At 70.1% G+C, this 210992-nt stretch carries 175 protein-coding genes, 2 pseudogenes and 1 riboswitch (1 of these 178 only partly in view); of the genes and pseudogenes, 96 read left to right on the forward strand and 81 right to left on the reverse strand.

Annotation, left to right across the window (positions count from 1 at the left end):
- From K318_RS24985 to K318_RS20705, 6 genes are all read left to right on the forward strand, one after another.
- On the forward strand, window positions 1-516 hold the 3' end of the coding sequence (locus K318_RS24985; protein ID WP_169721456.1) for a LuxR C-terminal-related transcriptional regulator. The gene continues 2337 nt to the left of window position 1, outside the view; 516 of the gene's 2853 nt are visible here — the last part of the coding sequence; its start codon lies off the left edge, out of view; the stop codon is at window positions 514-516.
- A gap of 263 nt (window positions 517-779) precedes the next feature.
- The gene (locus K318_RS0109490; RefSeq protein ID WP_029089323.1) at window positions 780-3590 is read left to right on the forward strand and encodes an O-antigen ligase family protein; all 2811 of its coding nucleotides are present in this window, start codon (window positions 780-782) and stop codon (window positions 3588-3590) included.
- Window positions 3581-5293 carry a tyrosine-protein kinase domain-containing protein gene (locus tag K318_RS20700; protein WP_051297781.1) on the forward strand — a complete coding sequence of 571 codons (1713 nt, stop codon included), beginning with the start codon at window positions 3581-3583 and terminating at the stop codon, window positions 5291-5293. The genes K318_RS0109490 and K318_RS20700 overlap by 10 nt, the downstream gene beginning before the upstream one ends.
- Window positions 5290-6363 (forward strand): glycosyltransferase, encoded by a 1074-nt coding sequence (locus tag K318_RS0109500; RefSeq protein ID WP_029089324.1) that lies wholly within the window; start codon window positions 5290-5292, stop codon window positions 6361-6363. Before K318_RS20700 ends, K318_RS0109500 begins: the two co-directional genes overlap by 4 nt.
- On the forward strand, window positions 6360-6974 hold the full coding sequence (locus K318_RS0109505; RefSeq protein WP_084499943.1) for an arsenate reductase/protein-tyrosine-phosphatase family protein: 615 nt from the start codon (window positions 6360-6362) through the stop codon (window positions 6972-6974). The genes K318_RS0109500 and K318_RS0109505 overlap by 4 nt, the downstream gene beginning before the upstream one ends.
- 225 nt (window positions 6975-7199) lie before the next feature.
- The gene (locus K318_RS20705; RefSeq protein WP_084499945.1) at window positions 7200-8591 is read left to right on the forward strand and encodes a Na/Pi symporter; all 1392 of its coding nucleotides are present in this window, start codon (window positions 7200-7202) and stop codon (window positions 8589-8591) included.
- 92 nt (window positions 8592-8683) lie between these two features.
- On the opposite strand, the gene zapE is transcribed toward K318_RS20705, so the two are convergent.
- Entirely contained in the window at window positions 8684-9832 is a 1149-nt protein-coding gene (gene zapE / locus K318_RS23695) for an AFG1/ZapE family ATPase (protein WP_029089326.1), read from the reverse strand.
- A gap of 164 nt (window positions 9833-9996) precedes the next feature.
- Between zapE and K318_RS24690 the strand changes: the two genes are divergently transcribed.
- Window positions 9997-10758, forward strand: a complete 762-nt coding sequence (locus K318_RS24690; RefSeq protein ID WP_051297782.1) for a TetR/AcrR family transcriptional regulator — start codon at window positions 9997-9999, stop codon at window positions 10756-10758.
- A 69-nt stretch (window positions 10759-10827) separates the two neighbouring features.
- Here K318_RS24690 and K318_RS0109525 read toward each other — a convergent pair whose 3' ends face one another.
- The 8 genes from K318_RS0109525 to K318_RS20735 all read right to left on the reverse strand — a co-directional run bounded on the left by K318_RS0109525 (window position 10828) and on the right by K318_RS20735 (window position 20598).
- Window positions 10828-11979 (reverse strand): FUSC family protein, encoded by a 1152-nt coding sequence (locus K318_RS0109525; protein ID WP_084499947.1) that lies wholly within the window; start codon window positions 11977-11979, stop codon window positions 10828-10830.
- A 152-nt stretch (window positions 11980-12131) separates the two neighbouring features.
- A complete protein-coding gene (locus K318_RS0109530) occupies window positions 12132-13292 on the reverse strand; it encodes a TAXI family TRAP transporter solute-binding subunit (RefSeq protein ID WP_051297783.1) in 1161 nt (386 codons plus the stop codon).
- Window positions 13289-15466: a TRAP transporter permease gene (locus K318_RS20720; RefSeq protein ID WP_084499949.1), complete on the reverse strand. Its 2178-nt coding sequence runs from the start codon at window positions 15464-15466 to the stop codon at window positions 13289-13291. The genes K318_RS0109530 and K318_RS20720 overlap by 4 nt, the downstream gene beginning before the upstream one ends.
- 429 nt (window positions 15467-15895) lie before the next feature.
- Window positions 15896-16876, reverse strand: a complete 981-nt coding sequence (locus tag K318_RS0109540) for a C-terminal binding protein (protein WP_029089329.1) — start codon at window positions 16874-16876, stop codon at window positions 15896-15898.
- Window positions 16876-17640 carry an HpcH/HpaI aldolase family protein gene (locus tag K318_RS20725; RefSeq protein ID WP_035281340.1) on the reverse strand — a complete coding sequence of 255 codons (765 nt, stop codon included), beginning with the start codon at window positions 17638-17640 and terminating at the stop codon, window positions 16876-16878. The genes K318_RS0109540 and K318_RS20725 overlap by 1 nt, the downstream gene beginning before the upstream one ends.
- Before the next feature lie 73 nt (window positions 17641-17713).
- The gene (locus tag K318_RS0109550) at window positions 17714-18988 is read right to left on the reverse strand and encodes a TRAP transporter large permease (RefSeq protein ID WP_029089330.1); all 1275 of its coding nucleotides are present in this window, start codon (window positions 18986-18988) and stop codon (window positions 17714-17716) included.
- Window positions 18989-18997: 9 nt separating this feature from the next.
- Entirely contained in the window at window positions 18998-19531 is a 534-nt protein-coding gene (locus K318_RS20730) for a TRAP transporter small permease (RefSeq protein WP_051297784.1), read from the reverse strand.
- Complete coding sequence (locus tag K318_RS20735; RefSeq protein WP_051297785.1) at window positions 19528-20598, reverse strand: TRAP transporter substrate-binding protein; 1071 nt, start codon at window positions 20596-20598, stop codon at window positions 19528-19530. Before K318_RS20735 ends, K318_RS20730 begins: the two co-directional genes overlap by 4 nt.
- A gap of 267 nt (window positions 20599-20865) precedes the next feature.
- Here K318_RS20735 and K318_RS20740 point away from each other — a divergent pair, with 267 nt between their 5' ends.
- The 6 genes from K318_RS20740 to K318_RS0109590 all read left to right on the forward strand — a co-directional run bounded on the left by K318_RS20740 (window position 20866) and on the right by K318_RS0109590 (window position 26844).
- A complete protein-coding gene (locus K318_RS20740; protein ID WP_051297786.1) occupies window positions 20866-21513 on the forward strand; it encodes a GntR family transcriptional regulator in 648 nt (215 codons plus the stop codon).
- A gap of 241 nt (window positions 21514-21754) precedes the next feature.
- Window positions 21755-22465: a FadR/GntR family transcriptional regulator gene (locus K318_RS0109570; protein ID WP_029089331.1), complete on the forward strand. Its 711-nt coding sequence runs from the start codon at window positions 21755-21757 to the stop codon at window positions 22463-22465.
- A gap of 183 nt (window positions 22466-22648) precedes the next feature.
- Complete coding sequence (locus K318_RS0109575) at window positions 22649-23533, forward strand: NAD(P)-dependent oxidoreductase (RefSeq protein WP_029089332.1); 885 nt, start codon at window positions 22649-22651, stop codon at window positions 23531-23533.
- 4 nt (window positions 23534-23537) lie between these two features.
- Complete coding sequence (locus tag K318_RS0109580) at window positions 23538-24935, forward strand: GntT/GntP/DsdX family permease (RefSeq protein WP_029089333.1); 1398 nt, start codon at window positions 23538-23540, stop codon at window positions 24933-24935.
- A 50-nt stretch (window positions 24936-24985) separates the two neighbouring features.
- Window positions 24986-25849 (forward strand): transketolase, encoded by an 864-nt coding sequence (locus K318_RS0109585; RefSeq protein ID WP_084499953.1) that lies wholly within the window; start codon window positions 24986-24988, stop codon window positions 25847-25849.
- On the forward strand, window positions 25846-26844 hold the full coding sequence (locus K318_RS0109590) for a transketolase family protein (RefSeq protein ID WP_029089335.1): 999 nt from the start codon (window positions 25846-25848) through the stop codon (window positions 26842-26844). The genes K318_RS0109585 and K318_RS0109590 overlap by 4 nt, the downstream gene beginning before the upstream one ends.
- Window positions 26845-27063: 219 nt before the next feature.
- On the opposite strand, the gene K318_RS23700 is transcribed toward K318_RS0109590, so the two are convergent.
- Entirely contained in the window at window positions 27064-27693 is a 630-nt protein-coding gene (locus K318_RS23700; protein ID WP_051297787.1) for a HutD family protein, read from the reverse strand.
- 217 nt (window positions 27694-27910) lie between these two features.
- On the opposite strand from K318_RS23700, the gene K318_RS0109600 reads away from it, so the two are divergent.
- The 16 genes from K318_RS0109600 (at window position 27911) to K318_RS20790 (ending at window position 49300) form a co-directional block, all read left to right on the forward strand.
- Window positions 27911-28591 (forward strand): GntR family transcriptional regulator, encoded by a 681-nt coding sequence (locus K318_RS0109600; RefSeq protein WP_029089336.1) that lies wholly within the window; start codon window positions 27911-27913, stop codon window positions 28589-28591.
- 193 nt (window positions 28592-28784) lie between these two features.
- Entirely contained in the window at window positions 28785-30317 is a 1533-nt protein-coding gene (locus tag K318_RS20750) for a mannitol dehydrogenase family protein (RefSeq protein ID WP_051297788.1), read from the forward strand.
- A 162-nt stretch (window positions 30318-30479) separates the two neighbouring features.
- Window positions 30480-31487, forward strand: coding sequence for a zinc-binding dehydrogenase (locus K318_RS0109610; RefSeq protein WP_029089337.1), 1008 nt, complete (start codon window positions 30480-30482; stop codon window positions 31485-31487).
- Window positions 31488-31565: 78 nt separating this feature from the next.
- Entirely contained in the window at window positions 31566-34376 is a 2811-nt protein-coding gene (locus K318_RS20755; RefSeq protein ID WP_051297789.1) for a UxaA family hydrolase, read from the forward strand.
- A gap of 106 nt (window positions 34377-34482) precedes the next feature.
- Window positions 34483-35634: an Ldh family oxidoreductase gene (locus tag K318_RS20760; RefSeq protein WP_084499956.1), complete on the forward strand. Its 1152-nt coding sequence runs from the start codon at window positions 34483-34485 to the stop codon at window positions 35632-35634.
- Window positions 35631-36728 carry a DctP family TRAP transporter solute-binding subunit gene (locus K318_RS20765; RefSeq protein ID WP_051297790.1) on the forward strand — a complete coding sequence of 366 codons (1098 nt, stop codon included), beginning with the start codon at window positions 35631-35633 and terminating at the stop codon, window positions 36726-36728. The genes K318_RS20760 and K318_RS20765 overlap by 4 nt, the downstream gene beginning before the upstream one ends.
- Window positions 36725-37366, forward strand: coding sequence for a TRAP transporter small permease (locus K318_RS20770; RefSeq protein WP_051297791.1), 642 nt, complete (start codon window positions 36725-36727; stop codon window positions 37364-37366). Before K318_RS20765 ends, K318_RS20770 begins: the two co-directional genes overlap by 4 nt.
- A 1-nt stretch (window position 37367) precedes the next feature.
- The gene (locus K318_RS0109635) at window positions 37368-38648 is read left to right on the forward strand and encodes a TRAP transporter large permease (protein ID WP_029089338.1); all 1281 of its coding nucleotides are present in this window, start codon (window positions 37368-37370) and stop codon (window positions 38646-38648) included.
- A gap of 76 nt (window positions 38649-38724) precedes the next feature.
- The gene (locus tag K318_RS0109640) at window positions 38725-40200 is read left to right on the forward strand and encodes an aldehyde dehydrogenase family protein (protein WP_029089339.1); all 1476 of its coding nucleotides are present in this window, start codon (window positions 38725-38727) and stop codon (window positions 40198-40200) included.
- Window positions 40182-41561 (forward strand): fumarylacetoacetate hydrolase family protein, encoded by a 1380-nt coding sequence (locus K318_RS0109645; protein WP_029089340.1) that lies wholly within the window; start codon window positions 40182-40184, stop codon window positions 41559-41561. Before K318_RS0109640 ends, K318_RS0109645 begins: the two co-directional genes overlap by 19 nt.
- Before the next feature lie 203 nt (window positions 41562-41764).
- Window positions 41765-42454 (forward strand): GntR family transcriptional regulator, encoded by a 690-nt coding sequence (locus tag K318_RS20775; protein WP_051297792.1) that lies wholly within the window; start codon window positions 41765-41767, stop codon window positions 42452-42454.
- A gap of 219 nt (window positions 42455-42673) precedes the next feature.
- Window positions 42674-43480 (forward strand): bifunctional 4-hydroxy-2-oxoglutarate aldolase/2-dehydro-3-deoxy-phosphogluconate aldolase, encoded by an 807-nt coding sequence (locus K318_RS20780; RefSeq protein ID WP_084499961.1) that lies wholly within the window; start codon window positions 42674-42676, stop codon window positions 43478-43480.
- Complete coding sequence (locus tag K318_RS0109660) at window positions 43477-44688, forward strand: sugar kinase (RefSeq protein ID WP_084499962.1); 1212 nt, start codon at window positions 43477-43479, stop codon at window positions 44686-44688. The genes K318_RS20780 and K318_RS0109660 overlap by 4 nt, the downstream gene beginning before the upstream one ends.
- A gap of 271 nt (window positions 44689-44959) precedes the next feature.
- Window positions 44960-46321, forward strand: a complete 1362-nt coding sequence (locus tag K318_RS20785) for a M20 metallopeptidase family protein (RefSeq protein WP_084499963.1) — start codon at window positions 44960-44962, stop codon at window positions 46319-46321.
- Between the two features lie 133 nt (window positions 46322-46454).
- Window positions 46455-47687 carry a metal-dependent hydrolase family protein gene (locus K318_RS0109670; protein ID WP_029089342.1) on the forward strand — a complete coding sequence of 411 codons (1233 nt, stop codon included), beginning with the start codon at window positions 46455-46457 and terminating at the stop codon, window positions 47685-47687.
- An 86-nt stretch (window positions 47688-47773) separates the two neighbouring features.
- On the forward strand, window positions 47774-49300 hold the full coding sequence (locus K318_RS20790; RefSeq protein WP_084500015.1) for an APC family permease: 1527 nt from the start codon (window positions 47774-47776) through the stop codon (window positions 49298-49300).
- 7 nt (window positions 49301-49307) lie between these two features.
- Here the strand turns inward: K318_RS20790 and K318_RS0109680 are convergent, their stop codons facing one another.
- Window positions 49308-49883, reverse strand: coding sequence for a hypothetical protein (locus K318_RS0109680; protein ID WP_029089343.1), 576 nt, complete (start codon window positions 49881-49883; stop codon window positions 49308-49310).
- Window positions 49881-49993, reverse strand: a riboswitch (SAM riboswitch). (Overlaps the previous gene by 3 nt.)
- A gap of 417 nt (window positions 49994-50410) precedes the next feature.
- Here K318_RS0109680 and K318_RS0109685 point away from each other — a divergent pair.
- Both K318_RS0109685 and K318_RS0109690 read left to right on the forward strand, forming a co-directional pair.
- A complete protein-coding gene (locus K318_RS0109685) occupies window positions 50411-52372 on the forward strand; it encodes an IlvD/Edd family dehydratase (protein WP_245579837.1) in 1962 nt (653 codons plus the stop codon).
- A 110-nt stretch (window positions 52373-52482) separates the two neighbouring features.
- Window positions 52483-53889: a GntP family permease gene (locus K318_RS0109690; protein ID WP_029089345.1), complete on the forward strand. Its 1407-nt coding sequence runs from the start codon at window positions 52483-52485 to the stop codon at window positions 53887-53889.
- 24 nt (window positions 53890-53913) lie between these two features.
- Here K318_RS0109690 and K318_RS0109695 read toward each other — a convergent pair whose 3' ends face one another.
- Complete coding sequence (locus tag K318_RS0109695; protein ID WP_245579838.1) at window positions 53914-55206, reverse strand: ATP-binding protein; 1293 nt, start codon at window positions 55204-55206, stop codon at window positions 53914-53916.
- A gap of 198 nt (window positions 55207-55404) precedes the next feature.
- Between K318_RS0109695 and K318_RS25235 the strand changes: the two genes are divergently transcribed.
- From K318_RS25235 to K318_RS20805, 4 genes are read left to right on the forward strand one after another with little or no spacing between them, the layout of a single operon-like run.
- Window positions 55405-55647, forward strand: a complete 243-nt coding sequence (locus K318_RS25235; protein WP_035281343.1) for a DUF1059 domain-containing protein — start codon at window positions 55405-55407, stop codon at window positions 55645-55647.
- A gap of 34 nt (window positions 55648-55681) precedes the next feature.
- On the forward strand, window positions 55682-55996 hold the full coding sequence (locus K318_RS0109705) for a 2Fe-2S iron-sulfur cluster-binding protein (RefSeq protein ID WP_029089347.1): 315 nt from the start codon (window positions 55682-55684) through the stop codon (window positions 55994-55996).
- A gap of 48 nt (window positions 55997-56044) precedes the next feature.
- A complete protein-coding gene (locus K318_RS20800) occupies window positions 56045-57583 on the forward strand; it encodes a cytochrome P450 (protein WP_051297793.1) in 1539 nt (512 codons plus the stop codon).
- On the forward strand, window positions 57580-58935 hold the full coding sequence (locus K318_RS20805) for an NAD(P)/FAD-dependent oxidoreductase (protein WP_051297794.1): 1356 nt from the start codon (window positions 57580-57582) through the stop codon (window positions 58933-58935). Before K318_RS20800 ends, K318_RS20805 begins: the two co-directional genes overlap by 4 nt.
- Window positions 58936-58974: 39 nt before the next feature.
- On the opposite strand, the gene K318_RS20810 is transcribed toward K318_RS20805, so the two are convergent.
- From K318_RS20810 to K318_RS0109770, 11 genes are all read right to left on the reverse strand, one after another.
- Complete coding sequence (locus K318_RS20810; RefSeq protein ID WP_051297795.1) at window positions 58975-59574, reverse strand: TetR/AcrR family transcriptional regulator; 600 nt, start codon at window positions 59572-59574, stop codon at window positions 58975-58977.
- Between the two features lie 204 nt (window positions 59575-59778).
- The gene (locus K318_RS0109725) at window positions 59779-60960 is read right to left on the reverse strand and encodes a hypothetical protein (RefSeq protein WP_029089348.1); all 1182 of its coding nucleotides are present in this window, start codon (window positions 60958-60960) and stop codon (window positions 59779-59781) included.
- 245 nt (window positions 60961-61205) lie between these two features.
- On the reverse strand, window positions 61206-62456 hold the full coding sequence (locus tag K318_RS20815) for a M20 metallopeptidase family protein (protein ID WP_035281345.1): 1251 nt from the start codon (window positions 62454-62456) through the stop codon (window positions 61206-61208).
- 215 nt (window positions 62457-62671) lie between these two features.
- Window positions 62672-64021, reverse strand: a complete 1350-nt coding sequence (locus tag K318_RS20820) for a class I adenylate-forming enzyme family protein (protein WP_211233317.1) — start codon at window positions 64019-64021, stop codon at window positions 62672-62674.
- Between the two features lie 205 nt (window positions 64022-64226).
- Window positions 64227-65153, reverse strand: coding sequence for a fumarylacetoacetate hydrolase family protein (locus K318_RS0109740; protein ID WP_029089349.1), 927 nt, complete (start codon window positions 65151-65153; stop codon window positions 64227-64229).
- Window positions 65150-66109, reverse strand: a complete 960-nt coding sequence (locus K318_RS0109745) for an MBL fold metallo-hydrolase (protein WP_035281348.1) — start codon at window positions 66107-66109, stop codon at window positions 65150-65152. The genes K318_RS0109740 and K318_RS0109745 overlap by 4 nt, the downstream gene beginning before the upstream one ends.
- A 5-nt stretch (window positions 66110-66114) precedes the next feature.
- Window positions 66115-67101, reverse strand: coding sequence for an ABC transporter ATP-binding protein (locus tag K318_RS0109750; RefSeq protein ID WP_029089351.1), 987 nt, complete (start codon window positions 67099-67101; stop codon window positions 66115-66117).
- Window positions 67076-68071 (reverse strand): ABC transporter ATP-binding protein, encoded by a 996-nt coding sequence (locus K318_RS0109755; RefSeq protein ID WP_035281351.1) that lies wholly within the window; start codon window positions 68069-68071, stop codon window positions 67076-67078. Before K318_RS0109755 ends, K318_RS0109750 begins: the two co-directional genes overlap by 26 nt.
- Window positions 68071-68949 carry an ABC transporter permease gene (locus K318_RS0109760; protein ID WP_051297797.1) on the reverse strand — a complete coding sequence of 293 codons (879 nt, stop codon included), beginning with the start codon at window positions 68947-68949 and terminating at the stop codon, window positions 68071-68073. Before K318_RS0109760 ends, K318_RS0109755 begins: the two co-directional genes overlap by 1 nt.
- A gap of 3 nt (window positions 68950-68952) precedes the next feature.
- Entirely contained in the window at window positions 68953-69891 is a 939-nt protein-coding gene (locus K318_RS0109765) for an ABC transporter permease (RefSeq protein ID WP_029089353.1), read from the reverse strand.
- A 3-nt stretch (window positions 69892-69894) separates the two neighbouring features.
- Window positions 69895-71439: an ABC transporter substrate-binding protein gene (locus K318_RS0109770; RefSeq protein ID WP_029089354.1), complete on the reverse strand. Its 1545-nt coding sequence runs from the start codon at window positions 71437-71439 to the stop codon at window positions 69895-69897.
- An 86-nt stretch (window positions 71440-71525) separates the two neighbouring features.
- Between K318_RS0109770 and K318_RS25890 the strand changes: the two are divergent.
- The 6 genes and pseudogenes from K318_RS25890 to K318_RS24705 all read left to right on the forward strand — a co-directional run.
- Window positions 71526-71660, forward strand: a pseudogene (locus K318_RS25890) (AsnC family protein); the annotation flags it as partial.
- Window positions 71661-72497 (forward strand): GAF domain-containing protein, encoded by an 837-nt coding sequence (locus K318_RS24995; RefSeq protein WP_245579839.1) that lies wholly within the window; start codon window positions 71661-71663, stop codon window positions 72495-72497. It abuts the pseudogene before it with no gap.
- 180 nt (window positions 72498-72677) lie between these two features.
- The gene (locus K318_RS0109780) at window positions 72678-73076 is read left to right on the forward strand and encodes a (deoxy)nucleoside triphosphate pyrophosphohydrolase (RefSeq protein WP_029089356.1); all 399 of its coding nucleotides are present in this window, start codon (window positions 72678-72680) and stop codon (window positions 73074-73076) included.
- Between the two features lie 33 nt (window positions 73077-73109).
- A complete protein-coding gene (locus K318_RS0109785; protein ID WP_029089357.1) occupies window positions 73110-76040 on the forward strand; it encodes a DEAD/DEAH box helicase in 2931 nt (976 codons plus the stop codon).
- A gap of 92 nt (window positions 76041-76132) precedes the next feature.
- A complete protein-coding gene (locus K318_RS24330) occupies window positions 76133-77434 on the forward strand; it encodes an AAA family ATPase (protein WP_084499967.1) in 1302 nt (433 codons plus the stop codon).
- Window positions 77431-78306: a hypothetical protein gene (locus tag K318_RS24705; RefSeq protein WP_156913903.1), complete on the forward strand. Its 876-nt coding sequence runs from the start codon at window positions 77431-77433 to the stop codon at window positions 78304-78306. Before K318_RS24330 ends, K318_RS24705 begins: the two co-directional genes overlap by 4 nt.
- A gap of 47 nt (window positions 78307-78353) precedes the next feature.
- On the opposite strand, the pseudogene K318_RS25585 reads toward K318_RS24705, so the two are convergent.
- The 7 genes and pseudogenes from K318_RS25585 to K318_RS0109815 form a co-directional block, all read right to left on the reverse strand.
- Window positions 78354-78590, reverse strand: a pseudogene (locus K318_RS25585) (IS110 family transposase); the annotation flags it as partial.
- Between the two features lie 170 nt (window positions 78591-78760).
- On the reverse strand, window positions 78761-80383 hold the full coding sequence (locus tag K318_RS0109790) for an amidohydrolase (RefSeq protein ID WP_035281353.1): 1623 nt from the start codon (window positions 80381-80383) through the stop codon (window positions 78761-78763).
- 205 nt (window positions 80384-80588) lie between these two features.
- The gene (locus K318_RS0109795; RefSeq protein WP_029089359.1) at window positions 80589-82058 is read right to left on the reverse strand and encodes a sodium:solute symporter family protein; all 1470 of its coding nucleotides are present in this window, start codon (window positions 82056-82058) and stop codon (window positions 80589-80591) included.
- Window positions 82055-82336, reverse strand: coding sequence for a hypothetical protein (locus K318_RS20825; protein ID WP_156913905.1), 282 nt, complete (start codon window positions 82334-82336; stop codon window positions 82055-82057). The genes K318_RS0109795 and K318_RS20825 overlap by 4 nt, the downstream gene beginning before the upstream one ends.
- The gene (locus K318_RS0109805) at window positions 82333-83853 is read right to left on the reverse strand and encodes an amidase (protein WP_245579841.1); all 1521 of its coding nucleotides are present in this window, start codon (window positions 83851-83853) and stop codon (window positions 82333-82335) included. Before K318_RS0109805 ends, K318_RS20825 begins: the two co-directional genes overlap by 4 nt.
- Before the next feature lie 50 nt (window positions 83854-83903).
- Entirely contained in the window at window positions 83904-85187 is a 1284-nt protein-coding gene (locus K318_RS0109810; RefSeq protein WP_084499968.1) for a M20 family metallo-hydrolase, read from the reverse strand.
- A 258-nt stretch (window positions 85188-85445) separates the two neighbouring features.
- On the reverse strand, window positions 85446-86339 hold the full coding sequence (locus K318_RS0109815; RefSeq protein ID WP_029089362.1) for a LysR family transcriptional regulator: 894 nt from the start codon (window positions 86337-86339) through the stop codon (window positions 85446-85448).
- Window positions 86340-86522: 183 nt separating this feature from the next.
- Here K318_RS0109815 and K318_RS0109820 point away from each other — a divergent pair, with 183 nt between their 5' ends.
- The gene (locus tag K318_RS0109820; protein WP_051297799.1) at window positions 86523-87851 is read left to right on the forward strand and encodes a cytochrome P450; all 1329 of its coding nucleotides are present in this window, start codon (window positions 86523-86525) and stop codon (window positions 87849-87851) included.
- A 93-nt stretch (window positions 87852-87944) separates the two neighbouring features.
- On the opposite strand, the gene K318_RS0109825 is transcribed toward K318_RS0109820, so the two are convergent.
- Window positions 87945-89096 (reverse strand): PDR/VanB family oxidoreductase, encoded by a 1152-nt coding sequence (locus K318_RS0109825; protein ID WP_051297800.1) that lies wholly within the window; start codon window positions 89094-89096, stop codon window positions 87945-87947.
- A gap of 148 nt (window positions 89097-89244) precedes the next feature.
- On the opposite strand from K318_RS0109825, the gene K318_RS0109830 reads away from it, so the two are divergent.
- Entirely contained in the window at window positions 89245-90705 is a 1461-nt protein-coding gene (locus K318_RS0109830; protein ID WP_029089365.1) for a sodium:solute symporter family protein, read from the forward strand.
- A gap of 121 nt (window positions 90706-90826) precedes the next feature.
- Here the strand turns inward: K318_RS0109830 and K318_RS20830 are convergent, their stop codons facing one another.
- Window positions 90827-91741, reverse strand: a complete 915-nt coding sequence (locus K318_RS20830; RefSeq protein WP_035281355.1) for a LysR family transcriptional regulator — start codon at window positions 91739-91741, stop codon at window positions 90827-90829.
- Between the two features lie 157 nt (window positions 91742-91898).
- On the opposite strand from K318_RS20830, the gene K318_RS0109840 reads away from it, so the two are divergent.
- From K318_RS0109840 to K318_RS20835, 3 genes are all read left to right on the forward strand, one after another.
- Window positions 91899-93191: an aromatic ring-hydroxylating oxygenase subunit alpha gene (locus tag K318_RS0109840; RefSeq protein ID WP_084499972.1), complete on the forward strand. Its 1293-nt coding sequence runs from the start codon at window positions 91899-91901 to the stop codon at window positions 93189-93191.
- Window positions 93192-93292: 101 nt separating this feature from the next.
- Window positions 93293-93730, forward strand: coding sequence for a VOC family protein (locus tag K318_RS0109845; RefSeq protein ID WP_029089367.1), 438 nt, complete (start codon window positions 93293-93295; stop codon window positions 93728-93730).
- Window positions 93731-94224: 494 nt separating this feature from the next.
- A complete protein-coding gene (locus K318_RS20835; RefSeq protein WP_035281357.1) occupies window positions 94225-94806 on the forward strand; it encodes a DUF2087 domain-containing protein in 582 nt (193 codons plus the stop codon).
- 12 nt (window positions 94807-94818) lie between these two features.
- On the opposite strand, the gene dctP (K318_RS0109855) is transcribed toward K318_RS20835, so the two are convergent.
- The 3 genes from dctP (K318_RS0109855) to K318_RS20840 form a co-directional block, all read right to left on the reverse strand.
- Window positions 94819-96012, reverse strand: coding sequence for a TRAP transporter substrate-binding protein DctP (dctP, locus tag K318_RS0109855; RefSeq protein WP_156913907.1), 1194 nt, complete (start codon window positions 96010-96012; stop codon window positions 94819-94821).
- A 149-nt stretch (window positions 96013-96161) separates the two neighbouring features.
- Window positions 96162-97478, reverse strand: a complete 1317-nt coding sequence (locus tag K318_RS0109860; protein WP_029089369.1) for an alkyl sulfatase dimerization domain-containing protein — start codon at window positions 97476-97478, stop codon at window positions 96162-96164.
- 174 nt (window positions 97479-97652) lie between these two features.
- Complete coding sequence (locus K318_RS20840; protein WP_156913909.1) at window positions 97653-98975, reverse strand: PucR family transcriptional regulator; 1323 nt, start codon at window positions 98973-98975, stop codon at window positions 97653-97655.
- A 101-nt stretch (window positions 98976-99076) separates the two neighbouring features.
- Here K318_RS20840 and K318_RS20845 point away from each other — a divergent pair, with 101 nt between their 5' ends.
- From K318_RS20845 to K318_RS0109900, 7 genes are all read left to right on the forward strand, one after another.
- Window positions 99077-100273: a CaiB/BaiF CoA transferase family protein gene (locus K318_RS20845; RefSeq protein ID WP_051297803.1), complete on the forward strand. Its 1197-nt coding sequence runs from the start codon at window positions 99077-99079 to the stop codon at window positions 100271-100273.
- Between the two features lie 250 nt (window positions 100274-100523).
- Window positions 100524-101273: a TetR/AcrR family transcriptional regulator gene (locus K318_RS0109875; RefSeq protein WP_029089370.1), complete on the forward strand. Its 750-nt coding sequence runs from the start codon at window positions 100524-100526 to the stop codon at window positions 101271-101273.
- Between the two features lie 387 nt (window positions 101274-101660).
- The gene (locus K318_RS0109880; RefSeq protein ID WP_029089371.1) at window positions 101661-102617 is read left to right on the forward strand and encodes an ABC transporter permease; all 957 of its coding nucleotides are present in this window, start codon (window positions 101661-101663) and stop codon (window positions 102615-102617) included.
- Window positions 102598-103551, forward strand: coding sequence for an ABC transporter permease (locus K318_RS0109885; protein WP_051297804.1), 954 nt, complete (start codon window positions 102598-102600; stop codon window positions 103549-103551). Before K318_RS0109880 ends, K318_RS0109885 begins: the two co-directional genes overlap by 20 nt.
- Window positions 103548-105743, forward strand: a complete 2196-nt coding sequence (locus tag K318_RS20850; RefSeq protein ID WP_084499974.1) for an ABC transporter ATP-binding protein — start codon at window positions 103548-103550, stop codon at window positions 105741-105743. The genes K318_RS0109885 and K318_RS20850 overlap by 4 nt, the downstream gene beginning before the upstream one ends.
- Entirely contained in the window at window positions 105740-107545 is a 1806-nt protein-coding gene (locus K318_RS20855) for an alkyl sulfatase dimerization domain-containing protein (RefSeq protein ID WP_051297805.1), read from the forward strand. The genes K318_RS20850 and K318_RS20855 overlap by 4 nt, the downstream gene beginning before the upstream one ends.
- Window positions 107546-107555: 10 nt before the next feature.
- Window positions 107556-109148, forward strand: a complete 1593-nt coding sequence (locus K318_RS0109900) for an ABC transporter substrate-binding protein (RefSeq protein ID WP_035281359.1) — start codon at window positions 107556-107558, stop codon at window positions 109146-109148.
- 167 nt (window positions 109149-109315) lie between these two features.
- Here the strand turns inward: K318_RS0109900 and K318_RS0109905 are convergent, their stop codons facing one another.
- The gene (locus tag K318_RS0109905) at window positions 109316-109828 is read right to left on the reverse strand and encodes an O-acetyl-ADP-ribose deacetylase (protein ID WP_029089374.1); all 513 of its coding nucleotides are present in this window, start codon (window positions 109826-109828) and stop codon (window positions 109316-109318) included.
- 151 nt (window positions 109829-109979) lie between these two features.
- Window positions 109980-111404 (reverse strand): amidase, encoded by a 1425-nt coding sequence (locus K318_RS0109910; RefSeq protein ID WP_029089375.1) that lies wholly within the window; start codon window positions 111402-111404, stop codon window positions 109980-109982.
- A 227-nt stretch (window positions 111405-111631) separates the two neighbouring features.
- On the opposite strand from K318_RS0109910, the gene K318_RS0109915 reads away from it, so the two are divergent.
- Window positions 111632-113191 carry an AbgT family transporter gene (locus K318_RS0109915; RefSeq protein ID WP_029089376.1) on the forward strand — a complete coding sequence of 520 codons (1560 nt, stop codon included), beginning with the start codon at window positions 111632-111634 and terminating at the stop codon, window positions 113189-113191.
- Window positions 113192-113233: 42 nt separating this feature from the next.
- Here K318_RS0109915 and K318_RS20860 read toward each other — a convergent pair whose 3' ends face one another.
- Complete coding sequence (locus K318_RS20860) at window positions 113234-114238, reverse strand: AsnC family transcriptional regulator (protein ID WP_051297806.1); 1005 nt, start codon at window positions 114236-114238, stop codon at window positions 113234-113236.
- Between the two features lie 98 nt (window positions 114239-114336).
- Here K318_RS20860 and K318_RS0109925 point away from each other — a divergent pair, with 98 nt between their 5' ends.
- Both K318_RS0109925 and K318_RS0109930 read left to right on the forward strand, forming a co-directional pair.
- Window positions 114337-115485: a C45 family autoproteolytic acyltransferase/hydrolase gene (locus tag K318_RS0109925; protein WP_029089377.1), complete on the forward strand. Its 1149-nt coding sequence runs from the start codon at window positions 114337-114339 to the stop codon at window positions 115483-115485.
- Window positions 115486-115592: 107 nt separating this feature from the next.
- Window positions 115593-116642, forward strand: a complete 1050-nt coding sequence (locus K318_RS0109930; RefSeq protein WP_029089378.1) for an aldo/keto reductase — start codon at window positions 115593-115595, stop codon at window positions 116640-116642.
- Between the two features lie 6 nt (window positions 116643-116648).
- On the opposite strand, the gene K318_RS0109935 is transcribed toward K318_RS0109930, so the two are convergent.
- The 6 genes from K318_RS0109935 to K318_RS0109960 all read right to left on the reverse strand — a co-directional run bounded on the left by K318_RS0109935 (window position 116649) and on the right by K318_RS0109960 (window position 124366).
- Entirely contained in the window at window positions 116649-117509 is an 861-nt protein-coding gene (locus K318_RS0109935) for an SDR family NAD(P)-dependent oxidoreductase (RefSeq protein ID WP_245579842.1), read from the reverse strand.
- 89 nt (window positions 117510-117598) lie between these two features.
- Complete coding sequence (locus K318_RS0109940) at window positions 117599-118732, reverse strand: LLM class flavin-dependent oxidoreductase (RefSeq protein ID WP_084499976.1); 1134 nt, start codon at window positions 118730-118732, stop codon at window positions 117599-117601.
- Window positions 118733-118784: 52 nt separating this feature from the next.
- Entirely contained in the window at window positions 118785-120587 is a 1803-nt protein-coding gene (locus K318_RS0109945) for a dipeptide ABC transporter ATP-binding protein (RefSeq protein ID WP_051297842.1), read from the reverse strand.
- 134 nt (window positions 120588-120721) lie between these two features.
- The gene (locus tag K318_RS20865; protein WP_051297807.1) at window positions 120722-121624 is read right to left on the reverse strand and encodes an ABC transporter permease; all 903 of its coding nucleotides are present in this window, start codon (window positions 121622-121624) and stop codon (window positions 120722-120724) included.
- The gene (locus tag K318_RS20870) at window positions 121621-122664 is read right to left on the reverse strand and encodes an ABC transporter permease (protein ID WP_084499977.1); all 1044 of its coding nucleotides are present in this window, start codon (window positions 122662-122664) and stop codon (window positions 121621-121623) included. The genes K318_RS20865 and K318_RS20870 overlap by 4 nt, the downstream gene beginning before the upstream one ends.
- Window positions 122665-122734: 70 nt before the next feature.
- Window positions 122735-124366, reverse strand: a complete 1632-nt coding sequence (locus K318_RS0109960; protein ID WP_029089382.1) for a TIGR04028 family ABC transporter substrate-binding protein — start codon at window positions 124364-124366, stop codon at window positions 122735-122737.
- A 970-nt stretch (window positions 124367-125336) separates the two neighbouring features.
- Between K318_RS0109960 and K318_RS0109965 the strand changes: the two genes are divergently transcribed.
- Window positions 125337-125639 carry a hypothetical protein gene (locus K318_RS0109965; RefSeq protein ID WP_029089383.1) on the forward strand — a complete coding sequence of 101 codons (303 nt, stop codon included), beginning with the start codon at window positions 125337-125339 and terminating at the stop codon, window positions 125637-125639.
- A gap of 91 nt (window positions 125640-125730) precedes the next feature.
- On the opposite strand, the gene K318_RS0109970 is transcribed toward K318_RS0109965, so the two are convergent.
- The 5 genes from K318_RS0109970 to K318_RS23705 all read right to left on the reverse strand — a co-directional run bounded on the left by K318_RS0109970 (window position 125731) and on the right by K318_RS23705 (window position 131974).
- The gene (locus tag K318_RS0109970) at window positions 125731-126648 is read right to left on the reverse strand and encodes a fumarylacetoacetate hydrolase family protein (RefSeq protein ID WP_029089384.1); all 918 of its coding nucleotides are present in this window, start codon (window positions 126646-126648) and stop codon (window positions 125731-125733) included.
- On the reverse strand, window positions 126645-127727 hold the full coding sequence (locus tag K318_RS20875; RefSeq protein WP_169721457.1) for a ketopantoate reductase family protein: 1083 nt from the start codon (window positions 127725-127727) through the stop codon (window positions 126645-126647). Before K318_RS20875 ends, K318_RS0109970 begins: the two co-directional genes overlap by 4 nt.
- A 101-nt stretch (window positions 127728-127828) precedes the next feature.
- On the reverse strand, window positions 127829-129043 hold the full coding sequence (dctP, locus tag K318_RS0109980; protein ID WP_029089385.1) for a TRAP transporter substrate-binding protein DctP: 1215 nt from the start codon (window positions 129041-129043) through the stop codon (window positions 127829-127831).
- A gap of 37 nt (window positions 129044-129080) precedes the next feature.
- On the reverse strand, window positions 129081-130688 hold the full coding sequence (locus K318_RS0109985) for a class I adenylate-forming enzyme family protein (protein WP_051297809.1): 1608 nt from the start codon (window positions 130686-130688) through the stop codon (window positions 129081-129083).
- Between the two features lie 119 nt (window positions 130689-130807).
- Window positions 130808-131974, reverse strand: a complete 1167-nt coding sequence (locus K318_RS23705) for a PucR family transcriptional regulator (protein WP_169721458.1) — start codon at window positions 131972-131974, stop codon at window positions 130808-130810.
- Between the two features lie 117 nt (window positions 131975-132091).
- On the opposite strand from K318_RS23705, the gene K318_RS0109995 reads away from it, so the two are divergent.
- The 3 genes from K318_RS0109995 to K318_RS20890 all read left to right on the forward strand — a co-directional run bounded on the left by K318_RS0109995 (window position 132092) and on the right by K318_RS20890 (window position 133942).
- A complete protein-coding gene (locus tag K318_RS0109995) occupies window positions 132092-132751 on the forward strand; it encodes a VOC family protein (RefSeq protein WP_029089388.1) in 660 nt (219 codons plus the stop codon).
- Window positions 132748-133548 carry a VOC family protein gene (locus K318_RS23710; RefSeq protein ID WP_051297810.1) on the forward strand — a complete coding sequence of 267 codons (801 nt, stop codon included), beginning with the start codon at window positions 132748-132750 and terminating at the stop codon, window positions 133546-133548. The genes K318_RS0109995 and K318_RS23710 overlap by 4 nt, the downstream gene beginning before the upstream one ends.
- A gap of 85 nt (window positions 133549-133633) precedes the next feature.
- Window positions 133634-133942: a TM2 domain-containing protein gene (locus tag K318_RS20890; RefSeq protein WP_035281361.1), complete on the forward strand. Its 309-nt coding sequence runs from the start codon at window positions 133634-133636 to the stop codon at window positions 133940-133942.
- A gap of 3 nt (window positions 133943-133945) precedes the next feature.
- Here the strand turns inward: K318_RS20890 and K318_RS0110010 are convergent, their stop codons facing one another.
- Window positions 133946-135283 carry a Fic family protein gene (locus K318_RS0110010; RefSeq protein WP_029089389.1) on the reverse strand — a complete coding sequence of 446 codons (1338 nt, stop codon included), beginning with the start codon at window positions 135281-135283 and terminating at the stop codon, window positions 133946-133948.
- 81 nt (window positions 135284-135364) lie between these two features.
- Window positions 135365-136096: an AAA family ATPase gene (locus tag K318_RS0110015; protein WP_029089390.1), complete on the reverse strand. Its 732-nt coding sequence runs from the start codon at window positions 136094-136096 to the stop codon at window positions 135365-135367.
- A gap of 170 nt (window positions 136097-136266) precedes the next feature.
- On the opposite strand from K318_RS0110015, the gene K318_RS0110020 reads away from it, so the two are divergent.
- Window positions 136267-136455, forward strand: coding sequence for a hypothetical protein (locus K318_RS0110020; protein WP_029089391.1), 189 nt, complete (start codon window positions 136267-136269; stop codon window positions 136453-136455).
- Between the two features lie 25 nt (window positions 136456-136480).
- Here the strand turns inward: K318_RS0110020 and K318_RS0110025 are convergent, their stop codons facing one another.
- The 8 genes from K318_RS0110025 to K318_RS0110060 form a co-directional block, all read right to left on the reverse strand.
- Complete coding sequence (locus tag K318_RS0110025) at window positions 136481-138238, reverse strand: sodium:solute symporter family protein (RefSeq protein ID WP_029089392.1); 1758 nt, start codon at window positions 138236-138238, stop codon at window positions 136481-136483.
- Between the two features lies 1 nt (window position 138239).
- Window positions 138240-138410 (reverse strand): hypothetical protein, encoded by a 171-nt coding sequence (locus K318_RS25000; RefSeq protein ID WP_169721459.1) that lies wholly within the window; start codon window positions 138408-138410, stop codon window positions 138240-138242.
- Window positions 138411-138450: 40 nt separating this feature from the next.
- Window positions 138451-139086 (reverse strand): TetR/AcrR family transcriptional regulator, encoded by a 636-nt coding sequence (locus tag K318_RS0110035; protein ID WP_029089393.1) that lies wholly within the window; start codon window positions 139084-139086, stop codon window positions 138451-138453.
- On the reverse strand, window positions 139083-141062 hold the full coding sequence (locus K318_RS0110040; protein WP_029089394.1) for an oxidoreductase: 1980 nt from the start codon (window positions 141060-141062) through the stop codon (window positions 139083-139085). The genes K318_RS0110035 and K318_RS0110040 overlap by 4 nt, the downstream gene beginning before the upstream one ends.
- A 101-nt stretch (window positions 141063-141163) precedes the next feature.
- The gene (locus K318_RS0110045) at window positions 141164-141922 is read right to left on the reverse strand and encodes an HpcH/HpaI aldolase family protein (RefSeq protein WP_029089395.1); all 759 of its coding nucleotides are present in this window, start codon (window positions 141920-141922) and stop codon (window positions 141164-141166) included.
- Window positions 141923-141962: 40 nt separating this feature from the next.
- Window positions 141963-143504, reverse strand: a complete 1542-nt coding sequence (locus tag K318_RS0110050) for a tripartite tricarboxylate transporter permease (RefSeq protein WP_029089396.1) — start codon at window positions 143502-143504, stop codon at window positions 141963-141965.
- A gap of 28 nt (window positions 143505-143532) precedes the next feature.
- Window positions 143533-144048, reverse strand: a complete 516-nt coding sequence (locus K318_RS0110055) for a tripartite tricarboxylate transporter TctB family protein (protein WP_051297811.1) — start codon at window positions 144046-144048, stop codon at window positions 143533-143535.
- Window positions 144048-145001, reverse strand: a complete 954-nt coding sequence (locus tag K318_RS0110060; protein ID WP_051297812.1) for a tripartite tricarboxylate transporter substrate binding protein — start codon at window positions 144999-145001, stop codon at window positions 144048-144050. Before K318_RS0110060 ends, K318_RS0110055 begins: the two co-directional genes overlap by 1 nt.
- A gap of 253 nt (window positions 145002-145254) precedes the next feature.
- On the opposite strand from K318_RS0110060, the gene K318_RS0110065 reads away from it, so the two are divergent.
- From K318_RS0110065 to K318_RS0110115, 11 genes are all read left to right on the forward strand, one after another.
- On the forward strand, window positions 145255-146994 hold the full coding sequence (locus K318_RS0110065; RefSeq protein WP_245579846.1) for an IlvD/Edd family dehydratase: 1740 nt from the start codon (window positions 145255-145257) through the stop codon (window positions 146992-146994).
- A 120-nt stretch (window positions 146995-147114) separates the two neighbouring features.
- Window positions 147115-148047, forward strand: coding sequence for a LysR family transcriptional regulator (locus K318_RS0110070; protein ID WP_029089400.1), 933 nt, complete (start codon window positions 147115-147117; stop codon window positions 148045-148047).
- A gap of 77 nt (window positions 148048-148124) precedes the next feature.
- Window positions 148125-148844 (forward strand): TetR/AcrR family transcriptional regulator, encoded by a 720-nt coding sequence (locus K318_RS20895; RefSeq protein ID WP_156913915.1) that lies wholly within the window; start codon window positions 148125-148127, stop codon window positions 148842-148844.
- On the forward strand, window positions 148837-149529 hold the full coding sequence (locus tag K318_RS0110080; protein ID WP_029089401.1) for a YqeB family protein: 693 nt from the start codon (window positions 148837-148839) through the stop codon (window positions 149527-149529). The genes K318_RS20895 and K318_RS0110080 overlap by 8 nt, the downstream gene beginning before the upstream one ends.
- Window positions 149530-149702: 173 nt before the next feature.
- Complete coding sequence (locus K318_RS20900; RefSeq protein WP_051297813.1) at window positions 149703-151346, forward strand: ABC transporter substrate-binding protein; 1644 nt, start codon at window positions 149703-149705, stop codon at window positions 151344-151346.
- Window positions 151346-152302: an ABC transporter permease gene (locus K318_RS0110090; protein ID WP_029089402.1), complete on the forward strand. Its 957-nt coding sequence runs from the start codon at window positions 151346-151348 to the stop codon at window positions 152300-152302. Before K318_RS20900 ends, K318_RS0110090 begins: the two co-directional genes overlap by 1 nt.
- The gene (locus tag K318_RS20905; RefSeq protein WP_084499989.1) at window positions 152299-153414 is read left to right on the forward strand and encodes an ABC transporter permease; all 1116 of its coding nucleotides are present in this window, start codon (window positions 152299-152301) and stop codon (window positions 153412-153414) included. The genes K318_RS0110090 and K318_RS20905 overlap by 4 nt, the downstream gene beginning before the upstream one ends.
- On the forward strand, window positions 153411-155303 hold the full coding sequence (locus tag K318_RS0110100) for a gamma-glutamyltransferase family protein (protein ID WP_029089403.1): 1893 nt from the start codon (window positions 153411-153413) through the stop codon (window positions 155301-155303). Before K318_RS20905 ends, K318_RS0110100 begins: the two co-directional genes overlap by 4 nt.
- Window positions 155300-156964, forward strand: coding sequence for a dipeptide ABC transporter ATP-binding protein (locus K318_RS20910; RefSeq protein ID WP_245579847.1), 1665 nt, complete (start codon window positions 155300-155302; stop codon window positions 156962-156964). The genes K318_RS0110100 and K318_RS20910 overlap by 4 nt, the downstream gene beginning before the upstream one ends.
- Window positions 156957-157676: a GntR family transcriptional regulator gene (locus tag K318_RS20915; protein ID WP_084499991.1), complete on the forward strand. Its 720-nt coding sequence runs from the start codon at window positions 156957-156959 to the stop codon at window positions 157674-157676. The genes K318_RS20910 and K318_RS20915 overlap by 8 nt, the downstream gene beginning before the upstream one ends.
- Before the next feature lie 93 nt (window positions 157677-157769).
- Window positions 157770-158888 (forward strand): epoxide hydrolase family protein, encoded by a 1119-nt coding sequence (locus K318_RS0110115; RefSeq protein WP_035281364.1) that lies wholly within the window; start codon window positions 157770-157772, stop codon window positions 158886-158888.
- Window positions 158889-159003: 115 nt separating this feature from the next.
- On the opposite strand, the gene K318_RS0110120 is transcribed toward K318_RS0110115, so the two are convergent.
- Window positions 159004-159669: a YoaK family protein gene (locus K318_RS0110120; protein ID WP_029089405.1), complete on the reverse strand. Its 666-nt coding sequence runs from the start codon at window positions 159667-159669 to the stop codon at window positions 159004-159006.
- Between the two features lie 203 nt (window positions 159670-159872).
- Between K318_RS0110120 and K318_RS0110125 the strand changes: the two genes are divergently transcribed.
- The 7 genes from K318_RS0110125 (at window position 159873) to K318_RS0110155 (ending at window position 167478) form a co-directional block, all read left to right on the forward strand.
- Window positions 159873-160754 carry a LysR family transcriptional regulator gene (locus tag K318_RS0110125; protein WP_029089406.1) on the forward strand — a complete coding sequence of 294 codons (882 nt, stop codon included), beginning with the start codon at window positions 159873-159875 and terminating at the stop codon, window positions 160752-160754.
- Between the two features lie 176 nt (window positions 160755-160930).
- Window positions 160931-161920 (forward strand): zinc-dependent alcohol dehydrogenase, encoded by a 990-nt coding sequence (locus tag K318_RS25240; protein ID WP_084500026.1) that lies wholly within the window; start codon window positions 160931-160933, stop codon window positions 161918-161920.
- Between the two features lie 7 nt (window positions 161921-161927).
- Window positions 161928-163610: an acetolactate synthase catalytic subunit gene (locus K318_RS0110135; protein WP_211233318.1), complete on the forward strand. Its 1683-nt coding sequence runs from the start codon at window positions 161928-161930 to the stop codon at window positions 163608-163610.
- Window positions 163610-164431: an SDR family NAD(P)-dependent oxidoreductase gene (locus K318_RS0110140; RefSeq protein WP_035281365.1), complete on the forward strand. Its 822-nt coding sequence runs from the start codon at window positions 163610-163612 to the stop codon at window positions 164429-164431. Before K318_RS0110135 ends, K318_RS0110140 begins: the two co-directional genes overlap by 1 nt.
- 25 nt (window positions 164432-164456) lie before the next feature.
- Complete coding sequence (locus K318_RS20920; protein WP_051297816.1) at window positions 164457-165455, forward strand: tripartite tricarboxylate transporter substrate binding protein; 999 nt, start codon at window positions 164457-164459, stop codon at window positions 165453-165455.
- A gap of 9 nt (window positions 165456-165464) precedes the next feature.
- Window positions 165465-165959 carry a tripartite tricarboxylate transporter TctB family protein gene (locus K318_RS0110150; protein ID WP_029089410.1) on the forward strand — a complete coding sequence of 165 codons (495 nt, stop codon included), beginning with the start codon at window positions 165465-165467 and terminating at the stop codon, window positions 165957-165959.
- Window positions 165960-165978: 19 nt separating this feature from the next.
- Window positions 165979-167478 carry a tripartite tricarboxylate transporter permease gene (locus K318_RS0110155; protein ID WP_029089411.1) on the forward strand — a complete coding sequence of 500 codons (1500 nt, stop codon included), beginning with the start codon at window positions 165979-165981 and terminating at the stop codon, window positions 167476-167478.
- A gap of 161 nt (window positions 167479-167639) precedes the next feature.
- Here K318_RS0110155 and K318_RS0110160 read toward each other — a convergent pair whose 3' ends face one another.
- The 7 genes from K318_RS0110160 to K318_RS0110190 form a co-directional block, all read right to left on the reverse strand.
- The gene (locus K318_RS0110160; protein ID WP_029089412.1) at window positions 167640-168512 is read right to left on the reverse strand and encodes a LysR family transcriptional regulator; all 873 of its coding nucleotides are present in this window, start codon (window positions 168510-168512) and stop codon (window positions 167640-167642) included.
- 116 nt (window positions 168513-168628) lie between these two features.
- Window positions 168629-170164 carry a tripartite tricarboxylate transporter permease gene (locus K318_RS20925; protein WP_035281366.1) on the reverse strand — a complete coding sequence of 512 codons (1536 nt, stop codon included), beginning with the start codon at window positions 170162-170164 and terminating at the stop codon, window positions 168629-168631.
- A gap of 42 nt (window positions 170165-170206) precedes the next feature.
- Window positions 170207-170752 carry a tripartite tricarboxylate transporter TctB family protein gene (locus K318_RS20930; protein ID WP_051297817.1) on the reverse strand — a complete coding sequence of 182 codons (546 nt, stop codon included), beginning with the start codon at window positions 170750-170752 and terminating at the stop codon, window positions 170207-170209.
- A gap of 29 nt (window positions 170753-170781) precedes the next feature.
- Window positions 170782-171789, reverse strand: a complete 1008-nt coding sequence (locus tag K318_RS0110175; protein ID WP_035281367.1) for a Bug family tripartite tricarboxylate transporter substrate binding protein — start codon at window positions 171787-171789, stop codon at window positions 170782-170784.
- A gap of 242 nt (window positions 171790-172031) precedes the next feature.
- Window positions 172032-173336: an enolase C-terminal domain-like protein gene (locus K318_RS0110180; protein WP_211233319.1), complete on the reverse strand. Its 1305-nt coding sequence runs from the start codon at window positions 173334-173336 to the stop codon at window positions 172032-172034.
- Window positions 173337-173517: 181 nt separating this feature from the next.
- Window positions 173518-174243, reverse strand: coding sequence for a FadR/GntR family transcriptional regulator (locus K318_RS0110185; RefSeq protein WP_029089415.1), 726 nt, complete (start codon window positions 174241-174243; stop codon window positions 173518-173520).
- 42 nt (window positions 174244-174285) lie between these two features.
- A complete protein-coding gene (locus K318_RS0110190; protein ID WP_029089416.1) occupies window positions 174286-175416 on the reverse strand; it encodes an L-talarate/galactarate dehydratase in 1131 nt (376 codons plus the stop codon).
- Window positions 175417-175634: 218 nt separating this feature from the next.
- On the opposite strand from K318_RS0110190, the gene K318_RS0110195 reads away from it, so the two are divergent.
- The 3 genes from K318_RS0110195 to K318_RS0110205 are packed head-to-tail and all read left to right on the forward strand — an operon-like array spanning window position 175635 to window position 179568.
- Window positions 175635-176567, forward strand: coding sequence for a 5-dehydro-4-deoxyglucarate dehydratase (locus K318_RS0110195; RefSeq protein ID WP_029089417.1), 933 nt, complete (start codon window positions 175635-175637; stop codon window positions 176565-176567).
- Between the two features lie 50 nt (window positions 176568-176617).
- Window positions 176618-178240, forward strand: coding sequence for an aldehyde dehydrogenase (NADP(+)) (locus K318_RS20935; protein ID WP_051297818.1), 1623 nt, complete (start codon window positions 176618-176620; stop codon window positions 178238-178240).
- Complete coding sequence (locus K318_RS0110205; protein WP_029089418.1) at window positions 178237-179568, forward strand: enolase C-terminal domain-like protein; 1332 nt, start codon at window positions 178237-178239, stop codon at window positions 179566-179568. The genes K318_RS20935 and K318_RS0110205 overlap by 4 nt, the downstream gene beginning before the upstream one ends.
- Window positions 179569-179840: 272 nt before the next feature.
- On the opposite strand, the gene K318_RS0110210 is transcribed toward K318_RS0110205, so the two are convergent.
- From K318_RS0110210 to K318_RS24340, 7 genes are all read right to left on the reverse strand, one after another.
- Window positions 179841-181370 carry a tripartite tricarboxylate transporter permease gene (locus K318_RS0110210; RefSeq protein WP_029089419.1) on the reverse strand — a complete coding sequence of 510 codons (1530 nt, stop codon included), beginning with the start codon at window positions 181368-181370 and terminating at the stop codon, window positions 179841-179843.
- 1 nt (window position 181371) lies between these two features.
- Entirely contained in the window at window positions 181372-182010 is a 639-nt protein-coding gene (locus K318_RS0110215; protein ID WP_051297819.1) for a tripartite tricarboxylate transporter TctB family protein, read from the reverse strand.
- A complete protein-coding gene (locus tag K318_RS0110220; protein WP_035281521.1) occupies window positions 182007-183005 on the reverse strand; it encodes a Bug family tripartite tricarboxylate transporter substrate binding protein in 999 nt (332 codons plus the stop codon). The genes K318_RS0110215 and K318_RS0110220 overlap by 4 nt, the downstream gene beginning before the upstream one ends.
- A 322-nt stretch (window positions 183006-183327) precedes the next feature.
- The gene (locus tag K318_RS0110225) at window positions 183328-185205 is read right to left on the reverse strand and encodes an acetyl/propionyl/methylcrotonyl-CoA carboxylase subunit alpha (RefSeq protein WP_029089422.1); all 1878 of its coding nucleotides are present in this window, start codon (window positions 185203-185205) and stop codon (window positions 183328-183330) included.
- Between the two features lies 1 nt (window position 185206).
- The gene (locus K318_RS0110230; RefSeq protein WP_029089423.1) at window positions 185207-187048 is read right to left on the reverse strand and encodes a 5-oxoprolinase subunit B/C family protein; all 1842 of its coding nucleotides are present in this window, start codon (window positions 187046-187048) and stop codon (window positions 185207-185209) included.
- A complete protein-coding gene (locus K318_RS20940) occupies window positions 187045-187839 on the reverse strand; it encodes a LamB/YcsF family protein (RefSeq protein WP_051297820.1) in 795 nt (264 codons plus the stop codon). Before K318_RS20940 ends, K318_RS0110230 begins: the two co-directional genes overlap by 4 nt.
- A gap of 330 nt (window positions 187840-188169) precedes the next feature.
- The gene (locus K318_RS24340; RefSeq protein ID WP_084499995.1) at window positions 188170-189609 is read right to left on the reverse strand and encodes a TM2 domain-containing protein; all 1440 of its coding nucleotides are present in this window, start codon (window positions 189607-189609) and stop codon (window positions 188170-188172) included.
- A gap of 247 nt (window positions 189610-189856) precedes the next feature.
- Here K318_RS24340 and K318_RS0110245 point away from each other — a divergent pair, with 247 nt between their 5' ends.
- Both K318_RS0110245 and K318_RS0110250 read left to right on the forward strand, forming a co-directional pair.
- The gene (locus tag K318_RS0110245; RefSeq protein ID WP_029089424.1) at window positions 189857-190183 is read left to right on the forward strand and encodes a hypothetical protein; all 327 of its coding nucleotides are present in this window, start codon (window positions 189857-189859) and stop codon (window positions 190181-190183) included.
- A 7-nt stretch (window positions 190184-190190) separates the two neighbouring features.
- The gene (locus tag K318_RS0110250; protein WP_245579848.1) at window positions 190191-190904 is read left to right on the forward strand and encodes a class I SAM-dependent methyltransferase; all 714 of its coding nucleotides are present in this window, start codon (window positions 190191-190193) and stop codon (window positions 190902-190904) included.
- A gap of 46 nt (window positions 190905-190950) precedes the next feature.
- Here K318_RS0110250 and K318_RS20950 read toward each other — a convergent pair whose 3' ends face one another.
- The 3 genes from K318_RS20950 to K318_RS0110265 all read right to left on the reverse strand — a co-directional run bounded on the left by K318_RS20950 (window position 190951) and on the right by K318_RS0110265 (window position 194027).
- The gene (locus K318_RS20950; RefSeq protein WP_051297821.1) at window positions 190951-192450 is read right to left on the reverse strand and encodes a tripartite tricarboxylate transporter permease; all 1500 of its coding nucleotides are present in this window, start codon (window positions 192448-192450) and stop codon (window positions 190951-190953) included.
- A gap of 62 nt (window positions 192451-192512) precedes the next feature.
- On the reverse strand, window positions 192513-193028 hold the full coding sequence (locus K318_RS23720) for a tripartite tricarboxylate transporter TctB family protein (RefSeq protein ID WP_084499997.1): 516 nt from the start codon (window positions 193026-193028) through the stop codon (window positions 192513-192515).
- Window positions 193029-193031: 3 nt separating this feature from the next.
- Window positions 193032-194027, reverse strand: coding sequence for a tripartite tricarboxylate transporter substrate binding protein (locus K318_RS0110265; protein WP_084499999.1), 996 nt, complete (start codon window positions 194025-194027; stop codon window positions 193032-193034).
- Window positions 194028-194476: 449 nt separating this feature from the next.
- Here K318_RS0110265 and K318_RS20960 point away from each other — a divergent pair, with 449 nt between their 5' ends.
- Window positions 194477-195292 carry a carboxymuconolactone decarboxylase family protein gene (locus tag K318_RS20960; RefSeq protein WP_051297822.1) on the forward strand — a complete coding sequence of 272 codons (816 nt, stop codon included), beginning with the start codon at window positions 194477-194479 and terminating at the stop codon, window positions 195290-195292.
- Window positions 195289-196602 carry a type 2 periplasmic-binding domain-containing protein gene (locus K318_RS0110280; protein WP_029089428.1) on the forward strand — a complete coding sequence of 438 codons (1314 nt, stop codon included), beginning with the start codon at window positions 195289-195291 and terminating at the stop codon, window positions 196600-196602. Before K318_RS20960 ends, K318_RS0110280 begins: the two co-directional genes overlap by 4 nt.
- A 112-nt stretch (window positions 196603-196714) precedes the next feature.
- Here K318_RS0110280 and K318_RS0110285 read toward each other — a convergent pair whose 3' ends face one another.
- The 4 genes from K318_RS0110285 to K318_RS20965 all read right to left on the reverse strand — a co-directional run bounded on the left by K318_RS0110285 (window position 196715) and on the right by K318_RS20965 (window position 200578).
- Window positions 196715-197470, reverse strand: coding sequence for an SDR family NAD(P)-dependent oxidoreductase (locus tag K318_RS0110285; RefSeq protein ID WP_029089429.1), 756 nt, complete (start codon window positions 197468-197470; stop codon window positions 196715-196717).
- Window positions 197471-197566: 96 nt separating this feature from the next.
- Window positions 197567-199084 carry a TRAP transporter large permease gene (locus tag K318_RS0110290; RefSeq protein WP_029089430.1) on the reverse strand — a complete coding sequence of 506 codons (1518 nt, stop codon included), beginning with the start codon at window positions 199082-199084 and terminating at the stop codon, window positions 197567-197569.
- Between the two features lie 11 nt (window positions 199085-199095).
- The gene (locus tag K318_RS0110295; protein ID WP_035281369.1) at window positions 199096-199632 is read right to left on the reverse strand and encodes a TRAP transporter small permease; all 537 of its coding nucleotides are present in this window, start codon (window positions 199630-199632) and stop codon (window positions 199096-199098) included.
- A gap of 157 nt (window positions 199633-199789) precedes the next feature.
- Window positions 199790-200578, reverse strand: a complete 789-nt coding sequence (locus K318_RS20965) for an SDR family NAD(P)-dependent oxidoreductase (protein ID WP_051297823.1) — start codon at window positions 200576-200578, stop codon at window positions 199790-199792.
- 241 nt (window positions 200579-200819) lie between these two features.
- Here K318_RS20965 and K318_RS0110305 point away from each other — a divergent pair, with 241 nt between their 5' ends.
- From K318_RS0110305 to K318_RS0110350, 10 genes are all read left to right on the forward strand, one after another.
- Entirely contained in the window at window positions 200820-201884 is a 1065-nt protein-coding gene (locus K318_RS0110305) for an LLM class flavin-dependent oxidoreductase (protein ID WP_029089432.1), read from the forward strand.
- A 43-nt stretch (window positions 201885-201927) separates the two neighbouring features.
- The gene (locus K318_RS0110310; protein ID WP_051297824.1) at window positions 201928-203169 is read left to right on the forward strand and encodes an acyl-CoA dehydrogenase family protein; all 1242 of its coding nucleotides are present in this window, start codon (window positions 201928-201930) and stop codon (window positions 203167-203169) included.
- Window positions 203166-204008 carry an enoyl-CoA hydratase/isomerase family protein gene (locus K318_RS20970; protein ID WP_156913920.1) on the forward strand — a complete coding sequence of 281 codons (843 nt, stop codon included), beginning with the start codon at window positions 203166-203168 and terminating at the stop codon, window positions 204006-204008. Before K318_RS0110310 ends, K318_RS20970 begins: the two co-directional genes overlap by 4 nt.
- A gap of 3 nt (window positions 204009-204011) precedes the next feature.
- Entirely contained in the window at window positions 204012-204803 is a 792-nt protein-coding gene (locus tag K318_RS20975) for an enoyl-CoA hydratase/isomerase family protein (RefSeq protein ID WP_051297826.1), read from the forward strand.
- A gap of 149 nt (window positions 204804-204952) precedes the next feature.
- A complete protein-coding gene (locus K318_RS0110325) occupies window positions 204953-206233 on the forward strand; it encodes a type 2 periplasmic-binding domain-containing protein (RefSeq protein ID WP_156913922.1) in 1281 nt (426 codons plus the stop codon).
- Between the two features lie 87 nt (window positions 206234-206320).
- Window positions 206321-207286 carry a phosphotriesterase family protein gene (locus K318_RS0110330; protein WP_029089435.1) on the forward strand — a complete coding sequence of 322 codons (966 nt, stop codon included), beginning with the start codon at window positions 206321-206323 and terminating at the stop codon, window positions 207284-207286.
- 13 nt (window positions 207287-207299) lie between these two features.
- Window positions 207300-208466 (forward strand): flavin reductase, encoded by a 1167-nt coding sequence (locus K318_RS23725; protein ID WP_051297827.1) that lies wholly within the window; start codon window positions 207300-207302, stop codon window positions 208464-208466.
- Between the two features lie 42 nt (window positions 208467-208508).
- The gene (locus K318_RS0110340; protein ID WP_035281371.1) at window positions 208509-209696 is read left to right on the forward strand and encodes a CaiB/BaiF CoA transferase family protein; all 1188 of its coding nucleotides are present in this window, start codon (window positions 208509-208511) and stop codon (window positions 209694-209696) included.
- Between the two features lie 83 nt (window positions 209697-209779).
- Complete coding sequence (locus K318_RS23730; RefSeq protein WP_169721460.1) at window positions 209780-210505, forward strand: TetR/AcrR family transcriptional regulator; 726 nt, start codon at window positions 209780-209782, stop codon at window positions 210503-210505.
- Between the two features lie 34 nt (window positions 210506-210539).
- Window positions 210540-210992, forward strand: a 453-nt coding sequence (locus K318_RS0110350; protein WP_029089437.1) for an aldehyde dehydrogenase family protein, incomplete at its 3' end; no start/stop codon positions are given.

Genomic DNA, 210992 nt, shown 5'->3' on the forward strand with positions numbered 1-210992 from the left:
GCCGGCAAGCACGGGACGGCCAGGCAGGTGGTCTCGGCCGCCCTGGCCCGCTCGCTGACCCGACGGCAGACGAGCGAGCTGCTGCTGATCGACGCGGCGGCCGCCCTGCTCCTGGGGCAGGAGGCCGATGCCGCCCGCAGCGCGGGCCGGGGGCTCGTGCTGGCCGAGCGCGCCGGGATGCGCACGGCCCTGCTGGGCGTCGAGCGCGAGGTCCGCCTGGCGCTGCTCGAGCTGCTGGCGGACGATCCGCGCGTGGACCTGCCCGCCTGGGAGCCCGCCCTGCTCGACCACCCCGGGGTCTTCCCCGCCCGCGCCGAGCTGGTGGAGCTGACCGAGCGCGAGCTCTCCGTCCTGCGCGAGCTCGCGGCCGGCCTCTCGGTGGCCGAGATCGCCCGCACACACGTGCTCTCCGTCAACACCGTCAAGAAGCAGACGGTGAGCCTCTACCGCAAGCTCGGCGCCGACGGCAGGGGCGAGGCGCTGCGCAGGGCCTACGAGCTGCGCCTGCTCGACTGACGGCCCGCTAGCTCCCCGCCAGTTCCCCGCCGAGTGAGCAGCTTCTGTCGGTCTGAGCGCTGCAGACCGACAGAAACCGCTCACTCGGCGGTGATGAGGGGTGCGGCCTGCCGCACGTCGCCTGTGGCTTCCCGCGCGGCTGCCCGCCGTCGCCGATGCCGCCGCCCGCCCGCGCCTAGCGTGGGCGGCATGCACTCCACCGGACACCCGGACCGGGACGAACCGTCTCCCGGCGGCCGGCGGAGTCGGCTCGGAGGACGCACATGGGTGAGAAGCCGCGGGGGATGTACCGGGTCGCCGGCCTGCTGCTGAGCGCCAGCGGCGTGCGGTACGCCGGTCAGCTCGTCCTGCTCGTCCTCATCGCGCGCTTCGGAGGAGCCGGGGACGTGGGCGTGTTCACCGTGGCCCTGGCGGTGTGCGCGCCCGTGTACATCATCGCGGGCTTCGGCATCCGCACCGTGTTCCTCACCCTGCACCGGCCGGTGGCCCCGGGTGCGTACGAGCGCTTCCTCCTGGTCTCCCTCGCATGCGCCGGTGCGGTGGTGTGCATCGTCGCAGCCCTCCTGCCCGGGGAGATCGCGGTCGTCCTGCTCGTGGTCGCGGTGATCCGCACCGGCGAGACGTACCTGGAGCTCTACTCCGGCATGCTGCAGCGCGCCGGCCGGCCCCGCGCCATCGTGCTCGTGGTGTCCGCGGGCACGGGGCTGCAGATCGCCGCGGCCTGCGCGGTGTTCCTCCTGGGCGGAGCGCTGCCGCAGGCGCTGCTGGCCTCCGCCGCGATGTACTCCCTCAATCTGCTGCTCTTCGCCCGGCCCGCAGCCCTGCGCCCGGCGGTGCCGCGCGATCACTCCTTCGGGACGGAAGCCGCCCTCGGGACGGTGTCGGCTCCCGACGCCTCCTCTGCCGCCGAGGCCGGAGCGGCCCCCGCCCCCTGGCGGGCGCTGTTCGCCGCGGGCCTGCCCACCGGTGTCGCGATCGGGATGATCACGCTGCTCTCGACGGTGCCGCAGTACCTGCTGGGACTCACGGGCGATGTCGCGGCCGCCGGTCGCTTCGCCGTCCTGCTCTACGTGGTGGTGGCCGTCGAGATGGTGCTCCACGCGCTGGCCCAGTCCTGGATCCCGCACGCCCGCACGCTCCTGCGCTCCGGGGCGCTGGGGCCGGCCGCCGTGGCGCGCACCGCCGCGAGGTGGACCGCGCTCGTGACCGGTCCGGGCCTCGCGGGCCTCGTGCTCGCGGCGCTTCTCCTCCCGGTGGTGCTCGGACCGGAGTTCACCGTCACGCTCTCCCTCGCCGTCCCGCTGCTGTGCTGTGTGCTGCTGGTGCCGACCGTGTTCGCCGCGGACACCGCTGTCGTCGTCCGCAACCGCTACTCCCTCTCCCTGCTGGTGAGCGTGAGCGCGCTGACGGTCGGGACCGCGCTGGGGCTGGCGCTCACGCTGCTCGGCGTCTTCGGTCTGCGGACGGCTCTGTGGACGTTCGCCGCGACCATGGCGGCGCGGGCGGCAGGAGGCCTCCTCGCAGCGGCCTGGGCCGCGCGGGCGACCAGCGGCGGACGTGTGAGAAGCGCCAGACGTGTGAGAAGCGCCAGGCACGCAGGACGCGCCGTGCGCCCGGCGGATGCCCACGCGGGAGCGGCGGGTGCTCTGCTGCGCCGGTACTGGCTCCTCCTGCCCATCGCGGCGGCCGCGACGGCCGCGGTGGCCGGCGGACCCCTCTGGTCCCTGGGCGCGGCGGGCGCGGTGGTGCTGCTGTGCCTCCTCTGCCTCCTGCGCGTGGGCGCTGTCGAGCTCCTGGTGATCACGGTGCCGTTGGCCTTCTACATCACGGCCGGGGGCATGCTCGTGAACCTCGCGGTCAGCGACGTCCTCCTCCTGCTCCTGCTCGTCCGGATCCTGGCCGACCCCGCCTGCGCTGAGGCGTTCGCGCAGGTGACGGGAACGGTGAAGGCGGCGCTGTGCGTGGTCGCCCTCCTGCTCACCGCGACCGCGGCGACCGCCATGGCGCGCGGTGCGCTGGGCGCCCGGGTGGACTGGACCGCATTCGCCGCCGACGCCTTCAAGCTGCTCGTGGTGATCGCCTACTTCATCGTGTGCGTCGTGGTCTTCCGCGACCTGTGCGCCCGCGGGGACTTCCGGTTCCTGCGCCTGTGGGCGCTGACCGCCGCGGTCGTGGGCGCCCTGGGAACAGCGGGAGCCGTTCTGTTCGCGGCAGGCGTGGAGACCGGTCTGACGATGGACTTCCGGGCCACCGGCACCTTCGAGGATCCCAACGCGTTCGCCACCTACCTCATCATGTCCGTGCCGCTGGCCCTGCTGGCCAGGCACCTGTCCGGGCGCAGCCTGCTGAGCTGGCACCTGGTCCCGATCCTCGCGGGCGTCATCGCCTCGTTCTCGCGCGGCGCCCTGGTGGGGATCGCGGCGGTGCTGCTGATGCTGTGCGCGGCCGCGTTCCGCGATCCTGCGCTGCGCTCGCTGCGGTTCCTGGCCCTGCTGGCCACGGGAGCGGCGGTCGCACTGGTCATGGGCGGTGCCGCAGGCAGCCTCCTCGAGACGAACCGGGGGGTGGGGTTCGGCGAGGACGTGCGCTTCCGCCTGTGGGAGGCCGCGACGGACGTCTGGCTGCACTCGCCGGTGTTCGGCGTGGGCCTGGGGCAGTTCATCACGAGCTCGAAGGATCTGCTGGGCTCCGCCGGCGGAGTGCTCGCGCACAACACCTTCCTCTCGGTCCTGGCCGAGGGCGGGGTGCTGGGCGCCGCGCTGTACTTCGCCCTGCCGGGCGCGGCTGCGGTGAGCCTGCTGCGCCGCGCGGACACGGCCGGCAGGCTGCTGCTGATCTCCGGTGCGGGGGCGGCCGTCATGGCGGTGAGCCTCAACCTGCAGAACTTCCGGCCGCTCTGGATGCTGCTGGCCCTCGCCTTCGCATGCACCGCCTCCACCGCACCCGCCTCGGCCGCCGCTCCTCTCCCCCACGGGCCGCCCGGCCTCGTCGCCTCCCGCGCTCTTCCACCCCGATCCCGCGTCTCCCCGCCACGAGACCAGAGAGACCCACGAACGGACATGTCATGGAACTGAAGTCCTATGTGCGCACCCTGCGCCAGAACCTCGCACTCATCATCGCCGCCGCTGTCGTGGGGGTGCTCGGAGGGCTGGGGGTGGGCCTGCTCTCCCCGACCACCTACCAGTCGCAGACCCAGCTGTTCGTCTCGATCCCGGGCTCGGGCACCGTCGCAGACCTGCAGCAGGGCTCCACATTCACCCAGGAGAGGCTGCAGACCTATGTGGAGATGGCCGGGAGCCGGGCCGTGCTGCAGCCGGTCATCGACGAGCTCGCGCTCGAGGACACGCCCAGGGAGCTGGCGCGGCGCGTGAGCGCGAGCACGGATCCCGAGACCGTGCTCATCGGCATCGAGGTCACCGACGCCTCCCCGCAGCGGGCCCAGGCCATCGCCGAGGCGGTGGCGGCGAGCCTGGTGGAGGTGGTGGTCGGGCTCGAGGACCCGGAGGGCGCGGCCGCGCAGGAGGGCGACGGGGCCCGCGCGGGATCCCCCGTGCAGATCTCCGTCGCCGAGGCCGCGGAACTGCCCGAGGAGCCGGCCAGCCTGAGCATCTGGATCGACATGGCCCTGGGGCTCGTGGTGGGACTCGTGCTGGGCGTGGGCGCTGCCCTGCTGCGCTCGGCGCTGGACACCAAGCTGCGGGGCAAGGAGGATCTGCGCCGCGTCACCGACGTCCCCGTGCTCGCCACGGTGCCCGCGGATCCGACGACCTCCCGCACCCCCCTCATCACGGACATCCCGCTGGCGAGTCCGCGCGGGGAGGCCTTCCGCCGTCTGCGCACCAATCTGCGCTACGCCCAGGTGGGGGACACCGCCAATTCGGTGCTGGTCACCTCGGCGGTCGCGGGCGAGGGGAAGACCACGACGAGCATCAACCTGGCGCTCGTGATGGCGCAGTCCGGCAAGCGGGTCGCCCTGGTGGACGCGGATCTGCGCCGGCCGCGGGTGGCCGAGCGGCTGGGCCTGGAGAACGCCGCCGGGCTCACGACCGCGCTGGTCGGTGCCGCCGAGGTCACGGAGCTCGTGCAGCCCTGGGGCGATGACGAGCTCTACGTGCTCACCGCCGGCGACATCCCGCCCAACCCCTCGGAGCTGCTCGAGTCCCGTGTGATGGAGCGGATAGTGGCGCAGCTGGCCGCGGAGTTCGACCTCGTCGTCATCGACGGCCCGCCGCTGCTGCCCGTCGCCGACGGGGTGATCCTGGCCAGGCAGGTGGGCCGCGTGGTGCTGGTCGCAGGAGTCGGCCAGGTCCGCATGGGGGAGGTGCAGGAGGCGCTGACCTCGCTCGCCATGGTCGATGCGACGCGAGTGGGGATCGTGCTCAACAGGGTCCCGGCCTCGAGCCATGAGGTCGCCGGCTACGGGGTCGAGTACCGGTCACTGGCCGATCCGGGGCCGATCTCCGAGGGGCCCGCGGGCGCGGACGGCCGGATGAGCCTCGGCGGCGTTGCCGGGCCGGGCGGCCGGGCAGGGGACGGCGACGATCCTGCGGCTCGGCCGTGGGGTCGGGGCCCGTCCGCGGGACGCCGAGGCCCGGGCGCCGGTTCAGCTGGGGCCCCGGACGACGCCTCAGCCGGGGCCCCAGGCGGGGACTCTGCCGGGACCTCGGATGAGGTGGGGGACCGGGCCGAGAGCGCGGGTGCGCACATGGGCCTCGGCAGACCGCGCGCGCTGCTCCGGCGCGATGTGCGGAACGACTATCAGGGGGCGCGGACATGAGGATCGGACTGCTGGCCAGCACGGGCGGGATGCTCGACGCGTTCTTCCCGGAGATCGCCGCGGCCTGGGAGGAGGCCGGGCACACGGTGCACACCGCGGCCGGTGACGCCTGCGCGCAGATGCCCGGAGCCGTCATCGGCGGGCTGACGCGCCGGCCCGGCCTCTCCAGCGGACGGGCGTGCCGGGAGCTGCGGGCCTGGTGCGGGGAGCAGCGGCTGGACGTCGTCGTCACGAGTTCGGCGACGGCCTCGGCGCTCGTGCGGCTGAGCCGGCTGCCGGCTCCGGTCGTGTACTTCTGCCACGGCCTGCACTGGAACCGTCTGCGCACTCCGCAGGACCATGTGTGGCAGCTGGTGGAGCACCAGCTGCTCGTGCGGACCGCCGCGGTGATCACCATCAACTCCGACGACGAGGTGTGGTTCCGCCACAGGATGCCCGCCCACACGGTGCGGCGGATCCGGGCGGGCGTGGGACTCGACCTGCGGCGGTACCCGCGGGCGCCGCTGCCGGCCGGTCCCCTGAGCCTCGTGTGGATCGGGGAGCACTCCTCACGCAAGCGTCCGGACCAGGCGCTCGAGACGGTCCGCAGGCTGGAGGCGGCCGGGGTCGACTGCGAGCTCACGATGATCGGCCGCGGCGATCTGCTCGAGCGCACCCGTGCGCAGGTGCGGGCGCGGGGCCTGAGCCGCTCGGTGCACGTGGCGGGATGGGGCGATTCCGCCCAGGCGCTGGCCGGAGCACATGCGCTCGTGCACACCGCGCGCTGGGAAGGGCTGCCGCGGGTGGTGCTCGAGGCCTTCGCGGTGGGCCGGCCCACCTACGCCTTCGACGTCAAGGGGGTGCGGGACGCTCCCGGCACGGTGCTGGTGCCGGACGCGGATGCCGGCGCACTCGCCTCGGCGATCCGCACGGACTGGGAGTCCGGGCTGCTCCACCGCGCGCTCGACGACGATCCCGGCTTCCTCGGCAGCGAGGCGGTCGCGGCGGAGATCCTCACCTTCCTCGCCGGTTCGGTCGTGCGGCGGGAGGTGGGCGGGCAGGTCCCGAGCGCGGGTGGCAGAGGGACATGAGCACCTCGTGGGCGGTGGACGAGCCGGTGTTCCGGATCCTTGCGGTCTGCACGGGCAACGTCTGCCGCTCGCCGCTCGTCGAGCGGATGCTGCAGGCGGGCTTCGACGGGCAGGCCCCCGGGGTGTTCAGAGTCGGCAGCGCCGGGGCGCAGGCGCTGGTGGGCGCCTCCGTGACGCCTGAGATCGCCGAGCTGGCACAGCGGCTGGGCGTGGACGTGCGCGGATTCCGGGCCCGCGCGCTCACGCCCGCGCACATCCGCGAGGCCGATCTCGTGCTGGCGCTCGACAGGGGTCACCGCGCGGCCGTCGTGGAGATGGTGCCCCAAGCGCTGCAGCGGACCTTCACGCTGCGCGAACTGGCCCGGATCCTGCCGCAGGTGCCGGTGGAGCGGGCGGCCTCACGGCGGGAGCGCTGGCGCTCGGCCGTTGTCCTCGCCGCGCGCAGACGCAGGCCCGTGGCGGGCGATCCGTCCGCGGACGATGTGGTCGATCCCTACCAGCTGCCCGAGGCGGTGCACCGGGAGATGGCCGGCCAGCTCGTGCCGGCAGTCGACGCACTGCTGCAGTGGGAGGCACGTGCGGCCGCCAGCAGCTGGTGGCCGGACCTGTAGGGGCGGGTGGACTCACGGACGGGCTGAGGGGTGGGCCGGCGGCGGGGGTATGGGTGCGGATGAGAGCGGGGCCTCATCGTGTGAGCAATTCGGCGACCGCCTGAGGGCTCAAGACGTCTGGAGTTTGCCTGCTGTTCACCTTCGCTCGTCACCGTGGTGGGCGGAAACGGTGCCGCAGGCACCGGAGGGCGAAGGCGGGCGGCCTTCACGTTCGAGAGGACCCGGATGTCGGCACCAGCTGTCACGGAGACGCGCACCTCGCTCGCGGAGGCTCCCACAAGCGGTGACGCCGCCGAGACCGCGAACCGGACCGCCCTCCCGGCAGCGGGCGTGGGGTCTGAGTTCGCGGCGGGGCAGGCCTCGGTCCCAGTTGCCGCCTCGGTCCCGGCTGCTGTCGCCCCGGGCCCGGCCTCGGCTGCTGCGCCCTCCGGGGGCGCCGGCACGGCTCCGGCGAGCGGTCTGCTCGCACGGCTGGGACTGCGCGGGCGTGCGCTCGGCATCGCGAACTGGCTGGCCGTGGCGCTGGCCGTCTACGTCCTCATCACTGCCGTGAATGTCATCGGCGCGGGCTTCAAGATCGCCGCCGGCGACCAGGCCGAATCCCTCTTCGCCTTCGCCGTGAACCCGCTCGTGGGCCTCATGATCGGCGTGGTCGCCACCGCGCTCACGCAGTCCTCCTCGACCACCACCTCCGTCACGGTGGGCCTCGTGGCAGGCGGGCTCCCGCTGGCCGTGGCCGTGCCCATCATCATGGGCGCGAACATCGGCACCACGCTCACCAGCACGCTCGTGAGCCTCGGCATGGTCCGGGAGAAGGAGTCCTTCCGCAGGGGCTTCGCCGCGGCCACCGTCCACGACTTCTTCAACCTCCTCGCCGTCCTCATCTTCCTCCCGCTGGAGATGATGTTCGGACTGCTGGGGCGGGCCTCATCCGCGCTCGCCGGCCTCGCGATGGGCTCGGACGGCGGTGTCGTCGCGACCGTCCTGGGCGGGGTGGGCGCAGTGGTCAAGGGCGCGACCTCGCCCCCGGCCGAGCTCATCGAGGCCTCCCTCGCCTGGCTGCCCGGCGTCTGGCAGGGCATCGTCATGATCCTCGTCGCGGTGGCCCTCATCCTGCTGGTGGTCAACGCGATCGGCCGCATGCTCAAGGTCCTGCTGGTGGGCCGCGCGGAGCGGGTGCTGCACACGGCGATCGGCCGCGGTCCGCTCGCCGGGATCGGCTCCGGCGCGCTCGTCACCGTCATGGTGCAGTCCTCGTCCACCACCACGGCCCTCGTGGTCCCGCTGGCCGGCTCCGGGGCGCTCAGCCTGCGCCAGCTCTTCCCCTTCACGCTGGGGGCCAACATCGGCACGACGATCACCGCGCTCATCGCGGCCTTCGCCTTCGACGGCCCCGCCGGGCAGGTGGCGCTGACGGCCGCCCTCGTCCACCTCCTCTTCAACGTCTTCGCCACCGCGGTGATCTACGGCCTGCCGGTGCTGCGCGAGCTCCCCCTGCGCGGTGCGACCGTACTGGCCGACCTCGCCGCGGAGAAGAAGGTCTACGCCGCCGCCTGGGTGCTGGGCGTGTTCATCGTCCTGCCGCTCTCGCTCATCCTCCTCACCGCAGTGATGTGAGGGCGGGGTTCGCGGCTGGTGCCCGTATGCGCTGAGCCGCTCCATGCCGGGCCGTGCCGTGCCCAGCGGACGCGTGTCCACCGGACTCGTGCTCAGCCGTTCTGTGCTCGGCGGCCTCCGGCTCGGGGCATGCGCTCCAATATCCGCAGGCGGCTGAGGGTCCGTGCGGCATCCTTCGGCGGAGTGGCTGAGGCGAGCATGCGTTCGGGCTCGGCGGTGCTCTCCACATGAAGGGGGATGTCCTCATCGCAGAGGACGTCGACCAGGAGGCTGAGCCTCTGGAGGGGCTCGCGGCCCACTCCGGCGAGGTCCGGGACGGCATGGAGGTGCACGGCCGGGTGCGCCGAGGCCAGCGCCAGGTACTGGTGCGTCCCCACGGCCCGTTCGCACAGCTCCCGGAAGGTGAAGGCGATGTCCGCTGTGCCCGGCCCTTCTGAGCCCTCGGGGCTTCCGAGGTCTCCCCGGCGGGTGGGGCAGCTCAGGGTTAGGAGGCGCAGGCCCGCGAGGTCGACGGTCCGGCCCGGCTGGTGTGGGCGCAAGAGCTTCGGGGCGCGAGGCGCGAGGGTCCAGGTGCCTGAGGCGAACCCGGTTCGCGCTGGCGTCTTCCCCTCGGGTCCGGCACCTTCCCGGAGCGAGGCGCTCTCAGCGTCCACTGTCCTCTCTGCCTGCGCGATGCGCATGCGGTGGTCCGGGCCTGCGGGGGTGCCGATCACCCGGAGCCCGGCCTCGATCCGCGCGATGGCGGGCAGCGCGTGCTCGTGGAAGAGGGGGTCGGGCAGCAGCCCTGCGGGCGGATAGTTGGAGGTGGCGATGAGCAGGATCCCTGCGTCGTCGATGAAGCGGAGGGCGGCGGTGAGGAACGCGGCATCGGCGACATCGTGGAGATGGAACTCGTCGAACATCACCGCGTGTGCGTCCCCCAGGGTCTGTGCCAGCGATGTGCGCAGCGGACGACGGGCGCGGGCGATCTCCGCGTGCAGGCGGCGGAAGAAGCCGTGGAAATGGAAACGCACCTTCCGCTCCGTGGGAACGGCCTCGAAGAGCGTCTGCGCGAGGAGCGTCTTGCCCCGGCCCGCGGGTCCCCACACGTACCAGCCGTGCTCATGCGGGGCAAGGGGGAGGCTCAGCTCTCCGATCACCTGTCGCTGTCCGGCGTCGTATTCGAGACCGGGCCGCTCCGCCGCCGGGGCGAAGCGCGCCGCCGCGGCCCTCGCAAGTCTCCTCCGCGTGCGCCGTCCCATCTCTCTCCTGCCCACCGGCAATTTCCTCTACAGACGTAGAGGAACTCATGCCCTCAGACTCTACGCCTGTAGAGTCTGGGAGGGAAAGCCTTACTCTGCGCGGAGAGGAGAGGGAGGCGTTCCCCGCTGCAGGGCTCGGGAGATACGGGAGAGGGGAGGAACGGGTGTCCAGGGGAGACGAGCGCAGGGCGCTCATCGCAGACCACGCCATCGCGGTGCTCGCGGAGGGCGGGGCCCGTGCGCTCACCCACAAGGCTGTGGACGCGCATGCTGGATTGCCCGCCGGCTCCGCCTCCTACCACTTCCGCTCGCGGAGTGCGCTCGTCGGGGCGGTGGTCGAGCGGATCAGGCAGGGTTCGCGGGAGGCCTTCGACGCTGCGCGCACGATGATGCCGGACGCTGCTGGGAAGCCGGACCCGGCAGCGGCCTGGGGCGTCGCCGGCGCGGCGGACCCTGCCGGAGTGCTCGGGCGGAGCGGGACACACGGCCTCGATGCGGAACCCGGCCCTGCTGCACCCGGACCGGATGCGGGACTCACCCTGGATGCGGTCACGGCCGTGATGACCGAGCATCTGCGCCTGCTCACCTCGGAACGGCGTGCCCCGGCACTGGCCGTGCTCGCCCTGCTGCCCGAGGTGGCGGGTGAGCCCCGGCTCCGCGATGCGCTCACCCGCTGCCTGTTCTCGCGCGCACTGGCCGTCGAGCTGCTGCAGCGGCTGGGCTCCCCTGAACCGGAGGCCGATGCCGCAGACCTGCTCGACCTCCTCACCGGGATGCTCGTGACCCGGCTGTTTGCGGACGGGCCCGGAGATCCGGCGCGACCGATCGCGCGCTTCCTGCGGACGTGCGTGGGGCCTCGGGACGCTGACTGTGCTCAGACCGCCGAACGAGCAAGCTGCGCCGACCGTGCAGAGCACGCCGACTGACCACGACCCATCATCCGAACAGTGAGCGCCGGCCAGGTCAGGCGCGCCGGGGTCCCCGCCCGGCACATCTCACTCCTCGCGAGCCTCGCGGGTGGAGGCGACGTCGTCGACGATCGCCACGATGAACTCCGCGCTGCTGATGAGCGCGCCGTAGAGCGGCCATCCGGTGCGGGGGAGCGCGCCGTCGGCGGACATCTCCTCCGTCAGCCGGTGCAGGCGCTCGCGGACGGGCTCCACGTGGGCATCGGGATCGGCGATGGCACGGCCGGCGTCCCCGAGGATCGCGGACCACTCCTCGCGGAAGCGGGTGTCCCAGCCGCCCTCCTGTGCCGATGCCTCGCGCAGCGTCCGCACGAGGTTGCGCAGATGGGAGACGCTCTCGTCGACCCGGCCGAGGATCTGCTCATAGCCCGGCTCCTCCCGGCCCCGCCGCGTGCGCAGCAGCCGCCGGGGATTCGCCCAGCGGCTCTCGCGAGCGCCCCGGACCGTCTGCCAGGCGGAGTCCAGGTCCTCGCTCATGGACTGGGTCTCGGCCATCCACGCCTCGGCGCGGTCCGTGTCCCACGACGAGGCGAACTCCTCCGCCATGCTCACGAGCACCTCGCCCATGCGCCGGTTGATGCTGTCCACATAGCGGGCGGCCTCGCGATCGCGCAGCGGCGGGAGCAGGAGGAGGTTCGCAGCGATGCCCACCCCGGCGCCCACCGCGACCTCGAGGAGGCGGTCGTCCAGCAGCGGGGCCTGCTCGTCGAAGCCGGCCCCCAGGACGAAGATCGCGGTGGTCGCGACGGCCACGCCCTCCGTGCGCAGGCCCGGCACGCGAGCGAGTGCCAGACCCACCAGCAGGGCCAGCGCGAAGGTCCACAGGCTCACACCCAGATAGTTCCCGATGACGAAGGAGAGCCCCACGCCCAGCCATGAGGCCACGGTGGTCTGCAGACCGCGGCGCACGGACTGGTAGAGCGTGGGGAAGACGGTGAGGAGAGCCACCCACGGCGCGAGGAAGGGGACGGGGGACTCGAGGACGTTGACCGCGAGCCACCACGCGGCGGTCGCGGCGACCACGGACTTGGCGACCTGCAGGAGGTCCGAGGCGATCTCGGGGCGGGCGGCTGCGCGGAGGACGCCGACCGTCGTGTCGAGCGGGTGGGCGGCTGCGCTGCGGATGCGCGAGAGCACCCCGTCCTCGCGGTGCGGGGTGCTCCTGTGCGACTGCGTCATACTCTCCGAGCGTAGTGCGGAACCGGGCGTCGTTGGCCACCCCTTGTGCCGCTGAACGCCCCGATGTATCTGGGCGGCCAGCGGCACAAGGGGTGGCAGGCCTCGTCACGCGGACCGTTCACTCACACACGCGCGTGAGCGGGGCACGGGCCTCAGCCCATCGCCTCGGGATCGTCGGTGGCCTTCGCGATGCCGTGCTCCTCGCGCCATTCGATCCAGGCCGGCAGCATCTCCTCGTCGGAGTAGTCTTCGGCCGTCTCCATGAAGGCCGCCCACTCCTCGTCGAGGCGCTCGCCGCGCTCCAGCAGCTCCTCCTGCTGCGCCTGGGCCTCCGGAGTCCAGCGGCCCTGCTCCTCGAGCCAGCGGACGAGCCCCGGGTGGTAGGGCACCTCGCGGGGCATGTCCTCGACGAGCTCGGGGTTCCACCGCGGCATGTTGATGGTGGCGTTCTCGTACTTGGGGAACGTCTTCGCGATGGAGGAGACGAGGGCGTAGACCTCGTCCTCCGGCATATCCGAGTACCCGGCCAGCGGCAGCGTGTAGACGAAGCCGTTGACCTCCTCGCCCTCCTCCATGCCCGGCGCGTCCTCGAAGGGGAGCACGTTGACGGAGGGCGCCTTCTCGGTGACCCGGGCGACCGCCTCCTCGTCGTTCGGGTCGAGGTCGATCCAGGAGACGTCCACCTGGGATTCGAGCTCGTAGAGCGCTGCGCCGTAGACCTGCTGGTAGAGCATGTCGATCTTGCCCTGTTTGAGCGCTTCCGTCTGCTCGCCGTAGGCCACGCTCACCGACTGCACGTCGTCACGGGTGAGCCCGCCGTAGGCCAGATAGGCGTCGATCTTCTGGTTCACCGAGGGGTTCGCGGTGATGTAGGGGACCTTCCTGCCCTCGAGGTCCGCGACCTCCTCGATGCCGTCGGCCTTCCGGGTGAGCAGCGAGTGCGCGGAGTGCGGGGCCCAGACCACGCGCGTGTCCTGCGGTCCCCAGTCCTCGTTGGCGAACTCGTTGACGCCCTCGAAGCCGAAGATGTACTCATCGCCCAGACGGCCCATCGTCGCGGCCCCGGCCCGCACGGAGGCGAGTCGGCCGATCGCGGTGTCCGAGGCGATGATCCGCACGCGGGAGCCCGTGTCGTTCGAGACCTGGTTGGCGACGGCGGAGAGGTCCGCATAGGTGGCGGTGCCGGTGCCGTAGGTGGAGAACACGAACGGATCGCGCAGCCCGCTCTCCGTCATCTCCGTCTGCGCCTGGCAGCCCGTGAGCAGGAGCGCGGCGGCGGTCAGCCCCGCCAGCAGTGCCTTGGTGCGCCTCATGACTGCGCCTTTCCGTTCGAGGTGGTGGATGCCGCGGCCGAGGCGCCGGGAGCGGTGCCTGCCGCGGTCGCCGGGGCGGCCTCGGCGGCGGGCCTCCGGCCCGTGAAGTACGTGAGGAGGATGCCCGCGAGCCCGATCCCCAGGCCCATGAGCGCGGCCGTCGTGGTCGGCCAGAACATGAGGAGGCCGCCGGCGGCGAGGACGATGCGGACGAGCGTGCCCGCGCGGCGGTCCGCGGCCGTCACGAAGCCCTCGAAGGCGGAGGCGAGGAAGTACACGCCGGCCATCGCGGTGAGCAGGGCCAGCACGATCTCCGTGAACGTCGACTCCTGGGCCACGAGGGCCGGGTTGAGGACGAACGCGAACGGCACGATGTACTTCACCGCGCCCAGGCGCATGGCCGTGAGCGAGGTGGCCATGGGCGGGGTGCCGGCGATGTTCGCCGCGGCGAAGGAGGCCAGCGCGACCGGCGGGGTGATGTAGGAGACCGTCGCCCAGTAGATGACGAAGAGGTGGGCGGCGATGGGATTCACCGCGATGGTCTCGCCGAACACCACGAAGGGCTCGGTGGTGAGCGCCGGCGCCAGGACGATCGCGAGCAGCACGTAGACGGCCGAGACCGTCATGCCCATGCCCAGGACGAACGAGGTGACTGCTCCGGCCAGCAGCATGAGCCACAGGTTGTCGCCCACGAGGCGGATGAGCTCGGTGGCGAGCGAGAGGCTCACGCCCGTCATCGACAGCCCGCCCACGATGAGGCCCACGCCGGCGATGATGCCCACGATCTCCGCCACGGTCCGGCCGGAGGTGAAGACGAAGTCCAGGAAGGAGCGCGGGGTGAGCCGGTGCTTCTTCATGAACAGCATGCACACGAGGAGGAAGGCGATGACCCAGAAGGGCGCCTGCGTCTCGTTCTGCGTGACGACCATGAGGACGACGAGGCCGATGAGCGCGATCAGGTACGGCAGGCCCTTCATGACCGTGGGGACGAGCTGCGGCAGCGCCGCCTTCGGCATGCCGCGCAGACCGCTCTTGGCGGAGTAGGCGTCCACCTGGAGGAAGATGCCCCAGTAGTAGAGGAAGGCGGGGATGGCCGCGGCCAGGGCGATCTCACCGTAGGGCACGCCCACGAAGGAGACCATGAGGAACGCCGCGGTGCCCATGATGGGCGGGGTGATGGTGCCGCCCGTGGCCGCGGTGGCCTCGATGCCGGCGGCGTAGCGGCCGGGGAAGCCGGTGCGCTTCATCGCGGGGATCGTCATGGGGCCGGTCGTGAGCACATTGGACACGGCGGAGCCCGACATCATGCCCATCGCGGCGGAGGAGACGACGGAGACCTTGGCCGAGCCGCCGCGGAAGCGGCCGAACACGCTCATGGCGAGGTTGTAGAAGAAGGTCGCACCGCCGGAGAACTGGAGGGCGACGCCGAAGATGAGGAAGCCCACGAGGATGCTCGCCGCGGTCTGCAGCGGCAGGCCGAGGATCGAGTCGACGCCCATCGCGTGGATCTGGGCGGTCAGCGGCAGGGAGAAGGGAATGCCCTCGAGGAAGGTGATGGGCACGCCTGCGGCGAACACGGGGTAGAGCGAGAACACGAAGGCGATCACGGTGACGACGAGGCCGGCCGTGCGGCGCAGCGCCTCGAGCACGAGGAACCAGAGGACGAAGGCGAGGACCGTGGCGCTCGTGGGGGCGATGTAGTCCCAGCCGCGCTCCGAGATGCGCTGTCCCTGCGCGCCCAGATAGGCGGTGGTGGCGAAGACGATGACGGCCAGCGCGATGTCGTACCAGGGGACCGAGGTGCGAGGCCGGTCCGCCCGCTTCCGCAGGGGGAAGACGATGAAGACGATGGGCAGGAAGGCCGCGAGCAGCCAGTACAGGAAGGTGTTGGTGAGGATCGTGAGCCCGCCCAGGTTCCACAGGAACGACTGGTTGAGCACGAGGACCACGCCTGCCACCGTGAGGACCATGACGACCACGCGCCAGAACAGGGGCAGACCCGGGCCGGACTCGCTGGGGTCCTCGAGGCTGTCGACGGCGGCGCTCTCACCGGCTGCGAGGTCCGCCGCTGCGGTGCTGGAAGGGGGGCGGTTCGCTGCCGTCCCGTCCGGGGCCTCGGGATCGGGCGTGACCGCGCCGCCTCGCGCGGCGGCACCGGTGTCTGGCGTGCTCATCTGCACCTCGTCAGGGTTGTCGTTCCGTCTTGGCTGTTCGTTCGATCAGCTGCGGAGAGCGAACGGGGCCGTTCGGCTCTCGAGGGGTTCACCTCACGCCGACCTTTCCGGATGCGGCGAGCCTCTGCGGTCGCCGTGGTCCCGGTCACGGGTGAGGAAGCTCGCACAGGCTACAGCGCAACCCGCCATTCATGCCAGTTCTGCACGCAATGCGGATTCAGGCATGTCCAGTTTGCAAATATCGGGGCGGGTCTTCGAGACCTCTCCGTTGTGGTCTGCCGTGCGAACGCGATCGGGGCGAATCCGCGTTCGCACGGCAGACGACCGCGAGGATCTGGGGGCGCCGGGAGGGTGGGCTCTGCGGCCTCCCGCCGACCGGAGGCGCGTGGCTGCGGCCGGAGGCGGTCGACCGCAGCAGGGGGAAGGGCCTCAGCGGTTCAGCTGGCAGCGCAGGCGCTCGCCGCGCACGGCACGGCCCATCTCCTCGGCCGCGAAGAGCTGCAGGTTGGCAAGCGAGCGCTCCGAGTAGAACGCGGCGTGCGGGGTGAGCAGCGTCCGCGGGGCGCTGCGCAGCGGATGCCCGGCCTCCAGCGGCTCGCTCTCGAACACGTCGAGGCCGAGGCCGCCGAGGCGCCCGGCGGTGACGGCCTCGGCGGCCGCCCGGGTGTCCACGAGCGCGCCGCGTGCGGTGTTGACGAGGATCGCGGTGTCCTTCATCGCGGCAATCGCGCTCGCGTCGATGAGATGACGGGTCTCCGGTGTGAGCGGAGCGTGGACGGACACGATGTCGGCGCTCTCCAGCAGCTCCTCGAGGCTCACGAGCCCGATGCCCTCGGCGGCCACGGCCGCGGGGTCCGCATACGGGTCGTAGGCGATGACGCGGGCGCCGAAGGCCCGGAGCCTGGCGGCCACCCTGCGGCCGATCTGGCCGGTGCCCACGAGGCCGCAGGTGACGTCGGAGACCGCGGGGACGGGGCCGAGGCCGGCCGTCGTGACCCAGCCGTCCTCCGAACCGGTGAGCGCGGCGTGGTGCTCGGTCACCCTGCGCAGGACCGTGAGGGCGAGGGTCACGGTGTGGTCGGCGACGGTGTCGGCGCCGTAGTCCGGCACATTGCACACGCGGACCCCGTGCCGGGTCGCCGCCTCGAAGTCGATCGTCTCGTATCCGATCCCGTAGCGGATGACGGTGGCACCGGGTGCCAGTCCGGCCAGCACCGCATCGGTGATCTGCGCATAGGCGAGCATCACGACGTCCGCTCCCGCGGTGAGGGCGGCGACCTCGGCCTCGGCGACGACGTCCTCGCGGACGATGAGCTCCGCGCAGGTCTCTGCGGCGATCCGCTTCTCCTCCGCGAGGTCCGGGAACGTCTGGTCCGTGATGACGACCCGGGCCCGGCGGCCTGCGGGCATCAGCGCTCACCCCGGCCGGCGGAGAGCTCCGCGCCGAATGCGGTGCGGGCGGCGGCCACATCCGCGGCGGTGGTGATGAAGGTGAAGCCCTGCTCCCGGCGGGCGTGGGCCTCGGCGCCGCCGCCGGTGTGGCAGGCTGCGATCTTGCCGTGCTCCCGGGTGGCCGCGAGGATGCTGGCGATGGCCTCGGTGGTGGCCTGCTCCTCGGGTCCCGGCCGTGAGCCCACGGCGAAGGCGAGGTCGGAGGGGCCGATGTAGAGGCCGTCGACCCCCTCGAGCGCGGCGATCTCCTCGACGTTCGCGAGCGCCTCGGCCGTTTCGATCATGAGGAGGAGCAGGGGGCGGATCGCCGGGTCCTCGCCGGGATCGCCCATCATGAGCGCGTTCGCGGGCCCCCAGGAGCGGGTGCCGCCGGCGTCCGGGTAGCGCAGGGCGGAGACGGCGCGGCGGGCATCGTCGACGGAGTCGATGAGCGGGACGATGATCGCCTCGGCGCCGGCATCGGCGGCCATGCCGAGCTGGGTGAAGTCGTTCTCCGGTACGCGGACGGTCACGAGCGCCTCGCCTCCGGAGCGGATCGCATCGGACAGGCGCACGAGGTCGCCGGCGCGCGCGAAGCCGTGCTGCATGTCGATGCAGACGTAGCCGTAGCCCACGGAGGAGGCGATGCGGGCGAGATCGGCGCTGTCGGACATGAGCCACATGCCGTGGTGGACTTCGCCGCTGCGGACGGACTCGAGGCGGGTGGGGCGGAACTGGGACATCGGATTCTTCCTCACTGTGCGGGGTGGACGGAACTGGTGGCGGGGGTGCTCCCGTGCGAGTGCATCGGGGTGTTCAGGACCCCACCAGGAATATGGACAGCGCGGGCACGAAGCTCACGATGAGGCCCACCGCGACCAGGAGCCCGAAGCCGGGCAGCACGGCGACGATGGCCTCGCCCGTCCTCACCTTCGCCACCCCCGCGGCGATGAACAGGTTGACCCCCAGCGGCGGGGTGATGAAGCCGAACGAGAGCACGACGATGATGAGCACGCCGATGTGCACCGGATCGAGGCCTGCCAGGGTGAGGACGGGGACGAGGATGGGCGCGGTGATGGTGACGGCGGCGATGGTCTCCATGAACGTGCCCAGCAGCAGGAGCAGGAGGTTCACCAGGAGGACGATCACCACCGGATTCTCCGAGATCGAGGTGAGTGCTGCGACGACGACCTCCGGCGCGTTCTCGATCGTGAGGATCCGGCCGAAGATCGCCGCGGCCGCGACGATGAACATGAGGGCGCTCGTCGTCAGGGCGGCGTTCACGAAGGTCTCGAGGAGGTCCCGCGGGCGCATCTCGCGGTAGACGAGGACCGCGAGGACGAGTCCGTAGACGACGGCGACCACGGCGGCCTCGGTGGGGGTGAAGATGCCGCCGTAGATGCCTCCGAGGATGACGACGGGCAGGAGGAGGCCTCCCTTGGCCCGGTTGAGGGCGCTCAGGCGCTCCCTCCACGTGGACCTGGCCGTTCCGCGCACCCCGCTCGTCCGAGCGTGCCAGATCGCCCAGCCGATGAGGACGAGTCCCATGAGGATCCCGGGGAGCACGGCGGCGAGGAACAGGTCTCCGATGCTCGTGCCGGTGACGACGCCGAACACCACGAGCGGGATGGACGGCGGGATGACGACGCCGATCGTGCCGGCCGCGGCGATGAGGGCGGCGGAGAACGTCCGCGAGTAGCCCACGCGGACCATCTCCGGGATCATGATGCCGCCCACGGCGGCGACGGTGGCCGGTCCGGAGCCGGAGATGGCGGAGAAGAACATGGCGGTGAGCACCGCGGCGATGCCGACGCCGCCGGGCACGTGGCCCACGAGGGAGTTGGCCGTGTCGAAGAGCCGCTTGGAGATGCCGCCGCGGCCCATGATGAGGCCGGCGAGGATGAAGAACGGCACCGCCATGATGGGGAACGAGTCGTTCGCCGTCGTGAGGGTCTGCGTGAGCATCCCCAGGGAGACGCCGGGGGCGAACAGGACGATGACGAGGAGGCTGGAGGCGAGCAGGCCGTAGGCGATGGGCAGGCCGAAGGCGATCGCGACCAGCAGGGCGATGAGAAGCACGGTGAGCGTCATGGCGGATCCTCAGCTCTCGCTCGCGTCGGTGGGTGCGGCTGGGGTGCCGGCCTCCCGCGGCGGCCTCCGCCACAGGAGGACGCTGGCCTGGACGCCGCGCAGGGCCGTGAGCGCCATGCCGACCGGCAGCGCCGCGTAGACGATCCACATGGGCAGGGAGAGCGCGGCCGAGGTCTGGCCGAGGTCCGCGATCACGAAGGCGATCTCGAAGCCCTTGACCAGGAGCGCGCAGTTGATCGCGAAGGCGAGGACGAGGCAGATCTGCCCGAGCACCCTCTGCGCCCCCGCGGGCATCCTGTCGGTGAGGATGTCGATGGCGATGTGCTCGCCGCGGACGGTCACCGCGCCCAGGCACAGGAAGATGAGCCAGATGAAGACGTAGCGGGCGAGCTCCTCGCTCCAGGACAGCGAGCTGCCGAGGACGAAGCGCGAGACGACCTGGACGAAGAGGACCGCGACCATCGTCGCCATGAGGCCGGCTCCCAGGATCTCCTCGATCCGGAATCTGCGGGGTCCTGCGTGGGTGTCGGTGCCCCAGCTCATCGCGCCTCCTCGACTTCTGCCCTGAGCTCGTCGACCAGCCGGTCGCCGAGCAGCCTGCGGACGAACGGCTCCGCGGCCTCCGTCATCACGGTGCCGAACTCCTCGCGCTGCGCAGCGGAGAGCTCGGTGACCGTGAGGCCGGCGTCCTCGATGACGCCGAGGGCGGCCTCGTCGTCGACGACGGACTGCTCGCGGCAGTACCGCACGGATTCCGTCCCCGCCTCCTCGACCATCCGCTGCAGCTCGTCCGGCAGGCCGTCGTAGAACTTCCTGCTGAGGATGAGGGGTGAGGGCGTGTAGACGTGCCGGGAGAGGACGAGCGCCGTCTGCACCTCGTAGAACTTCTGCGTGACGATGAGGGGCAGGGGGTTCTCCTGCGCGTCGATGGTGCCCTGCTGCAGGCCGGTGTAGACCTCGGTGAATGCCATGGGCGTGGCGCTGGCGCCGGTGGCGTTCCAGGCGCGGATCTGCGTGGGGTTCTCCAGGGTGCGCAGCTTGATGCCGCGCATGTCCGAGGGGCCGGTGATGTCCTCGCGGTCGGCTGTGAGGTTGCGGAAGCCGTTCTCCCAGTAGCCGAGGCCCTTGAGGCGCACATCGCCGAGGTCGTCCATGATCCTGGTGCCGAGGGGTCCGTCGAGGACCGCATAGGCGTGCTCGCGGGAGTCGAAGAGATAGGGCAGGTCCCAGATGTTCATCGACGGCGAGAACGCGGCCAGGGGCGAGGAGGAGGGTGCGGTGAGCTGGAGGTTGTCCAGCTGGATGGCCTCGGTGAGCTCGCGGTCGCCGCCGAACACGCCGTTGGGGAAGATCTTCACCTCGATCCTGCCCTCGCTGATCTCCTCGAGGTGCTCCTTGAAGCGCACGAAGGAGCGGTGCATGAAGTGGTCGGTGGAGGAGGCATGGGCCGCGACGAGCGTGTGCTCGGCATTGCCGGGAGCCGCGACTCCGCATCCCGCCAGCGCCAGGCCGGAGGCGCCCAGCAGGCCCAGCAGCGAGCGCCGGGAGAGTGAGCGGGCGTTCGAGGAGGGGGCCGGTCGGGGGAATCGCGCGTGGGCGGCTGCAGACATCGTCGTCTCCTTCAGGCGCAGTTAACGGTTAACCGTTAGCCGTGTGAGATCATTGGATCATGCGTCGGATGTGGCGTCAAGCACATGGGTCGGTGGGGGCTGTCGTGCCGGGCGGGAGAGCGCGGCGAGTGCCTGCGGAGGGAGAGCGCGGCGTCCGCGGCGGCTGGGTGCGGCTGTCGGCCGGCGAATGTCCTGCGTGGGCGGACGGCTGCCCGGCGGGGTGCCGTCGCGGGAGCAGGTGCGAGGATGAAGAGGAGCGGGTCCGGGGTGAAGATCAGGAACGAATCGCTGGGTGATCAGGCGGCACGTGTGCTCCGCCGCCGGATCCTCTCCGGTGAGTGCGAGGGCGGTTCGCTGCTCATCGAGAAGTCCCTCGCCGAGGAGTTCGGCACCAGCCGCGGTCCGGTGCGCGATGCGCTGGCCCAGCTGGCCGAGGACAGCCTCATCGCCGCCTCCGGCCGCAGCTTCCGGGTGCTCGAGGTGACGGCCGAGGACATCGAGGAGATCTACGACCTGCGGCACCTGCTGGAGCGCCACGCGATGAGCAGGGCGGCGCGGCTCTCCCTCGACCTCAGCTCCGCGCACGCGGCGCTCCGGAGGATGCGGGAGGCGGCGGAGCGGGGCGACGGCATCGCCTTCGGCCTTGCCGATGTGGCGTTCCACAGGAGCTTTCCGGAGGCGAGCGGCCAGCGCCGCATCCTGACGATGTGGCGGCAGTTCGAGCGCAGCCTGGAGACGCTGCTCGAGGTGAATCCGCATCCCGCGGACGACCTCCTGCGCGCGGTCGATGTGCACGCCGAGCTGCTGCGCGCCGTCGAGGAGGGGGACCCTGCGTGGGAGGAGCAGCTGCGGGTGCACCTCGAGGAAGCGCGCGACCGCTTCGCGCTCGGCTACGCCGCGCGGCCGGATGCGTGAGCGCGGCGCCCGGCTGAGTCGAGGCGCCCGCCTTCGGTCGCGAAAGCTCAGGTGCGTCGCGCAATTGCGTGGAGCACCTGAGCCTTCGCGACGGGGCCGGGTGAAGGGCGGCGCCGCGGACACCCGGGCTTCTATCGTGTGCGAGGGTGCCTCATGCGCGTGAGACCATGGCCCGGAGGGCATTCCGTGCTGGGCCGAGGGCGGGCCGGGTGCCGTGTGTCCGCATCGATGAGGGGGAAGCGTGGGCGACGAGCAGATAGTCACGGCTGCTGATTTCGTGCAGGTCCTCGCTGCCACGGGGCGTCCTGTCGACGGGGGCATCCGGGTGGCCCCGGAGCGCGAACTCGTCTCCCTCACGAAGCTGAGCCGGCCGCGGATCCGGGAGTACCTCGCGGGCCTGCAGACGGTGGGCCTGCTCAAGCGGGTCCAGGGGTCCGGCACGCTCCTGCGGGTCCCCGGTGCGGACGACGAGGCCAACGTCTTCACTCTCATGGAGAGGTCCGGGCAGCTTCCGCTCGACGACATCGATGAGTTCCGCGAGATGCTGGAGATCGGTGTGCTGCCGCAGCTCGCCGGGACCCTGCAGGAGGCGCGGGTCGCAGAGCTCCGCCTGCGGATCGAAGAGATGCACGCCGCCTCGCGCGCCGGCGATGCGGAGGCGGGGTGCGAGGCGGACCTCGCCTTTCACCGGGCGGTGCTGCGCTGCGCCGGCAACAGGCTGCTCGACTTCATCATCGACAGCCTCGACGGCACCCTGCGCGCGCACATCCTGGATCGCCGGGTCAGGGCTCTCGCCGCTGAGGCGGAGGCTAACGGCGGTGAGAGGCCCGCTTCGTTCCGGACCGATGCGGTGCACGAGGAGATCCTCGAGGCGCTGATCTCGGGTGACGACGTCGCCACGGCCCGTGCCGTCCGGCTGCACTTCAGCGTGCACCGCGGCCTCCTCTCCTGACGCGCGCGGCGCTCGGCCGGGCGCCGCGGCATTCCTCTTCTCCCCGTGCGTCCTCCGGGGGCTCTCTCCTGCCCCGATGGCACTGTGCCGTGCGGGGACTTGACTCTGATTGATTGGTCAGACCATTATGGGCAGACCAATTGCGCATCGCAGTTGTGAGAGGCACGAGTCACCGGAGGAACAATGCCGTTCACACCACCACAGACGATCACCTTCATAGGCGTCGGCGCGATCGGCCTGCCGATGGCCCTGCAGCTGAAGGGGGCGGGATTCGAGGTCACCGGGGTCGACCCGGTCGAGGCGTCGCGTGAGCGCGGAGTCGCCGCAGGACTGGACATGGAGGTGGTCCCGGACTCCGTGCGCACTGCCGACGCGGTCGTGGTCATGGTCGCCACGCCGGAGCAGCTCGACACGGCGCTCGGCGGCGACGGCGGCGTCATCGCCGCGATGCGGCCGGGCGCGGCCCTCATCGTCATGAGCACGGTGGGCCCAGAGGCCGTCGTCCGGGCCGCCGAGCAGGCCGCTTCCGCGGGTGTGCGGATTCTCGATGTGCCGGTGACCGGCGGCGTGGCCGGCGCGGAGCGGGGCGCGCTCACGCTCTTCGCCTCCGGCGAGGCCGCGGTGATCGAGGGGCACAGGCCGGTGCTCGAGTGCTTCGGCCGGGTCGTCGAGGCGGGCGCGCGGATCGGCGACGGGCAGGCGTTCAAGGCCGTCAACCAGCTCCTGTGCTCGGTCAACCTCGCCGCTGCTGCCGAGGCCCTCGCCTTCGCACGCGCCCTCGGCCTCGACCCCGAACAGGTGCTCGCCGCCGTGGAGCAGGGCGCCGGCGGTTCGTGGATGCTCAGCGACAGGGGGCCGCGGATGCTCGAGGGCCCCGAGGCCAGGGTGACGAGCGCTGTGAGCATCTTCGTCAAGGACGCCGGCCTCGTCGCTGACATCGCGGATGCGCAGGGATTCGACGCGCCCCTCGTGAGAGCCGCGCGTGCGCGCTTCGATCTGGCGGCAGCTGCGGGGATGGCCCAGCTCGACGACTCCCAGGTCATCCGGACCTACTCGACGGAGGGCTGAGCGCATGTCACCGGGCCTCCTCATCCTCACCGCCCTCCTGGCGGTCGTGCTCCTGCTGGTGATGGTCATCTGGGTGAAGCTGCCCGCATTCATCGCCCTCCTCATCGTCTCCCTCCTCACCGCCCTGCTCGCCGGCGTGGGTCCGGCCGAGGTGATCCCGCTCATCATGGAGGGGCTGGGCGGCACGCTCGGCAATGTCGCCCTCCTCGTGGGCCTCGGCGCGATGCTGGGCGCCATCGTGGAGAAGACGGGCGGCGCCGAGGTCCTTGCCCAGGCCTTCACCAGGGTGCTCGGCCCCGCGCGTGTGGCGCCGGCACTCGTCACGGCGAGCTGCATCATCGCGATCCCGATCTTCTTCGACGTCGCCTTCATCATCCTCATCCCCATCGTCTACAGCTTCGCCAAGGCGGCGGGCATGCGGTCGCCGCTGGTTCTCGGCCTCCCCCTCGCCCTCATGCTGTTCGTGCACGTGACTGTCCCTCCGCACCCCGGCATCGTGGGCAGCGCGCAGGTCACGGAGGGTGACATGGGGCTGATCACCCTCCTCGGCCTCGCGCTCTGCGTGCCCGTCGGCGTCATCGGCTACCTCATCTCCAGGCGGCTGACCCGCGGTGAGTTCGAGATGCTTCCCGAGACCGCGAGGAACTACGCGACCTTCGGCACGGGCGCCTCTCCGGTGGCAGGGGAGGAGGGCGGGGACGTCCTCACCCGCACGCATGCGGAGAAGCGGACGCCCTCGGCGCTCGCCGTCCTCTTCGTCATCCTGCTGCCCGTGCTGATGATCGGCACGGGCACGGTGGGCGGGTCCTTCGCCGCCGAGGGTTCGGGCGCGGCAGCGGCTCTCGACCTGATCGGAGCTCCGGCGTTCGCACTGCTCGTCGCGTCCGTGGTTGGCCTGCTCCTGCTCGCCCTACCCTGCGGCTACGGGGTCGCCCAGATGGGAAGGCTTATGGACGGGGCGCTCGGTCCCGCGGCCATCGTCGTCTTCGTGACGGGAGCCGGCGGTGTGTTCGCGGCCGTGCTCCGCGAGACCGGCATCGGCGAGGCGATTTCCGACATGTTCTCCGACCTCGGGCTCCCTCTCATCGTCCTGGCCTTCGTGCTGGCCGCCGCGCTGCGCGCGGCGCAGGGCTCGGCGACCGTCTCCGCGATCACCACGGCAGGACTGCTGGCGGCGCCGATCGCCTCGGGCGACTACACGACCTACCAGATCGCCCTGCTCAACCTTGCGATCGGCTGCGGAGCCATCACCCTCTCCCACATCAACGACTCCGGGTTCTGGATCGTCACGCGCTACCTCGGCCTCTCGGTGCTCGACGGGCTCCGGACCTGGTCCGTCCTGGTGACCGCGCTCGGCCTCATCGGCGGCGCGTTCGTGGGCCTTGCCTGGGTGTTCGCATGAGCTCCGGCACCTTCCCCGCAGGCAACCAACCGAAGGAGGACTGCGAAGGCATGTCCACAGATTCCGCACCGCACGCGATCGATCCGGAGCGCCTGGAGCGCATCCGGGAGGCCGCCTACCGGATCCGGCAGAACGCGCTGGTCCAGGCCGAGGTCCAGGGGCAGGGCTACATCGGGCAGGCGCTCGACATCGCCGATGTCCTCGCCGTCCTCTATGCCGATCAGCTGCGCCTGGAGCCGGCCGACCCGGAGTGGGAGGGCCGTGACCGGTTCTTCCTGTCGATCGGCCACTACGCCCTGGCGCTCTACGCCGCGCTCGCCGAGGCCAAGGTCCTGCCCGAGGAGGAGCTCGCCACCTATGCCGCGGACGATTCGCGGCTGCCCATGTCCGCCATGCGCACCTACACTCCCGGTGTGGAGATCTCCGGCGGCTCGCTGGGCCACGGGCTGACGATCGCCAACGGAGCGGCGATGGGTCTCAAGCGCAAGGGATCGGACGCCTTCGTCTACAACCTGCTCTCCGACGGCGAGCTCGGTGAGGGCTCCACCTGGGAGGCCGCCGCCGTGGCCGCCCACCACGGGCTGGACAACCTCATCGCGATCGTCGACTTCAACGACCAGCAGGCCGACGGCAAGTCCACGGACATGCTCTCGATGGAGGACGCGGGCGCCAAATGGGAGGCCTTCGGCTGGTTCGTCCGCCGCTGCGACGGCAATGACATCGCAGCGGTGCTGGGCTGCCTCGAGGAGCTGCGGACGCTGAGCGATCCCCGCCCGCGCGTGCTCATCGCAGACACGCAGCTGGGCCGCGGCGTGGACTTCCTTGAGCGGAGGGAGAAGCTGCACTTCATGAAGGTCGCCCCGGAGGAATGGGAGCTGGCACGCAAGGCACTTGAGGAGGACTTCGCACGATGAGCACCCCCAACACAGACACCGGCTCAGTGGCGCGATCCGGCGCGATGGACGTGTCACTGGCCAAGGAGGGGCAGCGCGCGGTCCAGGCCCCGCTCGGCCACGCTCTGGTCAGGGCCGCGCAGGACGATGAGCGGATCGTGGGCCTGTCCGCAGACCTCGCGAAGTACACGGATCTGCACATCTTCCGCGATGCCATGCCCGACCGCTTCTACCAGATCGGCATGGCCGAGCAGGCGCTCATCGGGGCCGCCGCGGGTTTGGCGCAGGAGGGCTTCGTGCCCTTCGCCTCGACATATTCCGTGTTCGCCACCCGCAGGGCGTTCGACTTCCTGCTCCTCGATGTGGCCGAACCCGGCCTGAACGTGAACATGGTCTGCGCTCTGCCGGGGCTCACCACCGGGTACGGGCCCTCCCACCAGGCCACGGAGGACATCGCGATCCTGCGCACAGTGCCGGGACTGACGATCGTGGACCCCTGCGATGCCGTCGACATAGCTCAGGCTGTGCCTCAGCTCGTCGCCCATGACGGTCCCACCTACACCCGCATCCTGCGGGGGAAGGTGCCCTCCGTGCTTGACGAGTACGACTACGAGTTCGAGCTGGGCCGGGCGAAGCTGCTGCGGGACGGCGCCGATGTGCTCATCGTGTCCTCGGGGCTGATGACGGAGAACGCGCTGGAGGCGGCGAAGCTCCTCGAGCGCGACCGCATCGATGTGGCGGTCCTGCACTCGCCCACGCTCAAGCCCTTCGACTCGGAGACGGTGCTGGCCGAGGTCGCGAAGGACCGGGTGGTCCTCACGGCCGAGAACCACGCCGTCATCGGCGGCCTCTTCGACACGGTGGCGCACGAATTGGCTCTGCGGGGTATGGGCAGGCAGGTCACGCCGGTCTCCCTGCCGGATGCGTTCTTGGACGCGGGCGCCCTGCCGACCCTGTTCGACCGGTACGGGGTGAGCACTGCGAGGCTCGTGGAACAGATCCGCGGGCTGGTCTGAGCCGCACCCGCGCTTTCGCGGCTGGTGCCGACTGTGGTCTGCCGTGCCGACGCGGATTCGCCTCGTTCGCGTTCGCACGGCAGACCGCAGTCTGGAGAGGACTGCGAGGGTGGGCTCTGCGGCTGCGGCTGCGGCTGCGGCTCTGCGGCTTCCCGGCGGCAGAGGGCCGCGTGGTGACGACAGGGAGGCGGGTGGCTGCGAACGCGATGGGGCGGAGCGTCAGAACCGCAGCACGCGGATTCCTCCGAGCGATTCCGCCGTGCCGTCATGCGGGGAGTCGTCGTCCGGGGCGCCTGCTCCTGGGCCGCTCCGCTGTCCCGTGCCTTCCTGTCCGCGCACGCCCCGCTCCCGCAGCAGGGTGAAGCGGGGGCCGAGGTCCGAGTCCTCCAGGGTGAGGAGGAAGGAGCCGTCCGGGCCGGCCGCGCTGTCTTCGGCGGCCTCGGGGGCGCTGTGCTCAGCGGAAGATTCGCCGGTCGCGAACCCTGTCTCCGTCATGAGGTTCACCGCGTGGCACGGCCCGGTCAGCTCCACGAGGGAGGTCGCGGCTCCTCCGTCGAAGGCGCACGGGTCGCCGTCCGCGATCTCGTGACGCCGGCCGTCGATGAGGAGCACCACGTCGGCTCCCACGGGGCGGAAGACTCGCCGCATGCCCGGCAGCGGCGAGAACTCCGCGGGGCGCTCCAGGGCGGCGATGCTCAGCCGCCAGCGGGGGCGGCCGGGCGTGAGCGAGGCGGACTCCGCGAGCGAGACGAGTTCGACGGTGGAGCCCGCACCATTGGCCCACGGCACCGGCTGCCTCTCCGCGTGCGAGGCGAGGGTCTGCAGGGACGATGCTCCGGGGTCGCTCATACCGGCACTGTAGATGAGCCGCTGCCGGTGAGGTGAAGCCTCAGGTGAGCTCGCCGGCACCGCAGGCGAGCGCGGGAGGCCGATGTGAGATTCTGTATCCGCATCGCGCCCCCATGAACCCATAGACCCGTGAATCCATGAACCCATGAACCATACTTCGCCGTTCAGCCGGCACGGTGCTGCCTCGTCCGCACGCTCCCAGGGAAGGGGAGACCGCATGCCTCGGCCTTCGGTGTACGACCGCATCCGCGAGAAGATCATCCGCAATGAGATCGCCTCAGGCGAGCGGGTCAGCATCGATGCGCTCGTGCGGGAGCTGGGCGTCTCCCAGACCCCCGTGCGTGAGGCCCTGCAGCATCTCGAAGGGGACGGGCTCGTCATGCGGGCCCGCGGCCGCGGCTACTCCACGACCCCTCTCCTCGACGAGGATCAGCTGCGCAGGATGTTCGAGGTGCGCCTGCTCATCGAGCCCTGGGCTGCGCGCGTCGTCTCCGTGGACCGCGCCTCCAATCCGGGCCGGGGGCTCCTCCGGCTCGTTGCGGTCTTCGCCGCCGAGCACCCGGACGTCTGCTCACGCAGCGCGCTCGCCTCCCACGACCTCGAGTTCCACCGGGCGATCCACCGGGCCACCGGCAATGCCTTCCTCATCAGCGCTTATGAGGGTCTGCATGCGCAGCTTCACCTCTTCCGGCTCTACGCCGAGGATGTCACCAGCGCGGACACGCTGGAGGAGCATCGTGAGGTCGCCGAGGCGATAGCCGCCTGCGAGGGCGAGCGTGCCCAGGCGCTCATGCGCACGCACCTTGAGCAGTCCCTGGGCCGCTTCCTGCCGACCGTGGGCGGCGAGAGCGACGGCCGGCCGCTGCCGCCCACCGGCTGCGTCCTGCCCACCATCTGACAGCTCACACGCCCCGCCCTCACTCTCCCGCCGCCCGGAACCGGACACGGGTGTTCCATTGCGCTCCGCCTCCGGCGGCCCTATCCTTGGCTCAAATATGTAAAAACGTGTTTTGCTATACGATTGTGCCGCTGGATCGCTTCCGGCCGCACCGTCGTGGAGAAGACCGAGCCGTGGAGAGGACAGCGCCGTCATGACCGAGAGACTCGGACGCAGCACCCTGCCCCGCCGTGCCCTCATCGGCGCTTCGGCTCCGGCCCGCACGGGAATCGTCCACCTGGGCCTCGGCAACTTCCACCGCGCCCACGCCGCGGTCCACACCGCTCGTGCGATGGCCGTCGCCGGAGGTGACTGGGGGATCCGCGGCTTCGCCTTCTCCTCGGGCCGGGTCGTGGAGCCGATGCGCGCCCAGGACCACCTCTACTCGATCCTCCAGCTCACCGAGGACGGTGTGCAGGCCGGAGTGGTCGACGTCCACCGCGACACCGGGATCGCTGCCGAGGACCCCGCCGCCGTGGTCGCGTCGCTCGCCGATCCCGCCCACCGCATCCTCACCCTCACCATCTCCGAGCTCGGCTACAGCCGGGACGGGGCCACGGGCCGCCTCGCCGTCGACGACCCCCGCGTCGCCGCGGACCTCCGTCCGGGTGCCGCTCCCTCGACCGGCATCGCCATGATCGCCCGCGGCCTCGAGGCCCGTGCGGCGAGCGGCGAGCCGTTCACCGTGGTCTCCTGCGACAACCTGCAGTCCAACGGCGCGGCCACGCGCACAGCGGTCCTCGAGTTCCTGCAGGCGGCCGGCGCCTCCCCGGACGTGCAGGACTACGCGGCCTCGGCGGTGTCCTTCCCCAACACGATGGTCGACCGGATCGTCCCCGCCACCACTGCCGCGCACTCCCGGCGGGTCGCGGAGCTCCTGGGCGTCGAGGACGCCTGCCCGGTGCCGGCCGAGGACTTCTCCATGTGGGTCATGGAGGACGATTTCGCCGGCGGGCGCCCTGCCTGGGAGCAGGGCGGTGCCGTCTTCTCCGCGGAGGTCGGTGCCTACGAGATGGTGAAGCTGCGCCTGCTCAACGCCTCGCACTCCCTCATCGCCTACCTGGGCGTGCTCACCGGCCGCGAGACCATCGCCGAGTCCTGGAATCAGGACTTCGTGCGCGAGGCCGTCATGGGCGGCATCCGCGCGGACCTCCTGCCCACCTTCGCCCTGCCCTCCGGGTTCGACCTCGAGGCACACCTCGCGCAGCTGTCCCGGCGCTGGGGCAACCCCCTCATCGGCCACGCGACCGCGCAGGTCGGCTCGGACGGCTCCTCGAAGCTCGTCCAGCGGCTCACGGACGCGGCCCTGCACTCCCTCGAACGCGGGGGCATGCCGCACCACCTCGCGCTGTGCGTCGCGGCATGGATCGCCTGCACGGTGCCCCCGGCCGGCTTCGATCCGGGGCCGCTGGCGGAGAGGATCGCCGAGCCCGCGCGGGAGCGCCTCATAGAGGCCGTGCGCGGAGCGGCGGGAGCCCAGGACCACGCCCGCCGCGTCCTCGACGCGGGCCTCTTCCCTCCGGCGCTCGCCGGGCGCGAGGACTTCGCCGCCCGCGTCGCAGACCTGCTGGACGTCCTTGTGCGGCACGGAGCCCGCGCCGCTGCAGAGGAGGCGGGGGCGGCTGAGGGCACCGGGGCTGCCGGAGCCTCGGCCGGTGCCGGAGCAGGAATCGCCGAGGGCGCGTGACCTCCCGCTGCCTCGGCCTGAGACCTGAGCGGCCTCCGCCGGCCCGCCGCCGGGACACCCACCGCCTGAGACACCACTTGCCCGAGGCGCGACTCGCCCGAGACACGACCCGGGCCGCCCACCCCCGATCCACCCGCATAAGACCCAGAAGAGAGAGACACGATGCGAGCACTGCGAATCCAGTCCGCCGGCCAGATGGACTGGGAGGACGCGCCGGTTCCGGAGCCCGGCCCGGACCAGGTGCGCCTGCGCGTGCGCTACGTGGGCATCTGCGGCTCCGACCTGCACTACTTCTTCAACGGCGCGAACGGGGAGAACGTCATCCGCGAACCGCTGATCCCCGGCCATGAGCTCTCCGCCGAGGTGGACCTGGACCCTTCGGGGCAGCTGGCGCCGGGCACGGCCGTGACCGTGCACCCGGCGCGCTATGGCCGCTCCCAGCCGGGCCTGGAGGACCGCGGCCACCTGTGGCCCGGGGGCCAGTACCTGGGCAGCGCCTCGAGCACCCCGCACTGCCAGGGCGCCCTCGCGGACCTCCTCGTGGTGGAGCGGGACATGGTGCGCGTCCTGCCTGAGGGCCTCGGACTGCGCGATGCGGCACTGGCCGAACCCCTCGCGGTGGCCCTCCACGCACTCACCATCGCCGGGGAGGTCGCGGGCAGGAAGGTGCTGGTGCTGGGCGCCGGGCCGGTGGGTCTGCTGGCGCTCGCCGCACTGCGGGCGCGGGGCGCGGCCGAGGTGGCCGTCGGCGACATCCAGGAGTCGGCGCTGGAGCGCGCCCGTGCGCTCGGCGCTGACGAGGTGCTGCACGTCGGCACGGACGAGGTTCCCGCAGACGCCTACGACGTGGTCCTCGAGTGCTCGGCTGCTCCGGCCTCGCTGAGCCAGGCCGTGCTCTCGGCGCGGCCGGCGGGCACCATCGTGCAGGTGGGCATCCTCCCGGACGTGCCGCTGGGCGCCAACCTCTCACGCCTGGTCTCCAAGGAGCTGCAGCTGCGCGGGACCTTCCGCTTCGACACGGAGATCGACGACGCCGTGGCGATGCTCGCCGCGCGCCCGGGGCTCAGCGACGTGATCGTCACCCACGTGCTGCCCGCCGCCGAGGCCCTGAGCGCCTTCGACGTGGCCCGTGACTCCGCGGTCTCCAGCAAGGTCCTCATCGAACTCTGAACTCCGGGGACGAACACGGCTCGTGTGAGCCGGCCCGTTCCTCCCCACCACCTCCCACTCGCAGACAGGACGCGAACATTGGCTCCCACGCACATCCTCCCCACTCCCGAGGACAATGTCGCCATCGTGCCGGAAAGGCTCGAGGCCGGAGAGGTCCTCGACCTCGAGGGCGCTCGGGTCGTCCTGAAGCACGCCGTCCTGCAGGGGCACCGGATCTGCGTGCGCGCAGTGCGGGAGGGCGAATCCCTCCTGTCCTGGGGGCTGCCGTTCGGCACCGCGCTCGAGGACATCGCACCGGGCGAGTACGTCTGCAATGCGAAGATGCGCGAGGTGCTGCTGCAGCGCAATCCCGAGGACTTCCCGGCAGGCAGCGCTCCCGCTGTGAACTTCAGCGACCGGGACACCGTGGCCGAGCGCACGCTTCCCGCCGCTCCGGTGTTCGGCGCCAATGCGCCCACCCGGGCGGGCGAGCGCACCTTCCCGGGCTTCCGCCGCGGCCCCTCGCGCGGCTGGGGCACCCGCAACCACCTCGCGGTCATCGGCACGACCTCGCACTCGCGCGCGGCCGTGCTCGCCGCCGCCGAGGAGCTCGCGCGCCTGCACCCGGCAGGCGAGGGCTTCGACGGGGTGGTGCCGGTGGTCCACACCGAGGGCGGCGGCCGCGATGCTCCCCTCAATGCGGATCTGCTCGTGCGCACGCTCGCGGGCTTCGCGGTGAACCCCAATGTGGGAGCGGCGGTCATCGTGGGGGATCCCGATGCCGCCGTGAGCAACCGGGACGTGCTCGCGGCCCTGGGCGAGCTGCCCCATTCGCCCCACGAGTACACGGTGCGGTTCTGCCAGGTGCCCGACGCCTCGGCGGACTCCGTCGCGCAGATCGTGGCGACGGCGCAGACCGTGGCCGGCCGGGTCACCGGGCTCGTGCGGGAGCCGGCACCGCTGAGTGCACTCAAGGTCGGCATGCAGTGCGGCGGCTCCGACGCCTTCTCCGGCGTCTCCGCCAACCAGGTGCTGGGGCGGGCCATGCACACCCTCATCGACCACGGCGGTGCGGTGGGCATCGCGGAGACGGACGAGCTCATCGGCTCCGAGGTCTTCACCCTCGCGCGCGTGGCGGATCCGCGGATCACGCAGCGGTTCCTCGAGATCCAGCAGCGCTTCAAGGACTATGCGCAGGCGCACGGGCACACCGCGGAGGGCAATGTCTCCGGCGGCAACATCTACCGGGGCCTGTACAACATCACCCTCAAATCGCTCGGGGCCGCGCGCAAGAAGGACCCGCAGACCGCGATCGACCACGTCATCGACTACGCACAGCCCATGGACCGGCCCGGCTTCTACTTCATGGACAGCCCGGGCAACGACCTCGAGTCCGTCGCCGGGCAGGTGGCGAGCGGGGCGAATCTCATCATCTTCACGACCGGCAACGGCTCCATCACGAACTTCCCGTTCGTGCCCACCCTCAAGGTCGTCACCACCACCGCGCGGTTCCGGCATCTGGAAAGCGACATGGATTACAACGCCGGCCGCATCCTCGACGGCAGCTCTATGGACGCGGAGGGGCAGGAGCTGTTCGAGCTGGCGGTGGCGACCGCCGGCGGACAGGCCGCCAAGGGCGAGGCGAGCCGGCAGTCGCAGACGCAGATCTGGCGCAGCTGGCACTTCGGGGGATCCGAGGGGCCGGCCCCCGGTGCCGCGCGGGACCGCGACTCCTTCACGGGCGAGCCGCTGCTGCCGCTCGGGGCGGACACCGTGCCCGAGGCGGGAGCCGGTGCCGTGTCCGAGGCGGGCCCCGGCGGTGCTTCCTCCCCACCGCAGATCGTGGTGGCCGGAGGGCGCTTCGACCTCGTCCTGCCCACGAGCCTGTGCTCCGGCCAGGTGGCGGAGCAGATCGCGGCCCGGATCGGCGAGGCGCGGACGGAGGGCGCGAAGTCGGCAGGCGGCGGTCTCGGCGCCTCCGGCAGCGGGCTGTCCGTCGTGGCGCTCTCGCACACCGAGGGCTGCGGCGTGTCCTCCGGCAGCGCAGAGGAGATCTTCCGGGACACGCTCCTGGGCTATGCGACGCATCCGCTCACCGCGCATGCGGTGTTCCTGGAGCACGGCTGCGAGAAGACCCACAACGACTTCTTCCGCCGATCGCTCGCCGGCCGCGGGATCGACGCCGGCGGCTTCGACTGGGCGAGCATCCAGGGCGAGGGCGGCATCGCCAGCGTCACCGAGCACGTGCTCTCCGCCCTCGCCGCCGCGCAGGCCGCCAGGGAGGCGGCGCGGGCGGGCGCGGATTCCGTCGCGGGCGCATCCGCCGCGGTCTCGCGGCCCGCTCCGCTCGTGGGCGTCTCCACCTCCGCGAAGAACGCCGGACGCACCGCGTCCCTGGTCGCGGCACTGGTGCGCACGCTCCTGGACGGCGGCACGGGCGTGCTCATCGCCGCCGCCGACCCGGTGCTGGGTGAGGACGGATTCCTGCGCCCGCTGGGACTCGACGCACGGCCCGAGCCCACTCTTGCGCACGCCGCCCAGGTTCGGATCCCCGGCCTGCATCTCATGGACGACTCCTCCTCGGACTGGCTGGAGACGGCCACTGGTCTGGGCGCCTCGGGCGCGAGCGTCCTGCTGGTGTTCGCGGACGAGCACCCCCGCCAGCCGCACCGCTTCCTCCCGACCGTCCAGGTCGGTACGGCCGGGAGGTCCGCGGGAATGGACGTCCTCCTGGGCGGACCCGACGCCGGCGAGGGGCCGGCGGCGACCGATGCCGGCACGGGGAGGACTCTCGAGACCGTGCTCGCCGCTGTGGCGGGCGCTGCCGCAGGGGACTTCGTCCAGGCGACACCGCCCCGGGCGAACGTGGGCTTCCAGGTCTCGCGCGGACGCTTCGGGGTCTCACTGTGAGTCAGTGAGACCCCGCCCCCAGTCCGCCGTCCCACTGCGAGACGGCACGGACGACCACAGCAGATCACCACTTCGCGGATTCACCGAGGAAACCGGAGGAACAGCAATGACGCAGAACGACGAGGATGCCGCGCGCCTCTTCGCGGTCGAGGAGCTGGTGGGCTTCGCCCGCGCAGCACTCGCGACGCAGGGCGTCCCGGATGCGGACGCCGCACTCGTGGCCCGCTCACTCGTGGAGGCCGATCAGCGGGGCATCGCCTCGCACGGACTCCTGCGGCTGCCGCTGTACGTGAGTGCGCTGCGACACGGAGGCATCACGGCGCGCCCGCAGCTGCGGTTCGAGAACGCCGAGGGCGCCACCGCAGTCCTCGACGGAGACGCCGGCCTCGGCCAGGTCGTGATGCAGGCCGCCGTCGACTGGAGCCTCGCACACGCGGCTGCTCACGGCATCAGCGCCGTCGCGGTGCACAACTCCAGTCACTACGGGGCCGGCCGGTTCTGGACGGACCAGCTCACGGCGCACGGCATGATCGGCATCCTCACCTCGACGACAGGGCCCGTCACCGCGCCGTTCGGCGGGGTGCGCACAGTGCTGGGCACCAACCCGCTCACCGTCGCGATGCCCAGCACGGGCGAGCCGCTCACGGTGGACATGGCCACCTCGGCGGGCGCGCTGGGCAAGGTGATGGCCGCCAAGCAGGCGGGTGAGCGGATCCCGGCGGACTGGGCCGTGGACGCACACGGCGAGCCCACGACGGACCCGGACGCCGCGATCGGGGGTGCGCTGCTGCCGTTCGGCGGCCACAAGGGCTCGGGGCTCTCGGTGCTCATCGAGGGGCTCTCGGCCGCGCTCACACCGGCGACCTTCGCCTTCGACACCCAGGACATCTGGGAGTCGCCGGCCTCGCGGATGAACAACGGGCACCTGCTCATCACCCTGGACACGCGCGCCTTCGCGGGCCGCGAGACGGTCGAGTCCCGCATCAGCGACCTCGCCGGTGCCGTGCACGCAGCCGGAGAGGGGGTGCTCGTGCCGGGGGAGAGGGAGTACGTGCTCCACCGGCGCAATGCTGCACGCCTCGCACTCGGGGCGGGCCTCATCGCGGACCTGCGCGCGCTCGCCCGCGAGCTCGGGCTGGAGCTGCCGGCCGCCGCCGAGGCGGCCTCGGAGGCTGCGCCGCGGCAGGCGGAGGAGGACACGACGACTGCGCAGGACAGGTGCGCAGAGGAGAAGACGACTGCAATGGAGGAGTCATGAGAAGGAAGACGCTCACCGCGCTCGCGGCAGGGGCGAGCGCACTGGCGCTGAGCGGCTGCAGCCTCATGCAGCCGGTCGACATCAGCGGCTTCGCGGCCGAGGCGCCTGATCCGGACGCCACGGTCGTGCGCCTGGCGAACGTCTACGAACCGGGCCACCCCGCGAACACGTGCGGGACGGCGACGATGAGGGAGGAGCTCGCACAGGACGGCATCGACCTCAAGGTGTATCCGGCCGCGCAGCTGGGCGGCGAGCCCGAGATCATCGAGCAGGTCGCGACGGGCGCGCTCGACATCGGCATCTCCGGCGGCTCGTTCTTCGGTGCCTGGTACCCGGACGCCGAGGTGGTGGACGGGGCGTTCCTCGTCGACAACAGCCGCGAGTACGACCGTGCGACCCGCGGCCCCCTGCTCACCCGGCTGTACGACGACATGGCCGAGGAGACCGGACTGCGCGTCTTCAGCTCCTGGTACTACGGCGCGCGCAATGTCACGGCGAACAAGCCGGTGCGCTCGCCCGAGGACCTCCGCGGTCTGAAGATCCGCACGCCCGATGCCGCGCTCTACCTCGAGACGATCCGGGCACTCGGGGGCACGGCCACCCCGATGGCCCTGTCCGAGGTCTATCTGGGCCTGCAGCAGGGCGCGATCGATGCGCAGGAGAACCCCATCCCGACCATCGCCTCGAACAAGTTCGAGGAGGTGCAGTCGACCGTGAGCATCACCCGCCACATGGTGCAGGGGGTGCAGCTGGTCACGAGCGAGAACTTCATGGAGGGGCTCAGCGAGGGCGAGCGGACGGCCGTGCTCGAGGCCGCGGATGCCGCGCGTCTGGCCAACCTCAAATGCATCGAGGACGAGGAGCGGGAGATCCTCGAGCAGTGGCGCGCCGAGGGCACCATCGAGATCGTCGAGGACATCGACGCCGAGGCCTTCCGGCAGGGCGTGAAGGAGAACCTGCTGCCCGCGAAGGAATGGGGCGACCTGTACCTGGAGGTGCAGGAGGAGATCGCCGCGGACACGCCCACCGTGGTGGGCACCGACCCGGAGGACTCCCCGGTGTTCGCAGACGGGAAGACGGAGGACGAGTCATGAGCGAGCAGACACCCGGCCCCGCGCAGCCGGCCGAGCCGGAAGGGACGGCGGGCGCATCGACGTCGGCGGGCGCCCCGGCCGCGGAGGCTGAGGACTACAGCTTCCGGCAGGACCGCCTCGAGCAGAACTCGGCGCTCTACCGGTGGATCATCCGCATCGAGCGCTCCGTCGCGGGCGTGTTCCTCGTGGGCGTCTTCGTCCTCGTGCTCACCCAGGTCGTGTCCCGTTACGTCTTCAGCTCGCCGTTCTCCTGGACGGAGGAGCTGGCCCGCGTCGTGATGGTCTGGCTGACCTTCCTCGCGGCGCTGTTCGTCTCCAGCCGGCGGGCGCACATCACGGTCGATCTGCTCGCCACCGTGGTGCCGCCGCGCGTGAGCCGCGCCGTGAGCGCGTTCGCGGAGCTCGTGGTGATCGCCACCGCCGCCGTGATGAGCATCGCCGGCATCGCCATGGTGGTCCTCGTCAGCGGCGTCTCGCTGCCGGCGACGGGGCTGCCCACCACGCTCCTCTACGGGGCCGCCGTCGTGGGCTTCGCCGGCATCTTCATCCATTCGATCCTCGCCCTGTACCTGCAGATCAGGCATCCCGAGGACGAACTCGATCCGGTCATGAAGGCCGCGGAGCTGGAGGGCATCTGACATGACTCTTCTCATCATGGTCCTCGCCCTGCTGGCGCTGCTGGCCCTGCGGGTGCCCGTCGGGGTGGCGCTCATCGTCCCCTCGCTCGTCTACATCCTCGTCGACCCCACGGCGACGCTCGCGCTCGCCGCGCAGCAGGCCACCTCGGGCGTCTTCGACTTCGCGATCCTCGCGGTGCCGATGTTCATCCTGCTGGGCAACCTCGCGAACATCTCCGGCGCCACCGACCGGCTCTACGACGCCGCCGTCGCGGCGATCGGGCACGTGCGCGGCTCGCTGGGCTACGTCAACATCCTCACGAGCTTCGGCTTCTCCTGGATCTCCGGGGCCGCGATCTCCGATGCCGCCGCGATGGGCCGCATCCAGGTGCCGGCGATGGTGCGCCGCGGCTACTCGCCGGGCTTCTCGCTGGGCGTCACGGGTGCCTCCTCGCTCATCGCGCCCATGATGCCGCCGTCCATCCCGGCGATCATCTACGCCGTCACCGCCGGCGTCTCCGTGGGTGCCCTGTTCATGGCCGGGATCGTGCCCGCGCTCGTGCTCGTCGTCGCTCTCTCCCTCATGGTCTGGTTCCTCACACGGGGGCGCGAGGACCTGCGCCTGGAGAAGGCGAGCCGGCGCGAGCGCGTGCGGCTGGGTGTGAGGGCGCTGCCGCCGGTGGGCGCGGCGGTCGTCATCCTCGGCGGCATCCTCTCCGGCATCTTCACCCCCACCGAGGCCTCGGCGGTGGGCGTGGCCTACATCGCGATCCTGGCCGCCTGCTACGGCAACCTGGGCTGGGAGAAGGTCAGGTACGCGCTGGCCACGAGCGTGGAGACGGTGGGCGGCGTGCTCATCATCGTCGCCGGTGCCGCGCTGTTCGGCTGGGTGCTCGCGCGTGAACAGGCCCCGCAGGTGGCCGCCGACCTCATCCTCCAGATCACGGACCGCCCGCTCGTGTTCCTCATCCTCGCGAACATCCTGCTGCTCATCGTGGGCGCGGTCCTCGAGCCCACGAGCGCGATCCTCATCCTCGCGCCCGTCCTCGTTCCCGTGGCCGAGGCGTTCGGGCTCAGCCCCATCCACTTCGGCACCATGATGATCTTCAACCTCATGATCGGCCTGCTCACCCCGCCCGTGGGGCTCGTGCTGTTCGTGCTGTCGTCCGTGACGAAGCACCCCGTCACGACGGTCATCAGGGGCACGGTGCCGTTCTTCGTCCCGATGCTGGTGACGCTGCTGCTCATCGCCTTCATCCCGATGCTCAGCCTGTGGCTGCCGGGACTGCTGGGAATGGTGTGAGCATGCCCGGGCCGATCGCCCCTAGTGTGGAGACCCCAGTGCGGAATCCGCAGACCTCGAACGGAAGGAAGAATCCATGACACTCGCACACGCCGAGGCCCGCACCGGCTCGCACGGGGCCGACGCGGTCGTCCGTGCCGCCCACGCGGCGTTCCTCGCCGCCCGCACCCGCACCCGCGAGGAGCGTGCGGCCTGGATGGAGGCCGTCGCCGACGCCCTCGAGTCCCACCGCGAGGAGCTCGTGCCGCTCGCGATGGAGGAGACGCACCTGCCGGAGGCGCGGCTGAACGGCGAGCTCACCCGCTCCGCCTTCCAGCTGCGCCTGCTGGCCGGTGAGGCCCGCCGCGGCGAGTTCCTGGGCGCGGTGGTGGACCACGCGGACCCGGACTGGGGCATGGGTCCGCGCCCCGACCTGCGCCGCATGAATGTGCCGCTGGGCGTGGTGGGCGTGTTCGGCGCCTCGAACTTCCCCTTCGCGTTCTCCGTGATCGGCGGGGACTCGGCCTCGGCGCTCGCGGCCGGCTGCGCCGTGGTGCACAAGCTGCACGGCGCGCACGCCCGCCTCGCCGCGCGCACGGCGGAGATCGTGGTCCGGGCGCTCGCCGAGGCCGGGGCACCGGAGGGGCTCTTCGGCGCGGTCTCCGGGCGCGAGGCCGCCGAGGCCCTCGTCGACCACCCGCTCGTGAAGGCCGTGGGCTTCACCGGCTCCGAGGCCGGCGGGCGTGCGCTGTTCGACCGCGCCGTCGCCCGGCCCGAGCCGATCCCCTTCTACGGGGAGCTGGGCTCGCTCAACCCCGTCGTGGTCACGGAGGCGGCCTGCGCGGCCCGCGCCGAGGAGATCCTCACCGGCTGGATCGGGTCCATGACGATGGGCGTGGGCCAGTTCTGCACCAAGCCCGGTCTGCTCCTCCTCCCGGAGGCCGGCGCCGAGGCCGCCGCGCGGGTCCTGCCCGGTGCTGCCTCGGCCGCGGCCCTCGGTACGGGCATGCTCACCGAGTCCATCCGCGACGGCTTCGTGGCCAACCGCGATGCCGTGGCGGCCTCGGCGGACGTGTCCGTGCTGGTGGCCGGTGACGCCGCGAATCCGCCCGCCCCGGGCGTGCTCACGGTGCGCGCGGCGGACCTGGACGAGGACGCCGCGGCGGTGCGCACCGAGATGTTCGGTCCGGCGGCCGTGCTCATCACCTATGCGGACACGGCCGAACTCGACCGCGTGCTGGGCCTGCTGGGCGGTCAGCTCACGGGCACCATCCACTCCGAGGACGGGGAGGACGTCTCCGGCGTCCTCCAGCTCCTCCAGGACCGCTGCGGCCGGGTGCTGCGCGGCGGCTGGCCCACCGGCGTGACGGTGTCCTATGCGCAGCAGCACGGCGGGCCGTACCCCGCTGCCACGCAGCACGCGACGAGCGTGGGGACGGCGGCGATCGACCGCTGGCTCCGCCCCGTCGCCTTCCAGGACATGGAGGACGGGATGCTCCCGCCGGAGCTGCAGGAGGCCAATCCGCTGGGCATCGCCCGCCGGGTGGACGGCGAGTGGCAGGCCGCACGGTGACGGCAGGGGAGACGGCGGTCGCAGGAGGTGCGGCGGCCGGCACTTCGGCTGAGACGACCCTCCGCGATGTGCTGCCGGTGGGCGAGGAGAACGGCACCTTCGTGGGACGGGTCTGGGACCCGGCACGCGGTGCGCCGGTGCCCGTCGCCTACCGCGGCACGGGGCTGTGGGACGTCTCGCAGCTGGCCGGCACCTCGGCGACGCTGATGGAACGGGCGGACCTCGCAGCGGAGCTGGCCGAGGTCTACGCGACCGAGCCCACCTGGCACATCGAGGAGGTGCGCCTGCCGGAGCAGGCCACGGGCCCGGTCTCGGTCTCGGGCGCAGGCCCTGCCTCGGGCGCAGGCCCTGCCTCGGGCGCAGGCCCTGCCTCGGGTGCAGGCCCGGACGCGGCCGCTGCGGCGGGTGACAGCGCCGGTCGCGGGGAGGCGGCCTCGGCGCCCGTCCTGCTCGCGCCCGTGGACCTGCAGGTGCTCAAGGCCTGCGGCGTGACGTTCGCGGGCTCCATGATCGAACGCCTCATCGAGGAGCGCGCGCAGGGCGATCCGGCCCGTGCCCAGCAGATCCGCGAGGAGATGCAGGCGGCTGTGGGCGTGGACCTCTCCGCCGTGGTTCCCGGTTCGGCGGAGGCCGCCGCCGTCAAGGAGCAGCTGCTGGGCCTCGGCTGGTGGTCGCAGTACCTCGAGGTGGGGCTGGGACCGGACCCCGAGGTGTTCACGAAGGGGCCGGTGCTCTCCGCCGTGGGCACGGGCGATGCGATCGGCATCCCCGCGTTCTCCGCGTGGAACAACCCGGAGCCGGAGCTCACGCTCGTGGTGACGGCCGAGGGGCGGATCGCCGGCGTGACGCTGGGCAACGACGTCAACCTCCGCGATGTCGAGGGCCGCTCCGCGCTGCTGCTCGGCATGGCGAAGGACAACAACCGCTCGACGGCGCTGGGGCCGGTCATCCGCGTGTTCGACGAGGGGTTCACCCTCGACGATGCGCGCACCGTCTCGATCGAGCTGACGGTGGAGGGCGCGTCGGAGGCCGCCGGCGGCGACGGCTACGTGCTGCGGGGGCTCAACACGTGCGGCTCGCTCAGCCGGACGTTCGAGCGCCTGGTCGACGCCGCCCTCGGGGACCACCACCAGTACCCGGACGGCTGCGTCATCCTCACGGGCACGCTGTTCGCGCCCACGGAGGACCGCGCGGTGCCCGGCGAGGGCTTCACGCATGCGCTCGGCGACCGGGTGGTCATCGAGAATCCGCTGCTGGGCAGGCTCGTGAACACGGTGGGCCGCACGGAGGAGCTGGAGCCGTGGACCTACGGGGTGCGGGCGCTGTTCGCAGACCTCGCCCGGGCGGGTCTGCAGGCCTGAGCCGTCGCAGGGGCCGGATTCCGTAGAGTGAGCAACCGATGACACGATTCCGGCCCGCCCCGTCCCCTCCCGCTGGGTGAGCGGTTCTTGTCGGATCTGGCACTCGAATCCGTCAGGAACCGCTCACTCGTGTGAGGTGGGCGCGAGGCGTGTGCGGACCGGATGAAGCTGGGCGCTCAGCGGAGCGTCGGAGAGGTTGTGGTGTGGCCGAGCAGAACGGGGCGGCGGAGTCCGTCTACCAGCGGATCCGTGCGCTCATCTTCGATCGGAGCATCCCGCCGGGGGAGCGGATCAACATCGACCGGCTCGCCCGGGAGCTGGGCGTCTCGCAGACCCCGGTGCGCGAGGCGGTCCAGCGGCTCGAGGGCGACAAGCTCGTGTTCGCACGCAGGCCGCGCGGCTACCAGACCAGCGATCTGCTCACGGAGCAGCAGCTCGGCGAGATGTTCGAGGTGCGGCTGCTGCTGGAGCCGTGGGCCGCACGGGCGGGTGCGGAGCTGGAGGGCGATCTGGGCGGGCAGCTGTTCGCGGAGATCGCGCGGTTCCAGGACGAACAGGCCCACGCGCACGGGGGCGTGCATGCGAACTTCCACCACGACGTGCGCTTCCACGAGGCCATTCTCGGGGCCGTGGACCCGGGGTTCCTCCTGGCCGCGTTCACGCAGCTGCACTCGCACCTGCACCTCTTCCGCCTCTTCCCCGCCGACCGCGACGGCTCCTGCACCCTCGCCGAGCACACCGCGATCGCCCGCGCGATCTCCGACGGCGCGCCGGAGGAGGCGGAGACCGCGATGCGCATGCATCTGCACTCCTCCCTCGACCGGTTCAGCGAGGGCCTGCGCGAGGCCCCCGCGGGCGCTCCGCCGGTCGGCCCTCTGCGCTCGACGGGCTGAGGCGGCGCGGCCCATCGGTGCGCGCACCGGCGTTCCGACAGCAGGTGCCTCCGCGTTCCGCCCGTGGCGCCTCCCGCCCTGTGCTGCCATAGGCCGCCACCGCGCGCATCTCACCCCATCGCCGGGACCGGTCGTACTGTGGTGTCAGGAACACCCGGTGGAGAGGCCGCTGACCCGGCTGCCACCGCTCACCATCCACCCGCTCTTCGGAAGGACGCCATGTCTCAGCACTCCGACCCACCTTCGAACGCGCCGCAGCCGCACGCCGCAGCGCAGCCGCACCCGGCGGCGCATCAGCGCCCCGCGGCGCAGGCACCTCAGGCAGCGGGGGACGCGGCCTCGTCCTCGCCGGAGCGCTCCGCGGTCCCCGCACGTCCCGAGCTCCCCGCACGCACCCGTGCCTCCCGCCTCATCGCCGTCATGCGTGCGAAGCGTGCGGAGGACTACGCGCCCGTCATCGAGGTGCTCGCGGCCGCAGGCGTGCGCAGCTTCGAGCTCACCCTCACCACGCCGGGCACGTTCGAGGCGCTGCCCGGGCTGGTGGAGCGCTTCGGCGCCGAGGCGGATCTGGGCGTGGGCACCGTGACGACCCCGGAGCAGGTGGACCTCGCGGCGGCTGCCGGTGCGCACTACCTCGTCACGCCCGTGTCCGTGCTGCCCGTCGTGGACCGCGCAGTGGAGCGCGGCATCCCGGTCATCCCGGGAGGGCTCACCCCCACGGAGCTGCACTCCACCTGGAGCCGAGGCGCCGCTGCCGTCAAGGTCTTCCCCGCCGGCGTCGTGGGTGCCGGGTACGTCAAGGACCTGCGCGGACCGTTCCCCGGCATGCGCGTCGTGCCCTCGGGCGGAGTGGACTTCGAGGCCGCCGAGGCGTGGCTCGCCGCCGGCGCGGAGGCCGTGAGCGTGGGCGGTCCCCTCCTGGGCGATGCCTTCGCCGGTGGTGACCTGGACGCCCTCGCGGAGCGCGCTCGGAGGTTCGTCGCCGCCTGTGCGCAGGATGCGGACGCGGCGGGAGCGCAGGCATGACCGGCGCTCACGGCGGCGAGGGCTCCGGGGCGACCGCGGCCTCGGGCGCCTCCTCCCGGGCGGGCGGCACCAGGGCCTCGGCACCGGTCGTGACGCTGGGCGAGACCATGGCGCTCATGACGGGCGCGCGGCTGGGCACGCTGGCACATGTGGACCAGGCGCACGTGAGCATCGGCGGGGCGGAGTCGAACGTCGCGGTGGGGCTGAGCCGCCTGGGCGCGCCGGTGCGCTGGATCGGCCGGGTGGGTGAGGACTCCCTCGGCACGCGGGTGGTGCGGGAGCTGCGCGGAGAGGGCATCGAGGTGCGCGGCATCGAAGATGCGGACGCCGCGACCGGCCTCATGCTCAAGGAGCTCACGGGACCCGGGACCGCGCGCGTGCTCTACTACCGCCGGGGGTCCGCCGGTTCCCGACTGTGCCCGGAGGATCTGGCCCCCGGCGTGATCGAGGATGCCGCGCTGCTCCACCTCACAGGGATCACGCCGCTGCTCTCGGACGCCGCGCGCCGGGCATGCCGGGAAGCCGTGCGCAGGGCGCAGGCCGCGGGTGTGCCCGTCAGCTTCGACGTGAACCACCGCCGCGCGCTGGCCTCCGCGGAGGAGGCGTCTGGGGTGCTGCGCGAGTTCGCCGCCGAGGCCGACCTCCTCTTCGGCTCCCTCGAGGAGCTCGCGATGGTGCTGGGCGAGGACGGATGCGCGCCCGGTGAGGACTTCACGTACGAGACGCTGCGCGATGCGGTGCGCTTCGCGGATGCCGGTGCGGCTGCGGACACCGGTGCGGCCTCGGGTGCGGGTGCTCGCGAGATGCGCGCGGGCGTGCACACGGTCGAGGGTGCAGGCGCCGGCTCGGAGGCCGGTGACGCTGAGAGCTCCCGCGGGGGTGCGCAGTCCGCGTCTGCACGCGAGATCATCGTGAAGCTCGGCGAGGACGGCGCGGCGGTGCTCCTCCCGGACGGCGCCGGCGGTCTGCGGGAGGTGCGGGCGGCCGGTCATCGGATCAGCGTCGTGGACACCGTGGGGGCGGGGGACTCCTTCGTCGCGGGCTATCTCAGCGGGATGCTCGCGGGGATGAGAGTCGAGGAGCGCCTGGCCCGGGCGAACGCCTGCGGGGCGTACATGTGCACGGCCCCCGGAGACTGGGAGGGCGCGCCCACGCTGCGGGACCTCGACGGGTTCGGCGCCTCGGGGGCTGATCCGGTCCAGCGGTGAGCCGAGCGCGGCCCCGCGGCGAGCGCGGCCGCGCGGCGGGTACGGTCCTGCGGTGCGTCCGGCACCGCGGCGAGCGTGAACCGGCCGTGAGCACTGTCGAACTGCAGCTCCAGCACGCCCCCACGCCACCGCGTGGACGGCGGGCCGCGTGGGAGGCGGACCGGACCGCCGCCGTGTCACTGGGCGGGCGGTGATGGAACACGTATGCGCGGCGGCGCATAATTGGCTCAGCAGATGTGTTCCCCGTCTCCCCCGGGAAAGGATTCCACCCATGACCCATTCCGCCGCAGGCACCGGCGCTCCCGCCGCAGGCACTGCTGCAGCAGGCAGCGCTCCAGTGGACAGCCCTGGGGTCCCCGCTCCCGCAGACACCTCGGGAGCCCCCGCCTCGGACGTCTCCGCCTCGCTCACCGCCGAGGCCGCAGCACTCCTGCCGCAGCTCCAGGATCTGCGCCGCGAGCTGCACCGCATTCCGGAGACCGGCCTCGACCTGCCGCAGACGCAGGCGCGCGTCCTCGCAGCCCTCGAAGGGCTGGGCCTGGAGGTGACGACGGGCACCGGGACCACCTCGGTCGTGGCGGTGCTGCGCGGCACCCATCCTGAGCGGCCGGCGACCGGGGCGCCCGCCGTCCTGCTCCGCGGCGACATGGACGCCCTGCCCGTGCGAGAGCTCACGGACGAGCCCTTCCGCTCGGAGAACGGGAACATGCACGCCTGCGGTCACGACCTCCACACCGCAGGCCTCGTGGGCGCGGCCCGCCTGCTCGCGGCGCACCGGCACGAGCTCGCCGGCGATGTGGTGTTCATGTTCCAGCCGGGCGAGGAGGGCTTCCACGGCGCGAAGATCATGATCGAGGAGGGTGTGCTGGATGCTGCGGGAGTGCGGGTGGGCGCCGCCTACGGCGTCCATGTCACCAGCTCGGCTCAGCGCGGCCTCTTCGCCACGAAGCCGGGCAGCCTGCAGGCCGGCTCCAACGTCCTCGAGGTCACGGTCCACGGCGCCGGGGGCCACGGCTCGCAGCCTCACAATGCGGCCGATCCCGTGCCGGCCCTGGCGGAGACGATCCTCGGGCTGCAGACCATGATCACCCGCCGGTTCGACGTCTTCGACCCCGTCGTCATGTCCATCACGCAGCTGAGCGCGGGGGAGGCCGTCAACGTCATCCCGCCCAGCGCCTCCCTGGGCGCGACCGTCCGCACGCTCTCGCAGGAATCCACCGAGCGGTTCCGCGAGGAGTCGCGGCGGCTGGCCGAGGGCATCGCCGCAGCGCACGGGTGCACCGCCGAGGTGCGCTTCTCCGTCGAGTACCCCGTCACCGTCAACGACGCGGCCGAGACGGCGTGGGCCGTGGACCGCCTGCGCGGGCTGCTGGGCGAGGAGCGGGTGGCGGTCGTGGACAATCCGATCATGCCCAGCGAGGACTTCTCCTACGTGCTGCGGGAGGTGCCCGGCACCTACATCATGCTCGGCGCCCGCCCGGAGGCACTCGCAGCGGAGGACGCGGTCGACAACCACTCGCCGTACGTCGTGTTCGACGACTCCGTGCTGGGCGATCAGGCCGCCGCCCTGGCGCACCTCGCGCTCGCCCGCGTCCGCGCATCCGCACCCGCCCCCGCGCACCACCGCGAGTGAGCACTTTCTGTCGGGTTCAGCGCCTGAAACCGACAGAAAGCGCTCACCCGGCGGATGGCGTTCGGCCCGGGCTGGCGCAGCCCGGGCAGGCCCCTCACCACCATCACCAGCCCCACCCCAGAAGGAGTTCCCCATGGCAGAGAAGCTCATCGTCGCCGGCGCCAAGGTCTTCGACGGCACCGAGTTCATCGGCAAGCGCGATGTCATCGCGGTCGACGGCGTCATCACGGAGATCACCGCGGCCTGGACCCACACGGAGAAGTCCGCCGAGGCCGAGGGCGCGCAGTTCGTCGACGGCACCGGCAGGACCCTCACCCCCGGGCTCATCGACTGCCACGTGCACGTCACGGTCAGCGGTGCGGGCAGGCTCGACGCATTCACGGAGCCCTTCTCGCTCAAGTTCTTCCACGCGGTGGAGAACCTGCGCAGGACCCTGCACGCGGGCGTAACCACCGCACGTGACGCCGGGGGAGCCGATGCCGGGGTCAAGGCCGCCCTCGCCAAGCGCCTCATCGAGGGTCCCAAGCTGCGGGCGGCGATCTCGATCATGAGCCAGACGGGCGGGCACGGCGACGGATGCATGGCCTCGGGCGCGGAGATGCCCATGCTCGCGGGGCATCCCGGCGCACCCAACGGGGTGGCCGACGGCATCGAGGGCGTGACGCGCAAGGCCCGTGAGATCCTGCGCGCCGGTGCCGACCAGATCAAGATCTGCTCCACCGGCGGCGTCCTCTCGCCCACCGATGACCCGCGCCACAGCCAGTTCACGGTCGCCGAGATCGAGGCGATCGTCGCCGAGGCCGAGACGCAGGGCGCCTACGTCATGTCCCACGCCCAGGGCACCCAGGGCATCCGGAACGCGCTGGAGGCCGGCGTCCGCTCGATCGAGCACGGCATCTTCCTCGATCAGGAGACCATCGAGCTCTTCATCGAGAAGGGCGCGTACCTCGTGCCGACGCTGCAGGCGCCCGTCGCCGTCATCAAGGCCGCCGAGGCCGGAGCCGCACTGCCGCCTGCGGTCGTGGAGAAGGCGATCATGGTCGCGGAGACCCACCGTGAGGCGTTCCAGGCCGCCTATGCCGCCGGGGTGAAGATCGCGATGGGCACGGATGCGGGTGTGGGCCCGCACGGCGAGAACCTCGAGGAGCTCGAGCTCATGTTCGCCGCGGGGATGACCGCGCAGGATGCGCTGCGGGCCGCAACGGCGAACGCCGCGGACCTCATCGGCTCGGAGTCCGTGGGCCGGATCGCGGAGGGGAAGGCCGCCGACCTCGTGCTGTTCGACGGCGATCTCGCCGCCACGGGCCTCGGCGCCCTCCGGGGCCAGATCGAGGCCGTCTTCCAGGACGGCGTGCGCAGGCGCTGAGCGGAGCGCGCGTCGGCGTGCGGATGCCTGACCGTACGGTCGGTGCGGACACGCGCGCGGACGGCACCGGTGCGCGGACAGAGCCGATGGCGGCAGTGAGAGCAGAGGGAGACGGTACGATTTCTGAGCGGAACACGCTGAAGGCGGAGGAGGGGAGGCCGGACGCGGCCTCGGGCCGGGCAGCCGGGCCGGGTCTGAGCCGCAGCCTCGGGGTCACGGGCATCGTGCTCATGGTGGTGGCCGCAGCGGCGCCCATCACCGTCGTGGCCGCGAACTTCCCGATCATCCTCCTGGAATCGGGGACCGTGGGCGCGCCGCTCATGATCCTCGCGGCCACGGCCATCCTCCTGCTGTTCTCCGTGGGCTATGCCTGGATGACACCGCATGTGCCGGACGCGGGGGCCTTCTACTCGTACGTGCACCGGGGGCTGGGCCGGCGTGCGGGGCTCGGCACGGCGGCGGTCGCCCTGTTCTCATATGTCCTCCTCACCGTCTCCATGACGTGCTATCTGGGCGTGCAGACGGGCAATCTGCTCACTCTGTGGACAGGCGTGGAGCTGCCGTGGTGGCTCATCTCCGGAGTCATGCTCCTCGTCGTGGGGCTGCTCGGCTACCGGCAGATCGATCTTTCGGCCAAGGTGCTGGGCATCGTCCTCGTGCTCGAGGTCATGGCCGTCGTCGCGATCGACGTGGGCGTGCTCCTCTCCGGCCGTGAGCTCGCGGCCGCTCCCTTCAGCCCCGCCGAGGCGCTCGCCGGCGCTCCGGGCCTCGGCCTGCTGTTCGCGTTCCTGGGCTTCTTCGGGTTCGAGGCGACGGCGGTGTTCCGCGGTGAGGCGCGGGATCCGCTGCACACCGTGCCGCGGGCGACCTACATCGCGGTGATCCTCATCGGTGTGCTCTACACGCTCTCGGCATGGCTCGTGATCTCCGGTCTGGGTGCGGGCGAGGCGGTCGCCGCCTCGGGGGAGAATCCTGACGGCGTGGTCGTGGGGCTGGCCGGGGAGGTCGTCGCCCCCATCATGCGCGATGTCGTCCAGGTGCTCGTCGTGACCAGCATGTTCGCGTGCATGCTCGCCTTCCACAACATCGTCACCCGCTACCTGTTCACGCTGGGCGGGCGCGGAGTGCTGCCGGAGAGCCTGGGGCGTGCGCATCCGGTGCACCGCGCACCCTCGCACGCCTCGCTGTGGGTGAGCGGGGTGACGACGACGGTGGTCGCGGTCTCCGCGCTCGCACAGCTGCATCCCGTCACGCAGATCTACACCTGGTACTCGGGGGCGGGTGCCGTGGGGGTCATCCTCATGATGGCGCTCACGAGTGCGGCGGTGCTGCGGTTCGGGATCGCGGGCCGGGACGCGTCCGGGGTACGCGCCTCGACCGGGGCGGATGCCTCCACCGGGGCGCATGCCTCGACCGGAACCCGGGCCTCGACGGCGGTGCTCGCGGCGACGGGGCTGGGCGGTGCGGGCCTGCTCGGCGTGCTCGCGATCTCCGTGTGGAACCTCCCTCTGCTGGTGGGCGGCGCCGCGGCGGCGGTGGTCTGGGGTGCGGCGCTCGCGGCAGTGTTCCTCGCAGGGCTCGCCCTGCCGGAGCGGCGCACGCACGCAGGCTGAGCCGCGATCAGTCCTCCGCGCTCGCCTCTGCCTCGTGCAGCACCTGGAGCGCGGCCTCACGGGGTGAGACGCCGCCGGCGACGAGGTCCGGCCACGCGCGCCACAGGCCCACATCGAACGGCAGCGTCTGCGGCTGATGCGGGAACACGAGGGCCAGGTTGTGCGGATGGGCGGGGTGCTCGCTGGGGGAGAGGTCCGCGAGCGCCGAGCGGAGGATCTTCAGCGTGAGCGGGGTGAAGCCCGCGCTGCGCGCCTCGCGTGCCGTCTGCGCCCAGGCGAGGACCTGGGGCACCTCGCTCGCGCGCCACTGGTCGTGGGCCCGGCGCAGCGCCTCGGCGCTCACGGGATGCGGGTGCACGTGGAAAAGGGCTCCGGCCCAGCTGTGCGCCTCGTCCGGGGAGAAGCCGTCCCATTCGCGGGCGGCCTCGGCGGAGGGGAAGCGCGCATGCGGAAGGTACTCGCGGTCGGCCGCGTGCGCGGCCTCCTGCGGGGAGCGGGTGCGATCCTCGGCGTCGCAGAGCGGTGTGGTGCGGATGTAGTCGACGGACACGTCGTCCTGCCTCTCCGGGGCGCTGCCCCGCATCGATTCTTGCCCGGGGCGCGTGGCCGCGGGCCTGTTCTGTTGCCTGGGAGCACCCGGTCGCACTCGGGTTGCCGTGCGGCCGGCCAGGCCCTGGACCGCATCTCTGGAACGTGGTGGCGACGTTAGCAGGCCGTACCCGAGGTCGGCCGGGATCGGCACCGGAAAGCGTCAGGAGCCGTCATCCGGCGTCACAGGGCGGTGCCGACGTGCGCGTGCGCGAGGATCTTCTCGGTGCGGTGCGGTGCGGTGCGGTGCGGTGCGGTGCGGTGCGGTGCGGTGCAGGGCAGAACAGGGCAGAGCAGAAGAGGGCGCCGCGCGAGCGTGGACAGTCGCAGCTCGCGCAGTAGCAGAAGAACCAGGGCCCCTAGTTTTTCTGCTACTGCGCGAGGAGGACTGCTGTCATCCCGAGGCCGAGGCCGGAGCCGGTCCCGGAGGAGAATATTCGTCGGTCCAGCGTCGCCGCAGAGACGATCGTGCGACACCGCGCTCTGATAGCGTGCATCCACCGAGGACGAAGGAGTGCTGCAATGCCGGAGCAGATGCCCGAACACGACCACCGTGCAGAGAACGGGGGAGGCGACGTCGCCGCACCGGCAGGTGTCACCGACTACAGCGCGCACAGCACGAGGGGATACGACCCCGAGGGCTTCCCCGGGACCGTGCCGGTCTCTCCCGCCGCGGCACCTCCCGCAGGTGAGCACGTTCCTCTGCGCTGGCGGTCGCAGGAGTGGTTCGACAACCCGAACGAGCCGGACTCCACGATCCTCATCCTCGAGCGCTACCTCAACTACGGGCTCACGCGGGAGGAGCTGCAGTCCGGGAAGCCGATCATCGGGATCGCGCAGTCCGGCAGCGATCTCACCCCGTGCAACCGCCACCACATCGAGCTCGCGAAGCGGGTGCGAGAGGGCATCCGCGACGCCGGCGGCATCTGCTTCGAGTTCCCCGTCCACCCCATCCAGGAGACGGGCCGGCGCCCCACCGCCGCGCTCGACCGCAACCTCCAGTACCTGGGCCTCGTCGAGACCCTGCACGGCTACCCGCTCGACGCCGTGGTGCTCACCACCGGCTGCGACAAGACCACTCCGGCGCAGCTCATGGCGGCGGCGACGGTGAACATCCCCGCGATCGTGCTCTCCGGCGGGCCCATGCTCAACGGCTGGTACCGCGGCGAGCGGGTGGGCACGGGCACCATCGCGTGGAAGGCGCGCGACGACTTCGCCGCCGGCCGCATCGACCGGGACGAGTACTGGGCGATCGTCAAGCAGTCCTCGCCCTCGATCGGCCACTGCAACACGATGGGCACGGCCTCGACCATGAACGCCGTCGCCGAGGCGCTCGGCATGAGCCTGCCCGGCTGCTCCGCCATCCCGGCCGCCTACCAGGAGCGGCCCTCCATCGCCTATCAGACGGGCCGGCAGATCGTGGAGATGGCGTACGCGGACCGCAAGCCCTCGGACATCATGACCCGCGAGGCGTTCCTCAATGCGATCCGCGTGTGCTCGGCGATCGGCGGCTCCTCGAACGCGCCCTGGCACCTCACGGCCATCGCGAAGCACATGGGCGTGGACGTGGGGCTGGACGAATGGCAGGAGCACGGCCACGACGTGCCCCTGCTGCTCGACATGCAGCCGGCCGGCCGGTTCCTGGGCGAGGAGTTCTTCCGCGCCGGAGGCGTGCCCGCCGTCGTCCGCGAGCTCATGGACGCGGGTCTCATCGAGGAGGACGCGCTCACCGTCAACGGCCGCACCCTCGGCGAGAACTGCCGGGATGCGCGCACCACCGACCGGGAGGTCATCCGGCCCATCGGCGAGCCCCTCGTGGAGCAGGCGGGCTTCCGCGTCATGACGGGCTCCCTGTTCGACAACGCGGTGCTCAAGACCTCCGTGATCGGCGAGGAGTTCCGGGCGCGCTACCTCTCGGATCCGGACGATCCCGAGGCGTTCGAGGGCCGCGCAGTCGTCTTCGACGGGCCGGAGGACTACCACCGTCGCATCGACGATCCCGAGCTCGGGATCGACGAGCGCTCCATCCTCGTCATGCGGGGCACCGGTCCGCTGGGCTATCCGGGCGCGGCCGAGGTCGTGAACATGCATCCGCCGGCGAGGCTCATCCGCGAGGGCATCACGAGCCTGCCCTGCCTGGGGGACGGCCGCCAGTCCGGCACCTCGGCCTCGCCCTCCATCCTCAACTGCTCGCCCGAGGCCGCGGCACCGGACGCACCGCTCGCTCTCCTGCGCACCGGCGACCGCCTGCGGGTGGACGTGGGGAAGGGGCGGGTGGATCTCCTCGTGGAGCTCGCGGAGCTGGAGAGCCGACGCACTGCGCTCGAGGCTGCCGGCGGCTATCGCATCCCACCCAGCCAGACGCCGTGGCAGGAGATCAGCCGCGCGCTCACGCTGCAGCTGGGCGACGGCATGGTGCTGGGTCCGGCGGTGAAGCACCAGCGGGTGGCGCAGACGCAGCCCGTTCCGCGCCTCAACCACTGAGCCTCAGCTGCTGGAGCTCGATCTGCTGAGCCTCGACGACTCAGGGCGGGCCCACCTCCGTTCCATCCACCCCGTGCTGCGGCGCGCAGCGCGGACGAGAAAGGACGACGATGTCCGAAGAGACCACCTTCCTCTGGGAGCTGTCCACGAGCTCCCTGCTCCTTCTGGCCGCCGGTGCGATCGCGCTGCTGCTGTTCCTCATCATGGCGCTGCGGCTGCATGCGTTCATCGCGCTCGTGGTGGTGAGCCTGCTGACCTCGGTGGCATCGGGCATTGCGCCGCCGGATGTGGTGCCCACAATGCTCGACGGCTTCGGCGGGACGCTCGCGAGCGTGGCGCTGCTCGTGGGGCTGGGCGCGATGCTGGGGCGCATGCTCGAGGCCAGCGGCGGCGCGGAGCGGATGACGCAGAAGCTCCTGGGCGTGTTCGGGGAGAGGCGCGCGCCTCTGGCGGTGTCGATCGCGAGCCTGCTCATGGGGTTCCCCATCTTCTTCGACGCGGGCCTCGTGCTCATGCTGCCGATCATCTACGCGGTTGCACGGCGCCTGGAGATGTCCTTCCTGGCCATCGCGTACCCCGCGGCCATCGCGTTCAGCGCTATGCACGCCTTCGTGCCTCCGCACCCGGGGCCGGTCACGGCGGTGGACCTCTACGGTGCGGATCAGGGGCTCATGGTGATCCTCGGTCTGCTGTTCGTGCTGCCCACCTGGTACCTCTGCGGCTACCTCCTGGGCACGCCGATGGCCCGCCGCTTCGATCTGCCGGTGCCGGAGATCTTCGACTCCCCGCAGGACGAGAAGACCGCCGCGCGGTTCCGGTCCGAGCCGAGCACATGGATCGTGGTGCTGCTGCTCCTCCTGCCGCTCGTGCTCATCGGCATGAACACCGTGCTGAGCACGCTCGTGACCGCGGGAACGGTGGACGAGGAGAACGGAGCGGTGCAGGTGCTCTCGCTCATCGGCGAGACGCCCGTGGCGCTGCTCATCACCGTGCTCCTGGGCTTCGTCGTCCTGGGCGTGGCCCGCGGGAAGCCCGGCAGGCTCACGGAGGCGATCGCGGACTCCGCGCTCGGTCCGGTCTGCTCGGTCATCCTCATCACGGGAGCGGGCGGGATGTTCGGCGGGGTGCTCAGGGCCTCGGGCATCGGCGATGCGATCGCGGACTCCATGGCCGGGCTGGGCATGCCGCTCATCGTGGCGGTGTTCCTCGTGGCGCTGCTGGTGCGCATCGCGCAGGGGTCCGCGACGGTCGCGCTCACGACCTCGGCCGCGCTCATGCAGCCGGCCGTCCACGCCGGCGGCTTCAACTCGGTGCAGCTCGTGGCGCTCGTGGGTGCCACCGCAGCGGGGTCGATCGCCGCGAGCCATGTGAACGACTCCGGGTTCTGGCTGGTGAGCCGGTTCTTCGGCATGTCGACCTCGCAGACGCTGCGCACGTGGACCATCGGCAGCACCGGGGTGGGGCTGGTGGGCTTCGTCATCGCGCTCGTGATGTACGCGGCGGCGTCGGTGGGATGAGCGCCGGGCGGCCGCGCTCCGAGCTCATTCCAGGTCCGGCCACTCGCTCGTGAGGGCGGCCTCGACCGCGCGATGGCTGAAGCTGTACGGCTTCCCGCGGCGGACGATGCCTCGCACCGTGTCCAGGCGGCGGGAGGTGGGGCCCGCATCGGAGGTCTTCGCGTATCCCATCGCCTCGGAGATGCGAGTGAGGGTGCGGTCCTCCGGGGAGAGCCCGGCCATGGCCTCGACGAACTGCCGCTCACGCTGGGGCAGACGGGCGAGGATCCGCTCCACATGAGCCTCGGCCTCGGCGCTTGCGCTCTGCCAGCCTGCTCTCACCTGCGCGGTGGTGATGACGTCGCCGCTGCCGGCGTACCACGCTCGCTCGCCCGCGAGCTGGAAGAGGAACGGCTCTCCGCGGCAGAGATCGACGATCGCCTGCTGCGCTTCCGGCTCCATGAAGACGCGCTCGCTGCGGCCTTCGCTCCCTGGGGTCTCCCATCCTTCGACGACGAAGGGCTGCAGGGCCGCCAGGAGATCGCTGTCCTCGAGGGGCGCGAGCATGGTCGTCTGGAAGCGGCGGACGAATGTGGCTCCCGTGCGGGCGCCGGCCATGTCCGCGAACTCGGGGAGGCCTGTGAGATAGACGGCGAGGGGCAGCGCGCACTGGAACTGCACGCCTCCCGGCACGGTGATCTGCTCCTCGTGGGTCAGCGCGTCTCCCAGGGCGATGAGCAGCTGCGACAGGGCATCCTCGGAGCTGATGTTCTGGACCTCGTCGATGTGGATCAGCGCCACGACGTCACCCTGGCGGAGGGCCGCCCGGCCGATCTCGATGAGCAGCTCTGTCAGCACGGTGTACGGCTCCGGACCGGAGGCCTGGCGCAGCGAGAGCGAGAAGCCTGACGCCGCGACGCTTTCGACGCGGTTCAGCAGGGCGCCGATCTGCTTTTCCTTCATGGCGGACAGCCCCGCCTGGTCTGCCAGCCGCAGGAGTGCTTCGGCCACCTTCTTCAGGGGATCTGCACCGGAGGGGATGCGCAGCTGAGGGGTGACCCAATCGCCCTCGTTCTGAGCAGAGGCGGCAATGCGGCGCACCAGCGAGGACTTTCCGAGCCCCGCCTCGCCGAGGATGGTGCGGCCCCGTTCGTGAAGCCCGGCGAGTCTGCGGGGCCGCACGACGTCGCGCCAGTCGCTGAGCTGTTCCGTGCGGCCGGCCCAGATCTGAGGCACTGTGTCCGAGCCCGGGCTGAAGGGTGAGTCGAGCGGAGTGCGCATGTTGATAAATTTATCAGCGAAGAGATCCGTTGATAAATTTATCAGCGAGTATCTCATCGATTCGCTCGGCAACTGGGTGCTGCCGGCTGTGCCGTGCCTGGGTCGGTCCGTGAGGGGGCTCACATTCCGCCCGTATGCGTGGTACGTTTGTGTACCAACCTGCCGGTACGCTCGCGTACCGCAGGGGTGAGCGCACTGCAGCGCTCGTGCAGGACCGCCGCCCCTGACACCGACCCAGACCGGGAGTGAACGCCGATGATGACGCTGAACTGCCCCTGCGGCCATGCGGTCTCCGCGCACGACGAGGACGAACTCGTGGAGATGAGCCGCGCGCACCTGCGGGAGGCGCACCCGGAGCGCAGCTACACCCGCGAGCAGATCCTCTTCTTCGCGGACCTGTGCGCGGACCGGGAGTACGCCCTTGTCGGCGCTGACCGGCACCTCCCGCCCAGCACACTGCGGCCGCGGGTGTCCGCAGCCAAAGCCCGGAGAAATTGACCAGTGAAGCCAGCCAGAGAGACCGGAGACGACGATGACGACGATCACCTTCCAGATCCACGACGGCTCGGAGCAGCCGATCGAAGCTGAGACCGGCATCCCGCTGATGGAGGCCGCGGTGGAGAACGATGTTCCCGGCATCGACGGCGACTGCGGAGGCATGGCCGCCTGCGCCACCTGCCATGTCTACGTCGACGAGGCCTGGTGCCAGAAGCTGGGAGAGCGCACCCCTGCCGAGCGCGCCATGCTCGAGAACTCCTTCGATGTGCAGGAGAACAGCAGGCTTGCGTGCCAGATCCCCGTCACGGAGGAGCTCGACGGCCTCCGCGTGGAAGTGGCACCCAGCTGACAGCAGATCCCCCGCATCCCCGGCAGCGAACACAATGAGGTGACGACAATGCCCGCAAGTGATCCCACAGCAACAGCCCTCACCAGTGCAGATACTCTGCCTTCTGAGACCACTGAGACCACTGAGACCACTGAGACCACTGAGACCACTGAGACCCGAGCGGCGCGCAGAGCCGCGGAGGCTCTCGCACAGGTCGAGGTCGCGCGCGGCAGCAGGACTGCGGCCTCGGCGGAACGGCTCGAGGACATCCGCACGCGCCCCCTGGAACAGCTGGACCCCGGCTCCCCGAGCGCCTTTCGGGACGAGAGCGTCTTCGCCAAGTTCGAGCGGCTCCGCCGGGAGGACCCCGTCCACTTCACTCCGGCCGAGCACACCCGGATGGGCGCCTACTGGTCGCTCACCACCTGGGAGCACATCATGGCCGCGGACACGGACCCGGAGACATTCTCCGCGGATGCCGGGATCGCGATGCGGCCCGAGCCCGGCGAGGGCGATGCGAGTCTCGCGGACGCCTATGAGGATCCCGCCGAACGCGCGGCCTCCAGCCAGGACGGCCCGACCAGCCAGACTGCGCAGACCAACCACGACGCGCAGCCCTTCCAGATCCAGTCCCTGCTCTCGATGGACCCGCCCGAGCACGATCTGCACCGCCAGATCGTCGCTCCCGGCGTGGCGCCCACGCGGCTGACCGACCTGGAGCCCCTCATCCGGGAGCGCGCGCAGAAGATTCTCGATGGCCTGCCCATCGGCGAGGAGTTCGACTGGGTGGACCTCGTCTCGAAGGAGCTCACGGCGATGACGCTCGCCACCCTGCTGAACTTCCCGCAGGAGCACCGCCGCAGGCTCACCGACTGGTCCGATGCCGTCACCGCGATCGCGGGGCCGGGCCAGGCCATCGAGACGCCCGAGGAGCGCGTGGCCGCGATGGGCGAGTTCTTCGCGACGCTCATGGGCGTCCTGGAGAGCCGGCGGGCCGAGGAGCCCGGGCTGGACTTCGCCTCGCTCCTGGCTCACAGCCCGCACACGGGCGAGTTCACGAAGGCGCAGCTGTTCGGGGACCTCGTGGTCCTGCTGGTGGGCGGCAACGACACCACCCGCAACACCATCACTGGCTCCCTCTACGCACTCAGCCGCTGGCCGGAGCAGTTCGCGAAACTGCGCAGCGGGGAGGCGAAGATCCCGTCCATGGTCTCCGAGACGATCCGCTGGCAGACCCCGCTCACGCACATGATGCGGGTGGCGACGAAGGACACGGAGCTGGGCGGGAAGACCATCCGCAAGGGTGACCGGGTCGCGCTCTGGTACATCTCCGGCAACCGCGACACAGCGGTGATCGAGGACCCCGACGAGTTCATCATCGACAGGAAGAACCCCCGGCGGCACATCTCCTTCGGCTTCGGCATCCACCGCTGCCTCGGTAACCGGCTGGCGGAGCTCCAGCTGCGCATCATCTGGGAGGAGATCCTCGTGCGCTTCCCGGAGATCCACGTCGTGGAGGAGCCGGTGCGCACCTTCGACAACTTCGTGCGCGGCTACGAGTCCATGCGGGTGCTCATCCCGCGACGGAATGCTGCGGAGGCGCGATGAGCGCCCCCTCCTCGGTGGTGGTGATAGGCGGCGGTCAGGCCGGTCAGCAGACGGTCGCCTCACTGCGCAAGCAGGGCTACGAGGGCAGCCTCACGCTGGTCTGCGCGGAGGCGCACCTGCCCTACCAGCGGCCGCCGCTGTCCAAGGCCTACCTCACAGGGGAGCTGCCGGCGCGCAGACTCACGCTGCGGACGGAGGACTGGTACGCGAATCAGGACATCGAGGTGGTGCACGAGGCGGCGGTGGGCATCGACCGCGAGGCCGCTGCCGTGGTGCTCGCCGGCGGGAGGCGGCTGGGCTACGACCACCTCGTGCTCGCAACGGGGGCGGAGAACCGCCGGCTGACAGTGCCCGGGGCGGAGCTGAGCACCGTTATGGACCTGCGCACCAAGGACGATGCGGACGCGCTGGCGGCAGTCCTGACCACGGCCGAGGACGTGGTGATCGTGGGCGCCGGGTTCATCGGGCTCGAGGTCGCGGCGTCGGCCCGGAAACAGGGGGCGAATGTGCGCGTCCTCGAGATCGCGGACAGAGTGATGGAACGCGTGCTGTCACCCGAGGCCTCGGCCTACTTCGCTCGGGCACACGCCGAGGCCGGCATCGAGGTGCGCCTCGGCACAGGGATCGCCGCCGTCGAAGGCGGCATAGGCCGTGAAGACTGCGGTGAGGGTGATTGCCGTGCAACCGGAGGAAGCGGCAGCGGCGGCAGCGCAGGCGGCACGAACCGCGACCGCGGAGGCAGCGCCGACCGCGATGGCCGCGTCACCGGTGTGGTGACGAGCACTGGCGAGCATCTGCCGGCGGACCTCGTGCTCAGCGGCATCGGCGCCGTGCCGCGGACGCAGCTGGCCGAGGAGGCGGGGCTGGAGGTGGATCGCGGCATCGTGGTCGATGCGGCGCTGCGCACCAGTGATCCCGCGATCTCCGCCATCGGCGATGTCGCGGTGTTCCCTGACGGCAGCGGCCGCCGGGTGCGGCTGGAATCGGTGCAGAACGCGAGTGATCAGGCGCGCTTCCTCGCGCAGTCCCTGCTGGATGGGTCCGAGGTACCGGGCACCTATGCGGCGGTGCCCTGGTTCTGGTCCGATCAGGGATCCCACACGCTGCAGATCGCGGGGCTGCGCGATGACTGTGAGGAGACGGTGCTGCTGCCCGTGGACGGTCCCGAGGAGTTCATCGCCGCGCACTTCGCCCGAGGCCGACTGCGCTGTGTCGAGACCGTGAACCGGGCGGGGGAGCACATGGCCGCGCGCCGGGCGCTCGCCACCGATGTCGTTCCGAGCGCCGAGGAGGCCCGCGCGCCGGGCTTCGATCTGAGCCGGTGGGTCAGAGAGTCCGTGCAGCGGGCCTGAGCGGGGCGCATCCGGTGCGGTCTGCCTCGGGCGCGGTGGTCAGACGTCCGTCGGCCTGAGCGCGGTCGTCATGAAGCCACGGGCGGAGGCGACGACCTCCTCCATCGGGACGCCCTGCTCCACCGCATACCGGTAGAGCTCCCTGATCCCGCCCATGAGGATGATGGCCTCGTGGCGGTGCACGGGCCGGACGCCGCCCGCGATCATGCCCGGGTTCTCGGAGATCGAGATCAGCAGCTGCACGTACTCCTCGAGGACGGCCTTCTGCAGCCGAGCGCCGGCCGGCCCGCTGCTGCGCGGGAGCCGGATCTCCAGGGCTGCGCTCGCCGCCGTGCCCCAGGCCGTGAGCGCCTGGTCGATCTGCTCCGTCCAGGCGGCGTGCGGGTCGATGGCCGATGCGACAGCCGTGAGCACGCGCGTGTTCTCGCGCCGGACGAGCTGGAGCAGGCAGTCCTCGAGGTTCTCGAACACGGCGTAGAACGTGCGTCTCGACGCGCGTGCCTCGCGGACGACCGCGGCGACGGTGGCGCTCTGGGGGCCGTGCGTGCGGATCACCTCGGCGAGGCTGTCGAGGAACCTCTGGTGGTCGTCGCCGGTGCGGGAGCGATCATCGGAGGCGGGGGCCGGTTGTGCTGACACGCGTCCATCCTATGTGGGCAGGTGCGGGGCGGCACCGGGTCAGTGAAGCCGAGGCAGTGACGCCGGAGCATTGGCGCCGAGGGGACGGCACCGGGGGCAGCCGGACGTGCCCGAGGCCGCACCCGGCTGGGTGCGGCCTCGGGCAGCTGCCTGTTCCGGCCTCGGCGGCGGTGTGCGCCCTGTCCGGTGAGCGGCGGGTGAGCGTCAGAGGAAGCTGACGAGGACGCTCGCGATCGCGACGGAGCCGGCGCTCACTGAGGTGAAGCCGCCCACGAGCATGGCCGGCAGCATCGCCTCGGTGAGCTTGTTGCGCTCCTCGGTGTCGCGACCCACGGAGCGGGCGACCTCGTTGGTGAGGAGGTAGTCCGCGGGGAAGCCGTACATGGCGGTGAGCGCGACGGACATGCCGAGGGTGGGCTTCCAGCGCACCAGCTTGGTGGCGATGAAGCCGCCGATCATGATGCCGGCGGCACCCACGATGAGGATCGTGACCATGGGCAGGAGGGCGGCGAGGACATCGGCCATGGAGGCCGTGAGCAGCGGCGCCATGACGATCGCGACCACGCCGGCCATCGCGATGCCGAAGCTCGAGGACTTCTCCATCGCGCGCTCGGGGGTGAGGCCGATCGCGGTGGAGATGATGCCGAGGATCAGGCCGAGGATGGAGGCCGGGATGTGGGTGGGGATGGCCAGGAGAGTCGCGACGGAACCGCCCACGAGGATCATGAAGAGGACGAACAGCTCGTTGTTCGCGAGCATGTCCGGCAGGGTGATGAGCTTCTTCTTGGCGCCGCCCTCCTTGGCGAGGGCCTCGCGCTTCTCGGCCTCGGCGGCGAGGCGGTCCAGCTCGCCGCTGTCGCGCAGGCTGATCGCGAACTTCCGGAGCAGGAAGTTGGTCAGCGGCATCGCGGGCAGCGACTGCATCATGAGCACGAGGGAGGGCAGGACGATGATCGCAGAGGAGACGCCTGCGGCCGTGATGCCCTCTGTGGTGAGGCCCGTGGCGACGATGCCGCCGGCGAGCGGGCCCGCACCCGCGACGAAGTGCTCGAAGCTGAAGAGCGGGGTGACGACCGCTGCGAGCAGGAGCACCGCGACGAGCATGCCGGCGATCGCGATGACGACGGAGCGCCACTGCTGGATCATGGTGGGCAGCGGGATGAGCGAGCCCATGTGGAAGAGCAGCGGCACGACGAGGATCGCGTAGATCTGGGCGAGCAGCGACTGGTCGATGGTGTCCGCGGGGATGAGTCCCAGCTGGGCGAAGGCGAATGCGGCCAGCATTGCGACGAGGAGGCCGGGGATGCGGGCCTTCGACCAGATCGAGACGAGCTCGCCCAGGGCGATGAACGCCAGGACGATGGCTGCGGCGAAGATGGGTTCCATTGGAGAGCCTTTCTGCTGTCTCCGTGCGGCGTCCTCCCGTGAGGACGCCGGTTCAGGTGTGCGCGGAGGCGCGTGCGCCGTGCACCGGGCGGCTGCCCGGCGCACGGCGGCTGCGGCCTCGGTGAGGTACCGGGCCGGCGGGCTGGGGCTGTGAGGCCCGTGCCGCCGGCGGGGCTGACCTCGGCGAGGCGTGACCGGTGGAAGACCGGTCCGCTGAACCTGCGATCAAGTGTGAGGCAGGACACTCAGTCCTGTGAAGCCGACGCGCGGGTGTTGTGCGCGAATGCGAGGGCCGCGAGCGAGGCGGCCTGGTCCGCGAGGACGGCGTCGTCGAACTGCACGAGGGGGGAGTGGTTGACGGCGGCGGTCTCCGGGTCGATCTCCGGAAGGGTGGCCTGGAGGAAGTAGAAGGCGCCGGGGACCTCGTTGAGGACGAAGGAGAAGTCCTCCGAGCCCATGAGGGGATCCGGGGCATCGACCACGCGGTCCTCGCCGAACACCTGGGCGAGGGTGTCGAGGGCGAATCCGGCCTGCTCGTGGTCGTTGATGGTGGGCGGGTAGAGGACCTCCCAGGAGAACTCCGCGGTGCAGCCGTGGGCGGCGGCGATGGAGTGTGCGAGCTCCTCGGCGTGCTGCGGGAAGGCGGCGGTGGTCTCCGCGGAGAGCGTGCGTACGGACCCGCCCATGGAGGCGCTGGGCGGGATGACGTTGACGGCCTCGCCGGCGCTGAGGTTGGTGATGGCGGCGACGACGGGGTCGAAGACGCTGAAGCGGCGGGTGACCATGACCTGAAGGGCCTGGCAGAACTCGACGAGCGGCGGGACCGGGTCGAGGGCCTTCTGGGGCTGGGAGCCATGGCCGCCCTGGCCGTGGAAGGTGACGCGGAGGATGTTGGAGCCGGCCATGAGGGGGCCGCGGCGGGTGTTGAACACGCCCTGCTCGCCCGGCATGACGTGGACGCCGAAGGCGGCGTCCGCGCGGGTGCCGGCGGCGTCGAGCACGCCCTCGTCGATCATGGGCTTGGCGCCGCCGGGGCCCTCCTCGCCGGGCTGGAACATGAAGACGACGTTGCCGGGCAGCTCGTCCCGGTGCGCGGAGAGCAGGCGGGCGGCACCCACGAGGCCGGTCGTGTGGAGGTCATGGCCGCAGGCGTGCATGTTGCCGTTGTCCGAGGCGAAGTCCAGGCCGGTCTGCTCGCGGACGGGCAGGCCGTCCATGTCGCCGCGGAGCAGGACGGTGGGGCCGGGCTTCCCGCCGCGCAGCACTGCCGTGATGGAGGTGAGGCTGGTGCCGGTGGTGATCTCCAGCGGCAGGCCGTCGAGTGCGGCGAGGACGCGCGCCTGCGTCTGCGGGAGGTCGTTGCCGAGCTCCGGGATCCGGTGGAGGTCGCGGCGCAGTGCGATGAGGTCGTCCGCGAGGGCGCGGGCCTCGGCGGGGAAATCCGGGCCAGCCGTGGATGTGGCTGCCGATGCAACGGTGGTGGGTGCGGCGGTCATGAGGGGCTCCTGATGGGCCTGTTGATTCGTGAGGCACGAGGGCAGGTTCGTATGCACACACGGCCATCTGTGCTGGGGGTCATAATGCCACTGTCTCATTACGCGGTTGTTACGCCCGACGGATGGTGAGACGAGGCGGTTTTCGGCTTGCTCGGCTGGGGTGGGACGGGCCGAAGAGCGCTCTTCTGTGCAGATCAGGGCACGCTGCCTCACCCTCACTGCCGCAGCGCATGCCGACGGATCTTGCCCACGCTTGTCCGGGGGAGCGTCTCCAGCCATGTCCACCGGCGCGGCCGAGCTGCCTTGGGCAGGCGCTCCGCGGCGTACCGCGTGAGTTCCTCCTCCGAGGGAGGGCGCGCGGGATCCTGCGCCACCACATGGGCGACTGGCACCGCATCACGGATGGGATCGGCCTCCGAGACGACTGCCACCTCGAGCACCCCCGGTGCCTCCGCCAGCACCGCTTCCACCTCAGCGAGGCTGACGTTCTCCCCGGCGACCTTGATGATGTCGTCGGATCTGCCGGCGAAGCGCAGCACCCCTGAAGCATCGCTCGTCACCAGATCTCCGGTGGTGAAGAGGACCTCCGGAAGGTCATCTCCCTCCTCCTGCTCTGCATCGCTCGCGAATGCACGCCGTGTGACCTCCGGTGCGTCAAGGTATTCGCGGAACAGCTCAACGCCGCGGCGCCCGTATACCTGCAGAAGGCCAGGACGATCTTCAGTGCTGCGGGTGGCAGCCGCCGGGGCTTCTGAAGACTCATGGCCGGCTTCGGCGCCAGCAGCTTCTGTCTCGGCGAGCAGATCGATCCGGATGCGCCGTCCGGGGACGACGGGGCCGATGGAGTCAGGCGCCTCCCCGCCCTGCGGCTGGCACGTGACGACGGCCGTGGTCTCCGTCATTCCGTAGAGCTGCCGGGGGCGGACGCCGCAGAGGCGCGCAAATGCTTCATAGTGGGCATGCGAGAGGTTCTGGGCGAACCACACATGTGTGAGGGCGAGCCGGAGCTCCTCCGCGGCCGCGATGCGATCCGCCTGCTTGGACAGGATCATGCGGATGGGTGCGGCGAAGAGGCTGGCGTGCGTGGCACGGAGTTCGGATGCGTCGTCCACCCAGCGGCTGGCGCTGAATGAGGAGGTCAGCGCCACCGAGGCGCCTGTCGCGATCGCACTGGCGAAGCAGTAGAACTGTGCGTTCTCGTGGAACAGCGGAAGCGTCACCAGCCACCTGTGATGCGCGCGGAGGTCGTCGGCGGTCTGCTCGAGGAGGATGACGGGGACGCTCAGGCCGGCTGCCGCGTCTGCGTGCTCGGCGGCGATGAAGGTGACGGCCGGAGAGGTTCTCTCCGCCTGGTGCTGGAGTTCACGGGCGCCGGAGGAAGGGTCGGCGGGCACGATCCATGTGCCTATGCGCGAGGCCGCGAGCCAGAGCAGGACGAAGGCGGGGCAGTTGCCCACGCAGAGGTGCACGGGACGTTCACTGTCCGCGCCCAGTTCCTGCAGCCGTGCGGCGGCAGCCGTGCGGCGGCGGCCGTCACCAGCCGGTCGAACTCCGCGTAGGTCCATCCCGCATCGGTGCGCTGACGGTCTCGGAAGAGCAGGAAGGTCCGGTCGCCGTGAGCAGCGACAGTCCGCTGCCACAGCTGCTCGAAAGTGAGGAGGTCCATGATCGATCGCTCGTCTCGGGGAGTGAGCCGCCCACGGCTCTGAGAGCGACGGGACGCCGTCGACTCCCACAGCCGTGGGCGCAGTGGAGTATGGGCGGATGAGGTCAGTGTCCGCTGGAGAGCGGATGCCGGGGGAGGCCTTCGGCCACGGTCTGCGTCAAGGAGCCGAGAAGCTCGACCTCCAGCTTCACCGTGTCGCCCGGCTGCAGCCAGCCGGAGAAGGCCTCACTGCCCGTGCGCTCGTGTTCGAGCAGGCATCCGCCGCCCACCGTTCCGGAGCCCAGCACCTCTCCTGCGCTGAGCGTGGTCCCGCGTCCGGCGTAGGCGATCACGTCGCCGAAGTCCCAGTTGATCGTCTTCCAGCTGCCGTCGGTCACGAGCCTGTCGTTGACCCATGCGCGCATCCGCAGGTCGAAGCCCTTGCCGGCTCGCCGAGGTTCGAGCTCGTCCGCGGTGACGAAGTGCGGGCCCAGCGTGGTGGCGCTGTCCTTCCCCTTCGCAGGGCCCAGGCCCAGTGCCATCTCCTCCATCTGCAGATCGCGAGCGCTCCAGTCGATGTAGAGGGTGTAGCCGGCGATCGCCGCCCGCGCCTCCTCGGGGGTGGGATTGTGCAGCTCCCTTCCCAGCACGGCACAGACCTCGAGCTCGTAGTCGAAGGTCTGGCAGCCCGGTGGTACCTGCACCGGGTCCTCAGGTCCGATCACTGCATTGTGGTTGCTGATGTAGAAGGCGGGGAACTGCTCGTGCCTGGGGTCGAACGTGCCCGGCCTGCAGTTGCGGATGTGCTCGTGGAAGCACATGCAGTCGCGCATGGCAGGCGGTCTCACCGGCGTCAGGAGCCGGACTTCGTCGAGGGGCATGGATGTGCCGGCGCGGGCTTCGGCCGCGAGCTGATCGAGGTCCGCCCCGGCGGCAAGGGCCTCGGCGACCTCGCTGAACTGCGGAACGGGATGGACGCGGTCGTCCTCGAGCAGCCCGAGGAACAGCTGCCCTGCGGACTCGCCGCTGGTCTGTGCGCTGACGAATCTCATTTCTCTCCTCCGGTCGGGATGGGAAGGCCTTCGAGGCGCGCCATGGCCTCGAAGGGGGCCGGCTGGGACGGGGCCACGTGGTCGGGGTCCAGATGGGTGTAGATGTTGATGACGTTCTGCCCTAGCCTCTCGCTGTCGCCCAGCTGCGCGAACTCGCCCAGTTCGATGTCGTCGATCGCCTCCGCCGCGCTCATGCCGCGGTGGTAGCGGTCCTCGGCCTCGTGCTTGACGAACTCGAGATAGCGCTTGACCTCGGCGACGCCTGCCGCATCCGTGACGGGGCCGTGGCCGGGCACGTAGTGCTCGGCGTCGAGCCCGATGAGGTAGTCGCAGGCGCTGATCCAGTTCTCCACGGGTCCGGCCCAGATGATGGGGGTGCCGCCGATGAACAGCGCGTCCCCGGCATAGACCACCCCTTTCTCCTTCACGTGGGCGATCGCATCTCCCGGAGTGTGCGCGGGCCCCACGAACACGAGGTCCACGTCTGTCGCGCCCACTGTGAGAGTAAGGGACTCATCGAAGGTGCGGGTGGGCGGAGTGGCCACGATGCCGGAGAAGTCGAAGGGCCCGAAGACCTTGCGGATGTAGTCGCCGACGGGGCCCTCGAGGTCCTTGTAGCTGACGATGCGGTCGACGTCCTCCTGCGTCATCTCCGCGGCGGCCACGGAGGAGGCGATGATCTCCGTGGGCTTCGGCAGCAGCTGGTTACCGTAGTAGTGATCGCCGTTGGCGTGGGTGTTGAACAGGTAGGTGATGTCACGGGTGCCCAGCAGCTCTGCATAGGCATCGAGCATCTCCGCGGTGAGCTTGAGGTCGAACAGCGTGTCGACGATGAGGGATTCTCCTTCGTCGACGATGAGGCCGGAGTTGCTCCAGCCCCATCCGCCGTCGGGGAGCATCCACGCATAGCAGCCGTCAGCCACGCGCGTGAGTCCGCGCTCGTAGGTCTCGGTCATGGTCCTCACCTTTCTTCGGGAGTGCTGGAGGTCAGGGTGAGCGGATTGTGGCAGGCGAACATGCGGGCTTCGCCGTTGTCGTCCGCACCGCTCAGTTCTGGGGGCACAGTGGTGCAGATATCCGTCCGCCGGGGGCAGCGCGAGGCGAAGGCACAGCCGGGCGGGGGGTTCGAGGCGCTCGGCACTTCTCCGGTGCGGGCGAGCGCCCTGAGATCCATCCGATTCTGCGGATCGGGACGCGGGATGGAATCCATGAGGAGGCGGGTGTAGGGGTGCCGGGGAGCGCTGAAGACCTGCCGGGTGGGTCCGGTCTCCACCACTTCGCCAAGGTAGACGATCACCACTCTGTCGCTGATCGCCTCCACCAGGGAGAGGTCGTGGGTGATGAACAGGATGCCGAACCCGTGTTCGGCCTGCAGATCCTTGAGGAGATTGATGATGCTCGCCCGCGTGGACACGTCCAGGGCTGCCACGGCTTCGTCGCAGATGAGCAGTTCCGGATTGCAGGCGAGAGCCCGGGCGATGGCCACGCGCTGCCGTTGGCCGCCGGAGAGTTCGTAGGGGTAGCGATGGAGGAATGACTCCGGTAGGCCCACCTTCTGCAGCAGCTCGGCGGGATCGGCGCGGGGAGCGCTGCCGCCGGAGGTGCGGGCATGCAGGGGTTCGAGGATGACCTCCCGAATGGTCCAGGAGGGGTCGATCGAGGAGTAGGGGTCCTGGAACACCATGGGCATGGACTGGCGGGCGTTGTTCATCTGCGTGCGCGTGAGCTCGGTGAGCTCCCTGCCGTTGAAGACGACGGAGCCGGAGTCCGGGTCGATGAGGCGGAGAATCAGCCTGGCGCTCGTGGACTTCCCGGAGCCGGACTCGCCGACCACCGCGACGGTGCTGCCCGGCTCCACCGCGAAGGACATGCCGCGGACGGCATGCACCCGCTGGCGGGAGAGCGGGGAGATGCGGAAGGCCTTACGCAGATCGGTGACTGTGAGCATTGTCGATCCTCTCCGGGAAGATGCACCGCACTCTGTGCTCGGGGCTGTCGGCGGTCAGCGGAATGGGCATGGCCTCGCACTCCTCCGAGGCGAAGCGGCAGCGTGCGGCGAAGCGGCATCCGTGCGGCAGCGAGCGGAACTCGGGCACCGTGCCGGGGATGTCGACCAGCCGGTCGCCGGGGCCGTTGGGGATGCAGTCCATCAGTGCGCGGGTGTAGGGGTGGCGCGGGTTCGCGAACAGCTCCGCGGCCTCGGCGTTCTCCACCACCTGCCCGGCGTACATGACCGCCACCTCGTCGCAGATCTGTGCGATGACCCCTAGGTCGTGGGAGATGAAGAGCGTTGCGACGCCCTGGGTCTCGCTGATCTCCTGCAGGAGCGCGAGCACCTGGGCTTGAGTGGTGACGTCGAGAGCGGTGGTGGGTTCGTCTGCGAGGAGCACGTCCGGTGAGCAGGCGATCGCCATGGCGATGACGACGCGCTGGCGCATGCCGCCGGAGAACTTGTGCGGGTGATCGCGTGCCCGCACCTGCGGGGAAGGGATGTGCACCTGGTCGAGCACCTCCACGGCACGGGCCCAGGCGTCGCGTCTGTTCATGCCGGTGTGGCGGCGCACCGTCTCCGCGATCTGCTCACCCACGGTGTAGTTGGGGTCGAGCGCGGTCATGGGCTCCTGGAAGACCATCGCGATCCGGTTGCCGCGGATGTCGCGCATCTGCTTCTCAGACATTGCGCGGAGGCTCTGTCCCTCGAGGCGGATGTCGCCGGAGGCGATCCGCGCGGAGCCGATCAGGCCGAGAACGGCATTGGCGGTGATCGACTTTCCGGAGCCGGACTCGCCCACGAGCCCCAGGGCGCGGCCGCGCTCCAGCGTCAGCGAGACCTCGTCGACGATGGTGATGGGACCGGTGGCGCCGGGCACCTCGACGACGAGGTCCTCGATCTCCAGCAGGGGTGGTGTCTGAGGCATCAGAACTTCCTTTGCTCGCGTCCGAGGGAGTCGCGGACGGAGTCTCCCACGGTGTTGAAGGCCAGTACGACGACGAGGATCGCGAGGCCGGGCCAGAGGACCAGGCCGATGTTCTCCGAGGCGTAGGCCGTTGCGTTGCGCAGCATGGAGCCCCAGGAGGCCTCGGGCGCCTGCACGCCCAGGCCCAGGAAGCTGAGCCCGGCCTCGAACAGGATGGAGAAGCCGATGGTCATGCTGATCTGCACGATCAGCGGCGAGGCCATATTGGGCAGCACGTGCGTGCGGAGGATCCGCGAGTGCGAGATGCCGAGGGAGCGTGAGGCCTCGATGTAGGTCTCCTGCCGGATGACGAGGGCGATGCTCCTGGCCACGCGGAAGAAGCGCGGGGCGTTGGCCACGCCGATCGCGAGGATGACCGTGCGGATGCCCGGTCCCAGGATCGCCACCAGCGCGAGGGCGAAGAGCAGCGAGGGGATGGCCATGACCGCATCGGTGAACCGGCTCAGCGCTGTGTCGAGCGCGCCGCGGAAGTAGCCTGCGGCGAGCCCCGTGGGCAGTCCGATGAGGAGGCTGAGCGCCGTGGCCAGCACTCCGGCGAGGAGGGTGGGCCGGATGGCGTGGAGCATCCTGCTCAGGTAGTCGCGGCCCACCTCGTCCGTGCCCAGCAGGTGCGCCGCCGAGGCCGGGGCGAAGGCGCTTCCGAGGTCCTGCGCCTCCGGGTCGTAGGGGGAGATGAGGGGCGCCAGCAGGCCGACCGCGATGAGGACCAGCAGGAACACCAGGAAGCTCATCCCCAGGCGGTCTGAGAGGAAGCGCCGCGTGAACCGCGCGAAGGGGGATTCGTGCTCCTTGGGGGCACGGAGGGATCTCATGAACATGGGTCACACCGTCTTCGGGTTGAGCCAGCGGTAGGACAGATCGACGACGAGGTTCACCGCGATCACGACGCACGTGATGAGGAGCACTGTGCCCTGCACCATGACGATGTCGCGGGTGAAGACGGAGCTGACGAGGAGGGAGCCGATTCCGGGGATCCGGAAGACCGCCTCGATGAGCACGGAGAGGCCGAACAGCCTGTTCACCTGCAGCCCGGCTACGGTGACGACCGGGATCATCGCCGACCGCAGCACGTGCCGCAGCTTGATCGTCACGGGGTCGAGGCCCTTCGCCTTGAGCGTGCGGACGAACTCCATCTCCTGGACGTCGATGAGGCTGGCCCGCGACTGCCGCGCGATCTCTGCGATGCCGCCGGCGGCCAGCGCGATGACGGGCAGCGTGAGGTTTCTCGCCCACCGCTGAGGGTCGTCGCCGAATGCCGTGTAGTCGCCGCTCGGCAGCCATGCCAGCGAGATCGAGAAGATCGCGATGAGCATGGCGCCCAGCCAGAAGTTCGGCACCGCGATGCCCACGGAGCTCAGGGTCTGAATGGCCCGGTCGAGGACGCTGCGCGGCCTGATCGAGCTGATGACGCCCACAGCGGTGCCGATGAGCAGCGAGAGGACGAGAGCGAACAGGATGAGCTCCACCGTGGGCGTGATGCGTGAGGCGATCGCGCCTGCCACGGTCTGGCTGGAGAACAGCGATTGCCCGAGGTCTCCGCTCAGCACCGCCGTGAGCCACTGGAAGTATCTCGCCACGAGGGGCTGGTCGAGGCCCAGCTGCGCGTGGACCTCGGCGATCTGCTCCGGAGTGGCGTTCTCGCCCAGGATCGTCAGCGCCGGGTCACCTGGGATGAGCGCGGTGAGCATGAAGACGATGACGGAGACCAGCCAGAGCACGAGGAGTGAGGACAGCAGCCGCGTGAGGATTTCGCGCGCCATAGGTCACTCCTCGATCGAGATCTCGGAGTAGTCCACGGTGCCCGCGGCGGTGAGTCCGATGCCGGTGACGGGTGCCTTCTCCGCACGCAGTGCCTTTGAGCTGCAGATGGGGATCTGCACGACCTGGTCTGCTGCCCGCTCATTGGCCTTGGCATATGCGGCGGCGCGGTCCTCCTGAGTGGCGGCGCTGCGGCCCTCTTCCAGGAGGGAGAGCAGCTCCTCGTCCTCGTAGGCGCCGGGGTTGAACAGTCCGGTGGGCTGGTACAGGCTGGCGAAGGTCTTGGCCGGGTCCGTGGCTCCCGGCCAGAGGGAGGTGTAGGCGTCCGTGGTCTTCTGGCCGTTGAAGTCGCTGACGACCTTGGTGGGCTCGCTGATCTGGAGGTCCACGTCGATCCCGATCTCCGCGAGCTGTGCGGCCTCGGCCTCTGCGATGACCCGGTAGGGTGCCGCGGAGATCGCGGAGAGGGACATTGTGAAGCCGTCGGCGTACCCGGCCTCTGCGAGCAGCTTCTTCGCCTCATCCACATCGCGCTCGGGCACCTGCACCTCGGGACTCGCTGCCCAGTAGTCCTGTGTGAAGAGCTGGCCGGTGGGTTCGCAGTTGCCTTCGAGGATGGTCTCGGAGATGCCCTGGCGGTCGATCGCCAGTGAGATCGCCCGGCGCACCTGGGGATCGTTGAGGGGGCTGCCCTCCTTCATATTGAGGTAGATCATCAGGGGCATGGTCATGGGCTCCATCGCAGTGACGCTGAGCCCGGCTTGTTCGGCGGCCGCGCCCTGGTCCTGCCCTAGGGCCGCGATGTCGATCTCACCGGTGGAGATCGCGCGGAGGCGGGCTTCGGGGTCCACGATCATCTTGAGGGTGAGCTTGGGGGTGCCGGCGTGGTCCGGGTTCCAGTACTCATCGAACTTCTCATAGGTGATCGACGAGCCGGGGAGGTGCTCCGTGACCTTGTACGGACCGGCGCCCACCGGCTGGAGATCGAGATCGGGACTGTCGAGGGCGTCCGGGCTGATCATCATGCCGGCGCGGTCGGCGAGGGCGGAGAGGAAGGCAGCGTCCCGGTTCTCGAGCTCGATGACGACGGTGGAGTCGTCGGGAGCGTCGATCGATTCGACCGAGGCGAAGTCGGCTTTGAGGACCGAGCCCTCTCCGTTCATGCTCCGCTCGAAGTTCTTCTTCACGGCATCTGCGGTGAGCTCGGCGCCGTCGTGGAACTTCACCCCCTGCCGCAGGTGCAGAGTGAGCGTCTTTCCGTCGTCTGAGAGCTCGAACGACTCGGCCAGACTCGCGCCGACCTCGCCCGCGTCGTCCACGCTGAGGAGGCTGTCATAGGTGGGAAGCAGGTAGACGGAGACGTACTGATTGCCTGCCTTGGCCGGATCGTAGTTCTGTCCTCCGTCGGTGGAGTACCCCACGGTGATGGGGGCGCTGCTGGAGCCGGAATCTGCGTCGCTGCCGCTGGCGGAGCTGCCGCAGCCGGCGAACAGCGCCAGTGAGGCGACCGTCGCCGTTGCGGCGAGGACGGATCTGCTGAGTCGAGTCATTGTCACACTCCCTTGTGAGACGTAATTCGGACCCAATCTCTAGTTAAGTCCGAAGCCTGAACCCATTAAGCCGCTAACCTAGGGGTATGTCAAGACCCAGATCCACACACCTCGATGAGCTTGATGCGCGGCTGATCGGGTTGCTCGAAGAGAATCCGCGCGGCTCGAACTCCGGATTCGCAAGGGAGCTGGGGGTCTCTGAGAAGACGATTCGCGTCCGGATGGAGCGGCTGTTCTCCGAGTTCGACATGCGCATCGAGGTGTCGGTGCGCGATCGCCCGCGGACGGCTGCCCGTATGCTCTACGTCCTCAGCTGTGATGTGGCGGAGAGGTTCCGGATACTCAACCGGCTCACTGCGGAGCCAGCGGTGCAGTACGGCTATGCGGTGACGGGTGGAGCGGAGATCGCTCTCCTCGCGGGCTTCGACGACGATGCAGAGGCGTTCAAGTTCCAGCACGACATCCTCGAGCCGCTCGAAGATGTGGAGATGGTGCTGGCGCTGCGCCTGATGTCAGAGGTGCTGGCCGGTTCCTCCAGCCGTGCCATGCCGCTCATCGATCCGAAGGCGCTGAACGCGGCACTGCTGCGGAATACGGCGGAGATGGACGTGCAGGAGCTTCTGGGCTGGCTGACTCACGAGCTGGTGAGCGTATTCGGTGCGGACCGTTCGATGGCAGGTGCGTTCGGTGAGCCTGGAAGCGTCAAACTTGCCCACCATCTGTGGCACAACTTCCCGCCGTACTATGCGCCGCAGATCCTGAAGCTGAGCGAGCCCGACCGCTCGCCGGGCACCATCAACTCGGTTGCGCAGACGCAGCGGGTGGTCTATGTGCGTGACGCCCAGGAGTCGAAGATGTTCGACTGGGCCAAGCCGCTCATCAAGCGCGTGGGCTATCGCACCGTCGTCTCATTTCCGCTCAAATACGGCGATTCCCTGGTGGGGGTGGCGACCCTGTACTTCGACGAGATCCGCGAGCTCGACGACTCCTACACGGCCACCGTGCAGAGCTTCCTGGACCAAGTGGCCCTGCGGCTGCATCTGGCGCTGCGGACGTGAGTAGGTGTTGTTCTGCTTGGGAGGATGGCGCTGCATGCGGCTGTGTGCGCTCTGCGGTTACATGCGGTATGAGGTTCTTGATCGCCTGTGGTGCGCCCGTATCCTGGCGGGCAGATAGGCTTCCTCCCAGGTCCTACTGGTCTTTGCCTTACTGATCGTTGCATGCAGGAGTCGTTGTCTATGAAGAAGCAGATCAACGTTGTGGGAGCCGTCGTTGTGCGCGATGGCGCGATCTTGTCCGCGCAGCGCAGTGAGATGATGTCGCTGCCTGGCATGTGGGAGTTCCCGGGCGGCAAGATCGAGAGTGGGGAGACCCCAGAGGGGGCCCTGGTGCGTGAGATGCAGGAGGAGCTGCTGTGCACCATCACCGTGGGTAAGCACATCGAGACGACCACGCATGAGTATGAATTTGGTATCGTCACACTCACCACGTTCTATGCGGAACTGCAGGAGGGCGAGCCGCAGCTGACTGAGCATGCGGAGATCCGCTGGATCCCTGCGGCCCAGCTCAACAGCGTGGAATGGGCTCCAGCTGATGTTCCTGCAGTTGACAGCATCATGCGGGACTTCGCGGCCTGAGTGGTTGTTGTGTGATCAAAGGAGTACCGCAGCGTGAGCCGCAGCAGCACCGAGGCACAACTTCGTAGCGACACCGCGTTCGGGTTCCTGGACAGAGAGCTGGCCTCCTCGCAGGTCTACCACCCCCTGTTGGTGTCCAACAGGGGAACTAACACGATGGTGAAGGCGATCCGGACGGAGCTGCGGCGCTCGCGGTCGTTTACCTTCTCGGTGGCCTTCGTGAGTCCCAGTGCGGTTGCCATGCTCAAGCAGGCGTTCCTCGACTTTCCGGGGCGGGGCACGATCATCACCTCGACCTACTTGGGGTTCAACTCACCGGCGGCGTTCTGGGAGCTGCTCAATCTGCCGAATGTGGACGTCTACGTTCACGAGGGATCGCGGCATGGCTTCCACTCCAAGGGGTACCTCTTTGCACAGGAGGGCCCCACGACTGCGATCGTTGGGAGCTCGAACCTCACGGACAACGCTCTTGTACGTAACCACGAGTGGAACCTGCGTTTCTCCGCGCTGCCGGGTGGTGACGTGGTGGAACAGCTGCGGGCCGAGGTGGATGAGCAACTCGCACACTCGGTTCCGCTCACGCCCGAGTGGATCGAGCAGTACGCGGCACAGTGGACTCCTCCCGAGGAACGACCGCTGGCGGTGGACCCTCTGCATCCGGTGGAGCGTATCCAACCGAACGCGATGCAGCGAGAAGCGCTTGCAGAGATTGAGGCGGTGCGGGCTGCGGGCGAGGAGAGGGCACTCGTAGTCTCAGCGACGGGGACTGGCAAGACGATCTTGGCGGCGCTGGACGTCCGTGCGTTTAATCCTGAGCGGATGCTCTTCATTGTGCATCGTGAGCAGATCCTTGATCGCGCGATCGAGGAGTTCCAGAAGGTGCTGGAGGCGCCGCGCAGCGACTTCGGCAAGTTCGTGGGTTCGGAGAAGCAGCTGGATCGCAGGTACGTGTTCGCGACGGATCGCTCGCTTGCGAACCCTGAGGTACTCGCGCAGATAGCCCCCGATGCCTTCGACTATGTGCTGGTGGATGAAGTGCACCGGGCAGGTGCGGCCGGGTATCGACGCATCCTGGAGCATCTGCAGCCCACGTTCCTGCTGGGCGTGACGGCAACGCCAGAACGGACCGACGACTTCAACGTCTACGAGCTTTTCGACTTCAACGTCCCCTACGAGATCCGGCTACAGAAGGCTCTGGACGAGGACATGCTTGCACCGTTCCACTACTACGGTGTGACCGACTTTGAGCGTGAGGGTGAAGTCATTGACGACTTTGCGCAGCTGGGAACGCTTGTTGATCCGGATCGTATTGAGCACATCATCAAGGCGTTGGAGGCCTATGGGCATGCGGGTGCGCCTGTCCGCGGCCTCATGTTCTGCAGCGGGAAGAAGGAGGCGCAGGAGCTTTCTCAACTTCTTAACCAGCGGGATGTTCGGGGGAAGCGATTGAGGACGACGTCGCTGACGGGTGAGGACCCGGTGTCGGTGAGGGAAGCCACTGTCACCCGACTGGAGAACGGTGAGCTGGACTATATCGTCACCGTTGACGTGTTCAACGAGGGGATCGACATCCCGAGCGTGAACCAGGTAGTCATGCTGAGGCAGACGGAGTCGAGCATTATCTTCACTCAGCAGTTGGGTCGCGGGCTCCGTAAAGCTGCCGGCAAGGATCACTTGGTTGTCATCGACTTCATCGGCAACTACACGAATAACTACTTGATACCCATCGCGCTCTTTGGGAACAATTCGCTCAACAAGGACTCGGTGCGGCGGGACCTGATCGAGGCGCAGGAAGCGGGGGCGATTGCCGGGCTCTCGAGCGTGAACTTTGACCGGGTATCCCAGGAGAGGATCTTCGAGTCTCTAGCGACGGCGAAGCTCGATAGCCTGAAGGCAATCAAGGAGACGTACCGTCAGCTGCAGAACCGCCTGGGGCAGGCGCCGAAGCTGTATGACTTTGCGCGGTTCGATCTGGCTGACCCAGTGGTGGTGGCGACAGCGGGAGCAGATCGTAACTATTGGAGTCTGGTGAAGAAGTTCAAGGGGACGGAGCGGGAGCCGAGTCCCGAACAGGCGGCTGCGCTGCGGTTCCTGTCCTCGCAGATCTTGGATGGGAAGCGTCCGCATGAGCTTCTACTGTTCCGGGAGCTACTGGAGCAGCTGGAAGGGTGGCGTGATGGCGCTGGTCTCGATGGCGAGGTCGGCGGACGAGCGTGCGTGAGCGATGCGGAGCTTGTTGACCTCTTGGTGGAGCAGGGCGTCAGCGCAGGGGAGGACGTGTTGCGTTCGCTGCGTGCGATCTTTGGTCTCACGTTCTTCACGGATACTGAGCGTCCCAAGTACGGCAGGCCGGTGCTCGATGTGTCAGACGGGGCGTTTGCTCTATCGCTGGAGTTCGCTGAGCACATGCGCGGGGACACGGACTTCGCCGGTCATGTGTGGGATGTCGTGGAGACCGGACTGTACCTGGCTCGCCATAGGTACGTGTGGTCGGAGGACTTGGAGGTGGGGAAGCGGTATTCGCGGAAGGATGTCTGCCGGTTGCTCAACTGGAAGAGCGATCAGAAGGGGACGATCTATGGGTACAAGGTGGATCTGGACACGCAGACGTGTCCCATCTTTATCACGTACCACAAGCACGATGAGGTCTCAGCGAGTACGGCCTATGAGGATGAGTTCCTCAACGAGTCGCAGGTGCGGTGGTTCACCCGCAGCAAGCGGACGCTGCAGAGTGCAGAGGTGAAGGCGATCGTGGAGAATCAGGTACCGCTGCACCTGTTCGCGAAGAAGGACGATGCGGAGGGCACGGATTTCTACTACCTGGGCCAGGCGACGTCCTCTGACCCGGTGCAGACGAAGATGCGGGGCGAGGGCGGACGCGAGCTCGATGTGGTGACGATGACACTGTCGCTCAGGTCGGCAGCGGAAGACGCTTTATACCAGTATCTTACCTCAGCAACCTGATCGGAAATTTACATTATTTGCTCATCGTGAAACTTCAATGATACACTCAGCGACATTCGGTTGACAATATAAAGGATACGAGGTGAAACTTTATGGCCGCGAGCAATCATCCTCCAGTAAGAAGAATTTCCGCCGACGGTGTACTCGGGGAATTCTCTTATGATTTTAAGTTTACAAATAATTCCGGTAATAACAGTCGAATGAAAGTTCTTTATGCCGAAAACGGCCGCGGGAAAACGAACCTTCTTAATGCAATAGCGGCCTTGCTGGCCGGGACCCCGGATGACCTTCAGGATCTTATTGAAGTTCCTATTTCTCGACTCGCAATCGAGTTTGAGAACGGCGGCTATATAGAAATGCTGCGCAAAGAATCGACCGTTGGATCATTCGAGATGCGAATCTCGCCCTCGGAGGAACAATCCGAAGGTGGCATTTCTGTCTACGTCGATGCTTCCGATTTTCCGGGGCGCTTGTATAGGCGCATATGGGAAGAAAAGAAGGAGTATGTTAAATTTAGGTCTGAGCTTGAACGGTTATCTTTAGCTCCCGTTTACATTGGAGACGATAGAATATCAACGACTTTTGAAGAGAAGGCCGAATACGGTCGAGCTGGGAGTGCGCGCGCGGCTAATAATAGAGCCAATAAAAGGACGGTGGATCCTGTGGCTCAGCTAATTGAAAGAGTGGAGGGGGCGTTAACCAGGTCTGCCATTTTTGGAATTTCAGAAAAAAGTCGCGGAACTGGAGTCTACAGCAAGATTACGCAAGCTACACTTAAAGGTGCTTCATCCGTCTCCACGAACGAAGCACGAGAAAGTCTTGAGACGGAGCTTGACGGCCTGCTGCAAGATGGAAAGCCTCTGGAGTTGTACGGGCTTCTGTCGCTCGGGCAAGTTGAAGAAATCCGCCAGCAAATTAGCCGTGCGCGGAGAAACGCCAGGCCATTGCCCGTTCTGCTGCAAATTCTGGAGCCGTATATCGATAGTCTAAAATCTCAGATCGAATCTCTCCGCCCGGCGTACGCCCGCATCAACACCTTCGTCACAGGAATTAACAAGTTCCTCGACCGAAAAACCCTCAAGTTCTCTCTGCAGGAAGGGGTTCGGCTTGAAGGGCGCGACGGGGAAAGTATTCCTCCGGCGAGCTTATCTAGCGGAGAGCGTCATTTACTGAGTCTCATGTCTCAGGCTGTTCTTGCCGCAGGTGAGCGGCGCCTTCTTTTAATCGATGAACCTGAAATATCGCTAGGAATTGACTGGCAAAGGATGCTGCTTCCGGAGCTTTTGAAATGTAGTCAGGAGGGAAGTGTACAATTCATTGTAGCTTCTCACTCTGTTCAGGTTATGAACTCGATTCCTTTTGACCAGATCGTGCAGCCGGAGGAACCGGAGTGACTGAACTTGTAAACACAGATGAAAGCCGACGCCTCACAGTTGAGGAGCGACTCCTTGAAATCCGTCTTTCAAGAAAAAAGCATCTGATTGTTGAGGGAAATTCCGATCAGAGGTTCTATCAAAGCTGGTTTAGCATGCTTGGGCGCGGTGACGACCTGGTGGTAAGTTCAGTTGACGAAATTGATGTATCTCGCGAGTCAATTGAAAGCCTGGGCGTGACGGTGGGGAATAGAGGGGCTGTTGTATCATTTGCGCATGCGGCTTCTGGGAGTAATGAAACGCCTGCTTTTTCATCTAAGATAAGATGCATTATTGACAGGGATCTCGGGCAAGAGCTTAACATTGAATGTGGGAATTTTCTCCTGGTTACTGACTTTCCTGCACTCGAGAGTTACGCGATGACTCGAGAGGTGCTAGAGGCGGCCAATTTACTGGGCTTCTGCCGGGCAATACCTGATATCGATGCTGCTTTTGAAGGTCTGAAGTATGCCCTTGGTGCCTTGTTTGCGGTTCGCCTCCAGTACCCACATCTTCCTCGTCCTAGGTATGAAAAGGGAATTAAAGCATCCTCTTCCCGAGACCTCCGCGAGTTCGACGTTAAAGTTTCTGTTGATGCCTCGATTGTAGACATGGATGAAACCGATTGGACCGTAAGGTCAGAGCGTCGAGGCGAAGACTGCAGAACATTTGCATACGGGCATGACATTTCGGAGCTTCTTCTCGCGGCCTACTCAAACAGATTTAAGAATAAATCTGGAATAACTAAAATAGAAGTTATTGAAGAAGCGATGTTATCCGCGATGATGAGAGTTGGTGAGTTTGAGAGCAGGCCACTTTTCGTGGCGGTTAAATCTTGGGTACACGCTCCCTAGGGCGTTTAGCTGACTCTTCACGATGGGGGGTGTCCCTATGGTTGTTGTCAAGCAACCGCGGGGACGCGGGGCTCATAGAGAGTCCCCTTCTTGATCATCGCGTACATGACGTTCAGGCGGCGACGAGCTAAGCACATGACCGCAGCGTTGTGACGCTTCTCCTCATCACGTTTCCGCTCGTAGTGCGCCTGCGATAGCGGGTCGTGACATGACGCGACCCACGCGGACCGGAACAACGCGTTCTTCAATCGCTTGTTCCCTGCCCTCGCGGGGAACTCACCCCTGCATCAGCCCCTCAGGACGAAGATGTCATGTGCTCATCGCCAACCTATCGCAGGTTCACGGCTCGGCTGTTCCTGCCTCGCGCAAGTGCCTGATGAGACGTTCCGCGTCGGCGTCCATTCTGTCAGCCGAACCGTTTGCCTCAGACTCCGTTCGCTGTGCGGAAAGGCCCTCACCCCTCCCACACCACCTCCCCGCCCACCATCGTCATCGCCACGCCGACCTCAGGAATCTCCTCCACGTCCGCAGACATCAGCGAACGGTCCAGCACCACCAGATCCGCGAACTTTCCCACTTCGACGGAGCCCTTCACCTCGTCCTCGTGCGAGGCCCTGGCGCCGTTGAGCGTGTACATCCGCACCGCATCCATGAGTCCCACGCGCTGGCGCGCACCCACCTCGGCACCGCTCCGAGACCGGCGGGTGAGCGCCGCGTGGATTCCCCGCAGCGGTGAGACCTCCGTGACCGGCGCATCCGAGCCGATCGCCACTGGCACCCCCGCTCGCACATAGTCCGCCAGCGGATACATGTGCTCCACCCGCTCGCCGTAGTTCCTGATGTAGCTGTCGCCGTACTCGTAGTGGAACGCCGGATTCGCCGTCGGCACCACACCGAGCTCCGCCATGCGCGCCACCAGATCGGGCGCGGCCAGCCCACCATGCTCCACACGGTGTCTCGCATTCGCACGCGGATGCTCCCGCTGCGCCCTCTCGATCGTGTTCAGCAGCATCTCGATCGCCGCGTCCCCCTGCGCATGCGAGGTCAGCTGCCAGCCCTGTGCATGCGCCTCGACGAACACCTCGTCCAGCTCCTCCTGGCTGAGGTAGCTCACCCCGCACGTGCTCGGATCGCTCGTGTACGGCTCCCGCGTCCACACCGTCGGCCCGCTGCTCGACCCGTCCAGGAACAGCTTGAGCGGCCCGATCCGGAACCGATGATCACCCAGCCCCGAGAAGATCCCCACCCGCATCGTGTCCCGGACGATGCCCAGCGAATCGCCGAGGCCGCCCACCACCGCATAGATCCGCTGTTTCACGAGCCCGGCGGCCACCGCCCGCTGCAGCCCGCGCAGATGGCTGAACCCCTGGCCCGTCGCGTCGTGGATCGAGGTGACCCCGTGCCCGGCGAACAGCTCCGAACCGGCCTCGTTGCTCGTGTCCAGTTCGGCATCGCTGAGCGCGGCAGTGGAGAACATGCGCATGTGCGCGCTCTCGATGAGCACTCCATCCGGTTCACCAGAGTCGTCGCGGGAGATCCGCCCGCCCACCGGATCGGGCGTGGCCGCATCTATCCCCGCAAGTTCCAGCGCCCGCGAGTTCACCGCCGAGATGTGCCCGCACGCCCGCACGACGATGAGCGGGTGCTCGGTGGTCACACCGTCGAGTTCCGCCCGCGTGGGGTAGCGACCCTCCGCAATGACCGTGTCGTTGAACCCCCACGCCCGCACCCACGTCCCGGCAGGCAAGGAGCCAGCCTTGGTCCGCAGCTGCTCCAGCAGATCTGCGACCGAACGCACCGACGGATCCTTGCATGACACAGAGGTGAGATTCGATCCCACCATCGTGAGGTGGGCGTGCGCATCGACGAACCCGGGCATGAGCGTCCGCCCGCTCAGCTCCACCCGCCTGGTCTCCGGGCTGGCCAGCGCCTCGATCTCCGCCGAGGTGCCCACCGCCTCGATCAGCCCGCTCCTGACGGAGACGGCCTCGGCGACGGAATCGCGGGCATCGACGGTGAGCACCTCGCCGCCGGTGAAGATCGTGTGCCGGTCCTGAGTGTGCTGCTGGGCGGTCATGCGATTCCTCTCCGCGACCGGTACCGCATATCTCCAGTGCTGTATATGTCGGGTGCCGTGTGTCGCCGAGGCCGTGGCGGGGGCCTCGAGCTCTCTCTCCTTGGCGGGCACCGCCGGCTCTCTCCTTGGCCGGAGCGGCGCCTCGGGACCTGTCTCAGCCCGTTCCTCGGGCTCGGTCTCAGCTCACGCTTCGCACTCTCCCGGCTCACGCTTCGGCGGCTACCTGCTTCCGCTCGAAGTACCGCGCCAGCGCCCGGTCCGAGCTCGGCCTGGTGAGCAGGGACACGATGACGAACAGCGGGATGTTCACCATGAGCCCCCAGATGCCGGCGTGGATGCCCAGCGGATGGACGATGAAGAACGAGAACAGCACTGTGACCAGGAGTCCCGCGGCCATACCGGTCAGCGCTCCCCATTTGGTGGCCCGGGGCCAGAAGAAGATGCCGAGCATGGTAGGCATCGCCTGCCCCGAGAACCCATACCCGATCAGCAGGATGTAGACCAGGCTTGCCGGCTCCGCGATGGAGATGGGTGCGATGATGAGCGCCATGATCGGGAAGATGAGCCAGCGCGTGAGCTTCCCGGTCCTCTCCTCGCTGAGCTTGAACAGCGGCTGGATGATGTCCTTGCTGTAGGTGAGCGCGGTCGCGTGGATCTGCGGTTCGCTCGACGACATCGAGGCCGCCAGCGTGCCGGCACCCAGCAGACCGGCGAGCAGCACCGGCATGTTGTCCACCGCCATCTGGATGGCCACCTGGTCCGGATTCCCTATCTCCGGGTACTCGAAGATGCCGATGAAGCCCACGACGATCATGGGGATCAGCATGATGTAGTAGAGCGGAATGAAGGTCGTCGCCTTGCGCAGCCCGGTAGGGGAGGCGGCACCCATCCAGGAGATCCAGTGCGCCTGCCAGATGGAGAAGAAGGAGATGAGGATCGATGTGGTCCAGAAGGCGTAGTTCATATCGCCCAGTGCCCCAGGCAACGTGAGGAACTGCGGCATGTCCTCCTGCAGGCGTTCGAAGATGGGCCGGGCGGAGAACCCGCCCGTATAGTGGTTGATCGCCCACAGCCCCACCAGCCACGCCGTGACGAACATCAGCACGCCCTGCAGCGCATTCGTCATTCCGATGGCTCGCAGCCCGCTGCGGTAGAGGTAGATCGAGATGACGCCGAGGACCAGGATGACTCCCATCCAGGTGGGGATGAGGCCGAAACTCATGACATTGAGAATGTAGGCTGAGCCGATCGTCTGTAGCACCGCATAGGCCAGACCTGCGATGGAGACGCCAGCTGCGGCGATACCGCCGAGCACCGGAGATTCGTACCTGTCCGTAATGGTCGAAGCTTGCGTCACATGGCCGTACTTGCGGCCGAAGTGCCAGACCTTGGGGCCGAGGTACCAGGCCAGGAACGCCATGAAGGAGACGTAGACGACCACGTACATGACCGGAACCCCACGGGAGAACGCCCAGCCGGGAGAGCCCATGAAGGTGTACGCGCTGACCGCGCCGGCACCGATGAGGAGGTACGTGACGAACGGGTTGAGACTGCGGTCGCCCACGCCCCAGGCCCGGACCGTGGACATGTTGTGTCCGCGCCCGGCGCGCACGCCGATGATGACGGCGGCGACGAGATACGCGGCCGTGATCGCGAAGGGGATGTACTGGGTCATGACGCCTCCGCTCCCTGTGTGTCGCCGCCCGCGTGAACCGCGGGCACTTCATCCGTGCCATGGACTCCGAGCGCATTGACAAGGAGCATGGCACCTGTCGTCAGTCCGATGACCACGATCGACCAGGTCATGAGCAAAGGCATCCCGAGGAAGAGTTCGGTGCTGTTGAAGAGGGCAACGACCGGCCACAGGCCGAGCAACAGAGTCGCCACCACGATTGCGAGGGCCAGGAAGTGCCTGGCGGTCCGGGGTCGCCGCGAGCGGAACTGCATGGTCATCTCCCTGAGGTGTGGAGGTGCGCGGGCGCGGTCTTGGGCCAGGGCAGCAGCTGCTCGACGGCCGCTCCCACCCTGAATGCGCTCACCTCGTCATAGGGGTGCCCCACGATCTGCACCCCGGTGGGCAGCCCGGCTCCGGTGAAGCCGGAGGGCACGGCGAGCACCGGCACTCGGTTGGCGATGTTGAAGGGCACGGTCATGTGTGACTGCCAGTATTCCGGCCGCGAGACTTCGCCGTTCCCGCCGGTGTAGCGGATTCCGTCGAGGTACTCCTCGTCCGCGCGCAGCCCGGGCACGGCCGAGGTGGGGCAGAGGAGCACATCGAACCCCTTCATCGCCTGGGCCAGCTCCGCCTGGATCTGCGCCTCCAGCGCGAGGCCCTCGTGGAAGCTGCGCAGTTCTGCGGCTGCCGTCGTCTTCTCCATGAAATACCGGGTGTAGGCGGAGAGGGCTTCTTCCGCACCCTCAGTCGCCTCGCGCATGGCAGCTCCCAGGTTGTGGCCGAGGTGCGTCGCGGCGGCCGCCCACAGCCTCTCGACTGTCCACGGCAGCTCCACCTCCTCGACGATCGCCCCGGCCTCCTGCAGAGCAGTGGCCACTCGGGCGGTGTTGGCGCGGGTGTCCGCCGTGGGATCGAAGTCGCCCAGTGTCATGCACAGGGCCACCCGGGTGCCCGCGAGGGATTCCACCGGCGTCGAGGCCGCCTGCAGGATGCCGGCGGAGTCCGGTGCCGGGACCGTTGAGTGGTCCCCGGGATGCGGTCCTGCGAGGACTGTGGTCAGCAGCGCGGCATCGGCCACCGAGCGCGCCAGCGGGCCGTCGCCCCGGTACCAGTCCAGGGACAGCGGAGGTGCTCCGGGGACCCTGCCGTAGGGTGCCTTGAAACCCACGGTGCCGGTGAACGCGGCGGGCAGGCGTGTGGAGCCCGCGATGTCCGAGGCGGTCGCCAGTGGAGCGTAGCCTGCCGCCAGGGCTGCCCCGGATCCCCCGGAGGAGCCGCCCGGTGAGTGCTCCAGGTCCCAGGGGTTCCTCGTCACGCCCCACAGCTGACTGCGGGTGAACGAGGCACAGCTGTACTCAGGTGTCGTCGTCCGTATGTGGATGTGGCCTCCGGCCGACCTGATCCGTGCGATCACCACGGAATCGGCGTCTGCGAGAGTGTCCCGCTCACTAAGCAGGCCCTGCGTCAGAGTCCGGCCGGCGATCGCGTGCTTCTCCTTGGCCGCCACCGGCAGCCCGAGCAGGGGGCGGGACCGAGTGGCAGTTTTCGCGTCCGCGCCGCAGCTGCGCGCGGCCGTGAGGTACTCGTCCTCGGCACGACGCGCGTGACTCCAGGCGTCGTCGAGGATCTCGGTCACAGCGTTGACCTTCTCCTCACTCTCCTCGATCCTGTCTCGCAGTGCCTCGAGGTACTCCACCGGTGAGAGGTCCAGGGTGCGGAAGGCCTCAAGCACCTGTGCGGCGTTCCAGGCATGCAGGTCATCGGAATCCGACGCGGCTGTGTTCATCTCATTCATCGGGTCTGCTCCTTGTTGTGTCGTCGTTGTGTCGTCGCTGTGCCGGCCCCTCAGGACTTCCCGGCCCAGGGCGCTTCGGGCGGCAGCTCCCCGCTCACCAGCTCGCCGGTCACGGAGGTGAGCACCGCAACCCCCCTGACCATGTCTTCGTCCGTCGTGAACTCGCGCTCGCAGTGGGAGACGCCGTCCACACTGGGGACGAAGAGCATGACGGAGGGGACCACGGTGTTCATCGCCACGGAATCGTGGCCGGCCATCGTCTCGATGCGACGGCTGCTGAGGCCCTCGTTCGCCGCCGCCTTCTCCGCGAGCTCTACGCCATCGGTGGGGAAGTACCGCTTCTCGCGGATGTCGAAATCGCTCACGTCGATCGTGATGTCGTGCTCGCGTGCGATCTCCTCGATCTCGCGCAGCAGGATCGCCCGCGCCTCGCGCACGATCTCCGGTGAGGACGAGCGCAGGTCCGCGATCATGTGCACCCGGCGCGGGACCACGATGGGCGAGTTCGGCTCCACCACGTGCTGACCCACCGAGGAGACCATCGCCTCCTCCTCGAAGCTCTCGGTCACCGCGTGCACCCGCAGCACCACCTTCGCCGCTGCGACGAGCGCATCGTGCCTGTCGGCCATCGCGGTGGCCCCGGTGTGCGACTGCTCGCCCAGCACGTCGATGTCGAGCTTCTGCGTGTACCAGCTGGACTCGACCACGCCGATGTCCCGGGCCTCGCGCTCGAGGATGCGGCCCTGCTCGATGTGGATCTCCGCATAGCCGGCGGCCTCGGGCGGCGCATCGGTGCCGAGCTGGCCGATCGCGGTGAGCGCCTCGGCGACGCTGATGCCGTCGAGATCCCTGGCTCGCAGCATCTCCTCGCGGTCGAACAGCCCGGCGTAGACGGAGCTGCCCATGATGGACGGGGCGAAGCGGCCGCCCTCCTCGTTGAACCAGTTGACGACGGCGAGGTTGTACGCGGGCTTTCGCGCTCCCTCCGCGACCGCCTGCCGGACGCGCTGGGCGGCGTGGAGCGCTGCGATCACACCGTAGGCGCCGTCGAACCGGCCGCCCAGCGGCTGCGAGTCCAGATGCGATCCCACCAGGACGTACGGTGCGTTCGGCACGAACTCGGTGCACGCGTACTGGTTGCCGATCCCGTCGACGCGGACCTCCCAGCCGCGCGTGCGCGCCCAGCCGGTGAACCACTTCCGGGACTGCGCGTCCTCGGGGGTGGCCGCCTGCCGGTCCACTCCGCCCGCGTCCGTGGCTCCGATCGTCGCGACCTCGTGGAAGTCCTCCAGGAACGCCTGGTCCGTGGAGGGGATGGACTCGATGTCTGACACTGTGCCTGCACCTTCCTGCCGGGCTCGCTGTGATGAGGAGCCGCTGCGCTGTCGGAGTCGCCGTGTTGCGCAATCGCCTCGCTGCGATCCCGGCGCTGTTGCTGCGCTCGCAGCAGATCAGCGTTCCTTCTGCAGATCAGCCTCTGTCGGGAATGTCACATCAGTCAAACGGATTGTTTTTGGAAGACTCATCGACTCAGTCGATGAGAGTGTGCAGGGGAACTTGTTGGAAGATCAGGCGCATACTGGCCCACGCTCTCACCCGAACATCTCGTGGCACAGGTCGCGGAACGCGCGGGCCCGGCGGTTGAGGGCGGTGCTACGCGGCCAGGCCACTGCGAAGTCGATGGGCGGGAGATCGTCGAGCAGCGCCACGGTGGCGACGCGTGTGCCCGCGTATGTCATCGCGGTGATGCGCTGGTTGAGGATCGTATAGCCGTGTCCCTGGGCGACGAAGGCGCGGACGGTCTCGTAGCCCTCGAAGACGTGCTGGGTGCGCGGAGTCACGCCCACGAGGCGGAAGAGCTGCTCGTAGTACTGCCGCGAATGGGGCATGCCGAGCTCGATGTACGGCTCATCCGCGAAATCGTGCAGGCGCGCGCTCCCGCCGGCGCGTGGATGGTCCTCTGCGACGAGGACGTGCGGCGGCACGGAGCTGAAGACGGACCGCGCGAATGTGCCGTCCAGCCCCAGCGTGTACATGAGCGCGGCATCGCACTCACCTGCTGCAAGGGCGGTCCGCAGACCGCTGAGGTCCGCCTCGAGGTATGTAAGCTCCACGCCGGGGTGCCGCCGTATGAACTCCTGGTGCAACGCGGGCAGGAAAGTGGGTGCCGTGGGTGCGAAGACCCCCATCCGGAGCCGGCCGGAGAGCGAGTGCGTGAGCCCGTGCGCGAGCTCCGTGAGGGCCTCGGCGCTCTCCAGGAACTCGTCCGCCTCCGCGGCCAGCCGCCTGCCTGCGGCCGAGAGCACGATGGACCTGTTGGGCTGCCGGATGAAGAGGTCCACGCCCAGCGCGCGCTCGAGCTGGGCCATCGCGGTGGAGACCGCGGACTGGGAGACGCTGAGCTCGGCGGCAGCGGCGGTCATGTTCTCGCAGCGCGCGACGGCCTGGAAGTAGCGCAGCTGCACGAGCGTGAAGTCCGGGGACATGCAGTCATCGTCGCACGCCGCCGAGGCCGCCTGCCCTGACGCCGCCTGTGACCCGGACGCCCGTGAGACCCGCCTCGCGGATCTGCGGCCTGCGGCATAGATTGGTCGTCACAGTCGGCCCCGGCGGCAAGGTAGTCAAGCCCGGCGGCGCGGTAGGGAAGACGGCGAGGAAGCGGGACAGGGATGGCAGACGGAACCTCCACGATCTCCGGCACATGCCCGGTGCTGCAGGACGACCCCTATGCGCCCGAGGTGCTCGCCGACCCCTACCCCTTCCTCGCCCGCCTGCGCGAGGCGGGTCCGGCAGTGTGGCTGGAGAAGCATGGGGTGCACGCCTTCGGCCGCGATGCCGAGGTCCGTGCGATCCTCGACGACTGGCAGACCTTCATCAGCGGCGCCGGCGTGGGCCCGGTGGACTTCGCGAAGGACGCGCCCACGTGGTGGCGCCCCGGCATCCTCGAGGTGGACCCGCCCATCCACACGCGCATGCGCTCGGCGATGTCCGCAGTCATCTCCCCGGCCCGCCTCCGGCCGCTGCGCCAGGGCTTCGAGGACTATGCGCGCGAGCTCTTCGACGAGGTGCTGGGGGCGGAGGGCGCCGTGGGCGGTGCGGCGGCCTCGGGCACGGATGCCGGCACGCGCCAGACTGCCCCCGGCACCCCTGCCCCCGGCGCCCCCGGCGTCCCCACCGCCGGCTCCCGCACCGTCGACCTCGACGCCTTCGAGCTCGCCAAGCGCTTCACTCTGCGGGTCTTCGGCGACGCGGTGGGTGTGCCGCGTGAGGGCCGCGATCCCTACCTCGTCCTGCAGGGCGCCATGAACTTCTCCCGCTTCGGACCGATGAACGAGGTGGCGCAGCACCACATGGACGCCGCTGACGGGGTCATGGAATGGGTGATGAACGCCTGTGAGCGGTCGAATCTGGCCCCCGGCGGCCTCGGCTCCCTGATCTGGGACCATGCGGACTCCGGCGACATCCTCCCCGAGGAGGCCACCCTCCTGGTCCGTGCCATGCTCTCCGCCGGCCTCGACACCACCATCCTCGCGATCGCGAACACCCTCGTCGCGCTCTCGCAGGAGCCGGAGCAGTACGCCCGCCTCCGCCGCGATCCCAGTCTCGTGAAGTACGCCATCGACGAGGCCTTCCGCGTCGAGGCGCCCTTCCAGTCGTTCTTCCGCAAGACCTCGCGCGAGGTGGAGATCGGCGGCATCACGCTGCCCGAGGGCGTCAAGCTCATCGTCTTCCCCGGCGCCGCCAACCGGGATCCCGAGAAGTGGGGGCCGGATGCGGACCGGTTCGACCTCGACCGCGACGCCTCCGGCCACCTCACCTTCGGCCTCGGCATCCACATGTGCGTGGGCCAGCCCATCAGCCGCATGGAGATGGACGCCTTCTTCGCGGAGTTCGTCCGCCGTGTGAGCGCCTTCGAGCCCACCGCCCCGCCCACGCCGTACATCCACACGACGCTGCGGTCCTTCGAGCAGGTGCCGCTGCGGGTGACCGTGGGGTGACAGCGCCCGAGGCGGTCGTCGCCGTCCGTACGCCCGTGGCCTGGCAGCGCTCGCTCCGGTGCCCGTCGAGGCCGGGCAGGCAGCGCCGCTGCGCTACCGCTTCACGTCGAGCGTGATGCGCTCGCCCGCCGCCCGCGAGACGCAGACCATCATGGAGGACTGCTCCGCCTGCTCCTCGGGGGAGAGCACCGCATCGCGATGGTCCGCCTCGCCGCAGAGGATCCGGGTCTCGCACGTGCCGCAGGTGCCGCGCCGACAGCTCGACAGCGAGCGGATGCCTGCCCGGGAGAACGCCTCCAGGATCGATTCGTCCCGCCCGACCGCCACCTCGCCGCCGTCGGCCAGTTCGACGGTGAACGGCGGGCCCACCGTCGTGGGGGCGCCTGCGCCGGCAGAGCCCGCGCCCGAGGCCGCCTCGGCCGCGGCCGGGTCGAAGACCTCCCGCTCCACCCGGTTGGGCAGGGCCTCGAGCCCTGCTGCCACTGCGTCCATGAGCGCCGTGGGGCCGCACGTGTAGACGACGGCGGTGGGGTGCTCGCGCAGCCACTGGCCCGCCACCGCGGCGAGGTCCGGCCGGCCGCCGCGCTCGGCCGTCGCCCACACCTCCACTCGCTCGATGCCGAACTCCGCCTCCAGCTCGCGGGTGAAGGCCATGGAAGCCCCCGAGCGCCCGATGTAGAGCAGCCGCCAGTCCAGCCCCAGGCCGTCCGCGAACGTGAGCATGGACCGCAGCGGGGTGATGCCCACACCGCCCGCGATGAACAGCGCCGGCAGTGCTGCGCGGAAGCGGAACGAGGCCCGCGGGGCGCGTACGAAGAGCTCATCGCCGGCCCGGACCTGGGAGTGGATCCACTCCGAGCCGCCGTCCCCGTCCTCGTGGCGCAGCACCGCGATCTGCCACGGCGTCGCGCCCGTGGGGTCCGAGCACAGCGAATAGTGGCGGATGAGCGGTTCGGCTGCACCGGTCTCGGGTGTGGCGGGTGCGCCGTAACCAGAGGCGGAATCAGGGCCGGAGTCGGGGCCGGCCTCGGGTGCGGCGGAGGGCGCTGCAGTGGGGGAGGGCGCCGGTACCGCGACCTCGAGGTGCGCGCCCGGGGCGAACGGCTGCCTGCTGTCGAGGGTGAGGGCGAGCACGGCCTCGGCGACGGGCTCCGCCTCCATGACCCGCACGGGGCGGAACCCCGCCCGCTCGAGGAGGTCTCTGTCGAGAGCCTCGGGGACGCGTGCGGGCGAGTGGGTGTCCATCGCTCCATGACAGCACGACGGCAGGCCCGCCGCGAGGCCGATCCTGCATCGCGAGAACGATTGTTGGAGACGGACCCCCTCACCTGCAAGAGTGACGTGCGGCACTCTCGTTCCGGTTCTGTCCCGGCCCTGTCCCAGGAGACACCTCATGCTGCACGTGTGGCTCATCGGCGGTCTCGCCGTGTACTTCCTCGCGCTCCTCGCGCTCTCCTTCGTGCGGCAGCGCACCAAATCCGGCGAGGACTTCTTCCTCGCAGGCCGGAGGACGCCGGCGTGGATGCTCGGCTTCGCGTTCATCGCGACGTGGTACGGCGGCAACTCCGCTCTCATCAGCGTGGACGAAGCCTATGCGGACGGCATGTCCTCCTGGTGGATCCTGGGCGGCCCCACCGTCATCGCGGTCCTCGCCCTCATCGCCTTCGCGCCCCTCATCCGCCGGACCGGGGCCATGAGCCAGAACGGCATCCTCGCCAGCCGGTACAACGCCGCGACCGGCAATCTGCTCTCCGTCGTCCTCACCCTCTACCTCGTGATGTGGGGCGCGTCCCAGATGGTGGCGATCGGTCACTTCTTCGAGTCGTTCTTCGACATCTCCTACTTCACCGCCATCCTCATCGCCGTAGCGGTGTGCGTGGTGTATGCGCTGGTGGGCGGCTTTCGCGCGGTCGTCTACACAGAGGTCTTCCAGTTCCTGCTGCTCCTCGCCGGGCTCATCGTCACCATGTGCGTGGCGCTCACCCTGTCCGGCGGCTGGGACAACGTCTCCGCGATCGCGGCGGAGACCCGCGAGCCCGGCTACTTCAACCTGTTCCACGGCATCCAGCTCAACCTCTCGTTCATCATCTCCTTCGGTCTGGCGTTCATGATCGACGGCGCGGCGTGGCAGCGCATCCAGGCCGCACCCACGCCCAAGGCCGCGCGCTGGACGGCGGTGACCGCGCTCGTCGGCTTCGTGCCCCTGTACTTCTTCGTCGTCATCACGGGGATCGCGGCGCTGGGCGTGTTCGGCGAGGTCCCCGCGGGCGGGATCGTGTCCACGCTCGCGGCCGATCACATGCCGCCGTGGCTCACCACCCTGGTCTTCGTGGGCATCGCGGCGGCGATCATGTCGACCATCTGCACCACCTTCAACGTCGCGAGCCTCTACATCACCGAGCTCACCGTGAAGTATGCGCTCAAGGACGCCACCCAGAAGCAGACGGTGCGCACCGGGCGGGTGGCGACGGTCGCGGCCGCGGTCCTCGGGATGGTCGTCGCGGTGCAGCTGCCCAGCGCGCTGGAGGTGCTCGGGCTGGCCTCCGAGCTCATCACCGCCGGCCTGTTCTGGCCCATGGTGTTCGGGTTCTTCTGGAAGCGCGGGAACACCCCGGGCGCGATCGCCTCGATCCTCGCCGGCGGCACTTTCATCCTCTACGGGTTCGCGATCGAGTTCGGCGCACCGCTGCCGCACTTCTGGACCGACGGTCCCGCGCGCATCCTCACGGGCCTGGCGCTGAGCCTCGTCGCCTATCTGGTCGTCAGCCTTGCGACGAAGCCGGAGACGGAGAAGGCGGGGGCGTTCATCGCCGCCGCGAGGGGGAAGGGCGGCACCGCGGCCGCGGAACGCTGAGGCAGGCGACTGCCGAGGCGTATTGACGCCGAGGCGTGTTGAGGCAGGCGACTGCCGAGGCCGCGGCGTGTTGGGTCCCGGGGCCGAGACCCGGTCTCCCAGAGCTCGGTGTCTCTGACGCTCAGCAGGCTGTGAACCGCTCCGCGGCCTCCTCCAGCGCCCGCAGCGCCGCCGCGACCAGCGGATGGCGCTCGCTGCCCCGCCGGATGCCGGTGAGGATGCGGCGGGAGGGGACGGGATCGCCCCGCAGCGGTACGCGGACCACGCGATAGCCCGAGGGCAGGCGGGCCATCCTCGGCACCAGCGACACGCCCAGGCCGGCGTCCACGAGGGCCGCTCCTGTCTCCCATTCGTGGGACCGGTGCGCCACTTCGGGTCGGAACCCGGCGGCGGAACAGGCCATCATGAGCAGCTGGTGGTAGGGGCTGCCGGGGCGGTCTGCGATCCAGTCCTCATCGGCGGCCTCGAGGAGCGCGACCTCCTTGCGGACCGCGAGCGGGTGCTCTTCGTGCACGAGGAGGTCGAGCGGATCCGTGAGCAGATCCCTCTGCGCGAACCGGGGATCGCTGCGCGGCGGCAGAGGGTCGGTCGCGACCACCACGGCCACGTCCGCCCGCTCCGCGAGCAGCAGCTCGAAGCACTCCTCGGGATCGGCTTCGATGATGCCGATCCTGCCGGTGGGGAACTGTGCGCGCACGGCCTCGGCGGCGGCCGGCAGCAGCGAGCCGGCGGCGGTCGAGAACCCGCACATGCGCAGTGCTCCGCCGTGCCGGCTCTCCGCGGCCGCGAGCACCTCGCCGCGCATGGCCTCCCAGCGCTCGCTGAGCTCGTGGGCGTGCTCGAGCAGCACGCGGCCTGCGGGGGTGAGCCGCATGCCCCGCCCGTGCTGCTCCACCACCGGCACGCCGATCTCCTCCGAGAGCGTCTTGAGCTGGTGCGACACCGCCGAGGGCGTGTAGGAGAGGGCATGCGCCGTCGCGGTCACGGTGCCGGTCTCCGCCACCATCCGGAGCACGGTCAGGCGCCTGTCGATCATGAAACCATTCTGCACGTTCTCGTGGAATTTCGTTCGCTTCTCTTCACGGCTCCAGCGGCTCAGACTGGGGATACGACCGGGGACGCGGCTGTCCCCGGAGCCGCAGATCAGTGTGAGCGGACCAGCCCCCGCTGACCAGTGTGAGGAGGGAGCGACGATGACGACGATCCCGGAGACCCGGCCCACCGCATCCGGCCAGGCGATCTTCGATGCGCAGTGGAGGGAGCGGGTGACCGCCCGGCGCCCCGGCTATTCCCTCGAGGCGCCCTTCTATACGGACGAGGCGCACTTCCGGAAGGACATGGAGGCGATCTTCTCCCGGACCTGGCTCTTCGTCGCCTCCGTCGCGGAGGTCCCGGAGCCCGGCGACTACGTGACGATCGACGTGGGCAGGGACAGTGTCATCGTCATCCGCGACGATGACGAGGAGATCCGCGCCTATCACAACGTCTGCCGTCACCGCGGGGCCCGCCTGCTCATGGACTCCTCCGGCTCCGTGGGCAACATCGTGTGCGGCTACCACCAGTGGACCTACTCCCCGGACGGCGAGCTCATGCACGCGGGCCTGCAGGCTCCGGACTTCGACCGGTCGTGCTTCTCCCTGCGCTCGGTCCACACCAAGGTCATCGCGGGTCTTGTCTTCATCTGCCTCGCCGCGGATCCGCCGGAGGACATCCACGAGGTCGCCGACCGGATCAGCCCCTACATCGCCCCTCACGATCTCACCCGGACGAGGGTCGCCCACCAGGAGGACCTGGTGGAGAACGCCAACTGGAAGCTCGTGATGGAGAACAACCGCGAGTGCTACCACTGCGAGGGCGCGCACCCGGAGCTCACCGCGACCTTCTTCCCCACGTACGGCTATCCCGAGGACCAGATCCCCAAGCGGCTGCTGCCGGCCCATGCCCGGTATCTCGAGGCGGAGAAGCGCCTGACCGTGGACGCCGACCGCAACGGCCTGCGCAGCCGGCTCATCACCGAGCTCAGCGGCCGACCCACGGGCTTCCGCATCCAGCGCGAGGCGCTGGACGGTGCGGGCGAGTCCTACACGATGGACGGCGGACGCGCCTCGCGGAGGCTGCTGGGGTCCTTCGACACCCACGCGCTGGGCAGGCTGTCCCTGCACGTCCAGCCCAACACGTGGTTCCACTTCCTCAGCGACCACGTGGTGACCTTCAGCCTCGTGCCGCTGAGCGTGGACCGCACGCTCGTGCGCACCACCTGGCTGGTGCACGAGGACGCCGAGGCCGGGGTCGACTACGACCTCGACCGCCTCACCGAGGTCTGGCACAAGACCAATGCGGAGGACGCGGAGCTCTGCGAGCGCGCCCAGCTGGGCGTGAGCAGCCCGGCCTATGTCCCCGGCCCCTATGCGCCCACGGAGACCGACGTGGACGCGTTCTGCGTCTGGTACATCGAGCGGCTCCGCGAGTACGCCGGGATGGAGTGAGGGCGCCGGTGGGGCTGCGCGGCCCGCCCTCGCGTGGCGACGAGCCGTCATAATGGGGGTCCGAGGTGCCGTCCTGCTCCTGCCCGGCTCAAGGAGGTCGTATGCCTGTTCCCGCGCACTTCTCCATCGTCACGCTGGGTGTCGCCGATCTGGGCGAGTCCGCAGCGTTCTACCGCAGGCTGGGCTGGACCCAGCGCGGCGACGAATCCCTGGGCATCACGTGGTTCCGTACGGCAGGCACGTGGATCGGGCTGTTCGGGCACGACGCCCTGGCGGAGGACGTGGGTGTTGCGAGCACTCCGGCGCCGGAGTACCGAGGTGTCACCCTGGCGCTGAACTTCGCTGGCGAGGACGAGGTGGACCAGGCGCTCGAGGAGGCCGTCAGCGCAGGTGCCCGGCTGGTGAAGCCCGCCGTACGGGCGGAATGGGGCGGCTACTCCGGGTACTTTGCGGATCCGGACGGCCACCTCTGGGAGGTCGCCTTCGCCCCGGGCATGCCGGCGCGTGAGGACGGCACCATCGAGATCCCTGACAGCTGAGGGGCACAGCCGGAGCGCTGAGTGTGCTCTCGCGCCATTGAGCGCGCAGTGGGTGCTCCGTGCTGTTCTTCGCAGGTCGACTCGTGCCCCGCGTGCGCTCGCAGAGAAACTAGGGCCCCTAGTTTCTCTGCGAGCGCACGCGGGACCCCTCCCTCTGTACGCTTGTCCGTCGCTGCGCTGGGACCCTCTGACGGCAAGTCGGCCCTCCGTTGCACCGAAGCCCTCGCCCTCCGAAGAACCTGTCTCGGGTCTGCCCCGGACACCGCCTTGACACCGTGCTCCGCGGTGTGTGAGTCTCTGTGCTCGGCGCTGATCCGCCGCCCAGCCCGCACCGCGGCCCCAGCCCGGGTGCTCAGGCGAAGGGGAGCACATCCTCGGATCGCAGAGAACCGCGCCGGTGGCCACATCGCGCACCGGACGCGGGAAGCCGACGCCTCGCGTGCGAGACAGCGTCGCGGCATGCTGGGGATGTGCGCGACGCGAGACGGATCCGCATGACGAAGAACAGCGACTTCAAACATCTCGTCCGCTCCCGCATGGAGCTCACCGGCGAGAACTACACGACCGCGCTCGCCGCCCTGCGGCTGGACAGGGAGGCTGCCCGCCTCGAGCACCTACGCCGCATCCGCCCCTTCTTCCAGGACGGAGACACGGGCGCTCCGAGTGCTCACACGGGGCCTCCCAGCGCTCACGCTGTCTGGCGCGATCCGCTCGGTGGCCCAGCGGGACGGGAGAGCTCCGGCGGCACCCTGCTCCGCATCCCGGCCAGGCGCCGCACACGGCTGTCCGTCGTGCTCGAACTCCTGGAGCGCTTCTCACCCGGCCGCACCTACACGGAGACCGAGGTCAACGCCCTTCTCCGGGAAGCCCATGAGGACGTCGCCTGGCTGCGGCGGGAGATGGTGGACTACGGCCTGCTGGCCCGGGACAGCCTCGGGACCTACTGGCTCGCCGAGGCCGTCCCCGTCAGAGCGGGCAACGCGGCCCAGGAGGTGAGTGACTGGGAGCGCATCCGGCTGCCGGAACTCCTCGCCGCCGGCCGCGTGTCACAGCAGGCGCCGGCGCAGACACACTGATCTGCCCACTGCCTACGTCCCGGGGCGGTGCTCCATGGCCGCCCCGGACTCGTAGACGGCGCGGGCATATGCGGGGAAGTCCGTCTCCGGGTCGTACCACTCGTCGAAGTCCTCGGGTGCGCCGGCATCCGCATAGCCCAGCTCCTCCAGCCGTGCGGTCCATGCGTCGATTCCGGAGGTGAGCGCGTCCACGGTCTCCGGGGCGAGGCCGCCGTCGGCCACCGCATCTGCGGTGAGGGAATCGGCGATCACGCGCATCTGCTCCTGCGTGTCCTCCGGCAGGGGGCTGACGCTGCCGCCGAACTCCCGGGCCTGCCGCACGACCTCCGCGGCGGAGTCGGCATAGCTCTGCACGAAGCCGGCAGCTCCCAGCGCGCTGCTGTCGAACACGATCTGCTGGTACGCCAGCGGCAGCTCCGCGAAGCTGCTCCCGGCGAGCACCGTCGTACCGGTGCGCGGGAAGCTCGTGCTGGTGGTGTAGCCCAGGTGCGGCGCCACTTCCAGCACGCCGCTCTCCGCCGTCGCGGGGCCGGGACCCAGATTGCACTCGACCGTTCCGCGCTCCAGCGCCTCGAACATCTCCGTGAACTCCATCGACACCGGTGACGCACCCAGCTGCGAGACCTGCGCGGACTGCGCCGCGCTGCCGATCCGCACCTGCAGCCCCTGCCAGTCGGCCGCATCCTCCAGGGGCTCCCGGCAGATGGTGTAGTTCTCCGCCGTGGGGACGAAGGGGGTGAGCGGCACAAGTCCCTCGGCCTCGAACTCCTCGAGGACCTGCGGGTTCTGCCAGCCCAGGTCGCTGTACACCGCATAGGCGATGAGGCTGCCTGCGAACGGCGAGGACGGCAGCAGGGCCGTCGTCGTGGACAGATCGTCGAATGCGGGATACTCCGCGGGCGCGTAGCCGGGCAGCGTGTTCGCAAGATCGAGACGTCCGTCGGCGAGGGCATCGTGCACGGTGTCGAAGCCCGCCACCGCCTGCCCCCACACGAGTTCGACGGTGATCCTCCCGTCCGAGCGCTCCTCGATGAGCTCCTTGATCGTGGTGCCTGTGGGGCTCATGACCGAAGCCTCCGAGGCCGCACCCGGCTGGAACCTCAGGGTGACGGGCTCGAGGTCCGCCACGAGGGCGTCGACCTCCTCCTGCGGTGCCCCGTACTCGAAGCCCTCGCCCTGCTGCACTCCGGCGTCGGCTTCGCCCACGCCTCCCGCACATGCGCTCAGGCTGAGCGCCCCGACGGCGCCGAGGCAGGTGAGGCGAGCGACGGATCCCGCCCGTGAACGGCCGGAGGCCCTGGAGGTCAGCGTCACCGCACCGGCGGCCCCGTGAGCAGCGGCCGCCGGCCGAGAGCTCACACCGACCACCGCATCCGTCCCGCCGTCCGGCTGCGCAGCTCGGTGAGCGCGTCCGTGCCCGCGAGCGCGGCCTCGGACTCCACGACCGCCCAGGCATAGATGCCCTTTGCCATCGTGGAGGTCGCGGCCTTCTCCATCTGCGAGAACACCGCGGCGCGCGCCTCGTGCACCTCTGCCTCGCCCGAGGCGTCCGCCGCGAACTGCGCGAGTTCGCCTGCCAGTCGGTGGCGGCCCTGCTCCGCGAGCTCGCGGGCGCGCCGAGCCAGCCGCTCCGCGCCGCCGGCGAGTGAGGCGAGTTCGGCTCCGAGCTCGGCCTGGGGCGAGGGCTTGAGGTGCGCCGGGTTCCCGTCGTACCAGCCCCCGTAGAGGCGCCAGATGTTGCGGACGACGAACTCCGGTTCGTCGTAGGAGGGGCGGAGGTACGGGAGCGTCAGCAGGTGCTCGGGCATGCGCACCGCCTGCACGATCTCGTCGAGGGTCGCGCCCGCGTTCATCATGTCGAGCGCGGTGCCGTAGACGGATTCGAGGAGCTCGGCGGCGTTCTCCAGGGTCTCGCGGACCCGGGCCTCGCCCACCACCGGCAGACCGTGGCCGGGCAGCAGCGTCTCGGCCCCCAGCCCCGCCATCCACCGCAGCGCCTGCGCCCATTCGAGTGCGAAGCGCTGCACCTTCTGCGGATTGCCCGCATTGGGGCTCGACCAGATGAAGAAGTCCCCGGAGAAGAGCACCTTCCTCTCCGGCAGCCATGCGATCGTGCAGTCATCGGTCTCTCCCCTGGCATGGCGGAGCTCGATGCGCTCGCCGCCCAGGTTGAGCGAGGCCTGTTCGCGGTAGGTGACGTCCGGATACCGGTACTCGACGGGCCAGCGGAAGTCCGGGGCCTGGAACTGCCGCCTGTTGATCGACTCGTTGTACCCGTGCGTGCGCCGGTAGCGGTCGAAGCGGGGCACGACGTTCTCGTGCGCCAGCACCGTGGGCTGCGTCCACCCGTTCTCGCGCGCCTCGGCGTCGAACGGTCCCAGGCCGAAGGCGTGGTCGACGTGTCCGTGCGAGTACACCGCGGTGTGCACGCGGTCGGCGGTGAGCGCCCGGACGGCCGCGTGCAGATCCTGCGCCGTGCGGCGGTCGCCCGTGTCGTAGAGGAACAGGCCCTCCGAGGTCTCCAGCACGTACACATTGCCGAAGGCCGGCCACATGTGCAGCCCCTCAGCCAGTCTGACCAGGCCGTCCTCCCGCAGTGCGCCCGAATGGTAGGCCCGCAGCGACTCCTCACCGCGCCAGGCTCGATCCGCGTACTCGAAGATGTCCGTCACACTTCCCCCTTGAAGCAGTCTCGGGTGCGATGCCGCCGTACGGCGGCGCTCCGCTTCGACGCTATGCGTGCGGCAGAGGACGGACAATCGTCCCGCGTGACAGCCCTGCGCGGCTGAAGGTGTGATGGCGTCACAGTATGGTCCGGCGCACCCCGGCGGAGCCGCGAGCACCTGTCAGGCGAGCACCCCGATCGCCAGCACGAGCAGATCGCGAGTGCTGTGCACATCGAGGCCCGTCAGCTCCCGCACCCGTGCGAGCCGGTTGTCGACGGTGTTCGGGTGCACGCCCAGCGCCTGCGCCGTCGCCCGCCGGTCCCGGTCGCAGTCGATGAAGCGGCCCACCGTCTCCCGCAGATCCGCGCGCTCCAGAGCCGGTCTGCTCGCCTCCAGGAGGTGCGGGAGCGCCGCGCTCTCATGCCCGAGGTGGTGGTCGAGGGCGATGTCGGCCATGCGGAAGTGCCGCTCGGACGAGCCCAGGCGCAGTCCGGTCTCCAGCGCCTCGCGGGCCACGCGGGCGGCGCGCGGGATGTCCCCGAGGCCGGCTGCCGGCTCACACGCCGCAGTCACCTCCACCCCCGCGGCCTCGGCGAGGGCGGTGAGCGAGCGTGTGACGGCTGCGGCGTCGCCGAGGCCGGTGGTCTGCGACCACGACAGGATCCTGCCCGTCCGCTCCTGGACGTCCATGAGCCAGATGTCCGGGAACTCGCGGCGCAGATGGGCGCGCACCTGCCGGACCTTGCGGTGCCGGGCATTGGACCGGTCCCGGTGGGCCGCGGCGTCCTCGCCCGGCGCCGGCCCCAGGTGCAGGACCACGGCAAGGGGTGCCGAGGGTGGGGTCGCGGAGGCGCCGAACGGCCAGCTCCTGCCCTCCCACAGTGCGTCGATGGCCTCCGCGTCGTGGCGCGAGGCCGCTGCCGCCGCGTCGCGCGCGGTCACGGAATAGGAGTCCGCGACCTTCCGGACCATGACGTCGAAGGCCGTTCGCATGCGCGCGAGCCCGGTGAGTGCGAGGGCGGGATCGGCGAGCTCCCGGACGGCTGCCTCGGCGAGCACCTCGAACGCGACCTGCCAGCACCGCATGTACTCGTCGAGGGTCAGATCGTCGGCGACCCGGTCGACGCTGCGCGCTGCGGCCTCCCTGATCGCGGCTTCGACGGGCGGCTCCTCCCCGGCGAGGCTGGTGACGCATGCGCGCATGATCGTCCGCACCGTGTGCGCGCTCTCCCGCCGCAGGTGGTCGGGGACGCCGGACTCCGCGTACCGCTCCGCGCCGGAGACATACTTCGCGATGGTCTCCCGCGCGAGCGCCGGCACCTCCCGCCGCAGCCGCTCTGCCGCGGAATCCATGGCGCGGTCCGCGGCAGCGCTCCCGTCCGCGGCAGCGCTCCCGGCCGGATCGACGGTCCCGGCTCGCTCCTCGGCGTCAGCCGCACCGCCGGTCATCCTCACCGCGCCGCGACCCTCGGGCCTCGCATCCCTGTGTCTGTGATCCGTCACAGATCCCCCTCCACGTCCTTGTGATCCGGGTCGATGGTAGCGCCGGGACGGCCTCCGTACGGTGAACCGGACAGCGCAGTCACGGAACGTGAGGAGACAGGATGCCCACAGAGGACGGTGTCAGCAGACAGGGGACCGCGGCCGCGGGACCGCTCGGGGGCGTGCGCGTCGTGGACTTCGGCCACTTCATCGCCGCGCCGGGCGCGGGGCAGACCCTCGCGGATCTGGGCGCGGACGTCATCAAGGTGGAGACGCCTACGGGGGACCAGGCACGAGGCGTGGGAAGCTACGGCGCGGCCATCATCCGCGGCTACAACCGGCGCAAGCGCTCGGTGGTCCTCGACCTCCGCGAGCATGAGCAGCGCGAGGCGGCGCTGGACCTCGTGGCCGGTGCCGATGTCGTCATCCACAACATGCGCCCCGGGGTCATGGACCGTCTGGGCCTCGGCGCGGCCGCCCTGCGTGCGGTCAACGGCAGCGTCATCATCGCCGCGGTCACGGGCTTCGGGACGGAGGGACCCTCGCGCGCTCGCCCCGGCCTCGACATCGCCGCGCAGGCCGAGTCCGGCCTCATGTCCGTCACCGGTGAGGCAGGACGAGAGCCCCAGCGCGTGGGGGCGCCCATCGTGGACCACGTCTCCGCCGGCGCGCTCGTCCAGGGCATCCTCGCCGCGCTCTTCCACCGCGAGCGCACCGGCGCCGGCGACGAGATCACCGTCTCCCTGCTCGACACCGCCGTGGACCTGCAGCGCGTGAACTGGGGCGAGTACGCACTCACGGGGGAGATGCCCACCCGGCGCGGCAACGGCCAGCCCGGGGCCGCCCCCGGTGCCGACCACTTCGCCACCTCCGACGGCGCCGTCGTCGTCTCCGCCTACACGGACGAGAAGTTCGCCGCACTCTGCCGGCATGCGGGAGTGCCGGAGCTGCTCGAGGATCCGCGCTTCGCGGACAATCCCTCCCGCGTGGCCCACCGGCCCGCGCTGCTGTCCGCGCTCGCCCCCTACTTCGCCGCCCGGACCTCCGAGGCCGTCGTGGCGGAGCTGAGCGCGCTGGGGATCGTCTCCGGCGCGATCCGCGACTACGCGCAGGTGCTCGCCGCCGGGGACGTGCGCGCGGGCGGGGTGTTCCTCGAATGCCGGGATTCCGACGGCGCGGAGTACCGGATGCCGGGACTGCCGTTCACCACGACGCATCGCGTGCGCGACGGCGACGGCGGCACGGTGCCCGCCCTCGGCCAGCACACCGAGGAGGTCCTCGCCGAGGCCCGCGCCCGGACCGGGGCGCTGCCCGGCTGAGGTTGCTGCGCACCTGCGCGCGGTGCGGGCGCGATGCCCGGCAGTCCGTCGGACGTATGCAGTTTCTGCGCTGAACTGCCGGCGCGGACGCGTTTCCCACATACGCAGGTGGCTCTCGATTCTGTGCGTATGCAGTTCCTACGGGCAGAACGCCGTGCAGGCGCAGTTTCCGCATACGTGTGCGGTCGGGACCCGGCGCTGCTGCGCACCTGCCGGCAGCGCAGTGGCAGCGCAGTGGTACCGTCCAGCCATGTCACGGAGCAGCGAGGACCCTGTTGAGGGCGGCACCGCGAAGGGTGCGGCCCAGGGCCGCAGGTCCGGTCGCGCGAAGCCCGGCGCGGGGAGTGCCGGCACGGCCAAGGACGACAGCGCCGACCGCAAGCTCGAACAGGCCGCGCTGCAGCTGCTCAAGCAGGACGGAGTGCTCGCGGGGCTGAATCTCCGCGAGGTCGCGGACCTCGCGGGCATCAACCGCGGCCTCGTCTACCACTACTTCGGTTCGCGCGGCGAGCTGCTGCGCTCGGCCCTGCGCCGGAACAGCGAGCGCCGCTCCGCCTCGTACTGGCAGCCGGGCGAGAGCCTGGGCTTCGCCAACCGCATCGACAGGCTGTTCAGGCAGACCATCCGGAATGCCGAGCAGCTGCGGCTGGTCATGCTGCTCCTGCTCGACGGCCGGATGAAGGTCCGGCTCATGCCCCGGCGCGAGCAGACGCAGCGCGACCTCGAATACGACCAGGCGGTGGGGAACGTCCCCGCCGACCTCGATCCCATCGCTCTGCACGCGATGGTCCAGTCCATGCTCATGGGCTACGTCGTCTCCCGGAAGTCGCTGGCCTCGGAGTTCGGGATGGGCGTCCGCGACCTCGACGCTCGGATGGAGGCCCTGCTCGAACGCCTCGTGACGGTGCCCGGCGGCGAGGCGCATACCGGAGACGGTCAGGACGGCCCAGAGGCCGGCGGTGAGGATCGCGCCGAGCGCCCGGGGCGGAATCGGCGCTGACCCGCTGACTCCCTGCTGACCGCTGGTCCGCTGATCCGCTGGTCCGCCGATCCGCTGTTCCGCACGGCCTCCCGTGAGACTCCCGTCCCGGGCCTGCGCTCGATCCTGCCCGCGGGGTGCCTCCCGCTCCTGACCCTCTGACCTGCGCTGACAGCCGTTCCGCGCCGCCGCAGAGCTGTGCCAGGAATTGACGGAACGATAATTTTCATTGACGGTCCATCAACTCAGGGCTAGCCTGCAGACATCACACGCCGGTGCGACTGGTGCGACCGCCGCAGCCGGCTGCAGTCCTCTGCGGCCGACGGCGGCCCATCGGAGCCGGCCGCAGTCCGCTGCGGTCCGCCGCTCGCACCGGTCCGCGCCTGACGCGATACGAAGGAGTACCGCATGGGTCGAATGCTGGGCAGACGCCTGCTCCAGCTGATCCCCGTCCTGCTGGGGGTCAGCTTCCTCACCTTCATGCTCCTCAACCTGCTGCCGGGCGATCCTGCCCAGGCGATTCTGGGCGAGGGCGCCACACCGGAGGCCGTGGCCGCGCTGAGCGCGCAGCTGGGCCTCGACCAGCCGCTGCTGCTGCGCTACTGGCACTGGCTGGTCGCGGCTCTCGGCGGGGATCTGGGGATGTCCGCGAGTTCGGGTGAGCCCGTGTCGGCCCTGCTGCTCCAGCGTCTGCCCGCCTCGGTGCAGATCATGGTGCTGGCCCAGGTCATCGCCCTGCTCGTCGCCGTTCCGGTGGCCGTCCTCGCCGCCGGCCGCGCAGGCTCCGGACTGGACCGCCTGCTGGGGCTGACCGCCTTCGCGGGAGTCGCGAGCCCTCCGTTCCTCGTCGGCATGATCCTCGTCCTCATCGTCGCGGTGCCCTTCGGCCTGCCGGCCACCGGCTGGATCCCGCTCACGGAGAACCCCTTCCTCAACGCCCGCTCCGCGCTCCTGCCGGCCTTCACCCTGGCCTTCGCGCTCTACGCCATGTACTTCCGCGTCCTGCGGGCAGACCTCGTCACGCAGCTCACCCAGGAGGAGTACGTGACCACGGCGCGGGCCAAGGGCGTGCCGAAGAGCGCGATCACGTGGCGCCACGTCCTGCGGAACTCCGTGTTCCCGCTCATCACCGTGGTGGGCATCAACATGGGCGCGCTGCTGGGCGGCGCCGTGATCGTCGAGACCCTGTTCGCCGTGCCCGGCCTCGGCAAGCTCATCGTCGACGCGATCTACCAGCGCGACTTCATGGTCGTCCAGGGCGCCGTCGTCGTCATCGCCGTCGCGTTCGTGCTCATCAACTTCGCCGTGGACGTCCTGTACGCGGCGCTCGACCCGAGGATCCGCCATGCGCGCACAGCCAGCTGACCCCACCGCGAAGGGCGGTGCCGCCGGGGCACAGGACGGCACCGCAGCCGCCGAGGCCGGACTGCCTCCCGTCGCGGCCTCGGCGGCGGGGCCGCGGAAGCTCCGCGGCTCCACCCTGGAGATCGCGATCCCGGCCGTCCTCCTGTCCCTCCTCGTGCTGCTGTGCCTGACGGCGCCCGTGCTGCCGTTCATCGCGGATCCGAACCTCGGGGTGTTCAACGGAGGCGACGGCGAGCCGCGCATGGGCCTGTTCGCCGCCGGCCACCTCCTCGGCACGGATGCGCTGGGCCGCGATCTGCTCGCCCGCTCGCTCTCCGGCGGGCAGGTGTCGATCCTCATCGGCCTGGGCTCGGTGCTCGTGGGGCTCGTGGTGGGCGGCGGCCTGGGTGTGGTCGCCGGTTACCTGGGCGGGGCGATCGACGCCGTCCTCATGCGGGTGCTCGACATCTTCCTCGCCTTCCCCTCGCTCATCCTCGCCCTCGTCGTGGCGACCTACCTGGGGCCCAGCATCCCCAACCTCATCATCGCGATCGCCTTCTACTCGATCCCCTCCTATGCGCGGATCGCCCGGGCCGGGGCCCTCGCCGTGCGGGAGCGGGACTTCATCCTCGCCGCGCGCCTGGCAGGAGCGCGCGCCGGGCACATCCTGGCCCGCCACGTGGTGCCCCGCGTGCTCGGTTCGCTGCTCACCTACGGCCTCACGATCTGCGGCATCGCGATCATCACCGAGGCCTCGCTGAGCTTCCTGGGCCTCGGCATCGAACCTCCCACGCCCAGCTGGGGAAGCATGATGGCCGACGGCAAGACGGATCTCGCCTCCGCCCCGCAGCTGGTGCTGGTGCCCGGCTTCTTCCTCTTCCTCACAGTCGTCTCGCTCAACCTGCTGGCAGACGGCATCCGCCAGCGCATGGACAGCGAAGGGAGCACCCGATGAGCGCTCTGCACGCTTCCGGCGGGCCTGTCGGCCCCCGGTCACCCGAGGCCGGGTCCGCAGCGGCTCGGCCCGCCGTCGGGGCCCGCGCCGCCGAGGCCCGCCCGGTCCCGCATCCGGACGAGCCGCTGCTGCGGGTCGAGGATCTCCGCGTCGTCTTCGACGGGCCGCGCGGCTCCGTCACCGCGGTGGACTCCGTCTCGCTCACGGTCCGCCCGCGCGAGACGGTCGCAGTGGTCGGCGAGTCCGGCTCCGGCAAGTCCGTCACCGCCCGCACCGTCCTAGGGCTCTCGACGCCGCCGGGACGGGTCGCGGCCGGTGCCATCACCTTCGACGGCCGCAGCCTCGTGGGCCTGCGCGAGGAGGAGTGGCGCAGCGTGCGCGGCTCCCGCATCTCGATGGTCTTCCAGGACCCCATGCGCTCGCTCAACCCGACGATGAAGGTCGGGAAGCAGATCGAGGAGGCGCTGCGCCTGCACACGGACCTCGAGGGCGAGGCGCTCCACCGCAGGGCCGTCGAGCTGCTCGACGCCGTCAGGCTCACTGACCCCGCCCGCCGCGTCGACGAGTACCCGCACCAGCTCTCCGGGGGCATGCGGCAGCGCGTGATGATCGCGCTCGCGCTCAGCTGCGGCCCGGGCCTGCTCATCGCGGACGAGCCCACCACGGCCCTCGACGTCACGACGCAGAAGCAGATCCTCGACCTCGTGCGGGACCTCCAGGACGAGTTCGGCATGGCGCTCATGCTCATCACGCACGACATCGCGCTCGCCTCGAACTACGCGGACACGCTCTACGTCATGCACGCGGGCCGGGTCGTGGAGAGCGGTCCGGCCGCGCGCGTGCTCTCGGACCCGCAGGAGGCCTACACCCGCGGACTGCTCGACTCCGTGCTGGACATGGACGCACCGCGCCCGGACGCCGCCGGTGCGGCGGCTGCCGCCGAGGCGGGAGGGGCCCGACAGCCGTACGGCGCCTCGGGCACCGCCTCGCCCACCGGGAACGACGCCGCCCCTGACGTCCTCCTCTCCGTCCGCGGGCTCGAGCAGGAGTTCCGGCTCAGCGGCCCCGCGGGAGGCACGGTGCGGGCACTCGACGGCGTGTCCTTCGACGTGCGACGCGGGGAGACGCTGAGCATCGTGGGCGAGTCCGGCAGCGGCAAGTCCACCACCGCGCGGGCGATCCTCCGGGCGCCGGCGCCCACCGGGGGCTCGGTCGTGTTCGAAGGGACCGACCTCACGGAGCTCTCGCGCGAGCGGCTGCGCCAGGTGCGCACGGACATGCAGATGGTGTTCCAGGATCCCTTCTCCTCGCTCAACCCCGGCTGGAAGGTGCGCGACATCATCGCCGAGCCCCTCCGGGTGAACGGGGTGGGCACGGCCCGCGAACGCGCGCGGAGGGTCGAGGAGCTCCTGAGCCTCGTGGGACTCGATCCGGCGACCTTCGCACAGCGCACGCCCCGGCAGATGTCCGGCGGCCAGGCGCAGCGCGTGGGCATCGCCCGGGCGCTCGCCCTCGACCCCAAACTCCTCATCTGCGACGAGTCCGTCTCCAGCCTCGATGTGACGATCCAGGCGCAGGTGCTCGAGCTCTTCGCCCGGCTGGGGCGCGAACTGGGGCTCACGTACCTCTTCATCGCCCACGACCTCGCGGTGGTGCGCCGCATCAGCGATCGCGTGGGTGTGATGTTCCGCGGCCGCCTCGTGGAGCTGGGGCCCGCCGAGGCCGTCTGCTCCGCTCCCGCGCACCCGTACACGCGTGCGCTGCTGGAGGCCGTGCCGCGGGTGGTGAGGGATAGGCCCGAGTTCGGTGGTGCGGGTCCCGAGGGCCGGGCCGGATCGCGCTCAGACCCGGCCGGCGGGGCCGGTTCGCACCCGGCTCCATCCCCTGCCGAGGGCGGGGGCGGAGCGCATCCCGACCCCGCCGCGCACGGAGCGGCGGGGGAGGCGGGGAGCGGCCTCGGCGGCGGGCCTCAGGAACGCGTGCGCGGAACCGCAGCGGCCGCCCTGCGCGAACTGCTCGTGCGGGAGGCCGGTGAGCCGCTGGGTGCCGACTGCGTGTACGCGGCACCGGAGTGCGCGGGTGAGCATCCGCCCATGCACGAGGTGGCCCCGGGGCATTACGCCGCCTGCCACTCGCAGGCGGCGCTGGATGCGCAGAGAGCGGAACCCACAGGCGCGGAGGAGAACCGATGAGTGAGAGCACAGACAGGTACTGCGGTCCTGCGCCGGCCACGCGGACGGCCGCGAACGGCGCGGTCGCGGCGGCGGAGCTGATTCGCGACCGGCGGAGTGCGGGCGGTCCCGAAACGCGCAGCCCGGACAGACCCGAGGCGCGCAGCCCCGGCGGGCCCAGGATCATCACCGTCGCCCCGGGCGTGCACACCTACGTGGGCGGTTCGATCGTCAACCGCACCTTCATCGAGGGCGAGGACGGGGTGATCGTCTACGACACGGGCGTGGACCTCGCCGACGGCCGGCGCGCCCTTGCAGCGCTGCGCTCCGTCACCGACAAGCCCGTCGCCTGCGTGATCTACAGCCACAACCACTACGCGCACGGGACTCAGGCCTTCCTCGGGGACTCCGCCGAGGTGCCCGTCATCGGGCATCCCCGAGTCAACGGGAACCTCGCGCGCGGCGGGGACGCGATGGACTTCCCCGAGGCGGCCCCGGCGCTCGCGCTGCGCTTCCGCTTCCAGTTCGCCTCCTTCCTCCCGGAGACGGGACCGGACGCACCCGTGGGGGCCACCTACCCCTCGGCGACGCCGGCGGGGACGGTGCCGGTGAGCGTGCCCGTCGAGGACGGGCGGGAGATGACCGTCGCAGGCGTCCGGATGCAGTTCCTGACGGAGCACTGGACGGACTCGGACGACACACTCACGGTGTGGCTGCCGGATCTCGGCGTGGCGCTCAACAACTTCCTCTGGCCCACCATCCCGAACTTCTACTCCCTGCGCGGCACCGGGTTCCGCGATCCGCGCTCGTGGCGCGACGGCGTCCTGCAGCTGCGGGACCTGCAGCCGGAGCACCTCATCAGCACGCATGCGCGACCGGTGAGCGGGCGGGAGTGCGTCAGGGAGACGCTGGAGGGATACGCGGACGCGATCGCGCATACCTACGACCAGTCGATCCGGGGCATCCTGCACGGTCTGGGACCGGACGAGCTGCGCTCCTTCGTGCGCCTGCCGGAGCACCTCGCCTCCCAGGCGCACAACCGCGACGGCTACGGGGAGACCCAGTACCAGCCGCCCTACGTCTACGAGCGCGTGCTGGGCTGGTACGACGGCCGCCCCGAGCACATCAACCCGCCGCCGCGGGAACTGGCGGGTACGCGGATCGTGGAGGGCTTCGGCGGACCGGCACGGGTGCGCGAGGCGGTGGCCGAGGCGCTGGAGCGCGGCGAGGCCTCGTGGGCGGCGGCCCTCGCCGGCCACCTGCTGGACGCGGACCCGGGCAGTCGCGCGCACCGCGAGCTCAAGGCCGCGACGCTGCGTGCGCTCGCGCAGCGGGCGGGCGGGACGATCGCCCGTCACTTCTATCTCACGCACGCCCGGCAGCTCGAGGGCACGGCGGTCATCCCGCCGTCCGAGCCCTGGACGGTCGCGGATGTGCTGCGGGCCCCGCCGCGCATGCACATCGACCACCTGCGAGTGCGGCTCGATCCGGAGAGGAGCGGGGAGACGGAGCGCTTCCTCGCCCTCACGCTCACGGATCGGGACACCCGCGCGGGCCTGCACCTGCGGCGTTCGGTGTGCGAGTACGTCGCGGACGTCGACCGCCACCCCTATGCCCCGGACGCGGAGCTCGAACTGGACGCGCACACCTGGGCGCTGCTGCTCACCGGGGGGCTGAGCTGGGCGGATGCGATCGCCAAGGGTGCCGTGAGGGTGCGGGGCGAGGCGGCCGATGTGGTCGAGTTCTTCGGCTTCTTCGACCCGCAGCCCGGGCCGAGCGCCGCCGAGGCGGACGCGGCTGAAGCCGAGGTGGGGAATGCGTGAGAATCGGAAAGTGAGGGGATCCGGGGCCGGGTGCCGAGGCGGCCTCGGGCGCGGTCTGCGGGGGATCCTCGCCGCGGCGACGGCGCTCGTGCTCGCCGGCTGCGGCGCGGCCGCGGTGCCGGACGATCCCGATCCCCAACCGCAGTCCGGCGGCACGCTGACGGTGGGTGTCGAGGCCAGCTGGGTGTCGCTCGACCCGCTGCGGGCGACCACGTACGTGAGCTACAGCGTGCTGCTGACGATGTACGAGCAGCTGTTCGACCTCACCGCCGAGGGCGAGGTCGTCCCCAATCTGGCGACGGGCTATGAGGTGAGCGAGGACGGGCTCACCTACACCGTCGCACTGCGGGAGGACGTCGAGTTCCAGGACGGCGAGCCCTTCGATGCGGACGCCGTCGTGACGAACGTGGACCGCATGCGGGACCCGGCCAACGGCTGCTCCTGCCTGGGCGAGATGGGGATGCTCGAGGACGTCCGGGCGAAGGATCCGCACACCGTCGAGTTTCTGCTGAACCGGCCGCACGCCGGCTTCCCCACGGCGGTGCTGGCCTCGGCGCCGGGCATGATGGCCTCGCCGGCGGCGATCGAGGCCTCGGGCGGCGACCTGGGCGCGAACCCCGTCGGCACCGGCCCGTTCCAGCTGGTGAGCGAGGTCGCTGACAGCTCCGTGAGGATGGAGGCATGGGAGGGGTACCGGGATCCGGAGCGGCCCTATCTGGACGGTGTGGAGTTCCGCGTCATCGCGGACACCGACTCGCGCTACTCCAGCCTGGCTTCGACCTCCATCGACGTCGCGGACAACGTGGCGCACAGCTGGGTGAGCGATGCGGAGCTGGACCCCTCGATCCGGCTGGATCCGCAGGGGGCCGTGGGCTCGAGCTTCGTCATGTTCAACACCGCCGAGGGGAGGCCGCTGGCCGACTCCGATGCGCGGCGTGCGGCCTGCATGGCCCTCGACACGGAGCTCATGGACGAGGTCTTCTACGGCGGGACGCGGCTGACCGGCCAGGAATCGCCGTTCCCCACCGGCAGCGCCTGGGACATGGGGCAGGTGGAGGGGTACCCGAGGTTCGACCAGGAGGGCGCGCGGTCCCTCGTCGACGAGCTGGGAGGTCTGAGCTTCGACCTGCAGATCAGCGCGAACCCGGAGAACACCCGGACGGCTCAGGCGATCGAGGCGCAGTGGCGGACGGTGGGGATCGACGCGCGGATCCGCCCCACGGACCAGCCCACGCTGGTGGAGAACGCGTTCGCCCACGACTTCGACGCACTGCTCTACCGCTGGCGCGGTGCGATGGACCCGGACGGGAACGTCAACCGCTGGTTCAACAGCGCGCTCGCCACGCCGGATGCTCCCAGCTCGAACTACAACCTCGTGTCCGACGAGGAGCTCGACGGGCTCATGCTCGCCGCGGCGGCGGAGCGCGATCCGCAGGCGCGCATGGAGAAGTACCGGGAGGTGTCGCTCAAGCTCGCGGAGATCACCCCGTACTGCTACCTGTGGGGCGCGGACTGGATGCGGATGAGCCTCGTCAACGTCCACGGCATCCCCGCACGGCCGGACAACATCATGCTCCTGCGCGACGCCTACAAGGTGGAGTGAGCACTTCTCACCTCCCCGCCCTCCTCCCACGTGTGAGCGCCCCACTTCCCCGCCGAGTGAGCGGTTCCTGTCGGTCTCAGACCCGAATTCCGACAGGAATTGCTCACTCGGCTGGGGGCGTGAGGGACGTGGGGGAGGGGAGGGGTGTTGGGGAGGGGGATGCTCGCTCAGGTGTGTGGGGACTGCTGCAGCCGGGCCTGCACGAGCGCGTGGAGGTCCGCGCTGAAGGAGACGATGCGGGCCTCCTCCACCTTGCTCGGGATGTCGCGGAGCGTGTCGACCGCCGCGGCGACCGCGTCCTCCCGCGGCCAGCCGTAGACCCCGGCGCTGATGAGCGGGAACGCCACGCTGCGTGCGCCGAGCTCGTCCGCGACCTCGAGCACGCGGCGGTAGCAGGAGACGAGCAGGTCGCGGTCCCGCTGGCCGGAGGTGAAGTCCGGCCCGACGGTGTGGATGACCCAGCGTGCCGGCAGCGTGCCCGCGGTCGTCCAGCCTGCCTCACCGGTGGGCAGGCCGTGGGGGAAGCGCGCGATGCAGTCCGCGAGGACGGCGTGTCCGCCTGCGCGGTGGATCGCGCCGTCCACCCCGCCTCCGCCGCGCATCGCCGTGTTCGCGGCGTTGACGATCGCATCGACGTGCTGCTCCGTGATGTCGCCGCGCACCGCAGTGATCTCAGCCATGCTCCCAGTGTGGCACGCGGGGCCCCTTCCCCGATCCGTCGAGTGAGCGGTTCCTGTCGGTCTCAGACTTGGAATCCGACAGGAATCGCTCACTCGACGGAGAAGTGGTAGGCGCTCACTCGACGTGGGGCGGGAGTGGGGCGCTCACGCCTCACCCCAGTGCAGGCCGGGTCCGCCAGAAGCCCGTGGCCTCCTCGAACGCCTCGGCGGCATCGAGCAGGAGCCCGTCGCCGAACTCCCCGGAGACCATCTGCAGGCCCACGGGCAGTCCCGAGGAGGAGAAGCCGCCGGGCACGGAGAGGCAGGGCAGGCCGGTGGCGCTGATGAGCGTGGCGGCGCGCATCCAGTCGAGGTAGTGGGGGGTCGCGACACCCTCCACGGAGACGGGGAACTCGAGCTCGGCGTCGAAGGGCAGCACCTGCACGGCGGGGGTGAGGAGGAGGTCGAACTCGGAGAAGAACTGCGTCGTCGCCGCCCGCAGGCGGGCGCGGGCGGCCCCGGCGGAGAAGAGCTCGTCGACCGTGAGCCGCAGGCCGTGCTCCACGTTCTCCCGCATGGTCTCCTTGATCTCGTCGCCGCGGGCGCGCACGAGCTCGCCGTAGGAGGCCGCGAAGTCGTAGGCGCGGGCGGTGAGGAACACCTCGTCGGCGTCGCGGAGGTCCGGCGTCGCCTCGACGACGTCTGCCCCCAGCCCCTCGAGGACGGCGAGCTGCGGTTCGAGCACGCGCAGCACCTCCGCTTCGACGGGCACGTCGAGGCCGAAGTCCGCCGTCCAGCCCACGCGCAGTCCGCTGAGATCGTGCCTGCGCCGAGCGGCATAGGCGCCGTCCTCGGGCGCGGGGTGCGGGCTCTGCTCATGCGCGCCGGTGACGGTGCGCATGAGCATGCGCACGTCCTCGACCCGGCGGCCCAGGAAGCCCTGCCGTGAGACCCAGGCCCAGGGATTGGCCGACGGCCACAGCGGGATCCGGCCCTGATCGGGGCGATATCCCACGAGGTTGCAGAAGGACCCGGGCGTGCGCAGGGAGCCTCCGGTGTCCGAGCCGTCGCCGGCCGGCTGGATGCCCGCGGCGATGGCCGCGGCCGCGCCCCCGCTGCTGCCGCCGGCGCTGCGGCTGCGGTCATAGGGGTTCACGGTCGTGCCGAACAGCGGATTGAAGGTGTGTGAGCCGGCCGCGAACTCCGGCACGTTGTTCTTGCCGGAGGAGACCACACCGGCGGCCTGGAGACGGTCGACGATGAGCGCGTTCCGCTCCGGGACGCTGTCCGCGAAGAGCGGGGAGCCCAGCGTGGTGCGGATGCCCTTGGTCGCGATCGAGTCCTTGTGGGTCATCGGCACGCCGCACAGCTCCGGGGCCGGGGGCGCACTGCCCTCGGCGGCCGCGCGGAGACGCGCATCGGCCTGCCGCGCGCGCTCCCGGGCGCCGTCCTCGTCGAGGGTGACGACGGCATTCACGGCGCCGTTGACCTCCCCGATCCGCGCCAGATGGGCATCGAGCGCCTCCCCCGCGGTGATCTCCCCGGACCGGAGCGCGGCCGAGAGCTCGGTCAGGGTGAGCGAGGGGAATTCGGTCATGACTGGCTCCTTCGGCGAGGCGGGCGCATGCGGGTGCATGCCTCGGCGTCAGTATTGCGCCCGCGCCCCGCAGGCGGCACAGCCGTGGACCGCGATGCGCGCAGGGTGCGGGATTCGGCCACGAACGAGGCCGTGTCCCGCCGTTCGGCCCTTGAGGGCCCGTCTGCGCTGGTGCGCGGGCGCCTCACTCGCAGAATGTGAGGGGCATCACCATCGAAGGAGAACCCATGACGACAACGACTCCCCTGCGCGCGAGCGAGGACCGCTCCCTCTCCGGAGGGATGCGGCGGCTCTTCCGCGTGCTCGAGGTCATCGAGGCCATCGGCAACAAGCTGCCGCACTCGTTCTGGCTGTTCTGGATCCTCTCGGGGGTCCTGGGCGTCGTGAGCGCGCTCCTGGCGGCCGGAGGCGTGCAGGTCACGCCCCCGGGCGAGACGGAGGCCGTGGCCGTGAAGTCCATGCTCACCGGCGAGGGCCTGACGATGGTCTTCGGCACGGCGCTGGAGAACTTCGCGGGCTTCGCGCCGCTGCCGATCATCGTGAGCGTGATCATCGGCGTGGCCGTCGCGGAGCGCTCCGGCGTGCTGGCCGCGCTGCTGCGCGTCACCATCGAGAGGCTGCCGGCGAAGTGGGTGACGTTCTCCGTGGCCTTCGCGGGCATGATCTCGCACGTCATGTTCGATGCGGCGTTCATCGTGCTGCTGCCCCTGGCCGCGCTCGCCTTCCGCGCGGTGGGGCGCAGCCCCGTGCTGGGCCTGCTGGTGGCCTACACCTCGATCTCGGCCGGCTACAACGCCTCGCCGCTCGTCACCCCCTCGGACGCGATCCTCTCCGCCCTGTCCACGGAGGCCGCCAGGATCGTCGACCCCGAGTACGTCGTCTCTCCGCTGGGCAACTACTTCTGGGCGATCGCCTCCTCGATCGTCCTCTCGATCACGATCACCCTGGTGGTCGAGCTCGCACTCGCCAAGCGCGCGGACCTGCAGGCGGACGTGGATGCGCTGGGAGGGGAGCCCGCGCACCTGGCGATCTCCGCGCGGGAGCGCCGCGCGCTGCTGACCTCCTTCGCGGTCCTCGCCGTCTACGCCCTCGTCATCGCCCTGGCCCTCGTGCCGGAGTCCTCGCCCCTGCGCGGGGAGGACGGCGGGATCGTCCAGTCGGTCGTCATGAAGAACATCGCGGTGTTCATCGGGCTCGGATTCGTGCTGCTGGGCATGGTCTACGGGCGCATGGTGGGCGAGTTCACGGCGCTGCGGGACGTGCCCGAGGCGATGGCCGGCGGCCTGCGCACCCTCGCCCCCGTGCTGGTCCTCTTCTTCGCGATCAGCCAGTTCCTCGCCTACTTCAAGTGGACGGGCATCGGCACCGTGATCGCGGTGAACGGCGGGGGCTGGCTGCAGACCGCGGGAATGCCGCCGCTGCTCCTGTTCGTCCTCGCGATCGCCCTCATCTCCGTCATGAACCTCATCATCACGAGCGGCTCCGCCATGTGGTCCCTGCTCGCGCCCATCCTCATCCCGATGTTCATGTACCTCGACATCCCGCCGGAGACCACCCAGCTCGTCTACCGCATCGCCGATTCCTGCACGAACGCCATCACACCCATGAGCGCCTACTTCGTGCTGGCCCTCGGCATGGTCCAGCAGTACCGGAAGTCGGCGGGGATCGGCACGGTCGTCTCCTTCACCCTGCCGCTGGCGCTCACGATGCTCGCGGTGTGGACGGTGCTGTTCATCGTCTGGTACCTCCTGGGCCTGCCGATCGGGCCGGGAGTGAGCGTCCGCTGAGGTAGGGCCGGGCACGGGCGCGGCTGCCCGTGCCCGAGGCGCTCAGTAGAGGTGGGCGGTCGCGGCGTCCTGGGCGCGCGACCACCCGCTGCGCTTGAAGGCCTGGAGCACGTGCGAGACCTCGAACGACTCCGCCTCCGCCGTCCACGGTGCGGAGGTCAGCTCCGCATGGAGCGCGGCCAGGTCCCTGCATGCGAAGTGGGCGAGCAGGTGCCGGTCGCCTCCCAGGGCGCTGAGGTAGCGGGTCTCCGTGCGGGCGAGGAGGCCCGCGACGAGACGGTCCGAGGCGCCGCGGGCGGCGGTGAGCACCACGAGGGCCTCGACGGGGAAGCCCAGCAGCTCCGGCTCCGCGACCACGCGGATGCGCAGGTAGCTGTGCTGCTCCAGCCAGGCCAGACGGCGGCGGACGGTGTTCTCGGAGACACGGCTGTGGGCGGCGAGGTCCGCCGTGGATATGCGCGCGTCGTCGGCCAGCAGGCGCAGGAGCACGCGGTCGCTGGGCGAGAGCTCTCCATGGGGTGCGGTCTGCGGTGGGAGCGGGGGTCTTCCGGACTCGCCCAGCGCCGCGGTCTCCGCGGGTGTGAGCACGTCCGGCCGCCATTCGCTCACGGAGCGGTGGTTGCGGGTGACGGTGTCGATGCGGAGGTCGGCGATCCCGTTGACGGACGGCAGCTCGTCGAACACGAGGCCCGCACAGACCTCCGCGTCGATCCTGAGCTCCGCGAACACGGAGTGGGCGCCCGTGGTGGCGTAGGAGAACACGGTGTACGGCCGCGCGGCCAGGCCGCTGGCCACCGTGCGGGTCGCGCCCACCGCCGGGCGCACCCGGGCGATGGCGGTGCCGGTGACGCCGCGCACTCCGACGACGCGGACCGTGCCGCTTGCGAGGAGCTCGGTTCCGCGGCGGGAGACGGAGCGCGCCGACTCCCCGAGGGCATCGGCGAGGGCGGCCCAGGTGGCGCGCGGCCGGATCTGGAGCGCGGCGATGATCCGCCGGTCGAGGGCGGCACTGCCCTCCTCGGGGCGCGGGGGCTGACGCTCGGACATGGCGGAATCCTACGGCAGGGGCGGGCCGTGCGCGGAGTCACGTCCGTGGGATGATGCGGAGGAGGCCGCAGTCGTTCCACACGAGCAGAGGAGCACCCATGGATCTCGTCGCCTTCCGCACGGACAGCCCCGCCCCCGAGGTGCGGGGCCGGGAGATCGGTCTGCGCTTCGGTGCGGAGATCGCCCGCAGCGCACAGCTGTACCGAGATCTGTACCGGGACCGCGGGATCGCCGAGGCGACGGTGGACCGGGTGATCCGCGGCTGTCAGGAGGCGCTCGCGGAATGGGACCCGGAGCAGTTCGCCGAGCTCGAGGCGATGGCGGACGCGGCGGCGGAAGCCGTGGGGAGCAGCTCGGCCGCCGCGGGCCAGGAGGCGGGCAGTGCGCCCGGAGACAGCCTCGGGCGCGGAGCTCCGCTCGATGGCGTCATGGCGGTGACCGCGCGCACCGAGATTCTCGCGACGCTGGGCCGGGAGGCCCCGGGGGAGTGCTCCACCGCGGTCGTGCTGCCGCCGGGCAACGCCGCGCCGTGGACGCTCCAGACCTGGGACTGGTACGCGGAGCTGGTGCCGCAGGGGCTCGTCCTCGAGTACACGAGCGGCGCAGGCAGGGGAGTGCGCACCTTCACGGAGTTCGGGGCGCCGGCGAAGATCGGGGTGAACGATGCCGGGCTGGGCGTGCACTTCAACATCCTGCACCACGACTCCGACCACGATGGGGGAGGTGTGCCAGTCCACGCCGTGGCCAGGCGGGTGCTCGACCGTGCGAGCACCGTGGCCGAGGCCGTGGAGATCGCACGTTCGGCCCGGGTGAGTGCGTCCACCGTGCTCACGGTGGTGACGCGGGAGCCGGATGCGGTGAGCATCGAGCTGTGCCCGGAAGGCGTGGGCGCGGTGCGGTCATGGACGGGAGGGACGGTGCCGGGGACCCGGGTGCTGCTGCACACCAACCACTTCCTCGCCCCGGAGCTGGCGGACGGTGACCGGGCGACGGCGAAGCTGACCGCGGAGCGCTATGCGCATCTGCGCGAGCGCAGCCATGGGCTGGACGTGCCGTCGAGCTCCGCCGGGCTGGCCCGGGCGCTGTGCGGACCGGACGGCGAGGGGGCTCCCATCTGCATGCGCCCGGTGCCGGGCGGTGCGCCGGAGGAGCAGGGGGAGACACTGCTGACGGTCTCCCTCGACGTGGAGCAGGCGACGATGGACTGCCTGGCCGGCAGCCCGATGGAGTACGCGCAGGCGAGGTGAGGGGCGTCGTCCCCGCTTCCCGCCCCTTGCCTTCGAGTGCACTCCAGGACGTACGCTCCCGGTACGGCGGCCGGATCCCCGGCGCCCCCTGCGAGGATGGAGCACACATGAGCACGAAGACAGCACTCGGCGATCTGCAGGTCTCGCCCATCGGCTACGGCTGCATGGCGCTCTCCCACGTCTACGGCGGCGGCCTCACGGAAGCGGAGGCGCGAGCCGCCCTGCATGAGGCCATCGACGCCGGCATCACCTTCCTCGACACGGCGGACGTCTACGGCGAGCCGCGACCTGGAAGCACCGGCCCGGCAGGCACCAACGAGGAGATGCTCGCCCCGCTGCTGGCCGAACGCCGCGGTGACGTCCAGCTGGCCACGAAGTTCGGCATCGCCGGCGACACCGTCGCACGCAGCGGCGACGACGGTGCGCCCCGCGTGGCCGCGAGCGGTGTGAACGGCCGCCCGGAGTACGTCCGCACCGCGAACGAGGCCTCCCTGCGGCGCCTCGGCGTCGAGACGATCGACCTCTGGTACCTCCACCGGCCGGACCCCGCCGTGCCGATCGAGGAGACGGTGGGCGCCATGGCAGAGCTGGTCGCACAGGGCCGGGTCCGGCACCTGGGCCTGTCCGAGGTCACGGCCGAGGAGCTCCGCCGTGCCCATGCGGTCCACCCCATCACGGCCGTCCAGTCGGAATGGAGCCTGTGGTCGCGGGACGTGGAGGCCCATGTGCTGCCGGCCTGTGCGGAGCTGGGGATCGGCTTCGTGCCCTACAGCCCGCTTGGACGCGGTTTCCTCACAGGCACCCTGACCAGGGAGGACGTCGCCGGGGACTTCCGCGGCGGGACAGCCCGCATGGGCGAGTCCTGGGACGCGAATCAGGCTGCCCTGTCGCTCGTGAGCGAGATCGCCGAGGCCGTGGGCGCCTCGAACTCGCAGGTGAGCCTCGCGTGGCTGTTCGCGAAGGGGAGGGAGTTCGGCGTGCCGACGGTGCCGATCCCCGGATCGCGGCGCGCTGCGCGCATGATCGAGAACCTCGCGAGCACGCGGGTGGAGCTCACGCACGAGCAGGTCGCGCGCCTCGACGCCGTGGCCGGCCTGGTCCGCGGCACCTGGAACATCCACGAGAACCCCGCCTGGATCAGCTCCGGGAGGGAATGAGCGCCCTCACTCGCGAGGGCGGACCCACACCTCGCTGATCGAGGCCTCGGCGGGGGCGTCGACGACGTGCCGCACGGAGCGCGCCACGCTCTCCGGCTCCAGGCGCACGTCCCGCTCCTGCACCGGGTAGGAGTGCTCCAGGCTGTTCATCGGGGTGCGGGTGGGGCCGGGGGCCACGGTGGAGACGCGCACGCCGTCGCCGGCCACCTGCTGCCGGAGGCCGTCGGCCAGCGCCTGCACTGCGTGCTTCGCGGCGGAGTACACGGTGTGGAACGGCACGGACGTCCGCGAGGCCCCCGATCCGATGAACACGACCGTCCCCTTCGCAATCCGCAGCCACGGCAGCAGCACGCGGGTGAGCTCCGCCGGCCCCACGACGTTCGTGGCCAGCGACTCCCGCCAGTCCTCGATCGTCGCGTCCTCGACGGTGAACCGCCGGGCGACCGCCGCATTGTGCACGAGGACGTCGAGGCGGCCGAAGGGGCGGACCTCCTCGTCGAAGATCACCTCGAGCGCCGCCGGCTCCTCCAGGTCCGCGAGCACCGGGATGACGCGTGCCGGGCTGCCCGTCACCGCGGCATTGCCCGCGCCCTGTGCCTCACCCCCGCCGTGCATCTCCTCCGCGAGCTGCGCGACCGCGCTGAGCCGCGGCCAGTCCCTGCCCACCGCGATGACCACATGGTCGCGGGCGAGCTCCTTGACGATCGCCGCCCCGATGCCGCTCGATCCGCCCGTCACCACCGCCACCTTCTGCGGGGAGCGCGGGCGGAAGTCGTTGAACTCGACGACATCGGCCTCCTGATCCTCCATGCCCGCGGGCACCGAGTCGGCGGGGGCGATGGAGCGGGGGAACGGGTTCTCAGGCATACACGCATTCTCTCAGTTCGGCGTCACGACTGCGGGACGCGCGGCTCTGGCGGGTGACGCCGCCGGGCGGTTCTGCGGCGGGGACACGCTCAGCGCCAGCCGAGGGCCGGGAACACCTCGCCGGCCAGCAGCTCCAGTGAGCGCATGGTCTCGGCATGGGTCGCGGGCACGGAGTGGACCTGGAAGGAGACGTCCGTGACGAGGCCCGCCGCCGGATCGAGCGTCTGCTCTGCCGCGAGCCCGTCCGCCACCTCCTCGGCGGTCCCGGCGAAGGTGTTGGTCACCCGCAGCACTTCCGCATCGCTGAGCCCCTCCACCGTGCGTCCGATGAGCCGCGGCGCCTCCTCCCGCAGTCCCGCCGCCGTGCGCGCGATGATCTCCTCCCGGTGGGCGGCATCCGTGACGAATGCCGTGCGCGAGGCGAGCACCCGCCTCCGCGCGCCCGCCGGCAGCGCCGCATCGTAGGCGGCGATCACGGGTCCCTGCAGATCGAGGAGGTCCCATTCCGGGTGCTCCTCCGGCCGCGGCTGCGAACGCGAGAGCATGAGCCCGTCCCCGCCCGCCCCCGCGTGCGCGCCTCCGCCTTCGGAGAAGGTGGCCTGCCAGATGCGCCCGGCCAGGGGAGGCGCGGCAGAGCCCGCCGCCGAGGCCGCCCCCGGGAGCTCCGCGACGGTCGGATAGAGCGCGTGCCCTGCTGCAGCCGCGTCGCCCGCGAGCAGCCCGCGCAGCACGGCCAGCTTCTCCGCCATGAGCTCGCGGCGCTGAGCGAACTCCGCCCCGAACGCCGGGAACGAACGCGGATTCCCGCCCGAGCCCAGACCCAGCTCCACGCGGCCGCCGGAGAGCAGATCGAGGACTGCGGCATCCTCGGCGACGCGCACCGGGTTCTCCATGGGAAGGGTGACGATGGCGGTGCCGAGGCGGATCGAGCTCGTCCGCTGCGTCGCCGCGCTCAGGAGGACGAAGGGTGAGGGGAGCCCGCCCTCGGCCCGGTGGAAGTGGTGTTGGGCGACCCAGGCGGTCTCGAAGCCCAGCTCCTCCGCGTACGCGATCTGCTCGAGCGCGTGTCGGTAGCGGCCACCGGCCGCCTCGTCCTCCATGAGCCGGGTGAAGAACCCCAGCCGGAGGGGCCGCGCCTCCGGAGGCGCGGCCTCCGCGGACGTGCCCTCTGCGGCGCCTGTCCCCGTAGGAGTCCTCTGCGCGGACGCGCGTCGCTCCGTCATCCTCGTCTCTCCCAACCCCGTCTCCTCATTTTCGTCCCTCGGCCGCTCACGCTCAGATCGACAGCGCCTGGTGGTCGAGGACCTGGGTCTCCAGCGGTCGGGGAATGGCTCCCAGGAGGCGCTTCGTGTACGCCTCCTGCGGCTGTGAGAACACCCGGCCCACCGGACCGGACTCCACCAGCCGTCCCGCCGACATCACCGTCACGGTGTGCGCCACCTGCCGCACCACCGCGAGGTCGTGCGAGATGAACACGTACGTGAGCCCCAGCTCCCGCTGCAGCCCGTCGATGAGCTCGAGGATCTGCGCCTGGACGGTCACGTCGAGGGCGGAGACGGCTTCGTCGAAGACGACGAGCTCCGGCTCGATCACGAGCGCCCGGGCGATGGCCACGCGCTGCAGCTGCCCGCCGGAGAGCTCGCGCGGACGCCGTGCGGCCAGCGAGGGATCGAGCGCCACCCGGTCGAGCGCGCGGGCCACGAGCCCCTTCCGCTCCGCCTTGGATCCGATCCGGAAGTTCCGCAGCGGCTCCTCGATGCTCGAGCCCACGGAGTGCACGGGATCGAGGGCGCTCGCCGGGTTCTGGTGCACGAGCTGCACCGTCCGCCTGAACGCGCGCAGACCCCGGCGATCGAGGCGGGTCGCATCGAGCTCGCCCACCCGGATCGCGCCCGACTGAGGTGTGAGGAACCCCGTCAGGGCCCGCCCGATCGTCGACTTCCCGGAACCCGATTCGCCCACCAGCCCCAGCGTGGTGCCGCGCTCCACCGTGAACCCCACGTCCTCGATGCCGATGATCTGCTCGCCGGCGTCGGCATCGTGCTCGTCCCGCGGCACGCGCGCGTACACCTGGGTCAGGCCGCTCACCTCGACGAGTGGGCGCGCCTCACCGCCGGCCCCAGCCGAGGTGCCGGAGTCCTCGCCGCCCGAGGCTGCAGCCACCCCGTCGGCCGCCTCGTCGGCCCCACCGGCCGTTCCACCATCCCCGCCCAGTGCCAGCAGGGACTGCATCGAGGGGGCATCGGCCAGCAGCCGGCGCGTGTACGCGCTCTCCGGGTGCCGCAGCAGGCGCGAGGCCGGCCCGCTCTCCTCGACGTGGCCGCGCCGCACCACCAGCAGCGCGTCGGCGCGCTCGGCGGCGACCGCGAGATCGTGCGTGATGAAGAGGATGCCGGTGCCGGCTTCGCGCCGCAGCTCGTCGAGCAGGTCGAGGATGCGCTTCTGCACCGTGACGTCGAGCGCGCTCGTGGGCTCGTCGGCGATGAGCAGCTGCGGATCCACCGCGATCGCCGCGGCGATGAGCGCACGCTGCCGCATGCCGCCGGAGAGCTCGTGCGGGTACTGGTCCGCGCGCATCGCGGCGCGGTCGATCCCCACCCGGTCCAGCAGCTCGACCACGCGTGCGCGCCGCGCCTCCGCACTCAGCGCGGTGTGCAGGCGCAGGGACTCGGCCACGTTGGCGCCCACCGTCTTCACCGGGTTGAGCGAGGTCCCGGGATCCTGCGGGATGTATCCGATCCGCCGCCCGCGCACCCGCTTCCATTCGCGCGGCGAGAGCGCACCGAGGTCCAGCTCCGGCTCCTCACCGTACGTGCCCAGGACGACTGTGCCATCCGTGACCTGCGCATTCTCAGCGAGCAGCCCGATCACCGCCGAAGCCGTGGTCGTCTTGCCCGAGCCGGACTCGCCCACGACCGCGGTCATCGAACCGGGCCGGATGGTCAGGCCCACGTCCCGGAGCGCGGGAACGGACTCGCCGCTGCGGGTGCGGTAGTCGATGCTGAGGCCCGAGACCGTGAGCACGGGGGGCTGCGCGTGCGCGCCGGCCGTCTCGGCGAACTCCTCCGGGTACTCGATCGAGTAGTCGGTGCCGATGGCGCTGCCGCGGCTCCTCGGATTTTCACTAGGGGTCCTTGTTTTCCCCCTGGTGGCGGAGTGAGGGGATGCCGATCCCGTCGGATCAGCGCCGGCCGCCTGCCTGTTCTGCTCGCTCACTGCGCTGCCTCCCTGAGTGCGGTGCCCAGCCGGTGGGTGGACACGACGACTGCCATGACGATGAGTCCCGGCAGGACCGTGAGCCACCAGGCGGTGGCGACGAAGTTGCGGCCCTCGGCGATGATGAGCCCCCATTCCGGTGCGGGCGCCGGGGTGCCGTAGCCCAGGAAGCCCAGGGTGGAGATCTGCAGGATCGCGCTGCCGATCTGCAGGACCGCCAGTGCGAGCACGGCGCTCACCGCATTGGGCAGGACGTGGCGGAACAGGACGGACCAGTAGGTGCCGCCCGAGCCGTAGGCAGCCTGGACGTAGTCGGCCTGCATGATCGTGACCGTCTGCGCCCGTGCGAGTCGGGCGAACTGCGCGATCGCGGCGATGCCCACCGCGATCGCGGCATTCACAGTGCCGAAGCCCAGGACGATGACGATCGTGAGGGTGAGCAGCAGGGCCGGGATGGACAGCAGCACGTCGACGATGCGCATGAGCACATCGCTCACCCAGCCGCCGCGGGAGCCGGCGATGAGCCCGATCGCCGACCCCACCACGAGGCCCACCGCCACCGCGATGAGGGCCGCGAGCAGGGAGCGCGAGGCGCCGTGGACCACACGCGAGTAGACGTCCCGGCCGATCTGATCGGTGCCGAACCAGTGCTCGGCGCTGGGCGCGAGCAGCGAGGCCGTCTCACCGCCGTCGATGGGATTGTGCCCGGTGAAGAGGCCGGGGACCAGGGCCCAGAGGATCGTGACGCCCAGGACGACGGCCGCGATGAGCGTCGTGATGCGGGGCAGGCGGAGCCGCGTGCCCAGGCCTGCCGGGCGTGCACCTCCGTGGGCAGGGGTGCCCGAGGCCGGTGCCGCCGTCCCCGCGGACGGTGGGGTGTGTGCGGTGGATGCGCTCATGCGCGGATCTCCTCTTCCTGATCGGCGCGGTCCGCTCCGGTGCGGGAGGGGCCTGTCCCGGACGCCTGTGCGCGGGCGCCGAGCCTGCGGCGGGCCGCCGCGCCCACCCGACCGCGGTGGCGCAGTCGCGGATCGACCACGGGATAGAGCAGGTCGACGAGCAGGTTGACGAGCACGAAGCCCACCGTCGCGATGACGACCACTGCGAGGAGGACGGGGTTGTCCCGGTTGGCCACGGCCTGTGCCGTGAGTGCGCCGATCCCGGCTCGGCCGAACACCGTCTCCGTCACCACAGCGCCTGCGACGAGCTCGCCGAACAGCAGACCTGCGATCGTGAGCGCCGGGAGCATGGCGTTGCGGATGACCGAATGGACGAGCATCCACGCCTCACCCGCTCCCTTGGCCCGGGTGACGTGGACGAAGGGCTGTGCCCGCACCTCGGCGATGGCCCGGATGAGGATCTGCGCGAGCGGAGCCGACAGCGGGATCGCCAGGGTGAGAGTGGGCAGGATGAGGGACTCGAGCGGTCCCGGGCTCACCATCGTGACCCAGCCCAGCTGGAAGCTCAGCACCTGGATGATGACGATGCCCAGCCAGAAGACGGGCACGGAGATGAAGAGGCTCGGCGCGGAGTCGAAGGCGGAGGCGAGCCAGCGCGGCTTCCCGTAGGAGGCCAGCACCGCGACGGCCACCGCCAGCACCACGGCGGCGGCGAAGCCGGAGACCGCGAGCAGGGCCGTGGACGGCAGAGCGGAAGCGACGAGCGTGGAGACTGCGGCACCTGAGTTGACGGAGTAGCCGAGGTCGCCGGTGAGGAAGCCGGACAGCGACTGCCAGTACTGGACGTACCAGGGCGCATCGGCGCCGTAGGACTGGCGGATCGCCTCGACCTGCTCGCCGGAGAGCCCGAGCGCGGGATTGGCGTACCGGGCCAGCACCCCGTCGCCGGGCAGGATCATGAGCAGCATCGAGGCGGCGGTGTAGGCGAGGAACAGGACGAGCAGCGCCTGTCCGAGCCGGCCCGCGAGGTACACGGCCATGGGCGGAATGCCGCCCCGCGCGGTGCGGGCAGGCGGTGGGTTCTGTGCGGATGTCATATGAGGGCTTTCGTCAGTCTGCGAGCCAGACGGAGTAGAAGGCGGGACGGCCCACGGGCTCGGTGGAGAAGTCCCGGACGCGGCGGCGGAAGCCGAACACCTGCGGCTCCTCGAACAGCGGGACGACCAGTGCCTGGTCGATGAAGTGCTCCTGGAGCTCGGCGGCCGCGGCGGCCCGGTCCTCGGCGGAGGCGGAGCCGGTGATGCGGTCGAGGATCTCCTGGGTGCGCTCGTCGCCCCACTCGCCGGTCTCCTCGTCGTGGTTGAGGAACGCATCGCGGTTGGCGACCGACCACTGGCTGGCGAGGACGTCGTAGTCGGCGCGGGCGACCATCGAGTGGTAGACCTGCACGCGGTCGAGCTCGAGGCTGTCGATCGTCTGCTGTGCGTAGTCGCCCTCGTTGATGGTGAGGTGCACGCCCACGCGGGCGAAGTCCTCCTGCACCAGACTCATCACCTCACGGGAGCGGGGCTGCGGATGGGCGATGTTGACGCGGAGGGTGAGCGGTTCGCCGTCTCGCGTGCGGTGCCCGGACTCGGTGCGCTCGGTCCAGCCGGCCTCGTCGAGGAGCGCATTCGCCCGGTCCGGATCGAAGGCCCAGGCCCGAGGCGCTGCGACGTAGCCGGCCGCGCCCTGGGCGAGGACGCCGGTGGCCTTGGGGTAGTTGTCCGTGAAGAGCTTGGCGACGATGCGGTCGCGGTCGATGGCGTGCGTGAGCGCTCGGCGCACCGTGACGTCCGCCAGCAGCGGGTGCCGGGAGCGGAAGCTCAGGCCGTTGTTGATGCCGTTGGTGGGCTGGGCGTAGAGCCGCAGCCCCTTCTCCTCCACGCGTGCCTCGTCCGGGGCCTCGACTCCGCGCACCCCGTCCGCCTGGCCGGAGACCAGCGCGCCGATCCGCACCGAGTACTCGCCGTTGACGAGGTAGTCGATGCCGTCGAGGAAGGCCCTGCCCTGGTGCTCGAGGTGCGGCGGGGCCCAGTCGTAGTCCTCGCGGACCCGGACGGACAGGCGGGTGCCCACCTCCTCCTCGGCGACGGTGAAGGGGCCCGAGGTGACGATGCGGGTGGCGCTGCCGGGCCCGAACCCCTCCGCGTCGAGCTCCAGCGTGCTGTTCGCGACGAGCCCGGCGTTCATCGTCGCGGTGGCCTGCGGGAAGCCCGGGGCAGGTGCGTCGAAGCGGAAGACGACGGTGCGCTCGTCGAGGACCTCGGAGCCGGCGTAGTTGGTGATCTGCTCCGAGACGGGCAGCGCGCGGGCGTTGTCGCCGCGGCCGTAGAGGTCGAAGTTCCGCGCCACGTTCTCCGCGTCGAGCGGGGTGCCGTCCGAGTGCGTGACTCCCGTCCGGAGCCGGAAGGTGAACTCCGTCGCGTCCGCGTTCGCCTCCGGCAGCGCCTCTGCGATCCACGGGTGGAGCTCGAGGGTCTGCGGGTCCTGGAAGAGGAGGCGGTCGGTGATGTTGTTGACGATGCCGCCGTTGGGGTAGAAGCCCGCGGACGGCGGGTAGAGGGTCGTCCACGTCTGGGGCTCGAAGTACCGCAGCACCCCGCCGGGGGCGGGCCGGCCGCCGGACAGCGGGGCGGTGTCGTCCGGGGTGCAGGCGGCCAGGGCGAGCAGGGCGCCGAGGCTCAGCCCGCCGCCCAGCAGCGCACGCCGGGTGGGGAGGTGCGCTGCGGAGCGGGGCCGCTCTGCGGCGGCACCCGCGAGCGGGGCCTGACGCAGGAGTGCGTGCGGGGAATGCGGGTGAGAGGGCACGGAGGTGTCTTTTCGTCCTGAGGTGGGAGTGGGCGGGAGGATGCTGGAGGAACTGGGCGCTGCGGGCCGGGGGAGTCGACGCGGGCCGGGGGACCGGGCGCTGGGTGCTGCGGGCCGGGGCACCAGGGCGGCACAGCCCTGCTCACACCCGGCCTCTCCGGCTGCCCTCACCCGACCTGCCTGAGCCATGTCCGTGCACAGGAGGGACTGCACGCCCTGTACGCAGACGCAGCTTGCAGACGGGGGTGCCGCTGTGGCGCGGAGGAGGCCCGGAGACGAGGCTCAGTGCGCGGGCGGGACCGGTGCGAGATTCGCCGCGGAGCTGCGTCCGGCGCGGGGCGGGAGCAGCCTGGGGGCGAGGCGCAGATCAGGAGCCTTCAGCGCGGAGGCGGCCTCAACAGGAGGTGGAGGTGACGAGCATGAGGTCGATGTGCAGGCGGCGCCAGCACATCTTCCAGGCAGGGGTCATCGAAGTCGTCACGCCCCTGATTCAAGCCCGTAGCGGACACGGAGTCAACTCTGCTCCCGTGCTCCGGACCGCAGGCGACGGTGTGTGACGGGGCGTGACGGGGCTCCGGGGTGTGAGGGACGCAGGCGCGCGACGGTGTGGGGGACGCAGGCGCGGGACCGGGACACGGTGCCCCCTCGCTACGTGGTGCCCGCCCGCGACAGTGCACCTGCCCGTGACAGTGCGCCTGCCCGTGACAGGGCACCTGACCGCGACAGGCCGCGGAGCGCGGACGGCCTCCCCCGGCAGGGAAGCCTGAGAGTTCGCAAGGGCATCTGTTGCGGCGGCGGGCGAGGAGGTAGCGTCGGAGTCAGCGCCCGCAGGGGCGGATCCGCCGATCATCGGGAGGACGTCATGGCAGAGCAGGACGCACGCGAGAACAGGACGCACGCGGATACTCATCAGCGGACGACGGACGGCGGCCCCGTGCGGAGGCGCGGCGGCGAGGAGCCCAGCGGCAATGAGGCGCTCGATGCCGTGCACGAGACCGTCCGGGACGTCCTGGGCGATGCCGAGGTCGACTACACCGCAGAGGTGGGCGACACCCCCGTCGACGAGGAGCGGCTGCAGGAGCTCGCCGAAGAGCACGGCGACGTCATCACCCGGAACCCGGACGGGACGCACACCGTCACCGCGAAGACCCGCGACGGGGAGTGAGTCCTCGGGACCGGCCCGCACTCCTACAGCCACTGCCCAGTTCAGTCGCCGCCTCGGCTCGGCGACCGTCCCGGTTCGGTGACCACCCAGCTCAGTGACCGCTCGAGAGCGGGTGCCTCGGCAGCGCCGGGGCGATCGTCTGCCGGGTCGAGCCGAGGAGGTCGATCGAGGTCTCCACGACGTCCCCGGGCTGGAGGTAGCGGCTGAACTTCTCCGAGCCCGTCCGCTCGTGCTCGACGAGGCAGCCGCCGCCCACCGTGCCGGAGCCCAGCACCTCGCCGGCCGAGAGGGTCGTCCCGCGCGCGGCGTACGCGATGACGTCCCCCACATTCCAGTTGATGGTGTTCCAGTTGCCGTCGGCGATCTGCTCACCGTTGACCCATGCCCGCATGGCGATGTCGTAGGAGAGGCCGGACTCGCGGCCGGCGAACTCGTCCGTCGTGACGAAGTAGGGCCCCAGCGTGGTCGCGGAGTCCTTGCCCTTGGCCGGACCCAGCCGCAGCTGCATCTCCTCGAACTGGAGATCGCGAGCGCTCCAGTCGAGGAAGGTGGTGTAGCCGAGCACCGCCTCGCGCGCCTCCTCCGGGGTCAGGTTCGACACGGCCCGGCCGAGCACGGCGCACAGCTCGAGCTCGAAGTCGAAGGAGGTGCTTCCGGGCGGGATCCGGACATCGTCATGGGGGCCGATGACGGCGTTGCTGTTGGTGATGTAGTAGGCGGGGAACCGGGAGTGGAGGGGGTCGAGCTCCTGTCCGGGGCTGCAGTTGCGGATGTGCTCGTGGAAGCACATGCAGTCGCGCATGGCCGGCGGGCGGAGCGGGGACGCCAGATTCCTCTCCTCGAAGGGCCGTCCGGGCTCCTGGAGTGCGGCCTCGCCGAGCGCGAGGAGGTCCTCCCCGCGCTCGATGGCCTCGGTGACGTCCGCGCAGCCCCGGATCGGGTGGAACAGCCCGTCCGCGACCAGGCCCAGCTCGCGGCCGTCTGCGACCCGCAGGCTCGCGAACCTCATCGCAGGCCCCCTGCCGTCGCCTCGGCGGTGCCGGCCGCCTCGGCGGTGACGCGGCTCAGCAGCTCCTCGAACGCGGCCACCCCGTCCGCGAACGGCGGCACTGTCCGCTCCGCCTCTCCCCGCGAGATGAGGGAGTATGCGAGGCGGTTGAACGGCACTTCGACGCCGAAGCGCTCGGCGACCTCGATCACGCGCCCGTTGATGAAATCGCGTTCGCAGTCGATGCCCTTGCGCAGGTCCTGGAGCATGCTCGCCTCGGCGTGCCGGTGCTTCTCGATCGAATCGGTGAAGAAGGCGATCCTCTGCTCCGCGGACCACTCGCCGTCGAGCAGGAACGCCTCGATGGGCGCGGGGCCCAGGGGCTCGATCTCGATCCCGGCCGCCTGCCCCGCGCGGATCCCCTCGTCGAGGAGACGGACCGCCGCCCGCATGAGCGAGGGGGTGTCGATCACCTCGCCGAACGTGCAGCCGCACGCCGCGGAGAGCCCGCTGAACGTCGAGTTGATGAGCAGCTTCGACCACTTCATGCCGATGATGTTCTCCGTGAGCCCGCAGTGTCCCACGCTGGAGAGGATGTCTGCCGTCTCGCGGAGGCGGTCGGGGATGCTCCCGTCGAGCTCGCCGATGTCGAAGGAGTGCGCGAGCGTCTGCTCCCACGTGGTGGCGAGCTCGGACTCGCCCGGCCCGCGGTAGATCGCGGAGTAGCGCACATTGCCGGCGAGGGTGCGCCCGTGCCCGACGATCTCCGCCACGTGCTGCTCCGGCGTCCCGTTCTGCAGGGTGCAGACGATGCCCTCGGGGCTCAGCCGGCCGAGGAACGGTTCGAGCGCCTGCTCCGTGTAGACCTGCTTGGTCAGCAGGATCACGAGGTCGTACTCGCCCGTCACCTCGGAAGGCAGCTTCGCGGTGACCGGGATGAGCCGGTCGATGTGGCCCGTGATGCGCGCGCCCGTGCGATTCAGCTCCGCGACGTGTGCGGCGTTCGCGTCGATGAGCTCGACGTCGTAGCCGCGGTCCGCGATGAGCGCTCCGGCGATCGTGCCGAGGGATCCCGCCCCGACGACGGCGATTCTCTTCATGTCTGCAGCCTCCTGCGTGTCGTTGTGCGTGGGTGCGCGGGTGCACAGCCCCATCGGCTCCGTGCCGCCGGCACGGCGCCGCTGGGACCGCGCGGTCCGGCTCAGTCGGCCGGCGTCAGCGCCTCTGCGGCGAACTCGTCCATGAAGCCGCCGACGAGGGTGTCCGGGTCGCTCACCGAGGTGATTCCCTCGAGGGTCGCCTCGGGGGTGTCGTAGCCCTCGGCGGGGATGCCGGAGAGGTCCGAGAACAGTGTGCGCCATGTCTCGATGTGCGCGGTGTAGTCCTCGATGACGGCGTCCGGGTCCGCGACGCTCTCGGGTGCGCTCTCCGGGAGCTTCGCGAGCTCCTCGGCGCGGAAGTCCTCGAGCTCGGCGATGAGGTCGTTCGGCTGGGTGACGGCCACCTCGCCGCCGGGTGCGAGCACCCCTCCCTCGGCGTAGAGCTCCTGGTTCTCGGTGATGCCGGCCTTCATGTAACCGCGCAGGTATGCGGAGACGGCCTCGGTGCGCATGAACTCCTGCATCTCGGGGTCGAGCGATTCGAGCGCGTCCGTGTTCATGAGCACGGGGAGGACGGTGGGCGCGAAGGGGACCATCGCGACGTGCTTCGCGTTCTCGTAGAGGCCGAGGTCGACGGCGCCTGAGAGCGAGGTGAGCGAGCAGTCGATCGTGCCGCGGGAGAGGGCGTCGTAGGTCTCGCCCCACTCGATGGAGACCGGTGTCATGCCGAGCGCCTCGAGTTCGCGCGAGTGCGTGGGGCTGCCGGCCCGGACCTGCAGGCCCTCGGCGTCCTCGACCGACTCCACCGGCGTGTTGCACACCATGTAGAAGTAGTCGGGGATGAGGACGCCCAGCGGGGTGACGCCCATCTCCGCGTACTCCTCCGTGATCGCGGCGTCCCGGAACAGCTGGGTGTGGGCGGCCGTCCCGGCCATGGCGGTGGCGAACGGGGCGGGCCCGGCGAGCGCCGGGAGCGTGTCGGTCCACGTCGCCGTCGGCAGCTCGTTCGCGGAATAGGCGGCGGGGGAGTTCGCGAGCTCCGTGCGGCCGTCGCCCACGGCGTGGAGGAGCTCGGCGCCGCCGGCCAGCGCGCCGGTCCAGTAGTACTCCGCCTCGACCTCGCCGTCGTACTCCTCCTCGATGGCGGCGACCATCGCCTTGGCCGCCTCCCCGAGAGCGGAGTCCTCGCCGACGACGTGGGCGAAGCCCAGGGTGAGCGTGCCGCCCTCGCCGCCGTCGCTGCCCACGCTGCTGGCACAGCCGGCGAGTGCGAGGGAGAGCGCGGCGGCGGCTGCGATCTGTGCGGAAATCTTCATCGATCTTCCTTCGTGTGAGGTGGTGCGGGGATGAGGGTCAGCGGGTGCCGGTAGCCTGCGGGCTGCCCACGAGGAAGCGCCGGATCTTCCCGACGCTCGTGCGCGGCAGCGCGTCGATGATGTGCCAGGCGCGGGGGCGGGCGGCCGGTGTGAGGTTGCGGGCAGCCCAGGCGTCGAGCTCCTCGCCGCTGGGCGGGAGATCCGGGTCCGCGGGGACGATGTAGGCCTCGGGCACCGTGTCGCGGATCTCGTCGCGGACGGCGATCACCGCGGCCTCCTGCACGCCCGGCGCCTCGGCGACGGTCGTCTCGACCTCGGCGAGGCTCACGTTCTCGCCGGCTACCTTGATGACGTCGTCCGTGCGGCCGACGAAGCGGAGCCGGCCGTCCTCGTCCGCGCTCGCGAGGTCGCCCGTGAGGAGGAGCCGACTGCCGTCCTCGCCGCGGATGAGCGTGCGCGCGGTGGTGGCGGGATCGTCGAGGTAGCCCTCGAACAGGTCGACACCGGGCTCGCCCGCCACGGCGATGACTCCGGGAGAGCCGGGGGCGGCCTCGGCGAGGGTGGCGGGGTCGAGCAGGACCGTACTCCGGCCGGGGAGCGGACGCCCGATCGTCTCCGGCCGGGATGTGCCGTCCGCATCGGCGGTTGCCGCATCCGCGGTCACGGCTGCGACCGTCTCCGTCATGCCGTACAGCTGGCGGGGCGCACAGCCGATGAGGCGGGTGAAGCGCGCGTACTGGTCCGTGCTCAGCGGCTGGGCGAACCAGGCGTGGCGCAGCTCCAGCGGCTTCGCGTCCTCCGGCGTGCGCGCCAGGATCATGCGGATCGGGGCGGCGAAGAGGCTGGTGTGCGTCGCCTCCAGGGACCTGCACTGCTCGAGCCACCGGCCGGCGGAGAAGCCCGAGGCCAACGCCACCGAGGCGCCCACGGCTATCGCGGAGGCGAAGCAGTAGTACTGGGCGTTGGCGTGGAACAGCGGCAGGCTGACGAACCACCGGTGCTCCCGCTGCAGGCCTGCCGCGCGCGCCATGGGGAGACCGACCTGCGCGTAGTTGGCCTGCGTGAGCTTCACCCCCTTGGGGCGGGAGGTCGAGCCCGAGGTGAACATGACCGCGAGCCGGTCCTCCGGGCGGGGCCGGGCGTCCGTGCCGGGCTCTGCGGTGCGGGCGAGCAGCGGACCGCCGGGAGCGAGGTCCGCGGCGGTTTCCTCCAGCTCGATGACCGGCGTGCCGGCCGCTCCTTCGCGGTAGATCGCGGAGCGGGTGCGTGCGCACACCCCGAGGGCGGGGGCGACGCGCGAGACGTGGTCTGCGATGTCGCGCGCAGTCGACTCGGGATCCACCGGCACGATCCATGCGCCCAGGCGGGCGGCGGCGAGCCAGAGCGCGACGAAGGCCGGTGAGTTCCGCAGGCAGAGGTGGACGGCCGACCCGACGGTGACACCGGCCGCCTCCAGCGTCTGCTGGACGCAGGCCACGACCTCGGCGAACTCCCCGTAGCTCCACCGGGTCACGGTGCCGTCGGGGTCCATGAAGAGGAGGAAGGGCGAGTCCGCATGCGCTGTGGCTGTGGCCGACCACAGCCGGGCGAAGGTGTCCGGGAGCGGTGCGGCGGTCGGGGCGGGGCCCGGGTGGTGCGGGGGCATGCGGCGGTCTCCTGATGTCGTCGTCGACTCAGCGGTGATGTCCCTTCTGATTCTGCTGTTCGGCCCGCGCCATGACGAGAGAGCGGTCCCCAGACTTCGCGGCCCCGTTTTGTGGAGAACTACAGATCGGTCGGTTCTGTGCGCTGGTCCCAGGCCTCGAGCGCCCACGTGAGTTCGAGCAGCTCCGGCAGTGCCGTGAGGGAGCGGCCGGTGAGCTCCTGGTAGCGCTGCATGCGGTAGCGGACCGTGTTCTCGTGCACCAGCAGCTCGTCCGCGGTGCGCCGCACGTGCATGCCGGTGCGGACGAGCGAATGCAGGGTGCGCAGGAGCTCCGCTCCCGAGGCCGTCGCGGGCTGGACCGGGGTGATGCAGCGGTCGACGAGATGGGTGCTGACGACGTCCTCCTCGGCGACCGCGAGCTGCCAGCTGCGGGTCTCGAGCGTGTGGATGCGCGGCTCCGCGGTGCGCACGGAGCGCCAGATGCGCTCGGCGAGCCGAGCGGAGTCCGAGAGCTCCGTGAGCGGGACCGCCGTCCCCAGGGCGGCGGGGCCGTGCAGGTCCACTGCCGCATCGGCCCGGTGGAGTGGGGACTGCTCCGGGACCAGCCCGATGACACGGTCGCCGACCTGGGCGAGCAGGGCGGGTGCCCGCGGGGCCGTGCACGCGCGCTCCAGCTGCGTGAGGAACTGCTCGTGCCGCCCGTGCGGGGCGCGCGTGATGAGGACGGCATGGGGCTGTTCGGGGTCGAGGCCGAAGCGCACTGCGCGATGCAGCGTGTGGGCCTCGCCGATGCGGTCCTGCAGGAGATCGACGACGAGGGAGGACCGTTCGACGGACCGCTGCACGGCCTCGGCGCCGGCGTGCTCCCGGTACTCCGCGGCTGCACCGGCGACGAACCAGTCGCCGACCTCCCACAGCAGGGTGGACCCGGTCAGCGTCTCCTCGGGCGCGAGGCCGTGCTCCTGCGCGAGCGTGAGGAAGCGGGCATGGGTGAGGCTGAGGCAGATGCGGTAGGCCCTGATGATGTCCTGGATCGGGACCCCGCGCTCGATCCTGTCCCTGGTCGTTCGCCGGTCCTCGCCCTCCTGTGCCCGGGTGGGGGCGCTGCGGCTGATGAGCGTGTCGACTCCGCGGCTCACATTGGTCCGGGCGGATGCGAGGATCTCCTCCCGCGGCACCGCGGCGTAGGAGCTCAGCTCTGCGAGGAGCGTGTCCGCTGCGTCGTCGGCGATGGTCGCCTGGAACCCCTTGAGCCTCTCGGCGATCTCCGCGATCGTCACTGTCATGGACCAAGGGTGCCAGAGGTCTGCGAGTCGGGTGCGCGTCGCGTGACTGTGGGGGGCGTGTGACTGTGCGGGTCGGAGGGCGGCGGAGTGTCCGCGAGTGTCTGTAGTCTCTGCCCCATGGCTATCCCGCAGAATCTCGACCACCTCGTGTACGAAGTCCCGGACCTGGAGGCCGGAGTGGCCGCCTTCGCCGAGCGCACCGGTGTGACGCCGGTGTTCGGCGGCAGGCATGTGGGCCTCGGCACCGCGAACTACCTCGTACGGCTGGAGCCGCAGGGCTGGGTGGGCGGGGAGCGTCCGCTCACCTACCTGGAGATCCTGGGCCGGGATCCGCAGCAGGACGTGCCGGAGGGGACGGCGCTGCCGCTGGGGGTGCATACCGTTACGGAGCCGGTGCTGCGCACCTGGGCCGTGCGGCCGGGGGACTTCGATGCCGCGGTGGAGGCCGCGCGGGAGTTCGGTGCCGATGTGGGCGAGGTCCGCGACATGTCACGCCGCGACCCGGCAGGAGAGCTTCTGGAATGGCGGCTCACCGCACGGGAGGAGCTGCCGCACGAGGGCCTGCAGCCCTTCCTCATCGACTGGCGGGAGACTCCGCACCCGGCGCTGGGGGAGCTGCCCGTGCTCACCCTCGAATCGTTCGAGGTGATCGTCCCGGAGCCTGAGGACTTCGCCGCCCTGCTGGGCGCCGTGGGAGTTCCGGACACGGAGGTCGCGCAGGGTGACACGCTCCTCCGGGCGGTGCTGGCCGGCCCCACGGGTTCGGTCGAGCTGTGAGCGGCGGACAGGGGAGCGCGCCGGGCGGCGGGATCCGCGCCGGGGCCGCGGCCGCGGGGGTGCCGGCACCGGGAGTCCCGGTCTCCTTCGACCACCTCGTGCTCGCGGTGCCGGAGCTGGCTGCCGGCGTGGAGGAGTTCGAACGGCGCACGGGCGCGGTCTCCGTTCCCGGCGGGCGGCACCCGGGCCGCGGCACGGCCAATCACCTCGTGCCGCTCGTCCCGCGCGGCTGGAGCGCGGATGCGCTCACCTACCTGGAGATCCTGGGGCCCGATCCGGAGCAGGATCCCGCGCTCGCCTCGGCGTCCCTGCACGGCTTCGACCGCCTCGCCGCGCAGCGCTGGGCGGTGCACCCGGAGGACTTCGATGCGACGATCGCGGCCGCTGCGGAGGCGGGGGCGGATTTCGGCGCGGTCTTCGACATGGCGCGGGACACCCCGGAGGGCGGCCGGCTCGCATGGCGGCTGACGCGGCGCTCTCCGCTGGCGTTCGGCGGTGCGCAGCCCTTCCTCATCGACTGGCAGGACTCACTACACCCGGCTCAGGCGCTGCGTGCGGACACCGGGCTTCCTGTGCTCACCCTGGAGCGGCTCGAGTTCTTCGGGCCGGAGCCGGAGGCCCTGGTGCGGGCGCTGGGTGTGCTCGCGGCCTCGGGAGCGGAGTGCGGGGGCACTGAGCGCGAGCATGGGGCACAGGGCGCCTTCGTCGTGGAGGAGGCCGCGCATGCCGGCTTCCGCGCGGTGCTCTCCGGACCGCTGGGCGAGGTCGTGATGGAGACGCCTGCGACGGTCGGCTGAAGCTTCGCCTGGCGGGATCTCGCCGAACGGCGGCTGCGGCATCTACTATGACGGCAGCACTGTCTCACCGCCGAAAGGACCGCTCATGGGCCGGAAGAGCTTCGTCGTCACCTGGCTGCTGTCGTACTTCCTGGGTGTCCTGGGCATCGACCGCTTCTATCTGGGCAAGGTCGGCACCGGCGTCCTCAAGCTCATCACCGTGGGCGGGCTGGGGATCTGGGCGCTCATCGACCTCGTCATCGTGCTCGTCGGGGCGGCACGGGATTCCCAGGGGCGGCCGCTGGAGGGCTACGAGGACCGCAAGGTGGTGGCGTGGGTCATCACCATCGTGCTCATGCTCATCGGTGTGGGCGTGGGCAGCTGCTCCGGAGTGGCCGTCCTCAACCTGCAGTGAGGCTCATGCGCGGCGCGCATCCGGAGGGGCTGCGGGTACCGGACGGATGGGTGGGGAGAGTCGTGTGTCGAACCGGGTGCTGGCCAGCTGCCTCTCCGTCACGGTGATGAGGTTCAGCACGTCTCCGCTGAGATAGGCGCGCTTGCCCCGGCCGATCGAGATCGTGGAGAGGATCTCCGCCTCACGCAGTGTTTCGAGCGCCTTGAGCGCGGCTGCTTCGGAAGTGCCGTGGATCCTGCGCACTGCAGCCGCGGTCAGGACCGGGGTGCCTGGCAGGTCGCGGAGGATCGCGTGCACAGCGGAGTCGCTGCGCAGTGCGCGGGTCATCCCTGAGGATGCACGCCAGTCATCGAGCTGTGCGTCCCAGCCGATGCGCATCTGTGCGAGCTCATCAGCGAGTTCCCCTGCACGCGCCGCAGCCTCCAGCACTGCTGCTGCGAACATCTGCAGCCAGACGAGGACGCCCTCGGCGTGAGACCCTGCGTTACCCTCACCGGGCATGCTGAGAGGATCGCTCACATTCGAGGAGGTGGAGCGGAAACCGGAGAGTCCGCGGATGTACTCGTCGCTGTGAGTGGCCAGGACGAGGCTCACCGGCAGAACAGCTCCGGCGGTAAGCCCGCGGCGGGCCAGGACGGCGTGGATGAGCGCACGGCCGACTCGGCCGTTTCCGTCCGCGAAGGGATGGATCGTCTCGAACTGTGCGTGGGCGAGGGCGGCCTGGACGAGAGGAGCGTGCGCTGCTCCGTTGCAGTAGTCGATGAGGTCGTCGAGCAGTGCGTGCACATGTTGGGGATGCGGAGGGACGAATTCGGCGTCGAGAGGGTGCCACTGCGACCCGCCCACCCAGTTCTGGCGGTCTCTGATCCCGTGCAGACGCGGAGTCTCCGGCAGGAGTGCCGCCTGGAGGTCCGTGAGGTCGGCCACCGTGAGTGCGTCTGCGTCCGCGAGACGGCCCGTCGCTTCGCGGACGATCGTCATGTTGTTGGCCACTAGGACTGCAGGATCGCTGAGTCCTGTCACGGTCTCGTGCTGCCCCAGTTCAGCGAGAGCGATGCGTTGGGGGCTGGGGGCTATTCCCTCGATGCGCGAGGAGGCGATGGCCTCGGATCTGAGCAGATACCGTGAGATGGAGACGAGGTCCGCCCTCTCCCTGGCCGCGAGGCGGAGTACGGCTGTTTCCGCACGGGCGAGGAGTCGGCTGGTCTCAGGATCGACGTGGAGCGGGAGTGTCTGCAGCGGATCAGGGCTGTAGGACCAGTACTCGCCGGTGCGTCGTTCACGGCGAGGCAGGGCTGCGTCATCCGTTCGCTGCCACTCCTGCAGTTCCCAGGTCCCCACTTTGGCTCCTAAACCACGGTTCTCTCGATGCAGACCCTACTTTAGTCCTTAAAGTAGGGAGGATCCGATGCCTGCCCTCACTTAAGGCTCATTGAGGAGGTGTCTGAGGTAGCGCCCCGGAGACTCCAGGTAGCGCTTCCAGTGCTGCACGAGCTCAAGGTCGTCCCAGGTGGTCTCCCGCAGACCCCATGCGCCCACCTCGAGGAGACGTGCTCCCGGGAGGGAGGCGAGGATCGGGGAATGGGTGGCGCAGAGGATCTGGCCGCCCGCTGCCGCGAGCTCGCTGAGCGTGGACAGCAGCCGGAGCGCGGAGCCGAAGGAGAGGGCGGCCTCGGGCTCGTCCAGGCAGTAGAAGCCCGGACCGGTGAAGCGGGAGTCGAGGAGCGCGTTGAAGGATTCACCGTGGCTCATGCGATGTAAGAGCGGCTCCGGTGCTCTCGACGGGTTGTCCTCGAGGTAGGTGTAGAAGGAGTGCATGGTCTCTGCGCGGAGGAAGAAACCCCAGCGCGGTCGCCCGATACCGCGCTGCACGTGGAGCCAGTCCGCCAGCGGTGACTCCGTGCGCCGGGTGACGTGGCGCGCATGGATGGTGCCGCCCTCCGGGTTGAGGCCGTAGGCCTCGGCGATCCCTTCGAGGATCGTCGACTTGCCGGAGCCGTTCTCACCGACGAGGAACGTGACGCCGTGACCCAGTGTCAGCCCCTCGTCCAGGACCTGCGCCACTGCGGGCACCGTCATGGGCCAGGTTCCAGGGGTGGGAGCCGCGTCCTCACTCTGCCGGACGGAGACCACCGGCGGCTGATCGAAGTTCATGCTCCGAGTGTGGCAAAAGATGTGAGTGGTTGTAGCGGATGCGCGTATGCAGTTTTTGCGCTCCTGCGGCTGTGTGGGCGCACGACGCACATACGTTCCGGTCAGTCTCCACTGGGACCGGGCCGGCGCTTCTCTTGCGTCCGCTCCGTTCCGCCTCCTACCGTGGAGGCATGAAGATGAGCACCGTATGGAGCGTCGCGGGCGCTGTCCTGGCCGTCGTCATCGCATGGTGGCTCGTGCAGATCGTCTTCTCGCTCGTGTGGTTCGTCGCCAAGCTGGCCGTCGTCGCGGTGGTCGCCGTGGTGGTGTACCTCCTGATCAAGCAGCTGTTCAGCTCCCGCGACAGCCACGACGGCTGAGCGCGGCCTTCCGCTCGGAGCCGGCTCAGCCAGCGACCTGCGCGTAGGGGACCACGTAGAGCGCGATGAGCGCGATCCCGCATGCGGCGAGGATCGCCACCGTGACGAGCATCCAGGCCCGTGTGACTCGGTACTTCGCGGGGTCGCGGTCCTCTGCGGGCACCTGCATGAGCCTCTTCCGGAAGGCGTTGCCCGCCGGTGACGGCTTCGCGCCCCTGTTGCCCAGGACCGTTCCCAGCACCGAGGCGGCGAAGCCCAGGACCGTCGGATTCAGGAGGTCGGGCAGCTCCAGTCCCGCGAACGCGCTGAGGGACTCCAGCACCGCGACCACCGCGAATCCCGCGATCATCCCGGATGCCGCACCCCGCGCGGAGAGCCGCTCCGACCACACGCTCCAGAAGGCGATGGGGCCCCACGACGCCGCGAAGAGCGTCGCCGCGAAGTACCCGATGGTGAGGACCGCCGGCGGGGCCACTGAGGTCACCGCCAGGACCGCCAGCCCCACCACCAGCATCGTCCAGCGCGCCACGCGCAGGCCCGCGACGTCATCGTCCCCCGTCGCCGAGGCGGTGGGTGCGTTCGGCTCAGCACCCGCCCCGGCGGCACCGGCACTCGCCTCGACGGTCTCGGCACCCACCTCGGCAGTGCCCCCGCCCGCGCCCCGCGCCGCCGCAGTCACCGCTGCCGGCCGCGACGCCTTCCTCCGTGCGCCGGAGAGATAGGGGAGGACGTCGTTCGCGGCGGAGAAGCCGATGAGCGAGAGGAACGACGCCGCCGAGGACAGGCCCGCGGCAACGATGCCCGTGACGGCGATGACGCCCAGCAGAGAGGGCAGGACATTCTGCGCCGCCCAGATGAATGCCGTCTCGGAGGGGTCGATGCCTGAGTCGAAGAGGTTGATCGAGAACCCGCCGAAGGTGAGGAACAGGTAGGTGACGGCGAGTGCCGCGGTCGCGAAGAGCGCCGAGCGGATCGCGACGTGCTCGTTCCTGGCCATGAGGAACCGACTCGACTGCCACGGGCTCACTGCGACGACGGTGCACCACACGATTCCGAACGTGACGGCGTAGACCACCGCCTGCACAGGGCTGCCGAGGTAGTTGTCCGCACCGCTGAGTCCGTGCCAGGCGATGCCGTCGGGCTTCTCCGCGATCTGCGCCATCCGCTGCATGGCGATGACCGGGCCTCCGGCCTTGCCGATCAGCCAGCCCATGCCGAGGATCGCGGCGACGGTGAAGACCACGAACATGAGGGTGTCGTTGATGAGCACGCCGCGCGATCCGGAGAGGAACGTGAACACGGTGTACGAGGCCCACACCGAGACGAGGATGACCCACTGCGGGAGATCGATGAGCTGGCCCATGACCAGCACGAGGCCCTGCGTGACGGCCACGAGGTAGAGGCCGATGCCGACGACGACCATGACTCCCGCGAGCGCCTGGAGGCCCGGGGAGTCGAAGCGCCTGCCGAAGTACTCAGGGACTGTGAGGGCCTGAGAGCGGCGCAGATACCTGCCGAAGAAGACCACGCCCACCAGGTAGCCGGAGACGTTGAAGGCGGTGAGGAGCAGCATGACGAGCGGATAGCCGTCATAGGAGAAGCCCAGCTCCCCCATGAACGAGACGGTCGAGAGGAACGAGGCGACGAGCGTTCCGGCGACGAGGAAGGTGGGCGCGGCCCTGCCGGCCACGTAGTAGTCGGACTTGTCCTTCACGGTCCGCCCCACCACCGCGCCGATCACGAGGTAGAGGACGAAGCTTGCGAAGATCGCGAGTGCGAACATGTCAGCTCTCCCTCCGCGGTGCGCGAGCCGGCGCTGTGCCCCCGCGCGATGCTCCGGAGGCCGGCGACGGCTGCCGCCCGGCGTAGTCCCTGCGCACCACGATGAAGCCTGCGAGGACTGCGAGGATCGGCACTGCGCTGTACACGATCGAGACGATGAGGGATCCCGCCATTGGGTCTCTTCCTTTCCTCCGGAGGCGCGCGGCCTCCGCGTCATTCGGGATGGGATGGCTCCACGCCCAGCAGGGCGCGGGCGGTCTGCTGGAGGACGAGCTCGATCCGCTCCACGTCCGTCCCGCGGGAGCCGATGGCATGCGCGATCTCGAAGCCGTCCAGCTGCGCGAGGAGCGCATCGACCGCCACCTCGGGATCGACCCGCGGTGAGAACGTGCCGTCTGCGACCCCGGCGTCGACGACCTCGCGGACCACCTGCTTCCAGGTGAGGAAGACGCTGTCGAGCAGTTCGAGCAGCTGGTCATCACGCGCGGACGCCGCGACGAATTCGATCCACAGCCGCGTCCGCATGGTGAAGTCCGCGACGTGGAGGAATTCGTGGAGCGTCCGCCGCAGGCCCTCCCACGGATCGCCCTCACCCGGGAACGGGGACTTCACGCGGCTCACCACGTTCTCCGAGTGGCGGCGGTACGCGGCGAGCACCAGGGCCTCGCGTGAGTCGAAGTAGTACTGGATTGTGCCGATGGACATCCCCGCGGCGCGGGCGACGTCCTTCATCCGCACACCCGCCGTGCCGCGTTCGCTGATCTGCTCCAGGACCGCGGACAGAATCGCCTCCCTCCGCTGCTCCACCTCGTCGGCGGTGAGGGCGGGCCGACCGCCGCGGACCGTCACGCGCTCACCGCCGAGGGCCCCAGGACGAACTCGGTGGCCGCGACGAGCCCCTCGTAGACCGCCTCTTCGACGGTGCGCGGAGCTCTGCAGTCGCCGATCCGCACCACCGGCACCGAGCCGAAGCCGAGGTGCGGGACAGAGGCGCGAGGCGGCTGGCTGAGGATCGTGGTCGCGATGTCCTCGACCTCGAGCACCTCGTCGCAGAGGGTGGACTGCAGATAGGCGGTGCTGTCGTCGAGGCCGGCGAGGCGGACGTCGCTCACGAATGTCACCCGCGCTCGGATGAGCTCCCCCATGAGCGCGGTGCGCGTGTACTGCTGCACCGCGGCGCCGGGGAAGCTCGCCGCCGTCGCGAGCGTGACCGGCCGCCTCCGCGCCAGAGCGGCCGCGATCCCCAACCCGGTCCAGTCGCCCTTCCAGTCGGCGATGAGCACGCCCCCGCGGGAGAGCTCGGGAGGGTCGGAGAGGAACCGGCGGGCGGTGAGGAGGGTGGGCTCTCCTGCGAGCTCGAGCGCCGGTTCGCGGTCGGTGGAACCGGTCGCGAGGATCACCTGATCGGGCAGGAAGGACGCGAGGATCTCCTCCGACACCGGGGTGCGGGTGCGGATCTCGGCCCCGGACCTGCGGGCCTCGGCCTCGAGGTTGGTCGCCGCGCCTCCGAACTCCGCACGGTGGGGGAGCCTCTCGGCCAGCAGCACCTGCCCGCCCACGCGGCGCTCGCGCTCCACGAGCAGCACCTCGGCACCGGCCTCGGCGGCGACCGCGGCGGCCTTGAGGCCTGCGGGACCGCCTCCCACCACCAGGAGCCGTGCGCGTCTGCGCACCACCGGCCGCGGGAGGAAGGTGAGCTCCCTGCCCGATTCCGGATGCTGGATGCAGCTGATCCCCACCCCCTGCTGGAAGTGGCCGATGCATGCCTGATTGCAGCCGATGCAGGCACGGATCTCGTCCACGGCGTCCCGCTCGGCCTTCGAGGCGATCTCCGGGTCGCAGATCATCGCCCGGGTCATGATGCAGAGATCCGCCTGCCCGTCCCGGATCGCCTGCTCGGCCTCGTGCGGCTGGTTGATCCGGCCGGCGACCATGACCGGAAGCTCCATCGCCTTCTTCACCTCTCCCGAGAGCCCGCCCGCGTAGACGGGTTCATACTGCATGGGAGGGACGATGTGCTGGGCGCCCTGGAGCGTGGAGGAGTCCCCGGCGGTCACGGAGACGTAGTCGAGCAGGCCCTGCTCCTCGACCGCCCGGATCACATCGAGGAACTCGTCGCTCGCCATGCCGTCGCTCGTGAGGTCGTCGCCGGAGATGCGCAGGCCCACCACCCGGTGAGGCCCCACGGCGGTGCGGGTGCTTTCGATCGCCTCGAGGAGGAAGCGCATCCGGTTCTCCGGTGTTCCGCCGTACTCATCGGTCCGCGTATTCACGCGGGGGTTGGCGAACTGGATGGGGAGGTAGCCGTGGCTGGCGACGACCTCGACGCCGTCGACCCCCGCATCGCAGATGAGCGCGGCGGCTCTTCCGTAGCCGGCGATGATCTCCCGGATCGTCTCCGCGTCAAGAGCCTGGGGGACCACGTGGAAGCGCTCCTGGGGCTCATCGCTGGGCGCGACCGCCTGTGGGGCCATGCCCTGCTCCCCGTCCATCACCTCGCGGCCCGGGTGGAAGAGCTGTGCGATGATCCCGGTGCCGTGCGCATGGACGGCTTCGGCGAGGGCACGGTAGCCGGCCGCTGACTCCGGGTCCGTCGCCATGAGGACGTGACTGGTGTAGCGGGCTGTCTCGTGCACCCCGGAGACCTGCAGCACGATGAGCCCCGCGCCACCGGCGGCCCGGCGCTCGTGATAGGCGACGAGGTCCGGGCCGATGAGGCCGTCCTCGGCGAGCATCGTGTCGTGCCCCGAGGAGACGATCCGGTTGCGCAGGCGCAGCGGGCCGAGGTCCAGGGGACTGAAGAGGTGGGGGAACAGCGAAGACACGAAAAGCAGCCTCCTCATCGAGCGCTGATTATTAATACCAGCATATTAAGAAGGGCGGAGGGTGTTCTGCAAGGGATGAGCTGGATTTCACGGGTCGGCGGTCAGCCGGTGTGCCCTGACGCCTCCAGGTGCCCCTTCGCGGCGTCGCACAGATGGTTCAGCTCGTTCGCGACCGCCACGTGGGTGAAGCCCTCACCCCGTCGCTGGGCGGCGATCTCGCCGCTCGCCGTGTGGATGACGACCGGCACGCCATGAGCGCGCCCGGCGGCGAGGATCCGCTGCAGGGCTCCTGCGAACTCGTCCGCCACGGCGGGGTCGCCCAGGCCGTAGCCGCCGAGTCCGATCGTGAGGTCGTTGGGGCCGATGTAGAGGCCGTCGAGGCCCGGCGTCGCCGCGATCTCCTCCACGTTCTCCAGGCCCTCGCGCGTCTCGATCATGCACAGCGCGAAGGTCTTCCCGTTCACCTCCCCGAGGCTGCCCGTGAGGAAGGCCGAGGTCCGCGCGAGCCCGCGCGAGCGCACGCCCTGCGGCGGGTACTTCGCCGCGGCGACCACCGCCTCGGCCTGCGCCCGGTCATTCACAAGCGGCACGATGACCCCGGCCGCTCCCATGTCCAGGGCCCGCCCGATGGTGCCGATCCCGCCCTCCGGCACGCGGACGACCGCCGGTGCGCCGCCGCACTCCACTGCCCGGACCGCGTCCGGGAGGTCGTGCTCGGAGTAGGTGCCGTGCTGGCCGTCCAGCACGATGTAGTCATAGCCCAGCCCGGCGAGGCGTTCGAGCTGCAGAGGGCTCGCCGCCATCGCGAAGTAGCCGGTCGTGGGCTCGTCGCTGCGGAGGCGGGGGAGGAGGGTGTGCATGGGTTTCCTTTCGCCGGGAGCGATCGTCCTGTTCACGATCTCATGTTCGCGGAGTCTGAGCGGTGGGGTCGGTGACTGCAGAGAGTGGCGTCCTGCCGGTGCGTTTCCGCCACATCCTGAACCCGAGCATCCCCAGGAAGCCCAGGACGGCGACGACGAGCAGGGTTCCGGAGATCGGACGGGTGAGGAAACCGGTGGGATCACCGGCGAAGATCCGCATGGACTGGCGGAAGGCGGGTTCGAGGATTCCGCCCAGGATGAATGCGAGCACCATCGGACCGGGAGAGATGCCCGTCTTCTTCATGAGATAGCCCAGAGCGCCGAAGAACGCGAGGAAGACGATGTCCGTGGGCGACTGCCGCAGACTGAACACCCCCAGTACGGTGACCATCACGCAGATGGCCGCGAGGTACGCGGGATTGACGGACAGCACTCTGACGAAGACACCCACGAGGGGGATCGCCATGATCAGCAGCAGGATGTTCCCCACGTACATCGAGTTGATGACGCCCCAAAAGAGATCGGGATCGGTATCCACCAGGTTGGGGCCGGGAGTGATCCCCACGACGAGGAATGCGCCGAACAGCATCGCCATCGCCGGATTGGCGGGCAGCCCGAGGGTGAGCAGCGGGATGAATGAGGAGGACGCGGCCGCATTGTTCGCGGTCTCAGGGCCTGCAACACCCTCGACTGCGCCATGGCCGAACCGGGACTTGTCTCTGGCGACGCCCTTCTCGACCGCATAGGACACCAGCGAGGACAGGGTGGCCCCTCCGCCGGGCAGGAGACCGAGCAGGAAGCCCAGCGCTCCGCCCCGGGCGACGGCCGGGACCGCCTGGCGTACCTCGGAGGAGGTGGGGCGCAGCTGGGTGATGGGGATGGGCTTGCGCGCTGCCGTCGTACCCGCTGCCTCCTGGTTGTGGATGATCTCCGCGATTCCGAAGACGCCCATAGCGATGAGCACGAAGCCGAAGCCGTCGATGAGCGTGAGCGTGCCGAAGGTGAAGCGGGCGTCGCCGGTGAGCTCGTCGCGTCCGACCGTGGCGAAGAGCAGGCCGAGAGCGGCAGCCGCCAGTGACTTGGGCACGCTGCTCGAGCCCACGGAGGAGACCAGGCCGATGCCGACCAATGTGAGCACGGCGAACTCGGGTGGGCCGAAGTCCACGGCGAAGCGGGCGACGACGGGGGCGAGGACGGTGAGGAAGATGAGGGACACGGTGCCGCCGATGAATGAGGCGACGGCGGCGAGCGTCAGCGCGACTCCCGCCCTCCCCTTCTGCGCCATGGGATAGCCGTCGAAGGTGACGACCACGCTCGAGGCCTCGCCGGGCAGGCGCAGGAGGACTGAGGTGATGGTGCCGCCGTAGATCGCTCCGTAGAAGATCCCGGCGAGCATGATGATCGCACCGGTGGGTTCGATCGAGTAGGTGACGGGCAGGAGGATGGCGATGGTGGCGGAGGGCCCCAGACCTGGCAGGACGCCGATGAACATGCCGATCGTGACGCCGATGAGGCAGAACAGGAGGTTCGCAGGCTCGACGGCGGTGGCGAAGCCGGCGAGCACGCTGTCGAGTGTGTTCACTGCAATCAGTCCTGAGCGGGATCGGGCATCAGACGATGCGGGGGATGGGCACGGCGAGGGCGACGACGAAGATGAGGTAGAGGATCAGCACGATGAGCAGGGAGCCGATGAGGCTCGAGCGCCATGACTGTCTGCCGAGGCCTCGCAGCCAGAAGACCAAGAGGGCGAGTGAGGCGATCTCGAAGCCCACGAGCGGGAGCACGAGGCCGTAGGCGGCGATGGAGGCGAGTCCCAGCAGCGGGCCCCGGGTCGCCGAACCGAAGCTCTCGACATCGGCGATGTGTCTGCGGGCCCGTACGCCTACGGCGGTTCCCGTGCCGGCGAGGACGACTCCCAGCAGCAGCGGCCAGCTCCCCGCACCGGGGTCTGCGAGCGAGCCCACTCCCATGCGGAGCGCACCCACGACGGCCAGGACACCGGTGAGAGTGAGGACCGCCCCGACGATCCGGTTCGTCCTCACGGCCTGAGCGGAGCCGAAGGGGGCCGTCGTGTCCTCGGGAGCAGGCCTCCGGGTCGCGGCCTCCGAGTGCTCTCCGGTGTCCATCAGCTGCTTCCTCTCAGGTCGATCCCGTATTCCTCCAGCTGCTGTCCGTAGCGGTCTCGGGAGGTCTCGACGAGCGACCGGATCTCCTCATCGGGGTAGACGTCCGGCAGCACGACCAGCTGCTCACAGAGTTCGAGGAACCTGTCGCTGCGCGCCGCCGCGGTGAATGCCTCGACGAGGACGTCGAGATTGTCCTGCGGGACTCCCGGCGGAGTGCAGACGAGCCGGTACTGGGAGACCACGGCCTCGACCCCCTGCTCGAGCGCGGTGGGCGCATCCGGCAGACGGGGGTTGCGCTCCTCGGAGAAGACTGCGAGGGGCGTGAGTTCGCCGGAGCTGACGTACTCGAAGGCGGCGGAGAACTGGACGCTGGCCACATCGACCTGGCTGCCCAGGATGGCCGTGATCGCGGGGGCATCACCGCCGAAGGGGATGTCCGCCCCTTCGATGCCGGTGCCGGAGAAGAGCAGTGCCGCCGCGAACTGGGCTCCGCTCCCGTGCCCGGTGGTGCCGTAGCTGACAGAGCGGTCGAGCCGGGTCAGGTCGGAGACGTCTCCGATGCCGCTGGAGGGGTGGGCCACGAGCACGTAGTCGTCGCGGGTGGTTCCGAGCACGAGGCCGAGCTCGTCTAGGTGGACCGCTTCCCGCTCCGGCACGGCGAAGGGGGTGATCATCACCGTCGAGGCATTCACGATGCCGATGAAGTGTCCGTCCGCAGGCGCTCGCGTGAGCTCGCTCGCGGCCAGAGCGCCGTTCGCCCCCGGTTTGTTGACGACGGGCATCGCCCGGCCCAGTTCCTCCGTGGCGACCTCGACGAGGCCGCGGCCCAGGAGATCCGTGCTCCCTCCGGGTTCGAATCCGATGCTCGTCTCGATGTTCCGTGCTGGGAACCGGTCTCCCGCGCCGAGCATCCCCGATGTGCTGACCAGCCCGCAGCCCGACAGCAGCGTCACGGCTCCTGCGGCGGCGCCTCCGCGGAGAAGCCGTCGTCTGGATAGAACCTCCATGCCCACTCCCTCGTGGTCCCGCATCCTCGCGGTCACATGTCCCTGTGGCTTTCCGCTCTCAGAGTAGGTTCGGGTGAGGAGGCGCTCCATGCGCAGTGCGCATAGGGCCATTCCCCTTCTCTTGTGCTCGCGGAGCCGCCGCGTCCGATCATGAGCTTGGACCGATCGGCGGAACGACGTGAGGACGGTGGGACATCCCGTGGATACGTGTGCCGAGGGCGAATTGCGTTCGCCCGGCGAACTGCGGAGTGCGCGCTGGCTGGGGCGCAGAGATCTCAAGACTTTCGGGCATCTCTCGCGGCTGAAGCAGATGGGATATGCGGAGGAGGACTTCGAGGGCAGGCCCGTCATCGCGGTGGTGAACACCTGGAGCGACATCAATCCCTGCCACACCCACTTCCGTGAGCGTGTGCAGGACGTGAAGCGCGGTGTGCTGCAGGCGGGCGGCTTCCCCCTCGAACTGCCAGCGCTCGCCCTCGCGGAGAACTTCCAGAAGCCGTCGACGATGATGTACCGCAATCTGCTGGCGATGGAGACTGAGGAGCTTCTCCGCTCCTACCCGGTCGACGGTGTCGTGCTCATGGGCGGCTGCGACAAGACGACGCCGGGTCTGCTCATGGGAGCTGCCAGCATGGACCTTCCCGCTGTCTTCCTGCCGGCGGGGCCGATGATGCGCGGATGCTGGAGAGGGCAGACGCTCGGGAGCGGATCCGATGCCTGGAAACACTGGGACGAGTACCGGGCGGGGAACATCGGCGAGTGCGAGCTGAAAGCAGTCGAGGGCGGCATCGCCCGCACGCCGGGGCACTGCATGACGATGGGCACGGCCTCGACGATGACCGCCGTGGCCGAGGCGATGGGCTTCTCGCTGCCCGGGGCCTCGTCCATCCCGGCGGTCATGGCGGAGCACGGCCGCATGGCCGCTGCGTGCGGCCGCACCGTCGTCACCGCTGTCGCAGCCGGCCGCAGGCCGTCGGCGATCCTCGGTGCGGACTCGGTGCACAACGGCGTGGTCACCGCTCTGGCTCTGGGAGGTTCGACCAACGCGGTCATCCACGTCATCGCGATGGCGCGCCGGGTCGGGATCCCGGTGGGGGCGGAGGTCTTCGAGGAGCTCGCGGAACGGGTTCCGCTGCTGGCGGACGTCCGCCCAGCCGGAACGCACCTCATGGAGGACTTCTACGACGCGGGGGGCCTGCCTGCGCTTCTCGAATCCCTGCGCGATCTTCTGCGCCCGGATGCCCCCACGGTCAACGGCCGGACACTGGGTGAGAACATCGCCGGCGCCCGGGTGCACCTGCCCGCAGTCATCCGTCCGCGCGAGGAACCGGTCTCCACCGTGCCGGCTCTGCGGGTGCTCCGCGGCAATCTCTGTCCGGACGGGGCTCTCATCAAGCCCTCTGCGATGGATCCCGGCAAGATGCGGCACACCGGCAGGGCGCTCGTCTTCGACGACTACACCGAGCTCAAGCGGAGCATCGACGATCCTGCCACCGAGGTCGACGAGGACACCGTGCTGGTGCTGCGCGGTGCAGGTCCCGTGGGCGGTCCCGGCATGCCCGAGTGGGGCATGCTGCCCCTGCCCAAGCGATTGCTCGAGAAAGGGGTCCGTGATCTGGTCCGGATCTCCGATGCGCGGATGTCGGGGACGAGCTACGGCACCTGTGTGCTCCACGTCGCTCCCGAGTCCGCGGTGGGCGGACCGCTCGCGGCTCTGCGGACCCGTGATCTCGTGGATCTCGACGTGCGTGCGGGGACACTCGACGCGCGGGTGCCCGCCGAGGAGTGGGAAGGCAGGCTGGCGGAGGTGCGTGCGAAGCGCTTCGACGGTGATCGCGGCTACCTCCGGCTGTATCGCGCACACGTGGGCCAGGCCGATGCCGGCTGCGACTTCGACTTCCTCGCGGGTGTGGGCGGCCCGGAGCCGGAGATCCACTGACGGAACGGCAGCGCCGCGGTCCTTCTGAGGGCGAGCGGCGGGCCCGGTGCCGCACTCAGCGGGGCTCGGCTGCGATACCATCGCACCCCAGCGGGGGCGGAGCGCGAAGGAGCGGTGCCAGTGGACCTGTCGATCGAGCAGATCGAGTCGTTCATCGCGGTGGCGGAGGAGGGCAGCGTGAGCCGGGCGGCGAGGCGGCTGGCGCTCACCCAGCCTCCGGTGAGCCGGAGGGTGCAGCACCTCGAGGGGAGGCTGGGGTGCCGTCTGTTCCGTCGTTCCAGCGAGGGCATGGTGCTGACCGCGGTGGGTGAGCAGTTCCTCCGCGACGCCTACCGGATCACCGCTCTCGTGGCCGAGTCGTTCGACCGGGCGCGCATGCAGGGCGGCGAGGCGAAGGGCGAGGTCGAGGTGGGCTTCACCTCGATCTCCACGTACGCCGTCATGCCCAAGCTGCTCAAGCTCACCGCCGCATACACACCGGGACTGGACGTGCGCATCGCCGAGCGGATCTCACCACAGCAGATCGACCTCGTGAGCAGGGGGCGGCTCGACCTCGGCTTCGTGCGACCGCAGAGGCTGCCCTCCAATGTGCGCCGCCGTGTGGTGGAACGAGCCCCCGTGATCGCGCTCGTCCCCCGGCGGCACCCGCTCGCGGAGCAGCCAGGGCCCCTGACTCCGCAGGATCTGCTCGCGCTGCCGCTGGTGCGCTATGAGCACGGAGGCTCCCCGTTCCTCGCCCGGCTCCACGACTCCGTGTTCGCGGGTGCTGCTCCTCCTGCGCGGTTCGAGGTCTCCCAGACCCTGTCGGGCGCGGCGATCGTCGGGGAGGGGATCGCCGCGATGCTCGCTCCGGTCTCCGTGGCGAAGCTGGAGCTGCCGGGGCTGGCCTTCCGACGGATCACACTGCCGGCGAGCGCGGCCACGGTGCCCCTGTGGGCCGTGTACGGTGCGGAGGCGAAGTCGCCCCTCGTCGACGCGGTGCTTGCGATGTTCGACGAGCTGGCCGAGCAGCTTGCACGTGAGCACTCCGGCCTCATGAGCGCGATCGGCTGACAGCGCACTGTCGTCCGGCGCAGGGCTTCTGTACACTATTAACTGAGCAATCAGTTAATTAATGGAGGGAAGTGCTGATGGCCAGGCCCGTCGACCCCGAGAGGGCGGCCCGCCGCCGCGAGGCGGTCGTCGCTGTTGCGGCGCAGATGTTCGCCGAGGGCGGGTACGAGCGCACGAGCGTCGCCCAGATCGCGCGCGCCGCGGGAGTGAGCGCGGGGACGGTCTTCTACCACTTCGGGGACAAGGCCGCGGTGTTCCGCGCGATCTTCGAGGCGGACCGACCCGCCGCGGAGGCCTCGGTCGCGAGGGCTGCGGGCGCACCTGATCCGCTCGCCGGGCTCCTCGCCTTCCTCGACGAGCAGGTCGCCGATGCGGGCAGTCCGTACGCGGCGGGCCTCGTCATCGAGCTGCTCCGGCGGGCGGGGGAGGACCCCCAGCTCCTCGAGGTGGTGGAGGGGACGGGTGCTCTCCTCCGCGAAGGGCTGGCCGCGCTGCTCGTCCGTGCGGCGGAGGAGGGGCGGATCGACACCCTCGGGGATCCCGAGGCCGCGGCGGCCTGGCTGCTGTCCATTGCCGATGCCGCCTTTCTCAACGGAGGCGAGGGGCGCGATGTCTCCGCGGACATGCGGCGGACGGCGCTCGGGTATCTGAGGGCCGTCGAGCCTGCCCCCGAGGCCGGTGGCGGTGGGGAGGCAAGCCGTCGGGATTCGCCGGGCGGCCGGACGCCGGCAGGCGATTCGAGTGTGAGGAGCGATGCCGGGGTTCGCCTCGGCGAAGAGGGGAATGGAAATGTCTGACGCGACGGTGGTGAAGCTGCCTGGCAGCTGGGTGACGGGATTCGCGCTGACGGGCGCGGCGGTGGGCCTCGGCGCGGCCTTCGTGGTGCGGCCGGTCCTGGGCTGGCTGCTGGGGCTGGTGGGCGACGCTCCCGCCCCTCTCCGGCTGGCCGCCCTGCTGCCGCTGCCGTGGGCGATCGGCGTGCTCACGCTCGCGGGCCTCGTGGGCGGATGGCTCATCGCCTCGATCTGGGGTGAGGGTCTGGGGGAGGTCGAGGTGCGCGCTGACGGCGTGGCGGTGCGGCGCAAGGGCGGGAACCGGTTCGTGCCGCGGGCGGGCATCGCCGAGGCCTATGCGGACAAGGACGAGCTGGTCCTTGCAGATCCGGAGGGTCGGGAGCTGCTGCGGACGCCCACGGACAGCATGCTGCATGCGCGCCTCGGCGCCGCCCTGACCGCGCAGGGGATCGCATGGCGGGGCGCCCGGGATCCGCGCGAGGCCGAGTACCGGGAGTGGGTGGAGGGCGACGGTGCGCTCGACCCCGAGGCCGAGAAGCTGCTCCGCACGCGCGCCTATGCCCTGCAGGACAAGCGGAAGGGCGCCGCCGCCGAGGCGCGCGAGGCTCTCCTGGGGAGGGGCGTCGTCGTCCGGGACAGGGACGGCGACCAGCAGTACCGGCGCGTCCCGCCGCCCGAGGGGGACTGAGCCCTCCCGCCCAGTTCCCGAGTCCGCACTGTGGACCCCGCGTGGACGTGAACTGACTCATAGATGTATACAAATACTCAGTATTCTCTGAATTGTATGCAAAAGCTGAGCGATGGACCGGAGCCGGTCGCTGAGCTCATGGGACAGGGGTCAGCGTGAGGATCAGAAGACCGATGCCCGGGCCGACGCGGCGGGGCCGGTTCGGCCGGTGCACTGCCGCAGCCGCCTCCCTGAGTGCGTTCGCCGTGGTGCTGAGCGCATGCGTGCCGCTCCAGGAGCTCGGCCCCGCGCCCCAGCGCGAGGACGTCACGGAGGTCGAGTTCGGCGACCGCACACCGGTCGAGGGCGGCGACCTGGTCATGGCGCTCTCCTCGGAGCCCGACCGGCTCGACCCCACCACCTCGAACTCCCTCTACACCCGCTACGTCATGCAGACGATGTGCGAGAAGCTCTACGACATCGACGCGAGCGGCGGGATCGTCCCCATGCTGGCGGCGGACATGCCCCGCGTCTCTGACGACGGTCTCACCGTGGACATCCCGCTGCGCACGGACGATGTGAGGTTCGCCGACGGCACGGAGTTCGACGCGGACGCCGTCGTCACCACGCTCCACCGCAATCTCACGGACGAGAACTCCGCCCGCGTCTCCGACCTGGGCCCGGTGGAGGAGATCGAGTCCCTCGACGAGGACACCGTGCGCGTCACCTTCGAGACCCCGTTCGCGCCGTTCACCGCAGCGCTCGCCGACCGCGCCGGGATGATCATGTCCCCCGCTGCGCTGGAGGAGAAGGGCGATGACTTCGGCGACGCGCCCGTCTGCGTGGGTGCGTTCAGATTCGCCGAGCGCATCCCGCAGACCAGCATCACCGTCACCGCGGACCCCAACTACTATGCGCGCGACGAGGTGCACCTCGACAGCATCGAGTACCGCATCATGACGGATGCGAACATCCGCGCCGCCAACATCCGCTCCGGCGACGTCCAGGTGGCGGACATGATCTCCCCGCAGGACATCGACGCCCTCCAGCAGGAGTCGGGGATCGGCACGCTCGCCGTCGAATCGCTCGGCTATCAGGGGCTGACGATCAACCTCGACCGGCTGCCCGAGGGCGCGGAGCCCACGCCGCTCTCCGAGGACCCGCGCATCCGGCGCGCGCTCTCGATGGCCGTCGACCGCGAGGCGCTCGTCAACACCGTATTCAACGGCTGGTACCTGCCGGCGTGCTCGGGCATCGCCGGCTCCTCGCCCTTCGCCTCGGACGCCAGCCGCGGCTGCCCCGAGTACGATCCCGAGGGCGCGGAGGAGCTCCTCCGCGAGGCCGGCGCGCCCGTCCCCTACCCGATCGACGTCCAGGTGACGAACAGCCAGGACTCGCTCCGGTTCGCCCAGGCCCTCCAGGCGCAGCTCTCGGAGGCCGGCTTCGCGCTCTCGATCCGGCCGGTCGAGTACACCGCGCTTCTCGACGTGCAGGACCGCGGTGACTTCGAGACCGTCCAGCTGGGCTGGTCCGGCCGCGTCGATCCGCACGGCAACCTCCACAACTTCCACTACACCGGGGGCAACAACAACTACACCGGCCTCGACGACGCGGAGGTCAACCGGCGCCTCGACCGGGCCGCCTCCCTCACCGAGGTCGCCGACCGCGCCGCCGCATACGGCGAGGCGATCGACCGGCTGCACGAGATCAACCCCGTCATCTACCTGTACCGCCAGCGCAACCTCACGGCCTACAGCGAGGACATCGCCGGCGTGCAGGTCTACGCGGACGGCGTCGTGCACCTGTCCCGCGCCGGATTCGTCGAGGAGGAGAGCTGATGCTCCGCTTCACAGCCGTCAAGGTGGGCGAATCGCTCATCACCTTCGTGCTCGCCGCGATCGTCATCTTCTTCGGCGTCCGCTCGCTGCCGGGCGATCCCGCCCTCGCGATGGCCGGCGAGGAGGCCACACCTGAGCGGATCGCGCAGATCCGCGCGGACCTCGGCCTCGACGAGCCCGTCGTCGTCCAGTTCTGGAAGTTCCTCACGAGCATCGTCACGGGCGATCTGGGCGAGTCCACCCGTACGGGGCAGCAGGTCACCGAGATGATCGCGACGACCCTGCCGGTCACGCTGTGGCTCGCGGCCTACGCCATCCTCGTGGCCGTGGTCGCCGGCGTCCTGCTGGGCATGCTCGCCGAGCGCTTCCGCGGCCGCCTGCCCGAGGCGCTGGCCAATTTCGCCGCCCTCGTGGGCCTGTCGGTGCCCAATTTCTGGCTGGGCCTCCTCGCGATCCTCCTGCTGGCAGTGACGCTGGGCTGGTTCCCCGCCTCGGGCTATGTGGACGTCCTGTCCGATCCGCTCCGCGGCCTCTACTACCTCACCCTCCCGGCGGTCATCCTCGGCACCAGCCTCGCCGCCGTCATCACACGGCAGACGCGCGCCTCCATGATCGAGACGATGGGCACGGACTACGTGCGGACCGCTCGTGCCAAGGGCCTCTCCCGCCCCCGCATCCTGTTCCGCTACGGACTGCGGAACTCGCTCATCGTGCTCGTGACGATCATCGGGCTGCAGCTCGGCGGGCTCATCTCAGGCGCCGTCGTCACCGAGCGCATCTTCGCCCTGCCGGGACTCGGCAAGCTCACCCTCGATGCGGTCTTCGCGCGCGACTACCCGGTCATCCAGGCGGTCGTCCTCGTCATCACCCTCGCCTACATCCTCATCAACCTCGCCGTCGACCTGCTCTACTCCGTCATCAACCCGACCATCCGGACAGGAGCCGCGAAGGCATGACCGCTCCCCCTCCCTCCACGGACAGCACAGCGACCACCGCACCGGGCGAGGCGGGCGCGAACACCGGCGCGGGTCCGGGTGCCGGCCCCGGCGCGGGCCGGCCGGCCGCGGATCGCTCCGGCGCGGACGGGCCGGTGAAGCGGCGCCGAGGCGCACTCGCCGTCCTCGTCCGCACTCCCCTCGGCCTGCTGGGCACGGTGCTCGCCGCGCTGGCGGTCCTCACCGCGCTGTTCGCCCCCTGGCTGGCTCCGCACGGCTTCTCGCAGACGGACTTCGCCCACCCCTACCAGGTGCCGGGGACCGTGGGGCATCCGCTGGGCACGGACGACCTGGGCCGCGATTCGCTCTCCCGCCTGCTCTTCGGCGTGCGCGCCTCGATGCAGGTGGGGCTGCTCGCGGTGGGCCTCGCGGTCGTCGTGGGCGTGCCGCTGGGCCTGCTCGCCGGCTACTGGAGGGCCTGTGACCGCGTCATCTCCCGCCTCACGGATGTGGCGCTGGCGTTCCCCTTCCTCATCCTCGCGGTGGGCTTCGTCGCGATCGCCGGCGCCAGCCTCACGAGCGCGGCCGCCGCGCTCGGCATCGCCCAGATCCCCACCATGGTCCGCGTGGTGCGCGGCGAGACGCTGCGCCTCAGGGACGCGGACTTCATCCGGGCGGCGCGGGCCATGGACGCCTCGGCGTGGCGGATCCTGTTCGCCCACATCCTGCCCAATGCGGTGAGCGCGATCATCGTCCAGGCGACCGTGATCCTCCCGACCGCCGTGATCGGGGAGTCCATGCTGTCCTTCCTGGGACTCGGCATCCAGCCGCCGAACCCCAGCCTCGGCATCATGCTCTCCGATGCGCAGCAGTACATCTACCGGGCCCCGGCCGCCGCAGTCTTCCCGGGCCTGGCGATCCTCCTCATCTGCCTCGCCTTCAACCTCTTCGGCGACGCCCTGCGCGATGCGCTGGACCCGGGCTCGGCGCTGGCCCGCACCCCGCGGCAGGAGCGCCGGGCGCTGCGGCAGAAGCGGCGACAGGAGCGGGCACGCGGCACCATGATGGAACGAGACCAGAACGGAGACGCGCTCGCGGAGACGGGCGCGGCAGCGAAGGAGAACGACCGATGAGCGCTTTCGTCACCCCCGGCGAGCACACCACCCGCCCCACCCTCCAGGGCACCTTCGGGATGTCCTCGTCGACCCACTGGCTCGCGACCGCGGCCTCGCAGTCGGTCCTGGAGCGGGGCGGCAACGCCTTCGACGCGGCGACGGCCGGGGCCTTCGTGCTCCATGTCGTCGAGCCCCATCTCAACGGTCCGGGCGGCGACATGACCGGCCTCTTCGCCACCGCCGAGGCGCCGGGCACCCCCGTCGTCCTCATGGGCCAGGGCGCGGCCCCCGCGGGCGCGACCGTGGAGCACTACCGCTCCCTGGGCCTCGAGCTCGTCCCCGGCGCGGGAGGGCTCGCCGCCGCGGTGCCCGCCGCCGTGGACGCCTGGCTCATGCTCCTGCAGGAGCACGGCACATGGGAGCTTGCCGACGTCCTCTCCTATGCGATCGGCTATGCGGAGGAGGGCTTCCCGATCCTGCCGCGGGTGACGAAGCAGATCGAGTCCGTCCGTGCGCTGTTCGAGGAGCACTGGCCGAGCAGCGCCGCGCAGTGGATCCCGGAGGGCAGGGTCCCCCAGCCCGGCGAGCTCTTCCGCAACCCCGAGTACGCGCAGGTGCTCCGGGAGCTCATCGCCGCGGGTGAGAACGCGGATACGCGGGAGGACCGCGTCGCCGCCGCTCGCCGGGAATGGGCCACCGGGCGGGTCGCGAAGCTCGCGAGCGAGTTCCTCTCGCGGCCCCACCGCCATTCGGACGGCGGGGACTACGCGGCGGTCATCACCGAGGAGGACTTCGCGCGCTCCTCTGCGGGCTTCGAGGAGGCCGCGACGATCGAGTTCCGCGGGCACACCATCGCGAAGGTCCCGCACTGGAGCCAGGGCCCCGTGCTGCTGGAAGCGCTGCGGATCCTCGACGGCCTGCCTGATGAGCGCCTCGACCCCTCGACGGAGCTCGGAGCGCACACCGTGATCGAGGCGCTCAAGCTCGCGCTCGCCGACCGGGACGCGCACTTCGGCGACAACGACCTCGATCTCGACGCGATGCTCTCCGAGGAGTACATCGCGGTGCGGCGGGCGCTGATCGGCGAGGTCGCCTCGGGGGAGTCCCGCCCCGGCACGGTGGGCGGCAGCGCTGGTGATGCGCCCCGCCTCGTGAGCGCCGCGGAGTTCGCGGCGACGCAGGCCGGCGACCTGTCCGGCTTCGGGGCGGGCGAGCCCACCGTGCCGGGTGCGAGAGCACGTGCAGGCGCCGGCAGTGCCGCTGAGGCCTTCGCGGCTCAGGATCCGGCGGAGCCCGGCGCCGACGAGACGGGGGCGGTCCGGGGCGACACGTGCCACATCGACGTCGTGGACCGCTGGGGCAACATGATCTCCGCGATGCCCTCGGGCGGCTGGCTGCAGTCCTCGCCGACCATCCCCGGCCTCGGCTTCTGCCTCGGCACCCGCCTGCAGATGATGTGGCTGGACGAGGAGCGGAACGCGGCGCTCACGCCCGGAGCGCGGCCGCGCACCACGCTCTCGCCCACCCTCGTCCTGCGGGACGGCGAGCCCGTCATCGCGCTCGGCACGCCCGGGGGCGATCAGCAGGACCAGTGGCAGCTGCTGCTCGTGCTCCGGCTGCTCGTGGGCGGATACGAACCGCAGCAGGCCATCGACGCACCCGCGCTGCACACCACCTCGCTCGTGGGCTCCTTCTGGCCCCGCACGTTCGAGGCGGCCGGCGTGATCGTCGAGGACCGGCTGGGCGAGGAGGTCATCGCAGGCCTCGAGGCGCGCGGGCACAGGGTCACCCGCGCCGGCGACTGGGCCCTGGGACGGCTGTCCTGCGTGACGCGGGAGCCGGCCACGGGTCTGCTGCAGGCGGCCGCGAATCCGCGCGGTGCACAGGGATACGCGGCGGGGAGGTGAGCGACGTGCACGGTGATGCGAACGGGACGGATTCCGCGGGCGCGGCGGGCACGCCCGTCCTCGAGGTCACGGACCTCACGGTGGCCTACGGCTCCGCGGAGGTGCTCCGCGAGGTGTCCTTCACCCTGGGCGAGGGCGAGCGGATCGGCATCGTGGGACAGTCCGGCTCGGGCAAGTCCACGACGGTGGGCGCGGTGCTCGGCCTGCTCTCCGGGGCGGGCCGGGTGACCGGAGGCTCTATCCGCTACCGGGGCGAGGAGATCGCAGGTGCTCCGGAAGCGCGGATGCGCGCACTCCGCGGCCGCTCCATCGCACTCGTGCCGCAGGACCCCATGACCAATCTCAATCCCTCGATGCGGGTGGGCGAGCAGATCGCGGACGCCCTGCGCACGTATGGAGTCAGCGGGAGGGCCGAGATCGAGGCGCAGGTGGTGCGCCTCATGACGGAGGCGGGGATCCCCGAGGCCGAGCGCAGGCGCCGGCAGTTCCCGCACGAGTTCTCCGGCGGCATGCGGCAGCGCGTGCTCATCGCGATGGCCCTCGCTGGTGACCCGGACCTCATCATCGCGGACGAGCCCACGAGCGCCCTCGACGTCACGGTGCAGAAGCAGATCCTCGACCACCTGCAGGCGCTCGTGGACTCCCGCGGCATGTCCCTGCTGTTCATCACCCACGATCTGGGCGTGGCCTCGGACCGGACGGACCGGATCCTCGTCATGCACGCGGGCTACGTGGTCGAGGCAGGTGCTCCCGCACAGGTGCTGTTCCACCCGCAGGACGAGTACACCGAACGCCTCATCGCGGCCTCGCCCAAGCTGGCGGTGCCGCCGGTGGAGCAGGCCGGCGCGGAGCACGCCGGCGGTGCCGGAGACGGCCGCGACCTCGTGCTCGACGTCCGCGACCTGACCAAGGTGTACCGGCTGCGCGGCCGGCGCGAGGAGCTGCGCGCCCTCGACGGCGTGAGCTTCTCGGCCGAGCGCGGGAGGACGACGGCGATCATCGGGGAGTCCGGCTCCGGCAAGTCGACGACCGCGAAGATCGTGCTGGGCCTGGAGTCCGCGACCTCGGGCGAGGTGGTCCTCGACGGCACCCCGGTGGCGGGAGGGAGCAGGGCGGACCGGGCCCGGCTGCGCAGGTTCACGCAGCCGGTGTTCCAGGACCCGTACTCCTCGCTCGACCCGACCAAGTCGATCGAGCGGATCATCGCCGAGCCCCTGGCGGTGTTCGGGATCGGCACGCGGGCCGAGCGCAGGGCGCGCGTGCGGGAGCTGCTCGATCAGGTGGCGCTGCCGCAGGCTGTTGCCCAGTCCAGGCCCGGCGAGCTGTCCGGCGGTCAGCGGCAGCGCGTCGCGATCGCCCGCGCGATCGCGAGCCGGCCGCCCCTGCTGGTGTGCGACGAGGCCGTCTCCGCGCTGGACGTGCTGGTCCAGGACCAGATTCTCGACCTGCTGCGCTCGCTGCAGCGGGAGCTCGGCGTCTCGTGCCTGTTCATCACCCACGACCTCGCCGTCGTCGCGGACTTCGCCGACGACGTGGTGGTCATGCGCGCGGGCCGGATCGTGGAGAGCGGCTCCGTCCGCAGCGTCATCGAGGATCCGCGGCATGAGTACACTCAGAGCCTGATCGCCGCCGTCCCAGGGGAGCAGCTCACACGTGTCTAGTCCAGCAGCCGTCCGCGTCACGGAGCACGTGCGCGCGGACATCATCTCCGGTCGGATCGAGGCGGGCACGAGGCTGACGGAGAAGCTGCTCTCGGAGCGGTACGAGGTCTCCCGTGTGCCGGTGCGCGAGTGCCTGCGCGCGCTCGAGGCCGAGGGCCTGGTCGAGGTGCGCTCCTATGCCGGTGCCACGGTCGCGCACCCGGAGCCCGAGAACGTGGACGTGCTGTTCGACGTGCGCCTGACGCTGGAGACGGAGATGATCAGGCGGGCGACGCTGCGGGGCCTCGCACAGCTGGGGCGCGAGGCCCCGGACCCCGAGTGGTGGCGTCTGCGCCGGGAGATCGCCGCCGTGCTGAGCGAGGGTGATGCGGCACTGGCCTCCGGTGAGCTGGCGGCGATGCCGACCTGCAACCAGCGCTTCCATTCGCTGCTCGCGGAGATGAGCGCTTCCGCCTCGCTGGCGGGGGTCCTGAGGCAGGTGGCGGGGAAGATCGAGCGCCTGTTCGCGTGGTCGGGGACCAACCGGGGCGACAGCGCCTGGAGCGAGCACAAGGAGCTCATCGCGCTCGTGGACGCCGGGGACGCGGAGGCCGCGGTTGCCTTCATGGCCGCACACCTGGAGCGCTCGCGGACCGGGCTGAGGGAATCGGTGGGCGCTGCGGGCGCGCGCGGGATGCGCACTGCTGCGCGCGAGGTGCCGGCGGGCGGGTGAGATGCCGCGCCGGTGATGCTCCCGGCGGGTGAAGCGCCTCGGGCATGGAATGAGGGGGGCAGGAGTCTTGACACCATGCACTAGATTCGCCGTATGGCCTTCGACGCCGATGTGCGCCCGTTCCTGCTCGAAGTTCCGGACTCCGAGGTCGATGAGCTGCGGCGACGGCTCGACCTGGCCTCGGTGCCGACCGACAGCCCAGGCGCCGCCGGGCTCAGCGGATTGTCGATGGAGCGCCTGGACGGGCTGCTGCGCTATTGGCGTGAGACCTTCGACTGGCGGGCTCAGGAGCGGCGGATCAACCGGCTGCCGCATGTCCTGGCCGAGGTGCACGGTCAGCAGGTGCATGCGATCGTCGCTCCGGCGGAACCTGTCGGAGGCCGCCGGCCCCTGCCGATCATCCTCAGCCACGGCTGGCCCTACAGTCCCGTCGAAATGACCCGGATCGTCCCGGCGCTCACCGCCGCGGGCATGGAGGTGGTGATCCCGTCCCTGCCCGGATTCGGATGGAGCGACCCATTCACGGACCGGCCGTTCACCAGCACTGAGGTAGCCCGGCTCTGGCATGCCCTCATGACCGAGGTTCTGGGCCATGAGCGGTACCTCAGCTATGGCGAGGACGTCGGGACCCTGGTGAGCGATCGGCTTGCGGCCACGCAGCCCGAGGCGGTCGCGGGTCTCTTCGCGACCCATGCGGCGTTCGCGCCCGCTTCCCGTGCGCACGACCTCAGCCCGGAGGAATCGGCGTGGAGGACCGCTCTCGACAAGCGCTGGTCCGGGGCCACCGGCTATGCGAGCATTCAGGCGACACGGCCGGACCTGCTGGCGGCGGCACTGCTCGATTCACCCCTCGGGCTTGCCGCTTGGGTGGTGGAGAAGCTGCTCGCGTGGAGTGGTGAGCGGCCCGAACGCTGGTGGAGCGATGACGACCTCCTCACCACCGTCTGCTGGTACTGGTTCTCCGGCTCCATCGGCACCTCGTTCCGGCCCTATCTCGATGATCCTCACGAGACGGAGATGCCGTTGATCGACGTCCCGGTCTCGGTGCTCGTCCAGCACGGTGAACGCGGCTTTCCGCGACATCATGCCGCGCGCACCTATCGCGACATCCGCAGCTGGGCCGAACTTGAGGACGGCGGGCACTTCGCTGCCTGGCAGAACGCAGAGGAGGTCGCACGGGGCATCGTCGAGTTGGAGGCGGCGGTGGCCTGAGCCGGGGAGGGGCCTCCGGCGCATCGCGCACGGGGCAGTCGTACCGGTGCGTGTCTCCTGGGGGGCCGCGTGCGGGGTCAGGCGCGGAGGCCTGCACGCGCACGTCCGATCCGCCTCAGTACCGGTGGCGGGTGGTGTGCCCCAGGACGGTGACCGCGCCGATGATGAGCGCGGTGAGGAGCACGCCGAGCCATAGGTTCGCCTGCAGGGTGAGGGCGCCCGCGAGCGCGCCCAGGAGGATGCAGGCGATGGCGAGGAGGCGGCGGGGCCATTTGTCGCCGGAGCCGCCGGCCAGGCGGGATTCGCTGGCCAGCCCGACCATCGTGGAGGTGACGACGACGGTCGTGACGTCGGCGACGCCGATCTTGCGTGCGGCCGCGGCCTGCATGCCCATGACGAGGGCGAGGACCGAGGTGGTGACGGTTCCGGCCGTGTGGTTCTGCGACGGGTCCACGGCCATGACGAGGCCGGTGAGCCCGAGGCAGGCGCCTGCGACGATGCCCATCACCGTGGTGGTGCGGCCCGTCCACTCGCCCTTGCCCGTGGGCTTCAGGATGCGCCCGGCGAGCACTGCGCCCAGCATGAAGCCGGCGAAGGCGAGCAGGGGGCGGAGGACGGGGATGCCCTCGGCGCCCGCGAGGCCCATGCCGAGGATCACGACGTTGCCGGTCATGTTGCCGGTGAAGACCTTGTCGTAGCCCAGGTAGCCCACGGCGTCCACGATGCCGGTGGAGAACGTGAGGGTGAGCATGAGGATGAGGTGGAGGGTGCCCTTCGTCATGCTGCGATCGTATACAAAGTGCGGAAGGGGAGCGGCGGCGGGTCTGCCCGTCAGGATGGGAACGCGGTCCTGCGGCGTCGACGTCTTGGATTCTGCCGCTCTGCTCTGCGGTAGGGCGGCAGAATCCAGGACGCGAGCGGAAGTTGAGGCGGCTTTCGTCCGTTCGCGATGATTGACTGGGCTCGAGGGCGAGAGGGGACGGTATGGACACGAAGCTCCTGGAGGCGTTCATCGCCCTCGCCGAGGAGCGGCACTTCGGCAGGGCGGCTGCGCGTCTGCACCTGACCCAGCCCGCCGTCTCGCAGCAGGTGAAGCGGTTGGAGCGTGATCTCGAGGCCGAGCTGTTCGAGCGGCACCCGCGAGGTGTGCGCCTCACTGCCGCAGGCACCCGACTGCTCGACCGGGCTCGGGAGATCCTGGCCGACGTCGCTGAGCTGAGGGCGATGGCGGACGGGCGGAACCGCAGCCTGCATGGACGGCTGCGCATCGCCTACTCCGGATACCATGTGGTGAACTTCTTGCCCAGGCTGCTGCGCAGACTCCAGGAGCAGCATCCCGCCGTCGCTGTCAGCCTCATTCCCGGAATGCACGGAGGGCTTGCACCGAAGGCCGTCCTGGAGGGGGCTGCGGACTTCGCCTTCTCACGGGAGATGCACCACGGCGGGCATGTGGGCGGACACGTCTATGCCCTGGATGACGTGCTCATCGCCGTTGCGGAGGGCCACCGGCTGTCGGATCGGGAAACGGTCTCCATCGAGGACGTCAAGGACGAGCCCTTCATCACCTATCCCTTTGTGCGGGATGGAATGGTGCGAAACACCATCGGCGGGATGGCGCAGAACTCCGGCGGCACATTCTCGGTGCGCTATGCGGTCGCCGACACTCCCATGATCCTGGCGCTCGTTGCGGAGGGCCTCGGTGTGGCGCAGACGTTCTCGTCCGTCGTCCCGGTACCTGTGAGCGGGGTGAAGCTGCTGAAACTGGAGGGGATCGAAGCGCTGGAGAATACGATCATCTGGAATGAGTCACGCGAACCAGAGGCTCTCATAGCTGCATTCATCGAAATCATCAGAGAGACTCTCTGACGCTCTCCGATTTCCTATAAAGAACCTTTATTGCCCGGATTCGAAGGTTTCATTGGACGTCGTCCGAGGCCGGGAATACCGTGATCCTCGATGCCGCACAGATGCGGTTCCACTGATGGACGAGTCCCGCCGGGAACACCGCCGCCGGGCTCGCGGAGAGGCGCAGGGACGCGGTCATGAGAGCAGCGGTAGTCGACCGGGCAGGGTTCAGTATCCACGCGGATCTACCCATTCCGGCAGTCGCAGAGAACGAGGTGCTCATCCGAGTGCTGGGCTGCGGGATGTGCGGAAGCGACCTCCACGTCTTCGAGCGCGATCCCAACTACACCTGGGTGGAGGACCGTTTCCCCCTGATCATGGGCCACGAGATCGTGGGTTGTCGCGTGCCCGTCGGCGGAGACGAGAGCGAAGCCTCCCCGAGCCGGGTGGTGGTGCGTCCCCGCGCAGGGCAGCGGGAGGACGGTTCGCCGGTGCGGATCGGCTGGGATAGGGCCGGAGGCTTCGCCGAGTACGTCTCAGTGCCGTCGGACTGCGTCTATGACCTCCCAGCGGACCTCGACGTCGAATCGGCTTCCCTGTGCGAGCCGCTGGCGGTAGCGGTGTCCGCTCTGCGGCGGTCCGGGCTGCGGCCTCGGTTCGGTCCGGATCTGCGCGCACAGGTCGTGGGGATGGGGGCGGTGGGAGCGCTCGCCGCGTGTGTGCTCGCAGCCGAGGGATGCGCGGACGTCGAGATCGTGGGGACGGAGCGCGACCGGCGCCTCGGGAGCTTCGAGGTGCTCGCCGGACTCGGGCTCAGCCCGGTCCTGCCGGAGGCCGCGAGCAGCGGGCAGGAACTCGTCGTGAATGCGGCGGGCAGCGCCGAGGCGTATGCGGCCGGCGTGCAGCGGCTCGCCCGTGGGGGAACGCTGCTCAACATCGCGCTCGGGCTGGGAGAGGTGAGCCTCGACGCGGATCTGCTCACACGGAACGAGCACTCGATCGTGAGCACCTATGGCAGCCGGGCCGTCGACTGGGAGACGGCGACGGGGTACCTCAGCAGCGGCGCGATCAGGCCGCGGTCCATCATCTCGCACACGGTTCCCCTCGAGGAGCTCGTCGCCGGGTTCGAACTGCTTCAGCGCGGTGAGGCACGGAAGGTTTTCGTTGACATGGTTGAGAAGGGTTGAGAACAGAGTGAGCACAGTCGCAGAACATCTTGCAGAGCGCCTCCGCCAGCGCGGACTGAGGCACTTCTTCGGGCAGAGCCTGCCGTCGGCACTGGTGCTCGCGCTCGAGGCCGGAGGCGTCGAGCAGATCGCCTATCGGACCGAGAACGCCGGCGGGGCCATGGCGGACGGGTTCTCTCGCGTGGGCAGCGAGATCGGAGTGGTGACCGCCCAGAACGGTCCTGCTGCCGCACTGCTCGTGGCCCCGCTCCTCGAGGCGAAGCTGGTGCGCTCGCCGGTCCTCGCGATCGTGCAGGAGGTTCCCAGCCGCCTCCGTGGGAAGAACGCTTTCCAGGAGATCGATCATTTCGAGCTGTTCCGCTCGTGCACCAAGGCGGTGCTGCGCATCGACGATGCCGACCGCGCCGTCGAGATGCTGGATCGAGCCGTGGACCTCGCGGGAGGAGGAGTGCCGGGGCCGGTGGTGCTGCTCGCACCGGCGGACATCCTCATCGAGGAGGCTGTGCAGAGCGCACCCGCCCCTCCGGCGGACCTCCGCTTCCCCGCAGACAGGAGCGTGCCGGCACCGGACAGGATCCGGGAGGCCGTCGAAGCGCTGGCCGGTGCCTCACGGCCGCTCGTGGTGGCGGGAGGCGGGGTGCGCCGCTCCGATGCCTCGGCTGCGCTCAGGAGCTTCGCCGAGCGCCGCCGCATTCCGGTGGCGACGACGAACATGGGCAAGGGGACGTTCGACGAGGCCCATGAGCTCTCCGTGGGCGTGGTCGGCAACGTCATGGCGCCCCGGAGCACGACGCACGGCATGGACGAGGTGGTGCGCGCCGCCGATGTGATCCTGGTGCTGGGCGCGCGGATGAATGAGAACGGCACGGACTCCTGGAAGCTCTTCCCCCGGGACGCCGTCTACATCCAAGTGGACCTCGACGCGGACGAGCTGGGACGCAACTATCCGGCGATCCGGCTGCGCGGCGACGTGCGGGTCACCCTAGAGGCGCTCGATGCCGCATGCGAGGAGCTCTCCCATTACGATGCGGAGCCCGTGATCGCGAGGATCGCGGAGATCCGCAAGGCTGCGCGCGAGCGTCTGGACGCGCTGGTCGACATGGGACAGACCCCCGTGCGCCCGGAGCGCGTCGTCCGCGAACTGGCGGCCGCGGTGCCGGAGGACGCGATCCTCGTTGCGGATGCGAGCTACTCGACGATCTGGCTGTCGAACTGCTTCCCTGCGGCAGGCGGGAGGCGCGAGTTCGTGGAGCCGCGGGGGATGGCCGGGCTCGGCTGGGGTCTGCCGATGGCGATCGGGGCCAAGGTCGCACACCCCTCGCGCGAGGTCGTCTGCCTCACCGGCGACGGCGGGTTCGGCCACGTCTGGCAGGAGCTGGAGACACTCACTCGGATGAGGCGCAAGGTCATCATCGTCCTCCTCGACAACGGCATCCTCGGATTCCAGAAACATGCGGAGATCGCGAAGTACAGCGGGACCACGACGGCCACCGAATTCCATCCGGTCGACCATGCGGCGGTGGCGCGCGCGGCCGGAGTCGAGGCGGTCGAGGTTGAGGACCCGGGCGCGCTGGCCGCCGTGTTCGCAGCGGCGCTCGCAGGGGAGAGCTCCGTGCTCATCAGTGTACGGACGGACCCGCGTGCCTATCCTCCGATCACTGCATTCGGCGACCTCTCGGAGGCCGTGTGATGAGCGGCGGGCAACAGGCCAGGGCACTCGCCGGCCAGGTGGCGGTGGTGACGGGGGCGAGCCGGGGCCTCGGCCTCGAGTACGCCCTCACACTGGCACGGGCCGGAGCGGTGCTGGCGATCCAGGACCTGGATTTCTCCGCGCACGGGGAGCACGGCGCTCCCGGTGCGGACGTGCGCTCGGCACAGGAGAGGCTCGACGCGATCGGTGCCGAGTACCGTCTGGCCGAGTTCGACGCCGCGGACGAGGCCGCCATGCGGACGTTCGTCGACGCAGTCGCGCAGGAGTTCGGCCGGATCGACATCGCCGTCGCCAATGCCGGCGGCGGCACGGGGAGCATTGCGGACACGCGGGCTTCGACGCTGCGCGCCGCGGACTTCTCGAAGGTCTTCTCGCGCAACGTGCTCACCGCAGTCTCGCTGGTGGGCGCGGTCGCACCCCATATGAAGGAGCGGCGCTACGGGCGGATCGTCCTAGTGAGCTCCCAGGGCGGGATGCGCGCCAACCTGCAGGGCAGCTACGCGCACTACGGAAGCGTGAAGGCGGCGATCATCAGCTACATGCGCAACCTCGCGCAGGACCTCGGCGAGCACGCGATCACGGTGAATGCCGTGGCCCCCGGCTACATCGGGACGGACCGTCTCATGCGGCAGTTCGAGGAGGTGGGCGTCGACGTCATCGTCGATCGCACCGCGCTCAAGCGGATCGGCACCCCGCAGGAGTGCGCCGCCGCGGTCGAGTTCCTGGCATCGCCGGGGGCCTCATATGTCACCGGTTCGCTGCTGACGATAGACGGAGGCTCGGTGCGCAACGGCGCGTGACCGGCTCAGATGAAGGAGAAGGATTATGAGAACATCACACCCGCGCCGTGTCGCCGCGCTCACTGCGATCGGCACCGCCGCCCTGCTGCTGTCCGCCTGCGGGCCCGGCGTTACCGGGGGATCTGCCGACGGCGAGTTCCCCTCGAAGCGCATCGAGATCGTGGTCCCCTACGGCGCGGGCGGGGCGACGGACACCCACGCACGTGCAGTGGCCGACGGCATGGCCGGAGAGCTCGGGGTCGACGTCCAGGTCGTCAACAAGCCGGGCTCGGCAGGGGCCATCGGGACGAGCGAGACCGCACAGGCCGGTGCAGACGGCTACGAGCTGCTGTTCGCAGCTGCCTCGTCCTTCACCGCGGTTCCGAATCTTCAGGAGATCAGCTACAGCGAGGACGACTTCACCGGCGTCGCGATGATGTTCGAGCAGGGGTACGGGCTCGTCGTCCACGAGGATGATTTCACGGATCTCGCCGACCTCGCTTCGCAGGACGGCCGCGTCACCTATGCCTACACCGGCACCGGCAACCCCACCCACCTCGCTTCGGAGGACTTCGCGGCCGAGGCCGGGCTGGAGGCGGAGGGCGTACCCTTCGATGCTGCCACCGATGCGATTCAGGCGGTCCGAGGCGGGCAGGTCGACTTCGCGATCGCAGACCTGAACATCGCCGGCTCCCAGGTGTCGCAGGACGAAGAACTGGCAGCACTGGCGGTGACGACGGAGGAGAGACAGGAACAGCTTCCCGATGTCCCCACCTTCCATGAGGAGGGCTACCTCGGGGAAGAGGTGTACGCGTCCAGGTTCGCGCTCGCCGCACCGGCGGGAACGCCCGAGGAGACCGTGGGAGTTCTGCGTGGGGCCGTCGAGACCGTCCTGGGCTCGGACTCCTTCTCGGAGTTCGCGGCGTCGAACTATCTCTACCCCTCCCCGCACACGGATGCCGAGGAGTGGTTCACGACGTGGATCCCCGAGGAGCGCGAGCTCGTCGCAGGCAAGTTCGACGAGTTCGGGATCGGCGCGGAGTGAGGTGCGGAGATGAGCGAAACGCCCGACGGCTCCACAACGGCTGACTTTGAGGAACATCGGACATCCTCGTCTCCGGGAAGCCGGAGGGAACGCGTCACGGGACTTGCCGCAGTCGCCGTCATCGCTGCCTTCTTCATCTTCTGCATCACGGAATCGGTGAGCGCGGGCGTGGGGCGACTGAGCGGACCCGGGTCGGGCTTCTGGCCCCTGGTGGTCGCCGTCGCGGGGCTTCTGTGCAGCATCGCAGTGTTCCTCATGCCCTCTGCACGGTTCCGGTCGGCCGGGGGAGGATCCCTCTCCAGCCTGCTGCTCGGCTGTCTCTCGCTTGCCGCATTCCCGTTCGTCTACTACTACCTGGGACTGCCCCTCACGTCGTTCATCCTCTCGATGATCCTGCTGAAGGTCATCGGCCGCGAGGGGTGGGTCCTCTCCGGCATCGTTTCCGCAGCTTTGGCCGGCGGGACCTACTGGGTGTTCGTCGTGCTGCTGCGCGTTCCGATGTGAGAGAACTCGAGGAAGAGACATGGAAGTCATCAACGGCCTGACCGAGGGGTTCAGCACTGCGCTCACGCCTGCCAACCTGCTCTATGTGACGCTCGGAGTGCTCATCGGCACTGTCGTGGGGCTGCTCCCCGGTCTGGGGTCGACGGCAACCATCGCTCTGCTGCTGCCGCTGACCTACCATCTGGAGCCGGCCTCGGCGATCATCATGCTCGCGGGGATCTACTACGGCGGCATGTACGGCGGCAGGATCCCCTCGATCCTGCTGCGTCTCCCGGGTGACTCCTCGGCGGTCATCACCACGCTCGACGGATACCCGCTCGCCAAACAGGGCCGGGCGGGCGCGGCACTCACCATCACCGCGATCGGTTCGTTCGTGGGCGGCACGATTGCGATCGTGCTCATGACCCTGCTCGCGCCCGGGCTGGCCCGCTTCGCCGGGAGGATCGGCCCGCCGGAGATCTTCCTCCTGGCACTCATCGGTCTCTTCCTCATCGCGTTCATGGGTTCCGGCTCACGCTGGAAGGCCCTGCTCATGGGCGCCTTCGGCTTGATCCTGGCGACGATCGGCATCGACGCGGTCTCGGCCACGCCTCGGGTCACCTTCGGCTTTCCCGAGCTTGACGCCGGCATCAACATCGTGGCGCTCGCCGTGGGGCTCTTCGGCATCGGGGAGGTGCTCAACAGCATGTACGAGCGCCATGCGGTCTCCCTCGAGAACAGTCGGATCGGACGGCTCTGGCCCACTCGAGACGATGTGCGCAGGAGCATCGGTGCGATTATCAGAGCTTCGGGCATCGGGTTCATCATCGGCGTCCTGCCCGGTGGCGGGGGAGCGGTCTCCTCCATCGTCGCCTACGGCGCGGAGAAGAACTTCTCCAAGAATCCGGAGAAGTTCGGCAAGGGTGCGATCGACGGGCTGGCGGCGACGGAGACGGCTGACAACGCTTCGTCCAATGCGGCCTTCATCCCGCTCCTCACCCTCGGGATCCCGCCCAATCCCGTCATCGCCCTCATCTTCGGGGCGCTCCTGCTGCAGAACATCACGCCGGGCCCGCAGCTGGTGAACAGCCACCCGGAGGTGTTCTGGGGCGTGATCGCATCGATGTACATCGGCAACCTGCTGCTGGTGCTGTTCAACATCCCGCTCATCGGCGTGTTCGTCCAGCTGCTCCGGGTGAGGCAGACGATCCTCAATGCGATCATCATCGTCGTCGCCCTCATCGGGGTCTTCAGCTCGCAGAACCGCCTCTTCGACGTGGGTGTGGCCGTCGTGTTCGGCATCGTGGGGTTCGTGCTCAAGCGGATGGACTTCGAACTGGGACCACTGATCCTCGGCTTCATCCTGGGTCCGATACTGGAGGTGCAGTTCAGGCGGGCGATGCTGATGTCAGGCGGGTCGTTCGACCTGTTCCTCACACGACCGTTCTCACTCTCGCTGCTCATCGTGTTCGCGGGGGCCGGGGTCGCGATGTGGCTGTTCGCGAAGCGCAGCCGTGCGACAGCCGTCATCGAGAGGTAGAGCGTTCTCGTCGGGATACCGGCTGCGACCAGAAGTTGACGCGGTCCTCGTCTGCCGTGCGAACGCGATCCGCGCGGTTTCGCGTTCGCGCGGCGGACGACAACGGGGCACGGGCTGCGGCGGTCGCGGTGCTGAGGCGTGAACGCCGGGAGCGCACCGACTCAGCGCAGCGTGGAGAGGAACGCCGCGAGAGCGGGATTGCTGCTGTCCGGCCGCCACAGGGCGTGGAGGCGGACGACGTCCTCCCGGAAGTCGGAGAAGGACAGGTAGGTGACGCCGGGGATCCGGCTCCGTTCGGCTGACTCCGGGACGAAGGCGATCCCGTGCCCGCCTGCCACGAGGCTCACCATCGTCATGATCTGGCCGAGTGAGTGCCGCACCTGGGACGGATCGATCTCGAAATTGCCGACGATGATGTCGTAGAAGTACCGGGCCTTGGTGGCCGAGTGCATGATGATCGGCTGTCCGCGGATGTCGGATCTCACGAGTTCGCGGTCGAGGCGGGCCAGCTCCGAGTCGGCGGGGACCGCCAGCAGCAGCCGCTCCGTGAGGAGCAGCTGTGACTGCAGATGCGGCAGCGGAGTGTGCAGGCGCCCGAGAGCCACATCGATGCGCTCCTCGTCGAGAGCCTGGAGCTGCTCGGCGGTCACCATCTCCACGAGGTCGATGTCGAGGTCCGGCAGATCGTCCTTCACGGTGCTGAGCAGACGGCTGAGGGGGCCGAACCCCGCCGCGGCGGTGAAGCCCAGGCGCACGAGCCCACGCCTCCCCGAAGCCACCCTCCGTGCGCCCTCCGGTGCCCGCTCGGCCAGCCCCAGGAGCTTGCGGGACTCCGTGAGGAAGAGGCGCCCGGCCGCCGTGAGCTCGACGCTGCGCCCCCGCCGGTCCAGGAGCTCGGCGCCGACATGGCGCTCGAGCTTCTGGATCTGGCGGCTCAGCGGCGGCTGCGTCATATTCAGCTCGACGGCGGCGCGACCGAAGTGGAGGTGCTCCGCGACTGCCACGAAGCAGCGCACCTGATCCAGGGTGTACATGGAGGCTCCAATGCTCGTGAGGGCATCAAAGTATCAGAGCGGCCCCCGGGACCGGTCGCTCCGGCGGCGCCACTGACTGCTCTGCCGGAGTGCCCCCGTCTCGCCGCAGTCCCGCCTCATCCGCGGTCGGCGGCAGGCTCCTCATCGGCCACGACGACCGAGCGCATGGAGCTCTTCTTCCCGAGCACCAGCTTGAGGACCAGGGGGACGAGGAGCACGAGGACGAAGAGCACCAGGATCGTCACCGCGATCGGATGGTTCGTCACCTGCGTGACGTCGCCCTGGAACATCATGAGCGAGCGGCGGAAGTTGTCCTCCAGCAGCGAGCCGAGGACGAAGGCGAGGACGAGAGGGGCCGGATCGAAGCCCATCTTCTTCATGAGGTACCCGATCACGCCGAAGGCCACGACGACGAGCACCTCGAAGAAGCGGTTGTTGATGGTGTACGCCCCGATGCAGACGATCATGAGGGTGATCGGCGCCAGTATGGTGGAGGGGACGTCGAGGATCTTCACGAACAGGCCGATGAGCGGGATCGACAGCACGATGAGGATGATGTTGCCCAGGTACATCGAGTTGATGACTCCCCAGAACAGCCCGGGATCCTCGCTGACGAGCTGCGGCCCGGGGGTGATCCCCTGCAGCATGAGCGCGCCGAACATGACCGCCATCGTCGCATTGGCGGGGATGCCCAGGGTGAGCAGCGGGATGAAGGAGGAGGTGGCGGCGGCGTTGTTCCCGGTCTCGGGCCCGGCGACACCCTCGATGGCCCCCTTGCCGAAGCGGCTCGGATCCTTCGCCAGCCGCTTCTCCGTGCCGTAGGAGACCATGGCGGAGACGGTGGCCCCACCGCCGGGGAGGAGCCCCAGGAAGAAGCCGATGAGGCCTCCGCGGGCGATCGGACCGGCCGACTGCCTGAGGTCCGCCCTGGTGGGCAGCACCTTGTCCACCTTGACCCGCAGCGGCTGCGGCAGATGGCGTCGCTCCAGCGCGTAGAGGATCTCCGTGAGGCCGAAGACGCCCATCGCGATGGGCACGAACTGGAGGCCGTCGGCCAGTTCGAGGCTGCCCGCCGTGTAGCGCATCTCGCCGGTGAATCCGTCGCGGCCGATGACCGCGAGCAGCAGGCCTGCAGTCGCCGCGATGAAGGCCTTCACCCGTGAGCCGTTCGAGATGGTGGCGACGAGGAGGATGCCGAGCAGGGTCAGCGCGGCGTACTCGGGCGGACCGAACCGCAGCGCCCAGCCCGAGACGATGGGTGCGACGAAGGTCAGCGCGATGATCGAGATGGTGCCGCCGATGAACGACGCGATGGCACCGATGCCGAGTGCCTTGCCAGCCTGACCCTTCTTCCCCATGGGGTAGCCCTCGAGCGCGGTGATCGCGGAGCTGGTCTCGCCGGGGATGTTGAGCAGCACTGCGGTCACGGTGCCGCCGTAGATGCCGCCGTAGAAGATGCCCGCGAGCATGATGATCGCGGAGACGGGCTCCATGCCATAGGTCAGCGGCAGCAGGATTGCGATGGTCGCCGCCTGGCCGAGGCCGGGCAGCACGCCGATGACCATTCCGACCAGCACGCCGACCAGGCAGAAGACGAGGTTCATCGGTTCGAGGACAACCGAGAAGCCCTCGATGACAGGTGCGAAGTCCATGGGGTCAGTGCCTTTCTCAGGGACGTCGGGCAGCGGGGGCGATCAGAAGAGGTGCGGGATCGAGATGCTCAGCCCCGTCACGAAGATGAGGTAGAGCGCGAGGACGGCGAGTGCGGCGATGAGCGCGGACTTCAGCAGCTTCTCGCGTCCGAGCACCGTCATCCAGAACACCATGAGGAGGAAGCCGGGGATCTCGAATCCGATGACGGGCATCAGCTGCACCGCGATGACGATGCTGAGTGCGCCCACACCCACCGAGATCGCCCGGCGGGTGATCCTCTCCGCATCCGTGAAGGTCTTCGACAGGGCCATGAGGGCGAGGCCGAGGACGATCAGCAGCACCGAGAGGATCGCCGGCCAGGTGCCCGCCCGAGGAGCGGTGAGGGTGCCGAAACCGAGGTTCAGAGCCACCGTCAGGGATCCTGCCCCCAGCAGGGTGACGACGATCCCGCTCACCAGGTTCGCCAGGGTTCCTGCCTGCTGCGGTCCCTCGTCCTGCGGGGCCTCGGGCGGGCCGTCTGCGGCTGCGGGCGTCCGGTCCTCCGGCTCGTGCGCACCGGTGTGAGCGCTGGTCTGCTTCTCCTCCACGGCGTTCTCCTCCTCGGGCTTCGCGGCCGTCAGCTCTGGCTGCCGCCGAGGTCGATGTCGTTCTCCTCGACCAGTGCGGCATAGCGGTCGGCCAGTTCGGTCCACTGCTCGCGCACTTCGTCGCCGGAGATCTCCGCAGGGGTGAGGAAATTGTCCTCGTTGAACTGCTTGTACTCCTCCGTCTGGGTGATCTCGGCGACTCCCTCGCGCAGCGTGTTGAGCATCTCCTCATCGGCGCCTGCGGGCAGTGCCAGCGCGCGGTACTGGGAGACGGGCACGTCGTAGCCTTCTTCCGCGGCCGTGGGCACGTCGGGGATGTAGTCGACCCGCTCCTCGGCGAAGGTCACGATGGGCTTGATCGTGCCCGCGTCGATCTGAGGCATGGCCTCTCCCAGCTGGATAGTGGCGACCTCGACCTGGCCGCCCATCACGGCGGTGAGCGCGGGCGCCCCGCTGTCGAAGGGCACCTCGTTGCCTTCCACGCCGGCCTCCTCCATGAGCAGCAGCTGCGCGAGCTGGCTGCCGGTGCCCACGCCAGCGGTGCCGTAGGTGACGCTTCCCTCCGTTCCCACCAGGTCGTCGACAGACTCGATGTCGCTGTCCGCGTTCGCCACCATGATGTAGTCGTCCTGCGAGAGGCCCATGACGATATCGAGATCGTCGAGCTCGACCGTTTCCTCTTCGGAGGCCACGAGGGATGTGATCGTGATCAGGGAGGCGTTGAGCATCACGAGGTTGTACCCGTCCGGTTGCAGGCCGGCGACTTCCTTGGTCGCGACGGCTCCGTTGGCACCCGGCTTGTTCTCCACGGTCATCGGCACTCCGAGGGCGTTCTGCGAGCCGTCCGCGATTGCTCGGGCGATGAGATCCGTGCTGCCCCCTGCCGCACCCCCGACCGTCAGGCCGATGCTCTGGGCCGGGTAGTCCCCGTCACTGCCGCCGCTTGTGACATTGCCGCATGCGGCCAGGGAAATCCCCAGGACGGCGGTGGTGGAGAGGGCGAGCAGACGCCGCGGGGAACGGATCTTTCGGAACATGGTGCCTCCTTGCAAGGGTCTTCCGATTTGTGGACACCATGTGAGAGGTGTCACCGAATGTGGATGGTGTCTGAGCTTAGTGAGAGGCATCAATACCTGTCCAAGCCAATATGGGAATCAAAGAATGCCATTAGTGCATCGTTGGATCGCACGCTGGTGGGCGTATGGGTGCCGGGCCGGTGCAGTGCGCGGAGTGGAGCCCTTATGGGCCTATGTCACTTATGCCGGGGCATGCATCACGGTCAGAAGCGGGGGATTGAGGGGCTGAATGCCGGCTGGAAGCGGCGCATGTAAGTGGTGTCGTCGCGTGCGGTCAGGCCACAGTCTTCGTACGCGCGGTTGAGGCGGGCGAGCCGGTCTCGGTCGAGTGTGACCCCCAGGCCCGGCGCGGACGGGACGGCGATGCTGCCGCCGGCGAAAGTGAAGGGTGAGCCTTCGACCACATCGTCATCGGACTGCTTCCACGGCCAGTGGGTGTCGCATGCATAGTCGATATTGCGTGCCGCGGCGGCGAAGTGCAGCATTGCGGCCAGGCTCACGCCCAGATGCGAATTGGAATGCATCGACAGCCCCAGGCCGAACGTGTCGGCGATGCCGGCGAGTTCCTGTGAACGCCGAAGGCCGCCCCAGAAGTGGTGGTCGCTGAGGACGATATCGATGCTGCCTGCGGCGACCGCGGGTGGCAGGTGATCGAAGGCGACGACGCACATGTTGGTCGCCAGCGGCATCGGCACCTGCCCACGGACTTCCGCCATGCCTGCGAAGCCGGCGGTGGGATCCTCCAGATACTCGAGTGTTCCGCCCAGGCGGCGCCCGATCTCGATGGATGTTTCCACGGTCCAGGCGGCATTGGGGTCGAGTCGCAGTGGAATGCCGGGAAACCGGGCGGCCAGAGCTTCTATGGCCGAGGCCTCCTGGTGGGGATCGAACACACCGCCCTTGAGCTTGAGTGCGGTGAAGCCGTACCGTTCGACCATCCATTCCGCCTGGGCGACGATGCCCTCCGGATCGAGCGCTGTGCCGAATCCATCGGCTTCTGCCGTGTCTGGTGTCCGACCGTCACCGGGGTGGCCGGCCCATTTGTAGAACAGGTATCCGCTGAATGGGATCGATTCTCGGTGACGTCCGCCCAGCAGGGTCGTGACGGGGACGTTCAGCAGTTTGCCCTGCACATCGAGGGCGGCCACCTCAAGAGGGGCGAACACGCGGTCGAGGTCTGTGGTGCCGGTGACCATGCCGCTGGTGCCATGCCCGCCCGTGAGCGTGTCGTGTGCGAGGGTCTCGGTGGCCGCGATCCTGAGGCGAGCGATGTCGAACGCGTCGAGCCCGACCAGCTCTGCTCCCACCTTCCGCAGCCTCTGGACGTGGACGGCGTCACCATACGATTCGCCCAGACCGTATTCGCCGCTGTCGGTGACCAGCTCCACGATCGATCTCAGGGCCCATGGCTCGTGGACCCCGACGGCATTGAGCAGGGGCGGATCGGCGAAGGCGACGGGTGTGACCCGTACTTCGGTGATTGCTGCGGCTGGCTGGTCCTGCATCATTGCATGCTCCTGATCGACGAATGTGGTCGCTGTGCTGCCCGCACGGTGCACTTGGAGACGCTAGGTGCCTTTCTGATGCGTGTCTAAGACTATGTGGCTCTCGACCGATGCTTCGAGTGGATGAGTGGGTCTCGAGAACCGCCGGACGGGCGCGGGCGAGGTTTGCAGCCGCGCGAGGTCCCTACCCCAGCTCCCGTCGCGAGCGGGTGAGGTGCCAGGTCATGGCCGCGGCGGCGGCGCGCGCATCGCGGTCCCGGACCGCTCCGATGATTGCGCGGTGTTCCTCGTGCACGGTGCGCGCGTGCTCACCGTCCCCGACGATCCGCGAGGCGGGCATGCCGATCATCGCCGGCCCCAGACCCATCAGCGCGCCTGCGATGTACGGATTGCCCGAGGCCTCCGCGAGCGTGCGATGCAGGCGGTAGTCGGCCTCGAGGCTGTCCGAGGCGTGCGCCCCGGCTGTCTCGACGGCAGTCGCCGCCGCCTCCAGCGCGGCCAGATCGGCCGTCGTGCGGCGCTCTGCCGCGAGCGCGGCCGCATGAGGTTCGAGCGCGAGCCGGAACTCGAGGAGCGCTGCCGGATCGGGCCTGGTGGGCAGCGCTGCGGCCGCCGCACTCGGAGGGCGCCCGGTGCCGGCATCGGTGCCGTCGTCGCAGGCGGCAGGCCGGCCCGGATCGTATGCAGCGGAATGGGGCACTGCGAGGACGTAGGTGCCGCTGCCGCGGGCCGAGCGCACCAGCCCCTCTGCTCGCAGCCTGCCGATGGCCTCGCGGACGACGGTGCGGCTGACCGCATGCTCCCTGGCGAGGTCGTTCTCGCTGGGCAGGCGCTCACCCGGAGTGAGCGCGCCCGTCACGATCCGTTCGCGCAGCGCCGCGGCCACCGCGGCGGCGAGTGTCGTGGGCATGAGGCTCCTTCCGTGCGGGCGGTGCCGGTGCGGTGAGGCCGCTCACCCCTCGGTGATCGTCACCGAGTCCGTCGTCCAGGCGCGCGCCTGCTCGCTGACCGTGAAGCCCAGGCCGGGTCGGTCGGGAACGATCATACGGCCGCCGCGCGTCTCCAGGCGCTCCTCGAACAGGGGATCGAGCCAGTCGAAGTGCTCCACCCACGGCTCCCGCGGGTAGCAGGCGGCCAGATGCAGATGGATCTCCATCGCGAAGTGCGGTGCGAGGTCCAGGCCCGCCTCGTCCGCCAGCCGGGCCAGCCGGAGGAACTGGGTGATGCCTCCGACCCGCGGGGCATCGGGCTGGATGATGTCGCAGGCGCCGTGCCGGATGAGCTCGCGGTGCTCGGCCACGGAGGCCAGCATCTCGCCGGTCGCGATGGGCGTGTCGAGGGCGTGGGCCAACTGTGCGTGCCCCGCCGCGTCATAGGCGTCCAGGGGCTCCTCGATCCAAACGAGGTCGAGGTCCTCGAAGCGGCGGCCCATGCGCAGCGCCGTGGCGCGATCCCACTGCTGATTCGCATCGACCATGAGCGGCACCTCGCCGATGTGCTCGCGCACCGCGTTCACGCGGCGCACGTCCTCGGCCGTGTCCGGCAGCCCCACCTTGATCTTGATGCCGCCGATCCCGGCCTCGACGGACCGTGAGGCCGCCTCCTTCACCTCCTCGAGTGAGGCGGAGAGGAATCCTCCGGAGGTGTTGTACGTCCGCACGGAGTCCCGATGCGAGCCCAGCAGCTTGGCCAGGGGGAGACCCGCACGCTTGGCCTTGAGGTCGTAGAGGGCGATGTCGATCGCCGCGAGCGCCTGCGTCGCGACCCCGGACCGTCCCACCGAGGCGCCGGCCCACAGCAGCTTCGCGTACAGCTTCTCGATGTCGTTGGGGTCCTCGCCGATCGCGGCGCCCGCGACCTCCTTCGCGTGCGCGTACTGGGCGGGGCCGCCCGCCCGCTTCGAGTAGCTGAAGCCCACCCCCTCGTGCCCCTGCTGCGTGCGGATCTCCGCGAACAGGAAGACGACCTCGGTCATGGGCTTCTGGCGGCCGGTGAAGACCTTGGCGTCGGAGATGGGGCGGGCCAGGGGCAGCGTGACGGACGACAGGGTGATCGACGCGATGGCGTCAGGTGAGTACGGCATTGTCCTCTTCCTCGGGTTGGGGGTCAGCGGGAGCGAGGTCCTCTCAGACCACGGTGCCCAGGCAATGAGTATGACAACTTCTCATAAAGTCATACAACTGTTCGGAGAGGGAATGCCGATGCGTCTAGAGCATCACATGATTCGATAACGGGCTTGGACGTGCATGATCGGCCGCTCCTACGCTCGGGAGGACATCGGTCCGTTCACCAAGGAGAGCCATGAGCCAGTTCGCCCCCGAAGACCTCGCCGCCCACCTCAAGGACGGCCTTCTGTCCTTCCCCGCCACCGCCTTCGACGCCGCGGGCGAGGTCGATCTCGCCAAGGTCTCCGAACACGTCGCCTGGCAGTCGAGCTACGGCGTCGCAGGCCTCTTCGCCGCAGGCGGCACGGGCGAGGGCTTCAGCCTCACCCCGGCCGAGGCCAAGGACGTGGTCGGCGCCGCGGTCGCGGCCTCGCGCCCCGAGGTGCCGGTGCTGGGTTCCGCCGGCGGCAGCACCCGCCAGGCGGTGCAGAATGCGAAGGACGCGCAGGAGGCAGGCGCCGAGGGTCTGCTCGTGCTGCCCCCGTACCTCACCGAGAACGACCAGGAGGGCCTGTACCGGCACGTCTCCGCCGTCTGCGAGGCGACGGACCTGGGCATCATCGTCTACAACCGGGCGAATGCGCACTACGCTCCGGAGACCGTCGCCCGGCTCGCGGACGTTCACGCGAACTTCATCGGGTTCAAGGACGCGCACGGCGACATCGAGCACCTCGCCAAGATGTACGCCCTCAACGGCGACCGCCTCTTCTACCTGGGCGGGCTCCCTACCGCCGAGACCTTCGCCCTCCCGCTCCTGCAGCTCGGCCTGAGCACCTACTCCTCCGCCATGTTCAACTTCGTCCCGGAATTCGCCCTCGAGTTCTACGCGGACGTCCGCGCGCAGGACCGCGATGCGGTGAATGAGAAGCTCAACCGCTTCGTCTTCCCCTACCTGGACATCCGTGATCGGGTGAAGGGGTACGGCGTGTCCATCGTCAAGGCGGGTCTGCGGGCCATCGGCCGTGACAACGGCCCCGTCCGCGCACCGCTCCAGGACCTCACCGAGGCGGACCTCACCGATCTCAGCGCCCTCATCGAGCGGGCCGGCATCGCACCGGCGACGCACTGAGCGAGCGCATCCGGCAGGCTGACCAGGAACACAGCAGAAGGGAGAGCAGAATGGCACTCACCGGGCATTCGATCATCGCCGGGGAGACCGTCCTCGGCAGCGACGGCAGCACGCGGGCCGTGAATCCGTCGACCAACGGAGAGCTGGAGCCGGCGTACTCGTTCGTCGGTGCGGCTGAGGTGGAGCAGGCGGCCCGCGCCGCCGAGGAGGCCTTCGCCCAGTACCGCGACATCGACCCTGAGCGCCGCGCGGCGTTCCTCGACGCTGCGGCCGAGCGCATCGAGGCGGTCCGCGGGGAGCTCGTGGAGCGCGCCATGCAGGAGACGGGCCTGCCCGAGGCCCGCCTCGTGGGGGAGACGGCGCGGACCACGGGACAGCTGCGCATGTTCGCCTCCGTCATCCGGCAGGGGGACTTCCACGGCGTGCGGATCGACCCGGCCCAACCCGAGCGCACCTCGGCGCCGCGCGTCGACCTGCGCCAGCGGAAGGTGCCTCTGGGCCCCGTCGCGGTGTTCGGCGCCAGCAACTTCCCGCTCGCCTTCTCCGTGGCCGGCGGTGACACCGCCTCGGCGCTCGCCGCCGGCTGCCCCGTCATCGTCAAGGCCCACAACGCCCATCCGGGCACGAGCGAGCTCGTGGGCCGGGCCGTCACCGAGGCCGCAGCCGCCACCGGCATGCCGGCGGGCGTGTTCTCCCTGCTCTACGGGCCCGGCGCCGAGGTGGGGCAGGCACTCGTGCGCGATCCCCGGATCACGGCCGTGGGCTTCACCGGCTCCCGCAGCGGCGGGCTCGCCCTCGTCGAGGCCGCGAACGCCCGTCCCGTGCCGATCCCGGTCTACGCGGAGATGAGCTCCATCAACCCCGTGTTCGTGCTCCCCGGGGCGCTCGCCGGCGACATCGAGACGCTCGCCCAGGGATTCCTGGGCTCCGTCACGGGGTCCAGCGGCCAGCTGTGCACCTCGCCCGGCCTGCTCCTCGTGCCCACCGGCGAGGCCGGCGACCGTCTCGTCGAGGCGATCGCCCGAGTCTTCGCCGGCTCGACCGGGCAGACCATGCTCACCCCGGGGATCCACCGCGCCTGGCAGGCCGGCGTCGCGGCCCTGGCCTCCCGGCCCGAGGCGCGGAAGGTGGCCGAGGGGACGGCGGGCGCCGGCGAGAACGCCCCGGCCCCGGTCGTCTTCGAGACCACCGCCGAGGCCTTCTCCGCGGACGAGGTCTTCTCCCGCGAGATCTTCGGCGCTGCCTCGCTCATCGTGCGCTACGACGATGCGGCACGGCTGCCTGAGCTGGCCTCGGGCATGGAGGGGCAGCTGACGGCGACCCTGCACCTGGCGGACACGGATCATGAAGCTGTGCGCGCTCTCCTGCCTGTGCTCGAACGCCTCGCCGGCCGCATCCTCGCCGGCGGCTGGCCCACCGGGGTCGAGGTGGGGCACGCCGTGATCCACGGCGGACCGTTCCCCGCCACCTCGAACAGCGCCACCACCTCCGTGGGCAGCCTGGCGATCGAGCGGTTCCTGCGGCCGGTGAGCTATCAGTCGCTGCCGGAGGCGCTGCTGCCGGCGCCGGTGCGGGACGATAACGCCTACGCGCTGAACCGCCGCATCGACGGGACCATGCACATGGAGGGTGCCGCGCAGAGCGGCGCCCCTGCTGAGGGGGGCGCACGATGAGCGCGCACGGCCCCACCATCGCGAAGGTCGAGGCGATCCCGGTCGCGGGACACGATTCGATGCTCATGAACCTCTCCGGTGCGCACGGTCCGCACTTCACGCGCAACATCGCGCGGATCACGGACAGCGAGGGGCGCGTGGGGATCGGCGAAGTGCCGGGCGGGGAGCCCATCGCCAGGACCATCGAGGACTCCGCCCGGGTCCTCCTGGGACAGCCGGTGGCACGCTTCCGCTCGCTGCTGCGGGAGGTCCACGCCGCCTTCGCCGCGCGCGATGCGGGAGGCCGCGGGCAGCAGACCTTCGACCAGCGCATCGCGATCCACGCCGTCACCGCGGTCGAGTCGTGCCTGCTCGATCTGCACGGACAGCGCCTCGGCGTCCCGGTGGCCGAGCTGCTGGGGGAGGGACAGCAGCGCGCGAGCGTGCCCGTGCTCGGCTACCTCTTCTACGTGGGTCCCGTGGACCGGACGGGACTGCCCTATCTCCGCGAGCCGGAGGCGGCGGACGCATGGTCGCGCCTTCGTCGCGAGGAGGCCATGACACCGGAATCCGTGGTGGCGCTGGCCGAGGCCGCGCAGGAGCGGTACGGCTTCCGCGACTTCAAGCTCAAAGGCGGAGTGCTGCCCGGCGAGGAGGAGGTCGAGACCGTCACCCGGCTGAAGGAGCGCTTCCCCGAGGCCAGGATCACCCTCGACCCGAACGGCGGCTGGCCGCTGGAGGATGCGATCCGCTACGGCCGCATGATGAGGGACGTCGTCGCCTACGCGGAGGACCCCTGCGGCGCCGAAGGCCGCTTCTCCGGGCGCGAGGTCATGGCGGAGTTCCGGCGTGCCACCGGTCTGCGGACGGCGACGAACATGGTCGCCACGGACTGGCGGGAGATGGCGCACGCAGTGCGCGAGGCATCGGTGGACATCCCGCTGGCGGACCCGCACTTCTGGACCATGGCCGGATCCGTGCGCGTCGCGCAGCTCTGCCACGAGTTCGGCCTGACCTGGGGATCGCACTCGAACAACCACTTCGATGTGTCGCTCGCGATGTTCACGCAGGTGGGCGCTGCCGCGCCGGGGGAGATCACGGCGCTGGACACCCACTGGGTCTGGCAGGACGGGCAGGGCCTGACGAAGGAGCCGCCGCTCATCGCCGACAGCGAGATCGCCGTGCCGCAGCGTCCCGGCCTGGGGGTGGAGCTCGACGAGGAGCGGTTGGACGCAGCCCACGAGCTCTACCGTGAGCACGGCCTCGGCGGGCGCGATGACGCGGTGGCGATGCGGACGATCATCCCGGGATGGGAGTTCGACCCCAAGCGCCCGTGCATGGTGCGGTAGCCGCGAGAGGAAGCTGAGGTGGTCTTCGTCTGCCGTGCCAACGCGATCCGTGCGTTTTCGCGTTCGCACGGCAGACGACAACGGAGGGTGCACGGCCCGCGGTCCGCACGGCAGACGACAATGGAGGGGCACGGGCATCGGCGCCTGCGGCTGAGCGCGGGAGGCACGGCAGACGACACGCGGCGGCGGATTACAGCTACGCAGACGACGTGGGGGGCGCCCCGCCCATCCGGCGGGGCGCCCCCACGGTGCACGTCAGACGGCAGCTGGCCTCAGCCGTCCACGTCGGTCATGACGTTGCCGCGCTCCTTCCGGCGCTGGGCCATCCTGCCGAACAGCGAGAAGCCCACAACCGCGACCAGCACCAGGTAGAGCACGATGGTGATGGGGCTGGACACGAGCACCGCGTAGTTCCCACCCGAGCTCAGCAGCGCATCGCGCAGGCTGGTCTCCGCGAGCGGCCCCAGCACCATGCCGATCATGAGCGGCGCCAGGGGGATGTCGAAGCGGCGCATGACGAAGCCCACCACGCCGATGCCCAGCAGCATCCACAGGTCGAACACGCTGTTGGAGGTCGCGTAGATGCCCAGCACGCAGAACACCGTGATGCCCGCGTACAGGTACGGCTTGGGGATGAGCAGCAGCTTCGCCCACAGCGGCGCGAACGGCAGATTGAGGATCAGCAGCACGATCATCGCGATGAAGAAGCTCGCGAGGAGGCCCCACACGAGATCCGGCGCGCGGTCGAACAGCAGCGGGCCCGGCTGGAGGCCGTACTGCTGGAACGCAGCGAGCATGATCGCCGCGGTCGCGGAGACCGGCAGGCCCAGGGCCAGCAGCGAGGCCATGGCGGTGCCGGTCGTGGCGTTGCCGGCCGCCTCGGGCGCCGCGAGGCCGCGGATCGCGCCCTTGCCGAACTGGTTGCGCCCGCTCCGCTTGTCGAGGCGGCGCTCCAGACCGTAGGCCATGAAGGTGGGCACCTCGGAGCCTCCCACCGGCACCACGCCGAAGGGCAGGCCGATGCTGGTGCCGCGCAGCCATGCCGGGAGCGCCTCGCGGAACTCGCGTCCGGAGAGGAATGGCCGGCCAGAGCTCTGGATGAGCATGGCACCGGGATCGCGGCGCAGGCGGGAGGCGACGCGGAACACCTCGCCCAGGGCCAGCACGGCGACCGTGACGGTGACGAGCGAGATGCCGTCGAACAGCTCCGGCACACCGGAGGTGAAGCGCTCCGTGCCGGTGACGGAGTCGATGCCCACCACCGCGATGGCCAGACCCAGCACGAGGGAGGCGAGTCCCTTGAGCACGGAGTCGGAGACGACCGAGGAGGTGGCGATGAAGGCGAACAGGGCGAGGCCGAAGTACTCCGCCGGACCGAAGATCGTCGAGAACGCCGCGAGCGCCGGCGCGAGGAACACCACGAGGACCGAGGAGATCATGCCGCCCGTGAACGCGCCGATCGCCGCAGTCGCCAAGGCCTGTGGGGCCCTGCCCGACTTCGCCATCCGATGGCCCTCGAACGTCGAGGCGATCGCCGATCCCTGCCCCGGCGTGTTCATGAGGATCGCCATCGTCGAATCGCCGAAGAGGCCGCCGAAGTAGACGCCGGCGAACATGATGAACGCACCGGTGGGATCGAGGGCGAAGGTCATGGGCAGCAGCAGGGCCACCGCCATGGAGGAGCCGAGGCCGGGCAGCACGCCCACGGCGGTGCCCAGCAGACAGCCCACCAGGACCCAGAGGAGGTTCATGGGGGTCAGCGCGGAGCCGAACCCGTCGATGAGTGAGAAGAGCGATTCCATGTCAGCGGCCTCCCCCGAAGATGAGTCCGCTGGGCAGATCGACCGCCAGGAGGACTCCGAAGATCAGATACACGGCGGATGAGAACAGCAGCGCGAGCGAGATGTCGAACAGTACGCGGACAGAGCCCATCGAGCGCGCGATGCACCAGAACAGCAGGGCCGCGGAGATGATCCAGCCCAGCGGCACGAGCAGCACCGCGAAGACCGCCACGCCGCCGATCGCCCAGGCCAGCCGCGGCCAGTCGGAGTACCGGGCGTGCACCTTGCCGACCTCGGCGGGGTCCGTGACGACGGCCATCTCCGGCAGCTGCGGCCGGCGGACGATGTCGAGCGCGATGAGGACGGCGAGCACGTACATCGCGGTGATGATGAGGGCCGGCATGAACTGCGGGCCGGGACGGTCCACATCCTCGGCCACGTCCATCATGAACTGGCCCACCAGCATGTACGTCGCGAGAGCGGCGAGGATCAGCGGGAAGAGGAGGCCGGCGCGGCCGGTCCACCAGCCCCGCTCGCGGATCTGCTCGGTGCCGAGGACGGGGATCTCGGCAGCCGCATCGGGTGTGTGGGCGGGAATGACGGGGCCGCTCTCACCGGCAGCCGCGCCCGAGGCGCCGGTCGGGTTCGTCGGGGTGCTCACAGTCCCAGCTCCTCAAGCAGGGTGGAGGTCCGCTCCACGTCGTCGGCGATGAATGCGTCGAGCTCGTCGCCGGTCTCCCAGGCGTCCGACCACGCATTGCGCTCCAGCGCGTCCTGCCACTCGGGGGTCTCGCGCATCTCCTCGAGGAGGGTGAGCTGCTGCTGGAACTCCTCCTCGGAGACCCCGGGTGCGGCGAGCATGCCGCGCCAGTTGGCGAGCACCACATCGTGCCCCTGCTCGGTGAAGGTGGGGATGTCGGTGCCCTCGATCCGCTCCGGACCGGTGATGCCGATGGCCTTCACCCGGCCCGCCTCGATCTGGTCCGAGACCTCGTTGTAGCCGGTGGAGGCGTACTTCGCGGTCCCGTTGAGGAGGGCCTGGATGGCCTCGCCGCCGCCGGACTTGGGGATGAAGGTGATGTCCGCAGGGTCGATCCCTCCGGCCAGCGCGAGCTCTGCGACCACGAGGTGGTCCAGCGAGCCCGCCGAGCCGCCGGTCCACGGCGTGCCCTTGGGATCCTCCTTCCACTCCGCGAGCAGGTCGTCCGCGGTCTCGACGGGGGAATCGGCCGGGACGATGACGACGTCGTAGTCCTCCGCGATCTTCGCGATGGGGCGGACGTCGTCGTAGCCCACGGGGGAGTCGTTGATGAGGATGCCGCCGGTCATTGCGGAGCCGGTGGCCATGATGGTGTCGGAGCGGCCCTCCATCGTGGTGAACCGTCCCAGCCCGATCGTGCCGCCGGCACCCGGGATGTTGACGACCTGGGCATTGCCCACGAGGCCCGCCTGCCGCAGGGCCTGCTGCTGTTCGCGCACGAAGCCGTCCCAGCCGCCGCCGGGGCTCGCGGGGGCGATGAGCGTGAGATTGGCGGAGATGTCTGGAACGGCCGAGGCCTTCTTGACCGAGACGGTCATCGCGACGACCACGACGATCGCTGTGACGATCGCGTAGACGGCGAGCACCGTGCGGCGCACACCCGTCGTTGGACTCATGGTGAACTGCTTCCTCGTGAAGGTGGGGTTTCCGCGCAGCGAGGTGCCGCGCCTCGGCACTGAGACTGCTCTCTGCTGTGAGGTGCTGAGCCTCGCTGTGCCAGGACACTGTAGCCGGTTCTGTGCCGGAGACCGCGTTTTCGCGGAGCCTTATTTTTCTCGGGCTCCCCGGGCGCAGTGCGGAGGGCGAGTGCGGTGGCCGTGCGCGGGCGACACGCGATGTGCGCGGGCCCGGCGCGGCAGGCTGCTTTCGTCTGCCGAGCGAACGCGGTCTGCGCGTTCTCGGGTTCGCACAGCAGACGACGATCGGGTGGTTCTGCGCTCAGTCCTCGATCCGGGCGAGCGGTTCGCCGGCCTCCACGAGTGCGCCCTCCTCCGCGAGGAACGTGACGGTCCCGCCGGTGTGCGCGGTCACAGGCGTCTCCATCTTCATCGCCGAGAGCATCGCGATCTCCTCGCCGGCCTCCACTCGGGCCCCGTCCTCGGCCCGTCGGCTCACAAGGGTGCCGGTGACGGGGGCGGGGACGGCTGCGGGATCCGGTTCGCCATTCGCATCGGGCCGCCCTCCTTCTGCGGCGACCGCACCGGAGCGTGCTCCCGGGCCGGCTGCCGCGCCCGAGGCGGGATCGGCTCCGCCGCCCGAGGTCGCCTCGCAGGGCCCTCCCGCCGCAGCTCCTGCCCCTGCTCCCGCCCCTGCCGCCGTTCCCGCGACACCGGCGCCCAGCAGTGCGCCCACGGCCTCGGACGGCAGGCCGAGCTCCACGGACCTGCCGTCGACCTCGACGCGGAACCGGTGGAGCGGGGCCTGCGCGAGCGGAGCGGGCCGCCGCTGCGGCGCGAACTCCGGCATGAGCACGGATTCGATCCACTGCGTGTGGATGCGGAGACCGCCGTCGCCGGCAGGCCCGCCGCAGAAGTCCGGATGCTCGAGGATCGCGAGCGCGCAGGGCAGCACCGTCGCCGGCCCCTCGATCTGCAGTTCCCGCACGGCGGCGCGGGTGCGGCGGATCGCGGTCTCGCGATCGGGGCCGTGCACGATGAGCTTGGCCATGAGCGAGTCGAAGGCCGGCTGGACGGCGTCCCCCGCGGTCACGCCGGAGTCCCACCGCATACCGGGACCGCCGGGCACGCGCAGTGCGGTGATCCGGCCGGGGCTGGGGAGGAAGCCGCGCCCGGGATCCTCCGCGTTCACGCGCACCTCGACGGCGTGCCCGCGCGGCTCCGGCGCCGAGGCCAGCGACAGGCCCTCCCCGAACGCCACCCGCAGCTGCTCCGCGACGAGGTCGACGCCGGTGACCGCCTCCGTCACGGGGTGCTCCACCTGGAGCCGGGTGTTGACCTCGAGGAACGTCATGGTGCCCTCGGCGCCGAGCAGGAACTCGACGGTGCCGGCTCCGCGGTAGCCCACCTCGGCGCAGATGCGCTCGGCGGAGCGGTGCAGGCGCTCGCGCTGCTCGCGGCTCAGGTCCGGCGCAGGAGCCTCCTCGACGAGCTTCTGGTTGCGGCGCTGGGCCGAGCAGTCCCGGTCGCCCACGGCGATCACCGTGCCCTCTCCGTCGCCGAGCACCTGCACTTCGACATGGCGGGGGCGCTCGAGGAAGCGCTCGACGAAGCACTCGCCCCGCCCGAAGGCCTCCCGCGCCTCCCGGGAGGCGGCCTCGAAGGCGGCGGGCGCCTCGGCGGCCTCCCGGACGACCTTCATGCCCCGGCCACCGCCGCCGTGGGCGGCCTTGATGACGACGGGCAGGCCGTGGGCGGCGATGAAGTCCTCGACCTCGCTCGCGTCCTTCAGCGGGCGGTCGATGCCGGGAGCCAGCGGCGCGCCCACCCGCTGGGCGAGCTGCCGGGCCGTGACCTTGTCGCCGAGCGCCCTGATGGCCTCCGCCGTGGGGCCGATCCAGATGAGCCCGGCGGCCTCGACCGCGGCGGCGAACTCCGCGCTCTCGGAGAGGAAGCCGTAGCCGGGGTGGATCGCATCGGCGCCGGCGGCGCGTGCCGCGGACAGGAGCGCCTCGGCATTCAGGTATGTGTCCGCCGCCGAGGTGCCGGGCAGCACATGCGTCTCGTCGGCGAGCTCCGCGTGGAGGGCGCCGAGGTCCTGCTCGGCGCAGACGGCGACGCTGCGGTGCCCGGCGACGGCGCAGGCGCGGATCACGCGCAGGGCGATCTCGCCGCGGTTGGCGATGAGGACGGTGGGCATATCAGCTCTCCTCGAAGGGTGCGGTGCGGGAGGCGGGCGTCCCGGCAGGCGTGCGGCGCTCGCCCTCCGGCGGTGCGAATTCCGGCAGTGCGAAGCGCACGCGAGTGCCGGGTGGGAGCTGGGCGGCCAGATCGGTGTCCGTGACGGCGGCGATGACGGGGTAGCCGCCCGTGAGCGGGTGGTCGGGGCCGAAGAGCACGGGCTGCCCGTCGGGCGGGACCTGCAGCGCGCCGGTGACGGCGGCCTCGCTGGGCAGCTCGCCGGTGCGGGCGCGCTCCAGCGGGACCGGTCCGTGCAGGCGCATGCCCACGCGGTCCGAGTCCGGCGTCACGGTCCACTCCTGGCTCAGCAGAGTCGCGAGGCCCTCAGCGGTGAACCAGTCCTCGCGCGGTCCGAGGATGACCGTGAGCACCACTGCGTCTCCGGGAGAGGGGAGGCCGGTGCGAGTCGTGGGCGAGCCGTCCGCGGAGGCGGGAGGCATCGTGAAGCTGCGGGGCGGGGCCGGGACGGGATCCACCGGATGCGGGGCGGTGCGCGGTGCGCCGAGGGCGAGGACATCGCCGGCGGCGAGCGGCTCCGGGCCCAGGTGCGCGAGGGTGTCGGTGGAGACGCTGCCGAGCACCGGCGCTGCCGCGACGCCGCCGCGCACCGCGGCCACGCGCCTCATCCCCTCCCGCACCGGGCCGAGGTCGAGGACGTCGCCGGACTCGACGGCGAACGGCGCACCCGGTGCCGGACTGTGGACCTCGCCGTTCGCCGCGGTGAGGATGACCGCGCCCGAGGCGCCCGTCACCGCCGCGACCGTGCTCCCGGCGAACCGCAGGCGGGCGCCGCCGCCGAAGCTCTCGAGCACCGCGGCCCCCGGCGCATTGCCCACAGCGCGGTTGGCCTGGGCGAACGCGGTCCTGTCGGCGACACCCGCCGCTGCGACGCCGAGGGCCGCCGAACCCTCGCGGCCGAGGTCCTGGACGAGCAGCTGCAGGCCGGGACGCAGCACCTCGACGGTCGCGGAAGTCCTGGAGGGGGCGGACGCCGAGGCTGCCGCCCCCTCCGGTGCGGGGAAGGCCGCTTCCTCCGGAGCGTCCGGGGCCGTCCCCTCGCTCGCACCGGTGGCCCTCTGCGGGGAGGAGTCAGCCGCCAGCGGGGCTGTGCCGGAACGCGGGAGGGGAACGGCGGTGTCCTCGGACGCGGCAGGTGCCGTGGGAGCGGCGGCCGTGATCGCCTCGGGCGCGGCCCGGCGGAACCGGACCGCGGTGCCGGGTACGAGCAGGGCGGGCGGTGTGCGGTCGAGGTCCCACAGGCGGGCCTCCGTGCGTCCGATCAGCTGCCAGCCGCCGGGGGTGCTGCGCGGGTAGACGCCGGTGAACTCATCGGCCAGTGCCACGGCTCCCGCGGGCACGCGCGTGCGCGGGGAGGACCGGCGCGGCACGCGGAAGAGCGGGTCGTCGCAGGCGAGGTAGCCGAATCCCGGTGCGAAGCCGGAGAACGCGACCTGCCACCGGGCCTGCACGTGCCTGCGGATCAGCTCGTCCGCGGCGACGTTCAGCAGGGAGGCGACCTCCGCCAGGTCCTCGCCGTCGTAGCGGACGTCGACGGTCACCTCGCGGGGCGCCTCGGCCTCCGCTTCCGCGAGGTCGAGGTCCGCGATCCGGGCGCGGAGCCGCTCCGCCGAGGTCCGGTGCGGGTCGAAGCGGACCAGCACCGTCCGCGCCGCAGGGACGAGCTCCTCCACGCCTGCGAGACCGGCGTTCGTGAGTGCGCGGTGCAGGCGCATCGTGGAGCGCAGATCGGGGCATTCGGCGAGCAGGGCGCGGGGCGAGGCGGTGCGGAAGACCGGGATCATCGCCCGCCGCCGGTGGGTCCGCCGGTGAAGCCGCCGGTGAAGGGGGTCAGCCGCACTCCCGCGGCCTCGAGGCGGGCGCGTGCCGAGCGGGCCATGCCGACCGCACCGGGGCTGTCCCCGTGGAAGCAGAGGGACTGGGCCTCGACGCGGATCCGCGAGCCGTCAACGGCGTCGACGGCGCCCTCCTCGGCGAGGCGCACCACGCGCTCGGCGACGAGCTCCGGGTCGTGGAGCACGGCGTCCGGTCGGGAGCGGGGGACGAGCGAGCCGTCGGGGGCGTAGGCGCGGTCGGCGAAGGCCTCGGCGGCGACCCGGAGGCCGGCTTCGGCGGCGATCCGGTTGGCCGTGCTGCCGGCCAGCCCCAGGAATGCGAGCCCGGGGTCGACCGCCCTCACGGCCGCGACGACGACCCGGGCCAGCGCCTCCTCGCGGACGATGTCGTTGTAGAGCGCCCCGTGGGGCTTGACGTAGCTGACCCGGCCGCCCACCGCCGAGGCCAGACCCATGAGGGCGCCGATCTGGTACTCGATCTGCGCCTGGAGCGCTGCCGGCGTGACCTCGAGGGTGCGGCGGCCGAAGCCCTCGTGGTCGTCGTAGCTGGGATGCGCTCCGATCGCCGTGCCGCGCAGCACTGCGGCGGCGAGAGTCCCGCGGATGCCCTCCGGGGTGCCGGCATGGAACCCGCAGGAGACGTTCGCGCTGGTCACCAGCTCGAGCATGGCTCCGTCATCGCTGACGATGCGATCGGGGGCGTTCTCGCCCAGATCGGCGTTGAGGTCGATGGCGGTCATGGTCCTCCTCCGTCCTCCTGTGGTCCCGGCTCCTGGCGCTCGGGTCTTCGCGGTCCGGCTTTCGCGACCTCGCGCAGCCGGCCGCTGCTCCCACAATAGTGAGCCCGAGGCGGGCGACGGGCCCGGCCCGTGGATTCTCCGGCCTCCTCTCCTCCTTCCGTGTCTCCCCCTGTATGCAAGTGACGTCTGCGTACCGGCCGTGCAGCACGGCCGGTACGCAGACGTCACTTGGGGATCGAGGGCGGGTCAGAGGCTCGGGAGTGCAGCTCCAGTGCCCTGCGCGCCCAGCGGCAGCTCGGCGGCCGCCTGGCGGAGCTCAGGGCCCAGGCGTCACTGCGGGGCGATCTCCCAGGCGCCGTCGGTCATGATCGTCACGAGGCCGGGGCCGGGTTCGAGCTCGCCGGTGCCGGACCACGCGGTGGTGGACTCGGAGACGACGACGGTGGGAGCGACCTCGGCGTAGTCCGTGCGGCCGTACTGGGTGACGAACATGCCCATATCGCCGTCCGTGCTGATGGTGTGCGTGCCGCCCGGGCCCTCGTAGAGGTATGCGCCGTTGCCCTCGCCGGACGCCGGCAGGGTCTCGAGGGCGGAGATCGGCTCGATCGTCACGGTCCAGTCACCCTCACCGTCCACGTTCAGGGCTGCGATGGGATCCGAGGCCGTGGTCGCGGTCCACGCCGTGGTGCTGGTGCTCGGGGTGCCGAAATCCGAGCTGAAGTAGATGTCCGAGGTCGTCTGGTTGTCCGCGCCGACGCTTTCGAGCATGCCGTAGTCGAAGCTCTCGCTCGGCTCGTAGTCGAAGGTGATGACGGCGCCCTGCGCATCGGCGGGGAACTCGACCTGGCCGTCGCCGGAGCCCGACTGCTCGACGGTCTCGAACGTACCGAAGTTGGTCTCCGCCCACTCCGCGGCGGTGCCGGCCGCGGCACCCTGGCCGTCGGAATCGGAACCCGGGTCTGCCGCCGGATCCTGCGGTGCGCTGGTGCTCGATGAGCCGCCGGTGCCGCCGGAGCCGCTGCTCACGGCGGTGAAGATGCCGGTGGCGGCCAGCACGATCGCCATGACGATGCTGACGATGACGCTGAGGCCCCAGACGATGAAGAAGACGAGGCGGGCCATCTTCTTGTTCTGCTCGTAGCCGGCCAGCGGGCGGCCCTGCTGGTCACGGGTCGCGCCGAACAGCGTGCGGAAGACGTCGATGAGGGCCCAGATGCCGAAGCCGCCGGCCGTGATCAGCTTGACGATCGCCGTCCCGATCTTGCCGAGGTAGAAGCGGTCCGCACCGAGGCCGCCCAGGAGCCAGCCCAGGAGCCAGGTGACGACGAAGGACTTGTCGGACTCGCCGGCGGGAGCTGCGCCGTAGGCGCCTCCCATCGGAGCGAACTGGTCGCCCGCCGGGGCATAGGCGGGCGCGCCCGCGGCCTCGGCACCGTGAGGGGACTGGCCGTACGGGGACGGGCCCTGATCGCCGTAGCCGGGCGCCTGCCCGTACCCGCCCTGGTCGCCGTAGGAGGGCTGCCCGCCGTAGGGGCTCTGGTTCCCGTAGCCCGAGGCGTCTCCGTAGCCGGGCGCCTGAGGGGAGCCGTAGCCGGGCTGGGCTCCGTACGCCGGCGACTGAGGGGAGCCGTACTGGCCGCCGGGGACGTCCTGCTGCGGATAGGCCCGGGTGCCGTCCGGGCCGGACACCTCACCGGGGGAGTAGGGAAGGCCGGTGTTGGGGTTGATCCCCGCCGGGTCGTGGGAGCCGTAGCCGGGAGGCTGTGACATGTGCTTCTCCAGATCTGTGCAAAACCGGCGAACGTCCGCGAGGCTCTGGAGCCGTGGGTCCGAGGGCACGCCAGCAGGTGCCGGTGGGAGGTCCGCAGGGGTCCCCGGGACGGTGTGGCGCGTCCGGCGGGAGATGTTCCTTACCGCGACAGTCTTGCACAGGAGCCGTGCAGAGCTCATCGGTGCGCTTATCACAATGGACAATTCTCCGAGCCGAGGTTCCTCGGTGCACCGATAGACTCCGGGCATGGCGAAGGAAGCGATCTTCAAGGATGCAGGGGAAGTCAGCACGGCGCCGGTCGTGGCGCTCGGGCTCGTGGGCGGGTTCCTCACGGCGCGGGAGACGATGATCCGGCCGCTCGGGGGCGCGGTGCTCGCCGCGGCCGGGGCCTATGCGGGCCGGACTTGGCTGAAGAAGCGGGGGGTGGGGACGACCGTGGGGCTGTCCGCGGCGTACCTGCTGGGCTTCGGCCTCTCGCACCCGCTCGCGAAGAGGATCGGGGCCTGGCCTGCGGTGCTCGCCGTCACGGCTGCGGCCGCGGGCGCTTCCCATCTGCTGGTCGACCGGGACTGAGGCGGCGGTGAGCGGCGCACATCTCGGCGCAGTGCCCGGTGATGGACGCGCGAAGGGCTTCGCCGAGGCCGGTTCCGCGGCGGGTGCGGGCGCCTCGGGCGCGGTCTCCGGCGGCGGATCCGGCCACGGGAACCTGTGGACCGAGGCGCTGGCCCGGGACCCTGAGCACTCCCGGAACTACGCCCGCCGCTGGCGGCGGATGGTCGAGGCGGGGCAGGACATCGACGGTGAGGCGCGCTTCGCGGACGCGATGGCGGAGCGGGAGTCGAAGATCCTCGACGCCGGCTGCGGCACGGGCAGGACGGGCGGCTGGCTGTCGGAGCGCGGCCATGCGGTGGTGGGCGTCGACCTCGATCCGCACCTCGTCGAGGTGGCCAGGCAGGACTTCCCCGCGGCCGAATGGCACGTGGGCGACCTGGCCAGGATGGACCTGAGGGAGCCCTGGGGCTCGCAGAAGATGTTCGATCTGGTCGTCATGGCCGGGAACGTCATGACCTTCGTCGCGACGGACGAGCGGGTCTCGGTGCTGGAGCGCATCCGAGCGCACATGTTCGACGACGCGCGCTTCGTCTGCGGGTTCGGCGCAGGGCGGGGCTACGCCTTCGAGGACTTCTTCGCCGATGCGGAGGCCGCGGGGCTGCGGCTGAGCCTCCGGCTGGGCACGTGGGACATCAGGCCCGCCTCCGAGGACTTCCTGGTGGCGGTGCTGCAGGCGCGGTAGACGCGGTCCGGGCTGCGTCTGAGTCGCGGCACCAGCCCGTGCCGTCTCATGCCAGGCTCCGCGTCCGCTCGCGCTTCGCCCGAGCGGACTTCGCCGAGGCATAGGAGAAGTAGGCCGCTGCGGCTGCGAGGACGACGATGATGCCTGCCGAGGCCGGCCGGCTGACGAACACACTGAGATCGCCGTGCGAGATCAGCATCGACTTGCGGAACTCGTCCTCAAGGATGGGTGCCAGCACGAATGCGAGGATGAAGGGTGCAACGGGGACGGACAGCTTCTTGAAGAGATAGCCCGCCAGACCGGCCAGGGCCATCACGAGGAGGTCCGACCAGTTGTTCCGGACGCTGTACACGCCGGCCACGGAGACGGCGAGGATGATCCCGAGCAGGATGTGGGGCGGGATCTCCAGGATCTTCGTGAACAGACCGATGAGCGGCAGGTTGAGCACCAGCAGCATGATGCTCCCGATGTACATCGATGCGATGACGCCCCAGAACACGTCGGGTGCGTCTTCGATGAGCCGTGGACCCGGTGCCACGCCGTGGAGCATGAGCGCCCCGGCGATGACGGCGAGCACCGAATTGGGTGGGATGCCGAGCGTCAGCAGCGGGATGAAGGAGGCGTTTGCCGAGGCGTTGTCGGCGGTCTCGGTCGCGGCGATCCCATCGACGGCCCCCTTGCCGAACTTCTCCGGCTGCGCGGAGAAGCGCTTCTCGATGCCGTAGGCGAGGACCGATGACAGCGTGCCTCCTCCGCCCGGGAGGATTCCGACGACGAATCCGATGATCGATGCACGCACGATCGCCATCCGGGTGAGGAGCCATTCCGCCTTCGAGGGCCAGAGCGTGCCGATTCTGCCCACCGAGGACGGGGCGAAGCGGCGTTCGGCCTCCATCATGAGCTCTGAGATCCCGAACAGACCCACGGCCAGCGGGACGATGCTGATCCCGTCCATGAGGGAGAAAGAACCGAAGGTGAAACGAGGCACGCCCGTCACTGCGTCCGTGCCGACCGCGGCGAGGAGCACCCCGAGTCCCGCGGCGGTGAACGCCGCGATGCGGTGCTGCTCAGCCAGCAGCCCGATCATCATGAGCCCGGCGAGCGCGAGGAGGAACATCTCCGGCGGTCCGATGCTCAGAGCCCATCTGCTCAGGAGCGGTGCCAGGAAGGTGAGGCCGATGATCGCGATCGTCCCGCCGATGAATGAACCGACCGCCGTGATCGACAGCGCCGCGCCGGCCTTCCCCTGCTTGCGCAGCGGGTATCCGTCGAACGTGGTCACCACGCTGGACGAATCACCGGGGAGGTTCATGAGGATGGCGGGGATACGTCCGCCGAACATGCTGCCGTAGTAGATGCCGGCGAGCAGGATGATCGCCGATGCGGGTTCGAGGGAGAACGTGAAGGGGAGCAGCACTGACACCGCCGCGGTGGGGCCCAGTCCCGGAAGCAGACCGACGACTGTGCCCAGGAGGACGCCGATGAATACGTAGAAGATGTTCTGCAGGGAGAGTGCGACTTCGAAGCCGGTGAGAAGGGGTTCCACTGCTGCTCCAGTGCGGTCGGAGGGAGGTGCGCACCACGTCACCGCGGCCGCGCCTGTGCGGTTCAGAATGCAGGCCAGGCCGGAAGGGGGATTCCGAGGAAGGCGGAGAACACCGTGTACACCAGCCCCGCCGAGATGAGTGCGGTGAGGGCTGCGCTCCACCAGCGTGCGCGGGCGACGAACACCGCGGCGGCGAAGACGAGGGCGGCGGTCAGCGGCAGATAGCCCACGAGGTCCACGAGGAATGCGCAGCCAATCATCATCACCCCCAGTGCGAGGGCATGGATGTGAGGTCTTCCCCGTGATTCCGCTGCCGCATCTGCGGTGCTGCCGGGGGCACTCGGAAGCACTGTTTGGATCACGGCCAGCACAATGGTGATGATCGCGATCGAGAAGGGCCACAGGCCGGCTCCGGGAGTCTGCAGGGTGCCGAAGCCCAGGCCGAGCGCGTGGACGAGGAACACCGCTGAGACCGCTGCTGCGATTGCAGGGAATGCGAGGCGGCCGACAGACCATCGCAGCGGTGGGGCCTGCGGCTGACGCGGGCCGGTCTCGGGCGAGGGAGAGAGCGCACCCATGGCTCAGTTGCCTGCTCCGCCGTCCACCAGCCCTTCGTAGGCTTCGAGCTGGTTCTCGAAGAATGCGGTCATCTCGTCACCGGGAAGATAGGGGTCCGTGACCCTGTCCTCGCCCACCGCTTCGCGGAATTCCGGGTCGGCCGTGACCTCTCCGAGGATGCCGGAATAGGCGTCCACGATGTCGTCCGGTGTCTCCGCCGGCACGACGATGCCACATGCGCTGCTCCCGTTCACCATGTCGGAATAGCCCGATTCCGCCAGTGTGGGAACGTCCTCGAGAGCCTCGGCGGTGCTCCGCTCGGCCGAGGCGACGGCGAGCATCCGCAGGCTGCCCTCTTCCATGTACTGCGGAATGTCGTCCGCGACCGAGATGAAGGCCACGTCGATGTCCCCTGCCAGCAGTGCCGCGGTGGCGGCGGAGTTGCCCTCGAACGGGACCTCGGTGAAAGACGCTCCGTGCAGGTCGGCGAGGCGCTTCAGCTCAAGGGAGTTGTGCGAGTTCGCTCCGCTCGTGCCCGCGGTCAGAGTGTCGGGAGACGCCTCCGCCGCAGCGAGGAGCTCGCCGATGTCGTCGTACTCGGAGTCCTTGTTCACCAGAAAGGCGATGGGACCCGCGGTCACCGAGCCCACCGTGCGGTAGTCCGCTGTGGCGTAGGGCGGGTTCTCCTGGGTCAGGGGCACGACGACGGCGCTGCTCGTGCAGGCGATGGCCGAGGTGAGACCGTCGGGCTTCGCGCCGATGACGTAGTTCATCCCGATGGTACCGGTCGCCCCCGGCTTGTTCTCGGTGACGACGGTCTGTCCTGTGCGTTCCTCGATGAGCGGTGCCATGCTGCGCACCGCCAGATCGGTGGGGCCTCCGGGTGAGAAGGGCACGACGACCGTCATCGTCCCTGCGGGGAAAGCCGCATCCTCGGCGGGGCCTGCCGAGCTGCCGCAGCCTGCGAGGAGAGCGGCGGTCGATCCTATGGCGAATGTGGTGATGAGTCGCAGCGTCATGATTGCGGCCTTTCGGGGCGGCAATCCGCCCGAGCTCGGGAAGGTGCGCGATGCGGCCGTGCGGTAGGAGGCGGATGCGCTCGCACGGGAGCTGTCCCGTACGTCGATTCCGCTTCACACGCATATGTACAGATTTGTCCATATGGTGGAGTGTCAGCCTTATGCACCTCTGTCATGGACTGTTCTTAGTCGAACAATAGTGTTCAGGTAACAGTAGATGCCACTGTTGAGGCAGTCAAGGTCCGCTGCTTCTTGGTGCTGGCCGGGGTAACTGTGGTGTTGTCGGGCCCGGCTCGACTGCGATGGCCGGCAGGGGTGAGCGGGGGCCTCTGGGGTTACTGGGGCGTTCCGGTCCGCACATGATATTTATATAGACATGTCTGTCTAGTTTCACCATAATGAGGAGACCGCAGGCGCGCACAGAGGAGTGCGTGCCGGAGAGGTCGACAATGGTGGAAGCACATCCGGACCGGTCCCTGCTGAGGCGGGACTTCGAGGCCGCCCACGGCCACTGGTCGGAGGAGCACGAAGCGCTGCTGCGCGAGGATCCGCGCTATCTCGTGGCCTATGACCGTCTGCTGCGCGTCACGGCCCAGCGGGCAGCGCTCTCGGCGCGCGAGCGCGAGCTCATCGCCGTCGCGGTGAACGCACAGGTCACATACCTGCATCCCGCCGCGACGGAGCTCCACATCGCACAGGCGCTTAGTGCCGGAGCGACCGAGGCCGAGGTCATGGAGACCCTGCAGCTGGCCGCATCGCTGGGTACGCACTCCATGCTCGTGGGCGTGCCGCTCGCACACGAGGCGTTCGAACGCCTCGGGCTCGCCGAGGAGGTCTCCGAGGAGCCCGGGGATCCTCACCGGACCGCACTCAAGGAGCGCTTCATCCGCGAGCGGAAGTACTGGTCGCCGGGCTGGGACGTCGTCCTCGCCCACACTCCCGAGTACTTCGAGGCCTACCTCGACCTCTCCAGCATCCCCTGGAACCACGGCACCCTCCCGGACTGGTTCCGAGAGCTCGTCTACGTCGCGATCGACGTCGCCACCACCCACCTGTTCTCGGCCGGGATCAGCGTGCACACGGAGAAGGCGCTGCGGTACGGCGCGAACCCGGCCCAGGTGATCGACGTGATGACGATCGCGAGCGGCATCGGCATCGACACGACGCTCATGGGGGCGGCCGCCCTCGCGCGCGTCACCGGCCGCAGCGGTGAGACCGCGCCGCCGGCAGACCACACCTCGGAGAAGAGAAGGACGCACGCATGACAGCACTCTCCCGGCCGCGCACGCGGTCACGCATCCGCACCGGCGCACGCGCGGCGGCACTCCTCGCAGTCCCGCTGCTCGCTCTCGCCGGCTGTTCCAAGGCGGACCGCGCGGACGCGGCCGCATCCGGTGGCGAAGGGGTGCCCGCGGGCGCGAGCATGGAGGACTACCAGCAGGCGCTCGCCGACATGGAACCCGTCAGCCTCGCCTTCCAGGTCTCCGCCGCCACCGCGGAGTCCACCTCCGGCCAGCGCGACGCCGCCTTCGCGGAATCCGTCGAGGAGTGGTCGGGCGGGGCCATCGAGATCGAGGTCGTCTACGGCAACGCCGTCGTCCCGCCCGATGACATCGCCGGAGCGCTCGCCGACGGTCGCCTCGACCTCGCCCACTGGCTCACCTCCTACCACGCGGACGAGATGAAGGCGTTCGTCGACGTCCAGAACTCGCTCGTGAGCCTGCCCTCCAGCCCCCTGCAGGGCGAGATCGTCTCGCACTTCGCCGCGCAGGAGGCCTCCTTCGGCTCGCCCGAGGTGATGGCCGAGTTCGAGGCCCAGGGCATGACCGTGCTCAACCCCTACAACACCTTCGGTGCCACGGCGCTCGCCTGCGCGGACGAGAAGAGCGCCCAGGCGAACTTCGACGACAGCCAGATCCGGGCCAATGCCGAGGCCCAGACGCAGCAGATCGAGGCACTCGGCGGGTCGAGCGTCTCCCTCCAGCTCGCCGAGACCTACGAGGGGCTGCAGCGCAACGTCATCCAGTGCACCTTCGGCTCGCTCACCTCGATCATGGGCTTCGGCTGGGTGGAGACCGCCGCGAACGTCTACGTCCCGAAGGACAGCAGCTTCGTCTCCGGTCCCGGCAGCATCGTCGCCGGTGCGAGCTGGGAGGGCCTGCCCCTGGCCGCGCAGCAGCTGATCTTCGACCGGATCGTCACCTACAACCTCGCCGAGCTCGGCAACTCCTTCGTCTCCTCGCAGGCGGTCGCCGCCGGTGCCGAGGAGAACGGCGGCGGGATGCACTTCCTCGACGAGCAGTCCTCCGCGTTACTCCAGGAGGGCAATGCGCAGATCCTCGACAGCGTGCGGGAGTCCGAGAACCTCGACGGCGCGGCGCTGCTGAGCGAGGTCGAGGAGTCCGCGGAGAAGTGGCGGGGCATCACGGAGGAGCTCGGCTATGTGGACGAGGGCGATTACCTCGACTTCGCCGATTGGTATCAGGGCAGCGGCGAGGTGGTCGACACCGAGTACCTCACCCCGCTCGTCGACCGCTTCTACGAGGAGGTGCTCGCCGCCCACCGTCCGAAGTGAGCGTGCCTGCGCTCGCATGAACCGGCCCGCTCCGGTGTGACAGCAGGCGGAGCGAGAAGTGCGGGAACCGTCATGAGACGGCTCCCGCACTGCTGTGCCGGCCCGGCGCCCCTCAGAGCAGGCCGCGGAGGCTGTTGCCCGCCGTCTCCCCGCCGTCCACCGCGATCGAGGCGCCGTTGGTGAAGCGAGATTCGTCCGACACGAGGTGGACGACCAGGTGCGCGATCTCCTCCGGTGCGCCCACCCGGCCGGCCGGGATCTGGCCGATGCCCCGGGTGAGGCCGGCGGTCAGCGGCGTGGCGATGCTGCCGGGGTGGACGGAGTTCACGCGCACCCCGTGCTCGCCCAGCTCCAGCGCTGCCGTCTTCGTGAGCCCGTGGACGCCCCATTTCGAGGCGGCATAGGCGGCGGAGCCCTTGAAGCCCACAAGCCCGGCGATGGAGGAGATGTTGACGACGGAGGAGGTCTCGCGCTCGAGGAGGGCGGGCAGGGCCGCCCTCATCCCGAAGAACACGCCGTCGAGGTTCACCGACATCACCCGCCGCCAGTCCTCCTCCGAGGTCTCGCACAGGCTGCCCCCGCCGCCCACTCCCGCGCAGTTCACGAGCCCGTCGAGCTGCCCGAATCGGTCCAGGGACCTGTGCACGACCGCGGCCCAGGAGCCGGGGTCCGTGACGTCGAGCTCCGCGAAGTGCGCCCGGTCGGTGCCGAGCTCCTCCGCCCGGGATGCTCCGGTCTCGGCGTCGAGGTCCGCGAGCACCACGCACGCTCCCTCCTCCGTCAGCCTCCGCGCGGTGGCCAGGCCGATGCCCGAGGCGGCGCCGGAGACCAGCGCGACCTTGTCGTGCAGTCGCGAGAGTGCGGACATGTGCTCTCCTCTATAGGGGGTGGGTGCAGAAGTGCGCGGACCTCCGAGGCGGCCGCAGGGCGCCGCGAGCCGGAGGTCCGCGCAGGTTCTCGCGCGCTACTGCGCCTGCGAGATGCTCGGCAGCCAGAGCGCGAGGTCCGGCCACGCGATGAGCAGGAGCAGGAAGGCCAGGGACAGCGGCAGGAACCACAGGAGCGAGGTGAAGACATCGCCCAGGCTGATCCTGACCCCGGTGTTGATCTCCCTGCGCTTGCACAGGTTGTAGACCACATAGGAGAGGACCCCCACCGGCGGCGTGATCATGCCGATCTCGCCCAGCAGCACGATGAAGATGCCGAACCACATGAGGTCGATGTCGAAGGCGGCGAAGGCGGGAAGCAGGATGGGGATCGTCAGCAGCATCATCGCCATCGTGTCGAAGAACATGCCCATGAAGATGTAGAGCACGATGAGGACGCAGAGGAAGGCGAACCGGGAGAGCCCGAGGCCCGTGATGAAGCCCGTGACGGCCTCGGCGAGCCCGGTCACCGCGAGCATCCGAGTGAGCATCTCCGCCCCGATGAGGATGAAGAACACCGCGGCCGAGGCCTTCACCGTGTTCGTCGCAGCCGTGGCGACCTGCGCCAGCGGCTTCTCACGCCACGTGTAGAGCACGGCGAGGACGAGGGACATGCCGGCGGCCGCCGCACCCGCCTCGCTCGGGGTGAAGACGCCGGTGAACATGCCGCCGAAGAGCACGAGCATGATGAGCGGGAAGCCCCAGATCTTGGCCAGAGCGTCGAAGCGCTCACCCCATGTGACGGTCCGTTCCGCCTGTGCCGCGGCGTGCTTGCCCCGGCCCACCAGCCGGGGCAGGAAGATGCCGATGAAGAGGAACATGAGCGCATAGGCGAAGGCGATCGCGAGGCCTGGGATGACGCCGGCGATGAGCTGGGGGCCCACCGGCACGGAGGCGATGCCCGCGTAGACCACCAGCAGGATGCTCGGGGGGATCAGCTGCCCCGGCAGGCCCGCGATGATGATGGTGCCCACCGCGATCCTGCGGTCGTAGCCGGCCCGGAGCATCTCGGGGATCCCCGCGCGGCCCAGGGCATAGGTCATGCCGATGGTGGAGCCGGACACCGAGGCGAGACCTGCTCCCGCCGCGGTGGTCCCGATGCCGATGCCGGCGGGCAGCCAGCCGAACCAGAGGTCCGTGGCACGGTAGAGGCGCTGGGTCAGCCCGGCCTGGGTGAGCAGGAGCCCCATGAAGATGAACAGGGGGAGCACGGTCATCGACCACGAGGACGCAGCTGTGAAGGCGGAGGTCGAGAGCACATTGGTGAGCGCGAGGGTGCCGCTCACGTAGTAGATGCCGAGGACGCTCGCGACGCCCAGCGCGACCGCGATGGGCATGCCCGTGAACATGAGCGAGACCATGAGCGCGATGGCCCAGAGCCCGGAGGCGACGTCGCTGACCGAGGTGAAGAGGCCCACGGCGCAGACGACGCTGATGCCGGCTGCGATGAGGAAGCCCAGGGGCAGCTTCCGGGCCCGGCCGCGCTCGGCGGTCGCGGAGGCCTCGGCTGCGGCGGGACGGCTCTCGACGGAGGAGTCGGGGGTGACTGACGACATGAAGGCCCCTCTCAGAGAACTTCTTCTTCGGGATCGACGTTGATCGACCGGCCGGTGCCGGTGTTGAGGTCGTCCTCCGGGTGCCTGAAGGCGAGCAGGGCGTCCAGGACGAAGACGAGGGTGCACACGGTCATGCCGATGGGGACCAGGAAGTGGAACGGCCAGACCGGCAGCGAGGTGATGCCCGCCGTCGCCCCGACGGCGGCCTTCTTCAAGGCCTCCTCGAAGCCGTACCAGGCGAGGCCCGCGCACAGCGCGGCGCCGGCGAGGAACCCGATGAGCTTGAGCAGGGACAGCGAGCGCGGACCCATGCGCTCGGTGGCGATCGTGACGACGTAGTGCTCCTTCCAGACCTGCGCGCTGGGGATCGCGAAGAGCACGATGATCGGCAGGAGCCACTGGGCGGCGATCTCATTGGCCCCGTGGACGGGCGCCCCGAAGAAGGTGCGTCCCAGGGCGTGGGAGACGCTGAGCACGATGAGGGCGATCAGGGCGAGTGCTGCGAGCCCGGAGAGCACTCTCTCCAGAGCTCTGACGGTTTTCAGCATGGGTGGATCTCGCTTTCTCGGGGGTGTGGGGCCGCTGCTCGCCGGCGAGGCCGGCGGGTGCGGCGTCCGCGGCGCGGCCGGTGCGCGGAGGCGCGGTGGGCCGCGTACGGGGCCTCATCCGCGGACCGCGAGGAGGTGAGTGGAGGGATCCGGCCGCTCAGCGGACGAAGGGCGCAGGCGAGGCGAACTCGCCGCGGATGCCGCCGTCGATGCGGATCACCTCGCCGTTGATGTAGGCGTTCTCCGCGATGTGGTGCGCGAGGGCCGCGAACTCCTCGGGATTCCCCACCCGTGCAGGGAAGGGCACATGGCGCGTGAGCTTGGGGGTGCCGTCGAGGATCGGCGTGTCGAAGAGCCCGGGCGCGATGGTCGCGACCCGGATGCCGAAGGCCCCCAGCTCCCGGGCCAGCGGCAGGGTCATGCCGATGACGCCGGACTTCGAGGCCGAGTACGCGGACTGCCCCGCCTTGCCGTCGGTTGCCGCGCCGGAGGAGGTGAGCACGATGAAGCCGCGCTCCGCCCCCGCGGGCACCTCGCGTGCGGCCATGGACGCGGCGACGCGGCGCACGGTGACGAACGAGCCCAGGAGGTTCACGCGCAGGGTGCGCTCGATCGCCGCGAGGTTGTCGAAGGGCTCCCCGGTGTCGGGCGCGAGGAGGTGGCCCGGCTGTGCGGGACCGAACGCCGCGATCCCCGCGCAGTGCACGAGGCCGACGATCTCGTGCACGGCCGCGGCCGCGGCCACCGCCCTCCCCACCGCGGCATCGTCCGTGACGTCGACGGCGGCGGGGAAGAACTGCGCGGCGGCTGCCTCCGGGACGGGTGCGTCCCCGGGGTTCAGGTCGAAGCCGTGGACGGCGTATCCGGCGGCCAGGAACCTGCGCACGGCAGCGGCGCCCAGGCCGCTGCCCGCGCCGGTGACGACGACCGCTCTGCTGTGTTCCATCCTCACTCCTCACGAGTGCGTGTCCCCGCGTCTTCGCGGAGAAGCCCGTTCACGGTCGAAACTATACACACCTATCTCAATGATCTGTCCAGGGGCCGATTTCGACTATTCTAATCCCCAGTCTTGCGCGGAAGGCGTCTCGGGTGCAATATGTGTATAAGCTTGTATAGAAACAAGCATCACTCAGACCACACGATGCCGGGCCGAGCGCTCGCGGCATCGACTGCCGATGGAGGTAAGCGTGAGCCACGACCAGCTGCACTTCGGGATCTTCTGCCTGACCAACGTGCCGGACTGGACCACCGAGCGCGAGGCGGTGCACAAGAACCTCGAGCAGATCAGGCTCGCCGACGAGCTCGGCTTCGAGGAGGCCTGGGTGGCCGAGCACAACGCTCGCCAGTACGGCATCATCTCCTCCTCGCAGGTGCTGCTGGCCGCCTGCGCGGGCACGACGAAGAACATCCGGCTGGGCTCCGGCGTCACCCGCCTGCCCATGAACCACCCGCTCAAGCTCGCCGAGGACTTCTCGCTGCTCGACGTCATCAGCGACGGCCGCCTGAACTTCGGCATCGGCAAGGCATACGACCTGCTCGAGTTCCAGGCCTACGACATCGATCCGGACGAGCGCGACGAGCGCTACCAGGAGACCTTCGACATCATCATGGAGGGCTGGCGGAACGGGAGGATCAGCTACCAGGGCAAGCACTTCCGGGTGCCCGGCCGCGGCGAGCAGGCGACGGAGATCCAGCTCATGCCGATGCCGCTGCAGAAGCCGCACCCGCCCGTCTTCGTGATGGTCTCCCAGACCGAGGCCTCCCTGCGGAACGCCGCTCGCGAGGGCTTCGCCTTCGTGCTCGGCCAGATGCCCACATGGGAGGACATGGCCCGCCTCGTCAACATCTACCGCGAGGAGGCGCGCGATGCCGGCCGCAGCTACGACGAGATCGACGAGCTCGTGGCCCGCTCCTCGCAGCTCAAGGCCATCCACGTCTCCGATGACCGCGCGACCGCGGCCAGGGAGTACGAGCAAGGCCTCATGTGGTATCTCAGCATCCTCAGCAACCGGGCCAAGGTGGGCCTGGGCCTCAATGAGCTGAGCTTCCAGGACTACCTCGACAAAGGCGCCATCATCCTCGGCTCCTCCGACGACGTCGCCCAGCAGCTCGAGGACTACAAGAAGGCCACCGGGATCGGCGGCCTCGTGGGCTGGTTCGACGCCGGCAGCCAGCCGCAGGAGCAGGTCCTGCGCTCCATGACCAAGTTCGCGCAGGAAGTGCGCCCGCAGCTCACCGGCGCCGCGTCCTGACGCCGCACCCCCACGTCTGACACAGCACACGAAGAGGTCACAGATGCCAGGCATCACAACGGAAGAAGCCCAGGAGCACCGCGAGATCATCGACGCGCTCTTCGGCTTCGTCGACAAGGCCGTCGCGCCCATCGAACAGGAGCACGCGGAGCTCCTGGCCGATGAGACCCGCGTCTACGACGAACGCGGCCTCATGACTCCCGAGTACCGGGAGATCGGCAGGCGGGTCCGGGAGCTCTCCGCGGAGGCGGGCTTCTACTCGCTCTACGGGGCCGAGGAGCTGGGCGGCGGGAACCTCTCCGCCTCCGGCATCGTCGCGGTCCAGGAGGCCATGCACCACAGGTACGGGCCGGGCCGCTCGGTCGTGCACGAATCGGTCATCCCCTCGCCGTTCACCAACGGCCTCTCCCCGCTGCTGCTCCAGCTCGACGAGGGGCTGCGCGAGGAGCGGATCGAGGCCATCGCCGCGGGCAGTGCGACCCTCTGCTTCGCGCTCTCGGAGCCGGACGCCGGATCGGATGTCTTCAACCTCAAGACGAAGGCCACCCCGGTCGAGGGCGGCTGGGTGCTCAACGGCCAGAAGCAGTGGATCTCCAATGCCGCGCACGCGAGCCACGCCTTCGTCTTCGCGATCACGGACCCGGAGGCCTTCAGGGCGCGCACAGGGGGCATCACCTGCTTCTTCGTCGACACGGACGCCGAGGGCTTCTCCGTCGACACCGGCATCCCGATGATGGGCAGCCGGGGCTCGAACGCGACGATCATCTCGCTCACGGACGTGCGCGTGACCCCGCGGCAGATCGTGGGGGAGGAGGGGAGGGCCCTCAAGCTCGCCCTGGGGGGCATCAGCCGAGGCCGCCTCACGATGTCCGCGACCTGCGTGGGACTGGCCCGCTGGGCTCTGGACATGTCCGTCGAGTACGCGAACACGCGCAAGACCTTCGGGAGGACCATCGGCGAGCACCAGATGGTCCAGGCCAAGCTCGCGGAGATGGCGATGGAGATCTACCTGTGCAAGTCCGCCGTGCTGCGGACTGCGGAGATGGTCGACGCCGGCGAGGCCTCGATCAAGGAGACCTCGATCATCAAGGCCCGCTGCACCGAGATGGTGGGCCGGGTGCTCGACGAGGCGATCCAGATCCACGGCGGCCTCGGGCTGACCAATGAGCTCGGCCTGGAGGCGGGCTACCGCTTCGCGCGGATGCTGCGCATCCCCGACGGCACCTCGGAGATCCAGCGCAGGACGATCGCCAAGCGCATGCTGGCGGGGGATTCGGCGCTGTGAGCGGGACGAGGGAGCCTGACGACGTGCGGGCGGTTTCCGGTGACGCGGCCGATTTCGCGCCCCTCAGCCTCGTCGAGAGGGAGCTGCGCGAGGGCGTGCTCTATGTGCGGATGAACCGGCCCGAGGCCAGGAACGCGCTGAGCGCGGAGCTGCGCGAGGATCTCCGGACGGCGCTGCTCGAGGCGCACGACGATCCGCGCGTGCGGTGCCTCGTGCTCACCGGCAGCGGCGGCAGCTTCTCCGCCGGCGGCGATGTGAAGAGGATGGGCGGCCCCGCGACGCCCGCGCACAGTGCGGGCAGGATCGCCCTGGGGCGCGAGCTCGCGGAGCTGCTGCGCGGAGTGCGCAAGCCCACCGTCGCCGCGGTCGAGGGGCATGCCGTGGGCGCGGGATTCGGCCTGGCGCTGGCGACGGACATGATCGTGGCCAGCTCCACCGCCCGCTTCCAGTTCGGCTTCGTCAAGCGCGGACTGGCCCCGGACAGCGCCGTCCCCTATCTGCTCAGCCAGCAGATCGGCGCGCGCACCACCATGTACTACGCGATGACCGGCGAGGTGATCGATGCCGGGCGCGCGCTCGAGCTGGGGATCGCCGCGAAGGCCTTCGCCCCGGAGGAGTTCACCGAGGGCGTCCACGCTTTCGCCCGCTCGCTGGCCGAGGGGCCGACCGCCGCGCTCTTCGCCACCCGCAAGGCGGTGCAGGCCGCAGCTGATCTCAGCTTCGCCCAGACCTGGGACTTCGAGTCCTTCGCCTCGGCGGTGACCTCGACGACCCGGGACCACAAGAACTCCGTCGCCGCCTTCAAGGCGAAGACGGCAGTCCGATTCGAAGGAGAGTGACGGATGTCCCTCGTATCCACTCAGCGGCATGAGGCCGGGCGCTATGCGGTCGTGACGATGAACCGCCCGGAGAAGCTCAATGCCTTCAACAACGAGCTGCTCGACGACCTGTTCACCGCGCTCGACGCCCTCGCCGACGATGACGCGATCTCCTCGGTAGTCCTCACGGGCAGCGGCGGGAACTTCTCCGCCGGCTACGACGTGGTCTCCGGTTACGCGGCGTCCAGCGCCTACGCGGACTGGCGGAACCTGCAGGACAAGATCGACCTGTGGGAGCGGATCTGGAAGTACCCCAAGCCGCTCATCGCGGCGGTCGAGGGGCACTGCCTGGGCGGGGCGACCATGCTGGTGGCCTGCTGCGACCTCGTGATCGTGTCCGAGACCGCGAACATCGGCTGGCCCTCGATCCCGCTGGGCGGCGGCCTGCTCAGCACCGTCTCGCTCTGGCACATCGGCATGCGCAAGGCGAAGGAGCTCAGCTACATCGCCGGCAACGGCATGACGGGCGTCGAGGCGGCTCAGCTGGGCTGGGCCAACCGCGCCGTCCCCGCGGCCGAGGTGGCCGAGACCGCCGAGACCATGGCGCGCCGGGTGGGCAAGACGCCCCTGGACCTGCTCTACCTCAAGAAGAACGCGCTGAACAGGGTGTTCGACCGGCAGGGCTTCACCGAGGCGCTGCGGGCCGGTGCGGAATGGGACTCGATCTCGCACACGGCGGAGTCGATCGATCGGGTGAAGGAGCAGATGGCGGAGCTGGGCCTCAAGGGGGCCATCAGGCACTTCAGCGGCAGCTGAAGCAACTAGCACAGCAGCGATAGCTGAAGCAACTAGCAGAGCAGCGCGAGCTGAAGCGACCAGCACAGCAGCACCCGCTGCCGCGAGGACGCGGCAGCGGCGGAGCGTGAGCGCACGGAGAGGTGCGCGCATACGAGGGAGTATTCACGATGAGAAGCAGATTCACGAGGCTGGCGGCGATGCCGCTGGTGGCGGGCCTGGCGCTGGCCGGCTGTTCCAAGGCGGACGGCGGAGGCGGCGACAGCGCCGGCGGTGAGGGCGTCGAGGCGGGCGCGACGATGGAGGAGTACCAGGCGGCGTTCGAGGAGGTCGAGCCGATCGAGCTGAACTTCCAGGTCGCCTCGCCCAATCCGGAGGCGGCGGCCTCGCTGCGCGACCGCCAGCTGGCGGAGTCGCTCGAGGAGTGGTCGGGCGGGAAGATCACCGTCAACATCCACTACGCCGGTGCGGTCGCGGCACCCACGGAGGTGCCGGCGGCGCTCGTGGATGGGCGCCTCGACATGGCGCACTACTACACGACGTACGAGCCGCAGGAGATGCCCGGCTTCGTGGACATGACGACCTCGATGGTGCAGGTCCCCTCCACGCCGCTCGTGGGCGAGATCGTCACCCACGCCGCTCTCCAGGAGGTCTCCTTCGGCACGCCGGAGATCATGGAGGAGTTCGCGAGCCGCGGTCTGCACGTGATCAACCCGGCCAATCCGGGCGGCAACATCTCGATGGTGTGCGCAGACGAGCGGGCCTCTGCGGAGGACTTCAGCGGTGCCCAGATCCGCGGCAATGCGGCCTCGCACAAGACCGAGGTCGAGGCGCTGGGAGGCACGATCACCTCGATCGAGCTCGCTGAGGGCTATGAGGCCTTCCAGCGCGGGATCCTCGACTGCTCGCTGCAGTCGCCTGCCACGGCCCTGGCCGTGGGCTGGCTGGAGGTCGCGCCCAACGTCTACTTCCCGCAGGAGCAGAGCTTCGCCCCCGGCCCGGGCTCGCTCGTGGCCGGCTCCTCGTGGGAGCAGCTGCCGCTCGTGGCCCAGCAGCTGATCTTCGACCGCCAGCGCGAGTACACGAGCGCGGAGTTCTTCAACGCGCTCGAGGCCGTGCGCGAGACCTCGGATGCGGCGACCGCCGCCGGCGGCAGCGCACAGTACCTGGACGCGGAGTCCGAGGCGGCGCTGACGGGGGCCAACGAGACCCTGCTCGCCGGTCTGGAGGACTCCGAGAATCTCGACGGCGCCGCGCTCAACGCCGCGGTGAAGGAGAGTATCGACAAGTGGACGGCCGTCTCCGAGGAGCTCGGCTACACCGATGACGGAGGCTTCGAGGACTTCTCCTCCTGGTACCAGGGAAGCGAGGACTTCGAGGACCGGGAGTACCTGCAGGCGATCTCCGACCGCATGTTCGAGGAGATCATCCTGCCGCAGCGTCCCAGCTGAGCATGCCCAGCTGAGTGCGGCCGGCTCAGCAGCCCCGGCTGAGCCGGCCGCCAGCCCCGACCACCCACCGAACCAGGAGGACCCCAGGTGATCCCCACCCTGAGAGGCGAGATCTCCGCGGAGGAGCTCGGCCGCACCCTCATGCACGAGCACGTGTTCGTGCTCAACGCCGAGCTGATGATCAACTACCCGGAGCTCTTCCCGGTGGAGGAGATGGTCTCCCGCGCCGTCGAGGTGCTCGACGGGGTGAGGGCCTCGGGCATCGACACCTTCGTGGACCTCTCCGTCATGGGCACGGGCCGCAACGTCCCCGTGCTCGCGCGGATCGCCGCGCAGGTGGATCTCAACATCCTCGTGGCGACTGGCTGGTACACCTATCACGAGGCGCCCGTGTTCGCGCAGATCAACGGGCCCGGGCGCCTCTTCGACGGCCCTGACCCCCTCACGGAGATGTTCGTGCGGGACATCCGGGAGGGGATCAGCGGCACCGGCGTGCGGGCCGCGGTCCTCAAGTGCTCCGCGGACCGGTACGGGATGACGGACGGCGTGCGCACCGTCATGCAGGCGGTCGCCGACGCCCACCTGGAGACCGGGGCGCCCATCTTCACGCACTCGGACACGGACAACGGCACGGGCCTGGCGCAGCAGGACTACTTCGCCTCGCGGGGGATCGACCTCGCCGGCGTCGTCATCGGCCATGTGGGCGACACGACCGACATCGACCTGCTGCGCAGGATCGCGGATCGCGGCTCCGTGCTGGGGATGGATCGGTTCGGCCTGGAGTCCCGGCTGCCCTATGCGCAGCGCATCGACACCGTGGTGCGCATGTGCGAGCTGGGATATGCGGACCGGATGGTGCTCGCGACGGACTCCTCCGTGTTCAGCATGAACTTCCCCGATGAGCACCGGCGGACGAACCTGCCGCTGTGGGACGCGCGCGCCATCATGAACCAGGTGGTGCCCGATCTCCGCGACCGCGGGGTCGCCGAGGTCCAGATCGAGCAGATGATGACCGGCAACGCCGCACGGATCCTGGCCGCAGGCCGGAAGTGAAAGGACGAATGTGATGAGCGATTTCGACAGTGACGAGTTCCGCCGGGTGCTGGGCTCCTTCCCCACCGGTGTCGTGGTGGTCACGGCGGCGAACCCCGCGGGCGAGGCCGTCGCGATGACGGTGGGCTCCTTCGTCTCCGTCTCCCTCGAGCCGCCGCTCGTGGCCTTCCTGCCACAGAAGACCTCCTCGTCCTGGGCTGCGCTGCGCGCGAGCGGCACGAGGTTCGGCGTGAACATCCTGGGGAACACGCAGGAGGACGTCTGCCGGGCCGTCGCGAAGCGCAAGACGGACAAGCTCGAGGGCTTCGACTGGTCGCTCTCCGCGCACGGCAACCCCCGCCTCGCGGATGCGATCGCCTTCATCGACTGCGAGACGCAGGATGTGTTCGACGGCGGCGACCATGACATCGTGGTGGGCCGGGTGAAGGCGCTCGAGACGCTCCGCTCGCACCTCCCGCTGCTGTTCTTCCGCGGCGGCTACGGCTCCTTCCGCCCGGGCTCCATGGCGATGGGGACGGGCATCTCCTCGGCCCGGGTCGCCCAGCTGGACCGCATCCGCCCGCACATGGAGCGGCTCGCGAACGATCTCTCCACGGAGATCACGGCGATGTGCATGGTCGACGAGGACATGGTGACCGTGGCGGCGGCCGGCACGGACAGGCGATCAGCCCGCAATCACCGGGTGGGACGGCATGTGCCGTTCATGCCGCCGATCGGCGGGGTGTTCGCGGCCTTCGGCGGTCCCGAGACGGAGGCGCTGTGGATGTCGCGCATCCACGATGACGCCGATGATGCGGCGCGCCGCAACTTCGAGCGCGGCCTGGAAGCGGTGCGGGAGTCCGGCTACGCCTTCGGCATCGGCCACGAGACCGGCTCGGCCATCGAGATCGCCTCGGCCTCGGGCGGGCTCGAACCCACGGGGGAGCACCGGCGACGGCTGTCCGCGGCGATCAATGCGGCCTCGGCGCACTTCAACACCGCGCAGGTCGAGCGGGCTGGGGAGTACGAGTTCCACTCCGCGACAGCCCCCGTGTTCGACCGTGACGGCGCCTGCGTGTTCTCGCTGACCGTCTGGGGGCCGGACGGGCTGAGCCGCGGCACGGACGTGCTGGCGGTCTTCGACAAGCTCACGCGCACCGCCGAGTCCTGCACCTCCGAGCTGCGCGCGCTCGCGAGCTGACCGCCGCCGTCCCTGCCGACCGAACCGGAGACCACGAGCACCATGCTTTCGTCCTTCGCTGAGCTGACCGTCATCGAGCTCGCGCACATCTACAACGGGCCGTACTGCGGACTCATGTTCGCCCATCTCGGGGCGGAGGTGATCAAGGTGGAGCCGCCCTCGGGGGAGAAGCTGCGCGGGCGCGCCCGCGCTGATGCGGACCCGCAGGAGTTCATCATGCTCAACTCCAACAAGAAGAGCGTCGCCCTCGACCTCAAGTCCGCGGACGGGCGGGAGGCGCTGCTGCGGCTCGCGGACTCCGCGGACGTCCTCATCGAGAACTACGCCCCCGGTGCCCTCGAACGGCTGGGACTGGGGCCGGAGACCCTGCTCGCGCGGAATCCGCGGCTTATCGTCGCCTCGGGCAAGGGCTACGGCTCCTCGGGGCCCTATGCCGCGCTGCCGGCGATGGACCTCACGGTGCAGGCGATGTCCGGCGCGATCGCGACGAGCGGGTTCCAGGACGGCGCGCCGGTGAAGGCGGGCCCGGCATTCACGGACTTCTCCGGCGGCATCCACCTCTTCGGCGCGGCGATGGCCGCGCTCTACGACCGGGAGCTCACCGGCCGGGGACGCTGCGTCGAGGTCTCGATGCACGACACGATCTACCCCATGCTCACCTCCGCGCTCAGCGGCCTGTACAACTATCCGGACCGCGAGCTGCCACAGCGCACCGGCAACCGGCACTCCGGCCTCGCGATGGCCCCCTACAACGTCTACCGGGCGGCGGACGGCTGGCTCGCGATCATCAGCGCGGCCGAGGCGCACTGGCAGGGCGTGTGCCGGGCCCTGGGGATCGAGGGGCTGCTCGACGACCCGCGGTTCGCCACGGTGCACGACCGCGCCGATCACATGGACGCGCTCGACACAGCGCTCACGGAGGCGACCTCGGCCCTCACCCGCGAGGAGCTCACGGCGCGGCTCGGCGCGCATAAGGTGCCCTGCGCGCCGGTGAAGGAGCTGCGCGAGGTGGACGCGGACCCCCATCTCATCGAGCGCGGGATGATCCGCTACGTCGACCATCCCAAGAACGGTCGCGTGCCGACCGTGGGCAATCCGCTGAGGATGTCCGCCGGCTGCGGTGAGGAACCGCTCACACCCGCGCCCGCCGTCGGGGCGGACCAGGTGGAGGTGCTGGGGAGGCTGGCCGGCCTGTCCGCCGCCGAGGCGCAGCGTCTGCGCGGACAGTGAGGCCGCCCATGCCGCTGACCGGCAGTGAGACCGAGAACGTCGTGCGTATGGCGAACGATCCCCGCGGGCGACACAATCGGAGCATGAGCCAACCACAGGGGAAGTTTCCGGCAGCGGTCGACGCGGACATCGAGGACGTGACGAGGGCGCTGAGCCAGTGGAGCGGGGTGACGGCGCAGGCGGAGCCCAAGAACAGACGCGGTCTCCGCACCAGGCAGCATCTGCTGGACTCCGCCACCCGCGCGCTCGTGCGGAGGGGGTACGTCGACTGCGCGGTGGAGGACATCCTGCAGGAGGCGGATGTCTCGCGCGGGACCTTCTATGCGCATTTCAAGAGCAAGAAGGCGGTCTTCGCCGCGATCATCGAGCGCTCCATCGAATCGCGGCTCACCAGCACGGACGTGAGCGAGCTCGATGTGCCGCTGGTGCGCGACCGCATCGAGGCCTCGGTGCGGAAGTTCCTCGACTCCTTCCGGCAGACGATGGGCCTGTCGCTCGTGATCGAGCAGGTGGCGCACCACGACCCCACCTTCCGCACCGTGCGCCTGCTCATCCGCGACAGCTTCGCGCGCCGCATCGCCAAGGGCATCCGGCGGCAGCAGGCGCGGGGGATCGCGGACCCGGAGGTGGATCCCGCCGAGGCCGGACTCGCCATCGTCTCGATGATGACCTACTTCGCCCAGACCGAGCTGGGCTGGCGCGGGCGCCAGCCCAGTGAGGAGATGGTCGATCTCCTCACCCGGTTCTGGGTCAGGGGGATCTCCCTGAAGGAGGACGCGACGGTCGATCCGCGGCCGGAGCAGCAGTAAGGACAGGACACACGAGCACAGAGGAGTGCACATCATGTCGATCTATCAGATTCTCAACCCGTCCACCGGTGCGGTCGTCGAGGAATACCCCACCGCCACCGACGAGCAGATCGCCGCCGCCCAGCAGGCCTCCCATGACGCGTTCGCTGAGTGGGCGGCCCGGCCGGTCGCCGAGCGGGCGGCGGTCCTGAACCGAGTCGCCGACCTCTACGCCGAACGGGCAGACGAGCTCGCTGAGATCATCCACCAGGAGATGGGCAAGAAGATCGCCGAGGCCAAGGGCGAACTCCAGCTCTGCCAGCTCATCTACCGGTACTACGCCGAACACGCAGAAGCCTTCCTCGCAGACGAACCCCTCCGCGGCACCGATCCCGCCGACCAGGCCTACGTCCGCCGCAAGCCCGTCGGGTCCATCCTGGGGATCATGCCCTGGAACTTCCCCTACTACCAGGTCGCCCGCTTCGCCGCCCCCAACCTGGCACTGGGC

The organism is Brevibacterium album DSM 18261 (genome assembly GCF_000426445.1).
GTDB classification, from domain to species: Bacteria; Actinomycetota; Actinomycetes; order Actinomycetales; family Brevibacteriaceae; genus Brevibacterium; species Brevibacterium album.

Excerpts from the sequence above, each read along its gene's own strand:
- K318_RS0109490 (WP_029089323.1), top strand. The coding sequence starts at position 780 with ATGGGTGAGAAGCCGCGGGGGATGTACCGGGTCGCCGGCCTGCTGCTG.
- K318_RS20700 (WP_051297781.1), top strand. The coding sequence starts at position 3,581 with ATGGAACTGAAGTCCTATGTGCGCACCCTGCGCCAGAACCTCGCACTC.
- K318_RS0109500 (WP_029089324.1), top strand. The coding sequence starts at position 5,290 with ATGAGGATCGGACTGCTGGCCAGCACGGGCGGGATGCTCGACGCGTTC.
- K318_RS0109505 (WP_084499943.1), top strand. The coding sequence starts at position 6,360 with ATGAGCACCTCGTGGGCGGTGGACGAGCCGGTGTTCCGGATCCTTGCG.
- K318_RS20705 (WP_084499945.1), top strand. The coding sequence starts at position 7,200 with ATGTCGGCACCAGCTGTCACGGAGACGCGCACCTCGCTCGCGGAGGCT.
- zapE (WP_029089326.1), bottom strand. The coding sequence starts at position 9,832 with ATGGGACGGCGCACGCGGAGGAGACTTGCGAGGGCCGCGGCGGCGCGC.
- K318_RS0109525 (WP_084499947.1), bottom strand. The coding sequence starts at position 11,979 with ATGACGCAGTCGCACAGGAGCACCCCGCACCGCGAGGACGGGGTGCTC.
- K318_RS0109530 (WP_051297783.1), bottom strand. The coding sequence starts at position 13,292 with ATGAGGCGCACCAAGGCACTGCTGGCGGGGCTGACCGCCGCCGCGCTC.
- K318_RS20720 (WP_084499949.1), bottom strand. The coding sequence starts at position 15,466 with ATGAGCACGCCAGACACCGGTGCCGCCGCGCGAGGCGGCGCGGTCACG.
- K318_RS0109540 (WP_029089329.1), bottom strand. The coding sequence starts at position 16,876 with ATGCCCGCAGGCCGCCGGGCCCGGGTCGTCATCACGGACCAGACGTTC.
- K318_RS20725 (WP_035281340.1), bottom strand. The coding sequence starts at position 17,640 with ATGTCCCAGTTCCGCCCCACCCGCCTCGAGTCCGTCCGCAGCGGCGAA.
- K318_RS0109550 (WP_029089330.1), bottom strand. The coding sequence starts at position 18,988 with ATGACGCTCACCGTGCTTCTCATCGCCCTGCTGGTCGCGATCGCCTTC.
- K318_RS20730 (WP_051297784.1), bottom strand. The coding sequence starts at position 19,531 with ATGAGCTGGGGCACCGACACCCACGCAGGACCCCGCAGATTCCGGATC.
- K318_RS20735 (WP_051297785.1), bottom strand. The coding sequence starts at position 20,598 with ATGTCTGCAGCCGCCCACGCGCGATTCCCCCGACCGGCCCCCTCCTCG.
- K318_RS0109575 (WP_029089332.1), top strand. The coding sequence starts at position 22,649 with ATGCCGTTCACACCACCACAGACGATCACCTTCATAGGCGTCGGCGCG.
- K318_RS0109580 (WP_029089333.1), top strand. The coding sequence starts at position 23,538 with ATGTCACCGGGCCTCCTCATCCTCACCGCCCTCCTGGCGGTCGTGCTC.
- K318_RS0109585 (WP_084499953.1), top strand. The coding sequence starts at position 24,986 with ATGTCCACAGATTCCGCACCGCACGCGATCGATCCGGAGCGCCTGGAG.
- K318_RS0109590 (WP_029089335.1), top strand. The coding sequence starts at position 25,846 with ATGAGCACCCCCAACACAGACACCGGCTCAGTGGCGCGATCCGGCGCG.
- K318_RS23700 (WP_051297787.1), bottom strand. The coding sequence starts at position 27,693 with ATGAGCGACCCCGGAGCATCGTCCCTGCAGACCCTCGCCTCGCACGCG.
- K318_RS0109600 (WP_029089336.1), top strand. The coding sequence starts at position 27,911 with ATGCCTCGGCCTTCGGTGTACGACCGCATCCGCGAGAAGATCATCCGC.
- K318_RS20750 (WP_051297788.1), top strand. The coding sequence starts at position 28,785 with ATGACCGAGAGACTCGGACGCAGCACCCTGCCCCGCCGTGCCCTCATC.
- K318_RS0109610 (WP_029089337.1), top strand. The coding sequence starts at position 30,480 with ATGCGAGCACTGCGAATCCAGTCCGCCGGCCAGATGGACTGGGAGGAC.
- K318_RS20760 (WP_084499956.1), top strand. The coding sequence starts at position 34,483 with ATGACGCAGAACGACGAGGATGCCGCGCGCCTCTTCGCGGTCGAGGAG.
- K318_RS20765 (WP_051297790.1), top strand. The coding sequence starts at position 35,631 with ATGAGAAGGAAGACGCTCACCGCGCTCGCGGCAGGGGCGAGCGCACTG.
- K318_RS20770 (WP_051297791.1), top strand. The coding sequence starts at position 36,725 with ATGAGCGAGCAGACACCCGGCCCCGCGCAGCCGGCCGAGCCGGAAGGG.
- K318_RS0109635 (WP_029089338.1), top strand. The coding sequence starts at position 37,368 with ATGACTCTTCTCATCATGGTCCTCGCCCTGCTGGCGCTGCTGGCCCTG.
- K318_RS0109640 (WP_029089339.1), top strand. The coding sequence starts at position 38,725 with ATGACACTCGCACACGCCGAGGCCCGCACCGGCTCGCACGGGGCCGAC.
- K318_RS20780 (WP_084499961.1), top strand. The coding sequence starts at position 42,674 with ATGTCTCAGCACTCCGACCCACCTTCGAACGCGCCGCAGCCGCACGCC.
- K318_RS0109660 (WP_084499962.1), top strand. The coding sequence starts at position 43,477 with ATGACCGGCGCTCACGGCGGCGAGGGCTCCGGGGCGACCGCGGCCTCG.
- K318_RS20785 (WP_084499963.1), top strand. The coding sequence starts at position 44,960 with ATGACCCATTCCGCCGCAGGCACCGGCGCTCCCGCCGCAGGCACTGCT.
- K318_RS0109670 (WP_029089342.1), top strand. The coding sequence starts at position 46,455 with ATGGCAGAGAAGCTCATCGTCGCCGGCGCCAAGGTCTTCGACGGCACC.
- K318_RS20790 (WP_084500015.1), top strand. The coding sequence starts at position 47,774 with ATGGCGGCAGTGAGAGCAGAGGGAGACGGTACGATTTCTGAGCGGAAC.
- K318_RS0109680 (WP_029089343.1), bottom strand. The coding sequence starts at position 49,883 with ATGCGGGGCAGCGCCCCGGAGAGGCAGGACGACGTGTCCGTCGACTAC.
- K318_RS0109685 (WP_245579837.1), top strand. The coding sequence starts at position 50,411 with ATGCCGGAGCAGATGCCCGAACACGACCACCGTGCAGAGAACGGGGGA.
- K318_RS0109690 (WP_029089345.1), top strand. The coding sequence starts at position 52,483 with ATGTCCGAAGAGACCACCTTCCTCTGGGAGCTGTCCACGAGCTCCCTG.
- K318_RS0109695 (WP_245579838.1), bottom strand. The coding sequence starts at position 55,206 with ATGAGATACTCGCTGATAAATTTATCAACGGATCTCTTCGCTGATAAA.
- K318_RS25235 (WP_035281343.1), top strand. The coding sequence starts at position 55,405 with ATGATGACGCTGAACTGCCCCTGCGGCCATGCGGTCTCCGCGCACGAC.
- K318_RS0109705 (WP_029089347.1), top strand. The coding sequence starts at position 55,682 with ATGACGACGATCACCTTCCAGATCCACGACGGCTCGGAGCAGCCGATC.
- K318_RS20800 (WP_051297793.1), top strand. The coding sequence starts at position 56,045 with ATGCCCGCAAGTGATCCCACAGCAACAGCCCTCACCAGTGCAGATACT.
- K318_RS20805 (WP_051297794.1), top strand. The coding sequence starts at position 57,580 with ATGAGCGCCCCCTCCTCGGTGGTGGTGATAGGCGGCGGTCAGGCCGGT.
- K318_RS0109725 (WP_029089348.1), bottom strand. The coding sequence starts at position 60,960 with ATGGAACCCATCTTCGCCGCAGCCATCGTCCTGGCGTTCATCGCCCTG.
- K318_RS20815 (WP_035281345.1), bottom strand. The coding sequence starts at position 62,456 with ATGACCGCCGCACCCACCACCGTTGCATCGGCAGCCACATCCACGGCT.
- K318_RS20820 (WP_211233317.1), bottom strand. The coding sequence starts at position 64,021 with ATGGACCTACGCGGAGTTCGACCGGCTGGTGACGGCCGCCGCCGCACG.
- K318_RS0109740 (WP_029089349.1), bottom strand. The coding sequence starts at position 65,153 with ATGAGATTCGTCAGCGCACAGACCAGCGGCGAGTCCGCAGGGCAGCTG.
- K318_RS0109745 (WP_035281348.1), bottom strand. The coding sequence starts at position 66,109 with ATGACCGAGACCTACGAGCGCGGACTCACGCGCGTGGCTGACGGCTGC.
- K318_RS0109750 (WP_029089351.1), bottom strand. The coding sequence starts at position 67,101 with ATGCTCACAGTCACCGATCTGCGTAAGGCCTTCCGCATCTCCCCGCTC.
- K318_RS0109755 (WP_035281351.1), bottom strand. The coding sequence starts at position 68,071 with ATGCCTCAGACACCACCCCTGCTGGAGATCGAGGACCTCGTCGTCGAG.
- K318_RS0109760 (WP_051297797.1), bottom strand. The coding sequence starts at position 68,949 with ATGTTCATGAGATCCCTCCGTGCCCCCAAGGAGCACGAATCCCCCTTC.
- K318_RS0109765 (WP_029089353.1), bottom strand. The coding sequence starts at position 69,891 with ATGGCGCGCGAAATCCTCACGCGGCTGCTGTCCTCACTCCTCGTGCTC.
- K318_RS0109770 (WP_029089354.1), bottom strand. The coding sequence starts at position 71,439 with ATGACTCGACTCAGCAGATCCGTCCTCGCCGCAACGGCGACGGTCGCC.
- K318_RS24995 (WP_245579839.1), top strand. The coding sequence starts at position 71,661 with ATGGAGCGGCTGTTCTCCGAGTTCGACATGCGCATCGAGGTGTCGGTG.
- K318_RS0109780 (WP_029089356.1), top strand. The coding sequence starts at position 72,678 with ATGAAGAAGCAGATCAACGTTGTGGGAGCCGTCGTTGTGCGCGATGGC.
- K318_RS24330 (WP_084499967.1), top strand. The coding sequence starts at position 76,133 with ATGGCCGCGAGCAATCATCCTCCAGTAAGAAGAATTTCCGCCGACGGT.
- K318_RS0109790 (WP_035281353.1), bottom strand. The coding sequence starts at position 80,383 with ATGACCGCCCAGCAGCACACTCAGGACCGGCACACGATCTTCACCGGC.
- K318_RS0109795 (WP_029089359.1), bottom strand. The coding sequence starts at position 82,058 with ATGACCCAGTACATCCCCTTCGCGATCACGGCCGCGTATCTCGTCGCC.
- K318_RS20825 (WP_156913905.1), bottom strand. The coding sequence starts at position 82,336 with ATGACCATGCAGTTCCGCTCGCGGCGACCCCGGACCGCCAGGCACTTC.
- K318_RS0109805 (WP_245579841.1), bottom strand. The coding sequence starts at position 83,853 with ATGAATGAGATGAACACAGCCGCGTCGGATTCCGATGACCTGCATGCC.
- K318_RS0109815 (WP_029089362.1), bottom strand. The coding sequence starts at position 86,339 with ATGTCCCCGGACTTCACGCTCGTGCAGCTGCGCTACTTCCAGGCCGTC.
- K318_RS0109820 (WP_051297799.1), top strand. The coding sequence starts at position 86,523 with ATGGCAGACGGAACCTCCACGATCTCCGGCACATGCCCGGTGCTGCAG.
- K318_RS0109825 (WP_051297800.1), bottom strand. The coding sequence starts at position 89,096 with ATGGACACCCACTCGCCCGCACGCGTCCCCGAGGCTCTCGACAGAGAC.
- K318_RS0109830 (WP_029089365.1), top strand. The coding sequence starts at position 89,245 with ATGCTGCACGTGTGGCTCATCGGCGGTCTCGCCGTGTACTTCCTCGCG.
- K318_RS20830 (WP_035281355.1), bottom strand. The coding sequence starts at position 91,741 with ATGATCGACAGGCGCCTGACCGTGCTCCGGATGGTGGCGGAGACCGGC.
- K318_RS0109840 (WP_084499972.1), top strand. The coding sequence starts at position 91,899 with ATGACGACGATCCCGGAGACCCGGCCCACCGCATCCGGCCAGGCGATC.
- K318_RS0109845 (WP_029089367.1), top strand. The coding sequence starts at position 93,293 with ATGCCTGTTCCCGCGCACTTCTCCATCGTCACGCTGGGTGTCGCCGAT.
- K318_RS20835 (WP_035281357.1), top strand. The coding sequence starts at position 94,225 with ATGACGAAGAACAGCGACTTCAAACATCTCGTCCGCTCCCGCATGGAG.
- K318_RS20845 (WP_051297803.1), top strand. The coding sequence starts at position 99,077 with ATGCCCACAGAGGACGGTGTCAGCAGACAGGGGACCGCGGCCGCGGGA.
- K318_RS0109875 (WP_029089370.1), top strand. The coding sequence starts at position 100,524 with ATGTCACGGAGCAGCGAGGACCCTGTTGAGGGCGGCACCGCGAAGGGT.
- K318_RS0109880 (WP_029089371.1), top strand. The coding sequence starts at position 101,661 with ATGGGTCGAATGCTGGGCAGACGCCTGCTCCAGCTGATCCCCGTCCTG.
- K318_RS0109885 (WP_051297804.1), top strand. The coding sequence starts at position 102,598 with ATGCGCGCACAGCCAGCTGACCCCACCGCGAAGGGCGGTGCCGCCGGG.
- K318_RS20850 (WP_084499974.1), top strand. The coding sequence starts at position 103,548 with ATGAGCGCTCTGCACGCTTCCGGCGGGCCTGTCGGCCCCCGGTCACCC.
- K318_RS20855 (WP_051297805.1), top strand. The coding sequence starts at position 105,740 with ATGAGTGAGAGCACAGACAGGTACTGCGGTCCTGCGCCGGCCACGCGG.
- K318_RS0109905 (WP_029089374.1), bottom strand. The coding sequence starts at position 109,828 with ATGGCTGAGATCACTGCGGTGCGCGGCGACATCACGGAGCAGCACGTC.
- K318_RS0109910 (WP_029089375.1), bottom strand. The coding sequence starts at position 111,404 with ATGACCGAATTCCCCTCGCTCACCCTGACCGAGCTCTCGGCCGCGCTC.
- K318_RS0109915 (WP_029089376.1), top strand. The coding sequence starts at position 111,632 with ATGACGACAACGACTCCCCTGCGCGCGAGCGAGGACCGCTCCCTCTCC.
- K318_RS20860 (WP_051297806.1), bottom strand. The coding sequence starts at position 114,238 with ATGTCCGAGCGTCAGCCCCCGCGCCCCGAGGAGGGCAGTGCCGCCCTC.
- K318_RS0109925 (WP_029089377.1), top strand. The coding sequence starts at position 114,337 with ATGGATCTCGTCGCCTTCCGCACGGACAGCCCCGCCCCCGAGGTGCGG.
- K318_RS0109930 (WP_029089378.1), top strand. The coding sequence starts at position 115,593 with ATGAGCACGAAGACAGCACTCGGCGATCTGCAGGTCTCGCCCATCGGC.
- K318_RS0109935 (WP_245579842.1), bottom strand. The coding sequence starts at position 117,509 with ATGCCTGAGAACCCGTTCCCCCGCTCCATCGCCCCCGCCGACTCGGTG.
- K318_RS0109940 (WP_084499976.1), bottom strand. The coding sequence starts at position 118,732 with ATGACGGAGCGACGCGCGTCCGCGCAGAGGACTCCTACGGGGACAGGC.
- K318_RS20865 (WP_051297807.1), bottom strand. The coding sequence starts at position 121,624 with ATGAGCGCATCCACCGCACACACCCCACCGTCCGCGGGGACGGCGGCA.
- K318_RS20870 (WP_084499977.1), bottom strand. The coding sequence starts at position 122,664 with ATGGCCGTGTACCTCGCGGGCCGGCTCGGACAGGCGCTGCTCGTCCTG.
- K318_RS0109965 (WP_029089383.1), top strand. The coding sequence starts at position 125,337 with ATGGCAGAGCAGGACGCACGCGAGAACAGGACGCACGCGGATACTCAT.
- K318_RS0109970 (WP_029089384.1), bottom strand. The coding sequence starts at position 126,648 with ATGAGGTTCGCGAGCCTGCGGGTCGCAGACGGCCGCGAGCTGGGCCTG.
- K318_RS20875 (WP_169721457.1), bottom strand. The coding sequence starts at position 127,727 with ATGAAGAGAATCGCCGTCGTCGGGGCGGGATCCCTCGGCACGATCGCC.
- dctP (WP_029089385.1), bottom strand. The coding sequence starts at position 129,043 with ATGAAGATTTCCGCACAGATCGCAGCCGCCGCCGCGCTCTCCCTCGCA.
- K318_RS0109985 (WP_051297809.1), bottom strand. The coding sequence starts at position 130,688 with ATGCCCCCGCACCACCCGGGCCCCGCCCCGACCGCCGCACCGCTCCCG.
- K318_RS23705 (WP_169721458.1), bottom strand. The coding sequence starts at position 131,974 with ATGACAGTGACGATCGCGGAGATCGCCGAGAGGCTCAAGGGGTTCCAG.
- K318_RS0109995 (WP_029089388.1), top strand. The coding sequence starts at position 132,092 with ATGGCTATCCCGCAGAATCTCGACCACCTCGTGTACGAAGTCCCGGAC.
- K318_RS20890 (WP_035281361.1), top strand. The coding sequence starts at position 133,634 with ATGGGCCGGAAGAGCTTCGTCGTCACCTGGCTGCTGTCGTACTTCCTG.
- K318_RS0110015 (WP_029089390.1), bottom strand. The coding sequence starts at position 136,096 with ATGAACTTCGATCAGCCGCCGGTGGTCTCCGTCCGGCAGAGTGAGGAC.
- K318_RS0110020 (WP_029089391.1), top strand. The coding sequence starts at position 136,267 with ATGAAGATGAGCACCGTATGGAGCGTCGCGGGCGCTGTCCTGGCCGTC.
- K318_RS0110025 (WP_029089392.1), bottom strand. The coding sequence starts at position 138,238 with ATGTTCGCACTCGCGATCTTCGCAAGCTTCGTCCTCTACCTCGTGATC.
- K318_RS25000 (WP_169721459.1), bottom strand. The coding sequence starts at position 138,410 with ATGGCGGGATCCCTCATCGTCTCGATCGTGTACAGCGCAGTGCCGATC.
- K318_RS0110045 (WP_029089395.1), bottom strand. The coding sequence starts at position 141,922 with ATGCACACCCTCCTCCCCCGCCTCCGCAGCGACGAGCCCACGACCGGC.
- K318_RS0110055 (WP_051297811.1), bottom strand. The coding sequence starts at position 144,048 with ATGGACACCGGAGAGCACTCGGAGGCCGCGACCCGGAGGCCTGCTCCC.
- K318_RS20895 (WP_156913915.1), top strand. The coding sequence starts at position 148,125 with ATGGCCAGGCCCGTCGACCCCGAGAGGGCGGCCCGCCGCCGCGAGGCG.
- K318_RS0110080 (WP_029089401.1), top strand. The coding sequence starts at position 148,837 with ATGTCTGACGCGACGGTGGTGAAGCTGCCTGGCAGCTGGGTGACGGGA.
- K318_RS20900 (WP_051297813.1), top strand. The coding sequence starts at position 149,703 with ATGCCCGGGCCGACGCGGCGGGGCCGGTTCGGCCGGTGCACTGCCGCA.
- K318_RS0110090 (WP_029089402.1), top strand. The coding sequence starts at position 151,346 with ATGCTCCGCTTCACAGCCGTCAAGGTGGGCGAATCGCTCATCACCTTC.
- K318_RS20905 (WP_084499989.1), top strand. The coding sequence starts at position 152,299 with ATGACCGCTCCCCCTCCCTCCACGGACAGCACAGCGACCACCGCACCG.
- K318_RS0110100 (WP_029089403.1), top strand. The coding sequence starts at position 153,411 with ATGAGCGCTTTCGTCACCCCCGGCGAGCACACCACCCGCCCCACCCTC.
- K318_RS0110115 (WP_035281364.1), top strand. The coding sequence starts at position 157,770 with ATGGCCTTCGACGCCGATGTGCGCCCGTTCCTGCTCGAAGTTCCGGAC.
- K318_RS0110120 (WP_029089405.1), bottom strand. The coding sequence starts at position 159,669 with ATGACGAAGGGCACCCTCCACCTCATCCTCATGCTCACCCTCACGTTC.
- K318_RS0110125 (WP_029089406.1), top strand. The coding sequence starts at position 159,873 with ATGGACACGAAGCTCCTGGAGGCGTTCATCGCCCTCGCCGAGGAGCGG.
- K318_RS25240 (WP_084500026.1), top strand. The coding sequence starts at position 160,931 with ATGAGAGCAGCGGTAGTCGACCGGGCAGGGTTCAGTATCCACGCGGAT.
- K318_RS0110140 (WP_035281365.1), top strand. The coding sequence starts at position 163,610 with ATGAGCGGCGGGCAACAGGCCAGGGCACTCGCCGGCCAGGTGGCGGTG.
- K318_RS20920 (WP_051297816.1), top strand. The coding sequence starts at position 164,457 with ATGAGAACATCACACCCGCGCCGTGTCGCCGCGCTCACTGCGATCGGC.
- K318_RS0110150 (WP_029089410.1), top strand. The coding sequence starts at position 165,465 with ATGAGCGAAACGCCCGACGGCTCCACAACGGCTGACTTTGAGGAACAT.
- K318_RS0110155 (WP_029089411.1), top strand. The coding sequence starts at position 165,979 with ATGGAAGTCATCAACGGCCTGACCGAGGGGTTCAGCACTGCGCTCACG.
- K318_RS0110160 (WP_029089412.1), bottom strand. The coding sequence starts at position 168,512 with ATGTACACCCTGGATCAGGTGCGCTGCTTCGTGGCAGTCGCGGAGCAC.
- K318_RS20925 (WP_035281366.1), bottom strand. The coding sequence starts at position 170,164 with ATGGACTTCGCACCTGTCATCGAGGGCTTCTCGGTTGTCCTCGAACCG.
- K318_RS0110175 (WP_035281367.1), bottom strand. The coding sequence starts at position 171,789 with ATGTTCCGAAAGATCCGTTCCCCGCGGCGTCTGCTCGCCCTCTCCACC.
- K318_RS0110180 (WP_211233319.1), bottom strand. The coding sequence starts at position 173,336 with ATGATGCAGGACCAGCCAGCCGCAGCAATCACCGAAGTACGGGTCACA.
- K318_RS0110185 (WP_029089415.1), bottom strand. The coding sequence starts at position 174,243 with ATGCCCACGACACTCGCCGCCGCGGTGGCCGCGGCGCTGCGCGAACGG.
- K318_RS0110190 (WP_029089416.1), bottom strand. The coding sequence starts at position 175,416 with ATGCCGTACTCACCTGACGCCATCGCGTCGATCACCCTGTCGTCCGTC.
- K318_RS0110195 (WP_029089417.1), top strand. The coding sequence starts at position 175,635 with ATGAGCCAGTTCGCCCCCGAAGACCTCGCCGCCCACCTCAAGGACGGC.
- K318_RS20935 (WP_051297818.1), top strand. The coding sequence starts at position 176,618 with ATGGCACTCACCGGGCATTCGATCATCGCCGGGGAGACCGTCCTCGGC.
- K318_RS0110205 (WP_029089418.1), top strand. The coding sequence starts at position 178,237 with ATGAGCGCGCACGGCCCCACCATCGCGAAGGTCGAGGCGATCCCGGTC.
- K318_RS0110210 (WP_029089419.1), bottom strand. The coding sequence starts at position 181,370 with ATGGAATCGCTCTTCTCACTCATCGACGGGTTCGGCTCCGCGCTGACC.
- K318_RS0110220 (WP_035281521.1), bottom strand. The coding sequence starts at position 183,005 with ATGAGTCCAACGACGGGTGTGCGCCGCACGGTGCTCGCCGTCTACGCG.
- K318_RS0110225 (WP_029089422.1), bottom strand. The coding sequence starts at position 185,205 with ATGCCCACCGTCCTCATCGCCAACCGCGGCGAGATCGCCCTGCGCGTG.
- K318_RS0110230 (WP_029089423.1), bottom strand. The coding sequence starts at position 187,048 with ATGATCCCGGTCTTCCGCACCGCCTCGCCCCGCGCCCTGCTCGCCGAA.
- K318_RS20940 (WP_051297820.1), bottom strand. The coding sequence starts at position 187,839 with ATGACCGCCATCGACCTCAACGCCGATCTGGGCGAGAACGCCCCCGAT.
- K318_RS24340 (WP_084499995.1), bottom strand. The coding sequence starts at position 189,609 with ATGTCACAGCCTCCCGGCTACGGCTCCCACGACCCGGCGGGGATCAAC.
- K318_RS0110245 (WP_029089424.1), top strand. The coding sequence starts at position 189,857 with ATGGCGAAGGAAGCGATCTTCAAGGATGCAGGGGAAGTCAGCACGGCG.
- K318_RS23720 (WP_084499997.1), bottom strand. The coding sequence starts at position 193,028 with ATGGGTGCGCTCTCTCCCTCGCCCGAGACCGGCCCGCGTCAGCCGCAG.
- K318_RS0110265 (WP_084499999.1), bottom strand. The coding sequence starts at position 194,027 with ATGACGCTGCGACTCATCACCACATTCGCCATAGGATCGACCGCCGCT.
- K318_RS20960 (WP_051297822.1), top strand. The coding sequence starts at position 194,477 with ATGGTGGAAGCACATCCGGACCGGTCCCTGCTGAGGCGGGACTTCGAG.
- K318_RS0110280 (WP_029089428.1), top strand. The coding sequence starts at position 195,289 with ATGACAGCACTCTCCCGGCCGCGCACGCGGTCACGCATCCGCACCGGC.
- K318_RS0110285 (WP_029089429.1), bottom strand. The coding sequence starts at position 197,470 with ATGTCCGCACTCTCGCGACTGCACGACAAGGTCGCGCTGGTCTCCGGC.
- K318_RS0110290 (WP_029089430.1), bottom strand. The coding sequence starts at position 199,084 with ATGTCGTCAGTCACCCCCGACTCCTCCGTCGAGAGCCGTCCCGCCGCA.
- K318_RS0110295 (WP_035281369.1), bottom strand. The coding sequence starts at position 199,632 with ATGCTGAAAACCGTCAGAGCTCTGGAGAGAGTGCTCTCCGGGCTCGCA.
- K318_RS20965 (WP_051297823.1), bottom strand. The coding sequence starts at position 200,578 with ATGGAACACAGCAGAGCGGTCGTCGTCACCGGCGCGGGCAGCGGCCTG.
- K318_RS0110310 (WP_051297824.1), top strand. The coding sequence starts at position 201,928 with ATGCCAGGCATCACAACGGAAGAAGCCCAGGAGCACCGCGAGATCATC.
- K318_RS20975 (WP_051297826.1), top strand. The coding sequence starts at position 204,012 with ATGTCCCTCGTATCCACTCAGCGGCATGAGGCCGGGCGCTATGCGGTC.
- K318_RS0110325 (WP_156913922.1), top strand. The coding sequence starts at position 204,953 with ATGAGAAGCAGATTCACGAGGCTGGCGGCGATGCCGCTGGTGGCGGGC.
- K318_RS23725 (WP_051297827.1), top strand. The coding sequence starts at position 207,300 with ATGAGCGATTTCGACAGTGACGAGTTCCGCCGGGTGCTGGGCTCCTTC.
- K318_RS0110340 (WP_035281371.1), top strand. The coding sequence starts at position 208,509 with ATGCTTTCGTCCTTCGCTGAGCTGACCGTCATCGAGCTCGCGCACATC.
- K318_RS23730 (WP_169721460.1), top strand. The coding sequence starts at position 209,780 with ATGAGCCAACCACAGGGGAAGTTTCCGGCAGCGGTCGACGCGGACATC.